The 228,174-nt window shown below is 67.9% G+C and carries 210 protein-coding genes, 6 tRNA genes, 1 other RNA gene and 1 riboswitch (2 of these 218 cut by a window edge); of the genes, 64 read left to right on the top strand and 153 right to left on the bottom strand.

The window, feature by feature from the left end:
• Window positions 1-646, bottom strand: the 5' portion of a protein-coding gene (nadE, locus tag OSC27_RS07825) for an ammonia-dependent NAD(+) synthetase (RefSeq protein ID WP_267180878.1). Its footprint begins 188 nt before the window's first position; 646 of the gene's 834 nt are visible here — the first part of the coding sequence; it begins with the start codon at window positions 644-646; its stop codon lies off the left edge, out of view.
• Between the two features lie 34 nt (window positions 647-680).
• Complete coding sequence (locus OSC27_RS07820; protein ID WP_267180877.1) at window positions 681-1,535, bottom strand: LysR family transcriptional regulator; 855 nt, start codon at window positions 1,533-1,535, stop codon at window positions 681-683.
• A 196-nt stretch (window positions 1,536-1,731) separates the two neighbouring features.
• On the opposite strand from OSC27_RS07820, the gene OSC27_RS07815 reads away from it, so the two are divergent.
• Window positions 1,732-3,132 (top strand): MFS transporter, encoded by a 1,401-nt coding sequence (locus tag OSC27_RS07815; RefSeq protein WP_416348837.1) that lies wholly within the window; start codon window positions 1,732-1,734, stop codon window positions 3,130-3,132.
• Window positions 3,133-3,154: 22 nt separating this feature from the next.
• Here OSC27_RS07815 and OSC27_RS07810 read toward each other — a convergent pair.
• A tRNA-Arg gene (locus OSC27_RS07810) sits at window positions 3,155-3,227 on the bottom strand.
• Between the two features lie 120 nt (window positions 3,228-3,347).
• Here OSC27_RS07810 and orn point away from each other — a divergent pair.
• The 3 genes from orn to OSC27_RS07795 all read left to right on the top strand — a co-directional run bounded on the left by orn (window position 3,348) and on the right by OSC27_RS07795 (window position 4,705).
• A complete protein-coding gene (gene orn, locus OSC27_RS07805) occupies window positions 3,348-3,968 on the top strand; it encodes an oligoribonuclease (protein ID WP_267180875.1) in 621 nt (206 codons plus the stop codon).
• 53 nt (window positions 3,969-4,021) lie between these two features.
• Window positions 4,022-4,097 (top strand) — tRNA-His (locus OSC27_RS07800).
• Window positions 4,098-4,234: 137 nt separating this feature from the next.
• Window positions 4,235-4,705, top strand: coding sequence for a hypothetical protein (locus OSC27_RS07795; RefSeq protein ID WP_267180874.1), 471 nt, complete (start codon window positions 4,235-4,237; stop codon window positions 4,703-4,705).
• On the opposite strand, the gene OSC27_RS07790 is transcribed toward OSC27_RS07795, so the two are convergent.
• Both OSC27_RS07790 and OSC27_RS07785 read right to left on the bottom strand, forming a co-directional pair.
• Window positions 4,628-5,815, bottom strand: coding sequence for a cation:proton antiporter (locus OSC27_RS07790; protein ID WP_267180873.1), 1,188 nt, complete (start codon window positions 5,813-5,815; stop codon window positions 4,628-4,630). The two genes, OSC27_RS07795 and OSC27_RS07790, sit on opposite strands and share 78 nt — an antisense overlap.
• A 40-nt stretch (window positions 5,816-5,855) precedes the next feature.
• Window positions 5,856-6,740, bottom strand: a complete 885-nt coding sequence (locus tag OSC27_RS07785) for a Gfo/Idh/MocA family protein (RefSeq protein WP_267181166.1) — start codon at window positions 6,738-6,740, stop codon at window positions 5,856-5,858.
• Window positions 6,741-6,897: 157 nt separating this feature from the next.
• On the opposite strand from OSC27_RS07785, the gene OSC27_RS07780 reads away from it, so the two are divergent.
• Both OSC27_RS07780 and OSC27_RS07775 read left to right on the top strand, forming a co-directional pair.
• Window positions 6,898-7,248 (top strand): metallopeptidase family protein, encoded by a 351-nt coding sequence (locus OSC27_RS07780; protein ID WP_267180872.1) that lies wholly within the window; start codon window positions 6,898-6,900, stop codon window positions 7,246-7,248.
• Complete coding sequence (locus OSC27_RS07775; RefSeq protein ID WP_267180871.1) at window positions 7,245-8,510, top strand: hypothetical protein; 1,266 nt, start codon at window positions 7,245-7,247, stop codon at window positions 8,508-8,510. Before OSC27_RS07780 ends, OSC27_RS07775 begins: the two co-directional genes overlap by 4 nt.
• 20 nt (window positions 8,511-8,530) lie before the next feature.
• Here OSC27_RS07775 and OSC27_RS07770 read toward each other — a convergent pair whose 3' ends face one another.
• The 7 genes from OSC27_RS07770 to dinB form a co-directional block, all read right to left on the bottom strand.
• Window positions 8,531-8,815, bottom strand: coding sequence for a hypothetical protein (locus OSC27_RS07770; RefSeq protein ID WP_267180870.1), 285 nt, complete (start codon window positions 8,813-8,815; stop codon window positions 8,531-8,533).
• A 187-nt stretch (window positions 8,816-9,002) separates the two neighbouring features.
• Entirely contained in the window at window positions 9,003-9,647 is a 645-nt protein-coding gene (locus OSC27_RS07765) for an ATP-binding protein (RefSeq protein ID WP_267180869.1), read from the bottom strand.
• Window positions 9,631-10,413 (bottom strand): energy-coupling factor transporter transmembrane component T family protein, encoded by a 783-nt coding sequence (locus OSC27_RS07760; protein WP_267180868.1) that lies wholly within the window; start codon window positions 10,411-10,413, stop codon window positions 9,631-9,633. Before OSC27_RS07760 ends, OSC27_RS07765 begins: the two co-directional genes overlap by 17 nt.
• Complete coding sequence (locus OSC27_RS07755; protein ID WP_267180867.1) at window positions 10,410-11,915, bottom strand: ABC transporter ATP-binding protein; 1,506 nt, start codon at window positions 11,913-11,915, stop codon at window positions 10,410-10,412. Before OSC27_RS07755 ends, OSC27_RS07760 begins: the two co-directional genes overlap by 4 nt.
• An 8-nt stretch (window positions 11,916-11,923) precedes the next feature.
• Window positions 11,924-12,544: an ECF transporter S component gene (locus OSC27_RS07750; RefSeq protein ID WP_267180866.1), complete on the bottom strand. Its 621-nt coding sequence runs from the start codon at window positions 12,542-12,544 to the stop codon at window positions 11,924-11,926.
• A gap of 63 nt (window positions 12,545-12,607) precedes the next feature.
• Window positions 12,608-12,719: riboswitch (TPP riboswitch) on the bottom strand.
• A gap of 14 nt (window positions 12,720-12,733) precedes the next feature.
• Complete coding sequence (locus tag OSC27_RS07745) at window positions 12,734-13,072, bottom strand: spore germination protein GerW family protein (RefSeq protein WP_267180865.1); 339 nt, start codon at window positions 13,070-13,072, stop codon at window positions 12,734-12,736.
• 10 nt (window positions 13,073-13,082) lie between these two features.
• Window positions 13,083-14,363 (bottom strand): DNA polymerase IV, encoded by a 1,281-nt coding sequence (gene dinB / locus OSC27_RS07740; RefSeq protein WP_267180864.1) that lies wholly within the window; start codon window positions 14,361-14,363, stop codon window positions 13,083-13,085.
• A 74-nt stretch (window positions 14,364-14,437) separates the two neighbouring features.
• On the opposite strand from dinB, the gene OSC27_RS07735 reads away from it, so the two are divergent.
• A complete protein-coding gene (locus OSC27_RS07735) occupies window positions 14,438-15,442 on the top strand; it encodes an aldo/keto reductase family protein (protein ID WP_267180863.1) in 1,005 nt (334 codons plus the stop codon).
• Between the two features lie 33 nt (window positions 15,443-15,475).
• Here OSC27_RS07735 and OSC27_RS07730 read toward each other — a convergent pair whose 3' ends face one another.
• A complete protein-coding gene (locus tag OSC27_RS07730; protein WP_267180862.1) occupies window positions 15,476-16,105 on the bottom strand; it encodes a hypothetical protein in 630 nt (209 codons plus the stop codon).
• Window positions 16,106-16,153: 48 nt separating this feature from the next.
• Here OSC27_RS07730 and OSC27_RS07725 point away from each other — a divergent pair, with 48 nt between their 5' ends.
• Complete coding sequence (locus OSC27_RS07725; RefSeq protein WP_267180861.1) at window positions 16,154-16,657, top strand: EXPERA domain-containing protein; 504 nt, start codon at window positions 16,154-16,156, stop codon at window positions 16,655-16,657.
• Window positions 16,658-16,753: 96 nt separating this feature from the next.
• Here the strand turns inward: OSC27_RS07725 and OSC27_RS07720 are convergent, their stop codons facing one another.
• Window positions 16,754-17,566 carry a YidC/Oxa1 family membrane protein insertase gene (locus OSC27_RS07720; protein WP_267180860.1) on the bottom strand — a complete coding sequence of 271 codons (813 nt, stop codon included), beginning with the start codon at window positions 17,564-17,566 and terminating at the stop codon, window positions 16,754-16,756.
• 129 nt (window positions 17,567-17,695) lie between these two features.
• The gene (locus OSC27_RS07715) at window positions 17,696-18,001 is read right to left on the bottom strand and encodes a DUF6412 domain-containing protein (RefSeq protein WP_267180859.1); all 306 of its coding nucleotides are present in this window, start codon (window positions 17,999-18,001) and stop codon (window positions 17,696-17,698) included.
• A 91-nt stretch (window positions 18,002-18,092) separates the two neighbouring features.
• On the opposite strand from OSC27_RS07715, the gene OSC27_RS07710 reads away from it, so the two are divergent.
• The 3 genes from OSC27_RS07710 (at window position 18,093) to OSC27_RS07700 (ending at window position 21,167) form a co-directional block, all read left to right on the top strand.
• Window positions 18,093-18,764 carry an SDR family oxidoreductase gene (locus OSC27_RS07710; RefSeq protein ID WP_267180858.1) on the top strand — a complete coding sequence of 224 codons (672 nt, stop codon included), beginning with the start codon at window positions 18,093-18,095 and terminating at the stop codon, window positions 18,762-18,764.
• Window positions 18,765-18,893: 129 nt separating this feature from the next.
• On the top strand, window positions 18,894-19,460 hold the full coding sequence (locus tag OSC27_RS07705; RefSeq protein ID WP_267180857.1) for a TIGR03086 family metal-binding protein: 567 nt from the start codon (window positions 18,894-18,896) through the stop codon (window positions 19,458-19,460).
• A gap of 9 nt (window positions 19,461-19,469) precedes the next feature.
• The gene (locus OSC27_RS07700) at window positions 19,470-21,167 is read left to right on the top strand and encodes a long-chain-fatty-acid--CoA ligase (RefSeq protein ID WP_267180856.1); all 1,698 of its coding nucleotides are present in this window, start codon (window positions 19,470-19,472) and stop codon (window positions 21,165-21,167) included.
• Between the two features lie 17 nt (window positions 21,168-21,184).
• On the opposite strand, the gene OSC27_RS07695 is transcribed toward OSC27_RS07700, so the two are convergent.
• Window positions 21,185-21,766: a PaaI family thioesterase gene (locus OSC27_RS07695; protein ID WP_267180855.1), complete on the bottom strand. Its 582-nt coding sequence runs from the start codon at window positions 21,764-21,766 to the stop codon at window positions 21,185-21,187.
• Between the two features lie 68 nt (window positions 21,767-21,834).
• On the opposite strand from OSC27_RS07695, the gene OSC27_RS07690 reads away from it, so the two are divergent.
• Window positions 21,835-22,479, top strand: coding sequence for a DUF1345 domain-containing protein (locus OSC27_RS07690; RefSeq protein WP_267180854.1), 645 nt, complete (start codon window positions 21,835-21,837; stop codon window positions 22,477-22,479).
• A 123-nt stretch (window positions 22,480-22,602) separates the two neighbouring features.
• On the opposite strand, the gene OSC27_RS07685 is transcribed toward OSC27_RS07690, so the two are convergent.
• The 10 genes from OSC27_RS07685 to OSC27_RS07640 all read right to left on the bottom strand — a co-directional run bounded on the left by OSC27_RS07685 (window position 22,603) and on the right by OSC27_RS07640 (window position 35,024).
• Window positions 22,603-24,189 carry a methyltransferase gene (locus OSC27_RS07685; protein ID WP_267180853.1) on the bottom strand — a complete coding sequence of 529 codons (1,587 nt, stop codon included), beginning with the start codon at window positions 24,187-24,189 and terminating at the stop codon, window positions 22,603-22,605.
• A 1-nt stretch (window position 24,190) separates the two neighbouring features.
• Window positions 24,191-25,696 (bottom strand): Asp-tRNA(Asn)/Glu-tRNA(Gln) amidotransferase subunit GatB, encoded by a 1,506-nt coding sequence (gene gatB, locus OSC27_RS07680; RefSeq protein WP_267180852.1) that lies wholly within the window; start codon window positions 25,694-25,696, stop codon window positions 24,191-24,193.
• On the bottom strand, window positions 25,696-27,243 hold the full coding sequence (gene gatA / locus OSC27_RS07675) for an Asp-tRNA(Asn)/Glu-tRNA(Gln) amidotransferase subunit GatA (RefSeq protein ID WP_267180851.1): 1,548 nt from the start codon (window positions 27,241-27,243) through the stop codon (window positions 25,696-25,698). The genes gatB and gatA overlap by 1 nt, the downstream gene beginning before the upstream one ends.
• Before the next feature lie 2 nt (window positions 27,244-27,245).
• A complete protein-coding gene (gatC, locus tag OSC27_RS07670) occupies window positions 27,246-27,542 on the bottom strand; it encodes an Asp-tRNA(Asn)/Glu-tRNA(Gln) amidotransferase subunit GatC (protein WP_267180850.1) in 297 nt (98 codons plus the stop codon).
• Window positions 27,543-27,640: 98 nt separating this feature from the next.
• A complete protein-coding gene (locus OSC27_RS07665) occupies window positions 27,641-29,008 on the bottom strand; it encodes an alpha/beta hydrolase (protein WP_267180849.1) in 1,368 nt (455 codons plus the stop codon).
• A 170-nt stretch (window positions 29,009-29,178) separates the two neighbouring features.
• Entirely contained in the window at window positions 29,179-31,440 is a 2,262-nt protein-coding gene (gene ligA / locus OSC27_RS07660) for an NAD-dependent DNA ligase LigA (protein WP_267180848.1), read from the bottom strand.
• Window positions 31,441-31,491: 51 nt separating this feature from the next.
• On the bottom strand, window positions 31,492-32,613 hold the full coding sequence (gene mnmA, locus OSC27_RS07655; protein ID WP_267180847.1) for a tRNA 2-thiouridine(34) synthase MnmA: 1,122 nt from the start codon (window positions 32,611-32,613) through the stop codon (window positions 31,492-31,494).
• Window positions 32,614-32,827: 214 nt separating this feature from the next.
• Window positions 32,828-33,070: a hypothetical protein gene (locus OSC27_RS07650; RefSeq protein WP_267180846.1), complete on the bottom strand. Its 243-nt coding sequence runs from the start codon at window positions 33,068-33,070 to the stop codon at window positions 32,828-32,830.
• 1 nt (window position 33,071) lies between these two features.
• Window positions 33,072-33,536 (bottom strand): ArsR/SmtB family transcription factor, encoded by a 465-nt coding sequence (locus OSC27_RS07645; RefSeq protein WP_267180845.1) that lies wholly within the window; start codon window positions 33,534-33,536, stop codon window positions 33,072-33,074.
• 240 nt (window positions 33,537-33,776) lie between these two features.
• On the bottom strand, window positions 33,777-35,024 hold the full coding sequence (locus tag OSC27_RS07640; protein WP_267180844.1) for a cysteine desulfurase family protein: 1,248 nt from the start codon (window positions 35,022-35,024) through the stop codon (window positions 33,777-33,779).
• Window positions 35,025-35,091: 67 nt separating this feature from the next.
• On the opposite strand from OSC27_RS07640, the gene glgX reads away from it, so the two are divergent.
• Complete coding sequence (gene glgX / locus OSC27_RS07635; protein WP_267180843.1) at window positions 35,092-37,152, top strand: glycogen debranching protein GlgX; 2,061 nt, start codon at window positions 35,092-35,094, stop codon at window positions 37,150-37,152.
• Here the strand turns inward: glgX and glgP are convergent.
• Window positions 37,136-39,697, bottom strand: a complete 2,562-nt coding sequence (gene glgP / locus OSC27_RS07630; RefSeq protein ID WP_267180842.1) for an alpha-glucan family phosphorylase — start codon at window positions 39,695-39,697, stop codon at window positions 37,136-37,138. The two genes, glgX and glgP, sit on opposite strands and share 17 nt — an antisense overlap.
• A gap of 57 nt (window positions 39,698-39,754) precedes the next feature.
• Between glgP and OSC27_RS07625 the strand changes: the two genes are divergently transcribed.
• Together OSC27_RS07625 and glgB are read left to right on the top strand one after the other, a co-directional pair.
• A complete protein-coding gene (locus OSC27_RS07625) occupies window positions 39,755-41,809 on the top strand; it encodes a maltotransferase domain-containing protein (protein ID WP_416348831.1) in 2,055 nt (684 codons plus the stop codon).
• Window positions 41,806-44,028 (top strand): 1,4-alpha-glucan branching protein GlgB, encoded by a 2,223-nt coding sequence (gene glgB, locus OSC27_RS07620; RefSeq protein WP_267180840.1) that lies wholly within the window; start codon window positions 41,806-41,808, stop codon window positions 44,026-44,028. The genes OSC27_RS07625 and glgB overlap by 4 nt, the downstream gene beginning before the upstream one ends.
• 1 nt (window position 44,029) lies before the next feature.
• On the opposite strand, the gene OSC27_RS07615 is transcribed toward glgB, so the two are convergent.
• From OSC27_RS07615 to OSC27_RS07605, 3 genes are all read right to left on the bottom strand, one after another.
• Window positions 44,030-44,806: an SDR family oxidoreductase gene (locus OSC27_RS07615; protein ID WP_267181165.1), complete on the bottom strand. Its 777-nt coding sequence runs from the start codon at window positions 44,804-44,806 to the stop codon at window positions 44,030-44,032.
• 78 nt (window positions 44,807-44,884) lie between these two features.
• Window positions 44,885-45,865: a tetratricopeptide repeat protein gene (locus tag OSC27_RS07610; RefSeq protein WP_267180839.1), complete on the bottom strand. Its 981-nt coding sequence runs from the start codon at window positions 45,863-45,865 to the stop codon at window positions 44,885-44,887.
• Complete coding sequence (locus OSC27_RS07605; RefSeq protein WP_267180838.1) at window positions 45,862-47,760, bottom strand: hypothetical protein; 1,899 nt, start codon at window positions 47,758-47,760, stop codon at window positions 45,862-45,864. Before OSC27_RS07605 ends, OSC27_RS07610 begins: the two co-directional genes overlap by 4 nt.
• A 191-nt stretch (window positions 47,761-47,951) precedes the next feature.
• Here OSC27_RS07605 and OSC27_RS07600 point away from each other — a divergent pair, with 191 nt between their 5' ends.
• Window positions 47,952-49,631, top strand: coding sequence for a DivIVA domain-containing protein (locus tag OSC27_RS07600; RefSeq protein WP_267180837.1), 1,680 nt, complete (start codon window positions 47,952-47,954; stop codon window positions 49,629-49,631).
• Between the two features lie 24 nt (window positions 49,632-49,655).
• Window positions 49,656-50,720, top strand: coding sequence for an AI-2E family transporter (locus OSC27_RS07595; protein ID WP_267180836.1), 1,065 nt, complete (start codon window positions 49,656-49,658; stop codon window positions 50,718-50,720).
• 117 nt (window positions 50,721-50,837) lie between these two features.
• Here the strand turns inward: OSC27_RS07595 and OSC27_RS07590 are convergent, their stop codons facing one another.
• From OSC27_RS07590 to rpsB, 10 genes are all read right to left on the bottom strand, one after another.
• Window positions 50,838-51,548 carry an alpha/beta hydrolase gene (locus OSC27_RS07590; protein WP_267181164.1) on the bottom strand — a complete coding sequence of 237 codons (711 nt, stop codon included), beginning with the start codon at window positions 51,546-51,548 and terminating at the stop codon, window positions 50,838-50,840.
• 32 nt (window positions 51,549-51,580) lie between these two features.
• Window positions 51,581-51,886, bottom strand: coding sequence for a hypothetical protein (locus tag OSC27_RS07585; RefSeq protein ID WP_267180835.1), 306 nt, complete (start codon window positions 51,884-51,886; stop codon window positions 51,581-51,583).
• Window positions 51,887-51,924: 38 nt separating this feature from the next.
• Window positions 51,925-53,655 (bottom strand): cation:proton antiporter, encoded by a 1,731-nt coding sequence (locus OSC27_RS07580; RefSeq protein WP_267180834.1) that lies wholly within the window; start codon window positions 53,653-53,655, stop codon window positions 51,925-51,927.
• 38 nt (window positions 53,656-53,693) lie between these two features.
• Entirely contained in the window at window positions 53,694-54,287 is a 594-nt protein-coding gene (locus OSC27_RS07575) for a lytic transglycosylase domain-containing protein (protein WP_267180833.1), read from the bottom strand.
• A 129-nt stretch (window positions 54,288-54,416) separates the two neighbouring features.
• Entirely contained in the window at window positions 54,417-54,968 is a 552-nt protein-coding gene (locus OSC27_RS07570; RefSeq protein WP_267180832.1) for a DivIVA domain-containing protein, read from the bottom strand.
• A gap of 4 nt (window positions 54,969-54,972) precedes the next feature.
• Entirely contained in the window at window positions 54,973-56,007 is a 1,035-nt protein-coding gene (locus OSC27_RS07565; RefSeq protein WP_267180831.1) for a phosphatidate cytidylyltransferase, read from the bottom strand.
• A gap of 13 nt (window positions 56,008-56,020) precedes the next feature.
• Window positions 56,021-56,575 (bottom strand): ribosome recycling factor, encoded by a 555-nt coding sequence (frr, locus tag OSC27_RS07560; RefSeq protein ID WP_267180830.1) that lies wholly within the window; start codon window positions 56,573-56,575, stop codon window positions 56,021-56,023.
• 77 nt (window positions 56,576-56,652) lie between these two features.
• Complete coding sequence (gene pyrH / locus OSC27_RS07555) at window positions 56,653-57,369, bottom strand: UMP kinase (protein WP_267180829.1); 717 nt, start codon at window positions 57,367-57,369, stop codon at window positions 56,653-56,655.
• Window positions 57,370-57,500: 131 nt separating this feature from the next.
• Window positions 57,501-58,328: a translation elongation factor Ts gene (gene tsf / locus OSC27_RS07550; protein WP_267180828.1), complete on the bottom strand. Its 828-nt coding sequence runs from the start codon at window positions 58,326-58,328 to the stop codon at window positions 57,501-57,503.
• A 30-nt stretch (window positions 58,329-58,358) separates the two neighbouring features.
• Complete coding sequence (rpsB, locus tag OSC27_RS07545) at window positions 58,359-59,357, bottom strand: 30S ribosomal protein S2 (RefSeq protein ID WP_267180827.1); 999 nt, start codon at window positions 59,355-59,357, stop codon at window positions 58,359-58,361.
• A 439-nt stretch (window positions 59,358-59,796) separates the two neighbouring features.
• Here rpsB and OSC27_RS07540 point away from each other — a divergent pair, with 439 nt between their 5' ends.
• Window positions 59,797-60,369 carry a M23 family metallopeptidase gene (locus tag OSC27_RS07540; RefSeq protein WP_267180826.1) on the top strand — a complete coding sequence of 191 codons (573 nt, stop codon included), beginning with the start codon at window positions 59,797-59,799 and terminating at the stop codon, window positions 60,367-60,369.
• A 124-nt stretch (window positions 60,370-60,493) separates the two neighbouring features.
• On the opposite strand, the gene OSC27_RS07535 is transcribed toward OSC27_RS07540, so the two are convergent.
• Genes OSC27_RS07535 through OSC27_RS07515 form a run of 5 tightly spaced genes read right to left on the bottom strand, consistent with a single transcriptional unit; the run spans window position 60,494 to window position 65,450 of the window.
• Window positions 60,494-61,432: a tyrosine-type recombinase/integrase gene (locus OSC27_RS07535; protein ID WP_267180825.1), complete on the bottom strand. Its 939-nt coding sequence runs from the start codon at window positions 61,430-61,432 to the stop codon at window positions 60,494-60,496.
• Between the two features lie 30 nt (window positions 61,433-61,462).
• Complete coding sequence (gene dprA, locus OSC27_RS07530) at window positions 61,463-62,725, bottom strand: DNA-processing protein DprA (RefSeq protein ID WP_267180824.1); 1,263 nt, start codon at window positions 62,723-62,725, stop codon at window positions 61,463-61,465.
• Window positions 62,722-64,293 (bottom strand): YifB family Mg chelatase-like AAA ATPase, encoded by a 1,572-nt coding sequence (locus tag OSC27_RS07525; protein WP_267180823.1) that lies wholly within the window; start codon window positions 64,291-64,293, stop codon window positions 62,722-62,724. The genes dprA and OSC27_RS07525 overlap by 4 nt, the downstream gene beginning before the upstream one ends.
• Window positions 64,293-64,649, bottom strand: coding sequence for a YraN family protein (locus tag OSC27_RS07520; RefSeq protein WP_267180822.1), 357 nt, complete (start codon window positions 64,647-64,649; stop codon window positions 64,293-64,295). Before OSC27_RS07520 ends, OSC27_RS07525 begins: the two co-directional genes overlap by 1 nt.
• Window positions 64,650-64,688: 39 nt before the next feature.
• The gene (locus tag OSC27_RS07515) at window positions 64,689-65,450 is read right to left on the bottom strand and encodes a TetR/AcrR family transcriptional regulator (RefSeq protein ID WP_267180821.1); all 762 of its coding nucleotides are present in this window, start codon (window positions 65,448-65,450) and stop codon (window positions 64,689-64,691) included.
• A gap of 103 nt (window positions 65,451-65,553) precedes the next feature.
• Here OSC27_RS07515 and OSC27_RS07510 point away from each other — a divergent pair, with 103 nt between their 5' ends.
• Window positions 65,554-66,969 carry an MFS transporter gene (locus tag OSC27_RS07510; protein WP_267180820.1) on the top strand — a complete coding sequence of 472 codons (1,416 nt, stop codon included), beginning with the start codon at window positions 65,554-65,556 and terminating at the stop codon, window positions 66,967-66,969.
• Between the two features lie 32 nt (window positions 66,970-67,001).
• Here OSC27_RS07510 and OSC27_RS07505 read toward each other — a convergent pair whose 3' ends face one another.
• From OSC27_RS07505 to trmD, 6 genes are all read right to left on the bottom strand, one after another.
• The gene (locus OSC27_RS07505) at window positions 67,002-67,325 is read right to left on the bottom strand and encodes a DUF2469 domain-containing protein (protein ID WP_055813042.1); all 324 of its coding nucleotides are present in this window, start codon (window positions 67,323-67,325) and stop codon (window positions 67,002-67,004) included.
• Between the two features lie 29 nt (window positions 67,326-67,354).
• Window positions 67,355-68,002: a ribonuclease HII gene (locus OSC27_RS07500; RefSeq protein ID WP_267180819.1), complete on the bottom strand. Its 648-nt coding sequence runs from the start codon at window positions 68,000-68,002 to the stop codon at window positions 67,355-67,357.
• The gene (gene lepB, locus OSC27_RS07495) at window positions 67,999-68,742 is read right to left on the bottom strand and encodes a signal peptidase I (protein WP_267180818.1); all 744 of its coding nucleotides are present in this window, start codon (window positions 68,740-68,742) and stop codon (window positions 67,999-68,001) included. Before lepB ends, OSC27_RS07500 begins: the two co-directional genes overlap by 4 nt.
• A gap of 72 nt (window positions 68,743-68,814) precedes the next feature.
• Window positions 68,815-69,165 carry a 50S ribosomal protein L19 gene (gene rplS, locus OSC27_RS07490; protein WP_267180817.1) on the bottom strand — a complete coding sequence of 117 codons (351 nt, stop codon included), beginning with the start codon at window positions 69,163-69,165 and terminating at the stop codon, window positions 68,815-68,817.
• A gap of 200 nt (window positions 69,166-69,365) precedes the next feature.
• The gene (locus tag OSC27_RS07485) at window positions 69,366-69,857 is read right to left on the bottom strand and encodes an MFS transporter (RefSeq protein ID WP_267180816.1); all 492 of its coding nucleotides are present in this window, start codon (window positions 69,855-69,857) and stop codon (window positions 69,366-69,368) included.
• Between the two features lie 13 nt (window positions 69,858-69,870).
• Complete coding sequence (gene trmD, locus OSC27_RS07480) at window positions 69,871-70,650, bottom strand: tRNA (guanosine(37)-N1)-methyltransferase TrmD (RefSeq protein ID WP_267180815.1); 780 nt, start codon at window positions 70,648-70,650, stop codon at window positions 69,871-69,873.
• 51 nt (window positions 70,651-70,701) lie between these two features.
• Here trmD and OSC27_RS07475 point away from each other — a divergent pair, with 51 nt between their 5' ends.
• A complete protein-coding gene (locus OSC27_RS07475) occupies window positions 70,702-71,100 on the top strand; it encodes a PLD nuclease N-terminal domain-containing protein (RefSeq protein WP_267180814.1) in 399 nt (132 codons plus the stop codon).
• Between the two features lie 30 nt (window positions 71,101-71,130).
• Here the strand turns inward: OSC27_RS07475 and rimM are convergent, their stop codons facing one another.
• The 3 genes from rimM to rpsP are packed head-to-tail and all read right to left on the bottom strand — an operon-like array spanning window position 71,131 to window position 72,387.
• Window positions 71,131-71,742, bottom strand: coding sequence for a ribosome maturation factor RimM (gene rimM / locus OSC27_RS07470; protein WP_416348830.1), 612 nt, complete (start codon window positions 71,740-71,742; stop codon window positions 71,131-71,133).
• On the bottom strand, window positions 71,714-71,950 hold the full coding sequence (locus OSC27_RS07465; RefSeq protein ID WP_267180813.1) for an RNA-binding protein: 237 nt from the start codon (window positions 71,948-71,950) through the stop codon (window positions 71,714-71,716). The genes rimM and OSC27_RS07465 overlap by 29 nt, the downstream gene beginning before the upstream one ends.
• 2 nt (window positions 71,951-71,952) lie before the next feature.
• A complete protein-coding gene (gene rpsP, locus OSC27_RS07460; RefSeq protein ID WP_267180812.1) occupies window positions 71,953-72,387 on the bottom strand; it encodes a 30S ribosomal protein S16 in 435 nt (144 codons plus the stop codon).
• Between the two features lie 242 nt (window positions 72,388-72,629).
• Between rpsP and OSC27_RS07455 the strand changes: the two genes are divergently transcribed.
• Window positions 72,630-73,469, top strand: coding sequence for a spermidine synthase (locus OSC27_RS07455; RefSeq protein WP_267180811.1), 840 nt, complete (start codon window positions 72,630-72,632; stop codon window positions 73,467-73,469).
• 4 nt (window positions 73,470-73,473) lie between these two features.
• On the top strand, window positions 73,474-74,607 hold the full coding sequence (locus OSC27_RS07450) for a glutamate--cysteine ligase (protein WP_267180810.1): 1,134 nt from the start codon (window positions 73,474-73,476) through the stop codon (window positions 74,605-74,607).
• 21 nt (window positions 74,608-74,628) lie between these two features.
• On the opposite strand, the gene OSC27_RS07445 is transcribed toward OSC27_RS07450, so the two are convergent.
• Window positions 74,629-74,970 (bottom strand): PepSY domain-containing protein, encoded by a 342-nt coding sequence (locus OSC27_RS07445; RefSeq protein ID WP_267180809.1) that lies wholly within the window; start codon window positions 74,968-74,970, stop codon window positions 74,629-74,631.
• Between the two features lie 140 nt (window positions 74,971-75,110).
• Window positions 75,111-75,797: a hypothetical protein gene (locus tag OSC27_RS07440; protein WP_267180808.1), complete on the bottom strand. Its 687-nt coding sequence runs from the start codon at window positions 75,795-75,797 to the stop codon at window positions 75,111-75,113.
• 210 nt (window positions 75,798-76,007) lie between these two features.
• On the opposite strand from OSC27_RS07440, the gene OSC27_RS07435 reads away from it, so the two are divergent.
• Window positions 76,008-77,138 (top strand): sensor histidine kinase, encoded by a 1,131-nt coding sequence (locus tag OSC27_RS07435; RefSeq protein ID WP_267180807.1) that lies wholly within the window; start codon window positions 76,008-76,010, stop codon window positions 77,136-77,138.
• Window positions 77,135-77,878: a response regulator transcription factor gene (locus OSC27_RS07430; protein ID WP_267180806.1), complete on the top strand. Its 744-nt coding sequence runs from the start codon at window positions 77,135-77,137 to the stop codon at window positions 77,876-77,878. The genes OSC27_RS07435 and OSC27_RS07430 overlap by 4 nt, the downstream gene beginning before the upstream one ends.
• Before the next feature lie 18 nt (window positions 77,879-77,896).
• On the opposite strand, the gene ffh is transcribed toward OSC27_RS07430, so the two are convergent.
• From ffh to OSC27_RS07365, 13 genes are all read right to left on the bottom strand, one after another.
• Window positions 77,897-79,480, bottom strand: coding sequence for a signal recognition particle protein (gene ffh, locus OSC27_RS07425; RefSeq protein WP_267180805.1), 1,584 nt, complete (start codon window positions 79,478-79,480; stop codon window positions 77,897-77,899).
• 65 nt (window positions 79,481-79,545) lie between these two features.
• Window positions 79,546-80,055 carry a DUF2004 domain-containing protein gene (locus OSC27_RS07420; protein ID WP_267180804.1) on the bottom strand — a complete coding sequence of 170 codons (510 nt, stop codon included), beginning with the start codon at window positions 80,053-80,055 and terminating at the stop codon, window positions 79,546-79,548.
• Between the two features lie 6 nt (window positions 80,056-80,061).
• A complete protein-coding gene (gene ftsY / locus OSC27_RS07415) occupies window positions 80,062-80,937 on the bottom strand; it encodes a signal recognition particle-docking protein FtsY (RefSeq protein ID WP_267180803.1) in 876 nt (291 codons plus the stop codon).
• A 68-nt stretch (window positions 80,938-81,005) separates the two neighbouring features.
• Window positions 81,006-84,545: a chromosome segregation protein SMC gene (gene smc / locus OSC27_RS07410; protein WP_267180802.1), complete on the bottom strand. Its 3,540-nt coding sequence runs from the start codon at window positions 84,543-84,545 to the stop codon at window positions 81,006-81,008.
• A gap of 37 nt (window positions 84,546-84,582) precedes the next feature.
• Window positions 84,583-85,563, bottom strand: coding sequence for a bifunctional DNA-formamidopyrimidine glycosylase/DNA-(apurinic or apyrimidinic site) lyase (gene mutM, locus OSC27_RS07405; RefSeq protein ID WP_267180801.1), 981 nt, complete (start codon window positions 85,561-85,563; stop codon window positions 84,583-84,585).
• Complete coding sequence (gene rnc, locus OSC27_RS07400; protein ID WP_267181162.1) at window positions 85,556-86,254, bottom strand: ribonuclease III; 699 nt, start codon at window positions 86,252-86,254, stop codon at window positions 85,556-85,558. The genes mutM and rnc overlap by 8 nt, the downstream gene beginning before the upstream one ends.
• Before the next feature lie 28 nt (window positions 86,255-86,282).
• A complete protein-coding gene (gene rpmF, locus OSC27_RS07395) occupies window positions 86,283-86,486 on the bottom strand; it encodes a 50S ribosomal protein L32 (protein ID WP_267180800.1) in 204 nt (67 codons plus the stop codon).
• Between the two features lie 2 nt (window positions 86,487-86,488).
• Window positions 86,489-87,007, bottom strand: coding sequence for a YceD family protein (locus OSC27_RS07390; protein WP_267181161.1), 519 nt, complete (start codon window positions 87,005-87,007; stop codon window positions 86,489-86,491).
• A 59-nt stretch (window positions 87,008-87,066) separates the two neighbouring features.
• Complete coding sequence (locus OSC27_RS07385) at window positions 87,067-89,316, bottom strand: transglutaminase TgpA family protein (protein ID WP_267180799.1); 2,250 nt, start codon at window positions 89,314-89,316, stop codon at window positions 87,067-87,069.
• Complete coding sequence (locus OSC27_RS07380) at window positions 89,313-90,794, bottom strand: DUF58 domain-containing protein (RefSeq protein WP_267180798.1); 1,482 nt, start codon at window positions 90,792-90,794, stop codon at window positions 89,313-89,315. The genes OSC27_RS07385 and OSC27_RS07380 overlap by 4 nt, the downstream gene beginning before the upstream one ends.
• A gap of 5 nt (window positions 90,795-90,799) precedes the next feature.
• Complete coding sequence (locus OSC27_RS07375) at window positions 90,800-91,840, bottom strand: AAA family ATPase (RefSeq protein ID WP_267180797.1); 1,041 nt, start codon at window positions 91,838-91,840, stop codon at window positions 90,800-90,802.
• On the bottom strand, window positions 91,837-92,319 hold the full coding sequence (coaD, locus tag OSC27_RS07370; RefSeq protein WP_267180796.1) for a pantetheine-phosphate adenylyltransferase: 483 nt from the start codon (window positions 92,317-92,319) through the stop codon (window positions 91,837-91,839). The genes OSC27_RS07375 and coaD overlap by 4 nt, the downstream gene beginning before the upstream one ends.
• A gap of 67 nt (window positions 92,320-92,386) precedes the next feature.
• Window positions 92,387-94,624 (bottom strand): ATP-dependent DNA helicase RecG, encoded by a 2,238-nt coding sequence (locus tag OSC27_RS07365; protein WP_267180795.1) that lies wholly within the window; start codon window positions 94,622-94,624, stop codon window positions 92,387-92,389.
• Window positions 94,625-94,676: 52 nt separating this feature from the next.
• On the opposite strand from OSC27_RS07365, the gene OSC27_RS07360 reads away from it, so the two are divergent.
• Window positions 94,677-95,312 (top strand): RsmD family RNA methyltransferase, encoded by a 636-nt coding sequence (locus OSC27_RS07360; protein WP_267180794.1) that lies wholly within the window; start codon window positions 94,677-94,679, stop codon window positions 95,310-95,312.
• On the opposite strand, the gene thiL is transcribed toward OSC27_RS07360, so the two are convergent.
• Window positions 95,282-96,280, bottom strand: coding sequence for a thiamine-phosphate kinase (gene thiL / locus OSC27_RS07355; RefSeq protein ID WP_267180793.1), 999 nt, complete (start codon window positions 96,278-96,280; stop codon window positions 95,282-95,284). The two genes, OSC27_RS07360 and thiL, sit on opposite strands and share 31 nt — an antisense overlap.
• A gap of 19 nt (window positions 96,281-96,299) precedes the next feature.
• On the opposite strand from thiL, the gene OSC27_RS07350 reads away from it, so the two are divergent.
• The gene (locus OSC27_RS07350) at window positions 96,300-96,848 is read left to right on the top strand and encodes a DUF3515 family protein (protein ID WP_267180792.1); all 549 of its coding nucleotides are present in this window, start codon (window positions 96,300-96,302) and stop codon (window positions 96,846-96,848) included.
• Here the strand turns inward: OSC27_RS07350 and OSC27_RS07345 are convergent.
• The 18 genes from OSC27_RS07345 to OSC27_RS07260 all read right to left on the bottom strand — a co-directional run bounded on the left by OSC27_RS07345 (window position 96,814) and on the right by OSC27_RS07260 (window position 121,096).
• A complete protein-coding gene (locus tag OSC27_RS07345) occupies window positions 96,814-97,911 on the bottom strand; it encodes a D-alanine--D-alanine ligase family protein (protein ID WP_267180791.1) in 1,098 nt (365 codons plus the stop codon). The two genes, OSC27_RS07350 and OSC27_RS07345, sit on opposite strands and share 35 nt — an antisense overlap.
• Window positions 97,814-98,941 carry an NAD(P)H-dependent glycerol-3-phosphate dehydrogenase gene (locus OSC27_RS07340; RefSeq protein WP_267180790.1) on the bottom strand — a complete coding sequence of 376 codons (1,128 nt, stop codon included), beginning with the start codon at window positions 98,939-98,941 and terminating at the stop codon, window positions 97,814-97,816. The genes OSC27_RS07345 and OSC27_RS07340 overlap by 98 nt, the downstream gene beginning before the upstream one ends.
• On the bottom strand, window positions 98,931-99,701 hold the full coding sequence (locus OSC27_RS07335) for a lysophospholipid acyltransferase family protein (protein ID WP_267180789.1): 771 nt from the start codon (window positions 99,699-99,701) through the stop codon (window positions 98,931-98,933). The genes OSC27_RS07340 and OSC27_RS07335 overlap by 11 nt, the downstream gene beginning before the upstream one ends.
• Window positions 99,702-99,708: 7 nt before the next feature.
• Window positions 99,709-101,079 carry a UDP-N-acetylglucosamine 1-carboxyvinyltransferase gene (gene murA, locus OSC27_RS07330; RefSeq protein WP_267180788.1) on the bottom strand — a complete coding sequence of 457 codons (1,371 nt, stop codon included), beginning with the start codon at window positions 101,077-101,079 and terminating at the stop codon, window positions 99,709-99,711.
• Window positions 101,076-101,678, bottom strand: a complete 603-nt coding sequence (gene leuD / locus OSC27_RS07325) for a 3-isopropylmalate dehydratase small subunit (protein WP_267180787.1) — start codon at window positions 101,676-101,678, stop codon at window positions 101,076-101,078. Before leuD ends, murA begins: the two co-directional genes overlap by 4 nt.
• Complete coding sequence (gene leuC, locus OSC27_RS07320) at window positions 101,678-103,249, bottom strand: 3-isopropylmalate dehydratase large subunit (protein WP_267180786.1); 1,572 nt, start codon at window positions 103,247-103,249, stop codon at window positions 101,678-101,680. The genes leuD and leuC overlap by 1 nt, the downstream gene beginning before the upstream one ends.
• Window positions 103,250-103,390: 141 nt before the next feature.
• Window positions 103,391-104,074 carry an FHA domain-containing protein gene (locus OSC27_RS07315; RefSeq protein WP_267180785.1) on the bottom strand — a complete coding sequence of 228 codons (684 nt, stop codon included), beginning with the start codon at window positions 104,072-104,074 and terminating at the stop codon, window positions 103,391-103,393.
• 7 nt (window positions 104,075-104,081) lie between these two features.
• Window positions 104,082-106,463, bottom strand: a complete 2,382-nt coding sequence (locus OSC27_RS07310; RefSeq protein WP_267180784.1) for a transglutaminase-like domain-containing protein — start codon at window positions 106,461-106,463, stop codon at window positions 104,082-104,084.
• Window positions 106,460-107,752: a DUF58 domain-containing protein gene (locus OSC27_RS07305; RefSeq protein ID WP_267180783.1), complete on the bottom strand. Its 1,293-nt coding sequence runs from the start codon at window positions 107,750-107,752 to the stop codon at window positions 106,460-106,462. Before OSC27_RS07305 ends, OSC27_RS07310 begins: the two co-directional genes overlap by 4 nt.
• Before the next feature lie 16 nt (window positions 107,753-107,768).
• Window positions 107,769-108,737, bottom strand: a complete 969-nt coding sequence (locus OSC27_RS07300) for an AAA family ATPase (RefSeq protein WP_267180782.1) — start codon at window positions 108,735-108,737, stop codon at window positions 107,769-107,771.
• Between the two features lie 58 nt (window positions 108,738-108,795).
• A complete protein-coding gene (locus tag OSC27_RS07295; protein WP_267180781.1) occupies window positions 108,796-114,102 on the bottom strand; it encodes an Ig-like domain-containing protein in 5,307 nt (1,768 codons plus the stop codon).
• Window positions 114,103-114,233: 131 nt separating this feature from the next.
• Entirely contained in the window at window positions 114,234-114,941 is a 708-nt protein-coding gene (locus tag OSC27_RS07290; RefSeq protein ID WP_267180780.1) for a hypothetical protein, read from the bottom strand.
• Complete coding sequence (locus tag OSC27_RS07285; protein WP_267180779.1) at window positions 114,938-116,584, bottom strand: serine/threonine-protein kinase; 1,647 nt, start codon at window positions 116,582-116,584, stop codon at window positions 114,938-114,940. The genes OSC27_RS07290 and OSC27_RS07285 overlap by 4 nt, the downstream gene beginning before the upstream one ends.
• A complete protein-coding gene (locus tag OSC27_RS07280; RefSeq protein ID WP_267180778.1) occupies window positions 116,584-117,891 on the bottom strand; it encodes an FHA domain-containing protein in 1,308 nt (435 codons plus the stop codon). Before OSC27_RS07280 ends, OSC27_RS07285 begins: the two co-directional genes overlap by 1 nt.
• A 5-nt stretch (window positions 117,892-117,896) precedes the next feature.
• On the bottom strand, window positions 117,897-118,658 hold the full coding sequence (locus tag OSC27_RS07275; RefSeq protein ID WP_267180777.1) for a PP2C family protein-serine/threonine phosphatase: 762 nt from the start codon (window positions 118,656-118,658) through the stop codon (window positions 117,897-117,899).
• Between the two features lie 50 nt (window positions 118,659-118,708).
• Window positions 118,709-119,743 (bottom strand): TerC/Alx family metal homeostasis membrane protein, encoded by a 1,035-nt coding sequence (locus tag OSC27_RS07270; RefSeq protein WP_267180776.1) that lies wholly within the window; start codon window positions 119,741-119,743, stop codon window positions 118,709-118,711.
• A 269-nt stretch (window positions 119,744-120,012) separates the two neighbouring features.
• Window positions 120,013-120,088, bottom strand: a tRNA-Glu gene (locus OSC27_RS07265).
• A complete protein-coding gene (locus tag OSC27_RS07260) occupies window positions 120,074-121,096 on the bottom strand; it encodes a diacylglycerol/lipid kinase family protein (protein ID WP_267180775.1) in 1,023 nt (340 codons plus the stop codon). The genes OSC27_RS07265 and OSC27_RS07260 overlap by 15 nt, the downstream gene beginning before the upstream one ends.
• A 126-nt stretch (window positions 121,097-121,222) precedes the next feature.
• On the opposite strand from OSC27_RS07260, the gene OSC27_RS07255 reads away from it, so the two are divergent.
• The gene (locus tag OSC27_RS07255) at window positions 121,223-121,861 is read left to right on the top strand and encodes an MBL fold metallo-hydrolase (protein ID WP_267180774.1); all 639 of its coding nucleotides are present in this window, start codon (window positions 121,223-121,225) and stop codon (window positions 121,859-121,861) included.
• Window positions 121,862-122,048: 187 nt separating this feature from the next.
• Here OSC27_RS07255 and OSC27_RS07250 read toward each other — a convergent pair whose 3' ends face one another.
• The 5 genes from OSC27_RS07250 to OSC27_RS07230 form a co-directional block, all read right to left on the bottom strand.
• Window positions 122,049-122,369, bottom strand: coding sequence for a hypothetical protein (locus OSC27_RS07250; RefSeq protein WP_267180773.1), 321 nt, complete (start codon window positions 122,367-122,369; stop codon window positions 122,049-122,051).
• A gap of 132 nt (window positions 122,370-122,501) precedes the next feature.
• A complete protein-coding gene (locus OSC27_RS07245) occupies window positions 122,502-123,059 on the bottom strand; it encodes a type 1 glutamine amidotransferase domain-containing protein (RefSeq protein WP_267180772.1) in 558 nt (185 codons plus the stop codon).
• Window positions 123,060-123,113: 54 nt separating this feature from the next.
• Window positions 123,114-123,920 carry an aminoglycoside 3'-phosphotransferase gene (locus OSC27_RS07240; protein WP_267180771.1) on the bottom strand — a complete coding sequence of 269 codons (807 nt, stop codon included), beginning with the start codon at window positions 123,918-123,920 and terminating at the stop codon, window positions 123,114-123,116.
• 88 nt (window positions 123,921-124,008) lie between these two features.
• Entirely contained in the window at window positions 124,009-124,248 is a 240-nt protein-coding gene (locus OSC27_RS07235) for a toxin (RefSeq protein WP_267180770.1), read from the bottom strand.
• Window positions 124,245-124,508 carry a ribbon-helix-helix protein, CopG family gene (locus OSC27_RS07230; protein WP_267180769.1) on the bottom strand — a complete coding sequence of 88 codons (264 nt, stop codon included), beginning with the start codon at window positions 124,506-124,508 and terminating at the stop codon, window positions 124,245-124,247. The genes OSC27_RS07235 and OSC27_RS07230 overlap by 4 nt, the downstream gene beginning before the upstream one ends.
• Window positions 124,509-124,648: 140 nt before the next feature.
• Between OSC27_RS07230 and OSC27_RS07225 the strand changes: the two genes are divergently transcribed.
• Together OSC27_RS07225 and OSC27_RS07220 are read left to right on the top strand one after the other, a co-directional pair.
• Window positions 124,649-125,104, top strand: a complete 456-nt coding sequence (locus OSC27_RS07225; protein ID WP_267180768.1) for a YdeI/OmpD-associated family protein — start codon at window positions 124,649-124,651, stop codon at window positions 125,102-125,104.
• Between the two features lie 82 nt (window positions 125,105-125,186).
• The gene (locus OSC27_RS07220) at window positions 125,187-126,614 is read left to right on the top strand and encodes an MFS transporter (RefSeq protein ID WP_267180767.1); all 1,428 of its coding nucleotides are present in this window, start codon (window positions 125,187-125,189) and stop codon (window positions 126,612-126,614) included.
• Here the strand turns inward: OSC27_RS07220 and OSC27_RS07215 are convergent.
• Window positions 126,532-126,999, bottom strand: a complete 468-nt coding sequence (locus OSC27_RS07215; RefSeq protein WP_267180766.1) for a MarR family winged helix-turn-helix transcriptional regulator — start codon at window positions 126,997-126,999, stop codon at window positions 126,532-126,534. The two genes, OSC27_RS07220 and OSC27_RS07215, sit on opposite strands and share 83 nt — an antisense overlap.
• A gap of 166 nt (window positions 127,000-127,165) precedes the next feature.
• Between OSC27_RS07215 and OSC27_RS07210 the strand changes: the two genes are divergently transcribed.
• Entirely contained in the window at window positions 127,166-128,062 is an 897-nt protein-coding gene (locus OSC27_RS07210) for an alpha/beta hydrolase (RefSeq protein ID WP_267180765.1), read from the top strand.
• Window positions 128,063-128,223: 161 nt separating this feature from the next.
• Here the strand turns inward: OSC27_RS07210 and OSC27_RS07205 are convergent, their stop codons facing one another.
• Entirely contained in the window at window positions 128,224-129,120 is an 897-nt protein-coding gene (locus tag OSC27_RS07205; protein ID WP_267180764.1) for an alpha/beta hydrolase, read from the bottom strand.
• 39 nt (window positions 129,121-129,159) lie between these two features.
• Here OSC27_RS07205 and OSC27_RS07200 point away from each other — a divergent pair, with 39 nt between their 5' ends.
• Window positions 129,160-129,651, top strand: a complete 492-nt coding sequence (locus OSC27_RS07200) for a MarR family winged helix-turn-helix transcriptional regulator (protein WP_267180763.1) — start codon at window positions 129,160-129,162, stop codon at window positions 129,649-129,651.
• 26 nt (window positions 129,652-129,677) lie between these two features.
• On the opposite strand, the gene OSC27_RS07195 is transcribed toward OSC27_RS07200, so the two are convergent.
• Complete coding sequence (locus OSC27_RS07195; RefSeq protein ID WP_267180762.1) at window positions 129,678-130,259, bottom strand: hypothetical protein; 582 nt, start codon at window positions 130,257-130,259, stop codon at window positions 129,678-129,680.
• Window positions 130,260-130,494: 235 nt separating this feature from the next.
• Entirely contained in the window at window positions 130,495-131,325 is an 831-nt protein-coding gene (locus OSC27_RS07190) for a hypothetical protein (protein WP_267180761.1), read from the bottom strand.
• A gap of 328 nt (window positions 131,326-131,653) precedes the next feature.
• Here OSC27_RS07190 and istA point away from each other — a divergent pair, with 328 nt between their 5' ends.
• From istA to OSC27_RS07170, 4 genes are all read left to right on the top strand, one after another.
• Window positions 131,654-132,862: an IS21 family transposase gene (istA, locus tag OSC27_RS07185; RefSeq protein WP_267180465.1), complete on the top strand. Its 1,209-nt coding sequence runs from the start codon at window positions 131,654-131,656 to the stop codon at window positions 132,860-132,862.
• Window positions 132,862-133,662: an IS21-like element helper ATPase IstB gene (gene istB / locus OSC27_RS07180; protein WP_267180464.1), complete on the top strand. Its 801-nt coding sequence runs from the start codon at window positions 132,862-132,864 to the stop codon at window positions 133,660-133,662. Before istA ends, istB begins: the two co-directional genes overlap by 1 nt.
• 579 nt (window positions 133,663-134,241) lie before the next feature.
• Window positions 134,242-135,231 carry a CBASS cGAMP-activated phospholipase gene (locus OSC27_RS07175; protein ID WP_267180760.1) on the top strand — a complete coding sequence of 330 codons (990 nt, stop codon included), beginning with the start codon at window positions 134,242-134,244 and terminating at the stop codon, window positions 135,229-135,231.
• Window positions 135,231-136,577, top strand: a complete 1,347-nt coding sequence (locus OSC27_RS07170; protein ID WP_267180759.1) for an SMODS domain-containing nucleotidyltransferase — start codon at window positions 135,231-135,233, stop codon at window positions 136,575-136,577. The genes OSC27_RS07175 and OSC27_RS07170 overlap by 1 nt, the downstream gene beginning before the upstream one ends.
• A 124-nt stretch (window positions 136,578-136,701) precedes the next feature.
• Here OSC27_RS07170 and OSC27_RS07165 read toward each other — a convergent pair whose 3' ends face one another.
• The 7 genes from OSC27_RS07165 to OSC27_RS07135 all read right to left on the bottom strand — a co-directional run bounded on the left by OSC27_RS07165 (window position 136,702) and on the right by OSC27_RS07135 (window position 147,392).
• Window positions 136,702-138,333, bottom strand: a complete 1,632-nt coding sequence (locus OSC27_RS07165) for a UvrD-helicase domain-containing protein (protein ID WP_267180758.1) — start codon at window positions 138,331-138,333, stop codon at window positions 136,702-136,704.
• Window positions 138,309-140,291 (bottom strand): ATP-dependent nuclease, encoded by a 1,983-nt coding sequence (locus OSC27_RS07160; RefSeq protein ID WP_267180757.1) that lies wholly within the window; start codon window positions 140,289-140,291, stop codon window positions 138,309-138,311. Before OSC27_RS07160 ends, OSC27_RS07165 begins: the two co-directional genes overlap by 25 nt.
• A 94-nt stretch (window positions 140,292-140,385) precedes the next feature.
• The gene (locus tag OSC27_RS07155) at window positions 140,386-143,493 is read right to left on the bottom strand and encodes a type I restriction endonuclease subunit R (protein ID WP_267180756.1); all 3,108 of its coding nucleotides are present in this window, start codon (window positions 143,491-143,493) and stop codon (window positions 140,386-140,388) included.
• Window positions 143,490-144,671 carry a restriction endonuclease subunit S gene (locus tag OSC27_RS07150; RefSeq protein WP_267180755.1) on the bottom strand — a complete coding sequence of 394 codons (1,182 nt, stop codon included), beginning with the start codon at window positions 144,669-144,671 and terminating at the stop codon, window positions 143,490-143,492. Before OSC27_RS07150 ends, OSC27_RS07155 begins: the two co-directional genes overlap by 4 nt.
• On the bottom strand, window positions 144,668-145,189 hold the full coding sequence (locus OSC27_RS07145) for a hypothetical protein (protein WP_267180754.1): 522 nt from the start codon (window positions 145,187-145,189) through the stop codon (window positions 144,668-144,670). Before OSC27_RS07145 ends, OSC27_RS07150 begins: the two co-directional genes overlap by 4 nt.
• Entirely contained in the window at window positions 145,186-146,754 is a 1,569-nt protein-coding gene (locus tag OSC27_RS07140; RefSeq protein WP_267180753.1) for a type I restriction-modification system subunit M, read from the bottom strand. Before OSC27_RS07140 ends, OSC27_RS07145 begins: the two co-directional genes overlap by 4 nt.
• A 563-nt stretch (window positions 146,755-147,317) precedes the next feature.
• A tRNA-Gln gene (locus tag OSC27_RS07135) sits at window positions 147,318-147,392 on the bottom strand.
• A 183-nt stretch (window positions 147,393-147,575) separates the two neighbouring features.
• On the opposite strand from OSC27_RS07135, the gene OSC27_RS07130 reads away from it, so the two are divergent.
• Window positions 147,576-148,067, top strand: coding sequence for a ferritin-like domain-containing protein (locus OSC27_RS07130; RefSeq protein ID WP_267180752.1), 492 nt, complete (start codon window positions 147,576-147,578; stop codon window positions 148,065-148,067).
• A gap of 23 nt (window positions 148,068-148,090) precedes the next feature.
• Here OSC27_RS07130 and OSC27_RS07125 read toward each other — a convergent pair whose 3' ends face one another.
• The 5 genes from OSC27_RS07125 to OSC27_RS07105 are packed head-to-tail and all read right to left on the bottom strand — an operon-like array spanning window position 148,091 to window position 153,566.
• Window positions 148,091-149,011, bottom strand: coding sequence for an NAD(P)/FAD-dependent oxidoreductase (locus OSC27_RS07125; RefSeq protein ID WP_267180751.1), 921 nt, complete (start codon window positions 149,009-149,011; stop codon window positions 148,091-148,093).
• Window positions 149,011-150,528: a glutamate--tRNA ligase gene (gltX, locus tag OSC27_RS07120; protein ID WP_267180750.1), complete on the bottom strand. Its 1,518-nt coding sequence runs from the start codon at window positions 150,526-150,528 to the stop codon at window positions 149,011-149,013. Before gltX ends, OSC27_RS07125 begins: the two co-directional genes overlap by 1 nt.
• Before the next feature lie 49 nt (window positions 150,529-150,577).
• Window positions 150,578-151,351 (bottom strand): fumarylacetoacetate hydrolase family protein, encoded by a 774-nt coding sequence (locus OSC27_RS07115; protein WP_267180749.1) that lies wholly within the window; start codon window positions 151,349-151,351, stop codon window positions 150,578-150,580.
• A gap of 21 nt (window positions 151,352-151,372) precedes the next feature.
• Complete coding sequence (locus OSC27_RS07110) at window positions 151,373-152,476, bottom strand: branched-chain amino acid aminotransferase (RefSeq protein WP_267180748.1); 1,104 nt, start codon at window positions 152,474-152,476, stop codon at window positions 151,373-151,375.
• A 19-nt stretch (window positions 152,477-152,495) separates the two neighbouring features.
• Window positions 152,496-153,566: a 3-isopropylmalate dehydrogenase gene (locus OSC27_RS07105; protein WP_267180747.1), complete on the bottom strand. Its 1,071-nt coding sequence runs from the start codon at window positions 153,564-153,566 to the stop codon at window positions 152,496-152,498.
• 136 nt (window positions 153,567-153,702) lie between these two features.
• Between OSC27_RS07105 and OSC27_RS07100 the strand changes: the two genes are divergently transcribed.
• Window positions 153,703-153,957, top strand: coding sequence for a DUF6458 family protein (locus OSC27_RS07100; protein WP_267180746.1), 255 nt, complete (start codon window positions 153,703-153,705; stop codon window positions 153,955-153,957).
• Between the two features lie 63 nt (window positions 153,958-154,020).
• Here OSC27_RS07100 and serA read toward each other — a convergent pair whose 3' ends face one another.
• From serA to OSC27_RS07055, 9 genes are all read right to left on the bottom strand, one after another.
• A complete protein-coding gene (gene serA / locus OSC27_RS07095) occupies window positions 154,021-155,610 on the bottom strand; it encodes a phosphoglycerate dehydrogenase (protein ID WP_267180745.1) in 1,590 nt (529 codons plus the stop codon).
• Window positions 155,611-155,802: 192 nt separating this feature from the next.
• Window positions 155,803-156,471, bottom strand: coding sequence for a TetR/AcrR family transcriptional regulator (locus tag OSC27_RS07090; RefSeq protein ID WP_267180744.1), 669 nt, complete (start codon window positions 156,469-156,471; stop codon window positions 155,803-155,805).
• A gap of 219 nt (window positions 156,472-156,690) precedes the next feature.
• Window positions 156,691-157,719: a ketol-acid reductoisomerase gene (ilvC, locus tag OSC27_RS07085; protein ID WP_267180743.1), complete on the bottom strand. Its 1,029-nt coding sequence runs from the start codon at window positions 157,717-157,719 to the stop codon at window positions 156,691-156,693.
• A gap of 81 nt (window positions 157,720-157,800) precedes the next feature.
• Window positions 157,801-158,307, bottom strand: a complete 507-nt coding sequence (gene ilvN / locus OSC27_RS07080) for an acetolactate synthase small subunit (protein WP_267180742.1) — start codon at window positions 158,305-158,307, stop codon at window positions 157,801-157,803.
• 3 nt (window positions 158,308-158,310) lie between these two features.
• A complete protein-coding gene (locus OSC27_RS07075) occupies window positions 158,311-160,110 on the bottom strand; it encodes an acetolactate synthase large subunit (protein WP_267180741.1) in 1,800 nt (599 codons plus the stop codon).
• Between the two features lie 50 nt (window positions 160,111-160,160).
• Window positions 160,161-161,855 carry a dihydroxy-acid dehydratase gene (ilvD, locus tag OSC27_RS07070; RefSeq protein WP_267180740.1) on the bottom strand — a complete coding sequence of 565 codons (1,695 nt, stop codon included), beginning with the start codon at window positions 161,853-161,855 and terminating at the stop codon, window positions 160,161-160,163.
• Window positions 161,856-161,929: 74 nt separating this feature from the next.
• Window positions 161,930-162,736, bottom strand: a complete 807-nt coding sequence (gene otsB / locus OSC27_RS07065) for a trehalose-phosphatase (RefSeq protein WP_267180739.1) — start codon at window positions 162,734-162,736, stop codon at window positions 161,930-161,932.
• A gap of 14 nt (window positions 162,737-162,750) precedes the next feature.
• Window positions 162,751-164,406: an alpha,alpha-trehalose-phosphate synthase (UDP-forming) gene (otsA, locus tag OSC27_RS07060; RefSeq protein ID WP_416348829.1), complete on the bottom strand. Its 1,656-nt coding sequence runs from the start codon at window positions 164,404-164,406 to the stop codon at window positions 162,751-162,753.
• Between the two features lie 85 nt (window positions 164,407-164,491).
• The gene (locus OSC27_RS07055; RefSeq protein WP_267180738.1) at window positions 164,492-165,649 is read right to left on the bottom strand and encodes an SLC13 family permease; all 1,158 of its coding nucleotides are present in this window, start codon (window positions 165,647-165,649) and stop codon (window positions 164,492-164,494) included.
• 162 nt (window positions 165,650-165,811) lie between these two features.
• On the opposite strand from OSC27_RS07055, the gene OSC27_RS07050 reads away from it, so the two are divergent.
• Entirely contained in the window at window positions 165,812-166,003 is a 192-nt protein-coding gene (locus tag OSC27_RS07050; RefSeq protein WP_267180737.1) for a hypothetical protein, read from the top strand.
• A gap of 91 nt (window positions 166,004-166,094) precedes the next feature.
• On the top strand, window positions 166,095-166,580 hold the full coding sequence (locus tag OSC27_RS07045) for a hypothetical protein (protein WP_267180736.1): 486 nt from the start codon (window positions 166,095-166,097) through the stop codon (window positions 166,578-166,580).
• Window positions 166,581-166,635: 55 nt separating this feature from the next.
• On the opposite strand, the gene OSC27_RS07040 is transcribed toward OSC27_RS07045, so the two are convergent.
• Window positions 166,636-168,012: a glucose-6-phosphate dehydrogenase gene (locus tag OSC27_RS07040; protein WP_267180735.1), complete on the bottom strand. Its 1,377-nt coding sequence runs from the start codon at window positions 168,010-168,012 to the stop codon at window positions 166,636-166,638.
• 96 nt (window positions 168,013-168,108) lie between these two features.
• On the opposite strand from OSC27_RS07040, the gene OSC27_RS07035 reads away from it, so the two are divergent.
• Window positions 168,109-169,896, top strand: a complete 1,788-nt coding sequence (locus tag OSC27_RS07035; RefSeq protein ID WP_267180734.1) for a glycoside hydrolase family 15 protein — start codon at window positions 168,109-168,111, stop codon at window positions 169,894-169,896.
• 45 nt (window positions 169,897-169,941) lie between these two features.
• Here the strand turns inward: OSC27_RS07035 and OSC27_RS07030 are convergent, their stop codons facing one another.
• The 3 genes from OSC27_RS07030 to OSC27_RS07020 form a co-directional block, all read right to left on the bottom strand.
• On the bottom strand, window positions 169,942-170,334 hold the full coding sequence (locus tag OSC27_RS07030; protein WP_267180733.1) for a nuclear transport factor 2 family protein: 393 nt from the start codon (window positions 170,332-170,334) through the stop codon (window positions 169,942-169,944).
• Window positions 170,335-170,398: 64 nt separating this feature from the next.
• Complete coding sequence (locus OSC27_RS07025; protein WP_267180732.1) at window positions 170,399-171,445, bottom strand: hypothetical protein; 1,047 nt, start codon at window positions 171,443-171,445, stop codon at window positions 170,399-170,401.
• Window positions 171,446-171,455: 10 nt separating this feature from the next.
• The gene (locus OSC27_RS07020; protein ID WP_267180731.1) at window positions 171,456-172,637 is read right to left on the bottom strand and encodes a CynX/NimT family MFS transporter; all 1,182 of its coding nucleotides are present in this window, start codon (window positions 172,635-172,637) and stop codon (window positions 171,456-171,458) included.
• 115 nt (window positions 172,638-172,752) lie between these two features.
• Between OSC27_RS07020 and OSC27_RS07015 the strand changes: the two genes are divergently transcribed.
• The 3 genes from OSC27_RS07015 to OSC27_RS07005 all read left to right on the top strand — a co-directional run bounded on the left by OSC27_RS07015 (window position 172,753) and on the right by OSC27_RS07005 (window position 174,898).
• Complete coding sequence (locus OSC27_RS07015; RefSeq protein ID WP_267180730.1) at window positions 172,753-173,142, top strand: nuclear transport factor 2 family protein; 390 nt, start codon at window positions 172,753-172,755, stop codon at window positions 173,140-173,142.
• Between the two features lie 142 nt (window positions 173,143-173,284).
• A complete protein-coding gene (locus OSC27_RS07010; RefSeq protein ID WP_267180729.1) occupies window positions 173,285-174,034 on the top strand; it encodes a hypothetical protein in 750 nt (249 codons plus the stop codon).
• A 288-nt stretch (window positions 174,035-174,322) separates the two neighbouring features.
• The gene (locus OSC27_RS07005) at window positions 174,323-174,898 is read left to right on the top strand and encodes a hypothetical protein (protein ID WP_267180728.1); all 576 of its coding nucleotides are present in this window, start codon (window positions 174,323-174,325) and stop codon (window positions 174,896-174,898) included.
• Window positions 174,899-175,079: 181 nt separating this feature from the next.
• Here the strand turns inward: OSC27_RS07005 and OSC27_RS07000 are convergent.
• A tRNA-Lys gene (locus OSC27_RS07000) sits at window positions 175,080-175,152 on the bottom strand.
• A gap of 96 nt (window positions 175,153-175,248) precedes the next feature.
• On the opposite strand from OSC27_RS07000, the gene hisN reads away from it, so the two are divergent.
• Window positions 175,249-176,055 (top strand): histidinol-phosphatase, encoded by an 807-nt coding sequence (hisN, locus tag OSC27_RS06995; RefSeq protein WP_267180727.1) that lies wholly within the window; start codon window positions 175,249-175,251, stop codon window positions 176,053-176,055.
• A gap of 46 nt (window positions 176,056-176,101) precedes the next feature.
• On the opposite strand, the gene OSC27_RS06990 is transcribed toward hisN, so the two are convergent.
• On the bottom strand, window positions 176,102-176,692 hold the full coding sequence (locus OSC27_RS06990) for a cysteine hydrolase family protein (RefSeq protein WP_267180726.1): 591 nt from the start codon (window positions 176,690-176,692) through the stop codon (window positions 176,102-176,104).
• Window positions 176,693-176,772: 80 nt separating this feature from the next.
• Here OSC27_RS06990 and OSC27_RS06985 point away from each other — a divergent pair, with 80 nt between their 5' ends.
• On the top strand, window positions 176,773-177,756 hold the full coding sequence (locus OSC27_RS06985) for an NAD(P)H-quinone oxidoreductase (RefSeq protein ID WP_267181159.1): 984 nt from the start codon (window positions 176,773-176,775) through the stop codon (window positions 177,754-177,756).
• Window positions 177,757-177,853: 97 nt separating this feature from the next.
• Here the strand turns inward: OSC27_RS06985 and OSC27_RS06980 are convergent, their stop codons facing one another.
• Window positions 177,854-180,418: an ATP-dependent Clp protease ATP-binding subunit gene (locus OSC27_RS06980; protein WP_267180725.1), complete on the bottom strand. Its 2,565-nt coding sequence runs from the start codon at window positions 180,416-180,418 to the stop codon at window positions 177,854-177,856.
• Between the two features lie 37 nt (window positions 180,419-180,455).
• Complete coding sequence (locus OSC27_RS06975) at window positions 180,456-181,658, bottom strand: low temperature requirement protein A (RefSeq protein WP_267180724.1); 1,203 nt, start codon at window positions 181,656-181,658, stop codon at window positions 180,456-180,458.
• A 148-nt stretch (window positions 181,659-181,806) separates the two neighbouring features.
• Here OSC27_RS06975 and OSC27_RS06970 point away from each other — a divergent pair, with 148 nt between their 5' ends.
• Window positions 181,807-182,994, top strand: coding sequence for a Fic family protein (locus OSC27_RS06970; protein WP_267180723.1), 1,188 nt, complete (start codon window positions 181,807-181,809; stop codon window positions 182,992-182,994).
• 12 nt (window positions 182,995-183,006) lie between these two features.
• Here OSC27_RS06970 and OSC27_RS06965 read toward each other — a convergent pair whose 3' ends face one another.
• The 3 genes from OSC27_RS06965 to ssrA all read right to left on the bottom strand — a co-directional run bounded on the left by OSC27_RS06965 (window position 183,007) and on the right by ssrA (window position 185,252).
• Window positions 183,007-183,153, bottom strand: coding sequence for a hypothetical protein (locus tag OSC27_RS06965; RefSeq protein ID WP_267180722.1), 147 nt, complete (start codon window positions 183,151-183,153; stop codon window positions 183,007-183,009).
• Window positions 183,154-183,190: 37 nt separating this feature from the next.
• Window positions 183,191-184,642 (bottom strand): InlB B-repeat-containing protein, encoded by a 1,452-nt coding sequence (locus OSC27_RS06960; protein ID WP_267180721.1) that lies wholly within the window; start codon window positions 184,640-184,642, stop codon window positions 183,191-183,193.
• 234 nt (window positions 184,643-184,876) lie between these two features.
• Window positions 184,877-185,252: a transfer-messenger RNA gene (gene ssrA, locus OSC27_RS06955) on the bottom strand.
• A 334-nt stretch (window positions 185,253-185,586) separates the two neighbouring features.
• Between ssrA and OSC27_RS06950 the strand changes: the two genes are divergently transcribed.
• The 6 genes from OSC27_RS06950 (at window position 185,587) to OSC27_RS06925 (ending at window position 193,280) form a co-directional block, all read left to right on the top strand.
• The gene (locus OSC27_RS06950; RefSeq protein ID WP_267180720.1) at window positions 185,587-186,750 is read left to right on the top strand and encodes an ABC transporter substrate-binding protein; all 1,164 of its coding nucleotides are present in this window, start codon (window positions 185,587-185,589) and stop codon (window positions 186,748-186,750) included.
• Window positions 186,751-186,772: 22 nt separating this feature from the next.
• Window positions 186,773-188,533: an ABC transporter permease gene (locus OSC27_RS06945; RefSeq protein ID WP_267180719.1), complete on the top strand. Its 1,761-nt coding sequence runs from the start codon at window positions 186,773-186,775 to the stop codon at window positions 188,531-188,533.
• Complete coding sequence (locus tag OSC27_RS06940) at window positions 188,526-189,647, top strand: ABC transporter ATP-binding protein (protein ID WP_267180718.1); 1,122 nt, start codon at window positions 188,526-188,528, stop codon at window positions 189,645-189,647. The genes OSC27_RS06945 and OSC27_RS06940 overlap by 8 nt, the downstream gene beginning before the upstream one ends.
• On the top strand, window positions 189,644-190,825 hold the full coding sequence (locus OSC27_RS06935) for an MFS transporter (protein ID WP_267180717.1): 1,182 nt from the start codon (window positions 189,644-189,646) through the stop codon (window positions 190,823-190,825). The genes OSC27_RS06940 and OSC27_RS06935 overlap by 4 nt, the downstream gene beginning before the upstream one ends.
• A 104-nt stretch (window positions 190,826-190,929) precedes the next feature.
• Window positions 190,930-192,588: an ATP-binding protein gene (locus OSC27_RS06930; protein ID WP_267180716.1), complete on the top strand. Its 1,659-nt coding sequence runs from the start codon at window positions 190,930-190,932 to the stop codon at window positions 192,586-192,588.
• On the top strand, window positions 192,585-193,280 hold the full coding sequence (locus OSC27_RS06925; RefSeq protein WP_267180715.1) for a response regulator: 696 nt from the start codon (window positions 192,585-192,587) through the stop codon (window positions 193,278-193,280). Before OSC27_RS06930 ends, OSC27_RS06925 begins: the two co-directional genes overlap by 4 nt.
• A 132-nt stretch (window positions 193,281-193,412) precedes the next feature.
• On the opposite strand, the gene OSC27_RS06920 is transcribed toward OSC27_RS06925, so the two are convergent.
• The 5 genes from OSC27_RS06920 to prfB all read right to left on the bottom strand — a co-directional run bounded on the left by OSC27_RS06920 (window position 193,413) and on the right by prfB (window position 197,891).
• A complete protein-coding gene (locus OSC27_RS06920; RefSeq protein ID WP_267180714.1) occupies window positions 193,413-194,150 on the bottom strand; it encodes a tyrosine-protein phosphatase in 738 nt (245 codons plus the stop codon).
• Between the two features lie 4 nt (window positions 194,151-194,154).
• Window positions 194,155-194,631: an SsrA-binding protein SmpB gene (gene smpB, locus OSC27_RS06915; protein ID WP_267180713.1), complete on the bottom strand. Its 477-nt coding sequence runs from the start codon at window positions 194,629-194,631 to the stop codon at window positions 194,155-194,157.
• A gap of 122 nt (window positions 194,632-194,753) precedes the next feature.
• Entirely contained in the window at window positions 194,754-195,659 is a 906-nt protein-coding gene (ftsX, locus tag OSC27_RS06910; protein WP_267180712.1) for a permease-like cell division protein FtsX, read from the bottom strand.
• Window positions 195,656-196,708 carry a cell division ATP-binding protein FtsE gene (gene ftsE / locus OSC27_RS06905; protein WP_267180711.1) on the bottom strand — a complete coding sequence of 351 codons (1,053 nt, stop codon included), beginning with the start codon at window positions 196,706-196,708 and terminating at the stop codon, window positions 195,656-195,658. The genes ftsX and ftsE overlap by 4 nt, the downstream gene beginning before the upstream one ends.
• A 70-nt stretch (window positions 196,709-196,778) precedes the next feature.
• Window positions 196,779-197,891, bottom strand: coding sequence for a peptide chain release factor 2 (gene prfB, locus OSC27_RS06900; RefSeq protein ID WP_267180710.1), 1,113 nt, complete (start codon window positions 197,889-197,891; stop codon window positions 196,779-196,781).
• Between the two features lie 165 nt (window positions 197,892-198,056).
• Between prfB and OSC27_RS06895 the strand changes: the two genes are divergently transcribed.
• Window positions 198,057-199,304, top strand: a complete 1,248-nt coding sequence (locus OSC27_RS06895; RefSeq protein ID WP_267180709.1) for an MFS transporter — start codon at window positions 198,057-198,059, stop codon at window positions 199,302-199,304.
• Window positions 199,305-199,353: 49 nt separating this feature from the next.
• Here the strand turns inward: OSC27_RS06895 and OSC27_RS06890 are convergent, their stop codons facing one another.
• From OSC27_RS06890 to OSC27_RS06855, 8 genes are read right to left on the bottom strand one after another with little or no spacing between them, the layout of a single operon-like run.
• Window positions 199,354-199,755 carry a pilus assembly protein TadG-related protein gene (locus OSC27_RS06890; protein WP_267180708.1) on the bottom strand — a complete coding sequence of 134 codons (402 nt, stop codon included), beginning with the start codon at window positions 199,753-199,755 and terminating at the stop codon, window positions 199,354-199,356.
• Window positions 199,756-199,793: 38 nt separating this feature from the next.
• Window positions 199,794-200,255 carry a hypothetical protein gene (locus OSC27_RS06885; protein WP_267180707.1) on the bottom strand — a complete coding sequence of 154 codons (462 nt, stop codon included), beginning with the start codon at window positions 200,253-200,255 and terminating at the stop codon, window positions 199,794-199,796.
• Window positions 200,215-200,628, bottom strand: coding sequence for a TadE/TadG family type IV pilus assembly protein (locus tag OSC27_RS06880; RefSeq protein WP_267180706.1), 414 nt, complete (start codon window positions 200,626-200,628; stop codon window positions 200,215-200,217). Before OSC27_RS06880 ends, OSC27_RS06885 begins: the two co-directional genes overlap by 41 nt.
• 17 nt (window positions 200,629-200,645) lie before the next feature.
• On the bottom strand, window positions 200,646-200,813 hold the full coding sequence (locus tag OSC27_RS06875) for a hypothetical protein (RefSeq protein WP_267180705.1): 168 nt from the start codon (window positions 200,811-200,813) through the stop codon (window positions 200,646-200,648).
• A 45-nt stretch (window positions 200,814-200,858) separates the two neighbouring features.
• The gene (locus OSC27_RS06870; RefSeq protein WP_267180704.1) at window positions 200,859-201,797 is read right to left on the bottom strand and encodes a type II secretion system F family protein; all 939 of its coding nucleotides are present in this window, start codon (window positions 201,795-201,797) and stop codon (window positions 200,859-200,861) included.
• Window positions 201,794-202,663 (bottom strand): type II secretion system F family protein, encoded by an 870-nt coding sequence (locus tag OSC27_RS06865; RefSeq protein ID WP_267180703.1) that lies wholly within the window; start codon window positions 202,661-202,663, stop codon window positions 201,794-201,796. Before OSC27_RS06865 ends, OSC27_RS06870 begins: the two co-directional genes overlap by 4 nt.
• Entirely contained in the window at window positions 202,660-203,892 is a 1,233-nt protein-coding gene (locus tag OSC27_RS06860) for a CpaF family protein (RefSeq protein ID WP_416348828.1), read from the bottom strand. The genes OSC27_RS06865 and OSC27_RS06860 overlap by 4 nt, the downstream gene beginning before the upstream one ends.
• 39 nt (window positions 203,893-203,931) lie before the next feature.
• Complete coding sequence (locus tag OSC27_RS06855) at window positions 203,932-204,855, bottom strand: LysR family transcriptional regulator (protein WP_267180702.1); 924 nt, start codon at window positions 204,853-204,855, stop codon at window positions 203,932-203,934.
• A 144-nt stretch (window positions 204,856-204,999) separates the two neighbouring features.
• Here OSC27_RS06855 and OSC27_RS06850 point away from each other — a divergent pair, with 144 nt between their 5' ends.
• The 4 genes from OSC27_RS06850 to OSC27_RS06835 all read left to right on the top strand — a co-directional run bounded on the left by OSC27_RS06850 (window position 205,000) and on the right by OSC27_RS06835 (window position 208,103).
• On the top strand, window positions 205,000-206,148 hold the full coding sequence (locus tag OSC27_RS06850) for a YeiH family protein (RefSeq protein WP_267180701.1): 1,149 nt from the start codon (window positions 205,000-205,002) through the stop codon (window positions 206,146-206,148).
• A gap of 264 nt (window positions 206,149-206,412) precedes the next feature.
• On the top strand, window positions 206,413-207,060 hold the full coding sequence (locus OSC27_RS06845) for a DedA family protein (protein WP_267180700.1): 648 nt from the start codon (window positions 206,413-206,415) through the stop codon (window positions 207,058-207,060).
• Between the two features lie 75 nt (window positions 207,061-207,135).
• Window positions 207,136-207,220 (top strand) — tRNA-Leu (locus OSC27_RS06840).
• Window positions 207,221-207,395: 175 nt separating this feature from the next.
• Complete coding sequence (locus OSC27_RS06835; protein ID WP_267181157.1) at window positions 207,396-208,103, top strand: DedA family protein; 708 nt, start codon at window positions 207,396-207,398, stop codon at window positions 208,101-208,103.
• 100 nt (window positions 208,104-208,203) lie between these two features.
• Here OSC27_RS06835 and OSC27_RS06830 read toward each other — a convergent pair whose 3' ends face one another.
• The 4 genes from OSC27_RS06830 to murI all read right to left on the bottom strand — a co-directional run bounded on the left by OSC27_RS06830 (window position 208,204) and on the right by murI (window position 211,364).
• Window positions 208,204-209,118, bottom strand: a complete 915-nt coding sequence (locus OSC27_RS06830) for a cation diffusion facilitator family transporter (protein WP_267180699.1) — start codon at window positions 209,116-209,118, stop codon at window positions 208,204-208,206.
• A 69-nt stretch (window positions 209,119-209,187) separates the two neighbouring features.
• Entirely contained in the window at window positions 209,188-209,790 is a 603-nt protein-coding gene (rdgB, locus tag OSC27_RS06825) for an RdgB/HAM1 family non-canonical purine NTP pyrophosphatase (protein ID WP_267180698.1), read from the bottom strand.
• A complete protein-coding gene (rph, locus tag OSC27_RS06820) occupies window positions 209,787-210,518 on the bottom strand; it encodes a ribonuclease PH (RefSeq protein WP_267180697.1) in 732 nt (243 codons plus the stop codon). Before rph ends, rdgB begins: the two co-directional genes overlap by 4 nt.
• 9 nt (window positions 210,519-210,527) lie before the next feature.
• Complete coding sequence (murI, locus tag OSC27_RS06815; RefSeq protein ID WP_267180696.1) at window positions 210,528-211,364, bottom strand: glutamate racemase; 837 nt, start codon at window positions 211,362-211,364, stop codon at window positions 210,528-210,530.
• A 71-nt stretch (window positions 211,365-211,435) separates the two neighbouring features.
• Between murI and OSC27_RS06810 the strand changes: the two genes are divergently transcribed.
• The gene (locus tag OSC27_RS06810; RefSeq protein WP_267180695.1) at window positions 211,436-212,791 is read left to right on the top strand and encodes a nicotinate phosphoribosyltransferase; all 1,356 of its coding nucleotides are present in this window, start codon (window positions 211,436-211,438) and stop codon (window positions 212,789-212,791) included.
• A 70-nt stretch (window positions 212,792-212,861) separates the two neighbouring features.
• Here the strand turns inward: OSC27_RS06810 and OSC27_RS06805 are convergent, their stop codons facing one another.
• From OSC27_RS06805 to OSC27_RS06795, 3 genes are all read right to left on the bottom strand, one after another.
• On the bottom strand, window positions 212,862-213,146 hold the full coding sequence (locus tag OSC27_RS06805) for a DUF3039 domain-containing protein (protein ID WP_267180694.1): 285 nt from the start codon (window positions 213,144-213,146) through the stop codon (window positions 212,862-212,864).
• 74 nt (window positions 213,147-213,220) lie between these two features.
• On the bottom strand, window positions 213,221-214,798 hold the full coding sequence (locus OSC27_RS06800; protein WP_267180693.1) for a hypothetical protein: 1,578 nt from the start codon (window positions 214,796-214,798) through the stop codon (window positions 213,221-213,223).
• Window positions 214,774-215,526 carry an ABC transporter ATP-binding protein gene (locus OSC27_RS06795; RefSeq protein ID WP_267181156.1) on the bottom strand — a complete coding sequence of 251 codons (753 nt, stop codon included), beginning with the start codon at window positions 215,524-215,526 and terminating at the stop codon, window positions 214,774-214,776. Before OSC27_RS06795 ends, OSC27_RS06800 begins: the two co-directional genes overlap by 25 nt.
• A gap of 767 nt (window positions 215,527-216,293) precedes the next feature.
• Between OSC27_RS06795 and OSC27_RS06790 the strand changes: the two genes are divergently transcribed.
• The 3 genes from OSC27_RS06790 (at window position 216,294) to OSC27_RS06780 (ending at window position 218,645) form a co-directional block, all read left to right on the top strand.
• Entirely contained in the window at window positions 216,294-216,986 is a 693-nt protein-coding gene (locus OSC27_RS06790; RefSeq protein WP_267180692.1) for a phosphocholine cytidylyltransferase family protein, read from the top strand.
• A 115-nt stretch (window positions 216,987-217,101) separates the two neighbouring features.
• Window positions 217,102-217,905 carry an ABC transporter permease gene (locus OSC27_RS06785; protein WP_267180691.1) on the top strand — a complete coding sequence of 268 codons (804 nt, stop codon included), beginning with the start codon at window positions 217,102-217,104 and terminating at the stop codon, window positions 217,903-217,905.
• Window positions 217,905-218,645, top strand: coding sequence for an ABC transporter ATP-binding protein (locus OSC27_RS06780; RefSeq protein ID WP_267180690.1), 741 nt, complete (start codon window positions 217,905-217,907; stop codon window positions 218,643-218,645). Before OSC27_RS06785 ends, OSC27_RS06780 begins: the two co-directional genes overlap by 1 nt.
• On the opposite strand, the gene OSC27_RS06775 is transcribed toward OSC27_RS06780, so the two are convergent.
• Together OSC27_RS06775 and OSC27_RS06770 are read right to left on the bottom strand one after the other, a co-directional pair.
• Window positions 218,646-219,026 (bottom strand): type II toxin-antitoxin system PemK/MazF family toxin, encoded by a 381-nt coding sequence (locus OSC27_RS06775; protein WP_267180689.1) that lies wholly within the window; start codon window positions 219,024-219,026, stop codon window positions 218,646-218,648.
• Complete coding sequence (locus tag OSC27_RS06770; RefSeq protein WP_267180688.1) at window positions 219,023-219,247, bottom strand: ribbon-helix-helix domain-containing protein; 225 nt, start codon at window positions 219,245-219,247, stop codon at window positions 219,023-219,025. The genes OSC27_RS06775 and OSC27_RS06770 overlap by 4 nt, the downstream gene beginning before the upstream one ends.
• 134 nt (window positions 219,248-219,381) lie before the next feature.
• Here OSC27_RS06770 and OSC27_RS06765 point away from each other — a divergent pair, with 134 nt between their 5' ends.
• Together OSC27_RS06765 and OSC27_RS06760 are read left to right on the top strand one after the other, a co-directional pair.
• Window positions 219,382-220,221: a hypothetical protein gene (locus tag OSC27_RS06765; RefSeq protein ID WP_416348827.1), complete on the top strand. Its 840-nt coding sequence runs from the start codon at window positions 219,382-219,384 to the stop codon at window positions 220,219-220,221.
• 13 nt (window positions 220,222-220,234) lie between these two features.
• Window positions 220,235-223,099 (top strand): CDP-glycerol glycerophosphotransferase family protein, encoded by a 2,865-nt coding sequence (locus tag OSC27_RS06760; RefSeq protein WP_267180687.1) that lies wholly within the window; start codon window positions 220,235-220,237, stop codon window positions 223,097-223,099.
• A 214-nt stretch (window positions 223,100-223,313) separates the two neighbouring features.
• Here the strand turns inward: OSC27_RS06760 and OSC27_RS06755 are convergent, their stop codons facing one another.
• Together OSC27_RS06755 and OSC27_RS06750 are read right to left on the bottom strand one after the other, a co-directional pair.
• Window positions 223,314-224,360 (bottom strand): glycosyltransferase family 2 protein, encoded by a 1,047-nt coding sequence (locus OSC27_RS06755; protein WP_267180686.1) that lies wholly within the window; start codon window positions 224,358-224,360, stop codon window positions 223,314-223,316.
• 157 nt (window positions 224,361-224,517) lie between these two features.
• A complete protein-coding gene (locus tag OSC27_RS06750) occupies window positions 224,518-226,170 on the bottom strand; it encodes a S1C family serine protease (protein ID WP_267180685.1) in 1,653 nt (550 codons plus the stop codon).
• A 272-nt stretch (window positions 226,171-226,442) separates the two neighbouring features.
• Between OSC27_RS06750 and OSC27_RS06745 the strand changes: the two genes are divergently transcribed.
• Window positions 226,443-228,174 carry the 5' portion of a heavy metal translocating P-type ATPase gene (locus tag OSC27_RS06745; protein ID WP_416348836.1) on the top strand. The gene runs 374 nt beyond the window's last position, so the window shows 1,732 of its 2,106 coding nt (coding positions 1-1,732); it begins with the start codon at window positions 226,443-226,445; its stop codon lies beyond the right edge, outside the window.

Raw genomic sequence — 228,174 nt, 5'->3', positions numbered from 1 at the left:
CATCCAGCAGGTCGGCCGTCGGCACCTTCAGGTAGAGGCGCTCCGGGGCACCGAGCCGCTTCAGCAGCTCGCGGCCCTGCCGCTTGTTCAAGCCCTCGAGGGGCGTGATGTCGGCAGCCCCGTCGCCGTACTTCGTGTAGAAGCCGGTGACCGCCTCGGCGGCATGGTCGGTGCCCACGACGAGCAGGCCGAGCTGGCCGGCGATGGCGTACTGGGCGATCATGCGCTCGCGTGCTTTGACGTTGCCCTTGGTGAAGTCGCGCATCGGTTCAGCGACGGCGTCGGCGAACTCGGCCGTGATGCCGTCGACGCCGCGCTGAATGTTGAACGTGATCTCCCGCGAGGCCGAGATGAAGTCCAGGGCGAGTTTGGCATCGTCTTCGTCGTGCTGCACCGCGTAGGGAAGCCGCACGGCGACGAACTCGGCATCCGCTCCCGCCTCGGTCATGCGGTCGACGGCGAGCTGGCAGAGCCGGCCCGCGAGCGTCGAATCCTGGCCGCCGCTGATGCCGAGCACGAAGCCGCGGGCGCCCGCGCTCTTCGCGTACTCGACGAGGAAGAGCACACGCGACTCGATCTCGGCGTCCACGTCGATGCTCGGTGCCACATGCAGGTCGCTGATGATTCTCTGCTGGATTTCGCGCATGCCTGCAGCGTACCGAACGGCGGCAGCCACGGCCTCAGCCCGGGCGGCGCAGGTCGCGGCGGATGATCGCCGCGGTCAGAGCCTCAATCGGCTCCTTCGGTGCCGACGGGTTCGCGAGCAGGCTGAACGTGATCTCGCCGAGATCCGGCAGGCCGAAGCGGCGCGTGACCTTCACGAGATCGTCGGGAATGAGGGTCTGCGGGAACACCGCGATGCCGAGCCCCGCCCTCACGGCCGCGAGCGTGCTGTTGACGTCGCGCGTGTTGCACGTGATCTTCCACGTGCGGCCGGCGCCCTCGAGCGCGTCGATCGCGGTCTGCCTGCTCATGCTCGGCGCCTGGTAGGCAACCAATGGAACGGGCGCCGCATCCTCGATCAGGGTCTTCTCCTGGCCGACCCACACAAGAATGTCCCGGCTGACCACCGTGCCCTCGGTGGGGCTCGGCCCCTGCTTGATGAAGATGAGGTCGAGCTGGCCGCCCTTCAGCCTGCGCTGCAGCGGGCCGCTCTGACCCACCGTGAGCTCGAGGTTGATCTGCGGGTGCAGCTGCCGAAAATGGCGAAGGATGCGCGGCAGCTGCGTGATCGCGAGGTCGTCGGCGGTTCCGAACCTGAGGCGCCCCTTCATGGCCGAACCGCTGAAGTAGCTCTCGGCCTCGGCGTGTGCGGCGAGGATCGTGCGGGCGAACCCCGCCATCGCGTCGCCGTTATCTGTCAGCCGCACCTCGCGGGTGTCGCGGGTGACCAAAAGGCGGCCCGCCGCGTCTTCGAGCCGACGCACGTGCTGGCTCACCGTGGGCTGGCTGATGCCGAGCTGCGCGGCGGCGCGAGTGAAACTGCGAGTGTCGGCGAGCGCCAGAAACGAGCGCAGCAGCACCGGATCAAACACGGCGGCCTCCCTTCAGCACGAAACGGCTCATTACGAAACCCAATGATAGTTATAGCGCGAATTTCATTCAGGAATACTGAGTCGGGCCGTAGCGTTGGTTTGCACGGACAGTACGACACCTCTATACGCAACGACACTCTTCGCCAGGAAACCTTACGTGACTCCCCCGCCCATCGACGCCGCCGCCACCGCCCCCATGCCGGTTCTCAGCGCCCGCCCGCCGTGGCGCGAGACGCTGGTCGCCCTCAGGGTGCCGAACTATCGGCTGTTCGCGTCATCCAACCTGGTGCAGAACACGGCCGGGTGGATGCAGCGCATCGCGATGGACTGGCTCGTGCTCGAGCTCACCGGTAGCGCCACGGCCGTCGGCATCACCGTGTTCATGCAGTTCCTGCCGATGCTCTGCCTCGGCCTGTTCGGTGGTGTCATCGCCGACCGCTTCCCGAAGCGCAACCTGCTGATCGGCACGCAGAGCACCGCTGTACTGCTCGCCGCCGCGCTCGCCGTGCTCACACTGACAGGCATGATCGCAGTGTGGCAGATCTGGATCATCGCGCTCCTGCAGGGCATGGCGACCGTCGTCGACAACCCGGCTAGGCAGGTGTTCGTCAACGAGCTGGTCGGGCCGCGCTACCTGCGCAACGCGATCAGCATCAACTCCTCCATCTTCCAACTGGGCGGCCTGCTCGGCCCGGCGGTCGGCGGTGTGCTCATCACGCTCGTGGGCGCGGGCTGGCTTTTCGCGATCAACGCCGTGGGCTGCGCGGTGGTCGTGACCAATCTGTTCAGGCTGCGCACATCCGAACTGCATGTAGGGCCGGTGGCGCCGCGAGCCAAGGGGCAGCTGGTCGAGGGCATGCGATACGTCGGCAGCAAGCCGGCCATCTTCTGGACCATTCTCATGGTCGCCTTCCTCTCGGTCTTCGCGTTCAGCATGCCCGTGTTCCTCACGTCGTTCGCGAACGACGTGTACCACGTGGGCGCGGGCGGCTACGGCATGTTCAACGCCCTCGTCGCCGCGGGCGCGTTCGTGGGGGCGCTCGCCTCGACGAGGCGCCTGTCCATTCGGCTGCGCACCATCATTCTGGGTGCGGCGGCCCTCGGCGTCATTCAGCTCGTCGCGGCGCTCGCGCCCAACGAGCTGACATTCGCGGTCGTGCTGATCGCCAACGGGTTCGCGAACCTGCTGTTCATCACGGGCGCCAACTCGCTCGTGCAGATGTCGTCGAACGTGCGCATCCGCGGGCGCGTCATGTCGCTGTACATCCTGGTGCTGCTGGGCGGCCAGGCTCTCGGCGGCCCGGTCATGGGCTGGGCGGTCGAGCAGTTCGGACCGCACGCGGCCATGTTCGCCTCCGGTGCACTGCCGGCGGTCGCGGCAATCGTGATCGCCGTCGCGCTCGCCCGGCGCGGGCACCTCGGCATCCGCGTGAGCCTGAAGCGCCGCGACCCGTTCGTACGCATCGTGCCCCGGCAGCAGCGGGAGGTGCGCGTGGCACGAACCGCGAGCCGCCAGCGTGTGCCTCAGCGCGGCCGCGGCGGCATGATGGGGCGGATGCGTCGCCGCCCGTCGGCGGCTCCGGGCCCCCGAGGCTAGAGACGCCCAGCGGCAGCCGTTGTGCCCCGAGCAGGACTCGAACCTGCAACCTACGGATTAGAAGGCCGTTGCTCTATCCATTGAGCTATCGGGGCCGAACAACGTCTCCACGATACAGGAGGCATGCGTTGCGGAGAGGTGCCCCGTGCGCACCGCTGTGCAGCAGATTCGCGGGCCCCGACAGGAGTGTCCGAGGCGGCAAGTAGACTTCTCGCATGGCATCTTCCTCGGATCGACTGGTCTGGATCGACTGCGAAATGACCGGGCTCGACCTCGAGGTCGACGAGCTTGTCGAGATCGCGGTGGTCATCACCGACTTCGACCTCACCGTGCTCGACCCCGGGCTGAACGTGGTCATCAAACCGAATGACACTGCGCTGGCGCATATGGGCGACTTCGTGCGCCAGATGCACACGACGAGCGGGCTCATCGAGGAGATCCCGAACGGCGTGAGCCTCGCCGACGCCGAGTACCAGGTGCACGAGTACATTCTGAAGTTCGTGCCTGAGGGCAAGCAGGCTCCGCTCGCCGGCAACACGATCGGCACAGACCGGGCGTTCATCGCGAAATTCATGCCTCGGGTCGATGGGCACCTGCACTACCGCAACGTCGACGTGTCATCCATCAAGGAACTCGCACGCCGCTGGTATCCGCGCATCTACTTCAACGCCCCGGCGAAAGACGGCGGCCACCGCGCGCTCGCCGACATCCTCGAGTCGATCCGCGAGCTCGAGTTCTACCGCCGCGCCGCCTTCGTACCCGAGCCCGGCCCGACAAGCGAGCAGGTGCAGCAGACGGCGGCATCCGTCGTGTCGGAGTGGGCCGCGCGAATGTAATAGAATCCTTGTCGTTGCCTTGATCGCGCCGAAGCGCGTTCGACGCGAACATGGTGGGTATAGCTCAGCTGGTAGAGCGCCTGGTTGTGGTCCAGGAGGTCGCGGGTTCAAGCCCCGTTACTCACCCCAATTGCCGCTGTGCGCGGCGGCCGAACGAGCACGTCGCCGGGGTCGGTCCCCCGAGATGCCGACTTGTTCACGTGCGCTCTATTCGCGAGACTCGGTACGCTGCGATGAGCAGAGAGCGAGCGCGCATGAGGATCCGGGTGACAGCCACCGAGGCCAAGGTCACAAGCGTCGTGCTCACCTACGCGCTCGGCGCCACCGCCGCCGTGTGTGTGGCGGTTGCGGCTGGGGCGGTGGCAGGCGCCGTAACGGCACTGCTGCTGCTTGTCGCATCCGTGGTCTTCTTCACGAGAGTCTTTCGCGGAGAGAGTGAGGATGCGCACGCACCCCGCCCGTGGTGGCGGTTGAGCGAGCGACCGAGAGCCGGCTTCGTGCTCGCCGCCCTGTTCGCTGCCGAGGCGATCTGGCTGGCCTTCTCTCTGCCGAGTGGCACCGGAGACGGTGCGAGCGACAGCGTCAGCGCCGAAATCAGCGCCGCCTTGCGGATCGCCGCCGTTGCGGTCAGCGCTCTCGTAGCCCTGGCGTTTCTGAACTCATCCATCAGGCTGATGGGCCGAGGCCTCGGCCTTCGCGCGCCCGAAGTACTTGGCGATCGGCACGTCGGTCGATGAGTGGGCCACGATCGACATGACGATGGCCACGACGATCAGCGTGAACATTTCGGGTGCGTTCCCGGCGCCGCTGCCCAGCACGATCAGCGCGTAGACGACCGACGAGAAACCCTTCGGGCCGAACCAGGCGGCGCTCAGGCGTTCATCGAGATGGAGGTGGCTGCCGATCAGCGCGAGCATGACGGCAGCCGGGCGGGCGAGCACGAGCACCAGGAGCCCGAACGCGTAACCGGGCAGGCGCGCATCGACCAGGAGAGTTGGCGTGACGAGGGTGCCGAACACGAGGATCGCGAGGAGCTTGAGCAGTTCGGTCACTAGCTCTCCGAATCGGTGGAACGAGTCGCGCACCTCGGGTGCTGCCGTGGCAATGGTGATGCCCGCGCTGAACGCCGCAAGGTAGAGGTTGGCGTGTGTCACCCCAGACACAGCGAAGACGATCAAGCCGATTGCGACGGGCGTCAGCGCGGCGTAGACCGGCGTGACCGAGATGAAGCGCAGGCGCAGGAGCGCGGCGACGATGAGCGGCACCACCACACCAATGGCGATGCCGAGCAGCAGTTCGCCGACGACCTCGAGGAATCCCGCATGATTGCCCTTCAAAACCGCGATCAGCACGAGCGTGGCGGGCAGCGCGAAACCGTCGTTCAGGCCCGACTCGACGTTCAGCAGCCTTCGCAGCCTCTGTGGCACCTCGCCGCGACCGACGATCGCCGACGCGAACACAGGGTCGGTCGGCGCAAGCACGGCGGCCACGAGACATGCCTCGAGCGGGGGCAGGCCAACGATGACCATGGCGAGCACGGCGGTAATCGCGAACGTGAGCGGCAGTCCGAACAGCAGCGCGCGCCCCGGAAGGCGCCACGTAGCCCGCAACTCATGCGCGGCGAGCCGCTGGCCGTCTGTGAAGAGCACCGCGAACAGCGCCAGTTTCGACACCGTGCCCACCATGTCGTCACCCGGATGTATTCCGATGACGTCGAGAACACCAGGGCCGAGCACGAACCCGGCCGCCAGGAACAACACGGCGGTCGACAATGCTGTGCCACGCGCGAAACCGGAGATCAGAACGGCGACGAGCAGCAGCACGGCGAAGGCGAAGAGCAGGGCCATAGCTTCGACACTCGTCGCCAGCCGGACACGTGTCGAGGCCTCAGGGCCGCACAGGTCCGCCCTCCGCAAGCGAGCGGCGGGCTGCAAGCGCGACACGCAGCGCGAGGATTGCCCCGTCGACGGTGCTGCGCTCAGGCGCCTCGCCGGAGACCAGACAATCGAGGAAGTACCGGGCCTGGGCCGCATACGGCGCGTCCGGCTCGCCGCTCGGGTGCCGGAACACTGCCGCCCCGCCTGTGCCCGCGACCTCGATCGAGCTCGTGAATGCGAACCCGTCGGGCAGCGCGCAACTGGTGAGGACCTCGCCGATGCCGCCATCCGCGTACTCGATAGCGGTACTGAAAAATGCGGCGTCGGGCGTCGCCCGGCAGTACACGCTCACCGGCTCACCGAGCAGCAGGTTGAGCTGGTCGAAGTCGTGGATCGCGAAGTCGACGAGCGGACCCCCGGAGACGGATTCGTCGAGGATCCAGGCAGCCCAGCGCGGCGGCGAGGAGAGCCGCTGGGCGCGCACGACCCTGGCCTCGCCAAGCGAACCGGCGGCGACGCGGTCGGCGAGCGCGGCGTAGCCGGCGAAGAAGCGCACCACATGCGCGACCATGAGCATGCCGCGAGAGCGGGCCGCGGCATCCGCTATCGCGCCCGCGTCTTCAAGGGTGAGCGCAATCGGCTTCTCGAGCAGCACGTTCTTGCCCGCTTCGAGCAGGCGGATGGCGATCTCGGCGTGCGTGGGTGTGGGCGTGCAGACGGAAACGACCGAGACGGCAGGATCGCCTATGACGGTTTCGAGATCAGTGACGAGGCTGGCGACGGGAGCGTGCGGCAGCGGCCGGGGGTGCGGCCCGCAGATGTACGCGATCGCATCGCCGAGACCGAGGCTCGACCACGCCTCCGCGTGCGCGGCGCCCATACTGCCGCTACCAATGATCGCGATGCGGTGATCGGCTGGTGCCGCTCCATGCTGTGTCGACTCGTGCGGTGCCGCGCCGGGCCCTGCTATCGGTGAGTGCATTGTCGCCGCCATCCCCCGCTCGCCATCGTGTCGTGCTCCTGAGCGTAATGGCCCATGAGAGGCTGAGGCCATGCTCGACCTCTCCCCTGACGACTTCGACGCCCTCGTCACCGAGCAACTCGACGCGCTGAGCGACGAGATGGTCGACGGGCTCGAGAACGTCGTGATCGTGACCGAGGCCCGACCGGAAGACGGCTCGCTCGATACGCTCGGCATCTATGACGGCGTGGCGCTGACCGAGCGGGGCACCTACGGTTTCGGCGAGATGCCCGACCGCATCGTGCTCTACCGCGAGCCGCTGCTCAACGCGTGCGCCGACGTCGACGAGTTGCGACACGAGATCCACGTGACGCTCGTGCACGAGATCGGCCATTACTACGGCATCGACGACGAGCGCCTGCACGAGCTGGGCTGGGCATGAGCTCTCGCGCCATCAACCGGCATCCGGTGCGCCGCGCATTGTGGGTCACGGCCGGCACGATCGTGATCCTCGTCGTCGGACTCTACGGCCCCGCGACGCTCGCCGGCCCCCTGCCCGGCTCACACGCCGACGTCACGCTGCCGAGCGGCGGCGCTGGCGCATCCGCCCCCGTGCTGCCCACAACCGGTGCCAGCGCGATCGCCACCACCCCAGGCCAAGCGGATGCGCCACAGCTCGTCAGCACGGCCGGTTCCGCCGAGGCGGTGCCGCTCGCCGGCGCGGCCAAGGCGATCACCGCGCTCGTCGTGCTCGACGCCAAACCGCTCAGCGCCGGCCGCTCCGGGCCACTCATCACCATGACGGATGCCGACCTCGCCCTCTACGCCGCGCACGTGCGGGCGGGCGACATGGCGGTGGTCGTCTCCCCCGGCGAGGCATGGACCGAGCGGCAGATGCTCGAGGCGATGCTGCTCGGCTCCAGCAACAACCACGCCGACTCGCTCGCCCGCTGGGCGTTCGGCTCGATCGACGGCTACCTCGCGGCCGCGCGGGCCTGGGTGACGCGGCACGGCCTGACGCACACGCACGTCGCCGACGCGTCCGGACTCAGCCCCGACGACACCGGCACCGCGGCCGACGCCGCCCGCATCGCCGCGCTCGCATTCGGCAACGCGGCCATCGCCGACATCATTGCGCATCCGCCGACGACGCTCGTGAACGATCGCGTGCTCACCAACGCGACGCCGTTTCATCCCGAGCTGGGCCTGACCGGGCTCTCGCGCAGCTACACGGACTACGCCGGCGTGTGCCTGCTGTTCGCCGCGAGCGAGCGGGTCGCCGGCAAGCCGTTCACGTACTACGGGGCCATTCTCGGCCAGCCCGACTACCCCACGCTCACAAAAGCAGTGAAGACGCTGACGACGGATGCCGCGACCTCCGTGCGCGAGATCACCCTCGTGCGCGCCGGCGACCGGTTCGCCCGCGTCACCAGCGCCGCGGGCACGCGCGTCGCCGCGGTGGCCGACGACAGCGTGATGACGCTCGGATGGGGCGCGGCGAAACCGCAGTACCGGGTGCGGGTGGAGGCACCGGCCACGGCGGGGAAGGGACGCGTGGTGGGGTCGGTTGTGGCATCCGTGCCCGGAGTGCGTGAGAGCGTGCCACTGGTTCTGGCGGAGGCGCTGCCTGATCCGGGACTCGGCTGGCGGCTTAGCCATCCCGTGCCTGTGATCGGCGCGTTCTGGCAGAAGCTGTTCGGGTAGCGCGCCCGCGAGCGCTCGCTTTAGATCTCGTTGGCGATGTTGCCGCTGCCGTCGAGCCGGTCTTCGTTGATGGTGTCGCTGTCGTTCTCGTCGAACGTGTAGCGCACGTGCTGCTCGCCGGCGACGGTGCGCGCGTCGACGGCCTTGTACCAGAGCGTCGTCTCGATGCCCTCGACCGCCACCAGGGCGCTCACCCGCTCGTCGTACGAACCGTCGACGAGCACCATGCGCTCGGTGCGGCCCTCCAACGGCCCGTCAATGTACTCGACCACGTATTCGTTGGGATTCTGCGCTGCATCACTCATGCCGCCCACGGTAGTCGTGCGAACGCGGGGCGACAGGGGCAGAGGCGCATCGGTGACCCGGCGCGCCCACCAGCATCCGGTGTGCGCTTCAGCAGGAGTTCTCGCGCGACACGCCGCGCGCACCCGGCGCGAGAACGGCGTGGCGGCCGATTCTTCCTGAAGAGCCGCAGCCGCCCGGCGCGAAGACTCAGCCTGCGTCGATGACGAAGTCGGCGAGCTCGAGCGGGCGCTCTCGGGCCAGGAATCGCTCGAACTGGCGCTGCCAGCCCTCCCAGTGCGCGTCGAAGCCGCCGTTGTCGCGGGCGAGGGCACGCCGCTTACGCACGGCGTCGTCGGCGGTGACCCACACGCGCAGGTCGGCGAGCGGCGCGGTGCCTCGCGTGAGCGCGCCGCATCCCTCGACGATCAGCGGATGCGCCCGCGCCACCCCGTGCCACTCCGCGGGCGCGTCGGCGACCCAGTCGTGGCGCCGCCACCGGGGCACGCCGCCGTCGCGGAACGGCCGCAACAGCTCGGCTTCGATGTGGTCGCTGGCCTGCTCGAGGCCGTCCCAGCCCGGGTAGATGTCGTCGAGGCGCACCACGGTGGGGGAAGCGGGTGCGGCGGTCCCGGCCGGGCGCGCTGAGTCGGCGGATGCCGGCCAGGCGGCGGCGAGTGCGGTTGCGAGGGTGGACTTCCCCGCGCCACTCGGCCCGTCGATGAGAACGACGACAGGGCGCACGGATGCCTGAACAGGCGCGGCCCCTGCACACCGGGCCGCGGCCCTGTCCCGAACGCCCGAGAGCACGCGCTGCACGGCATCGCGAACGAACGCCTCAGGATCGGACGACAAAGTTCCAGTCCCCCGTGTAGAGCGACACCGCAACGGCGAGAACGCCGACGGCCGCGCCGAGGGCGAGCACCACCCAGTCGCGGCCGGCGAATGCGGAGGGGCGCGCCCACGTGCGCCGGTGCTCGGTGCCGAAGCCGCGGGCCTCCATGGCGGTCGCGAGCTTGCTGCCTCGGCGGATCGAGAGCACGAACAGCGCGAAGGCCTGGCCGAGCAGGCGGCGAATGCGGCCCCGGTCTGCCACGCCGCGTGCGCGCCGGGCGAGCGAGAGCGCCCGCCAGTCGTCGATGAACAGGCCGACGAGGCGCAGGCCCGCGAGGCCGCCCAGCACGAAACGAGCCGGCAGATGCAGCACCTGGGCGAGCCCATCGGCAAGGTCCGTGGGGTCGATCGTGAGGAACAGGAGAACGGCGGGCAGGCCGATGGCCAGCACGCGCAAGGCGGTCGCAATGGCGAGCGCGATGGACCCATCGCTGATCTCGACGAAGAGCCAGTGCCAGTACACGGTGCCCGACGTGCGGCCGTAAAGCAGGGTCGTGAGTCCGGTGAGGGGCGCGGCGATCAGCACAGGAAGCGTACGCAGCCAGAGCGTGCGCAGCGGCAGGCGGGCGAAGCACAGCAACACCAGCTCGGCGACGAGCGCGACCAGGGCGGAGACCCAGTCGATGGAGAGCAGCAGCACGGCCGCGATGATGAGCGAGGCACCCAGCTTCGCCACCGGGTTGATGCGGGCGAGGGGGCCGGTGCGAACCGCGGCGAGCACGGTCACGAGGGCCGCCCCGCCGCAGGCGCACGGCCGGAGCGGTCGGCGGCAGCATCCGCTCTTCGGCTGTCGCCTAGCCGTAGCGGCGTCGCGCCGATCGCGCGAACGAACGCCTCGTCGTGGGTTGCCGCCACGATGGCGTGACCCCGGCTGCGCAGCTCGAGCAGCATCGACACAAGCTCGCGCCACGTGTTGGAATCCTGCCCGAAGGTCGGTTCGTCGAGTACGAGGATGCGCGGGCGGGTCGCCAGCGCTGTGGCGACCGAGAGCCGCCGCTTCTGGCCCCCCGAGAGCGTGAACGGGTTCGCCTGGGCGAGCCCGTCGAGCCGCAGTCGCGCGAGCAACTCGTCGACCATGCTCGCCACCTGCGTGGGCGGCACGCCGAGAGCACGCGGCCCGATGGCGAGTTCGGCCCGCACACTCGAGGCGAGGAACTGGTGCTCCGGGTTCTGGAACACGCTGCCGATGCGGGTCAGCAGTTGGCTTGAGCTCCACGCGGCGGGGGCCGAGCCGATGCCGGCGGCCAGTTGCTCACGAGCGCGCAGCTCACCGCCAGCGGGCCTCAGCAGGCCCGCCAGCGTGAGTGCGAGCGTCGACTTGCCGACCCCGTTGGCGCCCGTCAGTGCGGTGGCCGACCCGGCGCTCACGTCGAGGTATACGTGCAGGCCAAGTGGCTGAGAGCCCGGGCGAGCGAGCGAGAGGGAACGCGCGGCGAGCAGCAGGTCCCCCGGCGGGATCGGGCGGGCTGAGAACGGGGCGGGATCGCGCCCCGGCAGCCACACACCGGCGGCGTCCAGCGCATCCGCCTGGCCTGACAGCACCGCGTCGACCGGCCCATCGGCGAGTACGCCGCCCTCTGACGAGAGTACGATCACGCGATCGATAAGCGGGCGCCACACGTCGACACGGTGCTCCACCACCACGAGCGTCGCGCCGGTTCTGGCCAGGACGTCGCCGACCGCATCGCGCACCTCCTCGACGCCCGCAGGGTCGAGGTTCGCCGTCGGCTCGTCGAGCAGCAGCAGCCCGGGCCGCATCGCGAGCAGACCAGCGAGCGCGAGCCTCTGCTTCTGGCCACCGGAGAGCCGAGAGGTCGGGTGCTCCAGCGGCAGCCTGAGGCCAACCGCATCGAGCGACTCGTGCACCCGCTCCCAGATCTCGGTACGCGGCACCCCCAGGTTCTCGGCCGCGAACGCCACGTCGTCGCCCACCCGCGCGAGGATCACCTGCGCATCCGGGTCCTGCATGAGCAGGCCGCTCGCGCCCCGTACGCGGGCGGGATCGGCACCGCCGACCATGAGGCTGCCGGTGCTCTCCCCCTCATCGCTGCCGCCGAGCACACCGGCGAGGGCCGCGAGCACCGTGCTCTTGCCCGCCCCGGAGGCACCGAGGAGCAGCACCCGCTCACCGGGTTCGATCGAGACGTCGATCTCGCGCGCGGCCCACGCCTGCCTGCCGGCGTAACGCCAGCCCCAGCCGGATGCCCGCACGGACGCGGGAGAGGACACGTCCACGATCACACCCGCCCAGTGACCTCGCGGCCGGCGGCGAATCGGCCGAGCGCCCCTGTGCGAGCCAGAGCACGCACGAGCAGCCAGGAGAGGCCACCCGCGATGACGATGCCCGAGGCGATGGTGGAGACGGAGTACGCGATCGCGAACGACGCCTTGGCGCCCGGGTACCAGACCGTGAGGTCGAGAACCGACTCGGCGACGCCCGCGCCGGCTCCCGCGATGAGCGCGACGTACACTCGCCAGTTGGCGTACAGGAAACAGGCGAACACGACCTCGGCGCCGACGCCCTGCACGAGGCCGGAGACGAGCGTCAGCGGCCCCCACGCCGTGCCGAGCAACGCCGAGACGACGGCGGCGACCAGCTCGGTGAACAGCGCCGCGCCCGGCTTGCGCACGATGAGAGCCCCAAGCACGCCCGCGAAGAGCCACGGTCCGTTGATGATGCCCTGAAGACCGGGCAGCGCGGCCTCGATGGGCGCGCCGATGGGATTCGAGGCCTGATCCCACAGCCAGAAGATGACGCCGCTGGCGACGGCCACGACGCTCGCCGTGACGATGTCGACGACCCGCCAGCGAGGACTCGCCCGTACCCGGGTTGATGCTGATGCGATTGTTGCGTGCACTGTTCGTGCCCCTTCACGTGATGTAACGAGGGCACGGGTGCGATCACCGGCGGGTGCCGGGGATCGGAGAGTGTGGATGCCTCCCTGCGCTGGCATGACCCAGATCAGGTTCGACGGTCGAAACTTGGAGAAGTTTCCTCTCAGCCCGGCTCACCGGACTCCCGTGTTCAAGTGACGAGTATAGGGCTTCTAGCGCTTGAGCGCCTTGATAAGCCTGGCCCCGGCGCGACCCGCGAGCCAGACGAACGGGATGCTGACGGCGACGAGCGTGATGAGGTTCGGCTCGAACCGGAATCCGTTGATGTCACGCACGTATGCGCCGAACGGAATACTCATGCCTCCCCCGCCGCCACCGCCCGCGACGGCATCGGATTCGCCCTCGCCCGCGTCGCTGCCGCCCCCAAAGCCGAACTGCACGAGCGCCACGGGGATCACCGTGACGCCGTTCACCTCAACCGGGTCGCCGTATGAGCTCTTCACCCCGAGCTTCGACACTGTTTCCGCCAGACGTGCTGCCAGGTTCGCCATGCTGGCAACGCTACCCGTCGCGCGCGGGCGGCAACAGCCCTGACGAGCGGATGCTGGAGGTGTCGCCCACACGTCGTGGCCGCGTTCGCACCAGCGACGCCGGCCCGATCGCCCCACCGCCGAACCGGGCGGCGACCTCGTCGAGCGCCCGCTCGGCGTCGCGCCATTCCTCGTCTGGATCCCAGAGCGCCAGCCCGCCCTCGCCGCCCGGCTGTAGCTGCTCCATGCGAACGCCGATGAGACGAATCGCGTCGCCCGGCGCCCACAGCGCGTCGAAGACGGCGGCGACCTCGTCGTAGACGCGTCGCCCCACATCGGTGTGCTCCGCGAGCGTACGCGAGCGCGTCACCGTGCGGAAGTCGCCGTAGCGCAGCTTGAGCGACACCGTGCGGCCGACGAGACCCGCCCGGCGCAGCCGCTCACCCGTCTGCCCGGCGAGGCGAAGCAGCTCACGGCGCAGCACCGCCGCATCCGTCACGTCGTGCTCGAACGTGACCTCGTGGCCCACGCTCTTCTCGCGAGAAGCGGATGCGACCGGTCGCGGGTCAACACCATGAGAAAGCTCGTGCAGTTTGCGCCCAACCGCCTCACCGACCCAGCGCTGCAGCACCTCGAGCGGGGTCGCTGCGATGTCGGCCACCGTGCGCAGGCCGCGGCGCGTCAGGGACTCTTCTGTGCTCGGGCCCACGCCCCACAGGGCGCCGACGGGAAGCGGGTGCAGGAACGCGAGCGTCTCGGCCACCGGCACGACGAGCAGGCCGTCTGGCTTGGCCCGGCCCGACGCGAGCTTGGCGACGAACTTGGTGCCGGCGATGCCGACGGAGCAGGGCAAGCCCGTCTGCTCACGCACGCGACGCCGCAACGTGGCACCGATGTCGGCGGGGGAGCCAAGAAGGCGTCGGGCGCCCGAGACATCGAGGAACGCCTCGTCGATGCTCACCTGCTCGACGACGGGCGTGACCTCGCCGAACAGCTGCATGACCCGCGCAGAATATTCGCGGTACTTCTGCATGTGGGGTGTGAGCACCACGGCGTCAGGGCACAGCCGGAGCGCCTGCGAGACCGGCATGGCGCTGCGCACACCGCGACGCCTTGCCTCGTACGTTGCGCTGGTGACGACCGAGCGCCCGGTGGCGTGCCCGACGATGGCCGGCTTGCCGACCAGTTCGGGGTGATCGAGCAGCTCGACGGAGGCGAAGAACGCGTCCATGTCGACGTGCAGGATGCCGGCGCCGGAGTCGTCGACCGGGGACGTCGTCACCCGCCGATCGCTGCCGTCTGTTCGCCCCACTCCCCCAGTCTCGCATCGGCCGCCGACATCCGCCGCGCGCGAAAGCAGTGGGCTTCCGCGCGTACTCTGAGGGGATGGAATTCAGGTATCTCGGCAACAGCGGACTCAAAATCTCGGAGATCATCTACGGCAACTGGCTCACGCATGGATCGCAGGTCGAGAACGACGTCGCGACGCAGTGCGTGCGCGCCGCCCTCGAGGCCGGCATCACCACGTTCGACACGGCGGACGCCTATGCGAACACCGCCGCGGAGTCGGTGCTCGGCGCCGCGCTGGCGAGCGAGCGGCGGGCCTCGCTCGAGATCTTCACGAAGGTCTATTGGCCCACCGGGCCGCGCGGGCACAACGACAGCGGCCTCTCTCGCAAGCACATCATGGAGTCGATCGACGGCTCGCTCACCCGCCTCGGCACCGACTACGTCGATCTCTACCAGGCGCACCGTTTCGACCACGAGACGCCGATCGAGGAAACGATGCAGGCGTTCGCCGACGTCGTTCGTGCCGGCAAGGCGCTTTACATCGGCGTCAGCGAGTGGAACGCCGACCAGCTGCGCGCCGGGCGAGCGCTCGCGCGGGATCTCGGCATTCAGCTCATCTCGAACCAGCCGCAGTACTCGATGCTGTGGCGGGTCATCGAGCAGGAGGTGATACCCACCTCGGAAGAGCTCGGGATTTCGCAGATCGTGTGGTCGCCCGTGGCGCAGGGCGTGCTGACCGGCAAGTACAAGCCAGGTGCCGAGCTGCCCGCCGGCTCGCGCGCGACGGATGAGAAGGGCGGCGCGAGCGCCATCAAGGGGTTCATGCGCGACGACGTGCTTGAGGGCGTGCAGAAGCTGCAGCCGATCGCCGACGAGGTCGGAATCACGATGGCACAGCTCGCCATCGCGTGGGTGCTCGCCAACCCCAACGTCGCGGGTGCGATCGTGGGGGCCTCCCGGCCCGAGCAGGTCGTGTCGAACGCGCAGGCCGCCGGTGTCACGCTCGATGCGACCGTGCTCGCGCGCATCGATGAGGCGCTCGGCGGCCTCGCCGAGACGGACCCGACGAAGACCGTCTCGCCCGAGTCGCGGCCGAGCTGAGGCCCTGTAGCGCGGGCTACTCGACCACCGCGTTTACACGAGCGCGTGCACGATGGGGCGAAGCCAGCGACGGAACGCCGAGGAGTCGTCCCGAAGGCTCTGGCTGATGGCCACGGTGTGCGGGGCGACCACCCACGCCCCCGATGACGCGAGGGGCAGCACGAGCAAGTCGAGCCTGAAGTAACCGGCCTGGCGTCTCAGGGCGTGCTCTCGGTCGCGGACGACGTCAACGACGTCTGCCGTGAGACTGGCGTGCCGGCGCGTTCGCGAGTCGGTGTATTCATCGAAACGGGCGGCGCTCCACGCGTACGCCGCCTCGTAGTTGTTCTCCACGAGATCCTGCAGGGCGAGCTCGCGGTCGAACTCGGCGAAGTGCGGCGGCCGCAGAGCCGAGGCCACGGGTCGCGACTCACGCACGGCGGTTCGCCGCCACCAGGCACCCCACTGCGCCCTCAGCTCGGCCGTGTCGGTCTGCACGCTCGAGGCGAGTGTGCTGCGTGCGAGGGCGCCGGCGCTGGACGGCAGGACGGCGGGCGCGACGGCCGGCAGCGGCGGCTCGCCCGCATCCGTCATACCGGCCAGGTCGCGCAGGCAGAGCGCCATCAGCAGGTCCCATGGGCAGTCTTCTGTGACCTGCCATCGAAGGGTGCCCTCGACGAACATAGTGTCAGCATAGAAGCCGCCCTGCGCGGCCGCTAGAGTGGTCGCGCCATGGACGCCACCCGCACGCTGCCCCTGAAGAGCCGCCCCATCGATATCGTGTTCATCGTCGTGTTCAGCGCGTTCACCGTGACGTCGCTCATCAGCGACCTGCTGCCGACGCTCGGTGTCGACATCTCGCACGCGTCGTCGAACTTCTTCGTGAATTCCAACTGGTGGTACGCGCACGACACCGACCCGCTGTTCATGACGCCGCCGACCTGGATGCGCATCGTGACCGGCCTCTCGGCATTCGTCTATATGCCGTTCTATGTCGTGCTCGTCGTCGCGCTCATCCGGGGCTGGAACGGAATCCAGCTTCCCGCCGTCATCTACGCAACCATGATCGCGTCGATCACCGGCATCGTCGTGTTCGGTGTCGAGTTCTTCGGCGAGGCGCAATGGGTGACGCCCAACCCGGGCAAGTTCCTCGCGTTCAACGTGCCGTACGTGCTGCTGCCGATCCTGCTGCTCGTCCGCATGCGCCGACCGCAGCCGTTCGCCAGGCGGTTCTGAGCAGAACGCCAACACGGCGACGCGTCAGCCGTGCGTCATCGCGGCGGGTCAGCCGTGCGCCGTCGCGGCGGGTCAGCCGCGTGCCATCGCACCGCGTCAGCCGCGCGCCCCGCCGCGGGCGAGTACACGGCGCACCACGAGCCGCTCGGCCAGGGTCCACGAGGTCGTGGTCAGCAGGTAGAGCGCCGCCGCCACCGGCACGAACGCCGCGAACACGACCGTGAGGAACGGCAGGAACGAGAGCACGCGTGCAAGACCGGCGGGGGCGGAAGCGGAGCCGGGCGTCGCCGCAGCGGGCGAGGGCACCGGGGCAGGCGAGAGCCCCGGAGTCGCAGCAGAGGCAAGCAGGCGACGGGATGCCGCGGCGACACCCGCGATCAGCGCGAGCACCGCGCCCACGACGATCAGTCCGACGGGCCCCACGGTTCCGCCCGCTGCGCCCCCAGCGGTTCCCAGCAGGTGTATGAAGCTCGCACCAAGCGGCACCGGCCCGAGGTGCTGCGCGAGCAACGCGTTCGCACTCCCGTTGATCTGGGGGTGCAGGAACAGGGCGTACACGATCGAGAGCACAGGCGCCTGCAGCACAAGCGGAAGGCAACCGGCGAACGGCGACGCGTTCTCCTGCCTGTAGAGAGCCATGGTCTCGCGCTGCAGCCGCTCGGGATTGCCCCGATGCCGTCGCTGCAACTCGGCCAGCCTGGGCGCGAGGCGGCGCCGGGTGTTCTCGGCGCGCACCTGCGAGACGCCGACGGGAATGAGCGCGGCACGCACCAGCAGGGTGAGCGCCACAATCGAAGCGGCCGCTGCGGCCGTGCCGAACAGCGGGGTGAGCATGGCGCTGAGCGCCGTAAGAAACGAATAGGCCGCGCCGAGAACGGCGGCAATCGGCCCGAACGAGAAGAAGTCCATGGGTGATCCCTTGTGTCATACGCGTCAAATGGGTGACGTATGGCCGTGAGGCACGAGGCGCTGCCCGCTGAGGTGGGCAGCGCGGATCGACGAGTTCCGCCCGCGGGGCGGGTTCGGCGACGGGCGTGGCTACGCGGCCGAGGGGATCGCCGAGGGGGCTCGAGGGCGGGGGCGGCCCGCGGCATCCGGGTCGCTCTGGGCAAGAAGCTGGCCGATGTCGGCGGCGCATTCCGCACGCGGTGCGGGGCCGGCGAGCGCGAGGGCCGCGGCGAGCGCCGCCACGGAGCGGGCCGCGATGACCACGGCGACGGCCACGAGAGAGGCGGCGCCGACCAGGGAGGCGAGGGCGAGGATGCTGCCAGGCAGGCCGAGCGTGAGGGCGCCGTCGACCGCGGTGCTGACGAGACGCAGCAGCATCTCAAGGTGCAGCAGCACGAGCGGTCCTCTCCTGGCGTGTTCGAGATGACGCTACCACCGGCCGGGCCCGCACTCGACGCCCGCACCCGCTCGGGCGCATGATGGGGTCATGTCTCGCATCGCGATCGTCGGCGCCCACGGCCTGGTGGCCCAACAGCTCATGCGCGTGCTCTACGACCGTTTCGACGAGTTCGTCGGCATCGTGCGCAACCCCGAACATGCCGACGACGTGTACCGTCTGGGCGGCAGCGGCGTCGTGCTCGACGTCGAGAAGGCGACTGCGGACGAGCTGGCTGACGCGTTCGCGGGCTGCACCGCGGTCGTCTTCAGCGCGGGCGCCGGCGCGGGATCGGGCGTCGAGCGCAAGCGCACCGTCGACTTCGGCGGATCGGTGCTCGCCCAGGCTGCGGCGCGCACCGCCGGCATCCATCGATTCGTGCAGGTCTCGGCCTGGGGTGTCGACGAGCCGGTCGCAGACGACGCCGACGAGGTCTGGCGCGCATACGTGGAGGCGAAGCGCGATGCGGATGCCGAGCTGCGCGCCAGCGGTCTGCAGTGGACGATCCTGCGCCCCGGCACCCTGACGAACGAGCCCGGAACGGGGCATGTCGAGCTCGGCGCTCACGTCGCTCGCGGCTCGATACCCCGCGCCGACGTCGCGGCTCTCATCGTTGCCGCCCTCGACCAGGCCGACACGGTGGGCCGGTGCTGGGAGGCGACGAGCGGGAACACTCCCATCGCCGAGGCACTCTGGCAGCAGGTATCGAAGTCGGCGCGGTGACACGGCCCGCGAGCAGCGCATGGCGTGCAGAGCCGGGAACAGAGCGGCGACCGCGTGCGTTGGTTGTGACACAGCTGCGAACGATCAGCTGAGCGCCTGCCCCCACCCACCGAACGTGAGGAGACCATTGTGAGCATCGACTGGCTGAACGTGCAGCGTGACGCGCACGCCGAGTTCGCCCGGCGCGTCGAGAAGGTCACGGATTGGGAGGCTCCGACGCCCGACACCGAATGGGATGTGCGCGCGCTTGTCTCGCACGTGATCGAGGAGCAGCAGTGGGTTCCGTTGCTGCTCGACGGGCGGAGCGTGGGCGAGGCGCGCTTGCGCATCCTGCGCCTGGGCCCCGACCTCGTCGCCGAGTGGCAGCGCTACTCGGCCATCGCCCTTGACGCATGGTCACGCGTCGACCTGGGCGAGAAGGTGCAGCTCTCGTACGATACGGTCGAGGCGCTCGACTACCTGCGCGAACAGGCGTCCGACGTGATCGTGCATACGTGGGATCTCGCGCGGGCGATGGGGGCGGATGAGGCGCTGCCCGCCGCGCTCGTCGAGGCGGCCTGGACCCTGTTCGAACCGCAGAAGGACACGCTCGAGGCGAGCGGGCTCTTCGCCTCGCCCGTCGCGGTGACCGACGACGCGCCCTTGCAGACGCGCCTGCTCGCGTTGACCGGCAGGGACGACCGCATCGCCGCGTAGGCTCGAAGGGTGAGCAGCACGAACGATCGCCCCTGGCTGGCGAGCTATGCCGAATCCGTACCGCACGACATCGGGCAGCAGACCGCCTCTCTGGCACACCTGATCGAGGAATCGGCACACCAATACGGCTCGCACGTCGCTCTCGAGTTCTTCGGTGCGACGACCACCTACCGCCAGCTTGGCGACCAGATCGAGCGTGCAGCGGAGGGGCTGCGGCGGCTCGGGGTGCGCAAGGGCGACAGGGTGGCGCTTGTGCTGCCCAACTGCCCGCAACACGTGGTCGCCTTCTATGCCGTTCTGCGTCTCGGCGCGATCGTGGTTGAACACAACCCGCTCTACACGCCGCGGGAGCTTCGGCACCAGTTCGAGGATCATGGGGCGCGCATCGCCATCGTGTGGGACCAGGTCGCACCGACCGTGCAGGATCTGCCCTCGGATCTGGCCGTCGACACGGTCGTCGGCGTCGACATCACGCGGGCCATGCCGTGGGGCAAGCGATTCGCCCTGCGACTGCCAGTGCCGGCCGCGCGTCGGGCCAGGAAGCAGCTGACCAGGCCGGCACGCGGCACCGTGGCGTGGCAGAAGCTGGTGGAAAGCCGGCGCATCAAGCGCTCCGTCGCCAGGCCCGAGCCGCACGACGTGGCGCTGATCCAGTACACGAGCGGCACCACCGGCGCGCCGAAGGGGGCCGTGCTCACGCACGCGAACCTCACGGCCAACGCAGAGCAGGCCCGCGCGTGGGTGCCGCAGATCCCGCGCGGCACCTCCGTGGTCTACGCGGTGCTTCCCCTGTTCCACGCGTACGGGCTCACGCTGTGCCTGACGTTCGCAATGAGCATGGGCGCGCGGCTCGTGCTGTTCCCCAAGTTCGATCCCGACCTGGTGCTGCCCGTGCTCCGGAAGAGGCCCCCCACGTTCCTGCCCGCCGTGCCGCCCATCTGCGCCAGGCTGCTCGCCGCAGCCAACGAGAAGAAGGTCAGCCTTGCCGGTGTTGCCATCGGCATCTCGGGTGCCATGCCGCTGCCGGCCGACCTCGTGGAGCCGTGGGAGCAGGCTACCGGCGGCTACCTCGTCGAGGGCTACGGGCTCTCCGAGTGCTCACCCGTGCTCATGGCGAACCCGGTGAGCGACGCGCGCAGGGCCGGTACCGTTGGCCTGCCGCTACCGAGCACCGAGGTGAGGGTCGTCGACGCGGAGAACCCGAATATCGTGCGCGGCCCGGGTGAGGAGGGCGAGCTCATCGCTCGGGGCCCCCAGGTGTTCCAGGGCTACTGGAAGCGGCCGGACGAGACGCGGGCGGCCCTCACCGACGACGGTTGGTTCCGCACGGGCGACGTGGCGCGCGTCGACGAGGACGGCTTCGTCACCATCGTCGACCGCATCAAGGATCTCGTGATCACGGGCGGCTTCAATGTGACGCCGAGCGAGGTGGAGGACGAGCTGCGCGGGTACGACGGCATCGCCGATGTGAGCGTGGTCGGCCTGCCGCATCCGCACAGTGGTGAGGAGGTCGTGGCGGCCGTCGTGATGGAGCCGGGCGCCTCCTTCGACGCCGAGGCGATCCGCGCATGGGCGAAAGAGCGGATGGCGGCGTACAAGGCGCCGCGCCGCGTGGTGCAGCTTGACGAACTGCCGAAGTCGATGATCGGCAAGGTCGTGCGCAGGCAGGTGCGCGACCTGCTGCTCGCCGACGAGCAGGAGGCGTAGCGGCGCAGGCTGTCGCGCTATCGCGCCGAGTCGGCGCCGCTGACCGTCTCGCCGGCTGTGTCGAGGTCGAGCACGAGCAGAGAGCTGCTCGCGGTCGCATAGAGCGTGCCCGCGGCATCCGTCAGCGTGGCCTCGGCGAAGGCGACGCGCCTGCCCGCCTTCGTCACGGTGGCCGTGCACGTGAGCGTGCCCGTTTCCAAGCGCACGGGCCGCAGGAAGCTGACACGGATGTCGACCGAGGTGTAGCCCTGCCCCTTCGGCAGGGTGGTGTGCACGGCGCAACCGACCGCCGAGTCGAGGATGGTGGCGATGAGGCCACCGTGCACCGTGCCGATCGGGTTGTAGTGCGAGATGTGCGGGTCGCATTCGAACGTGGTGCTGCCGACGTCGGCGGCGACAACGCGCATCCGTGCCAGGTCGGCGATGGCGGGGGCCGGCGTGGAACCGTCGATCATGCCGCGCACGAACTCGAGGCCGGTCATGGCGGGCATGAGCCGGGCGCCGGCGAACGGATCCTGCCAGGTGACGACGCGACTGCCTGCCGAGGCGTCGCCTGCCGACGTGCCGCCTGGTTGCCGGGCAGCCTCGTCATCGCTCATGCCTCCAGCCTACGTGCGCTGCGGAGCGTCGGCAGGGGTACGCGGATGCCGGGTGGCACGATCATCATGTGAGATCGACCCCGCGCCTCGGCACCCGCTCCCAGCACCGCCTCATCGCAATGGCGGTGGCCGGCGTCGTCGTCGCGCTCGTGACCGGCCTGCTCACCTCGTGGTGGTACGCGCCCGTGGCCGGATGGGCCGCCGCCTGCCTCACCTATCTGGTGTGGGTGTGGCTCATCGTGTGGCGGCTCGACTCCCGCGCCACGCGGCAGCATGCCACCCGCGAGGACCCGAACCGCGCCGTCAGCGATGCTCTTGCGCTCGCCGCGAGCGTCGTGAGCCTCGCCGCGGTCGGTATCGTGCTCGTGCGAGCGACGGCCGAGAACGGGCCCGCCCGGGCCGGGGTCGCTGCGCTCGCACTGGCCAGTGTGGCGCTGTCGTGGGCGCTCATCCACACCCTCTACACGCTGCGCTACGCCCGGCTCTACTACCAGCACCCCGTCGGCGGCATCGACTTCAACCAGCCGGAGGATCCGCAGTACACCGACTTCGCGTATGTCGCCTTCGACCTCGGCATGACCTACCAGATCTCAGACACCGCCTTGCGCACAACCGAGATGCGCAAGACCGTGTTCGGCCATACGCTGCTCAGCTACCTCTTCGGCGTCGTCGTGCTGGCGACCACGATCAACCTCATCGCGGGCCTCGGCTGAGGCGCGCTCACGCACGCCGACCGCACGCGAGGATCGGGCCACATCGTGGGCGAGGACCCGGAGAACCCGCAAGTCGGCCCGAGTCATGGGAGTCGCGGTAGCGTTGCCCGCAGATTCTGCGAGTCAGGGCGTGAGGATGCCCCACGCCACGAGGTCGCGCACCCGGGGCAGCAGGGCGTCGCGCAGCGCAGACGCGTCGGCCTCGAGCAGGTCCGCGAGCGCGGCGACGATGGCCTGAACCGTGAGCTCGCCGTCGCAGGCGCCCACGAGCGCCGCCAGCGCGGTGTCGGCGTCGACGGTGCGCCCGAACCCGCCGCCCTGGCGCAGCTCGATCACGGTGGGGTCGTCGCTGCCCGGCCAGTAGTGCCGATGCTCGGTGACATCGGGCGCGACGGCGAGAGTGGCGCGGCCCAGGGCGTCATCGTCCCGCGCAGCGAGCCAGTCGTGGGCCGCGAGCGCCGCTTCGATGTGCGCGCCGAGACCGGCGTCGTGCCCGCCCAGCGCACCGTGCAGCCTCTCGTAGCGCTGAAGGCGAGCGGATGCGCCGCCTTCGGCGGCTCTCGCGGGCGGGCCCTGCTCAGCTGCCACCGGCCGCCGCAGCGTCACGTAACCGAACCCCACGGATTCGACACCACGCGCCTCGAAGTCGTCGAGCCACGCCGCGTAGAGGCGCTCGAACTCGGGGGCGTCGTCTCGCGTGCCGCCGTCGCGGATCCAGGTCTCGGCGTACGTGGGCGCATCCATCAGTTCGCGTTCGATGACCCAGGCATCGAGGCCGGAGGCGCCGAGCCAGCCGCGCACGCGGTCGAGGCCGGGTTCGCCCGGGTGGTACTCCCAGTTCGCGAGCAGCTGCGCGACGCCGCCCGGGTTCAGGTGGTCGGCCGCCTCACGCAGCACCCGCTCGACGAGCTGGTCGCCGGTCATGCCGCCATCTCGGTACTCGTACGCTGGAACGCCGGCGACGCGCGGGGTGATCACGAACGGCGGGTTGCTGACGATGCGGTCGAACCGATCGCCGGCCACCGGCTCGAACAGGCTGCCAGCGCGCAGCTCGATGCCGTCGATGCCGTTCAGCCGGGCGTTGAAGCGGGCGATCGTGAGGGCCCGCGCGGAGATGTCGGTGGCGACCACGCGCTCGGCGAAGCGGCGGGCGTGCATGGCCTGGATGCCGCAGCCCGTTCCCAGGTCGAGCGCCGTGCGCACCGGTGTCGGCATGAGCAGGCCGGCGAGCGTGGTCGAGGCGCCGCCGATGCCGAGAACGTGCCCGGTCTCGATGGCGCGGCCGAGGGCGAGTTCGCCCAGGTCTGATGCGACCCACCATTCGGCGCTGCCCGCGGCATCCGTGAACGCGTACGGTCGCAGGTCGAGCGCGGCGGCCACCGAACTGCCCTCGCTGAGCGTGAGGAGTCCGAGTTCCGCGGCGCCGTCGACACCGAGCGAGGCGAGCGCGGCCTCGGCCTCCACCCGGTCGACCGCGATGCCGAGCACGAACAGCGCGGCGAGGGCCGCCCTGGAACCCAGGCGCCCATGCCCATCGCGGGCGGCCTCGAGCGCGCGAACCGCGGGCAGCCTCCTGCCGCGATGCAGCGCCGCACCCGCCTCGGCTCCCCACAGCTCGGCGAGGCCGTCCACCGTGAACCGTGCGGCGCGCAGGTCGTCTGCGAGTCGCGCGAGAAGCGGAGCGTCGGCGTGCACGTCGCGGAGCGTCACGCTACTGCTGCCCCGCACGCTCCAGCACCAACTCGCGAACCCGTGCGGCATCCGCCTGCCCGCGCATCGCCTTCATGACGGCTCCGATGATGGCGCCGGCGGCCTGCACCTTGCCGTCCTGGATCTTGGCGAGCACGTCCGGCTGCGCGGCGAGGGCGTCGTCAATCGCGGCGATGAGCGGCCCGTCGTCCGAGACGACGGCGAGACCGCGGGTGGCGACGACCTGCTCGGGCGATCCCTCCCCCGCGATCACGCCTTCGAGCACCTGGCGGGCCAGCCGATCGGTCAGCGTGCCGGCGTCGACGAGCGCGACCAGCTCGGCCACGTGCTTCGGCGCCACGAGCGCCTCGGCAGCGACACCCTGCGCGTTGGCCAGCCGGGCGATCTCACCCGTCCACCATTTGCGAGCGGATGCCGCACTCGCCCCCTGCGCCACCGTCGCCTCGACCGCATCGAGCAGGTCCGAGTTCTCGACGTCCTGCATCTCGAGGGCTGTGAAGCCCCACGCCTCACGCAGACGCGCGCGGCGCTGGGCGGGCGGCTCGGGAAGCGTTGCGCGCAGCTCCTCGACCCACTCGCGGCTGGGCGCGACGGGCACGAGGTCCGGCTCGGGGAAGTACCGGTAGTCGTCGGCGTCGCTCTTCGGCCGGCCCGCGCTCGTGGTTCCCGTGTCTTCGTGCCAGTGCCGGGTCTCCTGCACGATCGTGCCACCGGCGTCGAGGATGGCGGCCTGGCGCTGGATCTCGTATCGCACGGCCCGCTCGACCGAGCGCAACGAGTTCACGTTCTTGGTCTCGGTTCGGGTGCCGAGCACGTTCGAGCCGCGCGGGCGCAGCGACACGTTGGCGTCGCAGCGCACGTTGCCCTCCTCCATGCGTGCGTTCGAGACGCCGAGCGCCTTCACGATCTCACGCACGGCGGCGACATAGGCACGGCCGATTTCCGGCGCATCCGCTTCGCCGCCCTCGATCATTTTGGTGACGATCTCGACGAGCGGGACTCCGCCGCGGTTGTAGTCGACGAGAGAGTGCTCGGCTCCCTGGATGCGGCCCGTGGCGCCGCCGACATGCGTGAGCTTGCCAGCGTCCTCCTCCATGTGCGCGCGCTCGATGGGGATCGTGACCTGACGGCCGCTGGAGAGCTCGATCGTCAGCGACCCCTCGAACGCGATGGGTTCGTCGTACTGCGACGTCTGGAAGTCCTTCGCGGTGTCGGGGTAAAAGTAGTTCTTGCGGGCGAAGCGCGAGCTCTCGGCGATCTCGCAGCCGAGCGCGAGGCCGAGGCGGATCGACGACTCGATCGCCTTGCCGTTCACCTGCGGCAGCCCGCCGGGCAGCCCGAGGCACGTGGGGCACGTGTTCGTGTTGGCGCCCTGGCCGAACTCGTTGGCGCAGCCGCAGAACATCTTGGTCTTCGTGTTGAGCTCGACGTGCACCTCGAAGCCGAGCACGGGCTCGAACTTCGCCAGGGCACTCTCGTAATCCATCAGCGCGGCCTTGGCAGCCATCAGATCGCTCCCTCTTCACTTGCGAACATCTCGGTGGCCGTCAGGTCGGGGGCACGGCTGATGAGCGTGTGGCCCCACGTCTCCTCCAGCAGCCGCTCGAGGGCCGCACCGATCGTGTACAGGCGCGCATCCGACCGGGCGGGCGCCATGATCTGCATGCCGACGGGCAGGCCGTCTTCCGGCGCGAGGCCGATGGGCAGACCCATGCCCGGGATGCCGGCGAGATTCGCCGGGATCGTGGTGATGTCGTTCAGGTACATCGCCATCGGGTCGTTCAGCTTCTCGCCGAGACGGAACGCCGTGGTCGGCGCGCTCGGGCTGATGAGCACGTCGACCTTGCCGAACGCGTCGTTGAAGTCGCGCTGAATGAGCGTGCGCACCTTCTGCGCGCTGCCGTAGTAGGCGTCGTAGTAGCCGGCGCTCAGGGCGTACGTGCCGAGGATGATGCGGCGCTTGACCTCGGGGCCGAAGCCAGCGTCGCGCGTGGCGGACATGACCCGCTCGCTCGTGACCGGGCCGTCGGCGGGCATCACGCGCATGCCGAAGCGAACGGAGTCGAAGCGCGCCAGGTTGCTTGAGGCCTCGGCGGGCAGGATCAGGTAGTAAGCGGCGACAGCGTACTCGAAGCTGGGCGCGCTCACCTCAATGACCTCGGCGCCCGCAGCGGTGAGAAGGGCGACCGCCTCATCGAAGCGCTGCTTCACGCCGGCCTGGAAGCCCTCTCCCGCCAGCTGCCTGACGATTCCGACGCGAACGCCCTTCAGCGCGTCGCCGGTGCGGCCCGCGCGGGCCGCCTGGGCCATGGACGGCCACGTCTCGTCAAGCGACGTCGAGTCGAGCGGGTCGTGGCCCGCGATGACATCGTGCAGCAGGGCGGCGTCGAGCACGGTGCGCGAGACGGGGCCGACCTGGTCGAGCGACGACGCGAGGGCGATGGCGCCATAGCGGCTGACCGCGCCGTACGTGGGTTTGACGCCGACGGAGCCCGTCACGGCGGCGGGCTGGCGGATGGAACCGCCGGTGTCGCTGCCGAGGGCGAGCGGCGCCTCGAAGGCGGCGACGGCCGCGGCCGAGCCGCCACCGGAGCCGCCCGGGATGCGGTCGAGATCCCATGGGTTGTGCGTGGGGCCGTAGGCCGAATGCTCGGTGGATGAGCCCATCGCGAACTCGTCCATGTTGGTCTTGCCGAGCGGAATGAGGTCCGCCTCGCGCAGCCGGCGCACGACGGTCGCGTCGTACGGCGGCACCCAGCCCTCGAGGATTCTCGAGCCCGCGGTCGAGGGCATGTCGTTCGTCGTGAGCACGTCTTTGATGGCGATGGGTACGCCGGCCAGCTCGCCGAGACTCTCGCCCGCCGCCCTGCGCTCATCGACGCGGGAAGCGCTCGCGAGCGCGCCCTCTGCCGCCACGTGCAGGAATGCGTGGATGTCGGGGTCGACCGCGTCGATGCGGTCGAGGTGCGCGCGGGTGGCCTCGACGGAGGACACCTCGCGCGAGGTGAGGAGCGCCGCGAGGTCGGCGGCCGAGAGGCTGGTCAGGTCGGTCATGGTCACTCCTCGTCCAGGATCGCGGGCACCCTGAACCGGTCGCCCTCGCGGTCGGGAGCCCCTGAGAGCGCCTGCTCGACGGTGAGTGAGGGCCGCGGCGAGTCGTCGCGGAAGACGTTGGCCAGAGGAACCGGGTGACTTGTCGCCGGCACGTCGTCCCCGGCTACCTCGCTCACCTTCGCCACCGAGTCGACGATCTGGCCCAGATCTCGCGTGAGCGATTCGATCTCGTCTGCGCTCAGGTCGATTCGGGCGAGTTCGGCCAAATGCGCGACCTGCTCGGCGCTTATCTCAGGCATGCGTCTCCGTCGTGTCAGCGGGTGGGATGCCCCAATTCTATTCGCGAACGCCGGGCGCCATTCGCGAACGCTCAGCGACCGGCGCCATTCGCGAGCGCTCAGCGGCCGGCGGCCAGCTGCGTCGCGCTGCCCGTGGCGGGCGTCACCAGGCCACCCTGCCCGATGCCGATGAGGGCGAGGTTGCGCAGAGACTCGCTGCCCGCCGTGAAGTAGCCGTTGTGACCGGTGGAGCCGGCGAGGGCTGCGCCGCCGAATGGATCCTTCGCACCCTCCACCCCGAAAGCGATTGCACCATAGGCGGATGCTCCGGGGTCGCTGCCGAAGAAGGCCGTGTGCACGACGGGGTCGAAGCCGGCCTGGCCCACGTACACGTTGCCGCCGGCGACATCGAGACCGTGAACGGACTGCGCCGCGCTGCCGGGCGAGCCGACCAGTGCCAGCGCGTCGACGGACACGGAACCACGCTGCAGCGCCATGAGCGCGGCCGTCGATCCGTAGGAGTGCGCGATGACGGTCACGTATGGCTCATCGCCCGCGCGCAGGGCACGCAGGCCCTCGAGACCGTGCTCGAGGTAGTCCGCCCCCTCCTGCGCAAGGGCCAGCCCGCCCACGTTGAGCAGTTCGGGGGTCTGGTAGCCGATCCAGGCGACGGCAGCGACACCGGGCGTGCCGGCGCACGCCCGGCATCCGAATGACCGGCGAAGCCACTGGCGCTGCTCGGTGTACAGGTTCTCTGCCGTCGAGACCCAGTCGTCGAGCTGCTGGTCGACCGAGAAGTACATGCCGGGCACGAGATAGCTCACATAGCGGGCCGTGCTGACGTCGCCCACGGCGATGGCCGCGCGGGTGTTCGTGCCGACGTCGAGAATGACGAGGGAACGTTCGGGGCTGCCCGCGGGTGCCTTGAGGGCCTCTTTGACCCGCAGCAGCGTGTCGAGCGTGTGACGAAGCTGCAGCTTCACGCCCTTGCCCGCATGACCGGCGAGCCGCGCCCTCGTGTCGGAGATGGCCCGGGTCAGCTGCAGCCGGTTGGCGCGGCTGCGCGCCTGGAAGGGCACGCCGTCGAGGTTGCCGATGAGACGCGGGGCGCCGTCGATGAGCGCCTTCTGCTGGTCAGAGTTCATGCCGGACCAATACGCCGTGACCGAGGTCGCAACGGGCGGCGCGGTGATGAGCGTGGAGACCGCCTCTTCGTGAGCGGCGACATAACCGGAGACGCGAGCCGGGTCGAGCTGACCGAGGATTCCGAGCATGGTCTTGGAACTGAAGGTGGCGTCGCCGCCGCCCGCGATCGACGGGTCGGCGAGGGCGTGCGCCTGGGCACCGGGGTCGAGGGCGACGATGTGGCCGGCGGCGTCGAGCGGCAGCAGCGCTGACGAGGCGGCGGAGGCGACGATCTGCGTGCTGGCGGACAGGTCTGAGGGCGCAATTGGGGTCTCGACGGCGCCTCCGACTATGGAGGTCACCGCGAGTATCGCCGCAACGCCGACCAGCACTCCGACAGGGTCCCTTTCGAGGGTGACGACAAGGCACTATCGTGATCACACCCGGCGGGCGCGAACGTGTCGATCTTACCCCAAAGACGAGGGATATTCACGTCGTTCTACTCCCTCGGCGAGTGCTGCCTGAACGAGGGTCACACCGCGTCGGGGCCGCCCTCGAGCAGTCGGCGGAACCCGTCGGCGTCGATGATGCGGATTCCGAGCTGTTCGGCCTTGGCGAGCTTGGAACCTGCGCCCGGCCCGGCGGCCACGAAATCAGTCTTCTTCGACACGCTCGAGGCCGCTTTGCCGCCCGCGGAGACGATGGCCTCCTGCGCTCCCTCGCGGGTGAAGCCCTCGAGCGAACCGGTCGCCACCACGGTCAGCCCCGAGAGCACTCCCCCGGCGGCGACGGCAGCACCCGGCCCCGGATGCCCGGGCGTGTCGAACTGCACGCCCGCGGCGCGCCAGCGCTCCACGATCTCCTGGTGCCATTCGACCTCGAACCACTCGAGCACGGCGTCGGCGATGATGCCGCCGACGCCCTCGACCTCGGCCAGCTGCTCGCGCCCTGCCGAGCGGATGGCGTCGACACTGCCGAAGTAGCCCGCGAGCGCACGCGCCGCCACCGGCCCCACGTGTCGAATGTTGAGGGCAACGAGGATGCGCCACAGCGGCTTCGTCTTCGCCTTCTCGATCTCGGCGAGGAGCGTCACGGCGCTCGACGACGGCTGCGGACCGGTGAGGCCGCGCTTCTTCTCCTCCGGGGTCGGATTGCGCCGGAAAGGCGTGCGCAGCTTTCCGACGGGCGCGGCAGCATCCCCCTCACCGTCCGGCTCCTCGACGAGCCCGGTCTCCGCGTCGCGCACGACCACCTCGATGGGCACGAGGTCGTCGAGCGTGAGCTCGAACAGCCCCGCCTCCGTCACGAGCGGTGGTGTCGCAGGCCGCGTGGGCTGGGTGAGTGCCGCGGCGGCCACCTCGCCGAGCGCCTCGATGTCGAGTGCCCCGCGCGAACCGATGTGCTCGACTCTGCCGCGTACCTGGGCGGGGCATGCGCGCGCGTTCGGGCATCGCAGGTCGACGTCGCCCTCCTTGGACGGAGCGAGCGGCGTGCCGCATTCCGGGCACGTGGTCGGCATGACGAATGCCCGCTCGCTGCCGTCGCGCAGTTCGACCACGGGCCCGAGCACCTCGGGAATCACGTCGCCCGCCTTGCGCAGCACGACAGTGTCGCCGATGAGCACGCCCTTGGCCTTCACCACGTCCTGGTTGTGCAGCGTTGCCTGCCGCACGGTGCTGCCCGCCACGCGCACCGGCTCCATCACCGCGAACGGCGTCGCCCGGCCGGTGCGCCCAACGCTCACGACGATGTCGAGCAGCGTCGTGTGCACTTCTTCAGGCGGGTATTTGTACGCGATCGCCCACCGCGGCGCCCGGCTGGTTGCGCCGAGTTCGTCGTGCAGGGAAAGCTCGTCGACCTTGACGACGATGCCGTCGATCTCATGCTCGACATTGCCGCGATTCTCGCCGTAGTAGCGGATGAAGTCGGATGCGCCGGCCGCCGAATCCACGACCCTGTAATGCGGCGACGTGGGCAGCCCCCACGAGGCGAGCAGCTCGTACGTCTGCGACTGGCTGGCCACGGGCGGCTGCTGCCACGCGCCGATACCGTGCACGAGCATCTGCAGCCGGCCGATGCGGTCGCGCATGAGCTGCAGTTGCGCCGCGTTCTTGCCCTCCGCCTTCTGCCGCAGCGAGCCGCTCGCCGCGTTGCGCGGGTTCGCGAACACCTTCTCGCCGTTCTGCGCCTGTCTCGCGTTCAGGTCGCGAAACGCCTCGACGGGAAAGAAGACTTCGCCCCGAACTTCCACGATGGCCGGATGCCCGCTGCCCGACAGCCGCCTCGGTATCGACGGGATGTAGCGCACGTTCTCCGTCACGTCCTCCCCCACGACACCGTCGCCGCGCGTCGCCGCCGTGACGAGCGCGCCGTTCTCGTAGCGCAGGTTGATGGCCAGCCCATCAATCTTCAGCTCGCACAGGTAGTCGACGTGCCGCCCGGCATCACGTTCGACTTTCGCCGCCCACTCCTCGAACTCTTCGATGGAGAAGACATTGTCGAGGCTCAGCATGCGCTCGGCGTGCTGCACCGGGTCGAACAGCGTGGTCTGGGCGCGGCCGCCCACGGTCTGGGTCGGGCTGTCCTGGCTCTGCAGTTCGGGGAAGCGCCGCTCCAGTTTCTCGAGCCGGCGCACGAGGCGGTCGTATTCCTCGTCCGAGGCGATCGCCGCCTCTTTCTCGTAGTACGCCTCACGCAGGTCGAGAATGCGCACCGTCAGCCGCTCGGCCTCCGCCGCGGCCTCGGTCAGCGTCGGATTCTCGTGCTCCAAAACGGTCTCGTCGTCGTGCGCCACGAATTCAGTCTAGGGAGCGCCACCGACACTGACAGTGGGTACGGTGCGACCTCAGGCCGGCACGGGCACGGCGCTCACCGTGCGATCGATCGTGCACTGCCCGAGCACGCGCGTGCCCACGTAGACGACGGCGCTCTGGCCGGGCGCCACGCCGTTCAACGGGCTCTCGGGCGTGATCACGAGCTCGTCGACTCCGTCTTCGCCGGCCGCGACGACGGCCCGGGCGGGCACCGGGTCGGCGTGCGCGCGAATCTGAACGTCGCACGCGAATTCCTCGAGCGGATGCTCGGGCGCGGCCCCCGCCCAGGTGAAGCGCCGTCCCGCGATCTGCGCGATATCGAGCGCCTCCTTCGGGCCGACCACGACGCGGTTCTCGGCCGGGCGCACTTCGAGCACGAAGCGGGGGCGGCCATCCGGTGCCGGCACACCCAACTGGAGGCCGCGCCGCTGCCCCACCGTGTACGCGTGCGCCCCCTCGTGCGTGCCGACCGTGTTGCCTGCCCGGTCGACGATCTCGCCGGGCGCCGTTCCCACGTGCTCGGCCAGCCAGCCGCGCGTGTCGCCGTCGGGAATGAAGCAGATGTCGTGCGAGTCCGGCTTCTTGGCGACGCTCAGCCCGCGCTCGGCCGCCTCGGCCCGCACCTCCGCCTTCGACGGCGTGGAGCCGAGCGGGAACATGGCGTGCTCGAGCTGCTCAGCCGTGAGCACGCCGAGCACATACGACTGGTCCTTGGCCCAGGCACTTGCACGGTGCAGTTCGGGGCGACCCGCGGCATCCGCTCTGATGTCTGCGTAGTGGCCCGTGCAGACGGCGTCGAAGCCGAGGTCGAGCGCCTTCTCCATGAGCGCGGCAAACTTGATCTTCTCGTTGCAGCGCATGCAGGGGTTGGGGGTGCGGCCAGCGGAGTACTCCGCGATGAAGTCGTCGACGACGTCGAGCTTGAAGCGCTCGGAGAAGTCCCACACGTAGTACGGGATGCCGATGAGGTCGGCGGCGCGCTGGGCGTCCATGGAGTCTTCGATGGTGCAGCAGCCGCGGCTGCCCGTGCGCAGGGTGCCCGGCATGCGGCTCAGCGCCAGGTGCACGCCGACCACCTCGTGCCCGGCGTCGACCGCTCGGGCCGCCGCCACCGCCGAGTCGACACCGCCGCTCATTGCCGCAAGAACCTTCATGCGTTCCAGTCTAGGTCGAGGCCGACGCCCGCCCCGCGCCGCCCCGCGCCGCCCCGCGCGAACGAAAACGACGGTCATTTCGAGCGAAATCGTGATTCCCCCGTGGGAATCGACTCAATCGCGCACTTTCTCCGTCGTTTTCGTTCGGCGAGAGCGCTCGGCGGGAGCGTTCGGCGGGAGCGCTCGGCGGGAGCGCTCGGCGGGCGAGCACGCGCTACGGGATCTCGTTGAGCGTCTTCTCGACATTCGCTAGCCGGCCCTCGAGGCCCTCGAGCTTCTCGAGCAGCTGGCGATTCACGGCGGTGTTCTGCTCGACAACGGCCTTGAGGTCGGATGCGCCGCTCAACTCCGCGGTGCGTTCCATCGCGCGGTACTTCGCCTTCATGATCGAGTAGGTGATGCCGCCCGCTATCGCGACGACGGGAACGAGCACATACAGAGAATTCCACCAGTCCATGTCAATTCCTGCTTTCTGAGGTGGGTGATGCGGATCGGGATTCAGGGGCCGAACCGGATTCGGATTCGGGTTCGGGTTCGTGGCTCACAGCGGCCCGGGATGCGGGATCAGACCGGGATGCGGATCGGGATGCGGCGTCAGACCGAGATTCGGCTTCGGGCTGGGCCTCGAACTGGGACTCCGATTCGACGGCCGCGACGATCGCGGGAACGTCGAGGGAGAGGTCGAACGGCACGACCTCGAAGAACTTCAGCGCCTTCCCGTCGTCGGAGAGTTCCAGGTGCCCACTGACGTACCCCTGCTCTTCGAGCCGCTGCAGGTGCATGTAGAGAAGCGCACGCGACATCTGCAGACGGCGCGCGAGTTCGCTCACGTGCAGCGTCTCGCCCGCAAGTGCCGCGATGATGCGAAAGCGGTGCGGGCTGGCGATGGCGCTGAGGCGAGCGATCAGCTGCGTCGCATTCATCGGCCGACCCCTCTCGCACCCTTACACCCGTAAGACAGACCTTACACGTGACGCACGGGCTCCACAACCCGATTCGGCGGTGAGCCGTGCGCACAACTCCTGCTGCCCCGGGAGCGGCGTGCCGGGGGCCGCCTCGTCCCGCAGCGCCGGGCTCGTACGCCGGGCAAACTGCAGGAGTTGTGCGCAGAACGGGGCCGGCAGCGGCCCGCCAGAGGGGCCAGATCCGAAAACGCTCGCCCGTCAGCGGGCGCCGAGGCGCGTGGTGCGCTCCGAGAGTCCGGCGCGCGACGCCCTCGCGTACGCCTGCGGCAGCGCGGCCAGAAACGCATCCACGTCGGAATCGGTCGTCGTTCGCCCCAGCGTCATGCGCAGGGCGCTGCGCGCATCCCGCTCGCTCCTGCCCATCGCCAGCAGCACGTGCGACGGCTCGGGCACGCCCGCCTGGCACGCCGAACCCGTCGACACCGACACCCCGGCCGCGTCGAGCAGGAACAGCAGCGAATCCCCCTGCGCCCCTGGGAACGTGAAGTGGGCGTTCATCGCCAACCGAGCGGATGCCGCATCCGCGCCCCCGTCGCCAACGCCGCTCAGCCGCGCCTCGGGCACCGCCCGCAGTACGCCGGCCACCAGCCGGTCCCGCAGGGCGGCCAGCCGCGCCGTCTCGGCCTCGCGCGCGGCCTCAGCCGCCTCGGCGGCCACCGCGAACGCGACCGCGGCGGCGACGTCCTGGGTTCCGCTGCGCACCTGCCGCTGCTGGCCGCCCCCGTGCAGCAGCGGCACAACGCTCGCCTGCCGGCTGAGCACGAGCGCGCCGATGCCCACGGGCCCTCCGATCTTGTGCGCCGAGACACTGAGGGCCACGAGCCCCGCGGCGCCCGGACCGCTCGCCGCGCGCAGCTGTCGCACGTCGATCCCGACATGCCCGTACGCCGCCACCGCGTCGACGTGCATCGGCACCCCGCGCCCGGCGGCGAGCGCCGCGATGCGCTCGACCGGCTGAATCGTTCCCACCTCGTTGTTCGCCCACAACAGGGTGAGGAGCGCGATCGAGGCAGGCTCGCGCTCCAGGGCGCTTTCAAGCGCATCGAGACGGATGCGCCCCAGCTCGTCCAGTGGCAGCCACTCGGCCGCGGCGCCCTCGGACTGCTCCAGCCACGTCACGGTGTCGAGGGTGGCGTGGTGCTCGCCGCCTGGTGCGAGGATGCGGGGTCTCGATACGCCCGGCTGCGCGCGGTTACGCGCCCAGTAGAGCCCCTTGACGGCCAGGTTGATCGACTCGGTGCCGCCCGACGTGAATACCACCTCGATCGCGTCGCAGCCGAGCGTGGCCGCCACGCGCTCCCTCGCCTCCTCGAGCATGCGCCTCGCCTGCTGGCCCTGGCTGTGGATCGAGGAGGGATTGCCGACCAGCGCCATCGCCCGTGCGTACGCCTCGATCGACTCCGGCAGCATGGGTGTCGTCGCTGCGTGGTCGAGATAGACCGTCACGATGCCTCCCTGACTGGGCACACGATGCGGTCATGCGCCGCCCGTGCACTCAATTACTCTAGATCGCATGCCCGCCGCCGATCCTCTGCGTAACCTCGGCGTGCATCTGACGCAGAACGGCGGCGAGCTGCGGGTCTATTCGGCGAGCGCCGACGCGATGGAACTCTGCCTCTACGACGATGCCGACCCCAACTGGCTCGTGAAGACCGTGCCGATGCACCGCGACGGCGGCGACGTGTGGGTGGGGCGCTCGCGCTCGCTCACTCCCGGCCGCCGCTACGCGATCCGCGCCTCGGGTCCGAAGGGCGCCAGAAACGCCTTTAGCCCCGAGGCGCTCCTCATCGACCCGTACACCAAGGGCCTCGTGCCGGGTCACGGCTCCGACCTGCTCTCGGTGGTCATGGAGGACGGCTTCGACTGGGGCGACTCACGCAGGCCCTCGACCCCGCTCGACCGAACGGTGATCTACGAGGCGCACGTCAAGGGCATGACCATGCTGAACCCGGATGTGCCCGAGCATCTGCGCGGCAGCTATGCCGGGATCGCGCATGAAGCCACCATCGCTCACCTCACCGAACTCGGCGTCACCGCGCTCGAGCTTCTGCCCGTTCAGGCGTTCGTCTCCGAGCAGCGGCTGACCCAGCAGGGCCTCACCAACTACTGGGGCTACAACACGCTGGCGTTCTTCGCCCCGCACGGCGCGTACGCATCGCGAGCGGCCCGCGCCGAGGGACCGGAGGCGGTGCTGCGCGAGTTCAAGGGCATGGTTCGCCTGCTGCATGAGGCGGGCATCGAGGTCATTCTCGACGTGGTGTACAACCACACCGCCGAGGAAGGTCCAGGCGGCCCGCTGTACAACTACCGCGGCATCGACAACTCCACGTACTACCGTCAGCAGGACGACGGCGCATACATCGATGTGACCGGATGCGGCAACTCCGTCGACTTCGCGAATCCCGCCCCCGTCAGGCTCGTGCTCGACTCACTGCGCTACTGGGCCACCGAGATGCACGTGGACGGGTTCCGCTTCGACCTGGCGACCACGCTCGGGCGCGGGGCGAACGCCGAGTTCACGCCAGAGCATCCGCTGCTTGAGGGCATTCTGCACGACCCGGCGCTCTCGGGCCTCAAGATGATTGCCGAGCCATGGGATGTGGGGCTGGGCGGGTGGCAGACTGGGCACTTCCCCGCGGGCTTCTCGGAATGGAACGACGGCTACCGCGACCGGGTGCGCGCTTTCTGGCTCACCGACATTGCGCAGGCCAGGCACACGGGCGACGCTCCGACGGGAATCGGCGGCTTCGCGACGCGCCTGGCTGGCTCGGCCGGCACCTTCGCCGCGGAGCGCGGGCCGCTCGCCTCCGTCAACTTCGTCACGGCGCACGACGGGTTCACCCTCGCCGACCTCACCGCGTTCGACCACAAGCACAACCTGGGCAACGGCGAGGGCAACCGCGACGGCACAGACAACAACCGCTCGTTCAATCACGGGGTCGAGGGCGGAACCTCAGACGAGGTCGTGAATGAGGCGCGCCGCCGGTCGATGCGCAACCTGATGGGCACCCTGCTGTTCTCGGCGGGCGTGCCCATGATCACGGCCGGCGACGAGTTCGGGCGCACCCAGCGCGGCAACAACAACGCCTACTGCCAGGACAGCGAGCTGACGTGGATCAACTGGCTGCTCAGCCGCGAGCAGCAGCAGCTGCAGCGGCACGCGAAGCGCCTCATCGCGTTGCGTCAGGCGAACCCGGCGCTGCGACCGAAGCGGTACGCGGTTGCCGGGCAGAGCGTTCCGAGCGCGAGCGAGATGACGTGGTACGACCAGGGCGGCGGCACCATGGACCCCGCCGACTGGGATTCGCCCGAGAACCGCACGCTGCAGTACCTCGTGGCGAGCACTCCGGAGGACGAGGAGTTCAACCGCGTGCTGCTCATCGTGCACGGCATCGAGGATGACGTGACGGTGACGCTGCCGGCGGCGCCGGGCGTTGCGTCGTACTCGCTCGTGTGGGACAGCGCCGACGACGAGCCGAACCTCGAGGAGGGGGCGCAGCTGGCGCCCGGCACCACGGTCGAGGTGGCCGGTGCGTCGATGCAGCTCTACCGCACCGTCACTGCGCAAGCGTGACGAGCCCCATCTCGGCCGGGCTCACGAGCAGCTCGTTTGCCGGCAGCACGCGCACGGTGTAACCGAACGTTCCGGGATGACGCAGCCGCAGTCTGCCCTCGAACGCGAACTCGCCGGATCCCGGGGGGAACTCGCTGTCCGGCACGACCTGAAGCCGGCGCACGTGGGCGTCGTGCAGAAGGCCGTCGGCACCCGTGATCCCGTACACCGCCTGCACCACCACGTCGTCGGCGGCGAGGTCGCCGAGACGCACCCGGGCCCGCACACGGATCTTGTCGCCGAGTCTGCCGTCATCCGCCCCGCTCGACTCGACGTCGAGCACCTCGACGCCGGGCCATGCCGCGCTCACCCGCTGCTTCCAGGCCGCCAGAGCGACGGCCGGCTGAGCGTCGTCCTCGCGCAGCCGGCGCGACAGCACGGCCGCCGGCCGGTACAGACGCTCAAGGTACTCACGCACCATGCGGTCGGCGCTCAGCACCGGCGACAGCGTCGCCAGCGTGTGCCGGATGGCCTGCACCCAGCGCACCGGCACCGATTCGGCGTCACGGTGATAGAACCGGGGCACGATGTGCTGCTCGATGAGGTCGTACAAGGCGCCTGCCTCGAGCGCGTCGCGCTCCTCGGCGTCTGCGGCGACCGCCGACGGGATCGCCCAGCCGTTCTCGCCGTCGTAGAACTCGTTCCACCAGCCGTCGAGCACCGAGAGGTTGAGCACACCGTTGAGCGCCGCCTTCATGCCAGAGGTGCCGCAGGCCTCAAGCGGCCGAAGTGGGTTGTTCAGCCACACGTCGCAGCCAGGGTAGAGCTTCTTGGCCATGCCGATGTCGTAGTCGGGCAGGAACACGATGCGCGTGCGCAGCACAGGGTCGGCGGCGAAGCGCACGACCTGCTGGATGAGGCGCTTGCCCTCCTCGTCCTCGGGGTGGGCCTTGCCTGCGATGACGAGCTGTACGGGGCGCTCGGGGTCGGTGAGGATGGCGCGCAGCCGCTCCTCATCGTGCAGCATGAGCGTCAGGCGCTTGTAGGTGGGCACGCGGCGGGCGAAGCCGATCGTGAGCGTGCGCTCGTCGAGCAGTTCGTCGACCCACGCGGGGACGATGCCGCTGCGCTCGAGCGACGCGGCCGCAACGCGCCTGCGGGCGTCGCCGACCAGCTGGCGGCGCATCCGCCCGCGAACCTCCCAGAGCTCGGCGTCGGTGACCTCGCCGGAGCCCCACGGCGCGCTGCTCGTGTCGCTGGTGCCGAGGCGCTCTGAGGCGAGCGCGCGCAGCATCGGGTCGGTCCAGGTGGGCGGATGCACGCCGTTGGTGACCGAGTCGATCGGCACCTCGTTCTCGTCGAAGCCGGGCCAGAGTCCGCCGAACATGCGGCGCGAGACCTCGCCGTGCAGCCGGGAGACGCCGTTGGCGTGCTGCGCGAGCCTCAGGCCCATGACCGCCATGTTGAACACGTCGGGCGAGCCGCCCTCGTAGTCCTCGGTGCCGAGCGGCAACACCTGGGCCGCGCCGACGCCGGGCAGCATGTCGCCGGAGACGTAGGTCTCGACGAGCGAGCGCTCGAAGCGGTCGATGCCGGCCGGCACCGGCGTGTGCGTCGTGAAGACGGTGCTGGCGCGCACGAGCTGCAGCGCCTCGTCGAACGCGTGGCCGTCGCCGATGAGCCGGGCGATGCGCTCGAGCCCCTGGAACCCGGCGTGGCCCTCGTTCGTGTGGAACACCTCCGGCCACTCGGCGCCCCTGATGCGGCACCACGCCGCCAGGGCCCGCACGCCGCCCACGCCGAGCAGCAGCTCCTGCCGCAGCCGGTGCTCGCCCTGGCCGCCGTACAGCCGGTCGGTCACGTCGCGCAGGTCGGCGTCGTTGTCTTCGATGTCGGTGTCGAGCAGCAGCAGAGGCACTCGACCGACGGCGGCCTCGAGAATACGGGCGTTCAGCGTGCGGCCGTCAGGCAGGGCGAGCGCCACGCGCAGTCGCGAGCCGTCCGTCTCGCGAACCTCCGCGAGCGGGAGCCCGGCGGCATCGAGGGCCGGGTAGCTCTCCTCCTGCCACCCGGCGGCAGAGATGGTCTGGCGAAAGTAGCCCGCGCGGTAGAACAGGCCGATGCCCACGAGCGGCACCCCCAGATCGGAGGCGCTCTTCAGGTGGTCGCCGGCGAGGATGCCGAGGCCGCCCGAGTACTGCGGCAGCGCCGATGCGATGCCGAACTCCGGCGAGAAGTACGCGATAGAGGTCGGCGTGCTCTCGGTGTCGAGCGTCTGGTACCAGCGCGGCTTCGTCAGGTAGTCGTCGAGGTCGGCGGCCTGCGCGTCGACCCTCTCGACGAAGTCGTCGTCTGCGGCCAGCTCGGCGAGCCTGCTCGGGTCGGCCGAGGCGAGAACGGCTGCAGGGTCCTGCCTGCTGCCCTCCCAGACCTCCGGTGAGATCTGCGCGAAGATCCGCGCGGTCGGCTCGTGCCAGGACCAGCGCAGGTTGCCCGCCAGCTTGGCGAGGCCGGCGAGGCGCTCGGGCATCGGGGCGCGGACGGTGAATGTGCGGATCGCTTTCACACACTCAGCCTATGCGGAAGCCCGGCGCTCTTCACGACGCGGATGCCCCGCTGCGGGATGCCAAGCGCGCGCCGGGGCATTACGGTCAAGGGTGTGAGCAGCAACGACGACGACTGGAAACCACGCATCGGGCGCATCCCCGTGCTCGCCCCGTCGCCCGCAGTCGACGGCGGCCGCTGGCCCGCGAAGGCGTTCGCCGGCGAGGTCGTCCCGTTCGAGGCCACGGCCTTCCGCGAGGGGCACGACCTCATCGGCGTGATGCTTCTGCTCACCGATCCGACGGGAGCGGTCACGCGGCATCCGCTCACCCTCACGCAGCCCGGGGACGACCGCTGGCGCACGACGGTGCGCCTCGACGCGCCCGGCACCTGGCGGTACCGCATCCGGGCCTACGCAGACCTGCTCACGACGTGGCAGCACGATGCGGCGATCAAGGTCGCGGCCGGCGTCGACGTCGAGCTCATGTACCGGATCGGCTCGGACCTGCTGGCGAAGGCGTCACGCGAGCGATCGCGCCCGGCCGCCGAACGCCGCACCCTCGCGGAGATCGGGGCTGCGCTGGCGGATGCCGGTGGCGACGCCGCCGCCCGCCTGGCCCTCATCGACGATCCGCGCCTCGGGCAGATCGCGCGCGTGCGCCCCCTCGCCGGCCCCGACTCGCTCTCGAAGCCGCTGGAGATCCGGGTGGAACGCCAGCTAGCCGGAGTGGGCAGCTGGTACGAGTTCTTCCCGCGCTCCGAGGGTGCGGTGCGCTCGGCCGACGGCTCGTGGACGTCCGGCACCTTCCGCACCGCGGCGAAGCGCCTGCCCGCGATCGCCGCGATGGGCTTCGACGTGGTGTACCTGCCGCCCATCCATCCCATCGGGCGCACCGGCCGCAAGGGCCCCAACAACACGCTGAATGCCGGCCCGCTCGACCCCGGCTCGCCGTGGGCGATCGGCGCGGCCGAGGGCGGGCACGACGCGATCCACCCTGACCTCGGCGACACGAAGGATTTCCGCCTCTTCCTCGGCCGGGCGAAGCAGGCCGGTCTCGAGGTCGCCCTGGATCTCGCCCTGCAGGCCTCCCCCGACCATCCCTGGGTCACCGAGCATCCCGAGTGGTTCACCACCCTGCCCGACGGCACGATCGCCTACGCCGAGAACCCGCCCAAGAAGTACCAGGACATCTACCCCGTCAACTTCGACAACGACCCCGCCGGAATCCGCGCCGAGGTGCTGCGCATCGTGCGGCACTGGATCGACGCCGGCATCCGCATCTTCCGCGTCGACAACCCGCACACCAAGCCGCTCGACTTCTGGGAGTGGCTGATCCACACGGTGGGCCGGGATCACCCCGACGTGGTGTTCCTGGCCGAGGCGTTCACCCGGCCCGCCATTCTGCACACGCTCGCCAAGGTCGGGTTCCAGCAGTCGTACACCTACTTCACCTGGCGCAACACGAAGGAGGAGCTCGAAGAGTTCCTCGACTCGCTGGCGAACGAGACCGCAGACTTCCTGCGGCCCAACCTGTTCGTGAACACGCCGGACATCCTCACCGAGTACCTGCAGTTCGGTGGGCCGCCGGCGTTCTGGATCCGTGCGGCGATCGCCGCCACCGCCGCGCCGACCTGGGGCGTGTACTCGGGCTTCGAACTGTTCGAGTCGGTCGCGCGCGACGGCGCGGAGGAGTACATCGACAACGAGAAGTTCGAGTACCGCCCGCGCGACTGGGCGGCCGCCGAGCGCGAAGGGCGCTCGCTCGCGCAGGGCCTCGGCCTGCTCAACCACATCCGTCGCCGGCACCCGGCGCTCTGCCAACTGCGTAACCTCGTGCTGCATTCCAGCGACGACGACGCGGTTCTCGTGTACTCGAAGCATCTCGATGCCGAGGTCAGCGAGACGGGAGCCGCCGATACCATCATCGTTGTCGCCAACGTCGACCCGCATTCGGTGCGCGAGACGATCGTGCACCTCGACCTCGAGGCGCTCGGGCTGGCGCCCGAGAGTCGATTCACGGTCGAGGAACTGGTCACCGGCGCCGTCTGGGAGTGGGGCGCCGACAACTATGTGCGCCTGGACGCGTTCGGCGAACCCGTGCACATTCTGCACGTGAAGGAGGAGCCACGATGAGCGGGATTCCCGAGGGAGACGCGGCCATCGCTGCCGCTCCCGTGACCGATGACGTGCTGCGGGCGGTCTCTGCCGGCACCTACCACGACCCGCACTCGGTGCTCGGGCAGCACCCGGTGGCGGCCGACGGCGTCGAGGATCGCGTCATGGTCATCCGTGCGCTGCGCCCTCTCGCGCTCGCGGTGCGAGCCGTTCTGGCAACGGGCGCCCATATCGAACTGGCACATGTCGCTTACGGCATATGGCAGGGCGTCAGCGTTCTCGGCCCCCAGGACTACGTGCTCGAGGCTCGCTACGAGGCCGGCACGGAGTGGGTTGCCGACGACCCATACCGGTATCCGCCGACGCTCGGCGAGCTCGACCTGCACCTCATCGGCGAGGGCCGTCACGAACAGCTCTGGCGCGTCCTCGGCGCGCACGTCGTCGAGCAGCGTGGCGTCGAGGCGACAGCCGAGGGCACAGCATTCTCGGTCTGGGCGCCGCACGCACGCGCCGTGCGCGTCATCGGCGACCTGAACGACTGGGACGGCGCGCGCCACGCCATGCGCTCCATGGGCGGCAGCGGCGTCTGGGAACTCTTCGTGCCCGGCGTGACCTCGGGGGCGTACAAGTTCGAGCTGCTCACCCGCGACGGGCGCTGGGTGCGCAAGGCCGACCCCCTCGCGCGCTACACCGAAGTGCCGCCGGCCACCGCATCCGTTATCGGCACAAGTGATTACGAGTGGCAGGATGCCGCGTGGCTGGCCGAGCGCGCCGCGAGCGACCCGCACCGCGGCCCCATGAGCGTGTACGAGTTGCACCTGGGCAGCTGGCGGCCCGGCCTGGGCTACCGCGAGGCAGCGGATGCGATCGTCGACTACGTGGGCGCACTCGGCTATACGCACGTGGAATTCCTGCCGCTGGCCGAGCACCCGTTCGGCGGATCGTGGGGCTATCAGGTCACCGGCTACTACGCGCCGACCAGCCGCTTCGGTCACCCCGACGACCTGCGCTACCTGGTCGATCGACTTCACCAGGCGGGAATCGGCGTGATCATGGACTGGGTCCCCGGTCACTTCCCCAAGGACGACTGGGCGCTGGCCCGCTTCGACGGCGAGGCGGTCTACGAGCATCCGGACCCGAGGCGCGGTGAGCACCAGGATTGGGGCACATACGTCTTCGACTTCGGCCAGCGCCAGGTGCGCAACTTCCTCGTCGCCAACGCACTGTACTGGCTCGAGGAGTTCCATGTGGACGGCCTGCGGGTCGACGCCGTGGCATCGATGCTCTACCTCGACTACTCGAGGGCCGAGGGCGAGTGGGAGCCGAACATCCGCGGCGGCCGCGAGAATCTCGAGGCGATCGAGCTGCTCAAGGAGGTGACCGCGACGGCATATAAGCGCAACCCGGGCACCGTGATGATCGCCGAGGAGTCCACGAGCTGGCCGGGCGTCACGGCACCCACCTCGAGCGGCGGCCTCGGCTTCGGCCTGAAGTGGAACATGGGGTGGATGCACGACTCGCTTCAGTACATGCACGAGGACCCGATGTACCGCTCGTACCACCACAACGAGATCACATTCTCGTTCGCGTATGCGTTCAGCGAGAATTTCATGCTGCCTATCAGCCACGACGAGGTCGTGCATGGCAAGGGCTCTCTGCTCGGCAAGATGCCGGGCGACCACTGGCAGAAGATCGCGAACATCCGCGCCTACCTCGCATTCATGTGGTCGCACCCGGGCAAGCAGCTGCTGTTCATGGGGCAGGAGTTCGGCCAGCCGAGCGAGTGGAGCGAGGAACGCGGGCTCGACTGGTGGATCCTCGAGCAGCCCATCCACCGCGGCCTCTTCGAACTCGTCACCGAGCTCAATCGTCTCTACCGGGCCACCCCGGCGCTCTGGCAGCTCGACAACGAAGCGGCCGGCTTCGAGTGGATCGACGGCGGCGACGCCCGAGGCAACGTCGTCTCGTTCCTGCGCCGCGGTGACGACGGCACTCCTCTCGTCGTCGTCGTGAACTTCGCGGGAGTTCCGCACGAGGGCTACCGGGTCGGGCTTACCCAGGCCGGCGAGTGGACCGAGCTGCTGAACACGGATGCCGCCGCCTTCGGCGGCTCCGGCGTGGGCAACATGGGGAGCGTCACGGCGACCGACGAGCCATGGGCGGGCAGGCCGGCATCCGCTCTGCTGACGCTGCCGCCGCTCGGGGCTCTCTGGCTGACGCCGGCGAACCCGCGATAGGTCAGGCTCGTTCGCGCGCCTGAAGCCACTGCCGATAGGTGATGAGGCCGACGGCGTGCTCGGGGATGAGCGCGCCGCCCGAACGCCAGAACGCGCCGATCGCGCCCGGCATGCGCAGGCGCAGCACAAGGCCGCGCGAGCCCGTCGCCGCCTTCCACTGCGCGGCCATCTCGCGGAACGACAGCACCTCGGGGCCGCCGACGGTGAACGTTGTCTCGGCTCTGCCCGCTCCCTCGGCCGTGTCGACGAGAATGCTCGCGACGTCGTCGATGGCGATCGGCTGCAGCCGCACGCCGCCGAACGCGGGCACGATGCCCCCCTTCGCGCCGGTGCGGAACACGCCGGTCACCAGGTCATGGAACTGCGTCGCGCGCACGATGCGCGTCTCGAGCACCGACTCGCGGTAGGCGCTCTCCTGAGCGGTCTTCGTGCGGTAGTAGCGCAGGTTGCAACGGTCGACGTTCACGATGGAGAGAAGCACGGCACGGGCGATGCCCCAGCGCGCGGCCGCGTGCAGCAGGTTGGCCGAGCCCTGTGTGAAGACGCGACCGGATGCGCGGCTGACGCCGTCCGTCGTGTCGACGAGAACGTCGACGCCCTCCATGGCCTCATCGAAGTCGACGGCGGTGAGCAGATCGAGTTGCACGTAGCGCACGCCGGGGATGGCAGAACCCTCGGCCGGCGCGTGCCTGCTGAGGGCAACCACCTCGTGACCGCGCTCGACCGCCTGCGCTGCGACCGCCGTGCCGACCCTGCCCGTGCCTCCGACGATCAGCATGCGCGTCACAGCCGAGAACCTCCCTGGTGGGTGCGATTCGAAGAACGGCGACGGATGCTCGTGCCGCTTCTCGTGCTGTCAGTACAGCAGCGAGGCCAGCCTAGACCGGGCGGAGATCACGCGCGGGTCATCCACTCCGACGATCTCGAAAAAGTCGAGCAGGCGCTGGCGGATCTGGTCGCGTCCGGCCACATCCGCGGCGCTGAAGGCGTCGAGCAGGCGAGCGAAGGCGTCCTCGATGTGGCCGCCGGAGAGGTCCAGATCGGCGACGCGCAGCTGGGCGTCGACGTCTCGCGGTGCGGCCGCGCCGGCGTCGCGGATCTCCTCGGCCGTGTGGCCGGAGAGCCGAGCGAGCAGCCCCACCTGGGCGAGCCCGGCGACGGCGAGCCGGTCGTGCGGGTCCTGAGCGATCGCCGTGCGGTACTCGGCCATGGCGGCCTCGTAGTCACCACGATCGATGGCGTCGTATGCCTCCTGGTGGTGCGGGGGCAGCGGTGCAGGGGCCTCCTCGGCATCGGCGGGGGCCGCGGCATCCGTCTCATCGTCACCCGGGGCCTGGGCGGTTCCGGTGACGCCGTTCTGAGCCGCGAGCTGCAGCACCTGCTCGAACACGTCGCGAACCTGCTGCTCTGGCAGGGCTCCGGCGAACAGGCCGACGGGGCGTCCGCCGATGATGGCGGCGACCGTCGGCACCGACTGGGCCTGGAACGCCTGTGCGAGCTGCGGGTTCGCATCGACATCGATCGTGACGAGCACGAAGCGGCCGGCGTACTCGGCAACGAGCTTCTCGAGCACGGGAGACAGCTGCTTGCACGGCTCGCACCAGGTCGCCCACAGGTCGACGATCACCGGCACCGTCATCGACAACTCGAGGAACTCGGTGAAGTTCGTGTCTGTGCCCTCGAAGACGAGGCCGGGCACGGGAACGCTGCCGGAGGCACCACCCTGCACCGCACCGGCTCCCGGCTGTGCCGCGGCGCCGTCGGCCGGACGGTTCACGAGCGCCGAGAGGTCGACGGCACCACGAAGGCTGGCTGCTGACGGGGGAACCTGACTCATTTCAACTCCGAGGCCGTGACCATCCCCTGGTTGTATCCCAGGAGAGTGATCTTCTTGTCTGATCCGCTGGGCGGCACGTAGAAGACCAGTTGGTATGCGTATGTCGAGACCACGCCGGTCTTGCTCGTCTTCACTCCCGAGAGCACGGTTGCGGTCGGCCCGGGTGTGACCTCGGCACCGCCCTGCACCACCTTGAGCGTCTCGGTCTCGCTGAGGTCGAAGGTCACGAGGGCGCCCGAGTTGTTCGTCGGCATGGCCACAAGCGGCCCGTCGCCCTGCTTTCCGCTGAACTCGAGGCTCGCGGTGCTCGAGAGATCCTGCACCTTCTGCGCCTTCGTCTTCGCACCGACCTTGGGTATGAGGTTGTCTTTGGACTCGTCGAAAAGCGAGTAGTACTTACTGTCGCTGCCGTGCAGGAGCACGTCGGCATACGCCGCCGGAATGTCGGCGGGGGCGCGCTTCAGCAGCTTCGAATCGGGTGGTGCGAGCGATGTGCCGATGGTCTTCGGCGCGACGGCCGGGATCTGCGCGGCCGGCTCGAGCTGCACGTCGTAGTTCACCATGTAGTTCGCGCGTGGGCTCTTCTGCTCGAGCACCAGCAGAATCGGCGGCTGCTTCTTCGCTCCGGGGTTCGTGACGACTACCTCGACCGTGCGAGGCCACGATTTCGTCGCCTGCGGAAGCGTGAGCTCGATGTTCGCGCTGATGATCGGCGCCGCAGCAACCGACGGGTCGGCCTTACGCAGCGCGTAGTTGGCCGTGCGCAGGGCAAGCGCGGACCCGGTGAACCGCGGCGCCAATTCAGAGGCGTCCAGGTTGGCGTCGGCCTTCGCGGCGATGGTCGAGATCTTCGCAACGATGATCTGCGCCTGCGCCGGGGTCACGGCAGGCGGCACCACGTCTTTACCCAGCTTCGCCACGTCGCTGTTGAGCACCGTCGCGGTCGGCGCCGGAGCCGCGCCAGACGAGAAATCGGGCCAGTACTCAGCAGAGCACCCGGTCAGGGCGAGCGAGGTGAGCGCGAACGCTCCCACGACTGCCACCACACGACGACGGATGGCCCGACGCCCGCGGTTGGCCGGCTCGACGGGGCGGCTCGGCCTGAACTTGGGCGCCTTAGGCAGCTTGGGCATCTTGGGGCCGCTGCGACGGCGGGGGCCGCGGGATCGGCGCAGATGCCGCAAGCCGAGAATGTAGAGCACGATGCCCAGGATGAGAAGCAGGATGCCGCCGGCGATGAGCGGACCGGCCAGGGGCGTGCCCTGACTGAGCGGCCAGCGAATAGAGATGGAGGCGGGCGCCGGGTTCGTTCCGTTGCTTGCGATGATCACGCTCACGTCTTTCGGGACACCCAGGTGCACCGTACGGGCGGCGGGTCCCGTGTATTCCTCGAGCCAGAGGTCGCTGCCGACGGGGTCGGGCCCGGCCTTCTTCTCGCTCGTCGCCGTCGACGACGCGCCAGAGCTCTTCTCGGCGGTCGTGGGGCTCGTCGTCGGCGCCGGCGAGGCGGTCGACGTCGCCTTCGGCGTCGACGTTGCCTTCGGTGCGTCACCGGCGCCGGGGTTGGCCTTCGCAGTGACGACCTTTGACGTCAGCCGGTTCGCCTTCTGGTCGTAGTGCAGCGCAGCGTATGGCTCACTTCCCAGCCAGGCGCGCACGTCTGCCGTGCGGCCGTATGCAACGAAGACCTGCTTCGAGCCGCTCACCTTCAGCGTCTGCTGATTGGGATGCGCGTTGAGAACCGCCCCGTCGATGACGGTGAACGCCGCATCGCCCCGCACCGTCGTCGACGTGCTGAGGCTGCTCGGAGGCGCGAACACGGTTCGCTGGGCTATGCCCAGGACGATCATGGCCGCGGCGACGACGAACGCCACGATTGCGAGGACGAAACGCACCTGAACCCTTCGTGGATTTTCTTTGCTGACAAAGACATTCCACACTACTCGGCAGGCCTGAGAGCCTCCTAAACGCGCTGAGCGCCCGCCCGCTGCACCTCTTAACGCGCGCCCGAGCATCCGTGCCGACTAAAATCAAGAAGGTTTGCAGGCAAGACACCGTGGCCTGCATCACGAACGACGGAGAGACAGTGGCTACCGACGACGCAGAATTCACCCAGGTCTTCCGGGGGTACGACAAAGACGAGGTCGACCGTGCCGTGCAGGATCTGCGCCGTGAGCTGATCGCCTCGAACACCCAGAACGCCGAATCAGCGAAGGAGATCAAGCGGCTCGGCGCGCGCATCGACGAGCTCAACGCCGAGATCGAAGAGGTGGGCAGCCCCACATTCTCGGGGCTTGGCACCAAGCTCGAGAACACGCTTCGCGTGGCCGAGGAGCAGTCAACGCGTCTCATCGCGAAGGCCGACATCGACGCCGAGAAGCTGCGCAGCCAGGTGGGCGCCGAGGTCGATAAGATCCGCGAGACGGCGCTCGCCCAGGCCAGGCGGGTCATGGCCGACGCGAACGCGCGCGCGGAGACCACGGTCGAGGATGCGCGCATCGAGGCGAATGAACTGCTTCAGGCAGCGCGTGCCGAGAAGGAGGCGCTGATTCAGGATGCGGTCCGCGAGGCCGCCTCGATTCGCGGCGCCGTCGCCACCGAGTCCGCGGAGCTGCGGGCGACGAGCAAGCGAGAGGCGGCGGCGCTGCGCGCCGAGGCCGAGCGCGAGGCGGCGGAGATGACCGTCGTCGCCTCCCGCGAAGCCGCCGCCGCCCGCCAGGAGGCAGAGAACCTCGGCCGCGAGACGGAACAGGTGCGTGCCGGCGTCGAGCGCGAACTCGCCGAGGCCCGCTCGCAATGGACTCACGAGTCGGAGCAGTCGCGCATCCAGCTCGAAACCGAGCAGGAGAAGGCACGAAACGACCTGGCTGCGTGGGTGGAGCAGACGCGTCTGGACACGGAGAAGAACGCGGAGCAGACACGTGTCGACCTCGAGAAGGAAGCGGCGAAGACCCGGGCCGATCTCGCGAGCGAGATCGCACAGGCCCGGGCCGATCTCGTGAGCGAGACGGAGCAGGCGCGAGCCGCCGTCTCGAGCGAGACGGAACAGGCGCGGGCCGCGCTGGCCACGGAGCGCGAGCAGAGCACCGCCGCGCTGACGGCCGAGACCGAGCAGACCCGCGCGGACCTCGCGGCCGAGGCCGCCAAGGCCAGGGCCGACCTCGCGGCAGAGATGAACGAGGCGCGCGCCGCGCTCGCCTCAGAGATCGATACGGAACGAACCGAGTTCGAGCGCTCGAGCGCCGAAGCGCGCCACGCGCTCGACGAGGAACTCGCCACGCGGCGCACGACGGTGCTCGATGAGGTCGACAAGCAGCAGCGCGATGCCGAACAGGCACGCATCGATCTGGACATCGAGCTGAAGGCGCGGCGCGACGAAGCCGAGAAGGAGCACCTGGCCAAGCATCAGGAGGCCGTCGCGCAGATGCAGAAGTACCTCGACGAGGCCGGCGAGCAGCTCTCGCAGGCGCAGAGTCAGGCCACGGCGGCCCGAGAAGAGGCGAACTCGCTGCGGGAGGCGTCTCGTGCCGAGGTACTTACGGCCCGCAAGGCGGCCGAAGACGAGGCCACGCGCATCGTGCATGAGGCGGAGGACCGTGCGGCCGAACTGATCGAGCAGGCCGAGGAACGCACACGCGAGCTCGTGGCGGACGCCGAGGATCGCCTCGCCCAGATTAGGATCGAGCGAGACGCCGTCGCCGGGTACTTCGAGAACCTGCGCGGCGTGCTCACGCAGGCCGAGAAGGTGACAGCAGAGCCGGAATAGACAGCCGGGTAGGGGGACCACCAGATGAAGATCCAGAATGCGTTCCGGCTCGGTCTGGTCGGCACCCTGGGCGTCGGGCTCGGCATCCTCATTCTGGCGTCGATCGTCAGCCTCTCGACGATCATCACGTACATCGGTGCGGCGCTGTTCCTCTCCCTCGGGCTCGACCCGGCCGTGACACTGCTCGAAAAGCTCCGCTTTCCGCGCTGGGCAGCCATCGTCACGGTGCTCGTCGTTGTGATCGGGGCCGTCGTCGGCATCGTCTTCGCGATCGTGCCGATCATCACCTCCCAGGTCTCCGAGCTCGTGCGGCAGATCCCCGGCATCGTCAACACCATTCAGAAGCAGGACTGGATCGGCGCGCTCAACAACCAGTTCGGCTCGGCCAACGTCTCGTCGTTCATCGACAGCGTCACGGCGTTCGTCACGGACCCATCGAAGATCACAGGCCTCGCCAACGGCGTGCTCGCGGTCGGCTTCGCGGTGATCAGCGGGGTGTTCGGGGCGATCATCATCGGCATTCTGACCATCTACTTCACGGCGTCGCTTCCCTCGATCAAGCGCGGCCTCTACCAGCTGGTGCCCGCCACCAAGCGCGCGCGGTTCGCCGATCTCGCCGAGCAGATCTCCAAGTCCGTCGGTCGCTACGTGATGGGCCAGTTCGCGCTCGCCCTCTGCAACGGCGTCCTGAGCTTCATCTTCCTGTCGATCATCCACGCCCCGTTCACGGCCGTGCTCGCCTTCATCGCGTTCCTGTTCTCGCTGCTGCCGCTCGTCGGTACGCTGACCGGCTCAGTCATCATCGTTCTCACGTGTCTCATCCCGTTCCCCGGCCTGCACGAGAACACGCTGACGACCGCCATCGCGGCGGCCATCTATTACGTGATCTACATGCAGGTGGAGGCGTACATCCTGAGCCCGAACATCATGAACCGCGCCGTTCAGGTCCCGGGCTCTCTCGTCGTGATCGCCGCCCTCGCGGGCGGCTCTCTGCTCGGCATCCTCGGCGCACTCATCGCGATTCCCGTCGCCGCTGCCGTGCTGCTCATCATCAAGCAGGTCGTGATCCCCCACCAGAACGAATTGTAGAAACGATGCAGTGCATCGTTTCTGCAATTCGGGTCGAGTAGCGCGCCCTTCCGGCGCGCGTATCGAGACCGGCATCCCCACACTGCGGCGCGCGTATCGAGACCAGACGCCCCGGCCTTACCCCGTGTACTCCGTCGGCAGCGGCAGCGCGCCGGGGTTCACGACCGAGACGATCTCCGTCAGCACTCGCCGCGTGAGGTTCTCCCCCACCCACAGGTGCCGCCCGCCGGCGACCTCGACGAGCCGCGCATTCGGCACCGCCGCGAAACGTTCACGCGCCTCGGGCGGTCGCAGATAGTCGTCGAACTCGGGGATGACGGCGACGAGAGGCCCGCCGAAACCCGACCACGCAGCCAACTCGGCATCCGTCGTTCTGTGCAGCGGCGGCGAGAGCAGAATCGCGCCGTCGATCGGGTGCTCCAGCCCGTACTTGAGGGCGAGTTCCGTGCCGAACGACCAGCCAACGAGCCACGGATGCGGCAGATGCCGCTCGGCGACGAACTGCATGGCCGCCGCCACGTCGTACCGCTCCCCCACGCCCTCATCGAAGCGGCCTTCGCTCGTGCCGCGGGGCGAGTGCGTGCCGCGCGTATTGAATCGCAGCACCGCCAGGTCTGCGAGGGCAGGCAGGCGCGCGGCCGCCTTGCGCAGAATGTGCGAATCCATGAAGCCGCCGCCGGTCGGCAGCGGGTGCAGCGTGACGAGGGTGGCCACCGGCTCTGCATCGAGTGGGAGGGCGAGCTCGCCCACGAGCGTCAGGCCGTCGCCGGTGCGCAGTTCGATGTCCTCGCGCCTGGCGGGCAGCTCGACGCCGCCGCGGATCGGCACGCTCCCGTCGTCTTCGTTCGCGATGTGCACGCTCACCGTCCCCCGCCGATCTTCCAGCAGTGCGTGTGCCAATGCCTGCGGGCGGCGAGGTCGGCGGCCTCGCCCATCAGCCCGTCGGCGCGCCACGTGACGACGTGCGCGGTCTCGGGCGCGATCTCGAGGCCGCAGCCGGGGCACTGGTACGTCTTGACGGCCTGCACGACCGAGACGGGCTGCACGTTCCAGGTACCGCCGCGTCGCTCCTCGGTGCGCCGCCAGCCGGTCAGAGCGTGTTCGAGGGCGCTCTCCTCGGTCGGGCCAGGCGCGCGGCGGCCCCGGGGTCGATTGCTGCGCGGCATGGCATCAAGTCTACGTGCGCCGTGGCCCGACGCCCGGCTCACGCTCCGTCGACGCCCTGGGAGACGCGGGCCTCCTCGGCATCGAGAAGGTTCTGCGCACGGGTCAGCACCCGCGACGGGTAGCTGCCGCGGCTTCGCGCCTCGATGACGGCCTCGCGCTCGGCAGCGAGCACGCGCATCCGCAGTGCTCGGTATTGGTGATGGGGGCCCGCCTCGGGGTCGTCCGACTCCGCGCGCTCGGCGCGTTCCCAGGCGGCGGCACTGCGCAGGAGGGTGTCCTGCCTGACACGTTCGATCACCTCGGGGTCCGCCTTCTCGTCGTTGTTCTCGGGAATCTCCTCGTCGAGAGCGGCGAGGCCAGCGGCGCTCATCTCGTCGACGAGGGCGGCGAGAGAGCGGCGGTCGGCCGCGACATCCGAGCCTCTGATTCCGATGCGCTTGATGAGCATGGGCAGGCTTCCGCCCTGAACAAGGAGCGTGAACACCGCCACGGTGAACCCGATCAGCACGAGTTGCGGGCGATACGGGGTGTCGGCGGGCAGCGATTGCGCCGCTGCGAGCGTAACGACACCGCGCATGCCGGCCCACGTGAGTACGACGCCGCCGCGCCAGTCCACCGAATCCGCCTGCAGGCTCTCGTTGTCCGCCTCGCGCCGTGCCGCGAAACGCCGGCTTCGCCGTGCTCGTCGCCGCCCCCGGTCATCGGTGGGGTCAGGCCGCCTGCGGATGCGCCCCAGCCACGCATTCATCAAGCCGTCGTTGCGGCTCGCCCGCCGCTGCGCCCGCTGCAGCTGCAGCACGATGGGCACGACGAACAGGGCGCGCACCACGAGAAGCACTACGCACACGAGCAAGCCGAAAAGCACGCTCAGGCCGATGCCGAACTCGTCATCCGGCACCTTCGTGATCACGGCCTTCAGCTCGAGCCCCATGAGCAAGAAGACGCCGTTCTCGAGCAGGAACTGCACTGTTCGCCAATTGAGCCGCTCGCTCAGCCGCGTCTGTGCGGTGAAGAGCGACGCACCCCGATGGCCCGAGTAGATGCCGGCGACGACGGCGGCGAGCAGGCCGGAAGCGTTGAGCATGTCGGCGGGGATGAAGGCGATGAACGGGACCGTGAACGAGATGGCGGTGTCGAGAATCGGGTCACGCAGTGTGGAACGCACCCACACCGTGAGCACACCGGCCGCCAGGCCGATCACGATGGCCACAGAGACCGAGAGCGCGAACTCGCCCGCCACGCTCAGCAGGCTGAGGCCCGCGCCGCTCGCCGCGATCGCCGATTTCAGCATGACGAGCGCCGAGGCGTCGTTCACGAGCCCCTCGCCCTCGAGCGTCGTGATGAGTCGCGCCGGCAGACCAAGGCGCCTGGCGATGGTCGTCGCCGCGACGACGTCCGTCGGGCTCACGACGGCGCCGAGCGCGATGGCCGCCCCCAGGTCGAGGCCGCCGATGAGCGCATACATCACGAACCCGACACCGAACGACGTGACGATGACAAGCAGCACGGAGAGCGCACTGATTCTGCCGACGTTGCGCCGGAAGTCCACGAGAGGAACCTGAACGGCCGACGCGTAGAGCAGCGGCGGCAGCACCGCGTCGAGAATGATCCAGGGCGGAATGTCGACGGTCGGCGCACCCGGAATGAAGGAGAAGCCGAGGCCTGCGACGACGAGCAGCAGGGGCGCGGCGATGCCGAGCTGCTTCGAGAACGCTGAAACCGCGACGATGACGACGATCGCGAATACCCCTACCGCCGCGTATTCCACACGGACAGCCTAAGCGGATGCGCGCCGCTCGGCCCGGATCAGTACCAGCCGGTGCGCTCCGAATGCGCCCATGCGCCGCAGGGGTCGCCCCAGCGTCCGATGTAGCTGAGACCCCACGTGATCTGCGTCTGATAGCTGGTCTGCCAATCGGCACCGACCGAGGCCATCTTGCTGCCGGGCAGCGCCTGCGGGATCCCGTATGCGCCGCTGCTGGCGTTGTACGCGTACACGTTCCAGTGCGACTCGCGGTTCCACAGCGCCACCAGACACGCGTACTGGTCTTCCCCCATGCCGCGCGAGGCGAGCAGGTCGTGTGCGTACGCCTGAGCGCTGCCGGGGTCGGGCGCGCCGACGGCAGGAGCGGCGCGGGTGGCCTTCGCCGGTGCGGCGGGCGCGGGCGGCGGTGGCGGAGGCTTCGGGGCCTCCTTCATGGTGTAGCCCTCGCGGGAAACCACGGGCTCCTGAAGGTCGTCACCGGCGACGAAGCTCTGCGTCTCGGCCCCGCCGAAGCGGGTCGACGCGTCAAAAGTGGGAGACGCCGTGGCTCCGGCGTACGGATCGACGACGTTCACGAGCAGGAACGCGCTCGCTGCGAAGAACGAGAACAAGACGAGCGAAATTCGAGACCGCACCCGGGGTCTTCTGCGTGTCACCCCCACCGGATTAGCCGGTGTGAGGGGCGCGATGACTCCCGAATGCCTACCCACGATCACAAAACGATAACGCATGATGGCCGTGAGACCAAGGCACGACCTGACGATTCAGCGAACGGCCAGCATGACATCGGTCACAGAGTCGAGCACTGCGTCGACCTGCCATTCGCGATAGCCGCCCCGCTTCGGCGTGAAGACAACCGTTCGCACATCCGTCGTCGTCAACGTGGTGCCCTGGCGGAAATAGTCGAGCAGCCGGTCACAGAAGGCGTCGACCTCCCCCACGCTGTAACCATGGCTCAGGATGCTGACACGGCCGAACCGCGCGTGCTCCGGCCTCTCGAGGCGGGCCACGATCTCGGTTGACGTCGTACGGGCTTGCTCGAGCCAGCCATCGCGACCGAGCTCACGCACCGCCTCTTCCCGTTCCCGGGCGGCGAAGACATCCTCAAGCCGTTCGAGCGCCGCGTCGACGGCGGACGTGACGTAGCCGCGCCGGCGAAGCGTGAACGCCGTGTGTCTGATCTCCTCGGCGCTCAGGCTGCCGCCCGACTCGCCGTCGTACGCGCTCCTGGCCCGCGCGAGGAACGCCTCGACGTCGTCGATGTCGTACCCTCGCCGGGGCCTGCGTGCGATTGGAAACGTGCTCACGTCACCCATTGTGTCAAACCTTGAGACCGGCGAAGACGACGAAGAGGGCGAAAGCGGCGGCGGCAGAGGGCAGAATCGAGTCGAGCCGATCGAGGAACCCGCCGTGGCCCGGCAGCCAGGAACTCATGTCCTTGATCCCGAGATCGCGCTTGATCAGAGACTCGGCAAGATCGCCCATGGTCGCCGTCAGCAGCAGAACCGGGCCCAGGATGAACCCGAACCAGACCGGCTCGCCCATCATGAGTGTCGCCAGCAGGATGCCCGCAATGATGCTCGCCACGGCGGCGCCCGCGAAGCCCTCCCAGGTCTTCTTCGGGCTGATCACCGGCGCCATGGGGTGCTTGCCGAACAGCAGCCCGCTCACGTATGCGCCCGTGTCGACCGCGACGACCACGATCAGTGAACCCAGCAGCCACCACTGTCCGTGCTCCTGGGCGAGGAGCAGAATGGCGAAGCTGCCGAGGAACACCACATAGATCTGAATGAGCACACCCGCGCCGAGGTCGCGCATCACAGAGGCAGCGGATGCGCGGTGCGATCGCATCGTGAGCTCGGCAAGCCGCCAGAGCGACACGAAGACGATGCCTGCGCCCACACTGACGAGCTGGCCGGTGGATCCGCCGTAATAGGTGGCGGGCACCACAGCAAGGGCGGAGACCACCGTGGGAATGCGCGGAACCAGCCATCCGGCCCCGCGCAGTGCACCGGCGAGCTCGAACGAGGCGAAGCCGAGAAGAGCGAGGCCGAGCACCAGGAAGAGCTCTTTGACGATGATGAGGCTCGCGACGATGAGGAGCCCGAGGCCCACGCCGATGAGGATCGCAAGAATCAGGTTGCGGCCGGTTCGGGCCTGTATGCGCTCACTGGTGGCGTCGAACTGGGCCTTCGTCGCCTGCATCTGGCGCTCGATATCGCCGCGCGTCGCCTTCACCTGGCGCTCGAAGTCCTGCCGGGTGGCCTTCATCGATGCGCCGAGATCTCCGCGCTCGTGGCGGCGCCTCGACGGGCCGCCCGCCTGCGGCTCGTGGTCTGAGGGATCCTGCTGCATGTCGAGCGGGCCCCTAGACCTCGAGGAGTTCCGTTTCCTTGCGCTTGAGAGCGTCATCGACCTGGTCGACGTGCGTCTTCGTGATCTGCTCGAGCTCCTTCTCAGCCCGGGCGATCTCGTCGTCGCCTACTTCGCCCTTGAGCGCGTCGAGGTCGTCCTTCGCCTTTCTGCGGATGTTGCGCAGCGCCACGCGCGCGTCTTCACCCTTGCCGCGCACGATCTTCACGAATTCGCGCCGTCGCTCCTCTGTGAGCTCGGGCAGGGTGACCCGGATGATCTCCCCGTCGTTGCCGACCGTGGCGCCCAGGTTCTGCGCGGCGACGAGGGCCTTCTCGATGTCCTTGAGCGCCGACTTGTCGTATGGCGTGACAATGATCATGCGCGCCTCGGGATTCTGCATCGACGCGAGCTGGCCGAGCGGAGTAGGCGTGCCGTAGTAGTCGACGGGGACCTTCTGGAACAGCTGCGGGTTCGCACGACCACTGCGGACCGTGCTGAAGTCTTCCTTCGCGCTCTCCACGGTCTTCGTCATGCGCTCGGTCGTCTCGGAAAGCACATCGGCGATCACGTAAGTACTCCTTCTGCTCGAACAGATTCGCCGTCAGTCGTGGTTCGTCTTCGGGCGCGGCCTGCGTCAGGCCCAGTCTAGTTGGAGACCAGCGTGCCGATCTCGCGGCCCAGCAGGGCGTCTGTCACGTTACCTGCCGGCTGCATGCCGAAGACCTGCATCGGCATACCGTTATCCATGCAGAGACTGAACGCGGTCGAGTCCACGACCTTGAGCCCGCGCTGCAGCGCCTCCTGGTAGGTGATGCGATCGATGCGCACGGCCTTCGGGTCGGTGCGCGGGTCGGCCGAATAGACGCCGTCGACTCCGTTCTTGGCGACAAGTACGACGTCGGCACCGATCTCGAGTGCCCGCTGGGCCGAGACGGTGTCGGTCGAGAAGTAGGGCAGCCCTGCACCGGCGCCGAAGATGACGACGCGGCCCTTCTCGAGGTGCCGTTCCGCTCGGCGGGGAATGTAAGGCTCGGCGACCTGGGTCATGGCGATAGCGGATTGCACACGCGTCGCAGCACCGGCTTGCTCGAGGAAATCCTGCAGAGCGAGCGCGTTCATGACGGTGCCGAGCATGCCCATGTAGTCGGCGCGTCCTCGGTCCATGCCACGCTGGCTGAGCTCGGCTCCGCGGAAGAAGTTGCCGCCTCCGACGACGATCGCGATCTCCACGTCGGTCGCCGCCTGGGCGATCTCACGGGCGAGCGAGCTGACGACATCGGGATTGACGCCCAGGGAGCCGGCACCGAATGCCTCACCGGAGAGCTTGAGGAGAACCCTGCGTCGTTTCGGTGCTTCTGACATTGGCTGTTGCCCCCGTACGTGAGATGTCGATCGTGTTCAAGATACCCGACGGCGGAGCGGGCGGCCCGTGCCGTCAGGCAGAGAAAAGGAGTCCGGATCGCGCTGTGCGATCCGGACTCCTTTCATTGCTGTTAGGCGCCGACCTTGAACCGGGCGAAGCCCGAGACGGTCAGGCCCGCATCGGCAAGTACTTTGCTGACGCTGAGCTTGTTGTCCTTGGCGTAGTCCTGCTCGAGCAGGGCGACCTGCTTGAAGTACGCGCCCAGGCGACCCTCGATGATCTTCGGCAGCGCCGCCTCAGGCTTGCCCTCGCCGCGCGAGATCTCCTCGACGATGCGGCGCTCGTTCTCGACGTCGGCCTCCGGCACGTCCTCGCGGGCGAGGTAGCTCGGGTTGGCGAACGAGATGTGCTGAGCCACGCTGCGCGCGGTCTCGGCGTCATCACCGCTGTAGCCGAGCACGACGCCGACCTGCGGGGGCAGGTCCTTCGACGTCTTGTGCAGGTAGATCGCGAACTTCTCGCCGGTGACGGCGGCGACGCGGCGCAACTCGACCTTCTCGCCCAGGATGGCGGCCTCGTCTCCGATGACCTCCGCGACGGTCTTGGTGGCCGCCGGTGCCGCGAGCGCCTCGTCGAGTGTTGTCGCGCCGGCTTCGATGACCGCGTAGAGAACGCCGTCGGCCAGCGCGATGAACTTATCGCTCTTCGCGACGAAGTCCGTCTCGCAGGCGAGCTCGATCATGTAGCCGACGCCGTCCTTGTCGCGCGCGGCGACGAGTCCCTCGCTGGTGGAGCGGTCGGCGCGCTTGGCGTTGCCCTTCGCACCCTTGAGGCGCAGGATCTCGGTGGCCTTCTCGACGTCGCCGTCGGCCTCCTCGAGCGCCTTCTTGGTGTCGACCATGCCGGTCCCGAGCTGCTCACGCAGCGCCTTGATGTCGGCAATGCTGAAGTTTGCCATTACGTATGTACTCCCTTGAGTATCGAAGACTTACTTGGACTCGGCGGCGGCGTCACCCTGCTGGTCAGCAGCGGCACCGGCAACGTCGGCCTCAGACTCGGTCGCGGCGTGCTCGACGGCCTCGACCTCGACGACGGCGGGCGTCTCGGCGGCCTCAGCGGCCTCCTCCGCGGGAGCCGCAACCTTCGCGGTCTCGACCCCGGTCTGCACGTCGGCGTCGGCGGCTGCGGCCTCGTCGGCGTTCGCCTTGTCGGCCGCGTTCTCGCCCTCAGAGGCCTTCAGCAGTTCGGCCTCCCACTCGGCGAGAGGCTCGACCGCGCCCTCGGCGTCTTCCGGCTTCTGGTGGCGCTGGATGAGGCCCTCGGCAGCAGCATCCGCGACAATGCGCGTCAGCAGTGCGACGGAACGGATCGCGTCGTCGTTACCCGGGATCGGGTACTGCACCTCGTCGGGGTCGCAGTTCGTGTCGAGGATGCCGATGACGGGGATGCCGAGCTTCTTGGCCTCGTCGATTGCGAGGTGCTCCTTCTTGGTGTCGACCACCCAGAGCGCGCTCGGCGTCTTCGTCAGGTTGCGGATGCCGCCGAGCGACTTGTGCAACTTGTCGAGCTCACGCTTCTTGATGAGGAGCTCCTTCTTGGTGAAGCCGCTCGTGGTGCCTTCGAAGTCGAGCTCCTCGAGCTCCTTCATGCGGGCAAGCCTCTTGGAGACCGTCTGGAAGTTGGTGAGCAGGCCACCGAGCCAGCGCTGGTTGACGAACGGCTGGCCGACGCGCTGCGCCTGCTCGGCGATCGCGTTCTGCGCCTGCTTCTTCGTACCGACGAAGAGAATGGTGCCGCCGTGGGCGACCGTCTCCTTGACGAAGTCGTACGTCTTGTCGATGTACGCGAGAGACTGCTGAAGGTCAATGATGTAGCTGCCGCTTCGCTCCGTGAGGATGAAGCGCTTCATCTTCGGGTTCCAGCGGCGGGTCTGGTGCCCGAAGTGAACGCCGCTGTCGAGCAGCTGGCGCATGGTGACGACGGCCATTGCCGTACTCCTGTTCCGATGACGCGCGGGCATCCCGCACACCATCACTCGGTTCTCTGCGACGGGCCGGTCGGCCCGCACATCCTGGTGCCCCGGTCCGCATCCGCCCACACGCAGCCTGATGCTGCTGGTTCCCGAGAGGCTCGGAAGATGTGGGACCGGTGGATGCGGCGCACGTTTGTGGGCACGCGTAGTCACCTCGATGAACGAGATGCGAGGTAAATCTTATCATTGCTCGGGCTCCGCTTCTCACCTCTGCTCCTGCACACGCGGATGCGCGCAGCCGCCCTGCACTGATCAGAACGGGCGCCGCCACCGGGTCTCGTGCTGGCGCAGACTCGACCGCATGTCCAGTCAGTCGCGTCAGCCGCGTCAGCCACGTCAGCCGCGTCAGTCGCGTCAGTCGCGTCAGTCGCTCGGTCGCCGCTCGTGGCGCCGCGTGGCATGGGCGATCGCCGTCGTCAGCGTCGCGTTCGTGCTTGCCGGCGTGCCGTCGGCCGCGGCGGACGCGTCGGCAACCGCTGTCGCCGCGGATGCTCGGGAAACAGCCGCCGACGCGCAGACCCTGACGCCGCCGTCTCCTGCTTCCCATGGCGCGAGTGCGCGCTGGGCGTGGCCACTCGCCCCGCCCTGGCGGGTGCTTCGCGGGTTCGAGGCGCCCGAGACGCGGTACTCGGCAGGGCATCGCGGCATCGATCTCATGGCGGCACCCGGCGATGCGGTGCTCGCCCCCGAGGCCGGCACAATCTATTTCACCGGCCAGGTCGCCGGCCGACCCGTGGTCACGCTCGAGCTCGACGACGCCGTTCTGGTGAGCTTCGAGCCCGTGACGAGCGCATTGGCGAAGGACAGCACCGTGACCCGCGGCGACCGCATCGGCACACTCGCCACGGGCGGGCACTGCAACCTGCACTGCATGCACGTCGGCGTGCGCGTGAACGGTCGCTACGTCTCTCCGCTTCTCTACCTTGGGGGTGTGCCGCGAGCAGTGCTGCTCCCGTTGCACAACTGACGCAGGCGCTCTTTACACAACTGGCAGGCGCCCGCTGCGCAACGCACGCAGGCTCGCTGGGCAACTGACCCGAGTCCGTGCTGAGCAGCGGACGCTGGCCCGTGTCGCGAAGCGGGCGCCGGCCTCACGCCCGTGGGTGTGCCTGCGCGTAGGTGTCCTTCAGGCGCTCGACCGAGACATGCGTGTAGATCTGGGTCGTTCCGAGGCTCGCGTGGCCGAGCATCTCCTGCACCGCGCGAAGGTCGGCCCCGCCGTCGAGAAGGTGCGTCGCCGCCGTGTGCCGCAACGCGTGCGGGCCGGCGGGCCCTCCCCCGGGATACTTCGAGATCAGTCGAGACACCAGCTCGTACACGCTCCTGCCGCCGAGGCGCCCTCCGCGGGCTCCGAGAAACAGCGCAGCGGATGTCGCGTGGCTCGCCGCGAGCGCCGGCCGCCCCTGGCGCATGTAGTCCACGATCGCGGCCTGGGCGGGCACCCCGAAGGGAACGACCCTCTCTTTCGATCCCTTGCCGAGTACGCGTACGGTGAGTCGATCGAGATCGAGGTCGTCGATGTCGAGCGAGGTCAGTTCGGAGACGCGCAGCGCGGAGGCGTAGAGCAGCTCGACGACGGCCAGGTCACGCAACGCCTGCGCCCGCCCGTGCATGTCGGGCGAAACGGAGGCGTCGTGCGCACGCCGGTGCAGGTCGGCGATCATGTCGTCCATCTGCGCGCGCGTCAGAACGCGCGGCAGGGTGCGGTCGGGGCGCGGCGACCGCAGCCGTGCCACGCCGTCGAGGTCGCTCTTGCCCGTTCTGCTGAGCCAGTGGCTCACGCTCCGTGCCGTCGCCGAGCGTCGGGCGAGGGTCGACTTCGCCAGCCCCTGCTTGGAGCACTCCCACAGCCAGTCGCGAAACACGTCGAGCGAGAGTTCATCGACCGTGGTGATCTGCCGCGCGGCCGCGAATGCGGTGAATCCGGCAAGGTCTGAACGGTATGCGCGCACGGTCTGCGGCGAAAAACCGCGTTCGGAACGCAGGTGAACGGCGAACTCCTCGAACGCCGCGCTCAGCTGGGTTCCCATACGCCCAGACTGCCACGAGGCGGCTCGCACTCACGACAGGCGCACCCAGCCACCCGGTCGCTCGCGCACCACGCCATCCAGCTGAAGCATTCCGAGAACCGCGCTGACCTGGCCGAGGGACATTCCGCAGCGCCGAGAGATGTCGGTCGCCTCGCGCGCCGCCCGTTTCGACATGGCATCGAGAACGCGCGTCTCGTCGGCTGTGCGGCCGGCCCGCGCCCTGCTCGGCGCCAGCCCGGGCAGGGCATCCGCTCCGCCCGCAAGCTCCGCCATCTCGGCCGGCGAGGTCACGCACACTGCGTCGTATTCCCTGATCAGACGATGGCAGCCTGCGGATGCCGGGCTCGTGATCGGCCCCGGTACGGCGCCGAGCGGCCGCCCCAGGGCGGCGGCGTGCCCCGCGGTGTTGAGCGACCCCGATCGCCACCCCGCCTCCAGCACGATCGTCGCAGCACTCGCGGCGGCGATGAGCCTGTTGCGTTGCAGAAAACGCCATCGGGTGGGTGCGGCGCCACACGGCATCTCTGAGAACACGACGCCCTCCTCGGCGATGCGGCGCAGCAACGAGTCGTGACCGCTCGGGTAGAACCGGTCGACGCCGCCGGCCAAAAACGCCACCGTCGTGCCCTTGCTCGCCAGCGCGGCTCTGTGAGCCATGCCGTCAATGCCGTACGCCGCGCCGGACACAATGGCGAAGCCGCGATCGACAAGCCCCGCCGCGGCCTCCGCCGCAACGTGCTCGCCGTAACCGGTGCAGGCCCGCGCCCCGACGAGGGAGACCGCGCTGGCCAGCTGAGCGCACGCGGCAAGCGAGCCGCGCATCCAGAGTGCTTGCGGGCGGTGCAGCCCCAGGTCGTCGAGCGCGCTCGGCCACAGCAGATGCGAGGGCGTGAGCAGGCGGCCGTGGAGACGAGCGGCGTCCTCGAAGGCGCGTACGGCCGCGGGCGATGTGACGCGCGGCCTCCAGCGCGCGAGCGCCTCGGCGAGGCCACCTCGGCTTCGCTCCGCGGCCTCCGGCGAAACCTCGCGCACCGCGTCGAGAACCGCCTCCTCCCGCGCGTCGGCGATCAGCTGCGACAACGCGCCGGCGGCGCCAAGCGACTCGATCAGGGCGCCGGCATCCGCATCACCCGGTTCGGCGATGGTGGACCAGGCACCCCGGGCGAAAGCGTCGGCCACCCACGAGTCATCGACCTCCGCCCCTGCATCCTCATTCGCCCCCGCATCCTCCTGGGGCATCACCGCCTCGACGAGCCGTCTGGCCTGGTCCCGGTCGAGACCGAACAACGTCATGTGATTCCTCTTCTCAGATACAGGGCTGCCCCAATGTGCTCGGAGCCTGGTCTTTCCACACCGTCAAGATCGCTCAGGGTCCAGGCGAGGCGCAGCACGCGGTCGTACCCGCGCATGGTGATGCCTCCCCGCTCCAGCGCCCGGTCGAGCGATGCGGTGGTCACATGCCCGAGTCGCCGCTTCCGCTCCCGCAGCCACGGGCCCGACACCTGCGAGTTGAGCGACCATGGTGTGCCGCTCAGCCGCTCCCCGGCCAGAGCGCGGGCGGCGACGACCCGGGCCCTGGCCTCCTCGCTCGTCAAGCGGCCCTCCTCGTCGGCGAGCCGCAGTTGCACAGCAGTCACGCGACGCAGGCGCAGCTGGATATCGATGCGGTCGAGCAGCGGGCCGGAGAGCCGGCCGAGATATCGGCGGCGAACGGATGGCGGGCACGTGCACTCCGAGTCCGGCGCGCCGTACTGCCCGCACGGGCAGGGGTTTGCGGCGAGAACCAGCTGGAACCGACCGGGAAAGCTCGCGACGGCGTTGGCCCGATGGATGGTGATCTGCCCGGACTCGAGAGGCTGGCGCAGAGAGTCGAGAACGGCCGCTGCGAATTCCGGCGCCTCGTCGAGAAACAGCACACCGTGCGCGGCCCTGGCCGCGGCCCCCGGCCTGATCTGCCCGCTGCCTCCCCCGATCATGGCCGCAGCACTCGCGGTGTGATGCGGGGTTTCGAACGGCGGTCGCCGCGAGAGTCTGGCGCCGATCTGCCTGCCAGTCAGTGAGCGCATGGACGTGACTTCGAGTGCCGCCTCGGTGTCGAGGTCGGGAAGGATCCCGGGCAACCGCGAGGCCAGCATCGTCTTGCCCGCGCCGGGCGGGCCAAGCATGAAGAGGTGGTGGCCGCCGGCGGCCGCGACCAGCAGCGCCTGCACCGCGTCGTCGTTGCCGACGATGTCGTGCAGATCGGCATCAACGTGGTTCGGATCAGCGCCGTCATCTCGCGAGTCTGCGGCAGGCTCTGGCGCGTCGTGCGTGACGTGGGAGACCTCGTCCGGGCGCGCGGGCTCGAGTTCACCACCGTGCCACACGGCGGCGTCACGCAGCGAGTCGACCGGTACGACTCTCACGCCGGACACCAACTCGGCCTCCTGGGCGTTCGCGGTCGGCACCATGACGGTTCTGAAGCCAGCCCTCTCGGCGCCGAGAACGGCAGGCAGTACGCCGAGCGTCGGTCGAAGGCGGCCATCGAGCCCGAGCTCGCCGATGTGAACGACGCGGTGCACGGATTCAGCCGGCACGTCGCCCGATGCCGCGAGGCTCGCCATGGCGATCGCGAGGTCGAACCCGGAACCATGCTTGGGCAGGGCCGCGGGCGACAGGTTGACCGTGAGCTTGCGGCCCGTGATCGGGCACCCCGAATTGACGGCGGCGGCCCGCACACGATCCCTCGCTTCGGCGAGCGCCGTATCCGGCAGCCCGATGAGCACGAAGGCCGGCAGCCCGTTCGCGATATCGGCCTCGACCTCGACCAGAGAGCCGGCGAGTCCGTGCAGCGCGACGGCGAAGGTGCGCCCGATTGCCATCAGCACACGCCCCGCAGATGCTCGACGCGAACCTCGTCGCCGCGCGGTGCGATCACCGCGATGGCGTCGATGCGAATGCGCGCGGCCCGCGCCCCTGACTGATCGCACCATGCCGCGGCGAGACGCCGTAGCCGGGCGACCTTGCCGAGCGTGATGGCCTCGAACGGATGCCCAAACGCCAGCGAGCTTCGGGTCTTGACCTCGACGAACACGAGCTCGGAGCCCTGGCTGGCGATGACGTCGATCTCGCCCTGCCTGCATCGCCAGTTGCGGGCGATGACCCGGTAACCGCGTTCCGTCAGGTACGCGGCCGCGATCTCTTCACCGCGCCTGCCCAGCACATCTTTCGCCGCCATCTGCTGCCTCCCACATCGAGAGTGGGGCAGCAGGCAGGCTCAGGATCGCGCCGAATGCCGATCGGTGCGCGGCACGGGGGCGGTGACGGCTGTGGAGGAGGAGCCAGGGACCGCCGTGGCGACGATCCCGGCAAGGAGCACCCGAACCGCCCACTCCTGGCGCTGCTCGCCATCCCCGCTCAGCAGCAGGTCAACCATCGCCGACATGGTGGGATACCGCTCAGGATCCATCGCTGCGTACCGCTCCCTCGCGACCGAGAGGTAGTCGCGCTCCACCAGGTCGTGTGCGTCGCGGCTCACGTGCGCGGTCGACTCGACGGCGGCCGCGGTGGCGTAGAGGCCGATCAGGTCGACCCCCCAGGCGGCGCGTTGCGGCTCGATTCCTGCCTCGACGAGGAGCGACAGCATCCGCTCGCCTGCTGCCACGGCGTTCTCGCCGACGGGGATTGCTCCGGCCAGGCTCAGCGCGAGGCCCGGGTATTGAGAGAACGCGGCGATCTGACGACCGACGAGTGTGACAGCGCGATCCTGCCATGGTGAGGCGGAATCGGTCTCGTAGTCGATGCCGCCGAACACGCTCTCGAGCATGTAGGCGACGAGCTCGTCGCGGTTCGCGACGTAGACATAGAGGGATCCTGCCGCGGTGTCAAGCGCCTCGGCGACCCTGCGCATAGTGACGGCCTCGATGCCGCGCTCCCGAGCGATCCGGAGCGCGGCATCGACGATGGCGCGACGGGACAGGGGCGCTTTCGCGGGGCGGTTGCGTCGGCTCACCGGCTCGGGTTTCTCGGAAGCATTCATATCGATCAGTGTACGTAACGAACGCCGTTTGACAGAAGAGAACCGTTGTCCTAAGCTGCCGAACGTTGTTCGTTACGATTCATGTTCGTCAGAAAGGCTCATCATGACTACAACGACGCGAGAGACGGGATCCCGGCTTTCCGCAGGCCAGCTGGCGATCCTCCTGGTCGTGATCCTCGCCGACGTGCTCGACCTCATGGACTCGACCATTACGAGCATTGCCGCACCCACCATCGTGCGCGAGATCGGCGGTGGCGAATCGCTCGTGAAGTGGCTCGGTGCCGGTTACGCGCTCGCCCTCGGCGTACTGCTCGTCGTCGGCGGCCGGCTCGGCGACCGATACGGCAAACGCCGACTGTTCCTCATCGGCATCGCCGGCTTCACCCTCGCCTCCCTTGCCTGCGGACTCGCGTTCGACCCGAGCGCCCTGATCGTCGCGCGCATCCTTCAGGGTTCGTTCGGGGCGTTTCTGATCCCGCAGGGCATGAGCATCCTCATCACGTCGCTCAACCGCTCCCAGCTGCCCACCGTCTTCAGCGTCTTCGGCCCCGTGCTCGGCGCCTCCGCCGTGCTCGGCCCGATCGTGGCCGGCGTCATCATCGACGCCGACATCGCCGGGCTCACCTGGCGGCCGGTGTTCCTCATCAACATCGCACTCGGCGTCGCGGGCTTCCTCACCGCCATGCGCGTGCTTCCGAAGGACCGGCCGGATGCCTCGCAGCTGGTCGACGGCGTCGGTGCCGGCCTTCTCGGCCTCACCATGCTCGGGCTGATCTACGGCCTCATCGAAGGATCCGACTCGGGCTGGGGAACGCTTGCAATCACGAGCCTCGCGGTCGGCGTCACTGCGTTCCTCGGCTTCTGCCTTCGCCAACGACGGGCCAGAAACCCGCTCATTCTGCCGAGCCTGCTCGGCAACCGCGGCTTCACCTCCGGCCTGATCCTGGGGCTCGGCTATTTCGCAGCCGTCAACGGCTTCGCGTACGTCATCTCCCTGTTCTTCCAGCTCTCCCTCGGGCTGACCTCACTGCAGGCCTCGCTCGCGCTCTCGCCGCTGATGGCCGGCATCATCGTCGCGTCGTTTCTGGCCCGGCCCCTCATCGAGGCGTTGGGGCGCCGTCTGGTCGTCATCGGGCTCACCCTCACGTTCGCCGGCGCGGCCGGCCTCTTCATCACGACCCTTGCCCTCGGCGATGCTGTCAACGCCTACTGGACGATTCCGTCGATTCTCGTGCTCGGCCTCGGCATGGGCTCGTGCTTCAGCAGCATCTACGACGTCGCCATCGGCGATGTGGCCCCACAGGAGGCGGGTAGCGCCAGCGGTTCGCTCAGCGCGGTTCAGCAACTCGCCGCGGCGATCGGGAGCGCTGTCGTGACCTCGGTCTATTTCGGCGAGGCGGCGACCCATTCCGGTCCGTTCGCCTTCATCGTGAGCATCGTGGTGGTCGGCGGTATCGTCGCCGCGTGCGTCGCCCTGGTCTGGCTCCTGCCCAAGCGGGCGCAGGAAGAGCTGCGCTGAGCGGCCCGCAGTACGCGCCGGGCGCTGAGCGCCTACTCGTCGAGCGCGAGCTCCTTGGGCAGCTCGAAGTCCTTCGAGGAAAGCTCCTCGATGTTCACGTCTTTGAAGGTGAGCACGCGCACGCTCTTCACGAACCGGTCGGAACGGTACACATCCCACACCCACACGTCGTTCATGGTCAGCTCGAAGTAGAAGTCGTGCTCGGTGTCGCGGCGCACGAACTCCACTTCGTTGGCCAGGTAGAACCGGCGCTCCGTCTCGATCACGTATTTGAACTGTGAGACGACATCGCGGTACTCCCGATACAGGGCCAGCTCGACCTCGCGGTCGTAGTCGTCGAACTCGTCTTCATCCATTTGCCGACAAGTCTATGCCGGATCACCGCTCAGCTCGCAGGCCGCGCATGCAGCCAGGTGCGGCGGTGCAGGGGGCTCGGCCCGAGGCGCTCGATCGCCGCCAGATGCTCGGCGCTCGCGTACCCCTTATTGCTCGCCCAGCCGTAGTCGGGGTGGGTGTCGTGATGGCCGATCATGAGCCGGTCGCGGTGAACCTTGGCAATGACGGATGCCGCGGCGACCGACGCGCAGTCCCGGTCGCCCTTCACGCGCACAATCACCGGGAGCGCGCTCGTGAGCGCCGGGTTCAGGTAATCGTGGTTGCCGTCGAGCAGGATCGTGGAGTCGGCGATGGGGGCGCCCGCCTCGTGCAGGGCGAGCAGCGCGCGCCTGCCCGCGATCCCGAGGCACGCCATGATGCCGAGCGCATCGACCTCGTCTGCCGAGGCGAGGCCGACCGCCGAGTGCACGACCCACGACGCGCACAGGGGCGCGAGCTGCTCGCGGCGCTTCTCGCTCAGCAGCTTCGAATCGCGCAGGCCCTCGGGAAACGCCCCGACCGACACGTCGATGACCGTCATGCCCACCGCGACCGGCCCCGCGAGAGCGCCGCGCCCCACCTCGTCGCACCCGATGATGTGGCGGATTCCGCGCTCGTGCAGCTGCGTCTCGAGCGTGAGGGTCGGTTCGACGATCACCTGCTGCCGCTCTTCTCCTCGACGTCGGCGAAGACCCCGGGATAGTTGTCGAGCCACGTCCAGCGTGTGGCGGGCCAGCTGATGACGACGGCGCGCCCCACGACATCCTTGATCGGAACGAAGCCCTTGCCTGGCAGGTTCTGGTTGAGGCTGGAATCCTGCGAGTTGTACCGGTTGTCCCCCATCACCCAGAGCTCGCCCTTCGGCACGGTGACGTTGAAGGTGACACGGGCGGCGTTCGTCTCGCCGGGCGGAATGATCGTGTACGGTTCGCGGATCGGCACGCCGTTGATCGTGAGTTGGCCGAGCGCGTTGCAGCAGGCCACGTGGTCGCCCGGCAGGCCGATGACGCGCTTGACGAGGTGGTCCTCGCTGTCGGGCGCCGAGAGCCCGACGATCGACAGCGCCCAATCGACACCCGCGACGATTGGATTGCGCTCGGGGGCGATCGTCGGCTGCAGCCACCCGCCCGGGTCCTTGAATACGACGACGTCGCCATGAGAGATGGGCACGAGAGACGGCTCCAGCTCGTTGACGATGATGCGATCGTTGATCTCGAGCGTGTGCTCCATGGAACCCGAGGGAATGTAGAACGACCTCACCAGGAAGGTCTTGATCAGGAACGAGGCGAGAACGGCGACGACGAAAATGATGACGACATCGCGTACGAAGAGTTTTGCGCTGCGTTTGCGCTTGTCACGCGCGCTGCGTGTGCGCGTCGATGTCGTTTCGTCTGTCATTTAACCGCCCGAGCTCCCGCACCATTCTAGGTGGCGGGAGCTCGGTCGAAACGACAGGGCGCGCTGTGCGGCTTACGCCTGGCGCTTCTCCTTGATCTTGGCCTTCTTGCCGCGCAGCTCGCGCAGGTAGTACAGCTTGGCTCGGCGCACATCACCGCGGGTGACGACCTCGATGTGGTCGATGATCGGCGAGTGCACGGGGAACGTGCGCTCCACGCCGACCTGGAAGCTCACCTTGCGTACCGTGAAGGTCTCGCGCACGCCCTGGCCGGAACGGCCGATGACGACGCCCTGGAAGACCTGGATACGAGAGCGGGTTCCCTCGATGATGTTGACGTGAACCTTGACGGTGTCGCCTGCGCGGAACTCAGGAATGTCTGCGCGCAGCGAGGCCGCGTCAACCTGGTCGAGAATGTGGTTCATGATGATTCGCTCTCTGCAGCCGCCACGGGTCGACTGCGTGTAGTCAGTAGGTTGAGGAAGACGGTGCTCATGCGAACTGCATAGTTCCCCTGTGGCAGAACCCAGTCATGGCACAATCGACCATTCTGCCATGGATGCGCGCCGCTTGGCAAAGCGGGCGCCCCCAGCGCGCGGCGTACGTGCGGATCGGTGGGCACCGACTACGGGCGATGCTCCTCGACGACGATCACCGGGCCGCTGGCGTCGACCGAGGGCGACCGGTGCTCGGCGGAGCCCGCCGCACCGGCTGCCGCCTGCGTGAACGCGTCCATGACGCCCGAGACGCGCCGGCGCGTCTCCGTGACGAGTTGCCATACGGCGAGCCAGAACGCCGCGAGGCCCGCCACGACGATCAGCACTCCGTACCAGGAAACGCCGGGCAGCCGAAGGCCGGTGGCCACGATGGATGCGTGCCAGAGGAGAAGCACACCGGCATCCGCCCACGACACCGCTTTCGATGAACGCACCGACTTGCGGGCGAAGATGAGGCCGGCGACCGCCAGCATGCCAAGCGCGAGCAGCGGCGCGAAGAGCAGCAGTGACAGCGTGTCGCCGGCAGAGCTGCCGAAGATCGCGGTGCCGACGACCAGCCACAGCGGCAGCACGACGGCGGCCACAACCTGCCACCGGTAGATCACCCGACGAAGCAGCATGGGCCCAGAGTAGTCACCGAGGCTGAGCGCGGTCTGCGCGTTTCGGCTCGCCCTCGCCGCGTTCCAGCAGGTCGGGCCGCACGCGTGCCGTGCGCTCGAGCTGCTGCTGCCTGCGCCATGCATCCACGCGGCCATGATCGCCGCTGAGCAGCACATCGGGAACCTGAAGGCCGCGCCAGCTCGCCGGCTTCGTGTACACCGGGTACTCGAGCAGGCCGTCTTCGTGGCTCTCCTCGACGAGGCTCGCGGGGTTGCCCACGACGCCCGGAATGAGCCGGCCGATCGCCTCGACCATGGCGAGCACCGCGACCTCTCCCCCGTTGAGCACGTAGTCGCCGAGGCTCACCAGGCGAACCCGCGCCACGGATGCCGCGTGGTCGATCACGCGCTGATCGATGCCCTCGTAGCGTCCGCACGCGAACACGAGGTGGCTCTCGGTCGCAAGCTCGCGCGCCATCGCCTGCGTGAACACCTCGCCTGCGGGCGACGGGAAGATGAGGAGGGGTGCGGTAGCGGAGCTGTCCGCGATGCTCTCTGCGTCGAGGATGGTGTCGCCGAGGCTGGTGTCGCCGAGGATCGCGTCAAGGGCCTCGCCCCACGGCTCGGGCTTCATGACCATGCCGGCGCCGCCGCCGTACGGGGTGTCGTCGACCGTGCGATGCCGGTCGTGCGCTCTCTCCCGAAGGTCATGCACGCGGGCGTCGATCAGCCCGGACCTGCGCGCCTTGCCGAGCAGCGAGATGTCGAGCGCGTCGAAGTACTCGGGGAAAATCGTGACCACGTCGATGCGCATGCCCCGATTGTATTCGCGGCCTGGCGAGCACCTGTGAATAGACTGTGCGCCATGTACATCGTGCTGGCAGTGCTGCCTCTTGTGCTTCTCATCGCGGCGCTCGCGGACATCATCACGCGGCCCGACTGGCAGGTGCTGCACCTGCCGAAGATCGTCTGGGTGCTTCTCGTGATCCTGATCCCGCTCGTCGGCAGCATCCTCTGGTTCGCGATCGGCCGCGAGTACGCCGGGCGCGGCGGCACGAGCCAGGCGCCGGCGCCGCACGCGGCGGGAGTGGCGACGCCCGACGCGAGGCCGGCAGGGTTGCCCCCGCGCTCGCGGCTCAGCACCGAGCAGCAGCTGGAAGAGCTCGAGAAGGAGTTCGCCTACTACGAGGCGCAGGAGCGCATCCGTCAGCTGGAAGCAGAGATCGAGGAGCGTCGCAAGCGCTCTGAGACGGAGCCGGATTAGTTGTAAACCGAGTCGACGGCGCCTCGGCGATCACTCTGCGGAGGGAGACTCCTCGTCATCGCCGTCGGGCAGCTCCTCGAGGAGGCCGGGCGGAGGCGTGAGCGTCACGGTGCCGGCAGCGATGTCGACGGCGGGCACGATGGCTTTCACGAACGGAACGAGAACCTCACCGGCATCCGTCGTGATGGCCAGGAGATCCTGCGCGGGCAGGTGGTCGACGCGAGCCACCGTGCCGACCGGGTCGCCGTCGCGCATCGCCACGAGGCCGACGAGCTGGTGGTCGTACCAGGCGTCTTCCTCGGCGGGCAGCTGCGTCGGGTCCTGGTCGATCCAGAGGATGGCCTTGATGAGGCTCTCGGCCTCGCTGCGGTCGGTGACGCCGCGGAAGAAGCCGACGGGGTGGCCGTTGTACCAGCGCAGCTCATCGATCACAATCGACTTGCCGTGCCACTTCGAGCCCGTGGGTACCTGGAGCGAGAACGATGCGCCCGGTACGAACCGGCGCTCGGGCTCGTCGGTGAAAAGCTCAAGCTTGATTCCGCCCTTGAGGCCGTGCGGCTTGGTCAGCCGGCCGACCCGAAGCTGGGTCGAGGCCTTCTTCTTCGCCGCCACCTCAGGCGTCGGTGTCGACGACGTCGACACGCACACGCTGGCCGTCGGCGAGGGCGGAGACCAGGGTGCGCAGCGCCTTCGCGGTGCGACCAGACCGCCCGATCACCCGGCCGAGGTCCTCGGGGTTCACACGAACCTCGAGAACCTCGCCGCGTGGGGAGTTCTTACTGACTACGTGCACGTCGTCGGGGCTATCGACGATGCCCTTGACGAGGTGCTCGAGAGCGGATGCGAGCAACGCTACGCCTGCTCTGCTTCTGCAGCGTCAGCGGTCTCAGCGTCGGCTGCGACCTCAGCCGGGGCCTCGGCCTTGGCGGCCGGCTTGTCGGCCTTGGGCTTCAGCACCGGCTTCTTCTTCTCGTCGGCGACGAAGCCCGCCTTCTCTTCCTTGACCTTGACGGTGTTCTTCGGGTTCTTCTCGCCCTTGAACGTTCCCCAGTCGCCGGTCAGCTTGAGAATGGCCTCGACCTGCGGGCTCGGCTGCGCGCCGACGCCCAGCCAGTAGAGCGCACGCTCGGAGTCGACCTCGATGAACGAGGGCTCCTCGGTGGGGTGGTACTTGCCGATCTCCTCGATCACGCGGCCGTCGCGCTTGGTGCGCGAGTCGGCGACGACGATGCGGTAGTACGGTGCGCGGATCTTGCCGAGCCGCTTCAGACGGATTTTGACAGCCACAATTCTCCTGGATTCATGAGGTGTTGAGTCGAACTGACTGCCGTGGGCGTGGGGGCACACTCGGCAGGAGGTCTTTGGGGTTCTTCGCGTGCTCTGATTAGAGGGTCGGAGCGCGCAGAACTCGACGTCCCATTCTGCCAGACATCCGGTCGCGTTGCTAATCCGCCTGCCGGCCCGCTTCCTCGGCGCGTCCCGCAGCAACAATGGCGGTGACAGATGCTCAGAGCCAATAGTGTTCGTCTATGCAGAGTGCAGCCGTGGTGAGGCTTGAGACCGAGCGCGTGAGCGCGTCGATCGTTCCCGGGCGTGGCACCAACGGCGGCTGTTCCCTCGTGATCGACGGCATGACGCAGTCGCACGTGAACCTGGCGAACCCTCGCGACCTGCAGCTGGAGTACGTTCGCTCGATCGCTGCGATCGTCGATGCCGCGTTCAGCGTGATCCGCCCCGTCAATGCCCTGCATCTCGGCGGCGGCGCCCTGACGGTGCCGCGCTACATCGCCGCGACCCGGCCAGACTCGTCCCAGCGCGTGGTCGAGCTGCATGCCGAGCTGCTCGAGTTCGTGCTCGAACACCTGCCGCTCAACGCCGCGCTCGCGACCGACTTCGTCATCGGAGACGCGCGCGACGTCGTCGAAGCGCGACGAGAAGCGGATGCCGGAGCATGGGACCTCGTCGTCGTCGACGTCTTCTCGGGCAGCGTCGCACCGCGTCACGTCTCGACGGCCGAGTTCTACTCGATGGTGCGCGGCTGCCTCGCGCCCGGCGGCGTGGTGATCGTCAACACGCTGACCACGCAGGGCCTCGACTTCACGAGGGACGCGCTCGTGACCCTGCAGTCGCTCTTCGCGAACGTGACCGCCATCGCGCCTGAAGACGTGGTCGACGGGGCGCGAGGCGGCAACGTCGTGATCGCCGCGTCGGACCGCCCGCTCGACCAGGCCGGCATCGCGGCGCACCTTGCCACAACCTCGCCCGGCGCGGGCTCGCCACGCGTGTTCGCCACGACGGAGCTCGCGCCGGTGGCGGCAACCGGAGTCGTACGCCGGGACGGCGACGATCTCGAACCCGCGGCATCCTAGAGGGATGCAGCTCGAATTCGCCTCGTCAGAACGGTCCACGCTCGGCGTCGAGTGGGAACTGACGCTCGTGGACCGCGAGACCGGGGCGCTCGTGCAGAGTGCCGACGACGTGCTGGGCGCCCTGAGACGGGATGACGGCAGCGAGCATCCGCAGATCACGCATGAGCTGCTGCTGAACACGATCGAACTCGGCAGCAGGGTGCACCACACCGTCGGCGGGGCCGTCGCCGATCTGCGCGAGCTGATCACCGAGATCCAGGCCGTCACCGACCCGCTTGGCGTTGAGCTCATGTGTGCGGGCACCCACCCGTTCGCGCAGTGGTTCGACCAGGAGGCCTCCTCGAACGAACGCTACGACCGCCTGCTCGAGCGTACGCAGTGGTGGGGCCGGCAGATGCTGATCTGGGGAATCCACGTGCACGTGGGCGTCGAGGAGAGAGACAAGGCGCTCCCCCTCGTCAACGCGCTGCTCACGTACTACCCGCACCTGCAGGCACTGAGCGCGTCGAGCCCGTTCTGGGGCGGCGTCAACACCGGCTATGCCTCGAATCGGGCGCTCATGTTCCAGCAGCTGCCGACCGCGGGCCTGCCGTGGCAGCTGGGAAGCTGGGCGAACTACGAGCAGTACGTCGATGACCTGGTGACGACCGGCATCATCACCGACTTCTCCGAGGTGCGCTGGGATATCAGGCCATCACCGAAGTGGGGCACCATCGAGATGCGCGCCTGCGACGGGCTCTCGACCGCCGAGGAGATCGGCGCGGTCGCCGCGCTCATCCAGTGCCTGGTCGAGTACCTGTCGCGCCGGCTCGACGCGGGCGAGGACCTCATGATGCTGCAGCCCTGGTTCGTGCGCGAGAACAAGTGGCGGGCGGCCCGCTACGGGCTCGACGCACGCGTCATCGTCGATCCGGCGGGCGCGCAGCGGCCGGTGGTCGACGACATCCGCCGCATACTCGACGAGCTGACGGATGTCGCACGCGACCTTTGCTGCACCGACGAACTCGCCGAGGTCGAACACATTCTCGCCGCGGGCGCCAGCTATCAGCGACAGCTGCGCACGGCGGCCGAGAACGACGGCGACCTGCGGGCCGTCGTCGCCTCGCTCAGCCGCGAGTTGCGCACGGGCCTCGCCTGACATTCGGGCCCGCCTTGAGCGTCAGCCATCCTTCTCGGTCTTCAGGATGGAGCCGTTCGTCTTCGAGATCTTCACCTCGATGCGGCCCTCATTGCTGTTCTGCAGCTCCACTTCCCAGACCTCGGCGGCCTGGAACGTGTCGCTGTCGATGTTCTTCACGGTGCCGCCGTACTTGCTCACGGCGATCTGGCCGGCCTGATCGCGGTTCACGGGGCCGCCGTTCCAGGTGCCGTTCGATGTCGCCCCGCCCGAGCTCATCGGTGTGTCCCTGGGAGTCTGAGCGGGCCCCGTGCAGCCGACGAGAGCGGCAGAGAGGGCCAAAGCGACGGCTGAGATCGTCACTGCACGACTGGTGCGCAGCATGTGGAGCCTCCATCTCCGCGCCCGAGGGGGCGCTGATCGCACGCCTGATCCCTCCAGCTGTACCCGCCTCACGGCCGCATGCACACCGGCGGGGGCCGATGCACAGGGCATGTGCAGCCGCCCCCGCCGATTGCGTCGGCCTATGCCTGCGCAACGGCGTCGATCACCGGGCGGCGAGGATCCGCGGCGAGACGCGGAGCACGCCAGAGCGCGACGATGATCGGCACGAAGGTGGCGAGTAGTGCGGCGAACTGGATGATGCCGGCGGGGATGCCGCCCGCGAAGCTCGCGACCGTCATGATGATGGCGGCGACCGGCACCCACACCGGCACGCTGCGCGCCCGGCGCAGCCCGAGTGCGAGCAGGATCGGGCCTGCCGAGAAGGCGACGAGGAAGACCATGAGCAGGACCGTGCCGAGAAGACCGGCGTCGTCGGCACCCTGAACAGCGTCGACGGCGTGTGCGCCGACGCCGGCGGCGGCCAGATCGGCGCTCAGGCCGAAGAAGAGGGCGAGGTGCCCGATGCCGGCGGCCAGGCCGAATGCGGTCACCACACCGCCGATGACCGTCATCACCCATCCCCGATTGGGTGCGAGGTCGACGACCGCGGGCATGCCGCCGATCCAGGCGGCCGGGCCGAGTACAGCGAGGAGGCCCGCCACGGCCCAGAGCGCAGGCTGGGCCTGCGCGACATCCGCTGGCCCTGAGGCGTTTGGCGAGGATTGCAGTACCCATTGAATGACGGTGGTGACGATGAGACTTGCCGGCCCCGCGATGAGACCGACCGTGCCGATGACGCGAAGCGCCGCGTGGCGACGTGTGTGCATGATGAGACCTTTCGAGGTGAGCGTGCCGGGCGCTGGTGGCCCGTCCACGGTTCAGCATGGATTCGGCGCTGACCCCGGCGCGTCGGCCAGGCGGGTGTTCCGGGCGCTCGATCGGCTCACCCTTGTGCCGCGTGTGTAGCCCGAGGCGAGGAGAGGAATTCACCCGGATGGGCGACACCACTGCCCGCGGCGCGGCAATAGAGTGAGCGCATGCACGAGCGCATCGTGGCGTTGTGGCGGCTGCGCGTCGCCGGGTTCGCCGCGCCGGACATCGCTCTGGCGGCGCTCATGCTCGTCGTAGCCGTGCTCAGCGTGCTCACCGGCAACCCGGATGAGGGGCCGGTCCGGGTGACCCTGCCCGTCGCAGTGGTAACGGCACTCGCCCTGCTCTGGCGGGGCAGGGAGCCGTTCATCGCGGTCGCTCTCGCTCTGCTCGCCGGTCTCACGCAATCGGTGCTCGCGCAGCCCCCCGGCTCGCTGTGGTCCCTGCTCGTGTACGGCGTGATCACCTACTCGGCCGCAGCCGTATACGCGGAAGGCAAGGCGGCCGTCGCCGGCGTCGCGATGGTCGCGGGCATGATGATCGAGGAGCGGGTGCGTGACGGCGTCGACTACCTCTTCATCGTGCTGCTGTTCGGCGGGTTGTGGCTGCTCGGGCGGGCGAGCCGGTTGTGGCGCTCCCGCGTGCGGCACGCGGAGCAGCATCAGCACGACGTCGCACGTATCGCCGTCGCCGAGGAACGGGTGCGCATCGCCCGGGAGCTGCACGACGTCGTGGCCCACAGCCTGAGCGTGATCGCGGTTCAGTCGGATGCCGCTGCGGCCGCTCTCGACGCACGGCCCGAACTCGCCCGAGCCCCGCTGACGGCGATCCGAGCGAGCGCCCGCGGTTCGCTTGCCGAGATCCGGCACATGCTGGATCTTCTGCGGACCGACGATGATGTCGCGCATCCGCTGCCGGGCCTGGCGGCGCTCGACGCGCTCATCGACTCGGCCCGTGACGCCGGGCTGCAGCTCGAGGTGAGCGTCGGGCACATCGAGCCGCTGCCCGCGACCGTCGAAGCCGCCGTCTTTCGCATCGTGCAGGAGTCGCTGACCAATGTCGTCAAGCACGCGGGGCCGGCGCCAACGCGCATCCTCATCGCGAGGGCAGGGGGGACGCTGACGCTCGAGGTGAGTAACGGAGCCGGCACGATGCGAAGCCGGGTGGGCCCCCGCGGTTACGGCCTCATCGGCATGGCGGAGCGCGTGGCCGCCGTGCGCGGCTCGCTTGAGAGCGGCCCGAGCGCGGACGGCGGTTTCCGCGTGAACGTGCGCATCCCGCTGGAGCGTGACGCATGACTCTCAGGGTGCTGCTCGCCGACGACCAGGAGCTCGTGCGAACCGGATTCCGGCTGATCCTCGAGCTCGAACCGGGCATCGAGGTCGTCGCGGAGGCCGCCGACGGGCGCCAGGCGATCGCCCGTGTTGCGCAGACGCGGCCCGACGTGGTGCTCATGGACATCAGGATGCCGGTGCTCGACGGCATCGAGGCGACGCGGCGCATCGCGTCGACCGCCGATGCGCCCCGCGTGCTGGTTCTGACGACGTTCGATCTCGACGACTACGTCTATGACGCCATGCGGGCGGGCGCGAGCGGCTTCCTTCTGAAGGATGCTCCGCGCGAGCAGCTGGTTGCTGCCGTGCGGGCGGTCGCCCGCGGGGATACGCTGCTCGCCCCATCCGTCACGCGCAGGCTCATCGAACGCTTCGTGCGGTCGCCCGCACCGGGCTCCGCCATGTCACCGACGATCCAGGCCCTCAGCGGCCGAGAGCAGGAGGTGCTGCGCCTGCTCACGCTGGGACTGTCGAACGCGGAGATCGCGGCCCGGCTCTTTCTCGGCGACGCCACCGTGAAGACGCACATCGCGCGGTTGCTGGCCAAGCTCGGGGTGCGCGACCGCGTGCAGGCCGTCATCCTCGCGTACGAGACAGGATTCGTGCGCCCCGGCGAGGACGGCGCGGCAGAGGAAAACACGGCACAGGAGGGCATGTCGCAGAAGGGCACGTCGGCGGGGAGCGTCGGGCAGAAGCCCGCCTAGCGCGTCGACCGCCGCCGGTCAGCGGCCGAGCAGCTTCTGCAGCGAGGCGAGTTCCTCTTCCGTGGGAGCACCCTTCGCCCCGCCCTTCGCGCTGCCCGCCGACGAACCAAGCCCGAAGCCGGAGCCGCCGGCATCCGCTGGCTCTGTCCTGGCACCGGAGGCCAGCGCGGCGTTCTCGGCGGCGCGCTTGGCGGGGTTGCCCGAGCGCGACCCCTTCTTCTTGGCCTTCTGCTTGCCGCGGCCTCCCGCGAAGCCGGCGCCGGGAATCGGCCCCATACCTGGCACGTTCGGCACGCCACCCTTGGCGACCGTCTTCATCATCTTTGCCGCCTGCTCGAAGCGCGTGACGAGCTGGTTCACGTCGGTCACCGTCATGCCGCTGCCTCGGGCGATGCGCAGGCGGCGCGAGCCGTTCAGCAGCTTCGGGTTCGTGCGCTCGGCCGTCGTCATCGACTGGATGATCGCCTCGGTGCGCACGATCTCCTTCTCGTCGAAGTTGTCGAGCTGCTGCTTCATGGCGCCGGCGCCCGGCAGCATCCCCATCATCTTCTTGAGGGAGCCCATGTTGCGCAGCTGCTGCATCTGCTTCAGGAAGTCGTCGAGCGTGAACGTGTCGGTCGCGAACTTCTCGGCGACCTTGCGCGCCTCATCCTCGTCAAACGCCTCCTGCGCCTGCTCGATCAGGGTCAGCACGTCGCCGAGGTCGAGGATGCGGCTCGCCATGCGATCCGGGTGGAACGGCTCGAAGTCGTCGAGCCCCTCACCGGTGGAGGCGAAGATGATGGGTCGGCCGGTGATCGACGCGACCGAGAGCGCCGCGCCACCGCGGGCGTCACCGTCGAGCTTGGAGAGCACGACGCCGGTGAAGTCGACGCCGTCCTGGAACGCCTTCGCGGTCGTGACCGCGTCCTGACCGATCATGGCGTCGATGACGAAGAGCACCTCGTCTGGGTCGGTCGCCTTGCGGATGTCCGCGGCCTGCTTCATGAGCTCGGCGTCGACGCCGAGACGGCCGGCCGTGTCGATGATGACCGTGTCGTACTGCTGCCGCTCGGCCTGCTTCACGGCGTCCTTGGCAACCTTGACCGGGTTGCCGACGCCGTTGCCCGGCTCGGGTGCGAAGACGGGCACCCCCGCCTGCTCGCCAACGACCTGAAGCTGGGTGACCGCGTTGGGTCGCTGCAGGTCGGCCGCGACGAGCATCGGCGTGTGGCCGTCTTTCGCCAGCCACTTGGCCAGCTTGCCCGCGAGCGTGGTCTTGCCCGCGCCCTGCAGGCCGGCGAGCATGATGACCGTCGGCGGCTTCTTGGCGAACTCGAGCCTGCGCTGCTGGCCGCCGAGAATGCCGACGAGCTCCTCGTTGACGATCTGCACGACCTGCTGCGCCGGGTTCAGCGCCTTGTTGACCTCGTCGCCGAGGGCGCGCTCGCGCACCGTGGCGGTGAACTGCTTGACCACGTCGAGCGCGACGTCGGCGTCCAGCAGCGCTCGCCTGATCTCACGCACGGTGCCGTCGACGTCGGAGGCCGAGAGCTTGCCCTTGGTGCGCAGGTGCTTGAAGGTGTCTGCGAGACGGTCAGACAGGGTTCCGAAAGTAGCCATGGTGCAGCCAGTTTAACGTGAGCGGATGGGGCCGCGCTGACCGCGCGCCCCGCCACCCGCACCGATCAGCTCCAGCCCTCGCGGGTGTCGGTCGCCACGACCTCTCCCCCGATGTTGAATCCGACCATGATCATGTCGTCGGTGTCGTCCGGGCTGAGCGAGTACTCGAACTCGGCGAACGTCTCCTCGTCGTCATCGTTCTCGGGCTTCAGCAGCACGCGAACGAGCTGCAGCGAGCGCAGAACATCGAGCGGCACATCCCCCGAATTGTGCACAAGCACGTCGATCAGGCTCTCGCCAAGCACCTGTACCTGCTGGTCGACGTAGTCGGTCGTGACGGAGCCGCGCTCGGAGAGCTCGGCGACGAGCGCATCCCTCGCCTTCGCATCGAACGGTTCGAGCGCGTGCAGCATCGCCGCAGCCTGATCCAGCGCGTGCTCGCTGACCCGCGCCTGGTTGGCCGCGCTCAGCTCGACCTCGACGCTCTGGTCGGCCACCTCGAGGGTGTCGGCCCAGGTGAGGGCACCCGCGGCATCCGCATCGATAATGCCGAAGAAGTCGTGCTCGATCGCCATGAAGCCCTACCCCACCAACTGCTGGACGAAGACGTGCGGCGTGAACCCGGTGAGGTCGCCGATGCCCTCACCCTGGCCGACGAGCTTGATCGGCAGGCCCGTCTTCTCCTGCACCGACAGCACGAACCCGCCCTTCGCCGAACCGTCGAGCTTGGTGAGCACGAGCCCGGTCACGCCGGCGTGCTCGATGAAGGCCTGCGCCTGCGCGAGCCCGTTCTGGCCGGTCGTCGCGTCGAGAACGAGAAGCACCTCGGCGATGGGAGTCTGCCGCTCGAGCACGCGCTTGATCTTGGCGAGCTCGTCCATCAGGCCGCCCTTGGTCTGCAACCTGCCCGCCGTGTCGATGATCGCCACGTCGATGTCGTTGTTCTTGGCGTACTCGACCGTCTGATAGGCGACGGATGCCGGATCCTGACCCTGCTGCTGGGGGCGAACCACCTCGGCCCCCGCCCGCTCAGCCCACGTGGCGAGCTGCTCGACGGCCGCGGCGCGGAACGTGTCAGCGGCTCCCACGACGACGCTGCGATTGAAGGTGCCGAGGAACCGGGCGAACTTGCCGATCGTGGTGGTCTTGCCCACGCCGTTCACGCCGACGACGAGCACGACGGCGGGGCGCTCGGTGAGCTTCAGGGTGGGGTTGAGACGGGAGAGCCGCTCTTCGAGGTTCTCGCGCAGCATCCGCTGCAGGTCAGCAGGGTCTGTGGTCTTGAAGCGGTCGACCTTGGCCCGCAGCTCGCTGACCACCGCATCGGTGACATCGGGACCGAAGTCGGCGCCGATCAGCGCATCCTCCAGATCGTCCCACGTCTCGGCATCGATGGTCTTCTTCGCGAACAGGCCGCGCAGCGCGCCGGAAAGCGACCAGGGGGTGCGTTGTGCCATTGCCCCAGTCTATTCGGGGCGGATGCGCCATTCGGTGCGGATGCGCCGGCATGGCCGGCTCAGAACGCTCAGGCGGAGCGGCGCTCTTCGTCGACCGCGACACGCTGACCGACGACCGCCGAGACGCCGTCCTGGCGCATCGAGACGCCGTAGAGGGCGTCGGCGATCTCCATGGTGCGCTTCTGGTGCGTGATGACGATGAGCTGGCTGGTCTCGCGCAGGTCCTCGAAGATCGTGAGCAGGCGGCCCAGGTTGGCGTCGTCGAGCGCCGCCTCCACCTCATCCATGATGTAGAAGGGGCTGGGGCGCGCCTTGAAGATGGCGATCAGCAGGGCGACGGCCGCCAGCGAGCGCTCGCCGCCCGACAGCAGGGAGAGCCGCTCGATCTTCTTGCCGGCCGGCTTCACTGAGACCTCGATGCCGGTGGTCAGCAGGTTCTCCGGGTCGGTGAGCTCGATGCTCCCGGTGCCGCCGGGGAACAGCACCGGGAACACCTCGGCGAACGCGGCCTTCGTGTCGTCGAATGCGGCCTGGAAGATCGACTGCATCTTCTCGTCGATCTCCTCGATGATCGTCAGCAGGTCGGTGCGCGTCTTCGTGAGGTCGGTGAGCTGCTCGGTGAGGAACTTGTGCCGCTGCTCGAGCGCCGCGAACTCCTCGAGCGCCAGCGGGTTCACACGGCCGAGCTGGGCATATTTGCGTTCGGCTTTGGCCAGGCGGGCCTGCTGCTCGGCGCGGTCGAACGGCACCGATTCTGCTTCGCCGTCGAGCGAGATCGGCACCTGCGGCCCGTATTCATCCACGAGAACATCTTCGACCAGGCCGAGCTCGCTGCCGGCGCGCTCGAGCAGCCCGGAGAGGTGCAGCTTCTTCTCGTAGATCTGCAGTTCGAGGCCGTGCACGTTCTCGGTGATGGCCTGCAGGCGCTCGCGCGCGGCGCCCTCCTCGCGGCGCAGCGCCGCGAGCTCCTCGTTCTGGCTCGCACGCTCGGCCTCGGCTGCGGCGAGCTCGACGCGAGCCTGCGCCACCGAGCGGTCCACCGAGTCGAGCACGGGCGGAAGGGCCTCGATGACGGCGCTTGCGGCCTCCACCTGCCGGCGGCGCACCACGGCCCGGCGGGCGGCCTCCTCAGCTGCCGCCCGGTCGGCCTCCATTCGGCGCACCAGGCTCTCGCCGCGCGCCTCCTCGGCACGCACCCGTTCCCTGGCGGTCTCGAGCGCCAGGCGGGACTCGACCTCGGTCTCCCTCGCCTTCTCCAGTTCGGCATAGAGCGCATCGCGCGCGCTGACATCGAGCATCGGCCGCGGCCGCGACTGCGCCGTGCCGAGCTCAGCCTTCGCCTTCTCGGCCGCGGCTTCCGCCTCAGCGACCGCGTCGGCGGCCTGCTGCAGCGCGCTCTCAAGCCGCTCGGACTCGGCGGCCGACGCCTCGAGCCGCACCGTGAGGCGGTTGCGCCGCTCGCTCTGCTCGGCCAGACGGGCGTCGTATTCGCGTAGGGCGGCGAGGGCCGCCTGCGAGCCCTGCTTGGCCCCCTGCAGCACCTCGCGCTGCTCAGTCAGGGCGTACGTGGCGCGCTCGATGAGCGAGGTGACCTCGCCCAGCCTGGCCGAGGCGGCGTCGCGGTCGGCGACGAGCTCGAGCCTGCTGCGCTTGGCGCCGGAGCCGCCGCGCAGCACGTACCGGCTGAGAACGTCGCCCGCCTTCGTGATCACGGTCGCGTTCGCGTCGTCGGCCTCGAGCCTGCTCCAGGCGAGACGAGCGGCGTCGACATCGTCGGCGATGAGCACGTGCGCGAGCACCCCGAGAACGCCGCCGGGCGCGGTCACCACAGACGAGGCACGGATGAGGCCAGCCCCGCCCGGCTCCTCGCTCACACGCCGCCCCGCCTCTGACGCCTGCTCGTGCCCGGCCTCGGCAAGCACCAGCTCCAGGTGGCCCAGCTCCTCGCCTCTGGCGTAGTCGAGCGCGCCGATGGCGGCCCCACGGTCGTCGGCCAGCACCGCATCGGCGAGCGTTCCGAGAGCCGCGGCGATGGCGGCCTCGTACCCCGGCCGAACCTGCACGTGCTCGGCAACAAGCCCGCGGATGCCGGGGCGCGCCGCCGCAACGAGGGCGCTCGATCCGTCCTTCGTGTCGAGCGCGCTCGAGAGCGCGCTCGTGCGGGCGGCGAGGGCGTCCCTCTCCCGCTCGAGCGTGTGCAGTTCCTCTCTCAGCCGATCGATCTCGCCCTCGGCCTCGAAGACGGTGGCCTGGGCGAGTTCGTACGCCTCGTCGAGGTCGCCGCCACCGGCATCCGCTTCGAGGGCCTCGCTCTCGTATGCCTCGAGCTCTGCTCTCGCGCTCTCGCGCCGGGCGAGCGCGGCGTCGAGAGCGTTCTGCTGGCGCAGCACCCCGCCGCGGACCGCCGCCAGCCGGGAAGCCGCCGCATCCGCCTGGCCCTGCAGCTGGGTGAGCTCGAGGTCGTGCCGGGAGACGAGTTCGCTCTGCGCGGCGATCTCCTCGTCGATGGCGTCGAGTCGGGATCGCGAGCGAAGCGTGGCGGCCTGCGCCTGCTGCCACGCCTGCTCCGCGGTCGTCACGACCTCGCGCAGCCGCTCGGCCTCGGCGCGCGCGTCGGCGACCATCTGGGGTGTCACGCTCGGCGTCGCCTGCTCGCCCTCGGCCTGGGAACCGAGAAGCGCGAGCCGCTGGTTGGCGAGCGTGTAGAGACTGCGCAGGCGCTCCTGCACCGACTCGAGCGAGAATGCGGTGCGCCTGGCCGTGTCGACGGCGTCGCCCACCTGCGCCTGCTCGAGGCGCGCCACCCGCAGCTGCTTCTGCTCGAGCTGCTCCTGCAGCACGATGCGCTCGCTGTGTCGCTCTGCCTCGCTGCGGCTGTGCTCCTCGAGCGCGCGGCGCAGCGTGACGACCTCGTCGGCGAGCAGCCGCGCCTTCGCGTCGCGCACGACCGCGGCGATCGACTGCGCCTCGCGGGCGATCTCGGCCTGATGGCCGAGTGGCTTCAGCTGCCGCCGGATCTCACCGGCGAGGTCGCTGAGGCGGGTGAGGTTCGTCTGCATCGCCTCGAGCTTGCGCAGGGTCTTCTCCTTGCGCCGGCGGTGCTTCAGGATTCCCGCGGCCTCTTCGATGAAGCCACGCCGATCCTCCGGTGTCGCCCGCAGCACCGCGTCGAGCTGCCCCTGGCCGACGATCACGTGCATCTCGCGGCCGAGCCCGGAATCGCTGAGTAGCTCCTGCACGTCGAGCAGGCGACACGCCTCGCCGTTGATCGCGTACTCACTGCCTCCGTTGCGGAACAGCGTTCTGCTGATCGTGACCTCGGTGTACTCGATCGGCAGCGCGCCGTCGGAATTGTCGATCGTGAGGGTCACCTCGGCGCGGCCAAGCGGGCCCTTCGTGGCGGTGCCGGCGAAGATGACGTCTTCCATCTTGCCGCCGCGCAGCGTCTTCGCGCCCTGCTCGCCCATGACCCAGGCGAGCGCGTCGACCACATTCGACTTGCCTGAGCCGTTCGGGCCAACGACACACGTCACGCCCGGCTCGAACGCGAACGTCGTCGGCTGCGCGAAGGATTTGAACCCCTTCAGCTTCAGGCTCTTCAAGTACACGGTGCTGCCTTCGCTCTCATGGCGGTGAATCCTGCGACTACGGTACCTGACGGATGGCCGCAGCCCGCGCGGGCACGCGCAAGCGCTGGCAGCGCGGGCAGAGATGGGATGCACGGTTCATGAAGCGTTCGCGCACCAGGAGCGTGCCGCAGCGCGCGCACGGCGTGCCCTGCCTGCCGTACGCGTTGAGGCTGTGCGAGAAGTAACCGGACGCGCCGTTGACGTTGACGTACTGGGCATCGAAGCTCGTGCCGCCCTCCGCCAGCGCCTTCGCGAGCACCAGGCGAACCTCGGCCAGCAGGAGCCTCGCCCGCTTCGTACCGAGTGTCGCCGCCGGCTGGTCGTAGTGGATCCGCGCCGCCCAGAGCGCTTCGTCGGCGTAGATGTTGCCGATGCCGCTCGCGACACCCTGGTCGAGCAGTACGCGCTTGATGCCGCTCGGCCGCTTTCGCAGAGTCGCAATGAAGGCGTCGTCGTCGAACGCGGGGTCGAGCGGGTCTCGGCCGATGTGCGCCACCTGCGTGGGCAGCGTGGGCTGGTCGCTGCCGCGGCCGCCCGGCATGCCGTCGGCCGTCGGTACGAGCGCGTCCACCGCCATGGAGCCGAAGATGCGCTGGTCCACGAAGTCCACGCGCAACTCGCCGTGCTCGGCGTGTTCGATGCCGAGACGGATGCGCAGGTTGCGGTCGTCGTCCGCACCCGGTTCGCGCAGCAGCACCTGCCCGCTCATGCCGAGGTGCACGAGCAGGGCGTCACGGGGCGCGGGGCGCGGAGCGGCATCCGCTTCACGAGGGGTTCCGTGAGGGGGAAGCCCGAGAAGCGGGAGCCAGAGGAACTTGCCTCGGCGGCACGCTGCCGTGATCATGCGGCCCTCGAGGCGCGCGTCGAACGCGCCGGCCGCGGCATCGTGCCGCTTGAGGGAGCGCGGCTCGCGCACCTCGACGGAGGTGATCAGCGCGCCCGTGACAGCCGGTTCGAGACCCGCGCGAACGACCTCGACCTCGGGAAGTTCAGGCACCGTCGGTGCTGAGGGTGGTCCACGCCTCGAGCGCGGCGGCCATCTCGGCCTGCTTCTTGCTGGAGCCAGCGCCGGTCGCGGAGACGAGGCCGGGCACCGTGACGGTGGCGTGGAACGTCTTGTTGTGATCGGGGCCGGTGTTGGTCACGGCGTAGACGGGGTTGGAGCCGCCATGGGCTGCCGCCGCTTCCTGCAGGCTGGTCTTCGGATCCATGGCGGCGCCGAAGCGGCTTGGGTCGGCGAGCAGCGGCTCGATCAAGCGCAGTACGAGGGATGTCGCGGCATCCGCCCCGGCCCCGAGGTATGTCGCGCCGATGACGGCCTCGACCGTGTCGGCGAGGATGGAGGCCTTGGACCGGCCGCCGCTCTGGTCTTCACCGCGGCCCAGGCGAATGTAGTCGCCCAGCCCGATAACACGCGCGATCTGCGCCAGCGCAACAGTGCTGACGAGGCTCGCCCGGCGCTTGGCGAGGTCGCCCTCGTCGAGATCGGGGTTCTCGCGGAACAGCTTGACCGTGACGGCCTGGCCGAGAATGGAGTCGCCGAGGAACTCGAGGCGCTCGTTGTGCGGAATGCCGCCGTGCTCGTACGCGTAGGAGCGGTGCGTCAGCGCCAGCTCGAGCAGCGCAGGATCGAATTCGACGCCGAGCGTGACGAAAAGCGCGTGCCGGTCGGGGTTCTCCCCGCCCAGCGCGCGCTTCTCGCTCTGCAGGCCGTGACTAGACGTCAGCGACCTTACGGCCCTTGTACTCGAGGAACAGCGGGGTGCCCGCCGAGTCCTCGACGACCTTCGCACGGTGCGGGAGGCTGTAGGTGACCTTGCCGTTCTCGACGGTCTTGACGAGCGTGGGCACACTCGCCTTCCACTGGGCGCGGCGCATACGGGTCGACGCGCGGGACATTTTCCGCTTCGGAACTGCCATGACTAACTCTCTTCTCGCTCTGCAGGGGCGGCGTGGCCGACACTGTCGTCTTCGGAAGCCTGGAAACCCGCGAGCGCAGACCAACGCGGGTCAACCGGCTCTGGTGATTCCTTCTCCGGGTGATCCGCCAGACGCTCGCCCGTCTCGGGGTCGAGACCCGGGCAGTCCGGCCGGCACACCGGCTGGAACGGCAGCGATAGCACTACCGCATCCCTGACAAGAGGTTCAAGATCCACGTGGTCGTCGTGAACCTCATAGTCAAAAGCTTCGTCAGAAGAATACGCGAAAACCTCTTGGAAATCGACTTGGACCGGCAGCTCGATGTCGATCAGGCAACGCCCGCACTCGCCCGTGGCCGTCGTAGACAGGCTCGCGCTGGCGAGAATGCCCTCGTGCAGCGACTCCAGGCGCAGGTCTGTGGCGATCGGCTCCCCCGCGGGAACACTGACCAGCCCCTCACCCAGCGGCTCGGTCACGGGAAGGCTCAGCTGCTTCTCGCGCATCTCGCCGGGGCGGTGCATGAGGTCGCGAACGTCGATGACGAAGGGCGACGAGGTATGAGTGCTCACGGGCACCGATTCTACGCGAAGCGCCCCTGTGCGGGCCGGGAGGGGATGAGAGGCAGAAGGGATGCCGGCAGCGCGGCCGCAAGCACGCGTTGTCCCTGCGACACCTGACCCCGCAGCCCCCGCGTGACCTCGTCGCGGTCGTGCGCGATCGCCTCCCGCTCCTGCGCCGTGCTGCCGGCCGCGCGCGCATACCGCTCGCGCTCCACGGCGTCGCGCAGGCGCAGGAGCGCGGCTCGCTGCTCGGGTTCTGCGAGGCTCCCCTCAAGTGTCGCTGCGAGCGATCGGGCCGTGGCTCCGGGTGACAGCCCGAGCCTGAGGTCGCGAGCGGTTCTGAGAACCTCGGCCCACGCCGCGCCGGCAGGATTCACACCGCGCTGGACCCTTCGTGCCCCTCGCGCCGCGATCATGCGGCGGGAGGCAGCGGGCGCCACAAGCGCGAGCCCGAGGATCAGGGCGAAGACCACCCAGCCCGCGGCATCCGCCCTCGCCGTCTGCGCGGCCGTGTGCGAGCTCGCGTCTGCCGCGTTCGCCGCAGATGACGGCGACGCCGCCGCGGTGGCCTCGCTCGACGGGGTCGATTCGGTGACAGGAGAGTCATCTGATGCGGTCGGCACGGTGTATGCGGGAAGGATTCCGCGGCCGACGGTCGGCTCGAATGCAAGCCAGCCGGCGCCCGGGAAGTACAGCTCGGGCCACGAGTGCAGCTCGTTCGTGGTGACCGTGTAGCGGTAGCCCGCCTGCCCCACGGAGCCGGCGTTGGCGCCGGGCAGGTAGCCGATGGCCACGCGGGCGGGGATTCCGAGGATTCTGGCCATGATCGCCATCGCGGAGGCGAAGTGCACGCAGTAGCCGGACTTCTTCTGAAGGAACGTGGAGATGACGGCCAGCCCGTCGCCGTCGTAGCCCTGCCGCAGCGGGGTCTGCACCGAATACTGGAACCCCGCGTCGCGGAAGTAGTTCTGCAGCGCGACGGCCTTCTCGTAGTTCGTGGTGGCGCCATCCGTCGCCTTCTGGGCCGCGCGGGTGATGGTCGCCGGAATCTTCGACGGCAGGTCGAGGTCGCCACGCACCGACGGCGGCAGGTAGCCGCCGGCATCCTGAAGCTGCTGCGGCGTCGGGTGCACACGCAGGCTGGTGACGCTGTAGTTCTGGTTGGCGGCGCTGGAATCCCTGCTGCTGATGGTGAGGTCGCTTTGGGAGTACGACCAGGAGCCCGTGAGGCCGCTCACGGCGCGGGCAGGGTACGGCACGGGCAGCCACGGGCTGCGCAGGGAGTCGACCGAGACCGTGGTGTTGACCGTGCTCGTCGTGACCGCGCCGGAGAGGCCGGGAACCGCGCCGATCTCATCGTTGCGCGACAGGCTGCTCATCTGCGGCGTTGTGTGGGTCCAGGTCGCGCCCGTGAAGCGGTCGAGCGTCGTGAGCGTGAGGTACAACTGGTCGCTGGCCGAGGTGACGTAGCTGAGCACCGGCACGGGCAGCGGCCGGCGCAGGTCCTGGCCGAGGTCGATGAGCGGGTTGACGCCGCTGCCGAGCACCGAGCCCCTGCTGGTGAGCGGCACCGCGCCAACGGCCGTGAAGCCGGGCGCCGTGACGCCGACGACGAGGGCGAGCGCCGCCACAACGGCCGCGCCCGTCACGCCCGCTCGGGCCGCCCGGGGTCTCCGCATGCGGGGAACACGGTCGGCAGCCAGCAGCCAGAGGTAGGCCGCCGTGCAGGCGATGAGCCACAGCGGGTTCGCCCCCGTCGTGAGAAAGCCGACCGGAACGCACAGGGCGAGCAGGATCGGGATGCCGGCGAGGGCTGGCATGCCGAGCACGATGGTGAAGAGATCGACGGCGAGCGCGATGACGCCCGTGCCGGCGGCGAGCGCGAACAGGAGCTCAGGAACCTCGTGCGCCGGGATCGACTCCTCGCTGATCGCCGGGGCGACGCGGCCCGCGAGTTCGAGCAGGCGGCCGACGCTCGCGGGGGTCGGGATCAGCACGGCGAAGCCGAGGCCGCCGCCGAAGACGCCGGTGAGGGCGACGACGAGGAGCGCGAGAGCACCGCCGAGCGCGCCGATCGGGGGAAGACGCAGCGCCCGCAGGGTTGCCGCCCCGAACAGCACGAGGGCCGCCACGAACGCCGCGAGGAACCACCAGCCGACGCCCGCGAACACACCCGTCATGGCAGACATCGCCGTCATCACGAGCACGAACTGCACGAAGGCCAGGCGCCAGCGGGCCGGCGGGGTGCGCGCGCTCACCGACATGCTCATGACGCGCCCCGTGCTGACGTGCCTCGTGCGGCCGCGCCATGGTGGGCGGCGGCGCCTGCCGCGGCGTTCTCCTCGCGCTCCTCGCGCCGGTCAGCGGCTTCCTCGGCCTCCGCCGAGCGCTGCCCGGCCTCGGCGCGCATCGCCGCCGAGGCGCTCTGCCAGGCCTCCGCATCATCCACGCCCTCGCCGACGACGACGACGCGCCAGCCGAACGAGCCCAGCGTCATGGCCGCGGCCTCGCCGTCGCTGCCGAAGACGAATGCGATGGCGACGCCCGCCATGGGGGCGAGCTGGCGCAGGGCCGTCAGCGCCGCATCCCCCGCTGCGACGACCACCGCGAACACCGGCGCGTTGGCGCCGGAACGGTTGAGGCTCGCGGCGACCTCGCCACCCACCCTGGCGTTGGGCGCCGACTCCGGCTGTACACCGGCGAGCGCGGCGAACAGCGCACGCTCCCCCGCCGCCGACTCGTACCGAGGCAGCCGGCCGCCACGCAGGCCGGAGCGGCCCGCCGACGAGCCCGTCAACTGGCCGCGGCCCGTCTCGGCCACCGTCACTCGATGGCCCGCCTGGATCAGCCAGCGCGAAAGCGAGGCGGTGAAGGCGACGGCGCGCTCGAACGGGTCGTCGGCGGGGACGGAGGACGGATGCCGCGGCGGTCCCGCATCCGACTGCGTGTCGAAGACGATCCAGCTCTCGGGGTTGCTGCTCTGCTCCTCCTGGCGCACCATGAGCTCGCCGTGGCGCGCCGTCGCACGCCAGTGCACGCGGCGCAACGGGTCGCCCGATCGGTACTCCCGGGCGGTCAGCTCGTCTTCGCCCGGCGTCGTGCGGCGCAGCACCTGATGCTCGCTGCCCTCGCTGCCGAGCGAGGCGAGGGAGGACGGCGGCTTCTCGCTCGCGCGCGGGGTCACGATGAGGGCGCGGGCCGCGCCGACCGGCCACTCGCAGTGGGCGAGGCCGAACAGATCGCTGCCGTCGATCGCGAGCGGGCCGATCTCATAGAGCCCGCGCACAGCGCCGCGAACGCGATGGTGAGCGACGCCACGACGGGCCGACGCGGTCGAGAGCGACCCCGTCGGTTCGCTCCAGCCCTCGTCGACGACACCGGCCGGCACGTTGTCGCGCCACGGAACGGCGGTGAGGATGCGGCCGCCGGCCGCCGCGATGCGCAGCGTCACCACGGCCTCATCGCCGACGGCGATGACATCCGGCTCGATACGGCGCGTGACCGTGACGCCCGGCGCGAGGAACACGAGAGCGAGCATGGCCGCGAGGGGCAGAAGGGCGAGGATCAGGCCGGCGACGAGCAGGTCCTGGCGACTGAGGAACGCCGCAGCACAGCTGAGGATGACGCCGGCGGCGAAGAGGCCCCAACCGCGTGCGGTCGGCCTCGGGCCGCGAGCGCTGCGAGAGGAGCCGCCCTTCCCACCACGGCGCTGGTCGCCCGTCGCGCCGCCCAGCCGCCTGCCGACCATGGCGCTCAGCCGCCCGCCGCTCCGCCAGACGCCGGAATGGGAACCGACGCGACGATGCGCTCGAGGATGTCGGCGACGACCTCCGCGCTCTCGTGGTGGTGTCCGAGCGCCCGGTTGGTCGGCAGCAGGCGATGGCCGAGAACCGGCAGGGTGAGCGAGGCGATGTCGTCTGGCAGCACGAAGTCGCGGCCGTCGAGCGCCGCCCGGGCCTTCGCGGCGCGCACGAGTTGCAGCGTGGCTCTCGGGCTGGCGCCAAGCCGCAGGTCGTGGTCTTCCCTCGTGGCGCGCACGATGTCGACCGCGTACTGCTTCACGGCGGGGGCCGCGTAGACGCCGCGGGCAGCCCTCATCATGGCACGCAGTCGATCCGCCGTCACGATGGCGCCGAGGGAGACGAGCGGACTGTCGGTGTCACGCGTGTTGAGCATGGCCAGCTCGGATTCCTGGTCGGGGTAGCCCATGGCGATGCGCGCCATGAACCGGTCGCGCTGCGCTTCAGGCAGGGCGTACGTGCCCTCCATCTCGATGGGGTTCTGCGTGGCGATGACCACGAACGGGCTCGTCAGCTCGTACGTGCTGCCGTCAACCGTGACCTGGCGCTCCTCCATGCACTCGAGCAGCGCAGACTGGGTCTTCGGGCTCGCTCGGTTGATCTCGTCGCCGATGACGATGTTCGCGAAGACCGCACCCGGCTTGAACTCGAACCGCCTCGACGCCTGATCGTAGACAGAGACACCTGTCACGTCGCTCGGCAGCAGGTCGGGTGTGAATTGGATGCGGCTGACCGTGCAGTCCACGGATTTTGCAAGCGCCTTGGCGAGCATGGTCTTGCCGACGCCCGGCACGTCTTCGATGAGAAGGTGGCCGCCGGCGAGCAGCACCGTGAGCGCGGTCTGCACCACCTCGTGCTTACCGTCGATGACGGACTCGATGTTCGCACTGATCTGCTCCGCGTGCCGCTGCAGCTGCTCCAGGCCGATCTCGAACGATTCCTCTATTCGGGTGACGGAGGAATCCGTTGGCTCACGCGTCGCGAAGGTGTTCATGTCTCCTGCAGATACTCGTAGACGGCCCTCGGCACGTACGGCTCGACGTCGCCACCCAGCGCGGCGACCTGGCGAACGAGGGAACTGGAGACGTGCGCATGGCTCGGATCCGGCAGCATGAAGATGGTCTCGACCTCGGCGAGGTGGCGGTTGACGATGGCCATGGGCGTCTCGTAGGCCACGTCGACCTGGGAGCGGATTCCCTTGATGAGCACCTGGGCGCCGACATCGGTGCAGTAGTCGACGAGAAGGCCCACACTCCACGAGGCGACGGTCACGTTCGCTCCGATGCCCGCGTCGGCGACGGAGCGCTCGATCAGCGACACCCGTTGGGCGATCGGCAGCATCGCGTTCTTGTCCGGATTGTGCACGACCACGACGTGCACCTCGTCGAACAGGCGGGCCGCGCGCTCGATCACATCGAGGTGACCCAGCGTGACCGGGTCGAACGATCCAGGGACAACGGCGATCCTGTTCATAGACCTCCAGAATAGCCTGACAGGGTTATCAATTCGTTACTTTGCTCGGCGAATGCACGAGTGACGCTCAGTTCTTCGCGAGAAAGTCGCGCTCGTCGTCGTCGAGCCGTCGCGCCAGTGCCGCGCGAAGGCCCGGCTGCCCCTCCAGACCCTCCGCTGTGGCGAGGATGGCGCGGGCCTCCTCACGGGCCTCGGCGATGAGGGCGCCGTCACGTGTGACGCGCAGCAGCTTGAGCGACGAGCGGCCGCCCGACTGGGTGCTGCCGAGCACGTCGCCCTCCTGCCGCAGGTCGAGGTCGACCTGCGCAAGCTCGAACCCGTCGAGGGTCGCGGCGACCGCATCCACGCGCTCTCGAGCCAGCGTGCCCTGCTCGGCGTGCGTGACGAAGAGGCAGAGCCCCGCCACGCTGCCTCGCCCGATGCGACCGCGCAGCTGGTGCAGCTGGGAGACCCCGAAGCGATCCGCGTCGAGCACGACCATGGTCGAGGCGTTCGGAACGTCGACGCCGACCTCGATGACGGTGGTGGCCACGAGCAGGTCGAGGTCGTGCGCGGCGAAGGCGCGCATGACCGCATCCTTCTCGTCGCTGGGAAGGCGGCCGTGCAGCACGCCGATGCGCGCGGCGCCGAGGCGGGGGTGCGCGCGAACGAGCGCCAGCGTGGACTCGACGGAGGCGCGAGGCGCGTTGGGTGCGGCCGGGTCCCCGGCGGGCGTGACGCCGGCCGGCGTCTCGGCCGCCGGGGCATCCGCTTCTTCGTCGTGCTTCGCGTCGATGGCGGGGCAGACGACGAAGACCTGGTGGCCGCGCTCGATCTCCTCGGCCGCGCGCTCGAAGACACGCCGCTCCCACCCGGGATGCTCGGCGAGCGGCGCGACGAAGCTCTCGATGCCGGCACGACCGGCCGGCAACTCGGCGATGGTCGAGACGTCGAGGTCTCCGAAGACGGTCATGGCGATGGTGCGCGGGATCGGGGTGGCTGTGAGCACGAGCACGTGCGGCGGGGTTGAGCCTTTGAGGCGCAGGGCCTCGCGCTGCTCGACGCCGAAGCGGTGCTGTTCGTCGACCACGACGAGGCCGAGGTCGAAGAAGGTGACGGCGTCGCCGAGGAGCGCGTGGGTGCCGACGACGATGCGGGCCTGGCCGGAGACGATGCGCAGCGTGGCCTTGCGCCGCTCCGACGCGCTCAGCTGACCGGTGAGCAGCGTGGGCATGAGCTGCGCCGAGAGCTCGGGACCGAGGGCGGCGGCGATGGAGCGCAGGTGCTGGGCGGCGAGCACCTCGGTGGGGGCGAGCAGCGCCGACTGGCCGCCGGAGTCGGCGGTCGCGAGCATGGCGCGCAGCGCGACGAGCGTCTTGCCGCTGCCGACCTCACCCTGCACGAGCCGATTCATGGGCTCGTGAGACGCCATGTCTCGGGCGATCTCGTCGCCGACACGCTGCTGGTCGCCCGTGAGCGTGAACGGCAATGCGGCATCGAGGCGCTCGAGCGTGCCGCCGGCGGTCGACGTTCTCGGTATGGTGCTGACCGCTCGGGAAGCGGCGCGCTGATCGAGCAGTGCCGTCTGCAGCACCAGCGCCTCCTGGAAACGCAGCGTGTCGCGCGCGGCGCGCCAGTCGGCGTCGGTCTTGGGCCGGTGCACGAGTTCGAGTGCGTCCCGATGGCCCAGTAGACCCCGTGCTCGGCGCACATCGGCAGGAATGACCTCATCGAGGGCGTGGAGGCCGTCGAGCGCCACCGCCATCGCCTTCTGCAACTGCCAGCTCGTGATCGTGGAGGTCGCCGGATAGATGGGAATGGGTGCCATCGCCCACTTCCGGGCCGCCTCGTCGACCGGCACGCCCTCGCCCTCCTCGAAGAGCTCGTAGTCGGGATGCGCGAGCTGCAGCGTGCCGTGATAGTCGGTGACCTTGCCGGCGAAGATGCCGCGCACGCCCGGCTTCAGTTCACGGGAGCGCCACGGCTGATTGAAGAAGGTGAGCAGGAGGATGCCGCTCCCGTCTGAGATGCGCACCTCGAAGATGGAGCCGCGCCGCGCCCGCATACTGCGTTCGCGTGCCTCGCGCACCTCGGCGACGATGGTGACCTGCTCGTCGACCGGCAGGCTCGTCAGCGCCGTCAGCTCGCCGCGACGCGCGTAGCGCCTCGGGTAGTGGGCAAGCAGGTCGCCGACCGTGGCAATGCCGAACGCCTTCGTCAAGGCGCTGGCGGTGCGGCCACCCACGACGCCGGCCACGCGCGAATCAAGGCCGACGCCGCCGGGCGGCGCCTCATCCGCCGTCGCGGGGGCGCTGCGGGCGTTCATGCTGCGAGTCTATTCGGCGCCCCCGACATGGGAGGTCGGGTACCGTGGCACGGTGACCAGGATCATCGCGGGGTTCGCCGGCTCCCTCTCACTCGCCGTGCCCCCCTCGGGCACCCGGCCCACGAGCGACCGCGTGCGCGAGGCCATCTTCTCGGCGCTCGAGGCGCGCGATTCCCTCGCCGGTGCGACGGTGTTCGACCTGTATGCGGGCTCGGGCGCACTGGGGCTCGAGGCGGCGAGTCGCGGAGCGGCGTCCGTCGTTCTCGTCGAGCGCAATGCCGGTGCCGCCCGCGTCTGCCGGCGCAATGCGGAGGCGGTGACGCGCGCGGCTCGCGGAGGCGCAGCCCGCGAAGGCGCGGCTCGCGGAGGCGCGGCCCACCCTGGCACGGTGCCCGCCATCGAGGTGCGCGTGTCGCCGGTGCTCACCTGGCTCGAGTCGGCGGGGCCGCGGGCCGACGTCGTCTTCCTCGATCCCCCGTACGACCTCGGCGAGGCCGAACTCACGCGCACGCTCGCGGCGCTCGACGGCCGCCTCACCCCCGGCGCCATCGTGCTCGTCGAACGCAGCAGCCGCTCGCCCGAACCGACCTGGCCCGACTGCCTCGCCCCCGATCGCTCCCGCGCCTATGGCGAGACCGTACTGTGGTGGGCCGCCGCTCAGCCGGCGGCGCCGTCCCAGCCCGCGTAGGGGTCCCAGCCGCTCTCGCGCGTGTACGGCCGCCCGTCGACGAGCACGCCGGAGCCCTCGATGACGCGGCCGATCTCACGAAAGCCGCCAGGCAGCCGCGTGCCCGGCGGGAAGCAGGCGAGCAGCCCGTGATCCTCGCCGCCGTCGAGCGCGAGGCGCGGATCGGTACCCAGAGCGGATGCCGCGAAGTCGACCCCGACGCCGCTGGCACGCGCGATCCGACCCGCGTCGCGCGCGAGCCCGTCGCTCAGATCGAGCATCGCCGTCGCGCCGGCCACGGCTGCGAGCGGGCCGTCTGAGAGGGGAGGCCGCGGTGCGCGCTGCGCCCCGATCTGCCGCGGATGCCGAGCCGCTGCGGACGCGGCGAGCGCGGCATCCGGTGTTCCGTCATCGTTCACCGCCTCGGTGAACAGCAGCCGAAGCCCCTCGGCCGCGACGCCCAGCTCGCCCGAGACCGCCACCGCATCGCCGACCCGCGCCCCTGACCGCAGCACGGGCGCCCGCCCCTCGAGGTCGCCGAACGCCGTGACCGCAATCGTGAACGTGCGTGAGACCGACAGGTCCCCTCCGACGACGCCGCAGCCGGGCGCGAGGGCCTCGCACGCGTCGCGGAACCCGTCGGCGATCGCCTCGAGGTCGGCGACCGGCGTGCCGGGGTTCGCGGCGATGGCCACGACGAGCGCGGTGGGGCGCGCACCCATCGCCGCGACGTCCGAGAGGTTGGTCACGGCCGCCTTCCAGCCCAGGTCATGCGGCGACGACCACGCGAAGCGGAAGTCCGGCCCGTGCACCATCATGTCGGTCGTGACGACGAAGCGGCCGTCGTCCGCGCGCAGCACCGCGGCGTCGTCGCCGGGGCCGACAAGAGCGGCATCGGCACGCGGCAGCAGCGGGAAGATGCGCTCGAGCGCGGCGATCTCCCCCACCTCGCTGATGGTTCCTGCGTGGGCACGCTCAGCGTTCGTCATGCATCAAACGGTAGCCTGAATGCTTGTGATCGCCCGGCCCGCCCATCTTCTGGCGGCGCTGCCCGCCCTCGCGCTCGCGCTGCTGCTCGCCGGCTGCGCGCCGACCGTCTCGCTCTCGCCTGGTGCCGACGCGAACAACCCGCGGTGCGCCGCCGTCACGGTGCGCCTGCCCGATACCGTCGCGAGCCTGAAGAGCCGAGAAACGGATGCGCAGGCTACCGGCGCCTGGGGCGACCCGGCGGCGGTCCTGCTGCGTTGCGGGGTTGCCAGCCCGCCCCCGACGACCGACCGTTGCGTCTCGGCGCTCGGCATCGACTGGATCGTCGACGACGCCAACGATCGCGCCGTGCGCTACACGACCTACGGGCGCACCCCGGCGATCGAGGTGCTGATCGATCACACCAAGGTCTCCGACTCCACCGTGCTGGCCGACCTGAAGCCCGCCGTCACGACCATCCCGCAGACCCGCAAGTGCCTGGGCGCGGCAGATGCACTCGCGGCGCCGACGACGGCCCCAACGCCGTCCGTCTCCCCTACGGCTCCCGCTTCGCCAACGCCAGCTGGATGAGTTCGTCGATGAGCGCCGGGTAGTCCACGCCGCTCGCCTCCCAGCATTTCGGGAACATCGAGATGGGCGTGAAGCCCGGCATGGTGTTGACCTCGTTCACCACGAAGCCGTCGTCGGTGAGGAAGAAGTCGACGCGCGAGAGGCCCTCAGCCCCGATGGCGTCGAAGGCCCGCACCGCCTGCTCGCGCACCTCGGCGAGCTGTGCGGCATCCATCGGCGCGGGGCACACCAGGTCGATGCCGGGGGCGTCGAGGTACTTGGCAGCGAAGTCGTAGAAGCCGCGGCCCGAGACGACGATCTCGCCCGGCAGCGACGCGCGCGCCGGCTCGCCGGGACGGCCACCGAGCACGCCCACCTCGATCTCGCGCCCGGTGAGGGTCGCCTCGATGAGCGCCTTGTCGTCTTCGGCGAACGCCGTCTCGAGCGCGGCATCCAGGGCAGCGTCGTCTGCTGCCGCGCTCACACCGACACTCGAGCCCGCCCGCGCGGGCTTCACGAACACCGGGTAGCCGATCTCGCTCACGGCCGCGCGCACGCTCGCGGGGTCGTCGCGCCACGAACGCTTCGTCACGGTGACCCACGGCGCAACCGCGAGCCCGTGCTGCATGAGCACCGTCTTCGTGTAGTGCTTGTCCATGCCGAGCGCGCTGCCCAGCACGCCGCTTCCCACGTACGGCAGGTCGACGAGCTCGAGCATGCCCTGCACGGTTCCGTCTTCGCCGTAGGGGCCGTGCAGAATGGGGAACACCACGTCGACGTCACCGAGCGAACGGGTCTGGCCCCCGGCATCCGTCACCGTGAGTTCTCTGCTCGTCGCCGATTCCGGCCAGCGCACGCGGCTGCCGTTGTCGGTCACCTCGGGCAGGTGATCGGGGTTCAGCGCGAAAGCGGATGGGTCGTCACGTTCGAGCACGAACGCGCCGTCCCTGGTGATGCCGATCGGAATGACGTCGTAGCGGTCGCGGTCAATCGCGGCCAGGACTCCCGCCGCCGTCGCGCAGCTGATGGAGTGCTCGCTTGAGCGCCCCCCAAACAGAAGCGCCACCACTTCTCGTTGCGTCATCCAGGCTCCTTTCGCCCTGCGGCCGGTCGGAATCGGTCGTCAGATGCGGCGCGATGTCCCTCGGTTTGAGCGTACCGGCCAGCACCTGGCCGACCTGCTTCACGATGGGCATGTCGACGCCGCGGGCCGCCGCGAGCGTGAGCACGGGGCGCACCGAGGCGAGCCCCTCGGCGGTCTGGTTCATCTGCTTGACGACGTCGGCGAAGCTGTAACCCTGCCCGAGCAGCCGGCCGGCGGTGTTGTTGCGGGAGAGCGACGACTCGCAGGTCGCGATCAGGTCGCCGAGACCCGCGAGACCTGACAGCGTCTCGGGCTGCGCACCATACGCCACCGCGAAGTCGGTCATCTCGACGAGGCCGCGCGTGATGATCGACGCCTTGGTGTTCTCGCCGTAGCCCACACCATCCACGATCCCAATGGCGACGGCGATGAGATTCTTCAGCACCCCGCCGAACTCGGTGCCGATCACGTCGGTGTTGACGAAGCACTTGAAGTAGCTGTTGCTCGCGGTGACGGCCACGAGCTGCGCCGTCTCGAGGCTCGACGAGGCGACGACGGCCGCCGTGGGCTGCTCGCGGGCGATCTCGAGCGCCAGGTTGGGGCCGGATGCGACCGCGATGCGCGCAGGGTCGATGGGCAGCTCGCTCGCGATCACCTCGCTCATGCGCTGCCCGCTCGACTTCTCGACGCCCTTCATGAGGCTCACGACGATGCTCGACGAGTTCAGGTGCGGCACCAGCTGGCTGAGGTTCTCGCGCAGCGACTGGCTGGGGATCGACACGTAGACCTGCTCGGCGCCATCGAGCGCCTCGCCGAGGCGGGCGGTGGCACGGATGCCGCGTGGCAGGTTCACGCCCGGAAGGTAATCGCTGTTGCGGCGGGCCTCGGTGATCTCCCTGGCCAGCTCGGGCCGCCTGGCCCACACCGTCACATCGGCGCCGGAGTCGGCGAGCACCTTGGCGAACGTGGTTCCCCAGCTGCCGGCCCCGAGAACGGTGACGCGCCTGGCCGGCGTCGGCTTACGCTTCAAAACGCCCGGTCTCCCTCTGGTCGTGCGCCTGCGGGTCCCAGCGCTCGGCGGGCGCGTTTTCGCCCCGCAGATCTTCGAGGAGGCGCGTGATGGCATCCATGATGACGTTGGTGGCCTCGAGCAGCGTCGCCTGGTCCACGGGGCGGCCCCGGAAGCGGGAGAGATCGACGGGGTCACCGACCTTGACCGTGACCGGACGCGGCGGGAACACGTGGATCTTCTTCGAGTAGCGCGCCATGACCTTCTGCGTGCCCCAATGAGCCACGGGGATGACGGGAATCCCGTGCACCAGCGCCATGCGCGCGGCACCGGTCTTGCCCCGCATCGGCCACATGTCAGGGTCACGCGTGAGCGAGCCCTCAGGGTAGACGATGACCGCCTGCTGGTGCTCCGCCAACTGCTGTGCGGCATCGAGCGGGCTGCCGCCACGCGCCGATCCGGTGCGCTCGACGGGAATCTGCCCGCTCGTGCGCAGGAACCACCCCCCGACCGGCACCCGGAACAGGCTGCCCTTGGCGAGGAATCGCGGCAGCCGACCGAGCTTCCACATGGCGATGCCGACGATGACCGGGTCGATCTCGCTGTAGTGGTTGGGCGCGACGACGCACGCGGCGTGCTTCGGCAGCTTCTCGCCATCGACGACGCGCACCTTCGCCATGAGGCCGACGATGGGCAGGATGATGGCGGCGAGCACCCAGAAGATCGAGGGTCTGGAGCGCTCCGAGCGTGCTCGCTTCGTCGCGGGCTGGGGTGTCGACACTGGCCGGCTACCCTTCGAGAACGAAGTCGGCCCCGAGCTGCTTCAGCTTCGTGATGAAGTTCTCGTAGCCGCGGCTGATGATTCCGACGTTGCTCACGGTCGACGTGCCCTCAGCGCTCAGCGCCGCGATGAGGTGGCTGAAGCCGCCGCGCAGGTCTGGCACCTCGATGTCGGCACCGTGCAGGGTGCTCGGCCCGCTGATGACGGCGGAATGGTTGAAGTTGCGCTGGCCGAATCGGCAGGCGTGCCCGCCGAGGCATTCCTTGTGAATCTGGATCGAGGCACCCATCTCCACGAGTGCGTCGACGAAGCCGAACCGCTGCTCATACACGGTCTCGTGCACGATCGAGACGCCCTGCGCCTTCGTGAGGGCGACCACGAGCGGCTGCTGCCAGTCCGTCATGAATCCCGGGTGCACATCCGTCTCAATGACTACCGGCTTCAGGTCGCCGCCGGGGTGGTAGAACCGGATGCCGTCGTCGTCGATGTCGAACGCGCCGCCGACCTTGCGGAACACGTTGAGGAACGTGAGCATCTCGGCCTGCTGTGCGCCGCCGACGAAGATGTCGCCGCTGGTGGCGAGCGCCGCCGCCGCCCAGCTCGCGGCCTCGTTGCGGTCGAAGAGCGCCGTGTGGGTGTAGCCGGTCAGGCGCTCGACGCCCTCGATATGGATGACCCGGTCGGTGTCGACCGTGATGATCGCACCCATCTTCTGCAGAATGTTGACGAGATCCATGATCTCGGGCTCGATTGCCGCATTCTTCAGCTCGGTGATGCCGCGGGCACGCACGGCCGTCAGCAGCACCTGCTCGGTCGCACCGACACTCGGGTACGGCAGCTCGACCTTCGTGCCCTCAAGGCCATTGGGGGCAGACATGCGGATGCCGCTCGGCAGCTTCTCGACAATGGCACCGAACCGGCGCAGCACCTCGAGGTGGAAGTCGATCGGCCGATCACCGATGCGGCATCCGCCGAGGTCGGGAATGAACGCTTCGCCGAGCCGGTGCAGAAGCGGGCCGCAGAACAGGATCGGGATGCGGCTGGAGCCGGCGTGCGCGTCGATGTCGGCCATGTGGGCGCTCTCGACGTTGGCCGGGTCGAGCACGAACGAGCCGGGCTCGTCGCCGTCGAGCACCTTCGCGCCGTGCACCTCGAGCAGACCGCGCACGACGCGCACATCGCTGATGTCGGGCACGTTGCGCAACAGGCTCGGCGTGTCTCCGAGGAGGGCGGCGACCATGGCCTTGGTGACCAGGTTCTTCGCGCCGCGAACCTCGATGCGGCCCGTGAGAGGACGCCCACCGTTGATGGTGATCCTGTCTCCCGCGAGTCCCACGCTGGCACCTGCTTTCGACGCGTCCGTCACGAGTGTGTTCACGCTTGTTTCACCGGCAATGTCTTGGGCCGCCATGACTCGCGGCGGGATTCGAATTCTGTGATCCGCGCCTCATCACGCAGTGTCAGCCCGATGTCGTCAAGGCCCTCGAGCAGCCGCCACCTAGTGTAATCGTCGATCTCGAACGCAACTGTGAGGTCGCCGATACTCGCTGTTCGCTGAACCAGATCGACGGTGGCCTCGACGCCAGGGTGGGCGTCGATCGCGGCCCAGAGGCGCTCGGTGTCCTCCTCCGTGATCTGCCCGGTGAGCAGGCCCTGCTTGCCGGAGTTGCCGCGGAAAATGTCGCCGAAGCGCGCGCTGAGAACCGCAGCGAACCCGTAGTCACGCAGCGCCCACACCGCGTGCTCACGTGACGACCCGGTGCCGAAATCGGGCCCGGCGATGAGCACGCGACCCTCGCGGAACGGCTCCTGGTTGAGCACGAAGTCAGGATCCTGCCGCCAGGCATGGAAGAGCGCGTCGTCGAAGCCGGTCTTCGTGACCCGCTTAAGGAACACGGCTGGGATGATCTGGTCGGTGTCGACGTTGGACCGCTTGAGCGGAACCGCGACGCCGGTGATGGTCGAGATCTTCTCCATTAGAACTCCCCTCCGTGGGTTGAGGAGGCGCCGGCAGGCGCTCCTTCTACGCGGGTTGAGGAGGCGCCGGCAGGCGCCGTCTCGAAACCCTCTGCGGCCGACAGGTTTCGAGACGCGGCCTGCACGGGCGCGGGTGCCTCATTCGTGAGGTCCCACGGGCTCGAGAGCGTGCCGCGCACGGCGGTCGCCGCGGCGACGAGCGGCGAGACCAGATGCGTGCGGCCACCCTTGCCCTGGCGACCCTCGAAGTTGCGGTTCGAGGTCGAGGCGCACCGCTCCCCCGGAGCCAGCTGATCCGGATTCATGCCGAGGCACATCGAGCAGCCTGCGAAGCGCCATTCGGCACCGAACTCCTCGAACACCTTGTCGAGGCCCTCGGCCTCCGCCTCCAGGCGCACGCGCGCGGAGCCGGGAACCACCATGACGCGAACGCCCTCGGCCTTCGTGTGCCCCTTGATGATGGAGGCGAACGCGCGCAGATCCTCGATGCGGCTGTTCGTGCACGAGCCCATGAACACGGCGTCGACCCTGATGTCCTTCATACGGGTGCCGGCCTCGATGTCCATGTACGTGAGCGCGCGCTGGGCGGCCGCCCGTTCGTTGGGGTCGTCGAACGACTCCGGCGACGGCACCGACTCGCTCAACGAGACGCCCTGACCCGGGTTGGTGCCCCACGTTACAAAGGGCTCGAGCTCGTTGGCGTCGAGGTACACCTCGGCGTCGAACACGGCGTCGTCGTCGGTCTTCAGCGTCTCCCAGTACGCGACGGCCGCATCCCAATCGTCACCGGCGGGCGCGTGCGGGCGGCCCTTCAGGTACGCGTACGTCGTCTCGTCCGGGGCCACCATGCCGGCGCGCGCACCCGCCTCGATCGACATGTTGCAGATCGTCATGCGCCCCTCCATGGAGAGAGCGCGGATGGCGCTGCCCCGGTACTCCAGCACGTAGCCCTGGCCGCCACCGGTTCCGATCTTCGCGATGACCGCGAGGATGATGTCTTTCGCGCTCACGCCCGGCCGCAGCTCACCCTCGACCGTGATGGCCATGGTCTTGAACGGCTTCAGCGGCAGCGTCTGCGTGGCCATGACGTGCTCGACCTCGCTCGTGCCGATGCCGAACGCCATGGCACCGAATGCCCCGTGCGTGGAGGTGTGCGAGTCGCCGCAGACCACCGTGATGCCTGGCATGGTGAGGCCGAGCTGCGGGCCGACAACGTGCACGATGCCCTGCTCGACGTCGCCGAGCGAATGCAGGCGAACGCCGAACTCCTCGCAGTTGCGCCGCAGTGTGTCGATCTGCGTGCGGCTGGTCAGGTCGGCGATGGGCCGGTCGATGTCGATCGTCGGCGTGTTGTGATCCTCGGTGGCGATCGTCAGGTCGGGGCGGCGCAGCGGCCGGCCGGCCATGCGGAGCCCGTCGAAGGCCTGCGGGCTCGTCACCTCGTGAACCAGGTGCAGGTCGATGTATATGAGGTCGGGATTGCCGCCCTCTCCCTTGACGACGAGGTGGTCGCGCCAGATCTTCTCCGCCAGGGTCAGGGGCGTGCGCGCGTCATCTGTCTCAATGCTCATGTGTTCGTTCTCCTCGTGTGCAGTGCGGTCAGCCGACAACAGACTCCGCGACGAGCCGGGCCTGATATCAGCGCTCGTCGCGGCAGCTAAGGAGAAGCAGACCGAACAACATGGGCATCAGAATATCACCTGCACCTCTTCTCACTGCCGGTAGACCCTGATGCGGTAGCGCCCGAGCTCGACCGTGCTGCCTGCCTCGACGCTGTGGCGCACGCCGGGCGTGAGCACGGTCTCGGCGCCCGCAGGGTCGACCACCGCGATGCCATTGGTCGAGTCGAGGTCGGTGATCCAGAACACGCCGTCGCTGCAGTCGAGGCCCGCATGCGTCTTGGAGACGGACTTCTCGGGGTCGTTCACGCGGCCGAGCCCGGCGGACTCCCAGCCGGGAACGCGGGCGGGGTCGCGGCCGAGCAGCAGGGTGCCGGAGACGCGGATGACCGAACCGTCGTGCATGACGAGACTGAACTGCGGGGGCGCGGCGCTGGGTTTCGAGACGCCGCTGCGCGGCTCCTCAACCGGCATGGGGGTCGGTTTCGAGACGCCGCTGCGCGGCTCCTCAACCCGCATGGGGGTCGGTTTCGAGACGCCGCTGCGCGGCTCCTCAACCGGCATGGGAGTGGGTTTCGAGACGCCGCTGCGCGGCTCCTCAACCGGCATGGGGGTCGGTTTCGAGACGCCGCTGCGCGGCTCCTCAACCCGCAGGGGGGCGGGATGGAACTCGGGCAGGGGTGGGCGGCGCTCGGTGAGGCGCACGGTCTCCGAGATCTCTTTTGGCTTCGACGGGATCAGCCCGGGCGGCGGGGTGATGAATCCTGGCTTGTCCACGCGACAACTATAAGCGGCGCCTGCGGTAACGGAACCCGGCGATGCGGCGTCGCAGCCACCCGGCGGAGGCGCTGGAGGCGGCGACGACGGCATCCGTCTCGTGCCACACCGCGTCGACCGCCTGCTCGCTCGGCCCCTCATGCGAGAACACCGCGTCGTCGATGCTGAGCGCGAGCGGTGCGAGCCCCGCCTCGGGCACGGCGAGCGACTGCGCCGTCGCCTGCTCGCCGAGCGCGAGCGCCACCTGCCGCCTGGTCGCCACGCCGGGGATCTCGAGCCCGAGCTCGGCGTATCGGTCGACGAGCTCGTCCCAGGAGCCGGCGGCACGCGCGTGCGGTGGCCCACTCGCGAAGCGGCGTCGACGCCGGCGGCGCTTCAGGGCAGCGACGCCGAGCACGATCAGCACCACAAGAAGAACCGGGATGCCGACGCCCCCCGCGGTCCACCAGACCCACGCGGGCACGTTGAAACCGTGCTGCTTGTCGCGCGGGTTCTTGTCGCTGATCTTCACGGGCGTCAGCAGCTCATCCTGCCGCTGGTTCGTCATGGGCGGCTGGCGCACCTGGGGCTGCGGCTCGATCTTAGGCTTCGTCGTCTGTTCCTGGGGCGCATCCGTCTTCGTCGGCGTCGGGTAGAAGGGCACCCAGCCGACGCCCGCGAACGCGACCTCGTCCCACGCCGTCACGTCCTTGCCCGTCACCGTGACGGTGCTCTGCCCCTGCTTCACCTTGGGCGCGAAGCCCATGACCACGCGCACCGGGTAGCCGAGGTGCCTGGCCATGAGCGCGAACGCCGAGGTGTACTGCTCCTCGTCGCCCACCATGGGCTCGCTGGTGAACAGTTCGGTCATGCGATCGGCGCCGCTGCCCGCGCGCGAGGGCACCGGGTCTGAGGCGAGACCGTGGCTGAGGTAGCCGACGCTCTTCAGCGAGCGCTCGATGTTGCGCAGCTGCTGGATCACGCTCGTGGCGCTGCCCGCGTATTCCTCGGCCTTCGCGGCCACCACGTCGGGAATGGTCGTCACGGGCGGCATCGGCAGGCGCGCCGCCGGCACCGATGCGAGCTTCTTGTCTGAGGGCACCCGCTGCTGCACGACGCCCATCGTGTAGCGCAGCCCGCGGTCGACCCCGCTCGTGACGGCGGTGCTGCCGGAATCGGTGTTGACGCGCACGTTGGCGGCGGCATCCTGCCCCGTGGCACCTGTGAAGTGCAGCGACGAGGGGTAGCCGGCGCCGGGCAGCCACACGTCGTCGTAGGCCTCGATGCTGAACGTGAGTGACGAGGATGCCGCGGGCGTGAACAGCGACGGCGCTGGTATGTGTTCTCCCAGCAGCTCGAACCCGCCCGTGCCTTCGGTCTCGGTCGAGGGGCCCGCGACGCTCCACACCTGGCCGTTGTAGCTGTCGAGGGCGGCCATGCGGATCTTCTGACCCTCGGCGAGCCCACTCACGGTGAACAGGCGCGTCTTGGCCTCGGCCTTGGTGAAGTGGCGGAAGCCGGCGAGCGGACTCGGGTACTGCTGCGCGTCGAACGGCGGGGTGATCTGGTCGCGAAGCACGAAGCGCGAGGAGGATACCGGGGCGAGAAGCGCTCCCGCGGCGCCGCCGAGCACGACCGCGGCGGCGACGAGCACGGCGACTCCCCTGATGGTGCGACGGCGCACGGCCGGGTCGACCGTGATGGCGATGGCCGCGGCGCCCCGGCGACGCCAGCCGAGCCACACGAGAGCGATGGCGGCGAAGGCGACGCCGCGCACACCCGCGTAATACGGCTGGGAAGTGCCGATGAGCACGCCGGTCAGGTAGATCGCGGTCGGGCCGATGAGCAGAACACTGGCGCGCAAAACGGTGCGCGGCCGGCCGGGCAGCCAGCGGCAGGCGAGGCTGACGCACACGAAGGAGACGAGCCAGGCCGCCACGTATGGCACGACGGCGATATACGGCGGCGCCTCGACGGGCGCGCGCAGGGTGACGATGTCGGGGAAGCCGAAGACCGGGCCGAGCACCAGGCCCGCGAGCGTGGTCGGCGTTGGCAGCACGCCGGCGAGCGCCTGGCCGGGCATCGCCACCGCCGAGCCGACGACCAGGTAGGCGGCGACCGCGATGAGGATGCTGCCGAGAACCCTGAGTCGGTAGACGAAGCAGACGATCGCCACGCCGGTGCCGACGGCGAGGCCGCCGAGGGCCGCGAGCAGGTAGTTGTACGGGCCGAAGGCGGGCTCGAAGCCGGCGATCGCGATGAGGCTGAGCGCCGTGAGCACGCTGACGTCGGCCCAAACGGCTGTCGTGACGGATGCCGGGCGCGAGCGGGTCGCAGCGCGACGACGCGGCCGGTGGCCCGCCGCGGTCCCGGCTGTCCCCGCGGTCCCGGCTGCCCCCGCGGCGCTCACCGGCCCGTCCTCTCGAGGAGCGCGGGCAGGTCGGGCAGGGAACCGACGGTCGCAAGCGTGAGCGAGCCCACCTTCGCGAGCGACGGCGCCGCGCCCAGGTCGACGCGCACGGCGACGAGCACCGTCTCGGATCCATAGAGGGTGGTAGCGGCGCGGATCTCGGCGGGTGTGACGGCCGAGCCGACGACGAGGATGACCAGGGAGGGCACCGGCAGCATGCGCGTCGCAGTGCGCAGGAACTCGCGCAGGCTGGGATTGGCGTCATCGACCTGCTGGATTCGGCAGGAATCATCGAGCAGCGCCGTCACGCTGCGATCACGCAGTCGTGCCCCCTCAGAGACCACGCTGAGGTTGGTCTTCTCGCGGATCACCTGGCAGCCGATCGACGCCATGACCGAGATGCCGAGCTCGAACTCGTCATCCGAGGCGTAGTGGCGCGCCTCGGCGCTCTGCGCCAGCAGCAGCTGCGAGCGCCGGGTCTCGGTGTACTGGCGCACCATGAGCTGCCCGGTCCTGGCCGAGGTGCGCCAGTGCACATTGCGGATGTCGTCGCCCGCCTCGTACTGCCGCAGCGCGTGGAAGGCGAGGTCACTGTCGGTGATCACCTGACTCGTCTGGCCCTCGAGATCGCGCACCAGGCCACGGGCCGTTGCGCGCAGCCGCGTGGTTCGCGGATGCACGAAGAGCTCGATCTCGTCGGTCCACTTCACCGTGCGCCGGATCAGCCCCAGCTGGTCGCCGCGCACCGAGATCGCGGGGCCGGCGAGGATGAGCGCACGCCGATGCGTCGGCATGGCGAAGAGCTCCTCGCTCTGCACCCCTGGCGCGAGGCGCGGGATCATGAAGTCGGCCACGCCCGTGCCGACCGGCAGCTCCATGCGGGTCGGCAGCACCGCCCGCGTGCCCGAGTTCTCGACGAGCATGCGGCCGAGCGCCCGCTCCCCCGCCACGACCCGCCGGGGATTCAGCTCGACGCTCACGCGGTAGGTGGCGCGACCGAACGCGAAGCAGAGCGCCACGAGAAAGCCCGCGGCAAGCGTGGTGCCGAGAAAGGTGAACTCCGCCCAGCCGAGGACGCCCGCGATGAGGAACGAGGCGAGCGTGGCGGCCAGAACGAGCCAGCCGATCGGGCTGACCGCCGCGAGCAGGGGCCCGAGAAAGACGCGCGTGCGCTGCCAGGCCGGCTGCAGCATCCGCCCAACCCCGCCGAGTGCAGACACGGCTGAGCGCCCGAGCTGGCCGAATGCCAGTCGGGTCTGCGAACGCCGCGTGCCTGCTGCTTGCGTCATGCTCTCAGTCTGTGTGTCAGGCGGCCCGATACGCCGGTGGCTCGATGGTGGCGATGGCCCGGGCCACGATGTCGGCGCCGCGCACCCCTGCGAACTCGGCCTCGGGCTCCACGATGATGCGGTGCGCGAGCACGGGCTCGGCGAGGTCACGCACATCCTCCGGCGTCACGAACGTGCGGCCGGCGGCGATCGCCCAGGTCTTCACGGCGCGGGCGAGCGCGAGGCCGCCACGGATGCTGACGCCGAGCGCGGCATCCTTGTCGCTTCGCGTGGCCGAGAGAATCTCGCTCACGTAGCCCATGACCGAACCGTCGACGTGCACCTCGCTCGCGAGGCGGGCCATGGTGACGATCGAGTCCGACGCGATGATGGGCTGGATGGCGCTGGCCCGCGCGCGGTTCGACGAGTCGAGCAGCAGGCTGATGGTCGTGGCGTGGTCGGGGTAGCCGAGCGACGTCTTGATGAGGAACCGGTCGAGCTGCGCCTCGGGCAGCGAGTACGTGCCGGCCTGCTCAACCGGGTTCTGCGTGGCGATCACCAGGAACGGCGCGCCGACCGGGTGGCCGACGCCGTCGACGGTGACGACGCCCTCCTCCATGACCTCGAGCAGCGCCGACTGCGTCTTGGGGCTCGCCCGGTTGATCTCATCGGCCAGCACGACCGAGGCGAAGATGGGCCCGGGGTGGAACTCGAAGCGGCCGCTCGACTGGTCGTAGATGGTGACACCCGTCACGTCGGAGGGCAGCAGGTCAGGCGTGAATTGGATGCGCGAGTGCGTGCCGTCGACCGTGTTCGCCAGTGCCTTGGCCAGAACCGTCTTGCCGGTGCCCGGCACGTCTTCGAGCAGCACGTGCCCGTCAGAGAGCAGCGCCGTGAGCACGAGCCTGATGGGCCCGTGCTTGCCGAGGATGGCCTTGTCGATATTGCCAACGAGCTGCGTGAACGCGCCCTGGAACCACTGCGCCTGCTCCGGTGTTACCGCCATCGGGATCCTCTCGTCGTGTCCGTCGGACACACTTCTGCTGCCGTCATCTGTTGCCCGGTCATGGATGGAAACTCGTCACGTTGCTCTTCACGCCGTCGACCGTCACGTAGGCGCCGTCGTAGCCGCAGTAGCCGTGCCACGAGCCGCCGCTCTGGGTGTCGAGAACACCGTGCCCGCTGCCATCAGCCGTGATCGTGTCATGGGCGTCGAGGGAGCGGCAGTAGAACTGCACCGTGTGGCCGCCCGGGGAGAAGTGATCGATGACGACGTGGTAGTAGAAGCAGCCGAAGCTGCAGCCGTCCTGCGTGTACGGGCCGGCGCCCTTGCTCAGCGTGACACTCGGCTGAGGCGGGTCCGGCTTCTTCGTCACCGAGACGCTGCCAGAGGAGTCGGCCGGCCCCGTGTTCCCGCTGCCCGTGTTCGTCGCGCGCACGTCGAAGCTGTAGCTGCCGACGCCCTTGTTGTTCGCCTTCACCGACGTCTTGCTGCCCGCCGAGGTCCACCCGCCGTTGTTCAGCCGGTACTCGTACGTGACGGCGCCGCCGCCGGTGTCGCTCGGTGCGCTCCAGCTGAGCGTCAGGTCGCTCGGCGAGTACGGCGAACTGGCCGTAATCTTGGCGCTGCGCGGGGCACTTGGTGTGCCGTACGGCGTGACGGTGGCGCTCTTCGCAGACGAGGCGCTGTTGCCGTCGGCATTGGTCGCGACGACCGCGAACGAGTACGCGGTGCCGTTCGTCAGGCCCGTCACGGTGTATGTGCCGGGGGCGGCGACCCTCTTCGTTCCCCCGTTCCACGAGAGGGTGTACGAGCTGATCGTCTTGCCGTTGTCACTCTTCGGCGCCACGATCGTCATCGTGGCCTTGCGGTCGGTGGCGGTGACCTTCGACGGGGCGGGTGGAGCATCCGGCACATCATGGATGCTCACAGTCAGCTGGCCGATCTGCACGCGCTGCGGATCTTTCGTGGCGTCCTGAACCCGGTACGTGACGTTCACGCGGCCGGATGCGGCGGCCGTTCCCGCGACCACCGTGATCGACGAGTCGGTGTGGGCGACCGTGACGCCGGCGGGGGCGCTGACGGAGGCGGCATCCGTGATCGTCAACGGCTTGTCGGGGAACGGGTTGATCCAGTAGTCGCTCGACACCGCGTTCTTCAGGGTGATGCCGCCGGCCGTGCCCCGGCGCAACTCGAGCTGCTGCGGAGGGTTCTTCTGCGTGGCGACGGGCCTGGTCGACGAGACGACGCGCACGTTCACGGAACCGGGAATCGCGAAGTCCTTGTACGCGACGGTGAAGGTGAGGGTCGCGGTCGTGCCCGGCTGCACCCCGAACGGCGCGGAGACGGTGAGCTTCGAGCCCGCGAGGCTCGCCTGAATGTCCTTGGAGGGGTCGGCGAAACCGCGATACTGGAGCGCCTGCAGCACCTCGGGGTTGGGGTGGAAGCTCGAGTCGCGCAGGTCGATTGTCTGCGCGGCCTCGCCCGCCTCGATCGTGAGGTTCGGCGGCGTGAACGTGGGCGGAACATCCGTCTGGTCTGGCTTGCCCACTGTGATCGGCAGGGTGAGCATGGTGATGCGATCGGATGCCGTTCCCGGCTCACGCCCGTCGTTCACCCGGAACGTGATCGCGGCCGGCCCCCGGTAGTCCTTCTTGGGTGTGAAGGTGAGCGCGTGCGCGTCGACGTACGGCGAGTGGCCGTTGCTGTTGCTGGCCGTCGTGCCGCTCGCCCCGGTGATCGTGGCCGGCCGACCGCTCGGCAAGTCGATGATCTCAGAGAGCTTCCATGAAATGGTGCCGTTCATGGGCACGACCTGCTGCGCGAGCGACGGTTTGATGCGCGGCTTCGCGGTCGACGCGTCGGGCGAGCCGGGCTTGGGCGGCACGATGATGAACGCCTTGCCTGCCAGCCCGGTCGTCGTGTCGGTCAGCGCGTACGTGATGGCCATGCGGTGCTGGCCGGGCGTGACCGTGACCCTGCCGTCGTCACCGATGCGCGCCGCGTCGGCGTTCGGGCCGTCCGTCGCCACCGTGAGATCGTCGACGAGACCGGAGGGGTTCCGCGCCCCGTCGAGCACGTCGACGGTGATGCTCGACTTGCCGGTCAGCTGGTCGAGTTCGATCACGTGGTCGACGGCCGTCGGGTAGACGGGCGTCGCATCCTTCGTCACGACCACCTGGATGAACGCGGTCGCCGAGCCGCCCTGCCCGTTGGTGATCTGGTAGCGGATGACCCACGCACCCTCGTTCACCGGCGCCGTCACGAGCACGTTGCCGCCCACCACCCGAGCCTTCAGCGGCTGCTGCACCTCGGGCAGCTTCTTCTCGAGGCTGATCACATAGCCGTTGGGGTCTGAATCGTTCAGCAGCACCGGCACCGAGGCTGTCTTGCCCGGTTTGACCTCGACGTGATCGTCGACGGCCGTCGGCGGCTTCACGGTGGACGGCCGCGGGATGATGCCGATGTTCACGGTGCCCGTCGCCGACTTTCCGTAGGTGTCCTCGACGGTGTACGTGAAGGTGTCTGTGCCCACGGATGCGGCGTACGCCTGGTAGGTGAACGACGAGCCGGTGGTCTTCGTGATGCGGCCGAGGGCGGGCGCCGTGGCGATGCCGCGCAATGAGACGGAGTCGCCCTCGGGATCGATGCCGTCGAGCGGCACGACGATGTCGACGGCGGCCCCGGCGAAGGCGCGACCGGTCAGTTCGCGCGGCTTCGGCGCCGTGTCGGCCTCGCGGTCGGGCGCCGTGACCGTGAACGTGAGCGACGCCGTGGCCTTCTGGTCGAACTTGTCGGTGATGCCGTACGTGACGCTGTAGGTGCCCGGCTTCGAAGGCGCCTGGTACCGCACGAGCGAGCCCGAGACGAACGCGTCGGCCCCGTCGCCCGCTCCCGAGGCGTCGACGAGCGTCTCGTCGAGAGTGAACGGTTCGTTGTCCGGCGACAGGTCGTTGTCGAGCACGGGCACGCTGGCGATGTCGCCTGCGCGCACGGTCGCCGCGTCGTCTTCGGCGATGGGCGGCTGGTGGTCGACGAGCGGCGGGATCGGCACGATCGTGATGCCCGCGCTCGCGGTGCCGTAGCCGTCGGAGATCGTGTAGGTCAGCTGCACCTGCCCCGCAAGCACGGTGGGCGAGGTGATGCGCACGACCGAGTCGGCGAGCACTTCCACGTTGAGCGCGGCGGCATCCGCCCCCTTCGCCACCGACTGCAGCACGAGAACGCGACCCGACGGCGAGACGTCGTTGTCGAGCACGTTCACGGTGGTCGGCTCCCCCGGCCTCACATACGCGATGTCCTTGACGGCGATCGGCGGCAGCTGCTTCGCCGGCGGGTTCGTGATCGTGAGCAGCACGATGCCCTTGGTCGAATGCGAGCCGGCGGCGAGCGAGTACGAGAGGTAGTAGGAGCCGGCGGCGTTCGTGCGGAACGAGATGGTGCCGTCGTCGCGGTTCACCGACACGGTGCCGGCACCGCCCGAGTCGAGCGCGGCATCGAGAAGTGTGAGGGAGGCCCCCGAGGGCGACAGGTCGTTGTCGAGCGGATGAACGACCGCCTCGCTCGCAACGAACGCCGTCGCGTAATCCGGAACCGCCACGGGGTCGAGCGAGTCTGCCGCGGCCACGTCGATCATGAGCGAGCCGGTGGCCGTGGTGCGGCCGTCGGACACCGTGAAGGTGACCTGCTTCGAGCCCGTCTGGCCGGTCTTCGACGTGAACGTCACGTCACCCGCCGCCGTGTACGTCACGGAATCCGCCGTGGTCGCCTCGGCGCCCACGAGGTAGATGTCGTCGCCGTCGGGATCGATCCAGTCGGTGAGCACGTTGTGGCTGATCGACTGCCCCACCTCAACCGACGCCGCACTCGAGCGAACCGCGACGGGCGCGCTGTTCTCTGCAGCCGGCACGACCGACACGTTGACCTGGGCCGATGCGACGCCGCCGCGCCCGTCGGCGATGGTGTAGCGGAACGACACGGATGACGCGGCACTCGACGCCGGCGTGAACTGCAGCGCGCGGCCGCCCTCGATCACCTCCAGCCGCCCCTGCTCCTCCGGCACCGGCGTGACACTCGTGATCGTGAGCACGTCGCCGTCGGGATCGGTATCGTTCGTGAGCACCGGCAGCACGGTGGTGCGCTGGGGGCGGGCCCCGAACGTGTCGTCCGTGGCGGTGGGTGAGCGGTTGACGGTGGTGCGGTGCGCCACCGCATCCTCGAACGACTGCTTGACCGGTCGCTCTTTGCCCGTCTGGCCGTCCTTCGAGATGCGGTCGGGGTTCACCTGCGCCCAGTTGTTCACGAGCCGCATGTTCGACGAGACGATCCACGCGTTGCCGTTGCCGAGGTCGTTGAGCGCGATCACGCCGTGGTTCACCCGGAACTCGAGCTGACTGGCGGTGACCGGCTGCCCAATGCTCTGCGAGGTGGGCTTCGCGCCGTCGCAGGCGTAGAGGTAGCGCTGGGCGCCGGCCCAGGCCCCGTACGCGCAACCAGCCAGGTAGACGGGGGCGGATGCGGCATCCGCGTCTGTCACCGCTCCTTTGATGCCGGCCGGAACCTCGATGGTGTCACCGCCGCCGAGCGGCACCCTGAGCAGGCCCGTGCCCGTGGCGACGAGCGCCACGTCGTTGTCGGGGCCCGGCTGCTGCAGCTTCAGCCCGCGGGTGCCGAGCCGGGTGTCGGTTCCGTCGGCGGTGAGCAGCCGCTGCGCGTCTGTATCGAGCACCACCGCAGTGTCGCCGACCGCGGAGAGCTGGTAGTGCTTCACTACCGGGAAGTCGGCCGTCGTCGCCTTCTGCCCCGGCCTCTCGACGCGGTACAGGCGCTTCTGCGAGGGCGAGAGGGCGAACGTGACGCCGCTCTTGGTGACGACGACCTGCGCGTCGGGCCCGAGCTTCGCGGCCGGCTTGGTCGCCGTGGCATCGAACGTGAGGTGCTCGGATGCGTCGAGCACCCACAGCGAGCCGGAGCGGCTGAGAACCGCGAGCGTGTCTTTGCCATACGAGAGATGCGCGCCGACGGGGATCGAGATCTTCTCGGTCAGCGACACGTACGCGGGGTCGATGACCTGCACCGTGCCCTGCGCGGTGTCGGTCAGCAGGGTTGCGCCGCCGTCCTGCAGCACGTCGAGATGGCTCGAGGCTCCGTTCACTTTGGCGTCGAGCTCGCCGATCTGGTGGTTGAGCCGCCCGCCGAGCAGCTCGGTGCCATTGGTGACCCAGACGTCACGCGCGTTCAGCTGCGGGTCGGTGCGCGGAAAGCCCTGGTGCAGCAGCGCGAACGTGACGGGCACGCCGACGATGGCGACGATGGCGACGGCCGTGGTCAGCCTGCGCCTGCGCGACACCCATGACGTGAACGCCCCCACGCACACTCCTCGAACACACGATCAGTACTACCCCCGTAGTGGTGGGGGGAAAGCCTCGACAACGCTAGCACGCGTGCTTTTCGTGCCGACCACGCCCGTATCGCTGCCAACGGCGGCCCAGGCGCACTGGATCAGGAGTGCTCGTCGTCGTCTTTCGGCCAGTCGAGCATGGGCAGATCCTCGGCGCTGACGAGGTGGGTTGCGACCGCGTATTCCACGAGTCGCGCGCGACGGTTGCTCGCGAGCCTGCCCTTGCCGCCGCGCAGCCCCGTCACCCCGATGCGGTCGAGCTTGTCGCACACATTGTCGAGCTTGCGATTGAAGGTGGTCATGCTCCAGCCGAGGCGGGCGGCTGCGTCAGCGGATGCCGGCAGCGTTCCGCGGCCGGGAACGGACTGCGTCAGCACGTCCTCGGCGAGCGCGAGGACCAGCTGCTTCTGCGACACCGTGAGGCTGACCGGCATGATGGTGGTCGAGCCGGAGCCGGATGGTGCCGTCACGGACGTGTTGAAGTAGTCGTCGGCCGCGTGGATCGTGAAGTCGTACGTGGTCGAGCCTGCACTGAACATGACGTGCATCTGCGGGAACACGAGCGGGAGCCGGGCCCCCGGCGCAAGCCAGGCCTGCACGGCGCCCGTGGCATCCGTCACGGTGGCCGAAAGCAGGTTGCCCACGTTCGCAAGCCACCACATGCCGAAGTCTTCGTAGATGCGCAGGAACTGCCGGTGCAGATACGGGTTGTCGTCGATGGCGAGCTCGCCCTCGCGGCCCACCGTCATCTCGCCGGATTCGCCCACCTCGAACCACTCGCCGCAGAACTCGATTCTCGGCGGCTTCATGGCGTGCACGCCTGAAGGGGCTCTGCCGAGGTTCGGCCGTCTCGCAGCACCCACACGTCGATGCAGACGCGCGAACCCGGGGTCACACCGCTCACGGTGAGGTTCGGATCGTCAACATGGGTCACCTTGTTCGGGGTCTCGGACGGCGCCCAGAGGAACGTGTCGCCGCCTTTTGGCTTGGGATTGGACCACGCGAACGCCGCCGACGTGCCGTCGGCCGATGGCGTGACGGACACGAGCTTCGGCGTGGGAACGGCGGAGACGTCGATGCCTGCGCCGGCAGCCGGCGCGGTTGTCGGCCCCGCGTCGTTCGTACCGCCGCCGAGCGAGGTGAGCACGGCCGCCACGACGCCGGCGGCGACGAGCAGCGCCGCCGCGCCGAGCACGAACGGCAGCACGCGGCGCCGTCGAGGCTCGTCGGGCGTGCCTGTTGCGTCGATCGCGCTGGCGCCAACGCCGCCCGCCTGCTGTTCGTCGGCGGGCTCGTGCACCGTCTCCCGGCGTGGCCGCACGACCGTCTGCTCGACCGAGACGGGCGCTCTCAAGCGGGTCGACTCGGCGGGCGGGGCCGGCGGAGCCGTCGTCGGCGATGCCGCGGCCGGCGGCGCGGTGGTCGGCGCGGCGGGCGGCGGCTGCACGGCGATGGTGGAGACTGAGCGCGCCCGGGTCGCGTCGTCATCCTGCGCCTCACGCTCGGCGGCGGCGACCACGAGGTTCGGCACCTCGATGCTCGTGGGCGCGTAGCCGAGTTCGAGCTCGACCCGCTGCAGCGCCCTCGCGAACTCGACGGCCGTCGAGAAGCGGTCCGCGCGGCGGGCCGCCATCCCTTTCTGCAGCACAGCCGTGAGCGAGCGGGGCACGTCGTCGCGGCCAAGCGGGGTGATGACGCCGCGCTCGATGCGGCCGATGAGGTCGAGGGTGCCGTTGGAGCGGCCGGGCACCTCGAACGGCGTGCGGCCGGCGAGCAGCGTGTGGATCGTCGCCGCGAGCGAGAACACGTCGCTGCGCACATCGGGCTGCGGGTTGTCGACGAACATCTCCGGCGGCGACCAGGGCACGCTCATGCCCACGGACTGGCCCGAGCCCGTTCCGCTCGCCGTCTCGTCGTGCGCCGACGGGCGCCCGCCGGTCGTGGTGTGCAGCGGCAGCTCCTCTTCGAGCGTCGACGAGATGCCGAAGTCGGTCAGCGCCGGCCAGCCGAACGCGTTCGTCAGCACGTTCCCTGGCTTGATGTCGCGGTGCAGAATCCCCACGGAATGGGCCGTGGCGACCGCGCTCGAGAGCCGCACCCCCGTTCGCAGCGCATCCTCGACGGAGAAGCGCTCGCGCTTGTACCGCTCCGCCAGGCTCGGCCCCGAGCAATACTCCATGACGAAATAGGGGCGCGCGTCAGCGGCGACATCCGCGTGATGAATCGTGACGATGTACGGATGCGCCGACAGCTGCGCCATCACGTTGGCCTCAGCGACGAACTGGGCGCGCGTGGAGTCGCCCAGACCCTCGATGAGCAGCACCTTCACGGCAACCTGGCGCTTCGGCAGCCGTTGGTCGTACAGGAACACGTCAGAGAACCCGCCGGAGCCGAGCAGGCGCACGACGTCGTAGCCCGGCAGGTCGGGCGCGGTCGATGGGGTGCGCCGCATCACTCTTGCCGCACCGTCATGCTCACCCCGCCGCCGAGGTCGACCACCGTGCCGGTGATGATCGAGGTGGGCTCCCCCGCGCGCAGCTTCTGCGGCGGCTTGCCCGGCAGCACCACGATCGTGCCGTTTCGCGAGTGCAGGTCGGTGACGACCACGGTGTCGCCCTGCACCTCGAACTGCACGTGGTTGCGCGAGATGTCCTGATCGCCGTTGCCCACCGTGACGAAACGCGGCACGCGGCCGTTCGAGATGGCCTTGGCGCTCGGCGCCCGACCCACGAGCACGGTGGAATCGAGCGGCTCGAAAGCGCCCGTCATGAGCTCGATCGCGAATTGCGGAGCCGGAGGGGGCGGCGCGGCCGCAGGGGTGGCCGAGGCGGAGTCATGCGATGCGGGGTCGGGCGTCGCGGAACCGGTCGGCGCCGAGCCGGCGGTGGCGCGCATCCGGTCGATGTCTCCGCTGACCACCGTAAACCCGTCGTGGTCGCCCGTGGTCTTCACGGGTGACGAGTCGGTGACGAACGCGGGAACGTCGATGCGCTCGCTCTCCTCGGTGGGCTCGTCGCCGCCGGGGCGCACCGCGGCGTCCTCGACGGTGCGCACGACCGTCTGGCCGAAGAGGTGGTCGTACCCGGATGGCGCAGCCGCCAGCACGGGTTCCGCCAGCACGGGTTCCGCCAGCTCCGTCTCGACCAGGGTCGCCTCGACGATCGTCTCGTGACTCGCGGGCTCGTCGGCTGCGGCCGTCGCAGGCTCGTCGGCCGCAGGAGCGGCCGCGGCCGCAGGCTCGTGAGCCGCAGCCGGCCGCGGCAGCACCACGGTCGCCTCCACGTCGTCGCCGTCGAGCGCCCCGATGCTGACGGCCGAGACCCAGGATGCTCCGACCTGCAGCGGCAGGGCCGCCGACGACAACTCGCCCTCTGTGGGGCACACGATCTCGATGCGCGACACGTTCTCGACGATCTGCTCCACCCACGTCGAGACCCCCGTCGCCGAGACGTCGCGCGTCTGCGCGTCGGCCGAGACGCTCAGCCTCACGCCTCCCCGCACGATCACACGCGCGACCGCGGGCGCAACGGCCGGATCGCTCTCCCACTCCACGAGCGCGAACGCGGGCGTGGCCGCGAGCCCCGCCGCGGCGAGCGACTCGAGGCAGCGCTGCACGCCGTCGTGCGCTGTGACGCACTCCCAGAGCTCACGCACCGCGCGCTCGTCTGGGGCATCCGGCCGGTTGACGACGAGAACGCGCGTGGCGCCGGCGAGAGCAAGCCAGCCGGAGCCCGGTGTCGCCTGGTGAATCTGAAGCATGCGCCCTAGCCCCGTGGTCTCGTGTCTTCGAGGAACTCGCGCACGGGCTCGGCACGGTCCCGCGTCTGGTTCGGGTCGTCGGCGTCGTCGCCCTCGCGCGAGTCGACCACGATGACGCTCACGTTGTCCCGCCCGCCGGCCTCGAGGGCGGCGTCGACCAGGGCGTCGGCGGCTGTCTCGGTCGGCGAGTCGGCGAGAATATGCGCGATGCGCTCGTCGTCGAGCTCCTTGCATAGCCCGTCGGAGCACACCAGGAACCGGCGGGAGGAGCCGGCGGGAAGGATCCACACGTCGACGTCGACGTCGTCTTCGGCGCCGAGTGCGCGCGTGATGACGTTGCGGTCCGGATGCGCGGCCGCGTCCTCTGCGCCGATGACGCCCGCGTCGAGCAGCTCCTGCACCGCGGAGTGGTCGATGCTGAGCTGGCTGAGCGTTCTGCCGTCCCAGTCGTACACGCGGGAGTCGCCGACGTTGAGCACCATCCACGCCTCGCCGTCGGCCTCGGTGCGCACCCTGACGACGCCCGAGAGCGTGGTGCCGGCGACGGCGACGCCCGTGTCGTCGACGTCGGAGAGCTGGCGCACGGCGGTGTTGGCCCGCCGCACGGCAGCGAGCACGTCGTCGGCCGTCGGCGTCGTGCCCTCGCCGATCGCCTCGTCGAGAACGTGCACCGCGGTCTGGCTGGCCGCATCGCCGCGCGCGTGCCCGCCCATGCCGTCGGCGACGAGGAACGCCGGCGTTCGTGCGAGCAGGCTGTCTTCATTCACCTTGCGCACGCGACCCACGTCGGTTCGTGCGTTTGACGCGACCCTTGCGCTCACTCGTTCGTTTCCTCTCGCGACTCGCTGCGCTGCCCGTCGGTATTCTCCGGGACGGAACGCGAATCTATGCGGATCTTCAGCAGACTAGCCGCGGTCGCCACCGCCATGGCCACCAGGATCACGAGCAGTGATGTGCCGGTGCCGATCTCCGGCGCCCACTCGATCGGTCTGCCCCCGTTCAGGAAGGGTACCGAATTCGTGTGCATGGCGTGAAAGACGAGCTTGACGCCGATGAAGCCGAGAATGACCGCGATGCCGTAGCCGAGGTACGCGAGCCGGTCGATGAGGTGGCCGAGCAGGAAGTACAGCTGGCGCAGCCCCATGAGGGCGAAGATGTTGGCCGTGAACACGATGAACGGGCTCGTGGTGATGCCGAAGATGGCCGGGATCGAGTCGAGCGCGAAGAGCAGGTCGGTGGTGCCGAGCGCGAGCAGAACCAGGATGAGCGGGGTGAGCACCTTGCGCCCGTCGACCGTGGTGCGCAGCCGGAAGCCGTCGAAGTCGTCGGAGATGCGCAGTCGCCTGCGAATCACGCGGATCAACGCATTGTCTCGGCCCTCTTCACCGCTGTCGGGCGCGAACGCCTGGCGGAGCGCCGTGTAGAGAAGGAACGCCCCGAACAGGTAGAAGATCCACCCGAAGTTCGCGATGAGTTGTGCCCCGATGAGAATGAAGATGCCGCGAAGCACGAGCGCGATGACGATGCCCGCCATGAGCACCTCTTGCTGCGAGGCGCGCGGCACCTTGAACCGCGCCATGATCAGCACGAATACGAAGAGGTTGTCGATGCTGAGGCTGTACTCCGTGATCCAGCCCGTGACGAACTGGCTGGCGTGTTCGGCGTCGCCGAGCAGCAGGATCCCGAGGGCGAACAGCAGCGCGAGCGCCACGTAGAAGCCGATCCACAGCGCCGACTCGCGCACCGACGGCACGTGCGGGCGCCGGGAGACGAGCAGCAGGTCGCCGACGAGAATCAGAATGAGAACGACGTATGAGCCGATCTCGAACCAGAGGGGAAGAGCGAGGGTCACAGGGGACCTTTCTATTCGGGCGCGCGCAATGCACGGTATGGCCCGAAAGTCTCTCCCGCACCTCTCGGTGCCGCCGCCCCGGGGCTGCCTTTCGGCGGCCCGTCCTGACGAGGTCGGCGTGGGCGGCTCTCGCCCGCCGGGATACTCCCCTTCGACTGCGACAAGCCTAGCCGGTGCGACCCACGCGAGAGAGCACAGTGCGACAAGGCAGAGCGGATGACGAAAGCCCCCGCATGCGAATACTGCGCATGCGAGGGCTTTCGTTGTGCTGGTGACCCCAGCGGGATTTGAACCCGCGTTACCGCCGTGAGAGGGCGACGTCCTAGGCCGCTAAACGATGGGGCCGCGCGACTCATCGAGTATGCCATACGTCGATGGCGTGATCAAACCGTGAGGGGCCGTTTCCGGCCCGAGCGTCGCACGCGGCATGAGGGGCACGCTCGCCGCGTGCGGGGCGAGCACGCGAAGGGCGCCGGGCACCACGTCGATCTCCACCGGCAGCGGGCCGACTCTCTCGCCGTCGGCGCGCGCCACGATGCCTTCCGCCTCGATGCGCACCTTCTTCACACGCTCGATCGTCACGACCGGCAGCTCGGTGTGCGTCCCCGAGTACACGCGCGGGAACACGCGCAGAAACGCGCGTCGCGACATGGGGGCGACCACGAAGAGGTCGAGTTCGCCGTCGTCGAGTCGGGCGCGCGGGGTGATGCGCATCCCTGCACCAATGGAAGTGCCGTTGGAGACGGCCACGAGCAGCGCGTCGAGATGCCTGGCCTCGCCGTCGACCACGAGGTCGTAGGTGATGGGCTTCAGCATGGCGAGCTCGCGCACGAGCGCGACCGTGTAGCGGGCCGAACCGCGCACCCAGCGCATGGAGTCTGCTCGCTCGTTGACGACCGCGTCGAACCCGGCCGAGACGGCGCCGGCGAACCAGGTCGTCGCTCCCGCCTGCCGCACGCGGCCGGCATCGATGACACGCGGTTCGAGCCGCAGGGCCTCGAGCAGGGTGCGGATGGCGGAATCGGTGTCGTCGTGGGCGATCTCGAGTGCGCGGGCCGTGTCATTGCCCGAGCCGGTCGGCACGATGCCGAGCGGAATCGGCGTCTGCGCCACGAGACCCAGCCCGAGGCTCACCATGCCGTCACCGCCAACGACGACAAGCGCCTCGGCGCCGCGCGCGAGCCGCACCGCGGCCTCCCCCCGAAGCGAGGCGAAGTCGGGTCGGGTGACGACCTCGACCTCGTACCCGGCACCGGCGAGCGCCCGCCCCACGCCCGCGCCGACGCCGCGGCGGGACGCGTTGCCCGCCTGCGGGTTGTCGGCGACGACGATGCGCCGAAGTGGAGCGCTCATGCCTGACGATTATTCACTACTACGCCCCCCGCCGGCAGCACCAAAAGGGGGCGCACGGGTTTCGAACGCCTGCGCTCTCGCCGGCTGCAGTTTGCGGCATGCCGCACATGGGTATTAGCTCTCGGTATGCGATTGACGAAGCTCGAACACGCGGCCCTGATCCTCGAGGAATCCGGAAGGAAGCTCTTCATCGATCCGGGCTCCTTCACCACTCCGATCACGGATGCCGCGGGCGTCGTCGCCGTCGTCATCACCCACGAGCACGCCGACCACTGGACGCCAGAGCAGTTGCGCCGCATCCTCGAGAAGGCGGGTGACGTGCCGATCTACGCTCCGGCCGGGGTCGCTGCGGCAGCATCCGACTTCGACGTCACGGTGGTCGAGGCGGGCGACACAGTCGAGGCGGGGCCCTTCACGCTGCGCTTCTACGGCGGCAGGCACGCGGTCATCCACTCGTCGATCCCGGTGGTCGACAACCTGGGGGTTCTCGTCAATGAGACGCTGTTCTACCCGGGCGACTCGTTCACGGTGCCAGAAGACGTGAAGGTCGACACGCTGGCGGTGCCGTCGAGCGCTCCGTGGCTGAAGGCGGCCGAGTTCATCGACTACGTGCTCGGGGTGGCGCCGCGGCGCAGCTTCCCGACGCACGAGATGGTGAACTCGCAGGCGGGCAAGCAGATGGCGAACGCGCGCATTGGCTGGGCGACTGAGCAGGGCGGCGGCGAGTTCTTCCCGCTGGAGCCGAACGACTCGCTCGACCTTTAGCGGCCACTGGAGCCGCCGACACACTCGATCTGAAGCGCTCTCGGATGCGGGGTGACGAGCGCCTCCGCCGGCATTCGCCGCCGGCTCGCCTTCACAATTCAGGAAGAATCAGGCGGCACGCCGTGTGCTCAGTCGGATCGACGGCGCGTCGCGTCATTTCTCCTGAATTATGAACGGGCCAACTCTCTCACGCGGCACTGCGACCTCGCCTGGCCCCCTGCGATGTATACGTGTGGGCTCGGGCGCGCCACAGGCCAAGCAGGCGTTCCAAGTCGCGGTCACTGAGGCGCGACGAGTGGTCAGCGAGCTCGTGCGCGAACCGCACTCGATCGGCGAGAGGCAGCGCAGCAGACCATGGGAATGCCGCCTGCAGTCGGGTCAAATCTTCAGCCTCGCGGATGCGGTCGGCCCGGCGCGTCGCCAGGTCGCCCTCTCCCGAGCTCACCTCGCCGACGTGCCCTGTGCCGCTCGCCGTTTCGGCGGCCTCAGGACTGATCTTCTTCGTCATGGTCTCCCCCTCTCGGCGTTCACCAGTGTCAACACCGTGGACGCCGCGTTTATTCTGCAGTGGCCGAGCCGCGAGCGCGATGATCTCCCCCGCCTGCTCGGTGCAATCGCTCGGCGCAATCACTCGGTACTCCTACCGCGCGAACTGCTCGACGATCGCCGGGCAGAACGCGCCGAGGTCGCCCGGCTTACGGCTCGTCACGAGCACGCGGTTGTCCGCGCCGCAGACGAACACCTCCTGGTCGACCCAGGTTCCTCCCGCGTTCGTGATGTCGGTCTTCAGGCTCGGCCAGCTCGTGAGCGTCTTGCCGCGCACGGCGTCGGCCTCCACGAGAGTCCACGGGCCGTGGCAGATCGCCCCGATCGGCTTCTTCGCGTCGACGAACGCGCGCACGAACGCGACGGCGGCCGGCGTGATGCGCAGCTTGTCGGGATTCGTCGTGCCTCCCGGAAGCACCAGCGCGTCGTAGTCGCCTTCCGACGCGGTGTCGAGCGCGACATCCACGTCGAAGGTGTCGCCCTTCTCGACGTCGTGATTGAACGCCTGCACCTGCCCCGACTCGGGTGCGACGAGTGCGGGCTCGCCACCGGCATCCGCTATTGCCTGCCATGGCTGGGTGAGTTCGACCTGCTCGACCCCCGAGTTCGCCGTCAGGAATGCGATCTTCTTTCCGCTCAGTTCGTTGCTCATGCTCGCCGGTCTACTCGCGCACGCGCGCGCGTCAAGGGGCGGCTCAGCGGGCGTTCAGGAGAGATCCCAGAGAAGGCGGTAGTACGCGATGCGCTCGTCGTCGCGCCCGGCGCCGTAAGCGGAGATGAGCAGGTCTTCCCAGCCCGGCCCGTAGTTCCACTCGGTGCTCCAGGCGGCGACGGCCAGGTCTGCCCAGCGGTCGGCGACGCCGAGCGAGCCGAGATCGACGTGGGCGGCGAACGCGCCCCAGTCGTCGAGCAGCGTGTTCGGGGCGCAGGCGTCGCCGTGGCAGACAACGGCATCGAGCGGGGGCGGGGCGGCCAGGATCGCGCGGGCGTCGTGGACGCTGAGAGCGCGATGCTCCGGGGCCCATTTCGCGCTCTGCTCCCCGGAGGCGATGCGCTCGTCGACGCGTCGCATGCGCTCCTCGACGCTCCACGTGAACGGGCAGCGCTCGATCGGCACGGTGTCGTGGAAGCGGCGCAGGCCCTCGCCGATGGCGGTCACGGCCGTGCGGGGGTCGGCGATCCAGCGCGGGTCGACGGCGGAACGCAGCGGCAGCGTGGTCGTGACCAGCCAGGAGCCGGTCTCGTCGGCGCCCGCGTCGATCACGTGAGGCACGGATGCGAAGGGCTGCACCCAGGCGAGGCGCTCGGCCTCGGCCTCAAGATCGAGTTCGGGTGTGCCGGCCGGCACCCACTTCACGTGCCGGTCTCGCGGGGTGTCGGCGCCCAGCCGATACGTCATGCCGCCGAGAACGTTGCGCCAGACGGGTCGAATCTCGTCGCCATTCGACAGTGCCGTCACCCGATCAGGAACCGCCGCCGACTCCGCAGGAACGGCCGCGATGTCCCAGGTCATGCGATCACGCTAGCAAGCGACGGCGACGTCGCCGATGTCACGTCGTTTGTGCCGCGATCCAATCTCGGCCATAGAAGTCGGCCGATGCTCACGGCAGAAGCTCAAGCATCTGCGGTCGCGCTTTCATCGCGTGGATCACAAGTTCGTTGCCGCTGTCGAACACAAGCACGACGGTTTCCAGCAAGCGTCCCTGAGTGTCAAAGCCGAGACGCAGTTGCCGGGAAGGGCTGTCCTCATCGAGGTCTTCGATCCACAGCGGCCACGATGACGCCTGAACTGCGTCCTCGGGAAGCACTCCATGCTTAAGCGCTGCGCCGTGAACTTTCACGCTGCCGAGTCAGTAAGCGCTTCGCGGATAACCTCAGAACGGGTCTTACCCTCGCGCTCGGCGCGAGCGTCAAGGGTCGCGATCTCGTCAAGCGTGAGCCGCAAGGCGACTACCTGCGAAGGCTCTGCACCACGGCCTGGACGTCCGCGACCCCGCCTCTTCAACGCCTCGACGTCGTACCCAGCGTCGGCCTCAGCAGCCCAGCCGGCAATCTGCTCCTCAGTAACCAGTTTCCCGTTGATCATTTCGCTCGAAACCATATGAATAATGTATGACGAAAATGGCGCAACGTCCAGCACCGCATCGACCTGACGCGCTCTTGCGTTCCGGGCTCGACCTCGCCACTGTTAACTCAGCCGTAGCGCAGACGTCGGAGCTGACGAGACTTCAGGAGGCAGCCATGCCCACCTTCACCGCAACGATCCACAGTAACGGCGGCAGCACCGCCGGCATCGAAGTACCTGCGGATGTCGTGGCCGCTCTCGGCGGCGGCAAACGCCCGCTGGTCACGGTCACTCTCGACGGTCGCTACTCGTTCAGCTACACGGTCGGCGTCATGAGCGGCCGCACGCTGATCGGTTTGAGCGCTGCCCACCGCGCGGCATCCGGCCTCGCGGTCGGCGACAAGGTCACGGTCGATGTGGAGCTGGATGCTGCCCCGCGCGAGGTCGCGGCGCCAACCGAGCTCGCCGAGGCCTTCGCCACAGACCCCGCGTTGAAGACGGCATGGGAGAAGCTCTCGTTCACGAACCGCAAGGAGCACGCCCGCTCGATCGAGGATGCCAAGGCGCCCGAGACCCGCGCCCGCCGCGTCGACAAGGCGCTGGCCGCGCTGCGCGACGTGAAGGAGAAGTAGGCGCGCATCCATAAGATGGAACGCACTCGAAGCGTTCACATAGGCGGCTCACGCACGGCCTTCGGGTAGAAGGGCCGGCACCGTGACACGGCAGCAACGTCTCGTGCTGGCGATCGCAATTCTCTCCTCGTTCGTGGCGTTCCTCGACGGCTCAGTGGTGAACGTTGCGCTCCCCGCCATCGCCGACGAGTTGGGCGGCGGGCTCCCCCTGCAGCAGTGGGTGGTCGACGCGTATCTGCTCACGCTGGGTGCGCTGATTCTGCTCGCCGGGTCGCTCTCGGATGCGTTCGGGCGGGTGCGCATCCTTCAACTGGGGCTTCTGGGCTTCGGCGTGGCGTCGGTGTTGTGCGCGGTGGCGCCCTCGGCGGCGTTTCTCGTTGGCGCTCGGCTGCTGCAAGGCGGCGCGGCGGCGCTTCTCGTGCCGAGTTCGCTGGCGATCATCATCTCGACGTTCAGCGGAGCGGCTCAGGGCAAGGCCATCGGAACCTGGACGGCATGGACCAGCGCGGCCAGCATCACCGGCCCGCTGCTGGGCGGCGTTCTCGTCGACGGGCTCTCGTGGCGCTTCATCTTCGCCATCAATCTGGCGCCGATCGTCGTGACGCTCTGGCTGATCTCGCGCCTTGAACCGGTGAGAGCGACGGGTCAGCGGCCGAGAATCGACGTACTCGGTGCCGTCCTCGGCGCCATCGGTCTCGGCGGCCCCATCTTCGCGCTCATCGAGAAGGACGGGTACCGCTGGAACAGCCCCGTTCTGCTCGTGCCGCTCATCGTCGGCGTCGCCTCGCTCGCCGCTTTCCTCTGGCGCGAGCACCGCCACGAGAGCCCCATGCTGCCGCTCTCCCTGTTCCGTGTGCGCAACTTCGGGTTCGGCAACATCGCAACCACGTTCATCTATGGGGCGCTCTCGTTGGGCTTCTTCGCGATCATCGTGTTCATTCAGCAGAGCGCCGGATTCAGCGCAACCCTCGCCGGCATCGCCACCTTGCCGCCGACGCTGGTGTTGCTCGTGCTCTCCTCGTGGTTCGGCAAGCTCGCCGGCATCCATGGCCCCCGCATGTTCATGACGCTCGGCCCGCTCATCGCGGGCGCGGGCTTCCTGCTGATGGTAACGGCGGGGCACGAGTTCAATTACTGGCTCCAGGTGTTCCCCGGCATCGTTCTCGTTGGCATCGGTCTCGCTGTCACGGTTGCCCCGCTCACCAGCGGGATCCTCGGCTCGATCGACCCCGCCAGGGCCGGCATCGGGTCGGCCATCAACAACGCGGTCTCGAGGGTCGCCGGACTCGTGACAATCGCGCTGGCCGGCATCATCGCCGGCGGCGCACTCGACGTTGACGGCTTCAGACGGATAGCGCTCACCACGGCCGCCCTCATGCTCGCCGGCGCCATCGTCTCGTTCATCGGCATCCGCACGCCGACGGCTCCTACGTCTTCTCAGGACTCTTCTTCTCAGCATCCCCACGGCGCCTATCCGCCGACCGGCGAAGGATCCCGAGAGATTCCGTAAAAGCTCCAAGGGCAGGTGCCGTTAGCGGCGCAACGAGCAGCCGTTCGAGTTCCCTGTCGAATACCGGCTTCGCCCGCTTCAGGACCGCGACACCCTCGTCAGTCAGCGTCACGATCGACGAACGACGGTCAGTCGGATGCGCCGCACGCACGCACCATCCCGCCTTTTCGAGGCGGTCCACCGCCTGGCTGGTTCCCCCGACCGTGATGGCCAACGCTTGTGCGATGTCCTGCACCCGGCAGTTCGTGGTGCCCTCGAAGACGAGCAGCAGATTCATGTTGCCGAGCGAGATCCCGACCTCGTTTTGAAGGCGGTCATCCACCGTGTTCCACAGCATCGTCTCGAATCGAATGAGGTCATCAAACACCTGCCGCACCTCGTACATGTCGCCTCCACTCATTGCCGCCAAAAGCACGTTGCTGCCAAAAGAACATTGCCGCCAAAACCCGTCACGCCGATCGGGAATTATCTTGACGCCAACTATCTTAGCGCTAATGCAACTGAATGAGCGCCCGACCGGGCACCCACCCTTTCAATCGAACAGGAACATCATGAGCACCGAACAGCGCGAGCTGGTTCACCAGATTCTCCGCAACGCCCCCTTCGACCTCGGCGGCGACGTCGTGGTGCAGCGACCCCTCCTCGAGCAGATGCTCACGGCGCAGCCGCTGCCCGACGACGTTCGCATGACCGACATCGAGCTCGGCGGCATCCCCGCCATCTCCATCGAGATCGACGGCGTCGAACCCCGCGGCACGATCCTTCACTTCCACGGTGGCGGCTTCGCGGTCGGCTCTGCGCGCGGATCGGTGGGGTTGGCCGCGACGATCGCTCGCAAGGCCGGCATGCGCGCGATCTCGGTCGACTACCGTCTGGCGCCCGAGAATCCGTATCCCGCCGCGCTCGACGATGCGACGGCCGCCTACCAGGCGCTCGTCGAGCAGCTCGGCGGCACCGAGCAGCTCGTGGTCACGGGTGAGTCCGCCGGAGGCAACCTGGCTGCCGAACTGCTGATTGCGGGCAAGCAGCGCGGTCTGCCGATGCCGGCGGCGGCCCTGCTGTTCTCGCCGATGACGGATCTCACCGCGAGTGGAGCAAGCTTCGTCGGCAAGGCGGCATCCGACCCCAATATCACCGCCGCCGCCATTCGCACCCGCGCTCGCGATTACCTCGATGGCACGAGCGCGTCGGCCGTTGACCCGCTTGTCAGCCCGATCTTCGCCGACCTTACGGGGCTGCCTCCGCTGCTCATCCAGGTGGGCTCGAGTGAGGTGCTGCTCGACGACGCCACTCGCCTCGCGGTCAAGGCGGCGGCCGACGACGTGCCGGTGATCCTCGACGTCACACCGCAGGTTCCGCATGTCTTCCAGGCCTTCGCCGGCATTTTGGACGAAGGGGATGCCGCCCTCAACCGGGCCGCGCGGTTCATCGCCGACAACCTCGCCTAACGACCGGCTTCAACGCTCTCCCAGCACCTGCGTCTCACGTTTGCATGTGCTGGGAGAGGAAAGGCCCTCGCTTCTCGCACGAGGTTGTGTGACCCCACGGGATTTGTGAACAGCCTGTTGCACAACTGACTCGTCGGGCCACGCCTCAACGAAAGGGGGATCTAAGCCCGCAGCCGCTGAGTGAGGAAGAGCGCCGCGCGATCGAGCGCCTGGTCGGCTTCGTCGAGCACGCCGGTGAACGACTGGAACACGTGGGGCACGCCGGCGGTGACGTCGAGCACGACGTCGACCCCGGCCATCCATGCCCGCTCTGCCATGCGTGTCGAGTCGTCGAGAAGCACCTCGTTGCCTCCCGCCTGCAACAGCAGCGGCGGGTACCCGGCGAGGTCGGCGAGCACCGCCGGGCTCAGGTACTCGTGCTCCGGATCTCCGCCGGCGAGGTACATGGCGCGGGTCGCCTGCAGGCTCTCCCTCGTGAAAAGCGGGTCGATGCCGGCCTTGCTCTCCATGCTTCGCCCGGTCATCGTCCTGTCAAGCACGGGCGACAGCGCGACTACCGCGGCGGGCATGGGCAGGCCTGCGTCGCGCGCGAGCAGGGGCGTGGTCGCCGCGATGCCGCCACCCGCAGAGTCGCCGACGAACGCAATCTGGCTCGGTTCAATGCCGCGGTCGAGAAGGTCTCGGTAGGCGGCGAGCGCATCTTCCAAGGCCGCGGGGAACGGATATTCCGGCGCCAGGCGGTAGTCGAGCGACACAGAGCGGATGCCGGTGCATGCGACCAGCGCGGAGGTGAGCGACAGTGAATCCTCGGGCGACCCGAAGACGTAACCGCCGCCGTGGAAGTACAGGAGCACGCCGGGAGCGGCGTTACGGCGAGGGTCGACGGCGAGCGCAGGTCGACCGCCCAGACTTGAGTGGGAAGTACGTACGTGGTCGTCGACCCGCATGCTGGCCATCATGCCGGAGAAACCCGCCCTCAGTTCTTCGAGGGTCTGCGATTTCTGCGGGCGAGGGCGCCGCAGCAGTCCATCCACGTAGGCGCGTTGTTCTGCTGTCACGGTTGATCTCCTCACAACGATGCCGTTACACTATATGCCATGGAATCTACTCCAGAACGTGGTGAAGTGGGTGCGCAAGCCTGCGCCGTCGCTGAGTTCTTCTCCGATCTGGTGCGCAGCGAAACCCGCCTCTACAACGCGCTGGGCGCGCGGCTTCGGGAGGCCCATGGCATCGTCACCTCTCAGTTCGAGTTCCTGCGATTCGTCCGCGACCACTCAGACGTCCGCGTCGCCGACCTTGCCGCGGAGTTCGCGATCGGAATTGGCGCGACAAGTAAGCTCGGCGACCGCCTCGAGCTCAGTGGGTGGATCGAGCGGGTGCCGAACCCGGCCGACCGCCGATCCTCACTTCTGACACTGACCGAAACGGGCAGAGCCCTCATGGATGCTGCGGAGCGCACCTTCGACGAAGGACTCGAGGAGTTGCTCTGGGCCGCCCTCACGCCGGCGCAACTCGCCGCTGCGGGCAAGGCGCTGGCCGCCCTCCGGCGCTCTCTCGAGCGGATGGGCGCAGGGACGCCTTCAGGCTGATAGACCCAGAACTCGTATCACTTCCATCACCACTCCGGCAGACTGTCTCGCCAAGCATGACCTTCGGGAAGCCCGACCCGCGAGTCCTGGGCGAGCGCTCGGAAACGTTGGGGCAATAGCACCGGTACGTCGGGTTCGTCGACGAGCAAGAGATCCCACCGGTCTTGGTACCGAGCAAGAGTAGACAGCAGCACTCGCGATCGCTCGACCGGGGCGTTGCGTTTCCCCGGTGCCGCTCCTGGATCTGTGAGCCAGTCCATGTGCTCAATCCACGCGGCTGCCGCGACGTGCGAACGAGGCAGGACGAAGTTGCGGGGAGGCTGAGCGAGGTCGTGCGGCACGGCAACCATGACGAAGTACTCGCGCTGGTGCAGGCTTGGCCCCTGAGACTTCACGCCAAGCGGCCAACTGATCGAGTTCCAGACGGCGCCGCGAGCCGTCTTCACCTGCACCTCGATCAGGCGGCGGTCCTGACCTTCAGTAAGTACGGCGAGGATATCGGTGCGTTCTAATCCGTCACGGGTCAGCGCGGGTGCCCAACCACGTCGGGCCAGTTCGGCCGCGACATGATGCTCTCCGATGGTCTTCGTCTGTTTTGTATCCGCCATAGCCTGAGGTTATCGGGCGGCCTTGCCATCACCGACTGCCCGGTGGCCCGTTCGGTGTGCAGTGCCTAACCGAAGTTCCAGCAGGCGAAAGCCCACGCCTCCAGATCGGCCGAATTGATCGGTCGCTGGGCGACCGTCGCCAGCCGCCTCACACACCTCAACGAGCTCCCATACTCGGTGACTAGCCGTTCGGCATCGGTCTCGTTGTCGCCGACGTTTCGATACTCTACGAGGGCTAAGCTTCATCCTCCGCGAATTCCGGTATGACCTCGAGATTGGCACATTCAGTGCCGATGACATCGGTCTCCTCAGTACGGAGCTGTGGCTTAGTGAGTTCCAAGCTGGCGAGGTGATTCTGCAGCTTCTTCGACATGGGAAGGAACGTGCCCAGCGTAAGACCGCCCGAGAGCGCTGCGCCGACGACTGGAATAGCTTTCGCGAGGCCACTCGCGAAGAGCTTCTTGGTCATCGAGACACCGAGGAAACCCGCGACCTTCTTGACAACCGGGTAGATGACTCCCTTTGTCAGCGCCTGCTGCGGAAGCTTCTTGACCACCTGAGCGGCAATCATGGCGGATGCCTTCGACACCCCGCCCTGAGCGAACTGGACTCCGACCATGACCCCGACGAAGAGGGTAAGGATTCCCTCGGTCGCCTCGTCAATCTCGTCGTCACTTTCGACGAAGAGATCCGGCCAGCTGTAGACGTATGCGAGTTTTTGAGCGATGCGAAGCATATGCCCGACATATTGCGCCATGTCGGCTGGCACTGTGCCGATCATGAAGAACCCACCCGGGAGGCCCGCGAGAGTGGAAATCCCAGTTACCTTGCTTGTCTCATAGACGATCGAGGTGTTCGCAACATCTGCGATGATCTGGAGTGGGATGCCTGCTGATGCGGGACTCTCTGCGACCGCTCGTTCAATCTGCTCCTCGGTGCAGTGGCGCTTGAGGGCAGTACGAAGATATGCGGCCCGGTTGATCCGCACGCCGGGCATCTTTGCCGCCGCATCCAACGCTTGGGATAACTTCGATGCGGCCGGCGCGATCTCTTGGGTTTCGGGCATGGTCAAATCGTATAGGTGGGGCACGACATGCGCCCTCATTTGCGAATGGTGCTTTCGCGGAGGCCGGCCTGCTGCTGCAAGGAGACGAGTGCTCGGTCTCGATACGGCGACTTGTCGCCTACTCGACCACCGGGGCGAAGAGAAAGCCTGATCGGAAACGAAGTCTCAACGATTCTTTGGCTGGCACTCTCGACCTCTGTTCACACTTTGCGCAGGGCAGTTTTACCCCTGATGTACTGCGAAAACTGGCGGTTCCACGGCAGTGTCGGCGGCGCTCGAAAACTGGACAGTATCGGCGCTTGAAAAGTGAACACTCAACGATTGGAGAGTGATCACTTTGGAAGATTGGGCGTTGATTCGGAGGCTTGCTGCGGAGGGCGAGTCGAAGGCGAGGATCGCTGCGAGGTTGGGGGTCTCGCGGACCACGGTCATCAAGGCGGTGAGCTCGGAGTCACCGCCTCGCTATGAGCGGAAGGCTGGCCCGACGTCGTTCACGCCGTTCGAGGCGCGGGTGCGGGAACTGCTCACCGAGACGCCGAGCATGCCGGCGACGGTGTTGGCGGAACGGGTCGGGTGGGAGGGTTCGATCCGGTGGTTCCGTGACAACGTGAAGCGGCTGCGACCGGAGCAGCAGCGGATCGATCCGGCGGACCGGCTGGTCTGGGCGGCAGGGGATGCGGCGCAGTGTGATCTGTGGTTCCCGCCGAAGAAGATCCCGCTTGAGGATGGCACGGCGAAGTTGTTGCCGGTGCTGGTGATCACCCCAGCTCATTCGCGGTTCGCCCTCGGGAGGATGATTCCCACCCGGAAGACCGAGGACTTGGTGCTGGGCTCGTGGGAGCTGATCAAGCAACTCGGGAGAGTGCCACGGCGGCTGCTCTGGGACAACGAGCCGGGCATCGGCCGTGGCAAACGCCACGCGGACGGGGTCGATTCCTTCATCGGGACGCTGGCGACCAAGCTTGTGTTGCTGCCGCCACGAGACCCGGAGTCCAAGGGGATCGTGGAACGACGCAACGGCTGGTTCGAGACCTCATTCATGCCCGGACGTTCCTTCGCGTCACCGGCTGATTTCAACGGCCAGTTCACCGACTGGCTGAAGCTGGCGAACCGGCGAGTGGTGCGCACTCTGGGTGCCGCGCCGGCCGACCTCATCGACGCCGACCTGGCCGGCATGCTGCCATTGCCCCCGATCCCGTTGCATCTCGGGTGGCAGGGCCGGATCCGATTGGGTCGCGACTACTACGTCCGTCTGGACACGAACGACTACTCCGTCGACCCGAGCGCGATCGGCCGCCTCGTTGATGTGACCGCGGATCTGGACCGGGTGCGGGTTCGCGCCAGCGGGCGCCTTGTTGCCGAGCATGACCGGGTTTGGGCGCGCGGGATGACGATCACCGATCCCGCCCATGTCGAGACCGCTGTCAGGCTCCGCAGCCAGTTCCAGCACCGCTCCGCCGTTCAGCCTGCCGACGACCTGGCCCGGGACCTGGCGGACTACGACCGCGCGTTCGGGCTCACCGGAGAGGCGATCTGATGGCCGCTACCCCAACGACCCCAGAGTCGGTGAAGCAGATCACTTATCTCGCCGCCGCACTCAAAGCACCCCGCATCATCGAGGCCGCGACCCGGCTCGCCGACCAGGCCCGCGATGCCGGCTGGACCCATGAGGACTACCTCGCCGCGGTCCTCGAACGCGAAGTATCCGCCCGCAACGCGTCCGGCGCTGAGTTGCGCATCAAGGCGGCCGGGTTCGCCGCGAGGAAAACGATTGAGGACTTCGACTGGGACGCGCAACCGGCTACCCGGCAACAAGTCGGCGCCCTGGCCTCGGGCGGGTTCCTCACCGAGGCCCGCAACGTGGTCCTCCTCGGACCGCCCGGGACCGGGAAAACCCACCTCGCCACAGCGCTCGGGATCGTTGCGGCCCGGCACGGGCACCGGGTGCTCTTCGCAACCGCAACCGACTGGGTCACCCGACTCACCGACGCCCACCGGCAAGGCCAGCTGGCCGGCGAGCTTGCCAGGCTGCGGCGTTACGGGCTGATCATCGTCGACGAAGTCGGCTACCTCCCGATCGAACAAGACGCCGCCAACCTGTTCTTCCAGTTGGTGTCCTCCCGCTACGAACACGCGTCGCTGATCCTCACCTCGAACCTGCCCTTCAGCAGCTGGGGTGGTGTCTTCGGAGACCAAGCCGTCGCCGCCGCGATGATCGACCGCATCGTCCACCACGCCGACGTCCTCACGCTGAAAGGCGCCTCCTACCGGCTCCGCGGACGCGGCATCGACAGCCTCCCCAGCATCATCGCCACCACGGGTGAAACCAGCAATTAGACTGCCCAAAACCGTTCACTTTTCAAACGCCGGAAACGTTCACAATTCAAGCGCCGCCGACAGGCAGCGTCCGGACGGTGTGAACAAGCAAGTTTCGTACCGACCGCAGGCGCTGTCGAAACGCCTCGGAGAGAAGAAAGTCTCTGAGCTGGTGTGCCGCGTTGAGGCAGGTGAGAGCGTGCGGTCGTTAGCGCAGGAGCTCGACGTTGCCAACTCGGCACTTACTCGCATGTTGCGCTCTCGGGGTGCTGCCATCTCAAAGCAGAAGGTAAGTGACGACGAAGCGGCCGACATGGCGAAGGAATATGAAGCAGGTTCCACGATGCGGGAGCCGGAGACAAAGTACGAGCTGTCGCATGGGGCGGTTCACCGAGCGCTACATCGAGTCGGCGTTGAAATGCGTGTCAGCGCACCACGTCAGAAGTTAGCGTGAGTGCCGTCCCCGATCATTCTTAGCTTTCGCTTCCATTGCCAGCTCGTAGCGACTCCCGCCGCCAGCTACTCCTCCGAGATTGCAAGTAGAAGACTTGTCGGTGGTACTTGCAAAACTTGACGTAATAGCGCGTAAGTAAGGACGCAATGAGTACAGAGAAAACAAGGTCGGCTACTCCTCGACGGGCGCTTACCATCGACGGAGGCGGCATCAAGGGCGTATTTCCCGCGGCCTTTCTTGCTGACCTCGAGAGCGAGCTCGAGCAGCCCCTCGCATCCTACTTCGACCTAATCGTCGGCACATCGACTGGCGGCATCATCGCGCTCGCGCTCGGGCTCGGCATTCCCGCAGCAGACATCCTCAGCTTTTACGAGAAGAAGGGGCCAACGATCTTCAAGGGAAGCAGGCGGCTCGGACCGCTCCGTCAACTGGTAACCGCCAAATACGACCCTGCTCCACTCAGAGCGGCACTGGAAGAGGTCTTCGGAGCTCGTCGCCTAGGAGAGAGCTCGACACGCCTCGTGATTCCGGCGCTCAACCTATCTACCGGCGAAGTGAACGTCTTTAAGACGGCACATCACGAGAGATTCGAGCGTGACTATAAGATGCTCGCGGTCGACGCAGCGATGGCGACAGCCGCCGCCCCGACTTACTTCCCAACGCACCGCCTGACTAACGGCATCCCGCTCGTCGACGGCGGTACGTGGGCGAACAATCCAATGGGCGCTGCAGCAGTTGAAGCAATCGGACTCCTTGAGTGGCAGAAAGGTGAGGTAGAGCTCTTGGCTGTGGGCTGCACAGAGGCACCCGCAAACTTCGAAGCGAGCCAGACCCGACGACATGGCCTGGCGAATTACTGGGCGAGGCGGATCGTAAGGGTGTTCATGTCGGGTCAATCATCCGCATCAATCGGAACAGCCGTGCTTCTCCTCGGACATGACCATGTTGTGCGAGTCTCACCATCCGTCGACGAACGCCAATACCGGCTCGATGGAGTTCAGGGCATCCCCGAGCTCAGGGCACTTGGAGCAGATCAGGCACGAACACAACTCCCACTTCTCCGTAAGCGGTTCTTCGCAACGCCCGTTGAATCGTTTGTGCCGATGCGGAAGCTCGAAGATATGAGGACAAAATAATGAAGCTAATCAAGCACTTCGATACATTCCTCGCCAACAAGGTGAATCTGAGCGATGGCCGCATCAAGCAACTCGACGAACGAGTAACGGCCATCACAAACTTCGTTCAGACGGGCGAGGACGCCTTCGCGACGAGCTTCATCGACATCCTGCCGCAGGGCAGCTACGCTCACCGGGCAATTATCAATCCTGTTCGCGCCAACGACGAGTTCGATGCTGACCTGCTCCTGGAAATGAATGAGATTGAGGAATGGGCGGCAAAGGACTACGTCCAAGAGCTTTATACGGTCTTTCGCGGTAGCTCCACATACCGCGACATGGTCAGCCGACATGATCGCTGCATTCGAATTGACTACGCAAACGAGTTTCACATCGACCTCGTTCCATACATGGAGCGCCACGGAGCGCACTACATCACCAACCGTGCCGAGAATCGGTTCGAGCTAACAAACCCTGAGGGCTACAACGAGTGGCTCGATGCACAGAACAGGCTCGCGAGCGGCCGGCTCGTCAAGGTGATCCGGCTCATGAAGTACCTGCGCGACTTCAAAGACACGTTCAGCTGCAAGTCGGTGATTCTCTCGATTCTGCTTGGTAACAGTGTCAGCGAGGCAGTCGTCTGGGGAGATGAATCAAGGTACTCAGACGTGCCGACTGCACTAAAGAACATCGTCAGCACCCTGGATAACTACTTGCAGGACAACGAGATCATGCCAAGCATCGACGATCCAAGCGAACCGACCGAGAACTACAACCATCGCTGGGATCAGGACGAGTACGCCAACTTCCGCGCCAAGATCCATGTTTATCAACGTTGGATTGAAGAGGCGTACGACGAAGGCGACCCAGAGGAGTCCAAGGTCAAGTGGCGTCGACTCTTCGGCGACAAGTTCGGAACATATGACACGGCCGTCAAGAAGGCATCAGAGGCTCATCTCAGCGTGCAGGGAGTGCGCAACACCGACGAAACGCTCGAAGGACGCTGGCGCATTCGCACTCGTCTCGACAGCCGCTATCGAGTTCACGTCACGGGACGAGTCGCGAAACGGCGAGGGTTCCGAGAGTACGAACTCAGCAAATACGGGAACGTCGTTCCGCGGCATACAAACATCAAGTTCCGCATCCGGCACAACGTACCGGGACCAGTAGAGGTCTACTGGAAAGTACGAAACACCGGCGACGAGGCAATTCGTGCCGACTGTATTCGTGGGCAGATTGAAAAGGACAGCGGTACCCTGAGCCGAAGTGAACCGACCGCGTATCGTGGGCGGCACTACGTGGAGGCGTACATCGTCAAGGACGGCGTCTGTGTCGCGAGAGACCACCAAGAAGTCCGTATCAAGTAGGGATCCAACGAAGGCGAGAAGACGGTCGAAAAACACGTACCGGTGCCCGACACCTCACGGGATATCGAGCCATCGAAAATCAGCCAAAACGCCCGTCCGCGACATCCGGACATAGCGGCAGAGGCTACGCAAGCTCGCGGACGTTGTCATCTCCGAAAAGTCGTTTTGCTCCGTCAAGTGCGGCACTACCCATCGGGGAGGCGGCAAGCACCACGAGGTTCTGCTTCGCCCTTGAGCAGGAGACGTAAAACAGATTGAGGCTGCGTTCGTACTGAGACTTACTAGTGTCCGAGGCGAGCACGGCCTCAAACTTGTAGTTATTCCAGAGGGTGTCATCCAGCACAACAAGTACGTTCTCGTATTCCTCCCCCTTAACTCCGTGATTGGTGGAGAAGGGTGTCTCATCGTTTAGATATCGCTCGAAGTTGATTACCTGAACGAACGGGACAGCACGGAGTGCATCGAGAAAGGTCTGATCCTTCACGGCCCGATCCGGGTCCTCCGCAGCCCTTATCCGTTCCTCCAAACGAGTAACTCGGCTTGGCTTGCGCAGGAGCCCGTCTGTCCAAACGAAGTCGACGACGTCGCCGACCGTCCCCGACATGCGAAGTTGGTTCAACTTGTTTACCTGGGCGACTGCATCCTCCTTGTCGGCGTGCTTCCGAATAGGTCCGCTCCCGCGTGCGCGGCGCGCCAGGAAGTCGCCATATCGTCCGTCTTCGAACGCCCGAGCTAGTTCCTCGATGTCCGCAAACAGCTCGCCGAACTCATCGTCGCGACGGGAAAAGTCATCAACACTCAGACTTCCACGTGCTGCATACGCGGCCAGAAGATTCGGCCACTCGAGGTCGGCCGCGATTCCTCGACGCGTAAGCATTAGAACCTTCTCGTCAGCCTCGTTCCAGCCTTCAGTTCGAAGCTGTGCCCGAATCTCGGCGGCTGGGTCTGTCGCACCGGCCGTCGTCCAGAAGAACCTTGCGCTGCCTTCAACGTTCTCGCTCCCGGGTACTTGCAGCAAGGAGGGCCGTAGCCTGTTTAAGAGGCCAATTACTGCCGTCGAACAACGGTAGTTCTCTTGCTTCTGGATGAGCTTAAGCACTTGATGGTCGACCTTGCCAACACCATTGTTGTAGATCTTTTGCATGTGGTCGCCAAAAAGTCCGACCGTAAGTTTGTCAGGATCCTTGGCAACTAAAACGTTCAGGAGCAGATCGATCGTGGATGCGTGTGTGTCCTGATATTCATCAACGAAAATGATCGGAAACTTATCTGCCACGAGGCGCGCAAGCTTCGGGTAGGTCGAGAACATCCAGGCGGACAGGGATATCACATCGTCGTGATGGAGTTTGCCTTCCTGCCACTTCCTTGGGTATTGCCAGTACTCGATGGCAACGCCGGTAAGGTTGAGGTCAGCTATTTGCTTCTTTGGGTCGGCGGCGGAATTTGCGGCAAGAATGCCGGACCGCAGCTCCGTTTGAAATCCAGCAATCAGAGACCACAGGAAGTCATGAATGGTTGAAACGCGAACCAGCGGGTCTCGGTTAATGCGCGACATGATCTCGTTGGCTGCGACATTCGTGTAAGTAATGCAGACGATCTGTTGTCCCCTCGTAACCAGCTCCCGCGCTTGCGAGCCGAGAAGGTACGCCAACGCCTCGACGAGCGTCCGGGTCTTACCGGAACCTGCGCCCGCTTCAACAACAAAACTTTGGTGTGCTTCAAGACACTCGACTACTTGCTCGGAGGTGCTAGCCATTCAAGCCCTTCCTTGATATAGCGCGGGATACCCCAATTCGGTAGCGACAAAATGTCGAAAGCGAAGTCCGACTTGCTTTCAATCTCGGCCGCAATCCGGTAGGAATCGGCTAGCACAGTAGGCACGCCCAAGGTCGCACCGCTGCCGTCCTGAAAAACACCGGCTGAAGCAAGCTCCGTAGCAGCGACAAGTTCCGCGGCATTCGCAAGAATGAAGGCTTCCTCGAAGCTCCGGCCTACGGCGCCACCCGCAGTCTCGGCCACTTGGTAGGCGACACGAACTCTGGTGTCCACCTTGTCGGCATCGAGCTTTGCCAGCAGTTCTGAGATGGTCGCTGCCTGAGGTAGCCAGTCCTTAAGCGTTACATTCGTCGTGATCGCGCCCGGAGTCGAGGTGGCAGTCTTCTTATGGTGCCCACTCGCCTCCGCCGAATCAATATCGGTAATGATCAGTGTCTGAACGCCGAGGAACTCTAACAGTCTGCGGAACTTCACCGCGTATGCGCCGCCCACCTCAATGACCGAAACGTACTGATATCTCAGATCGGAAGCGGCACGTCGAATCATCTCGGGAAGTAGCAGTCGCTCGACCGCGCCTTCCACCAAAATCACCTTGTCCGCGAAGAACATGTCGCAGCGGCGCAATTCCAAGTACTGCTCAAGGAAACGCAACGAGTCCTTGTCAGATGACTCCAGCTCATTGCGGAACATCTTCAAATCTTTGATCTCGAGTACATTTTTGCCCGCATCGAAATAGCGGAGCGCCTTAAATCCACTTTCGGCTACGACGTGCGACGAGTGGGTCGTAACGACCAGCTGGACGTTCCAGTCGGGCTTGGACTTCAAGTATTCGTTGATGTTCTTGATGAACACAGACTGCATCTGCGGGTGAAGGTGTGCTTCCGGTTCTTCAAGGAAAACTAGCTCCATACCCGAGCGTGGCTGGCGCTTTTGGTAGTTCTCAAAAAACGCGACGAACTGCAAGACAATGAAAATGAGCTTGCTGAAGCCGAGTCCGTTGTGTGCTTCTGGTAAGTCGGCGCCACCATCGTGGGCGTACATGACCTTTGTGCTGCCCTTGAGAAGATCGGCGGCACGGAACTCAGAAACTATCTTCAGTTCTTGGAGGCTGGGCATTCGGCCTGCCCCGAAGTGTTTGAGGTCCCCAAACACAGAGGCGAACAAGGTCGAGTACTCGCCATCGAGCTTGGTGGCAACGTCAACCAAAGCGGTTTCGAGGCTCTCGACAGTCCCATCCGTGTTAGCGATAGCGCGATAGTAACTCTCAAACCCCTTCGAGAGCCCGTGTCCGGTATCTCGCGAAGTATCGTCGAACAGATTCTGCGCGTATATGAAGTCGCATAGAAGAGCATCCTTCACCTCGCTCAATTTTAGTTCGCGGGCATTAGAGCGATCGTCTTTGTCCACGGCGAGGAAGGAGCGGTCGAAGAAACTCATCCGTTTTCGAACGAAAGCACTGATGTCGTCAATCCCCGACTCAGCGAAAGCTCTCAAGAATTCACGAGGGCGGATCAGCCCAAGGGTGCACACCAAGAGTGCGTCGTGCCGTAATGGATCAAGATCCAGTATGAGTTTCGAAATCGGCGCAAGAGAGTCCTCATCCGCATACGCAAACTCGACTTCCAAGGTGATGCTTGGGAGCTTATCGATGGCGTCGGCCTCAAGTTTGGCGGCCTTTTCGGGATCTCCGTCCACACGAGCTTGGTCAGCCTGCTTCCACAGCGCTCCGGCTTCGGCCAACCCTTGCAGGCGACGAAGTGTGAAGTCATCAAGGCTGAACGAGCCTTTGTCCGAGCCCAAGAACTTGTAGAAGACCTCAACGAAGGAAGTCTTACCACTATTGTTTCGCCCGACGATAATTGTTGTTGACTCCTCGAACGTGACGGTGACTCCATCAAGCAGTCGGAACCCGCTCACAGTTGCAGATGCGACCCGCATTACAGACTCCACCTACCCAGGACAGACCGTGCGTGGCCTTCGAGGCCGATGGCGACCAACTGCTTGCTCGCGGTCTTAATCTTGGCGCGCTCGCTCACGAGTCATCCCGTCCTGAAGTAAGTCCGAAGAATCGCTCGAAGAATGTACCGAGCTTTTCGATGACGCGTTGCTTCTTTTCACCGTGGTTGCCGCCGGCAGAGAATCGTGAGGCGGGCGGCAAGACCTCGGTGATCGCCGTGCCACCAGTACGGATGGAGCCGTCTCGGAAGGCCTCGTCGATGAACGCGCGAGTCTCGTCTGGGCGCAGTTTCTCGCCCGCGATGATCTCCTCGAGTTCGGCCTCGCGTCGTGCTGCGATAAAGCGATGCCATTCGTCGTCGATCTCACCGGAGACAGATACGCGGTCGACGAAAGCTTCGATGAGATCCTTCTTGTTGCGAAGTGACGGGCTGGATTCGACAGCGCGGGTGATCTCGGCGCGGATTTCCTTGTCTTCGCCGTCGCCGCGTTCTTTGCGGTACTTGTCGACGAGCATCAGGATGTAATCGACGTTGATCTCGACTTGTTTGATGAGTTCGATCTCAAAGACGATGTCCTCGTTGATGCGTTCCTTCTCGGCCGTCTTGTCCTTACGGAACTCGGCGTAGAGGTCGAGGTAGACGCTGCGGTAGTCCTGCATCTGCCGGTCGCTGAGGATCTCATTGCCCTCGAAATCATCGAACGAGGTCAGGATGTTCTGCAACCTCAGGATCGCACCGAGCAGCTGGATGAACTCCTTCTGCGCGGCTTCACCAATGATCGACTGCCCGAGCGGGAACTGCGCCAGCAGCAGGGTGACCTTCTCGGTGTAGTCGCTGTAGTAGTCGCCGTACGGTTTCAGGAGCACAATGCCGCGCGCGTTCTTGTTGCCGAACAGCGCGATGGCGTCGTTCGTCTGTTGCTCCAGGTCACGAAAGCTGACGATGTTACCGTAGGACTTTACTGAGTTCAGGATGCGGTTCGTACGCGAGTACGCCTGGATCAGACCGTGGGAGCGCAAGTTCTTGTCCACCCACAGCGTGTTCAGTGTGGTGGCGTCGAAGCCGGTGAGGAACATGTTCACCACGATGACGAGGTCGACCTCGCGGTTCTTCAGCCGCAGGGAGAGGTCTTTGTAGTAGTTCTGGAACTTGTCTGACGAGGTGTCGTAGCTGGTACCGAACAGGTCGTTGTAGTCCTGTATTGCATCCTCGAGGAAGTCCCGCGACGACGCATCCAACGTTGCAGTATCGAAAGCTTCCTCGTCGAGGTAGTCACCACCCTCAGCCTCGTTCGCTGCGAACGAGTAAATGAGAGCAACCTTCAGTCGCTGCGCTTCCGGTAGGTCCTGCTGAGCGAGGGCGAACGCGTTGTAATACCGCTTCGCCGCGTCGATCGAAGCAGTGGCGAAGATCGAGTTGAATCCGTTGACCCGCGCACTGGACTTCACCTCGCTGACACGGTTGCGCCCGCCCGCGACAGCCGCAACGTTGGCAACGCGGGTGTGGGCGTAGTAGTTGGTGCGGCGAGTCTTCTGCTCGAAGTGCTCCAACACGTAGAACACGACCTGGCGAATCCGCTCCGGATCGAGTAGTGCCTTCTCGGTGTCAATCGCCGACACTTGCTTATCGGATAGTCCTCCGGGCAGCTTGATCGTGTTGACGTAGTCGAGACGGAACGGCAGCACGTTCTTGTCGTTGATGGCATCGACGATCGTGTAGGTGTGCAGCTTATCGCCGAAAGCCTGCTCCGTGGTTTTCAGCTGCGGGTTTCCGCCGGTGCCAGCGTTCTCGGCAAAGATCGGTGTGCCGGTGAACCCGAACAGGTTGTACCGCTTGAACGCCTTCGTGATCGCGGAGTGCATGTCGCCAAATTGGGAGCGATGGCACTCGTCAAAGATCAGCACGACGTGGCCGTCGTAGATTGCGTGCCCCTTGTTCGCGGTAATAAAGGTCGACAACTTCTGGATCGTCGTGATGATGATCTTCGACTCGGAGGTCTCCAGCTGACGCTTCAATACCGCGGTGGAGGTGTTCGAGTTGGCTGCGCCCTTCTCGAACTTGTCGTATTCTCGCATCGTCTGGTAATCGAGATCCTTGCGGTCCACGACGAACAGCACCTTGCTCACGCTCGGCAGGCGAGACGCCAGTTGCGCGGTCTTGAATGAAGTCAGGGTCTTGCCGGAGCCGGTTGTGTGCCAGACGTACCCACCTGCGGCGACGGTGCCGAGCTGCTTGTAGTTGACCGAGATATCGATCTTCTGCAGTATCCGCTCGGTCGCGACAATCTGGTACGGCCGCATCACCAGCAGTAGCTTGTCGTCGGTGAGGACGCAATACCGGGTGAGGATCGCCAACAACGCGTGCTTGGCGAAGAACGTCTTGGTGAACCCAGTTAGGTCGGTGATCGGCTTGTTCGTCGCATCCGCCCACCAGGAGGTGAACTCGAACGAATTGCTGGTCTTCTTCACCCGCTTGCGGCCAGCGAAGTCTTCGATGTGCTGGCGACGGGTGGTGTTGCTGTAGTACTTCGTCAGGGTGCCGTTACTGATCACGAAAAGCTGCACGTAGTCGAACAGGCCAGAACCCGCCCAGAAGCTGTCACGCTGGTAACGGTCGATCTGATTGAACGCCTCGCGGATATCGACTCCGCGACGCTTCAACTCGACGTGAACCAGAGGCAGCCCATTGACGAGCACCGTCACGTCGTAGCGGTTGGAGCGGGCCGCACTGCCATCACCCTTGGCGATCTCATACTGGTTGATCACCTGCAAACGGTTGTTGTGGATGTTCTTCTTATCCAGCAGCGCAATATTCTTCGTTGAGCCGTCATCGCGCTTGAACGCGTGAATGTGGTTCTCCTGGATACGCACAGTCTTCTCAACCGCGCCATCGTTCGTCCCAGCGATGTACTCCGCCAGCAGACGCTCCCACTCAGCGTCCGAGAAGGTGAGACCGTTCAGCGTTTCGATCTGGACGCGGAGGTTCCCGAGGAGGTCCGCCTCGGAATGGATAGTCAGGTACTCGTACGCCTGACTCTGAAGCAGCCGAATGAATTCCTGCTCGAGTGCAGCCTCGGACTGATATGCGGTTGACCCCGCTGCGTCAGGGATGAACTCCGAAACGACCGTGCTCTCCGAGCTGATCGCGATCGGATCATAGCGAACTGCCTTAGCTTCACTCATGCCGCAGCGTCCTCGAACGTGAGGAGTTTGTCGCGATAGTACTCGTATTGCTGGCGGCGGGCGGCAAGCTCGGCAGGGAGACCAATGCTGAGGTCGTTCACGAGCGCATCAAGTTGGTCCAGGATGCCGACGATTCGCAGCTGCTCATCGACGTGAACAACGGGAACCAATACTTCGCCAAGATCAGACTTATTGACAGCAGGAATACTGCCGACCTTTCGCAGCCCGACTATTTCATCCTGAATATTCTTGAGAAAGAAGTACAAGAACCTATTGAACAAAGCTGACGAATTGCTCGCGATCTGATAGCACAGCGGCCCGCACCAGAAATCTGCATCTTGGTATCCGACGTGGCCAGCGCCGCCTTGCCCCCGGGAGGGAATCGTAACCACACCACCAGCAGCGTTGGATGCGGTTGTGAATCCGGAAGGCTCTGTACCCGCATTGATATATGGAATCTCGCCAAGACTCACAATATTCTCTGGCTTGGAACCTGTGCGAATAGTGGCCACTGTAGAGAGCGGTACCCACTCCTTCGAAGCAAAGCGCTGCTTGCTAACTAACAAGTTCCGGTAATGCGTGTACTGAGTTCGCCGAACCTCCAGCTCCGCCTCCAGCTCCGCCTCCAGCTCCGCCTCCAGCGAAGTGAACTGATCCAATATTCTCACGATCTCACGCTGCACCTCGAGAGGCGGCACGGGGATCCGGACCTTTGCGAGGGACGACCCTGAGATTCTACGAACCTTGGTCCCTGAGACGTGACGAGCCTTCTGACCTTGAAACTGGTCTGATTGGAAGAAATAGGCAACGTACCGAGGGTCGAGAGAGTGGCGATAGATGTAGGCATCACCGCTGACCGCAACTTCCTTGACACCAATCCACGCTGTTGCTTTGGCGACGGCCACGTCATCCTCGCTAGTGGTAGCGATGATTAGGTCACCAGGCTTGGCACGACGGAGCTTAGCCGCCAAGGCCGGGTCGGTAAACGACTTCGTCGTATCAGTCCAGATGCTGTAATGAGTGTGGATCTGACCATAATGAATGGCAGGCGCTCCCTGGTCAGTTAGATCAGATTTCTGCAGACCGTTACCGCGAATAAACTCGCCAACATCCCCGAGCGTCTTGAACTCGACCCCGCGTGGGGCCAACTCAGCGACCAGCTCGTCGATACGGCTCACGACGTAACCTCGGCATTGATCTTCAACTGTTGTTCTGCGCGAGCCGCGCCATAAACCGCGTCGCGCCTCTGAATGAGTTCCACCAGCGTGATTATGAAGGCCCTAAGCTCCGCGAGGCTGGACGTGAGCGTCTGATTCGGTTCGTGTGCGAGAGCAATCTTGTTCCGCGAGGGACGCCAGCCGAAGAGCTGCCCTCCTGGCTGAGCTGGCCAGAGGCTGTGAATGTAATCGTTGCGTTGACGTAGGACTGCATCGACGTCAGTGAAGTATTGAACGAGAGGCGCCTTCGTGGCTTCGCTTCCGACGGAGGCGAGAGCTTCGCGCGCTTGCCCAATGAGTTGGCCGGCGCTGCGTTGTGTCGCTGCATTCTGCCGCAAGTTCATCATTGTCTGGTAGATCGTGAGAGCCTGATACTCGACAAGGGCCGAAAGACTTGCGATTCGTCCGAGCGCACCAAAGAGGTCCTCGTCGTGCGCCCCGAAGAAATTGTCGGGGATCCCGAACCGATCGACGCTCAAGACGTTCCCGCCAGGTCCGCGACGATCTCGTCGATCGAGATGCGCAGTTCGGCCTGCCGAGCGACAATGCGGGCGATCTCGGCGTTCAGTGCAGTGATGTCGACAACTTCGCGAGTGTCTTCCTGCTCAACATACGAGGACACTGCGACGTTGTAGCTGTTCTCCGCGATGTCGATGTTCGACACCAGGGTGGCGAAATGTTCGACATCCTTGCGATCCTCGAACGCTCCGAGGATCTTCTGTTGGAAGTCGGACGTGAGTTTGTTCTTGTTGCCAATGCGCTTGAACTCGTCCGAGGCATTGATGAAGAGCACATCGTTGGTCTTCTTCGACTTCTTCAGCACGATGATGCAGGTCGCGATGGTGGTGCCAAAGAACAGGTCCGGCGGCAGTTGGATGACGGTATCGACGTAGTTGTTGTCGATCAGGTATTTACGGATCTTCGCTTCCGCTCCCCCACGGTAGAGCACGCCAGGGAACTCGACGATCGCGGCCGTACCGTTGACGGCAAGCCAGGACAGGATGTGCATCGTGAAGGCCAGGTCTGCCTTCGACTTCGGTGCCAGCACACCAGCCGGAGCGAAGCGCTCATCGTTGATGAGAAGCGGGTTAGCGTCACCGTCCCACTTGATCGAGTAGGGCGGGTTAGAGACAATCGCCTCGAATGGCTCGTCGTCCCAGTGCTGCGGGTCGGTGAGCGTATCGCCGTGCGCGAGGTTGAACTGCTCGTAGGGCACATCGTGCAGGAACATATTGATGCGGGCCAGGTTGTACGTGGTCAGATTGATCTCCTGGCCGAAGTACCCCTGCCGCACCCCGGTCGGGCCGAGCACCTTCTGGAACTTCAGCAGCAGCGAGCCCGAGCCAACGGCCGGGTCGTAGACCTTGTTCACCGTCTTCTTGCCGACCACCGTCAGCCGGGCAAGGAGTTCAGAGACCTCCTGTGGCGTGTAATACTCGCCACCGGACTTGCCAGCCGCCGACGCATACATCTGCATCAGGTACTCGTAGGCGTCCCCGAATGCATCGATCTCGTGGGTGGCGAAATTGCCGAGGTTGAGATCGCCGATGGCGTCCAGCAGCTTGACGAGCTTCTCATTGCGCTTCGCAACGGTGTTGCCGAGCTTGGCCGAGTTCACGTCGAGGTCGTCGAACAGCCCCTTGATGTCGTCCTCGCTTTCGGTGCCGACCGCTGAGCCCTCGATGTTCTTAAAGACCCGCTCCAGTCTCTCGTTGAGGTTCTCGTCACGCGGAGCATGACGGCGCACATTGACAAAAAGGTCCGAGGGCAGGATGAAGAAGCCCTTCTCCTCGACGGTGTCCTTACGGCCGAATTCGGCATCCACGTCGCTGAGCGTCGTGTAGTCGAACCCCGCGTCGCCAGCCTGATGCTCGCGCTCGTTCAGGTAGGCGGTCAGGTTCTCCGAGATGAACCGGTAGAAGAGGATGCCTAGCACGTAACTCTTGAAGTCCCACCCGTCGACGCTGCCGCGAAGGTCGTTGGCGATGCGCCAGATCGTCTTGTGTAGCTCGGTGCGCTGGGCTTCCTTCGTTGTCCGCGCCATTACCAGCCCACCAGTCTCGAGCGCACTTGTGCCATCGTTGATTCGCTCGTCATCAGGCAGGTCATATCGGGTATGTTCTCCTCCACACCGAGGTGTGCATGTTAGTTATCTACAAAGTGTGCTCTCAGGCTAGCGTTCAGCACCGACACAGCCGAGTCCCCGCTTCGGGTGATTCGTGGGCCGGGAGATGCCTCAAACCGAATCCAAAATTCAATTTATTTATGCCGCGATTTCGTGTCTCGTTGAAGCAACGACAGCGAGCGAGGCGACCTGAAAAACGAACCAGATGGGTCCCGGAGAACTGCCGATCATGAATAGGACTGCGACCACCCGGCCGAGTGATCAAAGCGCCCGAGGTCGGGGTGTCGTTGCAAAGGGGACGATGCTCCCATCAGCAACAGGCGGCTCGCTGGCGTTCTGCAGGACCTCTACGCCTAGACGTCTCCTCCGCAGGGGCGAGCGAGCTACAGAAAGGACAAGAACTCCCCGCTCACGGAGCAAGGAGTCGAAATCACCACGCAAAGGTTCGAGTTCACTTGACCATGGTTTGAGTAAGAATCAACTGGCTGGGGTACCTGGACTCGAACCAAGAACAACGGTACCAGAAACCGCCGTGTTGCCAATTACACCATACCCCACCACTCCGCAAGGCCTGGGGCCGTACTGCGGGTGATCAGCGCTCGAAAAGCGCCGTCCCTAAGAATACGAGACGCGCGCTTTTTATGCGAATCCGAAGGCGCAAGGGGGTGCTTCGCGCGAGACGCCGGAGTAAACCGAACCGGATAAGGCACACCAACCATTCTCGCGAAAGGACGCACCCCGTGTTCGAGCACTTCAACACCCCGCAAGAGCTCTTCGGCTACCAGCTCGCCACCACCATGACCATGGAGAACGACTCGCTCGACATGCTCAAGGAACTCGAGGGCGCCGCCCAGGCCGACGAGATCAAGAAGCTCTTCGCCCACCACCAGGACGAGACCCGCCAGCAGATCGCCAACCTCGAGCGCATCTTCGAGCTGCTCGACATCGAGAAGAACGCCGAGCCCTCCCCTACCACCAAGGGTCTCGCCAAAGAGGGCTCCTCGATGATCGGCAAGACCGACCCGAAGCTCGTCGACAGTGTCGCCCTCTCGGCCGCGCTCGGCACCGAGCACTACGAGATGTCGGTGTACGAGAGCCTCATCACCATGGCCGAGGCCATGGGCGCCGCCGAAGTGCAGGAACTGCTCCAGGAGAACCTGCAGCAGGAGCAGCACACCGCAGACGAGTTGAACGCGGCCGCCAAGAAGTGCGCCGCGAAGGCAATCGTCTAGACCGACGCCAGCAACCGCAGTCGTCAGTCGAGCAGGTCGCGGTTGATCCTGGCGGCGGCGACCGCTCCGGCCCCGGCAGCGACCACGAGTTGCTGCGGCCCGGCCGCCGTGGGGTCCCCGGCGGCGTAGACGCCGGGGGCGCTCGTGGCGCCGGTGTCATCGACGACGACGAGGCCCGCGGCATCCGTTTCAAGTTCCAGAGACGCCGCATAGTCGAGTGCCGGCGAATAGAACGGGCGGATGAAGCCCCCCGCCCGTGCCACAACCTCACCGTCGGCCAACCGCACCCCGGTCATGCCCGCCCGCTCGCCCACGAGGTCGTCGATCGGTCGCCGCTCGACGCGGATTCCCCGCGCCGCGAGCCGCGCCTCAGCATCCGCCGTCACCGTGCCGACCCCGTTCGTGAACACGATGATGTCGGCCGACCATTGCGCCAGCAGCAGCGCGCGCTCGGCCAGGTCGCCGCTCTCGCCGATGAGCGCGAGCGGCATGTCGCGCTTCTCGTAGCCGTCGCATTCCATGCAGCTGTGCACGCTCGTGCCGTAGAAGCCGCGCAGGCTGGGCAGCGCCGGCAGCGTCTCCTTCAGCCCGCTCGTGATGAGCACGACGCGGGCGAACACGTGCAGGTCCGGTTCCCCGCGAACACCGGATGCGTCGACAGCAAAGCCGTCTCCGTCACGCACCACCGCCGTAACGAGGCCGAAGTGGGTCGCTCCGCACGGGTACGACTCCACCTCGTGCCGGCCGAGCGCGCGCAGCTCGAGCGGCGAGATTCCGTCGCGCGTGAGGAAGCCGTGCGCGTGCAGCGTGGCCGCGTTGCGCGGGCGGTTGCTGTCGATCACGAGCGTGTGGCGCCGGGCGCGTGCGAGGTTCACGGCGGCCGAGAGGCCGGCCGGACCGCCGCCGACCACGACCACGTCGTACCGCTCGCGTGAGGCCGCCATCAGCCGAGGCTTGCCTGCAGCCGCTCGATTCGGGTGAGCGTCTCGGTGCGGCCGAGGATCTGCATCGACTCGAACAGCGGCGGCGAGACGCGCCGGCCCGAGACGGCGACGCGCAGCGGCCCGAACGCGAGGCGCGGCTTGATGCCGAGGCCGTCGACGAGCGCCGTGCGCAGCCGCTCCTCGAGCGTCTCGTGGCGCCACTCGTCGTCGCCGAGCCCGTCGAGCGCGGCGAGCGACGCCGAGAGCACCTCGACCGCGTTCTCCTTCAGCGTCGCGCGCGCGTCTTCCTCGATGACCAGCCCCGCGGCATCCGTGAACAGAAAACCGAGCATGCCCGGGGTCTCGCCCAGCAGCTGCACGCGCTCCTTCACGAGCGGCGCGGCCTGGTCGAGAGTGTCGCGCTGGCCGACCGTGAGGGGCTCGGTGAGGATGCCTGCGGCTACCAGGTAGGCGACGCTGCGGTTCGCGAAGTCCTCGTCTGAGAGCATGCGGATATGGTCGCCGTTGATGGACTCGGCCTTCTTCAGGTCGAAGCGGGCCGGGTTGGGGTTGACGTCTTCGACGTCGAAGGCGGCCACCATCTCGTCGAGGCTGAACACGTCGCGATCGGCCGAGAAGCCCCAGCCGAGCAGGGCGAGGTAGTTGACGAGCCCCTCGGGAATGAAGCCGCGGTCGCGATGGTGGAAGAGGTTTGACTCGGGGTCGCGCTTCGAGAGCTTCTTGGTGCCCTCGCCGAGCACGGTGGGCAGGTGCCCGAACTGCGGCACGAACGAGGTGAGGCCGATGTCGATGAGCGCGTGGTACAGCGCGATCTGGCGCGGGGTGGACGGCAGCAGATCCTCGCCGCGCAGCACGTGCGTGACGCCCATGAGCGCGTCATCCACCGGGTTCACGAACGTGTAGAGCGGCTTGCCGTTGGGGCGCACCACCACGAAGTCGCTGAACGAGCCGGCCGGGAACGTGATGTCGCCGCGCACGAGGTCGTGGAAGCCGAGCTCGGTGTCGGGAACCCGCAGGCGCAACGCGGGCAGGCGGCCCTCGTCGCGCATCCGCTGCCTCTCGGCCTCGGTGAGTTCGCGCTCGAAGTTGTCGTAGCCCATCTTCGCGTCGCGGCCCTGCGCCACGTTGCGCGCCTCGATCTCCTCGGCGGTGGCGAAGCTCTCGTAGATATGGCCCGATTCCTTCAAGCGCTCGATGACGGCCTGGTACACGTCGTGGCGCTCGGACTGGCGGTAGGGGCCGTGCGGGCCGCCCACGTTGACGCCCTCGTCCCAGTCGATGTTGAGCCAGGCGAGCGCCTCGATGATCTGCGCGTAGCTCTCTTCACTGTCGCGCGCCGCGTCGGTGTCTTCGATGCGGAAGATCAGCTTGCCGCCGGTGTGCCGCGCGTACGCCCAGTTGAACAGGGCCGTGCGCACGAGCCCGACGTGCGGCGTGCCGGTGGGCGACGGGCAGAAGCGAACGCGAACGTCGCTGCCGGTGGCGGTGGTGAAGGGGTGGGCGCTCGACTCAGACATATGCTCTTATCCTACTGAGCACGCTGATCGCACCGGGCGCGCTCGTGAGCTACGCGCGCCGGCGCACCGGGTTGCTCAGGATGCCGATGCCGGAGACCTCCACCTCGACGGTGTCGCCGTCGACGATCGGCCCCACGCCCGCCGGCGTGCCGGTGAGAATGACGTCGCCCGGCAGCAGGGTCCACACGCTCGACGCGTACTCGATGATCGAGGGGATGTCGTGAACGAGGTCGGCGAGCCGGCCGTGCTGGCGCACCTCGCCGCCCACGCGGGTCTCGATGGTGGTCGTCGCGAGGTCGAGCTCGGTCTCAACGAGCGGGCCGAGCGGGCAGAACGTGTCGAACCCCTTCGCCCTCGCCCACTGACCGTCGCTCTTCTGCAGGTCGCGCGCCGTCACGTCGTTCGCGATCGTGTACCCGAAGATCACCTGGTCGGCGTCTTCGGCCCGCACGTTCTTCGCGATCGAGCCGATGACCACCGCGAGCTCGCCCTCATGCTCGACCTGCTGCGACTGCGGCGGCAGCACAATCGCGTCGCCCGGGCCGATCACCGACGTGTTCGGCTTCAGGAACAGCAGCGGCTCCCCCGGCGCTTCGCCGCCCATCTCGGCGGCGTGGTCGCGGTAGTTCTTGCCGACAGCCACCACCTTCGAGCGCGGAATGACGGGTGCGTGCAGCGCGGCATCCGCTACCGGCACCCTCTCGCCCGTCGTATCGAGCCCCGCGTACATGGGGTCGCCCGAGAGCACGATGAACTCGTTCTCTTCTTCGTCGAGAATGCCGAACGAGAGTGCGCCGGCCCGGCTGAAACGCGCGATCTTCATGCGTGAAAGCCTAGCGACTCGTCAGGAGTCGAGCCTTCTCAGCCACCCGTGCCGGTCTTCGCGGCGCCCGTACTGAATGTCGGTCAGCTCCTCGCGCAGCGACATGCTCAGCTCGCCCGTGTTCACCGGCGACGCGATCGTGAAGTCGGCCGCCTTCAGCTCGGCGATGGGCGTGACGACCGCCGCGGTGCCGCAGGCGAACACCTCGGTGATATCGCCGGATGCCGCCCCCTCACGCCACTCGTCGATCGACACCCGTCGCTCCTCGACAGCGTGCCCCCGGTCGCGCGCGAGCTGAAGAATGGAGTCACGGGTGATTCCCTCAAGAATCGTCTCGGACTCGGGGGTGACGAGCGTGCCGTCCTTGTAGACGAGCACGATGTTCATGCCGCCGAGCTCCTCGAGGTATCTGCCCTCGACCGAGTCGAGGAACAGCACCTGAGCGCAGCCGTGCTCGGCCGCCTCGGCCTGAGGAAGCAGGCTCGCGGCGTAGTTGCCGCCCGTCTTCGCCGCACCCATGCCGCCCTTGCCCGCACGCGAGTACTCGGTGGAGAGCCAGATGGAGACCGGCTTCACACCGCCGGAGAAGTAGGCACCCGCCGGGCTCGCGATCACGTAGAACGCGATCTTCTCGGCAGGCCGCACGCCGAGGAACGCCTCTTTGGCGAACATGAACGGCCGCAGGTACAGGCTCGTCTCCGGCGCCGAGGGCACCCAGTCGCCGTCGACCGCGATGAGCTGCTTGAGCGACTCGATGAAGTACTCGACCGGCAGCTCGGGCAGCGCGAGGCGGCGCGCCGAGCGCTGCATGCGCCGCGCATTCATCTCGGGGCGGAAGGTCCAGATGGAGCCATCCTCGTGCCGATACGCCTTCAGTCCCTCGAACACCTCCTGCGCATAGTGCAGCACGGCGGCGCTCGGCTCGAGCGCGATCGGCCCGTACGGCTCGACGCGAGGGCGGTGCCAGCCGCCCTGCGCCGACCAGCACAGGTCGACCATGTGATCGGTGAAGAACTTGCCGAAGCCGGGGTTGGCGAGAATCTCTTCCCGCTCTGCCGCACCCCGCGAGGCAAGGTTGCGGTTCACGGTGAATTCGAGGGCGGGCTCCGTAGCGGTCATGGTCATGGGATCTTCCTGTCGCTTCTCAATGAGTTGTCTGGGCCGGCACAGCCGACAGCCGGTCGACGATCGCGTCGCCGACCTCGCCTGTCGTGCGGGTGCCGGTGCGGCCTGCCAGGTCGGCGGTCACCGCTGCGTTGACGCGGTGCGCCGCATCCGTCAGCCCGAGGTGGGCCAACAGAAGGGCGACCGAGAGTATCGCAGCCGTGGGATCGGCCTTCTGCATGCCTGCGATGTCCGGGGCGGAGCCGTGAACCGGCTCGAACATGCTGGGGAAGGTGCCGTCCGGGTTGATATTGCCCGAGGCCGCCAAGCCGATGCCGCCGCTGATCGCGGCCGCCAGATCGGTGAGAATGTCGCCGAAGAGGTTATCCGTGACGATGACGTCAAATCTAGCAGGATCGGTGACGAGAAAAATCGTCGCCGCGTCGACGTGCAGGTAGTCGACGGCGACAGACGGATGCTCGGCAGCGACCCGGTCGACCGTGCGCTTCCACAGCCCGCCCGCGTGCGTGAGCACGTTGGTCTTGTGCACGAGCGTGAGCTTCCCCCGCCGCTGCTCGGCCTGCTCGAACGCGAACCGCACGACGCGCTCCACGCCGAACGCGGTGTTGACCGAGACCTCGTTGGCCACCTCGTGCGGCGTACCGACGCGGATGGCACCTCCGTTGCCCACATACGGCCCCTCGGTGCCCTCACGAACCACCACGAAGTCGACCGCACCGGGGTCTGCAAGCGGGCTGGGTACGCCCGGGAGCAGGCGCGTGGGCCGCAGGTTCACGTAGTGGTCGAGGCTGAAGCGCAGCTTCAGCAGCAGCCCGCGCTCGATGTTGGCGTCTTTCAGGCGCTCGTCGCCGGGCTTTCCGCCGACCGCCCCGAGCAGGATCGCGTCGTGGCTCGCGATGGATTCGAGGTCGGCATCCGTCAGAACATCGCCCGTCTCCAGGAAGCGCGACGCACCCAGGCGGAACTCGGTGCGCTCGAAATGGACGTCTTCTGCCGCCGTCGCGGCCTCGAGGACCTTCACCGCCTCGGCGACGACTTCGGGGCCGATTCCATCACCCGGAATGACGGCGAGCCGGACAGTGCGCGACATGGTGCTCCTTGCGACGAGTCGAACGGGTGACAAGCCAAGATTACTCGTCATGCGCTCGCCTCTCGCCGGTTCTCGGCGGCATCGGCGTCACGCGGGTAGCCTGTGCGCAGATGACCCCAAACGAAAGCAGGGAGCCATGAGTATCGGTTTCGGAGTGTTCCTGATCGTCGTCGGTGCGATCCTCACGTTCGCGCTGAACGTGACGACCACGTGGATCGACCTTCACCTCGTGGGGTGGATTTTGATGGCGGCAGGCTTGATCGTCGTCATCATCGGGATCGCGTTGATGGTGCGCAAGCGCCAGACCATCGTGACGAACCGCAACGTCGACTCGGCCGGGCGCGAGCGCATCGCCGAGACCGACCGTCGCGACGACCCGCCGATCGTGTAGACGCGTACGCCAGGCGCCCGTACGCCACGCGCTGAACGGGCGCGCGGCGTACGGCGCTGCACGCTACTCAGTGATGTCGATCTCGCGAAGCAGGTCGGCGTCGATGGTGCTGCGCATCTTCTCGATCACCTCGTCGGGAACCGGCGAGTCGACCGTGAGCACGCTCAGCGCCTTGCCGCCCGCGTTCGTGCGCGCGATCTGCATGCCGGCGATGTTGATGTCGGCCTCGCCGAACTCGCGGCCGAACACCGCGACGATGCCGGGGCGGTCGTCGTAGACCATGACGATCAGGTGCTCGGCGATCGGCACCTCGACGTCGTAGCCGTTGATGCCGACGATCTTCTCGATCTGCTTCGTGCCGGTCAGCGTGCCCGATACGCTCAGCTGCGTGCCGTCGCTCAGGGCGCCCCGCAGAGTGATGAGGTTGCGGTACTCCTCGCTGACCGAGTCGGTGATGAGGCGCACCTCGATGCCGCGCTGCTCGGCGAGCAGCGGCGCGTTCACATACGAGACCGACTCGCTCACGATGTTCGTGAAGATGCCCTTCAGCGCCGCGAGCTTGAGCACGCTCACGTCGTAGTCGACGAGTTCGCCGCGCACCTCGATGTCGACGCTCGTGAGCGGGCTCGAGGTGAGGCCGGAGAAGACCTGGCCGAGCTTCTCGACGAGCGGGATGCCGGGCCGCACGTACGGGTCGATGACGCCGCCCGCCACGTTCACGGCGTCGGGCACGAGTTCGCCCGAGAGCGCCAGCCGCACCGACTTCGCAACCGAGACGCCCGCCTTCTCCTGCGCCTCGGCGGTCGACGCACCGAGGTGCGGCGTGACGACCACGTTCGGCAGCGCCGTGAGGGCGGATTCCTTCGGCGGCTCCGAGACGAACACGTCGAGACCGGCGCCCGCAATGGTGCCCGCGGTGAGCGCCCGGTGCAGCGCATCCTCATCGATGAGGCCGCCACGCGCGACGTTCACGATGAACCCGGTCTTCTTCATGAGCGCGAACTGGTCGTCGCTGATCATGCCGATGGTCTCGGGCGTCTTCGGCATGTGGATCGTGATGAAGTCCGAGGTGCGAAGCAGCTCGTCGAGGCTCACAAGCTGCACGCCAAGCTGCTGCGCCCTGGCGCTCGTGACGTAGGGGTCGTAGGCGATCACGTTCATGCCGAAAGCCTGCATGCGCGCCGTGATGAGCGCGCCGATGCGGCCGAGGCCGATGATCCCGAGCGTCTTCTCGTACAGCTCGGTGCCGGTGTACTTCGATCGCTTCCACTCCCCCGCCGAGAGCGACGCGTGGCCGGCCGGAATGTGCCGGGCCAGGCTCAGGATGTGGCCGACCGTCAGCTCGGCCGCCGAGATGATGTTCGAGGTGGGGGCGTTCACGACCATGACGCCGGCCGCCGTCGCCGCCTTGATGTCGACGTTGTCGAGCCCGACGCCGGCGCGGGCGATGACGCGCAGGTTGCTCGCCGCGGCGATGGCCTCGGCGTCGACCTGCGTCGCGGAGCGCACCAGAATGGCCTCGGCGTCGGCGATCGCGGAGAGCAGCGCGGGCCGATCCGTGCCGTCGACCTCTCTGATCTCGAAATCGGGGCCCAGAGCCTCGACGGTGGCGGGCGAGAGTTGCTCAGCGATCAGCACGACCGGTTTCGACACGTAACGGTTCCTTCGCGGTGGGGTGCGACACGGGCGTCGCGTTTCGGATGGGGTACGTGCGCCACAGCATTGGGGACGCGTCTGTGACGCAGTTTACTTGCTCGTGTGAGCGGGCCCGACCAGATGACGCCGGACGTTTCGTCTCGCCGGTGCGGCCGACTACCGAACGAGCGGATGCTGCGCAGCGCCCCGTCAGTGCTCGGCGGCGAGCTCGGGCGGGCGTGGCGCTGCGCCGGCATCCGCTCGTGGGGTCGGTGGCGCCGTGGTCAGGGCGCGCCACGCGCTCTCGACGAGGATCTCGACGGTTGCCGCATCAAGCGCACCCTCGACGAGCCAGCGGTAGGCAAGCGGGCCGAGGACCAGGTCGCGCATGACGGTCGGGTCGGTGCCGGCGGGCAGCTCGCCGCGCGCGACGGCACGGGCGCACAGTTCGTCGAAAGTGCTGAAGCGCGGGCTGAAGTACTGGTTTCTGATGGGCTCGTCGCCAGCGTGCGCGTGTGCCTGTGCGCGCGCCTGATCCCGGGTCGCGGCGGGTGCGGTGCCGGCCATGAGCTGAATGAAGGCGCCGATGAGACCGGTATCGACGAGGCTCATCTGCAGCCGGGAGACCATCATGATGAGGTCGTCGAGCCCGTTGCCGGTGTCGGCCACCGGCTCGCGGGGCGCGACCGCGTGCAGGGCGGCGGCGATCATGTGCGACTTCGACGGCCATCGACGGTAGATGGTGGGCCTGCTCACGCCGGCTCGCACCGCAACGGCGTCGAAGGTGACGCCGCCGTAGCCGGCCTCGCCGGCGAGCTCGATGACCGCCGCCAGTATCGCGTCGTCGGTCGCCTGCCGCCGTGGTCGCCCTCGTACCATGTCTCGCTCCGCTCGGGTCGAAGGGTACCGAGGCTAGCGAAGGTGAGCCGGAGCCGCCCGTGTGTTACGCGCGTATGACGGAATATGACGCTTCCTCAGGTGCCCGACGGCGGCGGATGCGCGCCACACACAAACGGATCGGGGCGAATCGCGGGTTCCGTTTCGGAACACCCGCGATTCGCCCCGATCCGGTGTGGTGGCGGTGGCGACGCGCCGAGGTCAGCGCGCGGCGCTGCCGTCCACGTAGTCGTCGTCGTTCGACGCGCTCCACGCGAACAGCTTGCGCAGCTCGCGGCCGGTGGCCTCGATGGGGTGCTGCTCGCCCTTGGCGCGCAGCGCGAGGAACTCGGGCGCCCCGGCATCCTGGTCGGCGATGAAGCGAGCGGCGAAGGTGCCGTCCTGAATGTCCTTCAGCACGGCCTGCATGTTCTCCTTCACGTGCGGGTCGATGACGCGCGGGCCGGAGACGTAGTCGCCGTACTCTGCAGTGTCGGAGATGCTCCAGCGCTGCTTGGCGATGCCGCCCTCCCACATGAGGTCGACGATGAGCTTCATCTCGTGCAGAACCTCGAAGTACGCGACCTGCGGCTGATAGCCCGCCTCGGTCAGCGTCTCGAAGCCGTACTGGATGAGCTGCGAGACTCCGCCGCACAGCACCGCCTGCTCGCCGAAGAGGTCGGTCTCGGTCTCCTCGGTGAAGGTGGTCTTGATGCCGCCGGCGCGCAGGCCGCCGATCGCCTTCGCGTAGCTGAGCACGAGGGGCCAGGCGTTGCCGGTGGCGTCCTCCTCGACGGCGACGATCACGGGAACGCCGCGGCCCGCCTCGTACTCGCGGCGCACGGTGTGGCCGGGGCCCTTCGGGGCGACCATGATCACGTCGACGCCCTCGGGCGCCTCGATGTAGCCGAAGCGAATGTTGAAGCCGTGCCCGAAGACGAGCGCGTTGCCCTCGGAGAGGTTGTCGCGGATGTCGTCGGCGTAGAGCCCGCGCTGCACCTGGTCGGGTGCGAGGATGACGATGACGTCGGCCCACGCAGTCGCCTCGGCGGAGCTGAGAACGCGGAAGCCCGCCTCCTCGGCCTTCGAGCGCGACTTCGAGCCCTCCTTCAGGCCGATGACGACCTCGACGCCCGAGTCGCGCAGGTTCTGCGCGTGTGCGTGGCCCTGCGAGCCGTAACCGATGACGGCGACCTTCTTGTCCTGGATGATCGACAGGTCAGCGTCCTTGTCGTAGTAGATCTCAGCCACGATTGTTTTTCTCCTTGTTATGTGTGGTTACGGTTGCCAGGTCTCGATACGCCGCTTCGCGGCAAACTCGACCGGCGGGAGTCAATTCTTGAAGACGCGCTCGGTGATCGACTTCGGGCCGCGCCCGATCGCGAGCAGGCCAGACTGCGCCATTTCGCGGATGCCGTACGGCTCGAGCACCTTCAGCAGCGCGTGCGTCTTGCCGCTGTCGCCCGTCACCTCGATGACGACCGCATCGGTGGCGACGTCGACGACGCGCGCGCGGAACAGGTTGACGGCCTCGAGCACCTGCGACCGGGTCGCAGCATCCACGCGCACCTTGATGAGAAGATGCTCGCGCTGCACCGACTGCGCGGCGTCGAGCTCGACGACCTTGATCACGTTGACGAGCTTGTTGAGCTGCTTGGTGACCTGCTCGAGCGGCTGGTCCTCGACGTCGACGACCACGGTGATGCGGGAGAGGCCGACGACCTCACTCGAGCCCACGGCGAGCGACTCGATGTTGAAGCCCCGGCGGGCGAACAGGCCGGCGACCCGGGTCAGCAGACCGGGCTTGTCTTCGACGAGGAGCGAAAGAACGTGGCTCATGGTCTACTCCTCCTCCCAGGCGGGCGCGTGTTCCCTGGCGTACTGAACGGACGAGTTGCCGACGCCCTGCGGCACCATCGGCCACACCATGGCGTCACGGCTCACGACGAAGTCGATGACAACCGGGCGGTCGTTCGTCTCGAGGGCGAGCCGGATGGCGTCGTCGACCTCTTCCTTCTTCGTCACACGGATGCCGAGCGCACCGTAGGCGTCGGCCATCTTCACGAAGTCGGGGATCATGCGGGTGCCGTGCCCCGTGTTCAGATCGGTGTTGGAGTGCCTGCCGTTGTAGAACAGCGTCTGCCACTGCCGCACCATGCCGAGCGACGAGTTGTTGATGATCGCGACCTTGATCGGAATGTCGTTGATGGTGCAGGTCGCCAGTTCCTGATTGGTCATCTGGAAGCATCCGTCACCGTCGATCGCCCATACGGGCCGGTCGGGGTTGGCGACCTTCGCGCCCATCGCCGCGGGAACGCCGTAGCCCATGGTTCCGGCGCCGCCCGAGTTCAGGAAGGTGTTCGGCCGGTCGTAGGTGATGAACTGCGCGGCCCACATCTGGTGCTGGCCGACGCCCGCCGCGAAGATGCCCTCGGGCCCGGTGATTTCGCCGATGCGCTTGATCACGTACTGCGGTGCGAGCAGCCCGTCCTCGGGCTCGCTGAAGCCGAGCGGATACTGCTGCCGCAGAGACTCGAGCCTGGCCCACCACGCCGCGATATCCGGCTTGGTGCCCGCCGCCGTATCGACGTAGGCGGAGGTCAGGTCGACGATGACGTCCTTGGCATCGCCGACGATCGGCACATCGGCCACGCGGATCTTGGAGATCTCTGCGGGATCGATGTCGACGTGAACCACCTTGGCGTTCGGCGCGAACTCGCTCACCTTGCCGGTGACACGATCGTCGAACCGCGCGCCGAGCGCGATGAGCAGGTCGCTCTCCTGCAGCGCGAGCACGGCCGGAACCGAGCCGTGCATGCCGGGCATGCCGAGGTGCTGCGGATGCGAATCGGGGAAGGCGCCGCGTGCCATGAGCGTCGTCACGACGGGCGCACCCGTCGTCTCGGCGAGCGTGAGCAGTTCGGCCGAGGCACCGGAGCGAATCACGCCTCCGCCCACGTACAGCACCGGCCGCTTCGCCTCGACGAGCAGCTGCGCGGCCGCGTTGATCTGCTTGCCGTGCGCCTTCATGACGGGGCGGTACCCCGGCAGGTCGATCTTGGGCGGCCAGATGAACGGCGCACTGTTCTGCTGCGCATCCTTCGTAATGTCCACCAGCACCGGGCCGGGACGACCAGTGGAGGCGAGGTGGTACGCCGCCGCGATCGTGGCGGGCACGTCGGCCGGGTCGGTGATGAGGAACGAGTGCTTGGTGATCGGCATGCTGATGCCGACGATGTCGACCTCCTGGAACGCATCCGTTCCCATGACGCTCGAGAACACCTGGCCCGTGATGGCGAGCAGCGGCACCGAGTCGAGGTGCGCGTCGGCGATGGCCGTCACGAGGTTCGTGGCGCCGGGGCCGGAGGTGGCAATGGCCACACCGACCCTGCCGGTCGACGAGGCGTAGCCCTCAGCCGCGTGCCCGGCACCCTGTTCGTGCCGAACGAGGATGTGGCGGATGGCGGTCGACGACATGAGTTCGTCGTAGAAGGGCATGATGGCGCCGCCGGGAAGTCCGAAGACGTCGGTGACACCGAGGTGCTCGAGAGAGCGCAGGATCGCACCGGAACCGGTGAGGATCTCAGGTTCGCTCGACTTTGATGGATGGGCGGCGGGCAGAGGCGGAGTTTCCGCAGGCATCGAAGAGATCACATCCCTTAAGGGGTCGTACGTGAATGGTGGGGCGAGAGCTACCCGGTGATCGCGCCTTCCGCAGCGGAATGCACGAGCTTCGAGTACTTCGCAAGAACGCCACGGGTATAGCGCGGAGGAAGCGGTGCCCAGCCTTCACGGCGGGCTGCCAGCTCGGACTCGTCGACCAGTAGGTCGAGGGAACGAGCAGCGATATCGACCCGTATCAGATCACCATCGCGCACGAATGCAATCGGACCAGCGTCCACTGCTTCGGGTGCTATGTGGCCGATGCACAGGCCGGTTGTGCCGCCTGAGAATCGACCGTCTGTCAATAGTAGTACATCCTTGCCGAGCCCAGCGCCCTTGATGGCGGCGGTGATCGCCAGCATCTCGCGCATGCCCGGCCCACCCTTCGGCCCTTCGTAGCGGATCACGATGACGTCGCCCGCCTTGATGGAGCCCTCGGTCAGGGCATCCATGGCGCCGCGCTCGCGCTCGAAGACGCGGGCGGGGCCCTCGAAGACCTCGAGGTCGAAGCCGGCGGTCTTCACGACCGCACCGTCGGGGGCGAAGCTGCCCTTGAGGATCGTGAGGCCACCCGTGGGGTGGATCGGGTTGTCGAGCGTGTGCAGAACCTCGCCGTCGAGCGGCGCGGGGTTCAGCTCGGCGAGGTTCTCCGCCACGGTCTTGCCGGTCACGGTGAGCGCGTCGCCGTGAAGCAGCCCGGCATCCAGCAGCGCCTTCATGAGTACCGGGATGCCGCCGTGCCGGTCGACGTCGTTCATCACGTACTTGCCGAACGGCTTGAAGTCGCCGATGTGCGGCACGCGGTCGCCGATGCGGTTGAAGTCGTCGAGCGTGAGGTCGACCTCGGCCTCGCGCGCGATGGCGAGCAGGTGCAGCACCACGTTGGTGGAGCCGCCGAGGGCCATCGCGACCGTGATGGCGTTCTCGAACGCGTCTTTGGTCAGGATGTCGCGGGCCGTGATGCCGAGCCGCAGCATGTTGACGACAGCCTCACCACTGCGGTGCGCGTAGTAGTCGCGGCGGCGGTCGGCGGCGGGCGGGGCCGCGGATCCTGGCATCGACAGGCCGAGCGCCTCGGCGACCGAGGCCATGGTGTTTGCGGTGTACATGCCGCCGCAGGCGCCCTCGCCCGGGGCGATCGCGCACTCGATGCGCTTGAGGTCCTCCGGGCTCATGGTGCCGGCGCGGCAGGCGCCCACGCCCTCGAACGAGTCGATGATCGTGACCTCCTTCTCGGTGCCGTCCGAGAGCTTCACCCAGCCGGGCGCGATTGAGCCCGCGTAGAGGAACACCGACGAGAGGTTGAGGCGCGCGGCGGCCATGAGCATGCCGGGGATCGACTTGTCGCAGCCGGCGAGCAGCACCGAGCCGTCCAGGCGCTCGGCCATCATGACGGTCTCGACCGAGTCGCAGATGACCTCGCGCGAGACGAGGGAGAAGTGCATGCCCTCGTGGCCCATGGAGATGCCGTCTGAGACCGAGATGGTGCCGAACTGCAGCGGATAGCCGCCACCCGAGTGCACGCCCTCCTTCGCCGCCTGCGCCAGCCGGTCGAGCGAGAGGTTGCACGGCGTGATCTCGTTCCACGAGCTCGCAATGCCGATCTGGGGCTTGTCCCAGTCTTCATCACCCATGCCGACGGCGCGAAGCATTCCACGGCTCGTGGTTGCTTCGATTCCATCGGTGACGGTACGGCTGCGCGGTTTGATGTCGATCTCGGGCATGGAACGAGTCTAGAACCAAAGCGAAACGGCTCCGCGCACGTGTCATTCCCGCGTGAGACGAGACGAGGTGGCGCTCAGAGCGCGGCGCGGCGGAGGGCCGCGAGCTGCGCGAGAGCGGCGGCGAGCGCATCCGTGTCGGCCACACGGTAGGCGGCGAGCGTCTCGCCCTCGCCTACCTTGATGCCGACGTCGTCGCCGCCCAGCGCGCGAAAGCCGTCCTCGTCGGTCACGTCGTCGCCCGCGAAGAGAACAGCGGATGCCTCGGTGTGCGCCCGAAGGCGTCTCACGCCGTCGCCCTTGGTCTGGCCGCGCACCGCGAACTCGACGACGCTCTTGCCACCGCGCACGGTGAACCCGCCGCCGGCATCCTGCGCGGCCCGGCGGGCGGCGGCCTCGGCCGCCGCCGCCGCATCCGCCTGCATGCCTCGCGTGTGGAACGCGATGCCCGCGGGCTTGCGTTCGATGTGCGCGCCCTCGTTCGCCGCGACCACGGCCTCGAGTACGCCGTCGAGGTCTGAGAGCCGCTCGCGTTCGCTCTGCTCCAGAGCCAGCTCGGCGTGCTCGCCGTCGAGGCGCGTCTCGACGCCGTGCGAGCCGATCAGCAGGTCGGCGGGGCCCGCCTCGGCGAGGCGGGCGAGGCTCGCGATGGGCCTGCCGGAGATGTAGGCGATGATCGTGCGCGGCAGGGCGGCGAGCTCGACGATGGCCGCCCTGGCTTCCGGGGTTGCCCGCGCGTGCTGCGGGTCGTCGACGAACGGCGCCAGCGTTCCATCGAAGTCGAGCGCGACGAGCAGAGTCTCGGTGGCCGCGAGTTTCTCGAGCGCGGCGTGCAGCGCGGCATCCGCTTCGTCGTTGTGTTCGCCGCCGGCCTCGTCGCTCATGCCGGCCTCCCCGCTCACTCGCCCTCCCCCGCCGTTCGCCCGGCTTGGTGCCCGCCGGCCGCGTGGCCGCCCTCGTCGCCCTCGTGCCCGGATTCGCGCTCCCGGGTCTCGTGCCCCGGCTGGCGCTGCGGCGCGTGGGCCCCGTGCGCGGTCTTCACCAGCGCGTCGAGGAACGCCCGCGACCACTTGCCGACGTCATTCGTCAGCACCCGCTTGCGCAGTGCCCGCATGCGCCGGCCGCGCTCTGCCTTCGGCATCTCCATGGCGCGCACGATGGTGTCTTTCAGGCCCTCGATGTCGTGCGGGTTGATGAGCAGCGCCTGCCGGAGCTCGTCTGAGGCTCCGGCGAATTCGCTGAGCACGAGCACGCCGCCGTTGTCGATGCGCGTGGCGACGTATTCCTTGGCGACCAGATTCATGCCGTCGCGCAGTGCGGTCACGAGCATGATGTCGGCGGCCAGGTAGAGCGCCACCATCTCTTCGCGCGGGTAACCGTGGTGCAGGTAGTTGATGGCGGTGTGGCTGATCGTGCTGTAGTCGCCATTGATGCGGCCGACCGTGAGCTCGATCTCGTCACGCAGCAGCCGGTAGGTCTCCACGCGCTCGCGGCTCGGGCTGGCGACCTGCACGAGCACGACGTCGTCTGGCGAGACGCGCCCCTCGGCCAGCAGCTCGCCATACGCCTTGAGCCGGTGCCCGATACCCTTCGTATAGTCGAGCCGGTCGACGCCGAGCATGATGGTCTGCGGGTCGCCGAGGTCGTGCCGAATCTGCCTCGCGCGCTCCTGGATCTCGGGCCGGCTCGCCATCTCCTGGAACATCTGCGTGTCGATGGAGATCGGGAACTGCCGGGCGAGAACCGTGCGCACCAGCTGCCCGTGCCGGTTCGTCGTCACGTGGCGGTGCGAGCCGGCATCCGGGTCGTCGCGATCGATCGGCACCTCGATGATCGAGCCGCGCGTGTCATAGCCCTTGAGCCGGCGGGCGGCCCGCGCGAAGTTGCCTGCGTCGGCCAGCCGCTGGAACCCGATCACGTCGGCCCCGAGCAGCCCCTCCACGATCTGCCGGCGCCACGGCAGCTGCGAGTAGATGCCATATGGCGGGAACGGAATGTGATTGAAGAACCCGATGATGAGGTCGGGTCGCGCCTCGCGCAACATCTGCGGCACGAGCTGCAGCTGGTAGTCGTGCACCCACACGACGGCACCATGAGCGGATGCCGCAGCCGCCGCCTGCGCGAACCGCTTGTTGACGGCGACATACGTATCCCACCACTCCCGGTGGTAGCTGGGCGGCGCGATCACGTCGTGGTACAGCGGCCACAGGGTGTCGTTTGCGAAGCCCTCGTAGTACTCCTGCAAATCCTTCTCGGTGAGCATCACGGGGATCAGGTCGATGCCGCCGATCTCGAACGGCTCAAGCTCCTCGTCGGCGATGCCGGGCCAGCCGATCCACACGCCGTCTTCGGCGCGCATCATCGGCTCGAGTGCGGCGACCAGGCCGCCGGGCGAGGTGCGCCAGTCGGCGTTGCCCTGCTCGTCGGTCACCCGGTCGACGGGCAGACGATTCGAGACGATCACGAGGTCGAAGGTCTCGCGCTTGCCGCTCGCGGCGCTGTTCTTCTGGCTGGCGCTGTGCTTCTGGCTGGGGGTACTGGTGCCGTTGTTCACTGAAATGTCGCATCCGATCCCGGGGGCCTTGCGGCCCGCCGCACGTCGTCAGGCTACCAGTCGAGGGCGCTCTCGGCCGGGGCTCTCAGGATGCGGTGAGCAGCAGGGCGGCCGTGCCGGCGACGACCGTGAGCGGCGCGGCAATTGCGCCGAGCAGCATGTAGCGGCGCCACGAGATGCCCACCCCGAGTGCCACCAGCCGCTGGTGCCACAGCAGGGTGGCGAGCGACGCCCACGGCGTGATCAGCGCGCCCGCATTCACGCCGATGAGCAGGGCGACCAGCCGCAGGGGTGAGCCGGCGGTGGGCTCGAGAGCGAGATACGCCGGCAGGTTGTCGACGAGATTGGCCCCGAGTGCGCCTGCCGCAGACACACGCAGCAGGTCGAGCGGTGCGTCTCCCGTGCCCACCACGGCGGCGAGCGCCTGGCCCAGACCGAGCGCATGCGCCGCATCCGTCACGAGAAACAGGCCGCATGCCAGAAGCAGAAGGGGCCAGGGCACGAGACGGAATCGCACCGCCTGGGGCCGGCGAAGCGCGAAGGCGACGGCAAGGATGGCCGCAGCCGCGACCGCCGGAATCCAGACGGGCAGCCCCGACACGAGCGCCGGCAGCAGCGCCCCCACCACGATGGCGGCCACGACGAAGAGGGAACGATCGGCGGCCGGCTCGGGCGGCCCTGGCTCGTAGTGCGCGCCGAGGGATCGCCGGCAGACGAACGCGATCAGGGCGACGGGCACCAGAATGCACGCGAGCGCGCTCGCCCACGTGAGCGCCGCGAACGCCACCGCGTGCGGCATGCCCATGGCGCGCAGGGCCAGCAGGTTCGTGAGGTTCGAGACGGGCAGAAGCAGCGACGCCGTGTTCGCCAGCCACACGGTCGTCAGCGCGAACGGCAGCGGGTCGAGCCGCGCGTGCCGGGCGAGCAGCACCACCACGGGCGTCAGCAGCACCGCCGTCGTGTCGAGCGAGAGGAACACCGTGCTCAGAACCGCGAGCGCGACCACGAGCAGCCACAGCAGCCACGCTCGGCCGCGCCCCAGCACGGCGGCCCGGGCGGCGAGCGCATCGAAGAGTCCCGCCGCCGCCGCGAGTTCGGTCACGACCGTGATGGCCGCCACGAAGAGCAGCACGGGCCAGACCCGCTGCCACAGCAGAAGGGCGGATGCCGGGGGCACGACCCCGATCGCGAGCGCGACGGCGCCGGCGGCCAGCAACGCGCATCCGACCACTACGGTTCGCATTGACCTTCTCTCAGGGGCTGTCTCTCGGAGTTGTCTCACGGCGAGAGCGCGCGCGGCTCGCTCACTGTACTGCCGAGACGGCGTCGACGCCCAGTCGCGCCACGAGCAGCCGCTGGCGAATGCCGCTCGACCGCGTAGCGTGGGGGCGACGGAGGGAATGGCATGCGCAAGTACCTGTTCAACGGAGCGATCATCGGAGCGGCGACGGGAGCGATCTCTCTCGTGCGCACGACCGCCAAGGGGCCGCGCGATTGGAAGCTCGCGCTCATGTGGGTGAGCTGGGGCCTGAGTCTCGCGATCGCGATCGGCACGACGGCGCAGGATTCGAAGAAGCTCGAAGCAGAGGGCAAGTAGCGGCACGCCGGGCGGCGTGTCTCCGCGTCGAATCGGGGCTTGACACGCCAGACTGTAGGCAGTAGTCCGACCGCTCGAGAGGAATCCCGCGATGTTTGGTCGCAGGCGCCACGCCGCTGCCCCGCCCGCAGCCCCTGCGCCGCAGCTGAGTGAAGAGGTGATCTTCGAGCTCGTGCATGCGCGCCTTGCGGCGTTCGCCGGCGCGCACGGCGAGTGGACTCTTACGCGCCGCACCGAGGCCGACACCGACTCGATCTTTCACGACGTGACGGTGCACGCGCTTTCGGGCGAGATCGTGCGCGACATCGCGGCGGCGAAGGCGAGGCTCGAGGGCGCCGAGGCGGCGCCGGCACGTGCTCCCGCGGTCGAGGCGGCGCTCGCGCCAGCACCCGCCGCTGCGCCTGCGCAGCACGTCGCGGCCGACGACGCGCCTGCCGAGGCCGAGGCCGGATCAGACGCCGACGCTCTCGAGCCCGTGGCCTTCAGCTGGGAGCCCGCGCCCATCACCGTGTGGGCCGATCTCCGTAAGCCCGTGACGGGCGAGATTCCGCAGGTGCAGCCGCCGCTGGTGGCGTAGGTCTCGATAGGCGGGTCTCGATACGCGCTTCGCGCTACTCGACCGGCAGGGGCGTTCAGCCGAGCGAGGGCCAGGTCGACGGGCCAGCCGACCCCGCCTTGTAGCCGTCGAGCGGCACCTCGCCCTTCTTCCACGCCTCGATGACGGGCGTGAGAATTCGCCAGCAGTCCTCCGCGGCGTCACCGCGCACAGAGAGCGTGGGATCGCCGTCGAAGATTCCTTCAAGTACCTCGCCGTATGCCCGCAGCGACCCGGCCCCGAAATCCGCCTCGAGCGTCGACGAGTCGATGGTGTACGGGTCGCCCGGCCCGCTCACGTTCAGCTCGAGCGCCATGCTGTCGGGGCCTAGCCGCAGGCGCAGCTTGGTCGGCTGCTCCACGCCCTTCAGCCCGTTCGGCACGTGCTGCGCCTTGCGGAACGTCACGCACACTTCGTGCCGCCGCTCCCCCAGCGCCTTGCCAGACCGCAGTGTGAACGGCACGCCGGACCAGCGCCAGTTCTCGATTCCGAAGGCGACCTGCGCAAGGGTCTCCGTGTTGCGCGAGGGGTCGACCCCCTTCTCGTCAACGTACGACGGCAGCTTCCTGCCGTCGATCTCGCCCGCCTCGTAGCGCCCGCGATGGCTGGAGTTCTTCGGGTCGTCGTTCCAGACGCGCGTGGCCCGCAGCACCGCACCCTTCGCGTCTCGGATGTCGCGCGCATCCAGCGTCGCCGGCGGCTCCATCGCGAACACGCTCATCACCTGCAGCAGGTGGCTCTGCAGCATGTCGACGAGGGCCCCCGCCTTGTCGTAGTAGCGGGCACGACCCTCGAGAGCGAGCGACTCGTCATAGACGATGTCGACGCTCTCGATGTGGTCGCTGCTCCACAGCGGCTCGAAGATGCGGTTGGCAAAGCGCAATCCCAGCATGTTGAGAACCGTGGAGTTGCCGAGGAAGTGGTCGACCCGGTGAATCTGGTCTTCGGGTACAAGCCGCAGAATCTGTCGGTTGAGCGAGACGGCGCTGTCGCGGTCGGTGCCGAACGGCTTCTCGAGCGCGAGGATGGTGCCCGCCGGCAGCTGCAGGTCTTCGAGCGCCTCGCATGCCCGTGCGGTGATCGCGGGCGGCAATGCGAAGTAGATCGCGGGCACGCCGTCGCACGCGTCGAGGAGCTTCTTCAGATCCTCCGACTTCGTAACGTCAGCGGGGATGTATTTCGTGCCCTTCAGGATGGCGTCGACAGCGTCGCCGCTCGAATCCGACGCCTTGAACGACGTCGAGACAGTGTCGCGCCAGCGATCCTCATCCCAATCCTCCACACCGGATCCCACGAGGTTCAGTCGCCTGTCCGGCTGGCTCGTCAGCAGCTGGCCGAGGGCCGGCATGAGTAGTCGAGATGACAGGTCACCGGAGGCGCCGAGAATGAGGAGGGTGTTCGCGGGTTGGGTCATGCCTCCCACAGTAACCCCGCGCATCCGGCCCCTTTCAAGCCCCACAGGAACATCGGCGGGTCGCGGCGACCGGCGCAGCGCGGCAGTATGGAGGGCATGTCATTGCCCATCGAGGACTACGCACTCATCAGCGATTGCTACACGGGAGCTCTGGTGGGCCGCGACGGCAGCATCGACTGGTTGTGCCTGCCGAGATACGACTCGGCGTCGATGTTCGGCGCGATCCTCGGCACCGAGGAGCAGGGCCGCTGGCTGCTCGCACCGACGCATGCGCGGGCCGAATCCACGCGCCGGTACGACGGGGACAGCATGATCCTCATCACCAATTGGGTAACGCCGGACGGCGAGGTCGAGGTGGTCGATCTCATGCCGCAGGGGGACCACCGTGCTGATGTCATTCGCCGGGTGCGGGGCATTCGCGGGCGGGTTGAGATGCACGAGGAACTGCGCATCCGCTTCGGGTATGCGGATGCGCTGCCCTGGGTGCGCAAGGAGAAGGGCGATGCGCCTCGCGGCCTGCTCGCGGTCTCTGGCCCGGATGCGATCATCGTGCGCGGCCCCGAGCTGAAGGCCGACGGCCGCAAGCACGTCGCCGACTTCACGGTAGAGGAGGGCGAGACGGTCGACATTCGCCTCACCTGGTTCGCCTCGCACAAGGAGCCGCCTCCCCCACTGTCGGTCGATGACGCGATCACGACGACGAGGCAGTGGTGGTCGGATTGGGCTGCGCGCACGCATCAATCCGGCGACTACAGCGAGCAGGTCATCCGCTCGCTTGTGCTGTTGCGCGCCCTCACCCACAACGAGACCGGCGGCATCGTTGCGGCGGCCACGACGTCGCTGCCGGAGAGCTTCGGGGGACCACGCAACTGGGACTACCGCTACGTCTGGCTGCGCGACGCGTCGCTGACGATCTCGGTTCTGCTCAGCCACGGATACCACGACGTCGTCAACCACTGGCGGCAATGGATGCTGCGGGCCGTCGCCGGCGACCCGCATGACGTGCAGATCATGTACGGTCTCTCGGGCGAGCGCGACCTGCTCGAGCGAGAGCTGACGAGCCTCCCCGGCTACCAGGGCTCGAGCCCGGTGCGGGTGGGCAATGCGGCCGCCAAGCAGTTCCAGGCCGATGTGATCGGCGAGACCATGGTGGCGCTGCACGAGGCGCGGCGCGCGGGCATCAAGGAGACCGAGTTCTCGTGGTCGCTACAGCGCGCGCTCGTGGGATTTCTCGAGACCGAGTGGGAGAAGCCCGACCAGGGCATCTGGGAGATCCGAGGGGAACCGAGGCACTTCACGCATTCGCGCGTCATGGTGTGGGCAGCGTTCGACCGCGCCGCGCGAGCGGTTCGCGAATACGGCCTGAAGGGCCCCGTGGAGAAGTGGGAGGAGCTGCGCGAGAAGGCCAGGCAGAGCGTCGAGGAGAAGGGCTTCAGCACCAAGCGCAACTCGTACACGCAGTACTTCGGCACCACCCAGGTGGATGCGTCACTTCTGCAACTGCCCCAGGTCGGCTACTGCGCACCGGACGATCCGCGCATGCTCGGCACGGTCGCCGCCATCGAAGAAGACCTCATTCGAGACGGCCTGCCGCTGCGCTACCTGACCGAGAAGAACATCGACGGGCTGCCGCCCGGCGAGCATCCGTTCCTGGCCTGTGCGTTCTGGCTCGTGGAGCAGTACGCGGGCAGCGGCAGGGTCGCAGACGCGCGCGCCCTCATGGACCGCCTCATGTCGTTCGCCAACGATGTGGGCATGTTCAGCGAGGAATACGACGTGGAGGGCAAGCGGCAGGTGGGCAACACGCCTCAGGCGCTCTCGCACCTGGCCATGGTTCGCGCGGCCGACGCGATCAACAGCGGCAATCACAACCGGCCGCGCTGAGTTCGCGCCGATCGCGCTGATTTCGCCGATCGCGCGGCGACTCGGCTATTCGTTCGTGCCGCGCGTACTCGTGTTGACGGTGTTTGTGTCGTCTCTGCTGCGCGCCGTGTAGTGGATGGACTGCATCACGATGCGCTCGTCGCGCACCACGAATGAATCCGCGCCGTCGCGCACCACCTCGTCGTCTGACTCGGCCGTCCACTCGAGGAAGCCGAAGTCGTCTTCGATCAGCGTGTGGTTGTAGTGGAAGACCGACCCGCCGAGTTCGCGAAGCAGCTCGGCCGCCGACGCGCGTACGCCGTCGTGCCCCCGGTAGACGCCGAAGCTCGTGAGAAGAAGCACGTTCTCGTCGAAGTTCTCCTCGATATCGCTCTCGGTGTCGCCAGCGAGCCGCTTGCTGAGGTGCGATTGCAGTATCTCGGTCGTCGTTCTGCCCATGCCCGCACGCTACGCCGCCGCAACGACAGGCGCAGGCCCCTCGGTGCGCCGCTCGATCAGAACCTCAATGCAGGATGCTCGCCCACACCCAGTACGCGACGGCCGCCACGGCGACCACCACCCCGAGCCAGTTCACTCCGGTGCGCAGGCGCCGGCCGCCGGGGGCGACCCTTCCGGCGGGGTCTGCGGCAGCATCCGTTATGACGCGGTCGTCTCGGTAGCGGCCGGATTGCCTCAGCGTCTTGCGGCCCACCGTGTCGACGATGCGGAACAGCGTCTCGAGAACGCGCCTGTCGCACATGTCGAAGGGGGATGCGGAGTACACGAACATCCAGTCGTCGATGATCTCGACGTCGCATGTGCCGGCGTTGTCGATGAGCAGCGCCATGAGGTCGGGGGTGAAGACGTAGAGGGCGTCCTGCTCGTATTCGCGCGGGCAGTACAGGGTGAAGTAGCGGTTGAAGTCGCCCTCGAGCTTCAGCACCTGGTCGCGGGCGAAATGGCTCGGCAGATTGGTGGCCCCGAATAGTCCGTTGTTGGCGCGGGCATCGAGCACCATCTGCGGCAGCCGGCGTTCGAGGCGGATGGCGAGGTAGCCCCAGCGGTGCGTGGTGCGGTTCTTGCCCGAGCCGGTGGTGTATCGGTAGTCGCCGAGCTCGATGAACGGGGCATCGGTGCTGCGGATGCGGTCGTAGACGGTTCGGTCGCTACCGACGCCGAAGATGGCGCCCGAGAAGGCGGGGCGGTCGGTGCCGCCGATGGCCTGCAACCCGTTGGCGAGGGCGAAGGCGTGCAGGCGGTATCGCCGGCGCCAGCTTCTGCGAGAGGCCGCGATGGCCGCCCACACGACGAGCGCGAGCAGCACGAGAACGACGATGGGCCAGAGGAGCAGGCCGGGGCCGGCGCTCGTCGCGCCCACGGCGACGAACGCGCTGACGAACGAGCCGCCGACCGCGAGGAACACCAGCGCGACGAAGGCGAAGACAACGTAGGTGAGGACCGTTGAAGCGGAGATGCCCTGTGACCTCGCCTGCCGGCGGAACGCGGCGAGGCGCGCCTGATCGACCGCTGCCGTGAGCGGCGCGTAGTCAAGCGTCGAATAATCCCTCATCGAGAGAACACTACGGGTGAAGGCCGACAGAGCGGTTGCGACCCGCAAGCAGGCCGGCGATCGTCTGCGTGAGTACGAGCGCGGCCATGACACCGAGCGGCAGGGCCCAGGTGCCGGTCACGTCGTGCAGAACGCCGAGCAGCACCGGACCCAGGGCGGCGATGAGGTAGCCGACGCTCTGCGCCATGCCCGAGAGCTCACCCGCCTGCACGTGGTTCTCGCTGCGCAGGCCGAAGAGCGAGAGGGCGAGCACGATGGTGGAGCCGCAGCCGACGCCCGCGAGCATGATCCACAGCACGGCGAGCGGTGGGAAGAGCAGCTGGCCGACGATTCCGACGAGCGTGAAGCCGCTCGTGACGGCGGCGAGCAGCCGCTGGTCGCGCGCACGGTTGAGCACGGCAGCGCAGCCGAGATTGCCCGCGATGCCGAGAATCTGGAACAGGAAGAGGTGCCAGCCGGCATCCGCTGCCGACACGCCCTGGGATCGCACGATCGACGGCCACCAGGTGATGAGGGCGTAGTAGCCGCTGGACTGGAGGCCCATGAACAGCGTGACCTGCCACGCGATGGAGGCCCGCCACGGAGAGCGGTGGGGGTGCAGACGGGTCGCGGGGGCGGCATCCGCTGGTGTGGTCTTGCGGCGCAGCTGCGGAAGGAAGATCGCGAAGGTGATGATCGCGAGGCCGGCCCACACCCCGATAGCGAGCCGCCAGCCGTCGTGGCCGACCGAGGCGATGGGTACCGCGAAGCCGGATGCCGCGGCCGCCGCCGCGCTCTGAACCGACGAGTACGCGCCCGTCACCGCCCCCACCCTGCTCGGGTAATCGCGCTTGATGAGCGAGGGCAGGATGACGTTCATGAGGGCGATCGCCACGCCGAGGCCCGCCGTGCCGACCCAGATGAGGCCCGTGAGAGGCAGTGAGCGGGCGACGATCGAGGCGGCGAGCAGAAGAAGGGCGGCGCCGAGGGTGCGTTCCATGCCGAAGCGCGTGGCGAGCACGGGGGCGACGGGCGAGATGACGGCGAAGGCGATGAGGGGCAGGCCGACGAGGATGGATGCGGTAGCGCCGCTGAAGCCGAGGTCCCCGCGAATGTCGCTCAGCACAGGGCCGACCGACGTGATGGCCGTTCGCAGGTTGGCGCCGATGAGCAGGATGCCCACGAACAGAAGGCCGTAGCGGGCAGTTCTCATGGTGACTCTATTGTTGCCGACGAATCGGCAGTGGCGGTTCCAGCTCGTACCTGTCTCGCCTTGTCGGCTGGCCCGTTCTCGGATAGCGCCCGGCGACGTTGATACTGTCGAGATCATGGCGGAGACAAAGGCAACGCTGCTGGAAGACTTGCTCACGCTTGAGAGACGGGGCTGGGACGCACTGTGTTCCCGCTCCGGAGCTGATTTCTACGCCGACATCATGCGAGACGACGCGGTGATGGTGCTCTCAAACGGAACGGTACTCGATCGATCGGCCGTCGTGGCCTCGCTGAACGAGGCGCCTCCGTGGCGCGACTACACGATCATCGGCCCGACTGTGATCACGATCGACTCGGGCGTGGCAGCGCTCGTGTATACGGCAATCGCACGACGGGAGGACGAGGATCCTGCGTTCCAGGCCCTGATGTCGAGCGTGTACGTGCGCGACGGTTCCGCGTGGACGCTGGCGCTGTATCAGCAGACGCCGATACCGGTCGTGAAGTAAGAAGTGAACGTGGTGGTTCTTCGTGGCAAGTGCTCCTGTAGCGATCTGCTGCTGCGATCCGCGGGGGGATGCTGAGTACATAGCGATTTTGTCCGATTAACAGGACGTCATGCTACGATGTCCTTCAGAAAGGACATCTCCGATGGATACGACACGTTTGACCGCGTTCCTCAACGAGACCGATACCGCACCGGCCGAGCTGGCGCGGAGAGCCGGCGTGTCCAGAAACACCGAATGGTCGCTGCGCCGCGACCCGAGCCGCGCAAAACTCGGCACCCTCAGAGAGCTCGCTCTCGCCTGCGGCCTCGACATCACCCTCGACACGACTGCGGCCAGCGACCCGTACGCTGCCGCGGCGGCACGCGTCCTGGTCGGCGATCTCTCCCCCGATGACGTCGACGATGAAAGGCAACTCGCCGAGTGGACAGACCGTTTGCGTCGATGGGTGCCAGATGCACCACCGTTGCAGCTCGCCGAGACGGCCGCGAGCGTATCTGCACCGCAGAATAGGGCTGAAGCGATCCTACTCATCGGGCGCCATGACGCCGACAGGTTGGCATCGGCTGCGCTGTCAAGTGAGGAAGCGTGGGCTCTTTCCGGCGCCGCCGCGCTGGACGCCCTCGATGTGGAGCCAATAGCGGCAACCGTACCGACCGTGCTGTGGACGGCGAAGCCCGACGTTGTCACCGGGATGCTCCTCGCTACGCACAGAAGAACAACGGTCGCCTCAGCTGCGAACGTTATCGTCGCACCCCTTCACCAGAGCGTGCTCGAAGGGAGCACCAGCGTGGAAGGGATACCGCTCGTCAGCCCCGTTCAGGCTGTCATCGACAGTCTCGGTATCGGCGGGGAAGCCGGGGCCGCCGCCCACAACATTGCTGAAAGGTGGTGACCAATGGCCGAGCAACGGTGGGGCGTCGGCTCCAACCAGTACCAGAAGAGGCCCGGCAGACCCGTCGGGCCAGGCCGTCGGGCGGCTCTTCCGTCGCTATCACAGAGCAACGAACGTAGGAACCAGGCTGACGCGTGCGGAATCACCTGGGACCTGGATCAGGTGGACCTTGAAGCGATCGGCGGTGAGCGGAATGTCGACCGGGCCCGAGCCCGCTTCCGCTCACGGTTCCCGGACATGATCTGGGACGCAGCACGGTTAGAGGGCAACACGTTCACCCTCCCAGAAGTGCAGACACTGCTCGATGGTGTCACCGTCGAGGGGAAGAAGCTTGAAGAGCAGGAGCAGATCCTCGCGCTCAACGAAGGCTTCAACGAAATCGACCGGCTGGTGGGGCACGACGAGTTCCAGCTGACCAAGCAGATTTCCGTCCGCGTTCACCGAATGATCGCAGTGCACGAAGCGATCGAATCAGGCAACTTCCGCGGCGAAGGTTCGGTCACCGGCGGCGGCGCCGTCCGCCTGTCAGACGGGGGCGTCGTCGACGGCCGGGCAACCGGCGAGAACGGCGCCGACCTGCGCGCCGCTCACCACAAGCTCCTCGACTGGCTGAGCACAGAACCAGACCCGCGGGCACGCGCACTCGTATACGCCGCGTCAGCGATTCGCCACCAGTTCTACTTCGACGGCAACAAACGCACAGCGAAACTGGTGGCGAGCGGCGAACTGCTGGCCCACGGGTACGACGCGATCTCAATCCCCTACTCGAGGTTGCACGAGCAGAACATCGCCCTCGACACCCTGTTCAGGACAGACGACGCCACACAGCTGATGGTGCTGCTCGCCGACTGCGCACGAGGTTGACCGAGTTCACGCACCGTCTAGCGCGACGGTTTCTCGGCGCCCAGCCGACCGGGGAACAGATGTGCCCGCCACCAGCGCGCCGTGCCGCTACCGCACATCACCTGCGGCAACGAGCACAGCGAGAAATGCCAATGCACCCAGCACTAAGTAGCCGGTTCCGCAGTATTACTGGGAGTAAGGGTGCACCCCCCGGGACTTGAACCCGGAACCCACTGATTAAGAGTCAGTTGCTCTGCCAATTGAGCTAGAGGTGCGTTTCGGCTTCCGAATCGATGACCGGAACCGAGGGTCAACATTATCATCACCGACGGCGCTCATGCGAATCGGCCCGGCTGGCTATCCTGAGGAGCGTGACCGACGCCGACTCCCCCGCCGACCAGCCCTCGCTCGACGACGATCTCGCGCTCGCCCTCAGGCTCGCCGACGCCGCAGACGCCATCAGCCGTGACCGCTTCCGCGCGCTCGACCTGCGCGTCGAAACCAAGCCCGATCGCACCCCGGTGACGGATGCCGACAAGGCCGTCGAGCGCGCCATCAGAGACGGTCTCGCGGCCGCGCGCCCCACCGACGGCATCCTCGGCGAGGAGTTCGGCACCGAGGGCGACACGCGCCGCCAGTGGATCATCGACCCCATCGACGGCACCGCCAACTTCCTGCGCGGAGTGCCCGTCTGGGGCACGCTCATCGCGCTCGCGATCGACGGCGTACCGGTCGTGGGAGTGGTCAGCGCGCCGGCACTCGCCAAGCGCTGGTGGGCCGCGAAGGGCGGCGGCGCATGGCTTGCCGAGGCGGACGAGGTGGTGCGCAGCATCCGTGTGTCGTCGGTTTCGAGAATCGAGGATGCGTCGCTCAGCTTCCAGAGCATTGCCCAGTGGGACGACGCCGGCTACCTCGAGAAGCTCATCGCGCTGAGCCGGCGGGTGTGGCGCGAGCGCGCCTACGGCGACATGTGGCCGTACATGATGCTGGCGGAAGGGCTCATCGACGCGGTCGGCGAGTTCGACGTGCAGACCTACGACCTCGCGGCGCTGATCCCGATCGTCGAGGAGGCGGGCGGCCGGTTCACCTCGGTCACGGGCGAACCCGGGCCGGCGGGCGGCAGTTCACTTGCCACCAACGCTCTGCTGCACGACCAGCTGCTCGACGCCCTGCGCTGAGCGGCGGCAGTTCAGCGGCAGTTCAGCGTCGGTTCCGCGGCCCGGTTCAGCCGGCCGTTAGCAGCCCCTCGAAATCCGCGACCGACATGACCGACGCCTGCCTGGGGAACACCTTCTGCGTCAACACGCGGTGCACCTCTGGGTCGACGTCGAAGCACGCGTCGTCGAGAACGAACAGGCGATAGTCCCGGTCGGCGCCGTCGCGCACGGTGGAGAGCACCACGCCGCTCGTCGAGATGCCGCACAACGCGAGGGTGTCGACGCCGCGCTCGCGCAGAGTCGCGTCGAGCGAGGCCGAGCTGAACGCGCCCACCCGCGTCTTGCACACCACGAGCTCGCCCTCGGTCGGCTCGATGCGTGAGTCGACCTGCGTCTCGGGCCGCCCTGCATCCAGACGACCGGATGCGGCCGCCTGCGCGAACGCGGCATTCGACGCCGGCACGCGCACGGCGTCGTCCCGGCTGAGGGCCGCCCGCACGTAGACGACATGGAGGCCGGCGGCGCGCGCAGCATCCCTCGCCTTCGTCACGCTGGCGAGAAACGCCTGCTGGTCGGGCACCCGCTCGAGGATCGAGGGCTGCAGATCCATGATGAGCAGCGCCGTCTGCGCCGGATCCACGGGGTGGGTGTGCGTCATGAGGTCCTCCCCGCGCCACGCTACGCGCTTCCGGCATACAGTGGGCTTCCATGAGCACAGCAACGCCGCAGCCCACCTCCATGCGCGCCGTGACGGTGCCATCGCCCGGAGGGCCGGAGGCGCTCGTGCCGGCGCAGGTTGCTCAGCCGACACTCGGCGCGAGGGACGTTCTCATCCACGTGGCCGCGGCCGGGGTCAACGGCGCCGACCTCGCCCAGCGCGCCGGGCACTACCCGCCGCCGGCTGGCGCTCCCCCATGGCCCGGGCTCGAGGTCTCGGGCGTCGTTTCCGCCTCGGGCGAGCTGGTGGAGGGGTTCGACGAGGGCGACGCCGTGTGCGCGCTGCTGCCCGGCGGTGGCTACGCCGAACGCGTGGCTGTGGACGAACGCCTCGTGCTGCCCGTGCCGCACGGGGTCGCGGCGCGCGATGCCGCGGCGCTGCCCGAGGTCGTGGCGACGGTGTGGTCGAACGTGTTCATGTTCGCGGCGCTGCAGCCGGGCGAGACGCTGCTTGTGCACGGCGGATCGAGCGGCATCGGATCGATGGCGATCCAGCTGGCGACGGCGCTCGGCTCCCCCGTGATCGCCACGGCCGGCTCGGCCGAGAAGGTCGCGTTCTGCGAGAGCCTGGGAGCGATCGGCGTCAACTACCGCGAGCAGGACTTCGTCGACGCGGTTCGAGAGCGAACGGATGGCCACGGCGCCGACGTCGTGCTCGACATCGTGGGCGGTGAATACATTGCGCGCGACATCGCCGCGCTGGCGACGGAAGGGCGCATCATGGTGATCGCCGACCGGGGGCGCACGCCATCCGCATTCCAGGTGGGCGCGCTCATGGCGAAGCGCGGCCGCATCTGGGGAACGACCCTGCGTGCCCGGCCGATCGAAGAACGGGCGGCGGTTCTCGCGTCGGTGCGCGAGAACGTGTGGCCGCTCATCGAGCGGGAACACGTGCGACCGATCGTCGACAGCGTGTTCCCGCTCGAGGAGGCGGCCGATGCGCACCGGCGCATGGAATCGTCTGCCCACATGGGCAAGATCCTGCTGGCCACGCCGGTCGAGTAGCCGACGAAGTCGGCGTATCGAGACCCGTTGCGAGGTCTCGATACGCGCTCCGCGCTACTCGACCAGCAGGGGCGCTCAGGCTGACCAGCAGGGGCGCTCAGGCGGCCTGCGGCAGCTCCACGTCGCGAACGTGCTCAGGAGCGACGGCGAGTTCGTCGTCACGCACGAACACGAGCGCGCGCCCGTCGGCCACCAGCTCGCCGGCGACCAGCGCATCCGCGACGCGGTCGTCCAGCTCACGCTGGATCAGCCTCTTCAGCGGTCGCGCACCGTACTCGGGCTCGTAGCCGTGCTCGGCGATCCAGTCGACCGCCTCGTCCGTGACCTCGAGCTCGACGCCCTGGGCCGCAAGCCGGCCTCGTGTCGCGCCAAGCAGCATCCGCACAATATCGCGCAACTGCTGCTTTTCGAGCGTGCGGAACAACACGATCTCGTCGATGCGGTTCAGGAACTCGGGCCGCATGGCCTCGCGCAGCTTGCCCCACACGCGGTCGCGCAGCGCCTTCTCGCCGCCGAACCCGTTGCCGTCAGCGGATGCCGGCACGAAGCCGAGCGCGCCGCTGCGGCTGGCGAGGAACTCGCTGCCGATGTTCGAGGTCATGATGATCACCGTGTTGCGGAAGTCGACCGTGCGGCCCTGACCGTCAGTCAAGCGGCCGTCGTCGAGCACCTGCAGCAGCATGTTGAACACGTCCGGGTGCGCCTTCTCGATCTCGTCGAAGAGCACGACAGAGTACGGGTTGCGGCGCACGCGCTCGGTCAGCTGCCCGGCCTCGTCGTAACCGACATACCCGGGAGGGGCGCCCACCAGTCTGCTGACCGTGTGCCGCTCGCCGAACTCGCTCATGTCGAAGCGCACCATGGCGCCCTCGCTGCCGAACAGCGACGCGGCGAGCGTCTTGGCCAACTCAGTCTTGCCCACGCCCGTCGGGCCGAGGAACAGGAAGCTGCCGACCGGCCGACGCTCGTCGCCCATGCCGGCCCGACTGCGGCGCACGGCCTTCGCGACCATGCGCACGGCCTCGTCCTGGCCGATAACCCGCTCGTGCAGCTCGTCCTCCAGGTGCGCGAGACGCTCGCGGTCGCCTTCCGTCAGCCTGTTGGCGGGGATTCCAGTCGCGCGCGCGATTATCTCGGCGATCTCTGTCTCACCGATGACGGATGCGGCACGCCGACCCGCACCGTTGGCCGTTGCCTCGTCCAGCTCGGCCTGCACCGCCTCCATCTCGTCGCGAAGTTCGGAGGCTTGCTCGTAGTTCTCGGCGGAGACGGCCGCGTTCTTGTCGGCCTCGAGCGACGCCAGTTGCTCGATGAGCGCCGTCACGTCGACCTTCTCGCCTTCGCGCAGGCGCAGGCGAGCGCCGGCCTGGTCGATGAGGTCGATGGCCTTGTCGGGCAGGAAGCGGTCGCTGATGTAGCGGGACGACAGCTCAACGGCCGCACGGATCGCGTCGTCGGTGTATTCGACGCCGTGGTGCTGCTCGTAGAGGCTGCGGAGGCCGCGCAGAATCTGCACCGCATCCTCGATACTCGGTTCTCCCACCATCACCGGCTGGAACCGGCGCTCGAGCGCCGAATCCTTCTCGATGCGGCGGTACTCCTTGAGGGTGGTGGCGCCGATGAGGTGCAGCTCGCCGCGGGCGAGCCGTGGCTTCAGAATGTTGCCCGCATCCGTGCCGCCGCTCTCACCACCGCCGCCTGCGCCGACCACCGTGTGCAACTCGTCGATGAAGACGATCAGCTCGCCCTTGTGCGCGCCGATCTCGTTCATGACGTTGTTCAGGCGCTCCTCGAAGTCGCCCCGGTAGCGGGCGCCCGCGAGCATGGCGGTGAGGTCAAGCTCGATCACGCGCTTGCCGTTCAGCTGCTGCGGCACGGCGCCGTCGACAATGGCCTGCGCGAGGCCCTCGACGATGGCAGTCTTGCCGACACCGGCCTCGCCGATGAGCACGGGGTTGTTCTTGGTGCGACGGGCGAGAATCTCGATGGTCTGCGCGATCTCGTCGGAACGGCCGATCACGGGGTCGAGCTCGCCGCCGCGGGCGCGGGCGGTCAGATCGATGCCGTAGGTGTCGAGCGCGGGCGTCTCGGAACTGCCGTCGTTCGGCGCCTGCGCTCTCGGCGCACCGGCGGGCACCGGCTGCCGCGCGGCGGCCTGCACCGATTCGGGCGTCACGCCGGCTTCAGCCAGCACCTGGCCCGTTGGCGAATCCTGGTTCAGCACGAGCGCGAAGAACAGGTGCTCGGGGTCGATATAGGTCGAGCCGGATGAGCGCGCCACCTGGTACGCATGAAACAGCGCGCGCTGCGCCGACCCGGTGAGGGTCGGGGCGGCATCCGTCTTCTCGCTTGCCTCGGGCAGGCGCTGCTCAACGGCGGCGGCAATGGCGGCGGGCTCTGCGCCGACGCGCGCGATCATCTCGGTAGTCGGCGACTGCTCGGTCATGACGTGCAGAATGTGCAGGGCGTCGACTTCGTTGCGGCCGCTCTCACTGGCATAGACGCCGGCGCGGGCCAGCAGCTCGTGAGTGCGGCTGCTGAGCAGGCGTCCCACGTCGATGGAGCGCGACGAAGCGCCGCCGCGCTGCCCCTGCAGGTATCGGGCGATGAACTCGTCGAACGATCCCTCGCCGAGACCGTCGGGTCCGAAGAATGTAGGCATTCGGTTCTCTCCAAAAGTTGAGTGCTTCTGGCTCAACTTAACGCGGAGTGTGCGAATCCATTCCCGAACTCGTCGCCTCTGTGAGAACTTTTTCAGCTCGGGCATGAGAGCGCGACGAGAGGATGCTGCTGACGAGTTCCAGGAGCACGAGAGCCAGGGCCACGAGCGCGAGGGCCGCCCACGCGGTGAGGCCGCCGCTGAGCAGGCACGCCAGGCAGGGAAGCACGATCGCGGGAGCCAGGAGGCTCATGACCCCGCGAATCGGCCGCGCCAGCCGCAGCCCCACGACCGCGTTCACCAGATAGAACCCGCAGACGCCAAATGCCAGAATGACCCGCACGGAGGCCGGAAGCGGGCGGCCGGCTTCCACCACGGCGATGCCCACGGCGGCGGCAACCAGGGTCAGTGCCGTCACGAGCAGGAACGGCAGATACATGATCACGTCGCGCATCGCGCCGAACGATCTCGCCCGCTGCGCGGCGACGAGTCCTGCCTCGGCGGTGGGGGCGCCCCAGCGAAAGAACGCCCGAGCCAGCAGAGCGCAGACCACGAAGCCGAACAGGGCGGCAGCGCCGCCTTCGACGCTCGGGTGCGCCGCCAACCCGGTGACGCTCAGGTAGACCGCCTCGCCGACGACGATCACGACGAACAGGCCGACTCGCTCGAGCCCGTGCGCAACCGATGCTCGCTGGTACACCTCATTGGCGAAGCTGCCGTGCACAGCCAGCAACACGATCTCGGCCGCGATCGAGATCGCCCACAGGAGGTACTGGGTCGGCGGCGGCACGACGATCGAGACCAGCCAGAGAACCGCGGTGGTGAGGTTGTAGAGCACGACGCGCCAGAGCGACACAGACATGGTTCTGCTCGTGTACGGCAACAACCACATGACGAGCAGAATTAGCCTCACCCAGGCGCCCCCCGCGGCATAGAGCCAGCCATACTGCAGGATGCCGCCGGATATCGCGATCGCCATCGCGGCCGGCCCCGGCATCGCCGCAACGACCAGCACGCCGAAGACGGGGAAGCGCCGACCGTAAAGGTTGTTTGCGATCATCAGGTTGGCCCACGCCCACCACAGCGGAAAGAACAGTGCGATGAAGAGCATCACGGTACCGGGGCCGGGCGACACTTCAATGAGGTGAGCGGAGATCGCGACGACCACGACGAACACGAGGTCGAAGAACAACTCGTACCAGTCCGCGGTACGTCGGGGCGCGATCCCTGCCTCCGCGCTCATGCAGCGAGTGTAGACCCGTCAGTCGTGCCAGCGATATGACCTCGGCGCTAGACAGAAGTGCAACGGCTGTAGGTGGCGACAGTGCATAACGCCACGGCAGCTGTTTATGGGCTAGCCTTATAGCTCATAGATCGGGAGGGCCGCGGTTATGGCATCGGAGAACTGGCCGGCACTCGAGTGGGAAAAGCAGACGTCGGTGCCGAACACCGTCTGGGGTGCCCAGGCCGAGGTTAGCGCGCAACGCGCCACGTACCAGTCCTCAATTCCTCCCTTGATAGCCCCGCGACGGCCGATTCCTGACGCCGAAGTCGCGGCGGCCGCCGACGAAGCCGCCCGTGAACTGAGCCGATTCGACGCCGAACTCGGTGTGCGGGTGAACTCGTTCGCGCCGGTACTGCTGCGTTCGGAAGCAGCCTCGTCGTCGCAGATCGAGAACCTGACCGCTTCCGCGCGCGCCATCTTCAGTGCCGAGCTCGGAGCCAAGAGCGGACGCAACGCGGAACAGGTCGCCGCGAACACGCTCGCGCTGCAGGCCGCCATCGGGCTTTCTGAGCAGATCAGCTCACGTGCCATCGCGCAGATGCACAAGGTCTTGATGGCCGAACAGTCACGCCACGCCCCCGGAGAGTGGCGTGAGGAGGCTGTCTGGATCGGCACTCGCTCTGATAGCCCGATCGGCGTCGAATTCGTCGCCCCATGGTATGAACGTGTCCCCGAACTCGTAGAAGATCTCGTGAGATTCGCGACGCGCAGCGATGTGTCCCCGCTGGTGTCCGTCGCCGTGGCACACGCTCAATTCGAGACCATCCATCCGTTCACCGACGGCAACGGCCGCACCGGTCGAGCTCTGGCCCAGTCAATGCTTCGCCACCGTGGCGTCACGCGCACAGTCGCCGTCCCTGTGTCAGCGGGTCTCTTAGCGGATATCGATGGCTACCACGCCGCTCTCACTGCATATCGTGCGGGCGATATCAACCCGATTGTCCGCGCATTCGCAGACGCATCGCTGCGCGCGGTCGGCAACGCTCGCGAACTAGTGCGGACGATCGACGATCTCCGCGAAAGCTGGAACCACCGACTGAAGGCTCGCAGTGACAGCAATGCCTGGAAGGTGCTCGATATCCTCACCCGCCGCCCCGTCCTCAACTCCGCTACAGCCGCAGCCGAGCTAGGCATCAAGCAGCCGAACGTTTATCCGCCGATGCAGGCACTAGTGGAAGCCGGAATAGTCCAGTCGAAAGCGGAGCACAACCTCGGTCCGTTCTGGCGCTCCGACGAAGTGCTACTCGCAATCGACATGTTCGCCAAACGCGCAGGTCGACGTGAGTACCGCTGAGAGGGCCTACTGCTACCGCCGGAAAGTGGCTCCGTGCTCGATGCCGCCGGAGCTCGCGATCGCCATCGCGGCCGGTCCCGGCATTGCAGCAACCACCAGCACACCGAAATCGGGGAAGCGACGACCGTAGAAGTTGTTCGCGATCACCAGGTTGGCCACAGCGACCGAGTCGTCGAGATGCTGGCCGCTCCCCCGCTCAGTGCGCGGTGCGGCGTCTGCGCAGAAGCAGGGCAAGCCCGATGAGGATCAGCAATGCGCCGGTAAACCCGATCGGAAGCATGTCCAACCCCGTGTTGGCGAGGGTCGCCGGGCTGCCTCCGTCACCGACGGCGGCCGCCGGGTTATCACCGTCACCGGCAGCGGCTGCCGGGTCGCTCCAGTGCGCATAGAGGGTGAGCGACTTCGGACCACCGATACCCAAGTCAGTGGCGGCGGTTACCTGGGCGCCGCCGACGGCCTGCGTGAACCATCCGTCGAAGGTGGAGCCCGCGCGAGTCGCATCTGCCGGGAAGCCGATCTGGGCGTCCTGGAAAGTACTCGCGTAGACGACGTCGGGGGCGGTCGGCGCCGTGCCGCCATTGCCGTCGAGCAGCACCGTGACGTTGTGTCCCGTCACGTTCTCAGGGTTCTGGATGACGCGGGTGTTCAGAATGATTCCGGTGTTCGCGAGCGTGCCCGCGATGGCGAGCGTGCCCCCGTTGCGGATCGTGCCGGAGTTGGTCACGACGATCCCGTCCGGGATGTCGATGTTGTTGAAGGGCGGCAGGATCAGCGTGCCGGCATTGGACAGCGATCCGAAGTTGGTGCTGTCCGCCGCGATGTCGCCGGGGCCGACCCCGTGTTCGCCGAGCCCCGAGCCGACGGTGACTACCGCGCCCGCTCCGATCGAGAGGGCTGCGCCGGACCCGGAGTAACCGCCACCGATCGCCGCGGCCTGCCCGTTGCTGGTTCCCGCGATCACGGTGCCACCGTTGATGGCGATCGTGCCGCCGTCGCGGGCGCGGCCGCCGCCGATCCCCGCGGCGAACTCGCCGCCCGTCGCGGTGACGGTGCCACCATTGATCGTGGTGGTGCCGCCGGCACCGAGGTGCCCGCCGCCGATCCCGGCTCCGTCGAAACCGCCCAGGGTGGTGATGGCGCCACCGTCGATGATGATCGTGCCCGCGGCTTCGCCGTTGGCACCGCCGATTCCGGCTCCGCCACCACCGGGCGATGTGTCTCCGTAGCTGCCGGTGGCGTCAAGAGCGCCGACGGCTCCGCCGGGTGCTGAGTCCATGATCGTGAGGCTGGTTCCCGCCGGGACTCCGAGCCCGGCCGGCGCGACGGGGTCCTCGTCGTCGCTGACCAGGATGAGCCGATGGCCGTTCAGGTCGAGGGTCAGCGCGTGGCCGGCGGGGACCTTAACGACGTCGCTGCCGGCATCGCCTGTGAGGTCGGCGCCGAGGCTGATCGTCGACCCCGAGGGCTGGGTCGCGAACGCGGCCGCGAGCTCGGCGATCGAACCGACCGCGGTGTCGGCGCGGGCGGCCGAGACCGGGCCGACCACCAGCGCGACGGCAGCGGCCGCGACAGCGACCGCCGCGAGCATACCGACTCGCCGAGCCCTTCCGGTGGTCGAGGTCTCGGGGGCGACAGAACTGCGCGGCATGATGTCAGGTCCACTCTCGTCGGGGGAGGCCCGTGTCGCCACGGAACGGCGCGACCAGTTCGACAGCGCGCACCCGCCAGCTTAGCGGTTCCGCCGATAGCGGATCAGGACGACAAGCAGCTGGCGCCTACAGTCGACGAGCCGCTCAGAGTCGAGCAGAATCACGGCGAAACAAGAGACAAGGCCACCCCGATGGGTGGCCTTGTCTCTCAACAGCTCGCGACAGCGACCGAGTGGTGGAGATGGGGGGAATTGAACCCCCGTCCACTGCTGTGGTCATGTGCCTTCTACGGGCGTAGCCAGTGCAGGCGTTCTACTCGGCCCCGGAATTTGCCACTGGCACCTAATCCGACGAGCCCAGCCCTGGTTTGAGTCCCCTTATGCCCCAAGACAGAACATAAAAGCAATCTCTCTCAATGGCGCCAGGATCCGGGTAGAGAGCATTCCCGGTCTGACGGACTTCTTTAGTGCGCTCGCTTAGGCAGCGAGGGCGAAGTCAGTGCGCTTTGAATTGGCACTTATTGTTTTCCAGAGATCGTTTACGAGATAACCCTGGATCCTCGACCCGCTTCTCACACTCACTCAGGCAATGTCGAAACCGATCATCCCCATGGAGCGCTCGCGCCATGAGGCACGGGCGGGTCGCTGTCGCGCGCTGTTGAGTTTTTGAAAGGTGCATCTCGCAAGGAGCGAGTACATCAGCATACAACACCCGCCCACACGCATTTATGCCATTCTGCCCTGCGACCGATCGCGACCGAAATGTCCATAAGTCGCTGCGATACCGCGCGTTACTCAATCGTGATCCCACGTGAACACGGGATTCTCCTGCTTTCCCTCCCTTTCAATCACGTTCTAAACGACCACAATCTTGACCCGCTGATCGCCCGCCGGAAACCATCTGCGATAGCAAGACCGCACCTCCAACTCACAAAGGAGTGAAAATGATCAGCCGTTCCTCGAACTACAGCCGCTCGCGTCGCTGGCGTCTCACCGGTGCCGCCGTCGTCACTGCGGCGGTCGCCCTGACGGGCCTTGCCGGATGCTCTAGTGGCACACCGGCAGCCGCGCCCGCCGCTGCCAAGCACGACTTCCCGAGTTACTACCCCTCTGACTACTCCGACATCGTCGCGGCGTCGAAGAAGGAGGGCGGCAACCTCGTCGTCTATTCGAACACCGACCAGGAGAACTGGGCGCCGATCATCCGCGACTTCCAGAAGAAGTACCCATGGGTCACCAACATCGCGGCGAGCAACCTCGACAGCGATGAGGTCTTCCAGCGCCAGCTCAGCGAGTCGGCTACAGGAAAAGCGCCAGCCGACATGCTCGTCTCCAACGCGGTTCAGGCCTGGGCCAAGTACGCCGGCACCGATGACTCGCTTCTGTCGTACCAGTCCCCTGAGTTGAAGAAGCTGCCGTCGTTTGCTCAGCTGATGCCGAACGTTTACGCCATGTCGCTCGACCCCGTCGGGATCCTGTACAACACAAGCCTCATGCCGAAGGCACCGACGAGCATTGCCCAACTGAAAAAGATCGTCGCGGCCGACCAGAAAACGTACGCCGGCAAGATCACCACTCGAGACGTCGGAGGGGCCTGGGGATTCACCGTCTCGCACGCGTTCGCCGAGGGGGACAAGAACGCCTGGAGCAGCCTCGACAAGATCCTGCCTCTCGCCCGGCCAGAGACCTCATCCGGAACCCAGAGCGAGAAGATCCTTTCCGGTGAGTACCTCGCCGGCTTCTTCATCAGCTCGGCCGTCGCGTACCCCGCCCAAACACAGAGCGGCGGACTCGTGAAGTTCGTCATGCCGACGGATGGCACCGTGGTTCTCGGTCGCGGAATCGGAATCACCCCGAAGGCACCGCACCCGGCGACGGCGAAGCTGTTCCTCAATTTCGTGCTGTCTGCCGATGGCCAGAACGCGGTCGCCGAAGGTGGTCTCACCTCGTACAGGGACAACGTGAAGCTGACCGAGGGTCGCCACACCTATCAGGAGGTCGAAAAGGTCGCGGGCAAGAAGGGCATCATCCGGGTGCCGTACGAGGTGGTCTCGGACAGCGACGTAACGTCGTTCGTCGACAAGTGGAACGGCGATCTGGGCAAGTAGCCGCTTGCTGCGCCTCACGATCATGACATCACTTCTCACGAAGGAAACCGCCGGCACGACGCCGACGTCGAGCCTGCCGGCGCCGAAGTACCCTCGGGTCTTCGGCGTCGGCCGAGGCCGCATCGTGCAGTACGGCGTCTTCGTCGTACTCGCGATCTTCGTCATCGCGCCCATCATTCCCATCCTCTACCAGTCGATTCGCACGAAGCCGCTGTACGACGCAGCAGGCCTGTTCACCGCCGGCAACTATGTGCACCTCTTCAGCGACGCTGGCTTCGGCCAGGTCATCCTGAATACGGCGATCTTCGCCGTTGGCACCACGGTGCTCACACTGGTGATCGCTATCCCCATGGCGGTGCTCGTCGTTCGAACCAAGCTGCCCTTCGGCAACGTGCTCGGCCAGTCCATGCAGTGGCCGTTCTTCGTCTCGTCGCTGATTCTGGGATTCGGGTGGATCACCCTGTACGGCCCAGCAGGCTTCATCAGCGTGCAGGTGCGACAACTCATCGGCTTCGTGCCCTGGAACCTGTACTCGCTTCCCGGAATGGCTGTCACCGAAGCGGTCGGTCTGGCTCCAATCGCGTACGTCTTCTGCGTGAACGCCCTCCGGCAGGCCGACGCCTCGCTGGAAAGCGCAGCGCAGGTATGCGGGTCCGGCCCGCTGCGCATTCTCTTCAGGGTCGTCATCCCGCTTCTGCGACCGCCGATCGTCTACGCGTCCATCCTTATCTTCAGCATGTCTCTCGAGACGCTGAGCGTGCCGCTGCTCTACGGAACCCCGGTGCGCATTCAGGTCTTCTCCACGTTCCTCTACACGAACGGCCTGCAATCGATCAGCCCTGACTACGGGGTGCTCGGCGCGGCATCCACGATCATTCTGGTGGTCACGATCGCCACGGTGGCGATTCAGGCGAAGGTGCTGAAGAACGCGCAGCGGTTCATTTCGGTGCGGGGCAAGGCCGTTCGGCCACGCCTGCTCGACCTCGGCTGGGTCAAGTGGGTCGCGGCGGTCGCCATCGTCATCTACGTGGTCTTCGGGGCGCTGCTTCCGATTCTCGGGCTGTTCTTCCGCTCCTTCACCCTCATCTTCACGCCGCTGCAGAACCCACTGCAGACCCTCACGCTCGCGAACTACCAGCGCATCTTCACCTACCCCGTCTACATCCAGTCGATCACCAACAGCCTGACTGTCGCCGCAATCGGGGCCGTTCTCGTCAGTGCGCTTGCCCTGCTCGCGGTGCTGATCGCCCGGCGGTCCACGTTCCGGTTCGGCCGCGCAGCCGAGTACCTGGCTCTCATGCCGCAGGCCATACCGGGCATCATCGTCGGCATCGGCTTCTTCTGGGCGTTCGCCCTGTTCCCCGGGGGCAGCATCGTGCAGGGGACTCTGGCGGCCATCATCATCGCGTTCGGCCTGCGCGCCCTGCCTACCGCGTTCGGTTCGATCGCACCGGCGATCATGCAGATCGGCAATGAGCTGGACAACGCGGCACGCACGTCGGGCGCCGACTGGTTCGGCGTGTTCTCCCGCGTTCTGCGCAGCCTTCTGCGGCCGGCTTTCGTCGGCGCCATGATCCTGGTCTTCGTCACCATGATCAAGGAGTACTCCGCGGCACTCTTCCTCTCGTCGGCCCACACCGGCGTGATTGGAACGACGATGCTCGAACTCTGGGTTCAGGGGAACACCGGCTCCGTCGCGGCGCTCGCAAGCCTGCAGATCGCGATCACCGCGGTATTCGTCGCCGTCGCAAGCCTATTCATGAAAGGACACACGCATGCCTGAAGTACATGTCTCGCACCTCTCGAAGCAGTTCGGCGAGACGGCCGTGCTCAACGACATCGACTTCACCATCAACGATGGCGAGTTCTTCACGCTTCTCGGACCGAGCGGATGCGGCAAATCCACCACGCTCAACTGCGTCGCCGGGCTGGAGCAGCCGACAACGGGAGCCATCACCGTTGCCGACACCCCGTTCGTCGACACGAGCAGGCGGTTGTACGTGCCAACGGAGGAGCGCAACCTCGGCATGGTGTTCCAGTCATACGCGCTCTGGCCGCACATGACCGTGCAGCAGAATCTCGCGATGCCGCTGTCAATTCGGCGGGTGCCGAAGCAGGAGAAGGGCATGCGAATCCACGATGCGCTCGAGAAGGTTGGGCTCGCTCATCTCAAGGACCGGTTCCCTCATGAGCTCTCGGGCGGGCAGCAGCAACGCGTCGCCCTAGCCCGCGCGCTGGTGTACTCGCCAACGGTGCTGCTGCTCGATGAGCCCCTCTCGAACCTCGACGCCAAGCTGCGCGAGCAGGCCCGAGCCTGGCTCAAACGCCTGCAGGTGGATCTCGGCATCACGACCGTGTACGTGACGCACGATCAGGATGAGGCGCTCTCGCTGAGCGACCGCATCGCCGTCATGTTCGACGGCCACATGGCGCAGATCGGCACGCCAACCGAAGTGTACGAGAGGCCGGCAACGGCGCAGGTTGCCGCGTTCGTCGGCAGCTGCAACTTCTTCACAGGCCGATTCGAGGGCGCGCTCGGCACCGTGGCGCAGGTACGCCTCGACTGCACCGGAGACGTCGTCACAGTCACGACCGATGCACCCTTCAGCGTGGGCCAGGAGGTGACCCTGGCGGTGCGACCCGAACGGCTCAGGATTACCCCGGCGCGCAGCGATGCCGCCGGCTCCAACGTGCTCAACACCGAGGTGCTGACGTGCTCGTACGTCGGCTCGCGCTACGAGTACAACTTGCGCCTCGGGCGGAACGTCGTGCAGGTCGTGACGCAGGACAGCGGCCTGGCCGGGGCTGTCCGTCTGGTGTTCGAGCCCGGTGACGCGCTCCTCTACCCCGGCGCGGCCGTGCCGTCTGAAGAGGCGCAAGAGTTGATGACGGTGTGAGAAGGCGTCCTCCCGCACTCGCCGTCACGTTCGTCTTCGCTCACGCCGTCGTCGTTCAGGTCATCGCCTTCGCGATGCGGCCGACCCTGTCGTACGCGGTGCTCGATGCAGACGCATCGCCTGCCCTGCTCGGTGCCCTGTCTGCGGCATTCGCGATTCCGGCGCTGATACTGGCGCTACCGGCCGGCCATGCCATCGACCGAGTCGGCGAACGGTCCGCCCTTCTCGTCGGTGCCGTGTTTCTCATCGGGGCGGCGATCCTGGCCAGCGCATCTCGGCATTCCCTCTGGATGCTGTTCGTGGCGACGGCGCTGCTGGGAATCGGGCACCTGCTCTCGGTGATCGGAGAGCAGGCGCTCGTCGCGAACACCATCAGCCGCGGTACCTCCGACTCCCGGTTCGGCTATTACACGTTCGCGACGGCGATCGGCCAGACGCTGGGGCCCCTCCTGCTGGCGCTGCCGGGAGCCGCCACGGCGACGCCACCGGTGCGCACCATCTTCACCATCTGCATGTGGGCGGGCTGCCTGTTGCTCGTCATCTCGTTCCTCGTACAGAGCACCCCGCGAATGCACGACGAGCCCCGAGTCGGCATTCTCACAGCAGCGCGGACGCTGCTGCGCATCCCGGGCCTCGTGCGTGCGCTGCTGGCCAGCAGCATGGTTCTCTCGTCCGTCGATCTCTTTCTCGCATACACGCCAGCGCTCGGACACGACCGCAGCCTCGCCGCCGCCACCGTCAGCGCCATGCTCGTGGCGCGCTCGCTGTTCTCCATGTTCTCCAGACTGTTCCTCGGGCGCATGGTCACCCTGGTCGGGCGGCGTGCCCTCATGGTCTCGATGATCGTGGTCTCTGCGATCAGCCTGACAACGTTCGCCCTTCCGCTTTCGGACCCCTGGCTACTCGTCGTCTCCTCGGTGTTCGGGTTCGCGGTCGGCACCTGCCAGCCCATCACGATGTCGTGGATCTCCGATCTCGCGCCCCGGGGCACGCGCGGTCTCGCCATGTCACTGAGGCTCGCGAGTAACCGGCTCGGCCAGACGCTTCTGCCCGGGGCTCTCGGGGCCTTCGCGGCCGTCGCAGGGGCTGCAGGGGTGCTCGTGACTACAGGAATCACCCTGTTCGGCGCGGCGTGGTCGGGGGCGGCGATCGGCGCGACACCGAACTCCGAGAAGTGACGACATTCGCGCCTCGTCGCGATCGAGCCTTTTGGTCATAATGTACGTCGCCGAGGCGCACCACTTTGGGCCGTTCGAGCCTGCAACTGCGGCACACTGGAGAAATGGTCCGGCCGATGTCGCTTCGGGCGCAGCTGCTGCTGCTCCAAATGGCGATCGTGCTTGTCACCGTGATCGGAACGGGCGTCGTCGCAAGCTGGCTACAGGAGCAACAGCTGCGCAATGCGTATCGAGACCGGATGATCGCGGTGGCGCAATCGGTGGCTACTCTGCCGTCCATCATCGACGCCCTCGGTAAGCCAGACCCGGCGAGCACCATTCAGCCCATTGCCGAGGTCGTGCGCAAAGCGTCGAACGTGACCTACATCGTCGTCGCGAACGACAAGGGCATTCGCTACTCGCACCCCAATCCCGATCTCATCGGCGAACACGTCTCCACCGACCCCTCCACTGCGCTTTCCGGTCACATGTACGTGGGAACGCAGACCGGCACACTCGGCACCTCGTGGCGCGTCAAAGTTCCGATCTTTGGCGCGAAGCATGCCGTCATCGGTGTGGTCTCCGTCGGCGTGCTCGAGGCCGATCTTCGCAGCGAGTACCTGGGCAACTCCGTGCTGCTCTTCATCACGATAGGCGTCGCGGCAATCCTCGGAGTCATCGGAGCCGCGTGGGTCAGCACCGTCATCCGAAAACGCATCTACGGACTCGAGCCCGAGGAGATCGCGGGACTCCTCGAAGAACGCGAAGCGCTCCTGCACGGCGTGCGCGAAGGGATCGTCGCGGTCGACGAGCACGGTCGCATCGCGTTGATCAACGACGCGGCGGCCCGACTGCTTGAGATCGACCAGCCAGCCGACCTGGTCGGGATGCGACCGGCCGATGTGCTCGATGCAGAGCTGGCCCGGTTCCTCGCGAGCGACGACGCCGAGCAGAGCTTCATTCTCTCGGGTGAACGCGTGCTCCTCGCCAGGCGTGACGTCGCGAAAACCGGAGACCGGCCTGTTGGCACCATTGCCATTCTTCGCGACAACACCGAGTTGCACGCGCTTCTCCGCGACCTCGACGGAGCGCACGGGCTCGCAGAAGGGCTGCGCGCCCAGGCGCACGGGTTCGCGAACCAGCTCCACGTGATCTCCGGTCTTCTCGAACTCGGGCACGTCGATGAGGCCGTCGCGTTCATCGCGCGTGTCGGCAACGGCGGCACTCTCACGAGCGTGTCGAGTTCCAGCGGTATCGCCGATCTCGAGATCAGCGCTCTGCTCCTCGTGAAGCAGACACAGGCGAAAGAGCTGGGGATCGCCATCTCCATCGATCCGGCATCCACGCTCTCGCCCCTTGCCGCCGGACCGGTCACCGACGCGCTACGCAACGACCTGCTCATCGTGATCGGGAACCTGCTGGACAACGCGATCGAAGCGTGCCAGCACGGCGGTCACATCTCGATCTCGATCGTCGAGCAACAACCTCACCCCAAACATCGCGAGATTCTCGTCCGCGTCACCGATGACGGTCCTGGTATCCCCAGCGCGCTGCGTGGGAAGGTCTTCGCTCCGGGCTACTCCTCGAAACCAGCGCCGAGCGGGCTGCAGGCGACAGGCCGCGGCATCGGCCTCGCGCTCGTCAAACGCATCGCCGAACGTCACGGCGGATCAGTCGAGGTTTCTGACAACCCCGATCTCGGCGCAACGTTCACCGTTCGACTCGTCAGCGCAGACTTCGTCGCAGCGGACCGCTCAGCCCTGCACGCGCGGAGGCCGTCGTGACGCAGGAACGACTCAGGGTGCTCGTCGTCGACGACGACGTGAGCGTGGCGCTCATTCATCACGAACTCGTTGACACCCGCCCGGATTTCGTCGTCGTCGGTGAGGCGCACAACGGGGCAACAGCGCTGACACAGATCGAACGGCTCGACCCCGATGTCGTGCTTCTCGACATCTACCTCCCCGACATGTCAGGCCTCGAGGTGCTCAGTCGCCTCAGGCTCGAGCACAGCAAACCGGTCGAGGTCATCGCTGTGACGGCCGCACGAGACCTCGACAGCGTTCGGGAAGCGCGGGCGAACGGGGTGCGGCACTACCTCGTGAAGCCATTCACGGCAGCCGCCCTTCGAGAGCGCCTCGATCAGGTGGCGCGGCATCACGCGGCGCTTCGACGCAACTCTCTGGGCCAGCCGCTCACACAGCACAGCGTGGACGAGATCATCGCGAGCCCCGCCCCGCGAATGGCGCCGCCCCTGCCTAAGGGGTTGTCGAAGGCGACCCTGGAACGCGTGTCCACCACGCTGAGAGACTCCCCCGATGACCTGTCGGCGTACGAAGTCGCCACGACGGTCGGGATGTCGCGGGTGAGTGCCCGGCGTTACCTCGAGCATCTGGTGGGTTGCGGTCTCGCCTCCGTGTCTCCGAGGTATGGAACGGCGGGGAGGCCGGAGAACCGGTATCGCTCGACGCTGTAGCGGCCGGGTTTCGAGACGGCGCTGCGCGCCTCCTCAACCGGCGTGAAGGCGGCGCTGCGCGCCTCCTCAACCGGCGTGGCGACGGCGCTGCGCGCCTCCTCAACCGGCGTGAAGGCGGCGCTGCGCGCCTCCTCAACCGGCGTGCGCGGTGACGAGCACGTGCGAGAGTTCCGCGAGCCCAGAGAGCGACAGGCCGGCATCCATCAGATAACGGCGAACGCCGCCGTACGTTTCGTCGATCAGGTCAAGCGCCGACGCGAGCGCCTCTCGCGGGCTACCGCCCATGAGCACGCGCAGTTCCGGTGTGGCCTCGACGCCGTGCTCCGCGATCATGGCCAGCATGCCATCGAGCCATTCGCCATCGAGGTTCGCCTCTGAGAGCGCGTAGTCGTCGAGCACGAGCTCACGGTCGACGCCGACCGCCAGAAGCGCCAGCGCAACGACGACGCCCGTGCGATCCTTGCCCGCCGTGCAATGCACGAGCACGCCGCCGCCGCTTCCGGCGATATCGCGCAGCGCCTCAGCCACCACCGCCGCGTGCTCCGTCACGATCTTGCGGTACAGGTCGGGCAGGCTGATCACGCCCGGCTCCTGCGAGGCGCCCGAGCCCTCGAACACGGGCAGCCGCCGCACGTCGACGTCGAGATCGCCGAGGTCGTCCGGCATGAGTTGTGCCTCGAAGTCGTCGCGCAGGTCGATGACCGTGCGGATGCCGAGCTGCGCGAGCTCCCGCCGCCCGGCTGGCCCGAGCGCGTGCAAACCGTCAGAGCGGAATAGCGTGCCCTCTCGAACCAGGCCACCGTCGGCGGGATACCCGCCGGCGTCGCGAAAGTTGTATGTGCCGGGAACGGGAATGCGACGCTGGCTCATCCGCTCATTCCCCAAGACGCTGCTTCGTCGAGATCGCCCGGTCGGCCTCGCGCTTGTCCTGTCGCTCGCGCAGCGCCTGCCGCTTGTCGTACTCCTTCTTGCCCTTCGCGACGGCGAGCTCGACCTTGGCGCGGCCGTCGCTGAAGTAGATGGAGAGCGGCACGATCGTGTAACCGCCCTGCTTGACCTTGTTGTGGATCTTCAGGATCTGCGCCTTGTGCAGCAGCAGCTTGCGCTTGCGGCGCGGCGCATGGTTGTTCCACGTGCCGTCGGCGTACTCGGGAATGTGCACCGCATCGAGCCAGGCCTCCCCCGCATCGACGAACGCGTAGCCATCGACGAGCGACGCCCGCCCGGCACGAAGCGACTTCACCTCGGTGCCCGTGAGCACCAGGCCGGCCTCATAGGTGTCCTCGATGAGGTAGTCGTGGCGGGCGCGCCGATTGGTGGCCACGACCTTCTGACCACGTTCCTTGGGCACGGCGTACTCCTGTAAGTCTTCGAGCGGATGCGTGCGCGCGAGCGCGCGCAGCCCATCAGTCTAGCGAAGAGGAGGCGGGTGGGTTTCGAGGCGGCGCTGCGCGGCTCTTGGCCCGCGTGGGCTCAGATGCGCAGGTAGCGGCTGATCGCCACATTGGCGGAGACCGCCGCGAGCACCACGCCGATGCCGAGCAGCGCCGGCACCACCACATAGGTCGCGTCGATGCCGACGAACGCGATCGAGCCGATGTGCGTCGCCAGGTAGTTGTGCACGAAGAACTGCACGATGCCGACGACCGCCGCTCCGGCCAGAATCGACCCGATGAGCGCCGCGAACACCCCCTCGAGAATGAACGGCGTTCGAATGAACCTGTTCGACGCCCCCACGAGGCGCATGATGCCCAGCTCCCGTCTTCGCGAGATCGCGGAGAGCCGAATGGTGGTCGCGATGAGCATGGCGGCCGCCACGAGCATGAGCGCCGCGATGCCGATCGCCGTGTAACTCGCCACATTCAGGATCTGGAAGATGGGCTCGAGATAGCTCCGCTGGTCGACGACGCTCTGCACACCCGCCATTCCGGAAAGGCTCTCGGTGAGCACATCCGACTGCTGTGGGTCTTTGAGATTCACCCAGAACGTCTCGTTCAGGTACTCCGGCGTCACCGACTCGGCAACGGGGTTGCCCTTGAACTGCTGCTTGAAGTGCTTGAACGCCTGCTCGTGGTTCTCGAACGTGTACTTCTGAATGTACTTCGCCAGCGTCGGCGACTGCAGCTCGCCCTTGACCGCGGCGATCTGTTCGGCATTCGCCTCGCCGCCCTCGCAGTTGTCGGTTGCGGTGCACATGTACACGGCGACCTGCGCCTTGTCGTACCAGTACCCCTTCATCTGCCCGATCTGCATCTGCAGCAGAATGGCCGCGCCCACGAACGTGAGCGAGATGAACGTCACCAGAATGACCGAGACCACCATGGAGACGTTGCGACGCAGTCCGTTCGCCGCCTCTGACCAGATCAGTGCGAACCTCATTTGACCGGCCCCACGTTCTGCTCGCCCTCGTCGTCGTCTCTGCGGTCGGGAGCGCGCAGCCCCAGCTTCTCTGCGAGAGAGAGCTCGCCACGAAGGTCATCGGATGCCGCCTGCCTCGCCCGATACACGGGCTGCGTCGGCGGTGTTGCGAAGTGCGCGTCCACCGGGGCGGCGGGCGCCGAGGCGTAGACCGGCTGCGGTGCGGGCGGGGCCTGGGGCGCCGGCTCGGGCTCCGCCGCCGGGGTGCGGCGCGGGGCCGGCTCTGGTGCAGGCTGCGGCACCGGGGCCGGAGGGACAGCGGCGGGGACGGGGGCGACCGTGGGTGCAGGTGCGGCAGCCGCATCCGCTTCTCTGATGACCGGAATGGTCGTGGTGTAGCCGCCGTGGCGCTCGTCTCGCACGATGCGCCCGTTGGTCAGCTCGATGACGCGCTGCTGCATCTTGTCGACGATGGCGGCCTCGTGCGTGGCCATGAGCACGGTCGTGCCGCCCGCGTTGATGCGCTGCAGCACGGCCATGATGCCCGCGCTCGTGGCGGGGTCGAGGTTGCCGGTGGGCTCGTCGGCCAGCAGGATCTGCGGCTTGTTGACGACCGCGCGGGCGATGGCCACGCGCTGCTGCTCACCGCCGGAGAGCTCGTGCGGAAGGCGCTGCTCCTTGCCGGTGAGGCCGACCATCTCGAGCACGTCGGGCACTGCCTCCTGAATGAAGCCGCGGGACTTGCCGATGACCTGCAGCGTGAACGCCACGTTGTCGAAGACGGTCTTGTTGCGCAGCAGGCGGAAGTCCTGGAACACGACGCCGAGGTTGCGCCGGAAGTACGGCACCTTGCGGTTGGAGATGGTGCCGAGATCCTGGCCGAGCACGTGAATGGTGCCGTGCGTCGGCTTCTCCTCCTTGAGGATCAGCCGCAGGCAGCTGGACTTGCCGGACCCGGAGGCGCCGACGAGGAACACGAACTCGCCGCGTAACACCTCGAGGGTGATGTCGTCGAGTGCGGGCCTCGTGGTGCCCGAGTATTTCTTGGAGACGCTGTCGAACCGGATCATGACCCGCTCAGCCTAAGCAGACTTCGAGCGGATACGGCCCAGCGACTCGCCAGGGCCGAATTTGCGCGCGCTACGACGCCTTGCCCGCGCCCGCGCGCCAGCGGATGCCGGCTGCGATGAAGCCGTCGAGGTCGCCGTCGAACACGGCCTGCGGGTTGTTGACCTCGTGCTCGGTGCGCAGGTCTTTGACCATCTGGTACGGCGCGAGCACGTAGCTGCGGATCTGGTCACCCCAACTCGCCGTGATGGTGCCGGCCAGCTCCTTCTTCTTCGCGGCGTCCTCCTCGCGCTGCTTGAGCAGCAGGCGGGACTGCAGCACGCGAAGAGCGGCCGCGCGGTTCTGAATCTGGCTCTTCTCGTTCTGCATCGAGACGACGATGCCGGTGGGGATGTGCGTGATGCGCACCGCCGAGTCGGTCGTATTGACCGACTGCCCGCCCGGTCCCGACGAGCGGAAGACGTCGACGCGCATGTCGGATTCGGGGATCTCGATCTCGCCCGTCTCCTGCATCAGCGGGATCACCTCGACGGCCGCGAAGCTCGTCTGGCGCTTGCCCGCCGAGTTGAATGGGCTCATCCGCACCAGGCGGTGCGTGCCCGCCTCCACCGAGAGCGTGCCGAACGCGTGCGGAGCGGAGACCTCGAACGTGGCCGACTTGATGCCGGCCTCCTCGGCGTAGCTCGTATCCATGACCGTCGTCGAGTAGCCGTGCTGCTCCGCCCAGCGCAGGTACATGCGCAGCAGCATGTCGGCGAAGTCGGCCGCATCCACTCCCCCGGCGCCGGCGCGGATCGTGACGACGGCGGGAAGCTCGTCGTACTCGCGGTTCAGCAGTGTCGTGACCTCGAGCTCGCCGATGGACTTCTGCAGCCCGGCGAGTTCGCCGCGCGCCTCCTGTGCCGACTCGTCGTCGTTCTCGGAATTCGCCAGCTCGACGAGCACCTCGAGGTCGTCGAGGCGCCGCTCGATGGCGGTGATGCGCGCCAGCTCGCTCTGGCGGTGGCTGAGTTCGCTCGTCACCTTCTGCGCGCGCTCCGTGTCGTCCCAGAGATCGGGCACGCCGGCCTCCTCGCTGAGGCGGGCGATGTCGGCTCTCAGCCGGTCGACATCGACAACCGAGCGGATGTCGGCGAAAGTCGTGCGCAAGTCGGCGATCTGGGCCGCGATATCAAGTTCAACCATGTCGCTGCCAGCCTACCGGGCGCCGCGGAGCTGGCATCAGCCGGAGGGCCCCGGAGCCGGCGAAGCCGGCGGGTTGAGGAGCCGGCGAAGCCGGCGTCTCGAAACCCCCGGAGCCGGCGAAGCCGGCGTCTCGAAACCCCCGGGTCGCTTAGGCTGGAGGTCGCCATGTCGAGCGAAGAGCAACCCTTCAGCATCCGCGCCGTTGCCCTTGCCGCGTTCGTGCCGACGCTCATCTTCTCCATCGGCGAGGGCGCGATCATTCCCATCATCCCGATCGTCGCGAGTAATCTCGGGGCGGGCCTGGCGCTTGCCGGATTCATCGGCGGCATGATCATGGTCGGCGAGCTGCTCGGCGACATTCCGAGCGGCTGGGTCGTCGCGCGGGTCGGCGAGCGCAACGCCATGATCTGGGCGTCGTTCCTGTGCATCATCGGCCTGGGCATCTGCGTCGCGTCGCCGACGACGTGGGCGCTCACGATCGGCGTGTTCCTGATCGGCATCGCCACGGCGGTCTTCGCGCTCGCCCGGCACGCGTTCATGACCGGCTACGTGCCGCTGAAGTACCGGGCGCGGGCGCTGAGCACGCTCGGCGGGGTGTTCCGCGGCGGCTGGTTCGTCGGCCCGTTCATCAGCGCGGGGGTCATCTCTCTCTTCGGCGACACGCATGCCGTGTTCTGGGTGCACATCGCGGCGTGCGTGCTTGCAGCCGTGGTGCTCATCATCGTGCCCGACCCGAGCGCAACGGTCGCGAGGCAGCGCGCGAGCGTAGCGGGGCAAAGAACCCAGCCAGCGGATGTCGGCAGACTCGAGGCGAAGCAGCGCACCGACGGCCTGTTCCGCACGATCGTGGCCCACCGCGAGGTGCTCAGCCGCATGGGCGTCGGTGCCGCGCTGATCGGCGGGCTGCGGTCGTCTCGTACCGTGATCCTGCCGTTGTATGCCGTCGCGATCGGCCTCAGCGACGCGAACACCGCCTTCATCATCGGCATTGCGGGCGCGGTGGACTTCGCCCTCTTCTACGTCTCGGGCCAGATCATGGACCGCTACGGCCGCATGTGGTCGGCCATCCCGTCGATGATCGGCCTCGGCCTCGCGCACATCGCGCTCGCGTTCGTCACGACCGAGCCGTTCTTCATCGCGGTGGCGGTCGCGATGTCGGTGGCGAACGGAATCGGCAGCGGCATCCTCATGACCCTGGGCGCGGACCTGGCACCGCCTGGTTCCCCCGCGCCGTTCCTCGGGGCCTGGCGATTCACCGGCGATGCCGGTCAGGCCGCCGCACCGCTGGCGGTCTCGGGTGTCACGGCGGTTCTCTCGCTGGGCTTCGCCTCGGTCGGCATGGGCGTGCTCGGCCTCATCGGCGCGGGCCTGCTCGTGCGCTGGATCCCGCGGTATATCCCGAGCCGGCGCTAACGATCTGTGCCGCGCCGAGCCAGCCACGTTTGCCTGAAGCAACTCACGCTCACCAGAAGACCGATCTCGCGCGTGAGGTCACCTCGAGGCGAATGCCGTCTGGTACGAGCAGTGAGACGACCGGCGGCTTCCAGGAGGCGCCGAGCGTGACGCTCGCGCTCTGGCCGTCGTCGGTTCCCGCGCCGGCCACGGCCAGATCGTCGAAGTGGCCGATGGGGTTGTCGTGCAGGTAGGCGCGGACGGCGTCGCGCACGCCGTCGTCGGTGAGCTCGGCGTGCAGGCGCGCATCCGTCACCGTGACGTCGGAAAGGTCGAAGGACTCCGCTGCGGCGAGCGCCGCACCATCCGCGAGGGTGTAAAGCCGCTTGCGCTCGAGGTACAGCGACGTGGCGGCCGTGACGAGCAGGATCACCACGAGGCAGAGCGCGGCGAAGAAGATGATCAGGGGCATGGTCGAGCCCTCGTCATCCGCCCATCGTCGTCGCATTCTCATGGAGCGACCCGGAAGCGAGAGACGCGTTCGGCGGCCGTCGCCTCGACCGGCACGCTTGCGGCCGTGTCCAGATCGAGCACGGCAGGAACGAGTGGGAGGGCCACCCGGGCGCGCACGGTGACCGTCACGGTCGCATTGCGCTCGAGGCACCGGGCAGGGTCAGGCGAACAGCGGATGTCGACGCGAGCGGCCGACTCGTCCAGGCCGTAGTCGGCGAGGGCGAACTCGATCGCTCGGGCCGCACGCTGCTCGGCGTCGGCCTGCGTCGGAGCCTGCACATACACGCGCGCTGCCTGTCGTGCGGCACCCTCCACGGCGAGGGCGCCGGCCTGGACCGCGGCGATGGCCAGAACCAGGTAGACCATCGGCACGAGCAGGAGAACCCCGAGTGAGATGAACTCGAGCGAGGCGGAGCCGTCATCCGCCCGCCACCTCGCCCAGCGTCTCTCGTGCCGCATGCCCGGTCACCTCCAAACCATCGCTGATTCCGAGCAAACCGATGAGAGGCAGGGGCGCCCGCACCGTGATCTCAATGGCGCTCTGCCCCAGATAGGAACCCGTGGAGGCGCGGATGTCGCCGGCATATGCCGGGCTGAGCGCGGTGCTGATGAGGTCGGCTGTGCGTTCTCGGCCCTCCTCGAGTGAGTTGTCGGCAAGCGCGGCGTACCGCGCGCCCTCCGCCGCGGCGTCAAGCACGGTGTTTCGCACGTGCAGGGCAAGCGCGAGCTGCAGCACAGAGAGAGTGAGAACGGTGAGGAGCGCGCCGACCATGACGAACTCGGCCGGCGCCGAGCCGTTCTGTTGACGAAGATGGCGCCACAGCGCCCTCACCTCTGGCACCACCCGGGTCAGAACGCAATGACGCGGTCGATGGCCTGCTGGAAGACCTGGCTGAGCGCGGGCCCGGCGAGGCCCCAGATGATGATCACGAGTCCCGCGGTCATGAGAGTGATCAGCACCCAGCCGGGAACGTCACCGCGCTCGTCGCGCAGGGCGCGACGCATCCGTACGAGCATGTGTTTCTCCTTTGCGTTGTGGACAGTGATGAGTGCGTGGCGGGGTCACAGCCCCGACTGCAGAACGAAGATGCCGGGGTAGATGGCAAAGAGCACGGTCACCGGGAGGATCAGGAACACGAGAGGCACCATCATGGCGACCTCCTTGCGGCCAGCGAGCTCGAGAAGCTGCCTCTTCGCGTCCTCCCGCGAATCCTGAGCCTGCGCACGCAGCACCTCGGCGAGCGGGGACCCGTGATCGAGTGCGGCGACGACGGCCTCGACGAATCGGGTCAGCATGGGCAGCCCGGCACGGTCGGCCAGCGAGCGCAGCGCGTTGGCGAGCGGAACGCCGGTTCGCACCTCGCGGACCACGGCGCCGAGCTCGCGAGTCAGCTCGCCCGAGCTCGCCCGGCTCACCCGTGCTACGGCGTCGAGAATGCCCTCACCCGCCGCCAGGCACAGCGACAGGAACTCGACCACCGTCGGGAACTCCTCAGCGAGGCGCGCCACCCGGCGAACCGCTGCTCGCTTCAGCAGCCAGTCGGCCAGAATGAACGCGCAGAGGGCAGCGACGAGCGGCACGGCGACCTGCACAAGAGGCGGCAGCACCCGCACCGCGCCGACCGCGACGACGGCGAGGATCCCGGCACCCAGCCCGCCGACCGCCCACAGCAGTTGACGGCCCCGGAACTGGTCTACCGTGCGCTCAAGACCCGCCTGCCTCAGGCGCCGCTGAATGGATTCGTTGCCCCCGACGAGGTCGGAGACCGCCCGTCGAAGCGTCGTCGCCAACGGCCCGAGCAGGCCGCCGATCACCGGCAACGGTTCAGCCCGAGTCCGGGCGAGGCGGGCAACTGCCGCGTCGGAGACGTCGACGATGTACGGCGCGACCCTGTCGGCAAGGCGCGGCCGGCTGAAGCGAGGCAGCGCGCCGACGACGGCCCACAGGCCCAGCCCCATCGCGAGCCCGCAGACCACTCCCCACGCCTCGGCCTGGCTCATCGGAACCAGCGCTTCTCTTCGGGCAGCCGACCGAGGCGACGAATGAGGCGGTACGCGATGACCGAGACGACGAGCCCGGCCACGACCACCGTCACGCCGGTCGGCGAGTTGTAGGCCTGGGCGGCTTCGGGGCGGGTGGCGAGCAGCAACAGCACGAGCCAGGGTGCGGCGACGCCCAGCCTGGCCGCGTTCGTCACCCACGACTGCCGCGCCGCGACCTCCGAGCGGATGGCGGACTCCTCACGCAGCGACGCTGCCAGTGCACGCAGCACCCTGGTCAGGTCGGTTCCGCCCACCTCCCTCGCCATTCGCAGAGTCTCAAGGATGCGATCCGCAACCGGGTCGGCAAGGCGCTCCTTCACGGTGTCGACACTGCGCTGGAAGTTACCGGTGACCCGGTAGTCGCGTTCGAAGGCGGTGAACGCGGGCCGTGTGGCCGGCGGACCAACGTGCGCGAGGGTGGCCAGGCTGTCGGGAAGCGCGAGACCGGAGCGCACCGAGGCGACCAGCTGGTCCACGGCATCCGGCCACACGGCCCTGTTCGCCCGCCGCCGGGCTGAAGCCCGCATGCTCACGACGAGGGTCGGCAGCACCGCGCCGACAACGGTGACAGCGGCCGCGAGCGCCACGACGCCGAGCGCGGCCTGCGCGAGCGCACCGAACGTGAGACCAACGATGCCCGAGACCGCGATGAACGCGGAGACGGGAACACCGGGCATGCCGGCGAGGGCGAGGCGCAGGCGCAGGCCGTCGAGCGCGCCACCGCCCCGCGCAGCACGCGGCGCGCGCCCGGAGGTCGGCCACAGCAGAGGCGAAACAGCGAGCAGAACGCCCGCCGCGCACAGGCAGGCCAGGATGAGGCTCATGCGCGCTCCTGTCGCAGCACGATGGCCGGGTCGAGCCCGGCGGCCGCGAACTTGGCCGTCTTCGTCGGGTGGCTTCCCGTGGCCCGAAGCACGCCGTCACGAGTGACGAAGATCGGGCTCGCCTCGATCACCTGCCCGGAGACGTTGCCGCTCGGCGCGAGAATCTCGGCGATGCGCCGGGTGCCGCGGCGGTCCATCTCGCAGTGCACGACGATGTCGATGCAGCCGGCGACCGTGGGCACGACGAAGGCCGAATCGATGTTGCGCCCGGCGAGCAGCGGCAACGTCGCGAGCTTGGCGAGGGCGTCACGTGCGGTGTTCGCGTGGATGCTGCACATGCCGGGCAGACCGGCGTTGAGCGCGATAAGCAGGTCGAGGCTCTCGGCCTCGCGCACCTCGCCGACCACGAGCCGGTCGGGGCGCATCCGCATGGCCTCTTTGATGAGGCGCCGCAGCGTGATCTCGCCCGTGCCCTCGAGGCTGGGTTGGCGGCACTGCATGGCAACGACGTCGGGCGCGGCGATGTCGAGCTCGAAGGTCTCCTCGACGGTGACGATGCGGTCACGCGGTCGCGCTGACGCGAGCAGGGCGTTCAGCATGGTGGTCTTGCCGCTCTGCGTGGCGCCGGAGACGAGGATGTTCTGCCCGGCAAGAACGGACATGCGTAGGAACTCGGCGGCCTGCTGCGGCATGGAGCCGAGCGCCACGAGCTGGTTCAGTTCACGGATGCGCCGCGTGAACTTGCGGATGTTCACCGACCAGTGCCGCTGCGTGATGTCGGGAATGACCACGTGCAGCCGCGAGCCGTCGGGAAGCGAGGCATCCACGAACGGCGAAGACAGGTCGACCCGGCGGCCCGAGGACTGCAGCATGCGCTCGACGAGGTCGCGCACTTCGGCGTCGGTGAGCACGGTGGGCGTCAGCTCAGAGATACCGGCCTTCGCGATGAAGACCCGGCTCGGCGCGTTGATCCAGATCTCCTCGACGTCCGGGTCGTCGAGGTACTGCTGGAGCGCGCCGAAGCCGGTGAGTGACGCCACGATGTCGCGCGCCGCCTGCTCCTCGTCGTCGATGGGCGGCAGGGTGCCCGCCAGGGCGCGCTCACTGTAGCGGCGCAACTCGTCACGCACGTAATCGCCCGCGCGCAGCCCTGCATCCGCCCCGTCGACCCCATCGCCGCGCACCCGGGAGCGCACGCGGTCGGTGATGAGTCGTACGGCGTCGGTCACCCCAGCATGATGGAGGAAAACGCGGATGCCGCGCGCAAGTTATCCACAGGAGGCGATGGCGAGCAGTTCCCGCGCCGCCGCGACCGGAGGCCTCGCCCGGCGCCAGATGGCGGTGATCGGGCGGTCGAGCACCAGCCCCTCCACCGCCACGCGCACGAGCCGGCCGAGTTGCACATCGTCGCGCACCGCGAGCGCGCTGAGCGCTCCCGGCGCGATGCCGCCCGCGATCGCGGAACGCACCGCCGCGCTCGTCGCGAGCTCGACCGCGGGGGCTGCGGCAGGAGCATCCGGCACGATGCGCGCAAGCTCGCCCTCGAGCGCGTCACGTGTTCCGCTGCCGACCTCGCGCGTCACGAGCGGGGTCGCGGCCAGCTCGCGTGGCGTCAACGGTACCGAGCGCGAGGCCCACGGATGGCCGGGAGCCACGACCACCGCCAGTTCGTCGCGGCCGACCACCCGCTGCGCGAGGTCGCCCGGCAGGTTCGGGCTCTCGATGAAGCCGAGGTCGGCGGCGCCGCTGCGCACCCGCTCGGATGCGTCGGCGCTGTTGGCGACGCTCAGTTCGACGGCGGTCGGGGCACGGCCGACACCCTCTTCGTCGCGGCGCAGCGTCACGAGCCACGGTGGGAGCAGGTGCTCGGCGACAGTCTGGCTGGCGACGACGCGCAGGCGGCGCGCGGTGTCGGTGCGAAGCGAGGCAACGCCGGCGTCGAGGCGCTCGGCCGCGGCGAGTAGATCGTTCGCCCAGTCGGCCACGAGTGCGCCGGTGGCGGTGAGGCGGGCGCCGCGCGGCGAGCGCGTCAGCAGGTCGACGCCGGCCAGCCCCTCGAGCGCGCGCATGCGTGCGGAGACCGCCTGCTGGGAGACGCCGAGCTCGCGCGCGGCAGCCGAGAGGCTGCCCAGCCGGTGCACTGCGCTCAGCATTTGCAGCGCGTACAGGTCGGGCATGCGGGTGCTCAGCACGCGCGGCCTCGATGACGCATGGGGCGAGGTGCGCGACGGCACTCACGGCGAGAAATCACCCTTCGAGGATACAAGCCGCGCTTGTGGCCTCCCAACATCGCGCCGGGTACCGCAGGCCGGCGCGCGGCGAGAAGAATGTCTGTCATGCCCTCTGCCCTCCGAATCCGCCTGCCCGGACTCGCCCTCGCCGCCGCCATCGCGGTCGTCGCCACCGTGATCGGCCACCTCATCCCGCTCATCGGCGGGCCCGTCTCCGGCATCGTCATCGGCGTCGTGCTCGGCCTGTTCCTTAAGCCGGGCCCGGTGCTCTCCCCCGGCGTCAAGACCGCGAGCAAGTTCGTGCTGCAGCTCTCGGTGGTCGTGCTCGGCTCGCAGCTCTCGCTCGCCGAGATCGCCCGCGCCGGCGTCGAATCGCTGCCCGTCATGCTCGGCACGCTCGTGGTATGCCTCGTCGGCGCCTGGCTCATCGGACGGTGGCTCGGAGTGGTGGGCAACCTGCGCACCCTCGTGGGGGTCGGCACGGGAATCTGCGGAGCATCCGCTATTGCCGCGGTCACTCCTGTGATCGGCGCGGTCGGCGCTGAGGTCGCCTACGCCGTCTCGACGATCTTCCTGTTCAATGTGGCGGCGGTGCTGCTGTTCCCGTTCATCGGGCACCTGCTCGGGCTCAGCCAGCACGCCTTCGGGCTCTTCGCCGGCACCGCCATCAACGACACCTCCTCGGTGGTGGCCGCCGCGACGACGTACGGCAGCGAGGCCGCCAACTACGCCGTCGTGGTCAAGCTCGTGCGTACGCTCATGATCATCCCCATCAGCCTGGGGCTTGCTGCGCTGGTCGGGCGGCGGGAGCGACGCCTCGCCATGATCGAGACAGCGGATGCCGCTGCCGCACCCGGCACCGAGGCCGCACCCCACACCGAAGCCGCACCCGGTACCGAGGCCGCACTCGGTACCGCCACGTCGCGCGCTGCCGCACCCGGCGCCGCCGCCCTCGACCCCGAAGCCCGCCGCCGGCCTCGCGTGCACGTGTTCCGCCTCGTCCCCTGGTTCCTCATCGGGTTCGTGGTCATCGCCGCCGTGAACTCGCTCGGTGTGATCCCCGCTGCCGCACACCCGGCGCTGAGCCAGGCATCCGTGTTCCTCATCACCATGGCGCTGTCGGCCATCGGCCTGTCGACCGACATCGCGGGCTTCCGCCGGGCGGGCGCGCGACCGCTGATCCTCGGCGGCTGCCTGTGGCTGCTCGTCTCGCTCACGAGCCTCGGCCTCCAGTTCGCCACCGGCCTCATGTGAGCGCCCGCTCCGTAGCGGCCACCCTGCCCATCAACGAACGATTCCGGCCAAATCGTGGGTGTAGGCGCCGAGCACCCGCAAAACAGCCCGACCCCGCCCACTCCGCGCTGGCAGCGCTCGCAGATCCGCAACCCCCCACTCTCTCGCACGCCCCGGCGCCCACACATTCACGCGCCGGAGATCCATGATGGCGCGGCGACCGCATTCTCGGTTAGGGTTACCTAAGTCGCGCACTCCCGGGCGCACGAAGCAGAGAAGGAACGGATGCTGCACACCGCCGCCCTCGACGGCCAACTCGGCGACGTGCTCGCCGGCGCAGGCGCCGTCGTCTTCTACCTCGCGGTCTGGGGCCTCGTCTTCGCCGGCACTGCCGTGTTCCTCGGCCTCTTCATCCCCTTCATCACGGGCGACTCGCTGCTGTTCGCCTCCGGCCTCGTCGCCGCAGCGAGCGGCAGCCTCAGCATCGCGGTGCTCGCGATCGGCACGGGCGTCGCGGCCTTCCTCGGTGACCAGGTCGGCTTCATCCTGGGTCGGCGCTACGGCCGCGGCTACCTTGACCGGCACGGCGGCCGCCGCACGCAGGCCGCGATCGCCCGCACCGAGCACTTCTACCGCACGTTCGGCTGGTGGGCCGTGGTGGTCGCCCGCTTCATGCCGTGGGCGCGCGTCTTCGTTCCCGCCATCGCCGGGGTGGGCCGCATGAACTACTACCGCTTCCTCACCAGCAACCTCGTCGGAGCCCTCGCCTGGGGCAGCGGCATGACCCTCGTGGGGTTCTACGCGGCGTCGATCCCCGGCGTGAAGAGCGCCGCCTACGTCGTGGGTGGGGCCTTCATCCTCGCCTCGATCGTCTTCGGCTACCGTGCCTGGCGCGCCGACCGCAAGACACGCACAGCGGATGCCGCCGCCTGACGGCGGCGCGCCCCGCCCGCACGCGCACCCGGCCGCGGATCCGGATCACCCCCTCGCTACACTGGTACGGCACTCGCGGGAGTGGTGGAATTGGCAGACACGCAGGATTTAGGTTCCTGTGCTTTCGAGCGTGGGGGTTCAAGTCCCCCCTTCCGCACCAGCGGAGGGTCGGCCGGGCGGCGTACATCGACCGGATGATCTTGCGCAGCATCCGACAAACGCGCATTGAACGCGCAGCCAGTCTCGCTAAGCTTTCAGCCATCCCATAAGTCGTACGGCGCCCCCACACTTCCTCGTTCTGGCACGGTCCAGCGATCCTCCTCTGGAGCAGCGTGATCCACACCTCACTGATTCCCTGGCTCGATTCCGCGACGATCATCGACGCCGCGGGGCCCTGGGCTCTGCTCGTCGTCTGCGGCATCATCTTCGCCGAGACCGGGCTGCTCGTCGGCTTCCTTCTGCCGGGCGATACCCTGCTCGTCATCACCGGCCTGCTCACGTTCGCCGCCCACGACCCGAGCGGCGACGGCAAGGGAATCCAGATCGACATCTGGTGGGTGTGCCTTGCCATCGGCTTTGCCGCGTTCCTCGGTGGTGAGGCAGGCTATCTCATCGGCCACAAGGCCGGCCCCCGCGTGTTCGAGCGCAAGGAATCGGGGCTCTTCAGTGTGAAGAACGTCGAGCGCACGAACGCGTTCTTCGAGCGCTTCGGCCCCATCGCCGTCATCGTCGCGCGTTTCGTGCCGATCGTGCGCACCTTCGCGCCGGTTGCGGCGGGCGTCGGCCACATGAACTACCGCAAGTACAGCCTCTACAACCTCATCGGAGCGCTCATCTGGGGCGCCGGCATCACGCTGTTCGGGTACCTGCTCGGCTATATTCCGCCCGTCGCCGACTTCGTCGAGAAGTACATCGACCTCATTCTCGTCGCCGCCGTCGTCGTGACCTTCGTGCCTGCGCTCTACCACTACCTCCGCGAGGCGCACAAGGCCAAGAAGAGCCAGGCGCGACCGACGGATGCGGCAGACGCTCCCGTCGAGTAGCAGGTCCATTCACCCGCGCCTCAGCGGTGCAGCGCCTCAGCGGTGCAGCGCCTCAGCGGTGCAGCGTCTCAGCGGTGCAGCGTCTCAGCGGTGCAGCGTCTCAGCGGTGAACCTCGCCCTCGTGGTCGGCGTGCTCCGCCGGCTCGAGCTGGAACGTGGAGTGTTCGACGTCGAAGTGCTGCGCGAGACATCCGCTCAATTCATCGAGCAGGGCACCGGCGCCACCCGCGCGGAAAAGCGACGCCTCGACCACCACATGGGCGGTGAAGACCGGCGCGCCCGACGTGATGGCCCACACGTGCACGTCGTGCACAGCCACCACGCCCGCCGTGCCCGCGATGTGCCGGCGAATCTCGGCGACGTCTGTCGTCGCCGGCGCCGCCTCGCTCAGCACGCGCACCACGTCTCGCAGCAGGGAGAACGCGCGCGGCAGGATCATGGCGGCGATCACCAGCGAGGCGATCGCGTCGGCCGGCGTGAAGCCGGTCGTGAGCAGCACGAGAGCCGCAACGATGACCGCTATGGCTCCGAGCAGGTCGCCGAGCACCTCGAGGTAGGCGCCGCGCATGTTGATGGAGTGCTGCGCAGCGGGCCGCAGCACGAACAGCGCCACCGCGTTGGCTACCAGCCCGATGGCTGCGGCAACGAGCATGGGGATGCTCTGCACCTCCGCCTCTGCCGGCGCGACGAGCCTGCCGATCGCTCCCACCGTGACCGCGACCGCCACCACCGAGAGGATCACGCCGTTGACGAGCGCGCCGAACACCTCGGCCCGCCGGTAGCCGAAAGTCTGCCTGTCGGTCGCGGGCCGCGCCGCCACGATCACGGCGGTGAGCGCCACGATGAGGCCGATGAGGTCGCTCAGCATGTGCCCCGCGTCCGCGAGCAACGCGAGCGAGCCGCTCAGCCAGGCGCCGGCAACCTGAACGAGCAGCACGCAGACGACGATGCCGATGGCGATGCCGAGGCGCGCCCGGCTCGTGTCGGGCGAAGCGTGGCTGTGCTCATGCGCCATAGTGCCTCCCGCCTCGCGTCACTTCAACGGTAGATCGACTCGGGTCGCTGGCGCTATGGCTGCGTGGCGTCAGAGAGCCGAGAGAACGGGGATGAGCTTCTCGAACGCGCGCGCTCGATGGCTCACGGCGTTCTTCTCCTCGGGCGAGAGCTCGGCTGAGCTGACATCGCTGCCGGCCGGCACGAAGATGGGGTCGTAGCCGAAGCCGTTCGTGCCCGACTCGACGCTCGCCACGTGGCCGGGCCAGACGCCCTCGACGACGCTTTCCCCCAAGCGCTGGGGCAGCCCCGCGGGCACCACGAGCGCGATGCTGCAGTGGAACGAGGCGCTGCGATTCTCCTCGCGGATGTCGGCGAGCTGGTCGAGCAGCAGGCGAAGGTTCGCCCGCGCATCCCCGTGACTGCCGGCCCAGCGCGCCGAGAAGATGCCGGGGGCACCGCCCATCACGTCGACGCAGATTCCCGAGTCGTCCGCGAGCGCGATGAGGCCCGTGTGGGCCGCCGCGACGCGCGCCTTGATGAGCGCGTTCTCGGCGAAGCTCGTGCCGTCTTCCACCGGCTCCGGCCCGTCATAGGCGAGGATGCGCAACGACGGCATCGCGGCGCCCAGGATCTTCTGGAACTCCTCGACCTTGTGCTGGTTGTGCGTGGCCAGCACGACCTCGAGCGTCATCGATCGAGCGCCTGGGCCTGCAGCCCGGCGAGCGTCACGGTGCCGCCGAGCGCGAGGTCGAGCAGCCCGTTGAGCTCGGCACGGTCGAACGGCGCGCCCTCGGCGGTGCCCTGCACCTCGACGAAGAGGCCGCGACCAGTGACCACCACGTTCATGTCGGTTTCGGCCCGCGAATCCTCCACGTAGGCGAGGTCGAGCATGGGCTCGCCATCAATGATGCCGACCGACACTGCCGAGACGCTGTCGAGAAGCGGAGTGGCCCGCTGCGCGATGAACTTGCGCTCGCGGCCCCACTCGAGCGCCTCGGCGAGCGCAATGTACGCGCCGGTGATCGCGGCGGTGCGCGTTCCGCCGTCGGCCTGCAGCACGTCACAGTCGAGCACGATGGTGTTCTCGCCGAGCGCCTTCATGTCGACGATCGAGCGCAGGCTGCGGCCGATGAGGCGGCTGATCTCGTGCGTGCGACCGCCGACCCGGCCCTTGATGGATTCGCGGTCGGTACGTTGGTTCGTCGCCCGGGGAAGCATGGCGTACTCGGCGGTGACCCATCCGCGCCCCTTGCCCGTGAGCCAGCGCGGCACGCCGTTCGTGAACGACGCCGTGCAGAGCACCTTGGTGCCGCCGTAGGAGATGAGCGCGCTGCCCTCGGCCTGGGCGCTCCAGCCTCGCTCGATCGTCACGGGTCGAAGCTGATCGGGGGTTCTGCCGTCTGCGCGAATGGTTGCCATCCCGCCAGCCTATCGAGGCGCGCGCCGCAGCTCGGCGGTATCGACCGCCTCGGTGTCGACCCGCTGCACGAGCGAGATCTCCGGACCCATGAAGCGGTGGGCGAGCCGCAGAAAGCCCGCGGTGTCGTCGCCCGTCGCGTCGTAGCTGAGGGTAGGCGGGCCGCTCTGCGTTCGCTCCAGGCCCTGGCTCACGAGCACCCGATACACATCGTTGGCCGTCTCGGTGTCGCTCGAGACGAGCGTGACGTCCTCGCCCATCACGTACGAGATGGCGCCCTTCAGAAACGGGTAGTGCGTGCAGCCGAGCACGAGCGTGTCGACTCCGGCCCTCCGCAGCGGCTCGAGGTAGCCGGACGCAACATCGAGCAGCTCGTCGCCACGCGTCACCCCTGCCTCGACGAACTCGACGAAGCGCGGGCACGCCTGGCTGAAAAGCTGCAGGTCGGGCGCGGCGGCGAACGCATCCTCGTACGCGCGCGAGTTCACGGTGCCCTCCGTGCCGATCACGCCGACCCGCTTGTTCCTGGTCGCGGCAACCGCGCGTCGAACGGCGGGCTGGATCACCTCGATGACCGGCACCGAGTACCGCTCCCTCGCATCGCGCAGCATGGCCGCGCTCGCCGTGTTGCAGGCGATCACGAGCATCTTCACGCCGCGCTCGACGAGGTAGTCGAGAACCTCGAGCGCGTAGCGGCGCACCTCGGCGATGGGCTTGGGCCCGTACGGCGAATGCGCGGTGTCGCCGATGTACAGAATCGACTCGCCGGGCAGCTGGTCGCGTACCGCCCGGGCGACGGTGAGGCCGCCGACCCCGGAGTCGAAGATCCCGATTGGCGCATCCGTCACAACAGGCAATCCTAGTTCGTCACGCCGCCGTCGCCTCGTGGCCGGCGTGCGCGGGTCAGTAGGCTGGCGACGTGAACGGCTCCCCCGCACTGCGCACAGATCGTTACGAATTGACCATGGTGGATGCCGCGCTCCGCGCGGGCACGCACGAACGCGAGTGCGTGTTCGAGGCCTTCGCCAGGCGACTTCCCGCAACCCGTCGCTACGGCATCGTCGCCGGCACGGGCCGCCTGCTCGAGCTGATCGACCAGTTCCGGTTCGGCGACGACGAGCTCGACTGGCTACGCGAAGCGGCCGTCGTGGACGCCGCGACACTCGACTGGCTGGCGGACTACCGGTTCCGCGGAACGATCCACGGCTACCAGGAGGGCGAGGTGTACTTTCCCGGCTCACCCCTTCTCGTCGTCGACGCGCCGTTTGCCGAGGGGGTCGTGCTCGAGACTCTCATTCTGAGCGTGCTCAACTACGACTCCGCCGTCGCGAGCGCCGCCGCGCGCATGGTCTCTGCCGCCGGCGGACGGCCGCTCGCCGAGATGGGTTCGCGCCGCGCCAACGAGCATGCCGCCGTCACCGCCGCGCGGGCCGCGTTCATCGCCGGCTTCAGCGCCACGTCGAACCTGGAGGCCGGGCGGCACTGGGGCGTGCCGACCATGGGCACCGCCGCCCACGCGTTCACGTTGTTGCACGACAGTGAGGAGGACGCGTTCCGGGCCCAGGTCGACGCGCTCGGCCCCGGCACCACGCTGCTCGTCGACACGTTCGACGTGCATGCCGCCATCGAGCTGGCCGTGAAGGTGGCTGGCCCCGAGCTCGGCGCCGTGCGCCTCGACTCCGGCGACCTGCCCCCGCTGGTGAAGGAGGTGCGCACCCACCTCGACTCCCTCGGCGCCGTGAACACGAAGATCACCGTGACGAACGACCTCGACGAGTACACCATCGCCGCTCTCGCCGCCTCCCCCGTGGACTCGTATGGGGTCGGCACGGCCGTGGTCACGGGGTCGGGCTCGCCGGCATCCGGCATGGTCTACAAGCTCGTTGCGCATCGCAACGAGGCGGGCGCCTGGATCCCCGTGGCGAAGAACTCCGAGGGCAAGCGGGGGGTCGGCGGCCGGAAGCGGCCGGCGCGGCGTCTTGATGCGTCGGGGCGTGCGGTGGCCGAGGTGATCCACGTCGAGAAGCCCCAGGGCACGGATGTCGGCTCCGCCGATACCGGTGGTGACGCCCGCGGCGCCGCAGCCGGCGACGCCGCCCCCGAGCGCGAGCTGCTCGTTCCGCTTGTGGTCGACGGCATCGTCGACCAGCGTTACACGGGCCCGCGCGGCACGGCGCTCGCGCGGGAGCACCGCGCAGCATCCGTGGCGGAACTGCCGCCCGTGGCGTTCAGGCTCGGGCGGGGCGACCCCGTGCTGCCGACGCTGTACGAATAGGGGTCTCGATACGCGCTTCGCGTTACTCGACCAGCGCGTTACTCGAACAGCGGGTTACTCGACCAGCGCGTTACTCGTCGCGCATCCGCTCGTAGATCTCCTTGCACGTGGGGCACACGGGGAACTTCTCGGGGTCGCGCCCCGGCGTCCACTTCTTGCCGCACAGTGCGCGCACCGGCTTGCCGCTCATGGCCGACTCGAGGATCTTCTCCTTCTTCACATAGTGAGAGAAGCGCTCGTGGTCACCTGGCTCGATGGTCTCCTGCTCGAGAAGCTCCTCGAGCTCACGGTCGAGGGTGGCGGTGCCGCCGCCGTCGGGCGTCGCGCCCGGGTCAGAGATGCTCGACTGGTACATGCGTCAAGTGTATGTCGGGGCCCCGGCTGCCTGTCACAGCTAACTTCACGCGGGGCTCGGCTGCCGGTCGGGGCTCAGCCATTGCGCGTGGCGAAGGCCATGAGCTTCGGCGCCCGCCTCTCGAACACGATGCCGCCCACGTAGATGCCCGCCCAGACGGCGGCAACGCCGATGACGATGCCGGAGACAAACGCCCATGTGAGCCACATGGGATCGAGCAGGATGCCGAGCAGCATGAACACGATCACGGGAGACGAGACCAGGAGGATCGCCAGGAAGCTCACCGACTGCACGAGGGCGGCGGAGCCTCCGGATGTCTGTGGTTGCGTGAACGCACTCTGGCCCGGCTTGGTCGCGGGGTACGGGAACAGGGCGGACGACACGCTGGAGAGGCCGGCCCCGACGAGCAGCAGGGCGCAGCCGACGCCGGCGACGGCGCCGAGCACGGCCCAGTCGCCGTAGACGGCGGCAGTGATGAACGAGCCGACGACGACGAGGGGGATGCCGATCAGCAGCACAGGGAACAGCCTGCCGAAGCGGTCTGCGGCACCGTGCGTGCCCGAGACGATGTGCAGCCAGATGGCGGTGCTGTCGTAGGCGACGTCGTTGTGCATGGTCCAACCGAGGAACAGGCACATGACGGGCAGCGGCAGCAGGGCGACGTAGTGGGATTCGACGCCGGCGATCAGCAGCGCGATCACCATGAGCACCGGCACGAGCGGGATCATGACGAGCGACACCCAATAACGCACGTCGCGGCCCCAGTAGGTGAGGCTTCTGGCGGCGATCGCGCCCGCCGGGCGGTGCGGCAGCCGGCCGAACCAGCCGAGGCCCGTGTAGGCGCGGGCCTCGGCCTCGCGCTGCGGGGTGACGAGCATCTTCGCGACCAGCGCACGCCACGCGAGCCAGAGCAGGCCGAGCGTCGCGAGCGCGATGAGCAGCTTGAGCAGCGCCGCTCCCCAATGCCCCTGCGCGGCCTCGCCCGGCACCGAGAAGACGGCCCCGAGCGGCGTCCAGCCGAGCCACTTCACGATGCCGGAGAGCACCCGCACGCCCTCGTGCGCCCAGTCGACGCTCACGAGCATGATGACGACGGGCGAGATCATGACGATGGCGAGCACCCCGATGACGCCGGCGAAGTCGCGCGCCCGCCGGGTGGCGAGCGTGAATGCCGCGACCGAGGTCATCACTCTGGCCCCGAGCACGCAGGTGGGCACCAGAACGATCGCACACACCACGGCGAGAACCATGGTGAACCCGTCTCGCGACCAGGTGATGATCGAGGCGAGCGCGCAGATGCTCAGAACGAACGAAGGGATGCCGAGCAGCGCCGCGATGGCCAAGCCGCCCGCGAGTCGGTTGCTGTCGATCCCGTACAACGCGAACCGGCGCGGATCGAGCGTGTCATCGACGCCGAAAACAAGAGGGAGCAGCAGGAATCCCGCGAACACCGCTGCTCCGAACACCACGATGATGCTGTGCAGCAGCGCGACGTCGGTGACGAAGCGCGCGACGAACAGCAGAATCACTGCGATGAACGTGAAGCCGAGCCCGTAGATGAGGCCCACGATGAGCCCGAAGATCTGCCACGGGCTGCGGCGAAAGATGTTGACCAGCAGCCGCAGCTTCAGTCCGAGAAACTGTGCAACCACTCCATGCCTTCCGCTGCCTTGCGGCCACCCGCGAGCTCGACGAACCGATCTTCGAGGCTCTTCTCGCCGCGCACCTCGTCAACCGTGCCGGATGCGAGCACCTTGCCATCGACGATGATCGCGACACTGTCGCAGACGCGCTGAATGAGGTCCATGCCGTGGCTGGAGAGCACGACAGTGCCGCCGCCGTGCACGTACTTCTGCAGAATCTCGATCACGTTCGCCGCCGACACCGGGTCGACCGACTCGAACGGCTCATCAAGCACGAGAAGCCGGGGGGAATGGATCATGGCCGCGGCGAGCGCGATCTTCTTTGTCATGCCCGCCGAATAGTCGACCACGAGCCGGTTCAGCGCATCCTCAATGCCGAATGCCGAGGCGAGGTCGGCGGCTCGCGCCTTCACCGACGCCGCATCGAGCCCGCGCAGCGTTCCCGAATAGTAGAGCAGCTGGGCGCCCGTGAGCCGGTCGAACAACCGAAGTTGGTCGGGCAGCACGCCGATCGACCGCTTCGCCTGCTGCGGGTTCGCCCACACATCGATGCCGTGCACCGTGATGCCACCCGCATCGGGAAGCAGCAAGCCCGTGACCATGGAGAGCGTGGTTGTCTTGCCCGCACCGTTGGGACCGACGATGCCGTAGAACGAGCCCTCGCGCACCTCAAGCGAGATGCCGTCGACTGCCACGGTGTCGCCGAACCGCTTGACGAGGCCGCGCACCGCGAGCACGACGGGCCGCGGCGGCTCCGGGGGCGGCGGCGGCTCGAGCGCCGCCTGCTTCGTCGCCGCGGGCTTCTTCGCGGCCGGCTTCTTCGCCGGGGCGCGCTTCGTGGGGGTCTTCTTCGCGGCGGGCGCGTTCGCGCCGGTTGCCGTTGTGGCGGGCGCCGTCGCGTCGGTTGCCGTCGTGGCGGCCGCCTTTGCGGTCGCGGCCTTGGGCGCGCCCTCAGACTCGCCTGAGGTCGTGGTGATGCTCGGCACCACGGATGAAGCCGCCGTCTTCGCCGCCGGCTTTCTCGCTGCCGGCTTCTTCGCTGCCGGCGATTTCGCGGCCGGCTTCTTCGCTGCCGGCGATTTCGCGGCCGGCTTCTTCGCTGCCGGCTTCTTGGCGGCCGGCTTGGAATCGGCTGTCGCCGGCGTTACCGGCTCCGCGGGAGCGGGCTTCTTCGCGGCAGCGGTCTTCTTTGCACCCGAGCGAGCAGGCTCGTCGTTCTGCGGGGGCTGGGGCGCGTCTGTCACCCCGATAACGTATCAAGATGGTCAGACGGTCGCCTGCGCCAACGACTCAATACGGCGAATTCCTACCTTTGAGTACGCCGTGAGGATGATCACGATCCCACAACATGAGCCTGACGGCCCTCCCCGACGGCCCTCTCCCCGGTTACGCTGAAAGCGGCATAACGGGGTGTCTTAAGTACGGGTGCGCGCCCAATCGGGCTGATCGCCGCGGGAATCGACAGAACTCTTCGTCGCGAGCACCACACGTCAAGGAGAAGATTATGACCACGCAGATTGTGATTCTGGCCGCAGGTATGGGCAGCCGTCTGGGCCGCTCACTTCCGAAGTCGCTCACCGAACTGAACGACGGCCGCACGATCATGCAGCAGCAGTTCGACAACATCCACCACGCCTTCGGCAAGGCTGCCAAGGTCACGATCGTTGTCGGCTACAAGCTCGAGTACATCATCGAGTCGTTCCCCGACGCCAGCTATGTCTACAACGAGCAGTACGACCAGACCAACACGTCCAAGAGCCTCATGCGCGCCCTGCAGGCCTCCAGCAACGGCGGCGTTCTGTGGATGAACGGTGACGTCGTATTCGACCCCGCCGTGCTCGACCGCGCGGCCGCCATGGTGGCGCGCGACCAGTCCTTTGTCACGGTCAACACCTCCTCGGTCTCTGACGAAGAGGTCAAGTACACCACCGGTGCCGAGGGCTACATCAACGAGATCTCGAAGACCGTCAAGGGCGGTCTGGGCGAGGCCGTGGGCATCAACTACATCTCCAGCCGCGACAAGGCTGCGCTTCTGCGCCAGCTGCACCGCTGCGAGGCGCAGGATTACTTCGAGCGCGGCATCGAGCTCGCGATCGAGCAGAACCGCATCCTGGTCGAGCCGGTCGACATCTCCGACCTGTACGCGGTCGAGGTCGACTTCGCGGAAGACCTGGAGCGCGCCAACCTCTACGTGTAGCGCGAACGGTCGCCGGCGTGAGCCGGCGGCCGCATCCGCTGCCCTTTTTGTGCTGTCTACCTGACGCGCGGCAAACGCTCAGTCGCGTTCGCGCGCGCCCCATACGATAGAGCCTGTGACCACTGCCGAGGCCAAGCCGCAACCGCGAACGCCGTTCCAGCGGTACCGGCACTCGCTGTGGCTGCTGACCAAGCGCGACCTTCGAGTTCGGTACGCGACGAGCGCGCTGGGCTACCTGTGGTCCATTCTCGACCCGCTGCTGATGGCGGCCATCTACTTCTTCGTCTTCGTCTACATCTTCCATCGCGGCGGCGTGGGCGAGAACCCGTACATCGTGTTCCTGCTCTCGGCGATGCTGCCGTGGGTGTGGTTCAACGGCTCCATCTCTGACAGCTGCCGGGCGTACCTGCGCGAGGCCAAGCTGGTTCGCTCCACGACGATCCCTCGCACGATCTGGGTGAACCGCATCGTGCTCTCGAAGGGCATCGAATACGTGGCTTCGCTTCCCGTGCTCGCGATTTTCGCCATCGCGTTCGGGGCGCCGGTGAGCTGGGACGCGCTGCTGTTCTACCCTCTGGCCATCGTGCTGCAGATCGCGCTCACCGTCGGGCTCGGGTTCATCGTCGCACCGCTCGTGGTCTTCTTCCGCGACCTCGAGCGCGCCGTCAAGCTCATTCTGCGGCTCATGTTCTACGGCACGCCCATCATCTATGCGGCCAACGACGTTCCAGGGGGCTTTCACAAGCTCACCATGTTCAACCCGCTCAACGGCATTTTCAGCCTCTACCGGGCACCGTTCTTTCCGCAGGCGCTGCATTGGCCGACCGTCGGCGTGGCGATCGGCATGACTGCTGTGATTCTCGTCATCGGCATCGCCGTGTTCGCGCGTACTGAGCGCGCCGTGCTGAAGGAGATCTGATGCCAGCGACTCCTGTCATCACGGTTACGGATGCCGGCATCCGCTTTCGACGGAATCGCGGGCGCGGGCGCAGCTTCAAAGACTTGTTCTCGTCGCGCAACCGCCGCAGCAGGCCCGACGAGTTCTGGGCGATGCGTCACGTGGGCTTCACGGTGCAGCAGGGCGAGGCGATCGGGGTTGTCGGGCGCAACGGTCAGGGCAAGTCGACGCTGCTGAAGCTCGTTGCGGGCGTGCTGATTCCCGACGAGGGCAGCGTGCGGGTGGGCGAGGGCGTCGCACCACTCATCGAGATCACCGGCGGGTTTGTGGACGACCTGACCGTGCGCGACAACGTCTACCTCACGGCCGGGCTGCACGGTATGAACCGGCGCGAGATCGATGATCGGTTCGACGAGATCATCGACTTCGCTGAGATCAGGGACTTCGTCGACACGCCGTACAAGCACCTGTCGAGCGGCATGAAGGTGCGCATCGCGTTCTCGGTGATCTCACGCCTCGAGGAGCCCGTCGTTCTCGTTGACGAAGTGCTCGCGGTCGGCGACAGGGCATTCCGGGAGAAGTGCTACCGCCGTATCGAAGAGATGCTCGCGAACGGTCGCACCCTGTTCTTCGTCTCGCACAACGAACGCGACCTGCGGCGCTTCTGCACCCGCGGCCTGTACCTGGACAAGGGCAAGCTCGTGCTCGACGGCCCGATCGCCGACGTGCTCGCGGCGTACGACAAGGACTACGGGGCGTAGCTAAAGCGAGAGGTGCAGACGCAACGCGTCGTCCACATCACGCATCTGTTCGGCACTAACCCAGCCCAGAGGGCGCACGATCCGAGACACGGAAATCGAACGCACCTGTTCTGCCTGCACTTTCGATTCGACCGCCAAGCCTGTCTCCTGGCCGCCGACGAGCACCTGGAACGCATGGACTGTCTTCGTGTTCGAGGTGATGGGGGCAATCGTGATCACTCCGCGTCCCGATCTGCTCGCCTGACCATTGGCCGCATTGTTTCCGACGATAACGGCTGGTCTCACCTTCCCCTGCTCGGATCCGACTGCTGGGTCAAGCTCAACGAGAACAATCTGGCCGCGCCGAAGTATGGCGTTCGCCAGCGGCGTGGCACCGCTCACGAGCGCGAGACGATTCCGTCGCCGACGGTGCGCTCCCATTCGGAATCGTCAGAGTCCTCCCACTCCGCGAAAGCCTGTGCGTATGCATCGCCCAGTTGGCTCTCCCTTAACAATCGGAGCGCCGCTTGGACGGCCGCCGAGCGGGACCCATACACGCCAGAGAGCGCCTCCCGATCGAGAAACTCGACGTCCTCTTCAGAGAGGCTGACGCTAATCTTCATACCAGCAATGCTACCCGCTTCCCACCCCTTTGGGTCCGATGGCGGTTTCGCAATTTCGCGACTGCTGCTACGCGAAACCGTCACCCTGCGAGGTCGGTCTGCTCGAAACGGGTGGCCGACGTAGACTCGTCGCCGTGGGCAGGAAGAGCAAACCGATCGTGTCGGAGACCGGGGGTACGCCGCGCGGCGGGGCGCTTCCGCCCGGCTTCGTTCGCGTCATCGACAGGGCGCTCGCGGTACAGCGACCCGTCGTGCTGGCGCATCTGCGCAGCATCCGTAAACACCACCCGGATGCGACGCCCCAGCAGTTGGCCGCGTCGCTGGAGCGCCGTTACCTCACGACCGTGACGACGAGCGGTGCCGCCGTTGGCGCGACCGCCGTCATTCCCGCCATCGGCACCGCGACCGCGCTGACGCTCTCGGGCGTCGAGACGGTGGCGTTTCTCGAGACCACGGCGCTGTACGCCCAATCGCTGAGCGAACTGCACGGCATCGCCGTCGACGATCCCGAGCGGGCGCGGGCGCTCGTTCTCGCAATGATGCTGGGGCGGGAAGGCTCGGGGCTCGTGCGACAGTTGGCCGGGCAGGTCACGGGCGCCGGCGCAGACCGGCGTACGTACTGGGGCGAGATCATCACGTCGAGCCTGCCGAGCGCCGTCGTCGGGCCGCTCGTCGACCGGCTCAAGAAGGCCTTCGTGCGGCAGTTCGCCGTGCGCGGGGGCGCTGGAATCATCGGGCGGGCCGTGCCCTTCGGCATCGGGGCCGTGATCGGCGGCGCAGGCAACCACATGGTGGGTCGCCGGGTAGTGCACAACTCGCGGCTCGCGTTCGGGCCGCCGCCCGAGACATTCTCCCCCGCTCTCGACGCGAAGGCGCGCACCGTGAAAGTGCGTGAGAAGTCTCGCCTTGACGCCTCCATGAGCGTGCCCATCCCCGAGCACGTGCTCGGGCAAGGCGACGACGGCAACCGCTGATACTGTGTGAGCCGTGCCACGCTTCACGTTTGCCATGGGAAACCTCCGCAAGATCGCGGCACTCCCCCTCTACGCGCTCGGCCGGCTCGCCAGCAGCGTCGTGCCGCGCCAGGCCGGGCTGTGGGCCTTCGGCTCAGGCACGGGCGTCGGCGAGGGCGCGCTCGCACTCGCCGAGTTCGCGCGTGAGGCCGACCCGTCGCTGAAGCTCGTCTGGCTTGCGCGAAGCGAACGCGACGCTGCCGATGCCCGCGCACGCGGCATCGCATCCGTTCCTCGAGGCAGCTGGCGCGGCTTTCGACAGACGCTGCGCGCACAGGTGATCGTGGTGACGCACGGGTTCGGCGACGTCAACCGGTTCGGCACAAGCGGCGCGTTCGTGGTGCAGCTGTGGCACGGCATCCCGTTCAAACGAGTGCACATCGACTCGCCCGAGGCCATGCGAGTGCCGATCGTGTCGCGATTCGGCGCGGCCCGGCGAGCGATCCGGGCGGCGTACGAGCGCTCGGGGCGCGGCATCGGCCTCTTCGCGGTCGCGTCGGAGCGTTCGGGCGAGCGCATTCGCAGCGGATTCGCGCTGACGAACGAGCAGATCGCGGTCACGGGCGACCCGCGCGACGACGTCCTGCTCGCCGGCCCGGAAGACGAGCGCCGCGCCCGAGCGCGCGACCAGGTGGCGACACTCACGTCAGACGAGCGGGCGCGCACCACGCGCATCCTTCTCTACGCTCCGACGTGGCGTGACGGCGGGGTTGACCCCTCCATCCCGAGCCGTGACGACTGGATGCGCATCGCCGCCTACCTCGAGGCGGCCGACGCGCTGCTGCTGATCCGCTCGCATCCGCTTGGCGCCGGCAACTATGCCGAGGGCGCCCACCTCAGCGACCGCGTGCTGTTCCTGGGCGCGGACCTCGTAGGCGACATCACGCCGCTGCTGCCCGCCGTCGACACGCTCATCACCGACTACTCGTCGATCGCGTTCGACTACGCGCTCGTCGGCGGCGAGATTCTCTTTCTCGCCCCCGACATTCGCCAGTACACGGGCCGGCGCGGCGTCTACGAACCATACGAGAACTTCAGCGGCGGCACCGAGGTGACTACCTGGGCCGACCTTGTCGAGCTTCTCGAGGCCAACGATACGGATGCCGCCACCCACGCCCGTCTCGTCGGCCACGCCGAGTGGCTGGCGCGCTGGTTCCATGCGTGGCACGACGGGCGCAATACCGAACGCGTGTACGGCGAGGTGCTGCGCCGACTCGCGGGCGAGCCGCCGGCATTCGCGCTGAGGTCGCGCAGGGAAGGCGGCGCGACGACGCACCGCGCGCCTCAGCCTGCGACAACGGATGCCGCGGCGCCGCCGCCCGGCCGCGCCGCCGTCGCGCAGACGACGATCGACGAACTCCGCATCACCGGTGGCGACTCGCCCGTGCTTGAGCTGGCGGGAACGCTCGGCGCCGAGATCCCCCGGTCGCTGTGCATCGCGGGTTCCCGCCGCCGCCTCGAGGGCGAGATCGATCTCGAGCTCGCGAGCGAGCGCTGGAGCGCGCGCGTGCCGCTGCTGTCGTCTCGGTGGCGGGGGCCGCTTCTGCCACCGCCGGCGGATGAATACCTGGTGCGCATCCTCAACGAAGACGAACGCCTCATCGACGTGCGGGTAGCGGCGGAGCTGCCACAGCCCGCGCTTTACCCCGAACTCTTTCGACTCACGGTTGCGGCCGGCAGCAATGGCGTGACGCTGAAGATCGCGGCGCCGCTGAGGGATGAGGATCATGGTGCGGCGGCGCAGAAGCGCCTCGCTGCGGAGTACCGGCGCTCGAGCGCGCCTGTCGAGAACGCGGTTTTCCTTGAGAGCTTCTTCGGGCAGAACGCGTCGTGCAACCCGCGGGGCATCGACCGGGCGCTTGCCGCAGCGCGGCCCGAGGTGACGCGATACTGGGCGGTGACCGACGCATCCGTGGAGGTACCCGAGGGCGCCGTGCGCGTGATCGAGGGCAGCGCCGAGTGGTGGCAGGCACGGGCACAAGCACGGCTGTTGGTGGTCAACGACTGGCTGCGCAAGCGGTATCGCAAGCATCGCGGCCAGAACGTGCTGCAGACGTGGCACGGCACGCCCCTGAAGCGTCTCGCCCTGATGCGCAGCGGATTGCGCCCGCGCGCGGCGCTGGCGACGTTCCGGGAGCAAGCCCGCTGGGATCTCATGCTCGCGCAGAACGACTTCAGCGCGCGCATATTCCGCAAGGCGTATGCGTTCCGCTCGACGATCTGGCAAGAGGGATACCCGCGCGACGACGTGCTACTCACCGGCGACGGCGATGCAGTGCGCGAGCGCCTCGGCATCGCGCCCGGCACGACTGTGGTGCTGTACGCGCCGACGTGGCGCGACGACCGGCCCGGCACCGTGGATCACCTCGACGTGGCGCGGTTCGCGCGCGAGCTGGGGCCGGGGTACGTGACGCTCATCCGCGGCCATTCGCGCACGCTGCGCCCGGGGGTCGACGTCGTGGCCGAGAACGTGATCGACGTGACGAGCTACCCCGAGATCTCCGAGCTGTTCCTCGTGGCCGACGCTCTCGTGACCGACTACTCCTCGGTCATGTTCGACTTCACCGTCACCGGCAAGCCGCTCTACTTCTTCGTGCCGGACTACGACCACTACCGCGACCGGCTGCGCGGCTTCACGTTCGACCTGCTGCCCGTGGCGCCCGGACCCGTCATCGATGACCCCGCCGAACTCGTGCGCCGGGTGCAGAGCCCCGAGGCCGACCGCGAGCAGTACGCCGAGCGCTACGCCGCCTGGCGCGCGCGGTTCAACCCGCGCGATGACGGGCACGCGGGCGAGCGCGTGGTGCGGCGTCTGCTCGCCGAGGGCTACCTGGGCTGAGGACTGTTCCCCACGCCCTCGCCCAACAACCGCGAAAGGCCAAAAAGTGCCCTCATCCAGCGGAATAAGGACGACTTTTGGCCTCTCGCTGGCCGTCGGTCGATGAATCGGGTGGGTCGGGCGCACGCGACTGTCGGGTGGGGCGCACGCGACTGTCGGGTGGGGCGCACGCGACTGTCGGTGGGCGACCTCAACGATCGAACGCCGAGCGGGACTACCGGCCCGTGTAGTTCTCGAGGTCGCGCGCGAGCGAGAGCGCACCCAGAATGAAGCCGATACCCCAGCAGAAGTGAATGGTGGGCAGCACGATCAGAAACCAGGCGGATGCGCGCGGCCCGAGCCCGCGCGTGACGAGCAGCGTCGCGACGACGATGCCGATCACGTACGCGGCCGGCACCGTGAAGCCGAGCAGCATCCACGGCGCCGCCCCGGTGAGCGCCTGCGCGACACCCGCGATGCCGAACAGCAGCCCGAGCACGAGCGCGACGACCAGCACGGGCGGCGCGAAATAGCGGATGCTGTTGGAGGTCGTATAGCGCCGGGCCAACTCGCCCCGCCACACCCCCGTAGAGAAGAACTGCTTCGCAAGATCGCGCAGTCGCGGCCGGGGTCGGTACACGACCTGCAAACTCGGCGTAAACCAGACGGTGCCGCCGCTCTCGCGGATCCGGCGGTTCAGCTCCCAATCCTGCCCGCGGCGGATGCCCTCGTCGAACAGTCCGGCGGCCATGAGGCTCTCGCGTCGGAAGACGCCAAGGTAGACCGTCTCGGCCGGCCCCTCTTCGCCGCCGAGGTGCAGCTTGGTGCCACCGAGCCCGATGCGGCTGCCGTAGGCGCGGGCGACGGCCTGCTCGAACGGCGTGATGCCCTGCGCATCCATGATGCCGCCCACGTTGTCGGCGCCGGTTCGCAGCATGGTCTCGACGGCGATGCGCGTGTAATCGACCGGCAGCACCGAGTGCGCGTCGACCCGCACGACCACCGGAAGCGACGACGCGTTGATTGCCAGGTTCAGGCCGGCCGGCGTCGAACCCGCGGCGTTCTCGACGACGCTGATGCGCGGGTCGGCCGCCTTCATCTCGGCGAGCAGCTCGGTCGTGCCGTCGTCGCTCGGCCCGAGCGCGACCGTGACCTCGAACGGCCCCGCGTAGTCCTGCGCGAGCAGGCTGTCGATTGCCGCGCGAACGTGTGCGACTTCGTTGAGCACAGGCATGATGTACGAGACGCCGGGCAGCGAGTTCTCGTCAGGGTCTGTCGCCATCTTGTCCACTCGTGAGCTGATCGATCGAGCCTATCAGCCGGGTACGTTTCGACGTCGGCGCCTGCCCGGCTCGCGACCGCCTCGACAAGCGGATGCGGCACGGCCGCCCAGGCGCATGCGCCGGGCGGCCGTGCCGCGTTTCGTACCCTTCGTACCGCTACTGCGCCAGCGTGCCCAGGGTGACGGTGGCGTTGTAGGTGTTGCCGTTGCGCACGTAGCTGAGGTCTGCGGTGCTGCCGCCGGCCAGGTAGCGGACCTGGGCCGTGAGGTCGGTCGCACTCGTGATCGGGAAGCCGTTGAAGTTGGTGACGATGTCGCCCGACTTCAGCCCCGCCTTCGCTGCGGCGCCGCCGCTGGTGATCTCGTGGATCAGCGCGCCGACCGTGGAGGTGGACGACGCGTCGGAGGCGTCGGAGACCGTTGCGCCGAGCAGGCCGTGGCTGCCCTTCTGGTCCTGGATCAGCTCGCTCGCAATGCGCTTGGCCAGGTTAGAGGGAATGGCGAAGCCGACCCCGATGCTGCCGGACTGGTCGGTGGAGCTTGCGCCGCTGCCCGCACTAGCGATGGCGACGTTCACACCGATGACCTGACCCTTGTCGTTGAGCAGGGCCCCTCCGGAATTGCCGGGGTTGATCGCGGCATCCGTCTGAATGACCGGAAGCGAGATCGTCGAGGTCGTCTGGGTCTGGTTGCCGTTTCCATTCCCGTTGCCGCCCTGGCCCGGGAAGTCGAAGTTCCAGAGGTCGTACGGGCCGTTGCCGTTGTTGTCGCCGTTGCTATCGGTGTTGTCACCGGCCTTGGGCGCGGCCGAGGACGCGATGCTGATGCTGCGGTTCAGGGCGCTGACGATGCCGTCGGTGACTGTGCCGGAAAGCCCGAGCGGGGCTCCGATGGCTACCGCCGTGTCGCCGACGTTGAGCTTGCTCGAGTCGCCGAAGGTGGCGGGAGACATGTCGCTCGCGCCCTCAAGCTTGATCACAGCGAGGTCGACGATCGGGTCGGTGGCGATGAGCTTGGCTTGGTAGAGCTTGCCGTTGTTGTCCTGCACCTGGATCTTGCCGCTGGACTCGGCGCCGTCGAGGGTCACGACGTGCGTGTTGGTGAGCACGTACCCGTCTTTGCTCAGCACGATGCCGGAGCCGGTGCCGCTCTCGCTCGAGCCGGTGACCGAGATGGTGACGATGCTGGGCGAGGCCTTCGCGGCGACGGCCGTGACGACGGTCGCGCTCTTCGAATTGTTGACCGTGATGTTGGCGGGGCCGGTGGTCGTGACGGTGCTGGCGTTGCCGCCCTGAGTGGCGGCCATGACGCCGGCGGTGACTCCGCCGCCCGCGGCGCCGCCGATGAGGGCACCGACTGCGAGGGAGGCGATGATGAGGCCGGTGCTGCGCTTCTTGGCCGCGGTCTCCTTGTCGGCAGGCTTCGTGTACGGCTGCTCACCGGCGTAGGCCTGCTGGGCGGTGGTCGGCTGCTGCGCGGCGAGATACGGCTGCTGCGGAGCCGCGCCGTACGGCTGCTGCGGGGCTGAGCCGTACTGCTGCTGCGGGCCCGAGCCATACTGCTGCTGGGCTGCGCCGTATGGCTGAGTTGGCTGCGTCTGCTGAGCGGGCTGGGACGATTCCGCGGGCTGCTGCCCTGACGCCTCGTAGTCCGCCGGTGGCTCAGGAGGCATGGACGCCGCCTGGGCGCTCGGTGCCGACTCTGCACTCGTGGCAGGCTCTGCGCTCGGTGCCGACTCAGCACTCTCGCCACGCACTTCAGGTGCCTTCGGTGACTCGTCGTTCACTGCGTCGTTCGGGGTGTCGGTCATGGTCCTGCTCCTTCCAAGCACTGACAGCTTCCGCCCTGAACCTGAGCATTCAATTTGGACGCACTGTGAGCAGCCTCTCGCGTTCCAATGACATTACCGGGCGCGAATCGACCCGTTCGCCATCGAGCAGTTCCCGCTGGCGGAGATGGGCGGGAATACTGGGTCGGCGTAGGGTGCTGACCAGAAGGAGAATACCCCCTCCCCGTATCCCGAAAGTTGAGACGATGAGCTTCCCTCCCAACGAGAACCGAACGCACGAGACAGAAGACACGATGGAGCCCGCCCGCGCACACGCCGGTCACGAGATGTCAGCTCACGAAATGTCGGCCCACGGGATGTCGGGCCACGGGATGTCCGAACACTCCGGGCACGACATGTCCGGCCATGCCGGCCACGGCGATCACGTCGCGCAGTTCCGCCGCCTGTTCTGGATCATGCTGGTCATCGCGGCACCGGTCGTCGGCTTCTCGCCTATGTTCGCGCAGATCATCGGCTACTCGCTGCCACCCTCGGGGTGGATTACCTGGATCTCGCCCCTCCTCGGAACCGTCATGTTCGTCTGGGGCGGCAGGCCGTTCCTCAGCGGTGCGGTCAGTGAGCTGCGCACACTCAAGCCCGGCATGATGCTTCTCATCTCGCTCGCGATCACGGTGGCGTTCGTCGCCTCGTGGGGCGCCAGGCTGCGCCTCATTGACGAGAACCTCGACTTCTGGTGGGAGCTGGCTCTGCTGATCGTCATCATGCTGCTCGGGCACTGGATCGAGATGCGGTCGCTCGCACAGACCACCTCGGCACTCGACTCGCTCGCCGCGCTACTGCCCGACGAGGCAGAACGCGTCGAAGGGGAGACAATCGTCGTGGTCGCGCCCGACGAGCTCTCCGTCGGAGATCGGGTCGTGGTCAGGCCGGGCGGCCGGGTGCCGGCGGATGGTCGAATCACCGACGGCTCCGCCAGCATGGACGAGTCAATGATCACCGGCGAATCCAGAACCGTCACTCGCAGCGCCGGCGATCAGGTCGTGGCCGGCACCGTCGCCACCGATTCCGGCCTGCGGATCGAGGTGACGGCAACCGGCGACGACACGGCCCTTGCCGGCATCCGCTCGCTCGTTTCTGCCGCCCAGAACTCGTCGTCGCGCGCTCAACGCATCGCCGACACGGCTGCGGCCTGGCTGTTCTGGTTCGCCTTCGGAGCCGGGGTCATCACCGCCGGCGTCTGGAGTCTCCTCGGGCTGCCGGATACCGCGGTCGTCCGCACGATCACCGTTCTCGTCATCGCCTGCCCGCACGCGCTCGGCCTGGCGATTCCCCTTGTCGTGTCGATCGCGACGGAGCGTGCCGCCCGCGGCGGTGTTCTCATCACGGACCGGCTCGCACTGGAGAGAATGCGCACGGTCGACACCGTGCTGTTCGACAAGACCGGAACCCTCACCAAGGGTGAGCCGATGGTGGCAGCAGTGGCCGCTGCTGAGGGCCAGAGCGAGGAGCGGATGCTCGCGCTCGCCGCCGCTGCAGAGGCCGACTCCGAGCATCCGCTCGCTCGTGCCATTGTGCGGGCTGCAGAGCGACGCGGCGTTGACGTGCCGCACGCGAGCGAGTTCGAATCGTCGCCCGCGGTCGGTGTCAGCGCACTCGTGGACTCGGTGCGCGTTCAGGTCGGCGGGCCGAACCTGCTCGACGAGCAGAATGCCGTGCAACTCGGCGTGGCTGACGAGTGGCGAGAGGACGGCGCAACCGTGCTGCACGTCATCGCCGACGGCGCAGTCGTGGGTGCGCTCAGGCTCGCCGACGAGGTTCGGTCGGAGTCGCGGCGCACCGTCGACGCGCTGCATGCGCGCGGGGTGCAGGTGGTCATGATCACCGGCGACGCCGAGAACGTGGCCCATTCGGTGGCCGCTGAGCTCGGGATCGACCGCATCTTCGCCGGTGTGCGGCCGGAGGGCAAGGCCGCCGCCGTGGCGCAGCTTCAGAGCGAGGGCAGACGGGTCGCGATGGTTGGCGATG

It is taken from the genome of Microbacterium sp. STN6 (assembly GCF_026410545.1).
Classification (GTDB): Bacteria; Actinomycetota; Actinomycetes; order Actinomycetales; family Microbacteriaceae; genus Root112D2.
The sequence above is the reverse complement of the archived record's forward strand: the minus strand, read 5'-3'. Positions and strand labels throughout refer to the sequence as shown.

Excerpts from the sequence above, each read along its gene's own strand:
- OSC27_RS07250 (WP_267180773.1), bottom strand. The coding sequence starts at position 122,369 with ATGACGAAGAAGATCAGTCCTGAGGCCGCCGAAACGGCGAGCGGCACA.
- OSC27_RS06950 (WP_267180720.1), top strand. The coding sequence starts at position 185,587 with ATGATCAGCCGTTCCTCGAACTACAGCCGCTCGCGTCGCTGGCGTCTC.
- OSC27_RS07245 (WP_267180772.1), bottom strand. The coding sequence starts at position 123,059 with ATGAGCAACGAACTGAGCGGAAAGAAGATCGCATTCCTGACGGCGAAC.
- OSC27_RS07610 (WP_267180839.1), bottom strand. The coding sequence starts at position 45,865 with ATGAGTCAGGTTCCCCCGTCAGCAGCCAGCCTTCGTGGTGCCGTCGAC.
- OSC27_RS07105 (WP_267180747.1), bottom strand. The coding sequence starts at position 153,566 with ATGTCGCGCACTGTCCGGCTCGCCGTCATTCCGGGTGATGGAATCGGC.
- OSC27_RS07075 (WP_267180741.1), bottom strand. The coding sequence starts at position 160,110 with ATGCCTGCGGAAACTCCGCCTCTGCCCGCCGCCCATCCATCAAAGTCG.
- OSC27_RS07525 (WP_267180823.1), bottom strand. The coding sequence starts at position 64,293 with ATGGCAATCGGGCGCACCTTCGCCGTCGCGCTGCACGGACTCGCCGGC.
- OSC27_RS07125 (WP_267180751.1), bottom strand. The coding sequence starts at position 149,011 with ATGGCGGCCTCACGCGAGCGGTACGACGTGGTCGTGGTCGGCGGCGGT.
- gatC (WP_267180850.1), bottom strand. The coding sequence starts at position 27,542 with ATGCCTGAGATAAGCGCCGAGCAGGTCGCGCATTTGGCCGAACTCGCC.
- OSC27_RS07720 (WP_267180860.1), bottom strand. The coding sequence starts at position 17,566 with ATGGACTTCTTCTCGTTCGGGCCGATTGCCGCCGTTCTCGGCGCGGCC.
- OSC27_RS07730 (WP_267180862.1), bottom strand. The coding sequence starts at position 16,105 with ATGTTCGTCGAGGGCACCCTTCGATGGCAGGTCACAGAAGACTGCCCA.
- OSC27_RS07450 (WP_267180810.1), top strand. The coding sequence starts at position 73,474 with ATGCAGCTCGAATTCGCCTCGTCAGAACGGTCCACGCTCGGCGTCGAG.
- OSC27_RS06930 (WP_267180716.1), top strand. The coding sequence starts at position 190,930 with ATGGTCCGGCCGATGTCGCTTCGGGCGCAGCTGCTGCTGCTCCAAATG.
- OSC27_RS07775 (WP_267180871.1), top strand. The coding sequence starts at position 7,245 with ATGAGCTCTCGCGCCATCAACCGGCATCCGGTGCGCCGCGCATTGTGG.
- OSC27_RS07175 (WP_267180760.1), top strand. The coding sequence starts at position 134,242 with ATGAGTACAGAGAAAACAAGGTCGGCTACTCCTCGACGGGCGCTTACC.
- OSC27_RS07565 (WP_267180831.1), bottom strand. The coding sequence starts at position 56,007 with ATGCAGCAGGATCCCTCAGACCACGAGCCGCAGGCGGGCGGCCCGTCG.
- OSC27_RS06830 (WP_267180699.1), bottom strand. The coding sequence starts at position 209,118 with ATGGCGCATGAGCACAGCCACGCTTCGCCCGACACGAGCCGGGCGCGC.
- OSC27_RS07790 (WP_267180873.1), bottom strand. The coding sequence starts at position 5,815 with ATGGCCCTGCTCTTCGCCTTCGCCGTGCTGCTGCTCGTCGCCGTTCTG.
- OSC27_RS07710 (WP_267180858.1), top strand. The coding sequence starts at position 18,093 with ATGTCTCGCATCGCGATCGTCGGCGCCCACGGCCTGGTGGCCCAACAG.
- OSC27_RS07020 (WP_267180731.1), bottom strand. The coding sequence starts at position 172,637 with ATGAGAACTGCCCGCTACGGCCTTCTGTTCGTGGGCATCCTGCTCATC.
- OSC27_RS07380 (WP_267180798.1), bottom strand. The coding sequence starts at position 90,794 with ATGGTCGGCAGGCGGCTGGGCGGCGCGACGGGCGACCAGCGCCGTGGT.
- gatB (WP_267180852.1), bottom strand. The coding sequence starts at position 25,696 with ATGGCTGCCAAGGCCGCGCTGATGGATTACGAGAGTGCCCTGGCGAAG.
- OSC27_RS07200 (WP_267180763.1), top strand. The coding sequence starts at position 129,160 with ATGGAATCTACTCCAGAACGTGGTGAAGTGGGTGCGCAAGCCTGCGCC.
- OSC27_RS07695 (WP_267180855.1), bottom strand. The coding sequence starts at position 21,766 with ATGAGCGATGACGAGGCTGCCCGGCAACCAGGCGGCACGTCGGCAGGC.
- OSC27_RS07045 (WP_267180736.1), top strand. The coding sequence starts at position 166,095 with ATGTTTGGTCGCAGGCGCCACGCCGCTGCCCCGCCCGCAGCCCCTGCG.
- OSC27_RS07260 (WP_267180775.1), bottom strand. The coding sequence starts at position 121,096 with ATGAGCGCTCCACTTCGGCGCATCGTCGTCGCCGACAACCCGCAGGCG.
- OSC27_RS07230 (WP_267180769.1), bottom strand. The coding sequence starts at position 124,508 with ATGGTTTCGAGCGAAATGATCAACGGGAAACTGGTTACTGAGGAGCAG.
- OSC27_RS07190 (WP_267180761.1), bottom strand. The coding sequence starts at position 131,325 with ATGCCCGAAACCCAAGAGATCGCGCCGGCCGCATCGAAGTTATCCCAA.
- OSC27_RS07055 (WP_267180738.1), bottom strand. The coding sequence starts at position 165,649 with ATGCGAACCGTAGTGGTCGGATGCGCGTTGCTGGCCGCCGGCGCCGTC.
- OSC27_RS07155 (WP_267180756.1), bottom strand. The coding sequence starts at position 143,493 with ATGAGTGAAGCTAAGGCAGTTCGCTATGATCCGATCGCGATCAGCTCG.
- OSC27_RS07725 (WP_267180861.1), top strand. The coding sequence starts at position 16,154 with ATGGACGCCACCCGCACGCTGCCCCTGAAGAGCCGCCCCATCGATATC.
- OSC27_RS07035 (WP_267180734.1), top strand. The coding sequence starts at position 168,109 with ATGTCATTGCCCATCGAGGACTACGCACTCATCAGCGATTGCTACACG.
- rpmF (WP_267180800.1), bottom strand. The coding sequence starts at position 86,486 with ATGGCAGTTCCGAAGCGGAAAATGTCCCGCGCGTCGACCCGTATGCGC.
- rdgB (WP_267180698.1), bottom strand. The coding sequence starts at position 209,790 with ATGACGCTCGAGGTCGTGCTGGCCACGCACAACCAGCACAAGGTCGAG.
- ilvN (WP_267180742.1), bottom strand. The coding sequence starts at position 158,307 with ATGAGCCACGTTCTTTCGCTCCTCGTCGAAGACAAGCCCGGTCTGCTG.
- OSC27_RS07210 (WP_267180765.1), top strand. The coding sequence starts at position 127,166 with ATGAGCACCGAACAGCGCGAGCTGGTTCACCAGATTCTCCGCAACGCC.
- OSC27_RS07015 (WP_267180730.1), top strand. The coding sequence starts at position 172,753 with ATGGCGGAGACAAAGGCAACGCTGCTGGAAGACTTGCTCACGCTTGAG.
- OSC27_RS06895 (WP_267180709.1), top strand. The coding sequence starts at position 198,057 with ATGTCGAGCGAAGAGCAACCCTTCAGCATCCGCGCCGTTGCCCTTGCC.
- ftsE (WP_267180711.1), bottom strand. The coding sequence starts at position 196,708 with ATGATCCGGTTCGACAGCGTCTCCAAGAAATACTCGGGCACCACGAGG.
- OSC27_RS07735 (WP_267180863.1), top strand. The coding sequence starts at position 14,438 with ATGGAATTCAGGTATCTCGGCAACAGCGGACTCAAAATCTCGGAGATC.
- glgX (WP_267180843.1), top strand. The coding sequence starts at position 35,092 with ATGCCCGCCGCCGATCCTCTGCGTAACCTCGGCGTGCATCTGACGCAG.
- OSC27_RS07090 (WP_267180744.1), bottom strand. The coding sequence starts at position 156,471 with ATGGTACGAGGGCGACCACGGCGGCAGGCGACCGACGACGCGATACTG.
- OSC27_RS07285 (WP_267180779.1), bottom strand. The coding sequence starts at position 116,584 with ATGCGGCGCACCCCATCGACCGCGCCCGACCTGCCGGGCTACGACGTC.
- OSC27_RS06920 (WP_267180714.1), bottom strand. The coding sequence starts at position 194,150 with ATGAGCCAGCGTCGCATTCCCGTTCCCGGCACATACAACTTTCGCGAC.
- OSC27_RS06990 (WP_267180726.1), bottom strand. The coding sequence starts at position 176,692 with ATGACGCACACCCACCCCGTGGATCCGGCGCAGACGGCGCTGCTCATC.
- OSC27_RS06980 (WP_267180725.1), bottom strand. The coding sequence starts at position 180,418 with ATGCCTACATTCTTCGGACCCGACGGTCTCGGCGAGGGATCGTTCGAC.
- gatA (WP_267180851.1), bottom strand. The coding sequence starts at position 27,243 with ATGACCGACCTGACCAGCCTCTCGGCCGCCGACCTCGCGGCGCTCCTC.
- OSC27_RS07240 (WP_267180771.1), bottom strand. The coding sequence starts at position 123,920 with ATGACCTGGGACATCGCGGCCGTTCCTGCGGAGTCGGCGGCGGTTCCT.
- OSC27_RS07595 (WP_267180836.1), top strand. The coding sequence starts at position 49,656 with ATGAAGATCCAGAATGCGTTCCGGCTCGGTCTGGTCGGCACCCTGGGC.
- OSC27_RS07350 (WP_267180792.1), top strand. The coding sequence starts at position 96,300 with ATGCTTGTGATCGCCCGGCCCGCCCATCTTCTGGCGGCGCTGCCCGCC.
- lepB (WP_267180818.1), bottom strand. The coding sequence starts at position 68,742 with ATGACAGACGAAACGACATCGACGCGCACACGCAGCGCGCGTGACAAG.
- OSC27_RS07455 (WP_267180811.1), top strand. The coding sequence starts at position 72,630 with ATGCAGAGTGCAGCCGTGGTGAGGCTTGAGACCGAGCGCGTGAGCGCG.
- otsB (WP_267180739.1), bottom strand. The coding sequence starts at position 162,736 with ATGAGCGACGAGGCCGGCGGCGAACACAACGACGAAGCGGATGCCGCG.
- OSC27_RS07645 (WP_267180845.1), bottom strand. The coding sequence starts at position 33,536 with ATGAATGCGACGCAGCTGATCGCTCGCCTCAGCGCCATCGCCAGCCCG.
- prfB (WP_267180710.1), bottom strand. The coding sequence starts at position 197,891 with ATGGTTGAACTTGATATCGCGGCCCAGATCGCCGACTTGCGCACGACT.
- rpsB (WP_267180827.1), bottom strand. The coding sequence starts at position 59,357 with ATGGCCGTCGTCACCATGCGCCAGCTGCTCGACAGCGGCGTTCACTTC.
- OSC27_RS07025 (WP_267180732.1), bottom strand. The coding sequence starts at position 171,445 with ATGAGGGATTATTCGACGCTTGACTACGCGCCGCTCACGGCAGCGGTC.
- rph (WP_267180697.1), bottom strand. The coding sequence starts at position 210,518 with ATGGCAACCATTCGCGCAGACGGCAGAACCCCCGATCAGCTTCGACCC.
- OSC27_RS07160 (WP_267180757.1), bottom strand. The coding sequence starts at position 140,291 with ATGCGGGTCGCATCTGCAACTGTGAGCGGGTTCCGACTGCTTGATGGA.
- OSC27_RS06865 (WP_267180703.1), bottom strand. The coding sequence starts at position 202,663 with ATGAGCCTCATCCTGGCCTGCCTGTGCGCGGCGGGCGTTCTGCTCGCT.
- OSC27_RS07475 (WP_267180814.1), top strand. The coding sequence starts at position 70,702 with ATGTACATCGTGCTGGCAGTGCTGCCTCTTGTGCTTCTCATCGCGGCG.
- OSC27_RS07290 (WP_267180780.1), bottom strand. The coding sequence starts at position 114,941 with ATGAAGCCGCCGAGAATCGAGTTCTGCGGCGAGTGGTTCGAGGTGGGC.
- OSC27_RS07280 (WP_267180778.1), bottom strand. The coding sequence starts at position 117,891 with ATGCTTCAGATTCACCAGGCGACACCGGGCTCCGGCTGGCTTGCTCTC.
- OSC27_RS07215 (WP_267180766.1), bottom strand. The coding sequence starts at position 126,999 with ATGTACGAGGTGCGGCAGGTGTTTGATGACCTCATTCGATTCGAGACG.
- OSC27_RS07100 (WP_267180746.1), top strand. The coding sequence starts at position 153,703 with ATGAGTATCGGTTTCGGAGTGTTCCTGATCGTCGTCGGTGCGATCCTC.
- OSC27_RS06960 (WP_267180721.1), bottom strand. The coding sequence starts at position 184,642 with ATGCCGCGCAGTTCTGTCGCCCCCGAGACCTCGACCACCGGAAGGGCT.
- OSC27_RS07780 (WP_267180872.1), top strand. The coding sequence starts at position 6,898 with ATGCTCGACCTCTCCCCTGACGACTTCGACGCCCTCGTCACCGAGCAA.
- OSC27_RS06885 (WP_267180707.1), bottom strand. The coding sequence starts at position 200,255 with ATGCGGCACGAGAGACGCTGGGCGAGGTGGCGGGCGGATGACGGCTCC.
- OSC27_RS07300 (WP_267180782.1), bottom strand. The coding sequence starts at position 108,737 with ATGGCGGTAACACCGGAGCAGGCGCAGTGGTTCCAGGGCGCGTTCACG.
- ftsY (WP_267180803.1), bottom strand. The coding sequence starts at position 80,937 with ATGGCACAACGCACCCCCTGGTCGCTTTCCGGCGCGCTGCGCGGCCTG.
- OSC27_RS07030 (WP_267180733.1), bottom strand. The coding sequence starts at position 170,334 with ATGGGCAGAACGACGACCGAGATACTGCAATCGCACCTCAGCAAGCGG.
- ftsX (WP_267180712.1), bottom strand. The coding sequence starts at position 195,659 with ATGAGGTTCGCACTGATCTGGTCAGAGGCGGCGAACGGACTGCGTCGC.
- ffh (WP_267180805.1), bottom strand. The coding sequence starts at position 79,480 with ATGGCTACTTTCGGAACCCTGTCTGACCGTCTCGCAGACACCTTCAAG.
- OSC27_RS07650 (WP_267180846.1), bottom strand. The coding sequence starts at position 33,070 with ATGGACTGGTGGAATTCTCTGTATGTGCTCGTTCCCGTCGTCGCGATA.
- OSC27_RS07435 (WP_267180807.1), top strand. The coding sequence starts at position 76,008 with ATGCACGAGCGCATCGTGGCGTTGTGGCGGCTGCGCGTCGCCGGGTTC.
- OSC27_RS06890 (WP_267180708.1), bottom strand. The coding sequence starts at position 199,755 with ATGCCCCTGATCATCTTCTTCGCCGCGCTCTGCCTCGTGGTGATCCTG.
- OSC27_RS06975 (WP_267180724.1), bottom strand. The coding sequence starts at position 181,658 with ATGAGCGCGGAGGCAGGGATCGCGCCCCGACGTACCGCGGACTGGTAC.
- OSC27_RS07110 (WP_267180748.1), bottom strand. The coding sequence starts at position 152,476 with ATGACCATGACCGCTACGGAGCCCGCCCTCGAATTCACCGTGAACCGC.
- OSC27_RS07195 (WP_267180762.1), bottom strand. The coding sequence starts at position 130,259 with ATGGCGGATACAAAACAGACGAAGACCATCGGAGAGCATCATGTCGCG.
- OSC27_RS07430 (WP_267180806.1), top strand. The coding sequence starts at position 77,135 with ATGACTCTCAGGGTGCTGCTCGCCGACGACCAGGAGCTCGTGCGAACC.
- OSC27_RS06945 (WP_267180719.1), top strand. The coding sequence starts at position 186,773 with ATGACATCACTTCTCACGAAGGAAACCGCCGGCACGACGCCGACGTCG.
- glgB (WP_267180840.1), top strand. The coding sequence starts at position 41,806 with ATGAGCGGGATTCCCGAGGGAGACGCGGCCATCGCTGCCGCTCCCGTG.
- OSC27_RS07815 (WP_416348837.1), top strand. The coding sequence starts at position 1,732 with ATGCCGGTTCTCAGCGCCCGCCCGCCGTGGCGCGAGACGCTGGTCGCC.
- OSC27_RS07390 (WP_267181161.1), bottom strand. The coding sequence starts at position 87,007 with ATGCACCGCCCCGGCGAGATGCGCGAGAAGCAGCTGAGCCTTCCCGTG.
- OSC27_RS07040 (WP_267180735.1), bottom strand. The coding sequence starts at position 168,012 with ATGACCCAACCCGCGAACACCCTCCTCATTCTCGGCGCCTCCGGTGAC.
- leuC (WP_267180786.1), bottom strand. The coding sequence starts at position 103,249 with ATGAGCATTGAGACAGATGACGCGCGCACGCCCCTGACCCTGGCGGAG.
- OSC27_RS06770 (WP_267180688.1), bottom strand. The coding sequence starts at position 219,247 with ATGAAGATTAGCGTCAGCCTCTCTGAAGAGGACGTCGAGTTTCTCGAT.
- dprA (WP_267180824.1), bottom strand. The coding sequence starts at position 62,725 with ATGACGTTGTTCGGTCTCGACCGGGACCAGGCCAGACGGCTCGTCGAG.
- leuD (WP_267180787.1), bottom strand. The coding sequence starts at position 101,678 with ATGGAGAAGATCTCGACCATCACCGGCGTCGCGGTTCCGCTCAAGCGG.
- OSC27_RS06845 (WP_267180700.1), top strand. The coding sequence starts at position 206,413 with ATGCTGCACACCGCCGCCCTCGACGGCCAACTCGGCGACGTGCTCGCC.
- OSC27_RS07375 (WP_267180797.1), bottom strand. The coding sequence starts at position 91,840 with ATGAACACCTTCGCGACGCGTGAGCCAACGGATTCCTCCGTCACCCGA.
- OSC27_RS06985 (WP_267181159.1), top strand. The coding sequence starts at position 176,773 with ATGCGCGCCGTGACGGTGCCATCGCCCGGAGGGCCGGAGGCGCTCGTG.
- OSC27_RS07420 (WP_267180804.1), bottom strand. The coding sequence starts at position 80,055 with ATGGCGATCGAGCACGACTTCTTCGGCATTATCGATGCGGATGCCGCG.
- OSC27_RS06755 (WP_267180686.1), bottom strand. The coding sequence starts at position 224,360 with ATGGCGACAGACCCTGACGAGAACTCGCTGCCCGGCGTCTCGTACATC.
- OSC27_RS07585 (WP_267180835.1), bottom strand. The coding sequence starts at position 51,886 with ATGCCGCGCAGCAATCGACCCCGGGGCCGCCGCGCGCCTGGCCCGACC.
- OSC27_RS06805 (WP_267180694.1), bottom strand. The coding sequence starts at position 213,146 with ATGTACCAGTCGAGCATCTCTGACCCGGGCGCGACGCCCGACGGCGGC.
- OSC27_RS07445 (WP_267180809.1), bottom strand. The coding sequence starts at position 74,970 with ATGCTGCGCACCAGTCGTGCAGTGACGATCTCAGCCGTCGCTTTGGCC.
- OSC27_RS07345 (WP_267180791.1), bottom strand. The coding sequence starts at position 97,911 with ATGACGCAACGAGAAGTGGTGGCGCTTCTGTTTGGGGGGCGCTCAAGC.
- OSC27_RS07535 (WP_267180825.1), bottom strand. The coding sequence starts at position 61,432 with ATGGGAACCCAGCTGAGCGCGGCGTTCGAGGAGTTCGCCGTTCACCTG.
- OSC27_RS07745 (WP_267180865.1), bottom strand. The coding sequence starts at position 13,072 with ATGGCGAACCTGGCAGCACGTCTGGCGGAAACAGTGTCGAAGCTCGGG.
- rplS (WP_267180817.1), bottom strand. The coding sequence starts at position 69,165 with ATGAACCACATTCTCGACCAGGTTGACGCGGCCTCGCTGCGCGCAGAC.
- OSC27_RS06780 (WP_267180690.1), top strand. The coding sequence starts at position 217,905 with ATGCCAGCGACTCCTGTCATCACGGTTACGGATGCCGGCATCCGCTTT.
- OSC27_RS07115 (WP_267180749.1), bottom strand. The coding sequence starts at position 151,351 with ATGAAGATCGCGCGTTTCAGCCGGGCCGGCGCACTCTCGTTCGGCATT.
- OSC27_RS07170 (WP_267180759.1), top strand. The coding sequence starts at position 135,231 with ATGAAGCTAATCAAGCACTTCGATACATTCCTCGCCAACAAGGTGAAT.
- OSC27_RS07615 (WP_267181165.1), bottom strand. The coding sequence starts at position 44,806 with ATGCTGATCGTCGGAGGCACGGGCAGGGTCGGCACGGCGGTCGCAGCG.
- OSC27_RS07510 (WP_267180820.1), top strand. The coding sequence starts at position 65,554 with ATGACTACAACGACGCGAGAGACGGGATCCCGGCTTTCCGCAGGCCAG.
- pyrH (WP_267180829.1), bottom strand. The coding sequence starts at position 57,369 with ATGTCAGAAGCACCGAAACGACGCAGGGTTCTCCTCAAGCTCTCCGGT.
- OSC27_RS07505 (WP_055813042.1), bottom strand. The coding sequence starts at position 67,325 with ATGGATGAAGACGAGTTCGACGACTACGACCGCGAGGTCGAGCTGGCC.
- istB (WP_267180464.1), top strand. The coding sequence starts at position 132,862 with ATGGCCGCTACCCCAACGACCCCAGAGTCGGTGAAGCAGATCACTTAT.
- gltX (WP_267180750.1), bottom strand. The coding sequence starts at position 150,528 with ATGTCTGAGTCGAGCGCCCACCCCTTCACCACCGCCACCGGCAGCGAC.
- OSC27_RS07385 (WP_267180799.1), bottom strand. The coding sequence starts at position 89,316 with ATGAGCATGTCGGTGAGCGCGCGCACCCCGCCGGCCCGCTGGCGCCTG.
- OSC27_RS07485 (WP_267180816.1), bottom strand. The coding sequence starts at position 69,857 with ATGCTGCTTCGTCGGGTGATCTACCGGTGGCAGGTTGTGGCCGCCGTC.
- OSC27_RS06875 (WP_267180705.1), bottom strand. The coding sequence starts at position 200,813 with ATGCTCGTACGGATGCGTCGCGCCCTGCGCGACGAGCGCGGTGACGTT.
- orn (WP_267180875.1), top strand. The coding sequence starts at position 3,348 with ATGGCATCTTCCTCGGATCGACTGGTCTGGATCGACTGCGAAATGACC.
- OSC27_RS07225 (WP_267180768.1), top strand. The coding sequence starts at position 124,649 with ATGCCCACCTTCACCGCAACGATCCACAGTAACGGCGGCAGCACCGCC.
- OSC27_RS07140 (WP_267180753.1), bottom strand. The coding sequence starts at position 146,754 with ATGGCGCGGACAACGAAGGAAGCCCAGCGCACCGAGCTACACAAGACG.
- OSC27_RS07305 (WP_267180783.1), bottom strand. The coding sequence starts at position 107,752 with ATGACGCAAGCAGCAGGCACGCGGCGTTCGCAGACCCGACTGGCATTC.
- OSC27_RS07010 (WP_267180729.1), top strand. The coding sequence starts at position 173,285 with ATGGATACGACACGTTTGACCGCGTTCCTCAACGAGACCGATACCGCA.
- OSC27_RS07365 (WP_267180795.1), bottom strand. The coding sequence starts at position 94,624 with ATGAACGCCCGCAGCGCCCCCGCGACGGCGGATGAGGCGCCGCCCGGC.
- tsf (WP_267180828.1), bottom strand. The coding sequence starts at position 58,328 with ATGGCAAACTTCAGCATTGCCGACATCAAGGCGCTGCGTGAGCAGCTC.
- OSC27_RS07770 (WP_267180870.1), bottom strand. The coding sequence starts at position 8,815 with ATGAGTGATGCAGCGCAGAATCCCAACGAATACGTGGTCGAGTACATT.
- OSC27_RS07440 (WP_267180808.1), bottom strand. The coding sequence starts at position 75,797 with ATGCACACACGTCGCCACGCGGCGCTTCGCGTCATCGGCACGGTCGGT.
- OSC27_RS07165 (WP_267180758.1), bottom strand. The coding sequence starts at position 138,333 with ATGGCTAGCACCTCCGAGCAAGTAGTCGAGTGTCTTGAAGCACACCAA.
- trmD (WP_267180815.1), bottom strand. The coding sequence starts at position 70,650 with ATGCGCATCGACGTGGTCACGATTTTCCCCGAGTACTTCGACGCGCTC.
- OSC27_RS06750 (WP_267180685.1), bottom strand. The coding sequence starts at position 226,170 with ATGACCGACACCCCGAACGACGCAGTGAACGACGAGTCACCGAAGGCA.
- OSC27_RS06790 (WP_267180692.1), top strand. The coding sequence starts at position 216,294 with ATGACCACGCAGATTGTGATTCTGGCCGCAGGTATGGGCAGCCGTCTG.
- OSC27_RS07050 (WP_267180737.1), top strand. The coding sequence starts at position 165,812 with ATGCGCAAGTACCTGTTCAACGGAGCGATCATCGGAGCGGCGACGGGA.
- mnmA (WP_267180847.1), bottom strand. The coding sequence starts at position 32,613 with ATGAAGGTTCTTGCGGCAATGAGCGGCGGTGTCGACTCGGCGGTGGCG.
- OSC27_RS07625 (WP_416348831.1), top strand. The coding sequence starts at position 39,755 with ATGCCAAGCGCGCGCCGGGGCATTACGGTCAAGGGTGTGAGCAGCAAC.
- OSC27_RS06940 (WP_267180718.1), top strand. The coding sequence starts at position 188,526 with ATGCCTGAAGTACATGTCTCGCACCTCTCGAAGCAGTTCGGCGAGACG.
- OSC27_RS07570 (WP_267180832.1), bottom strand. The coding sequence starts at position 54,968 with ATGGGTGACGTGAGCACGTTTCCAATCGCACGCAGGCCCCGGCGAGGG.
- OSC27_RS07520 (WP_267180822.1), bottom strand. The coding sequence starts at position 64,649 with ATGGCGGCGAAAGATGTGCTGGGCAGGCGCGGTGAAGAGATCGCGGCC.
- OSC27_RS06870 (WP_267180704.1), bottom strand. The coding sequence starts at position 201,797 with ATGAGCCAGGCCGAGGCGTGGGGAGTGGTCTGCGGGCTCGCGATGGGG.
- OSC27_RS07515 (WP_267180821.1), bottom strand. The coding sequence starts at position 65,450 with ATGAATGCTTCCGAGAAACCCGAGCCGGTGAGCCGACGCAACCGCCCC.
- coaD (WP_267180796.1), bottom strand. The coding sequence starts at position 92,319 with ATGAACAGGATCGCCGTTGTCCCTGGATCGTTCGACCCGGTCACGCTG.
- thiL (WP_267180793.1), bottom strand. The coding sequence starts at position 96,280 with ATGACGAACGCTGAGCGTGCCCACGCAGGAACCATCAGCGAGGTGGGG.
- OSC27_RS06970 (WP_267180723.1), top strand. The coding sequence starts at position 181,807 with ATGGCATCGGAGAACTGGCCGGCACTCGAGTGGGAAAAGCAGACGTCG.
- ilvD (WP_267180740.1), bottom strand. The coding sequence starts at position 161,855 with ATGCCCGAGATCGACATCAAACCGCGCAGCCGTACCGTCACCGATGGA.
- OSC27_RS06850 (WP_267180701.1), top strand. The coding sequence starts at position 205,000 with ATGCCCTCTGCCCTCCGAATCCGCCTGCCCGGACTCGCCCTCGCCGCC.
- OSC27_RS07255 (WP_267180774.1), top strand. The coding sequence starts at position 121,223 with ATGCGATTGACGAAGCTCGAACACGCGGCCCTGATCCTCGAGGAATCC.